At 39.3% G+C, this 230,686-nt stretch carries 201 protein-coding genes, 5 tRNA genes and 2 pseudogenes (2 of these 208 running past the window's edge); 121 read left to right on the plus strand and 87 right to left on the minus strand.

Translation table 11 applies throughout. The features are described 5' to 3' along the window. Together KSK37_RS06535 and KSK37_RS14200 are read left to right on the plus strand one after the other, a co-directional pair. A protein-coding gene (locus KSK37_RS06535; protein WP_217200266.1) for a GEVED domain-containing protein crosses the window boundary here: on the plus strand, positions 1 to 4,255 show its 3' portion. Its footprint begins 314 nt before the window's first position; only the last 4,255 of its 4,569 coding nucleotides appear in the window; its start codon lies beyond the left edge, outside the window; the stop codon is at positions 4,253 to 4,255. Positions 4,256 to 4,798: 543 nt separating this feature from the next. Beyond that, a pseudogene (locus KSK37_RS14200) lies at positions 4,799 to 4,927 on the plus strand (T9SS type A sorting domain-containing protein); the annotation flags it as partial. Between the two features lie 30 nt (positions 4,928 to 4,957). On the opposite strand, the gene KSK37_RS06545 reads toward KSK37_RS14200, so the two are convergent. Next, complete coding sequence (locus KSK37_RS06545; protein WP_217200268.1) at positions 4,958 to 5,224, minus strand: hypothetical protein; 267 nt, start codon at positions 5,222 to 5,224, stop codon at positions 4,958 to 4,960. A 1,125-nt stretch (positions 5,225 to 6,349) separates the two neighbouring features. Here KSK37_RS06545 and KSK37_RS06550 point away from each other — a divergent pair. The 9 genes from KSK37_RS06550 (at position 6,350) to KSK37_RS06590 (ending at position 25,539) form a co-directional block, all read left to right on the plus strand. Next, complete coding sequence (locus KSK37_RS06550; protein WP_217200270.1) at positions 6,350 to 15,226, plus strand: GEVED domain-containing protein; 8,877 nt, start codon at positions 6,350 to 6,352, stop codon at positions 15,224 to 15,226. 58 nt (positions 15,227 to 15,284) lie between these two features. Then, the gene (locus KSK37_RS06555) at positions 15,285 to 15,584 is read left to right on the plus strand and encodes a hypothetical protein (protein WP_217200272.1); all 300 of its coding nucleotides are present in this window, start codon (positions 15,285 to 15,287) and stop codon (positions 15,582 to 15,584) included. Between the two features lie 428 nt (positions 15,585 to 16,012). Further along, a complete protein-coding gene (locus KSK37_RS06560) occupies positions 16,013 to 17,953 on the plus strand; it encodes a polysaccharide biosynthesis protein (RefSeq protein ID WP_217200274.1) in 1,941 nt (646 codons plus the stop codon). A 45-nt stretch (positions 17,954 to 17,998) separates the two neighbouring features. Then, positions 17,999 to 18,787, plus strand: coding sequence for a polysaccharide biosynthesis/export family protein (locus KSK37_RS06565; protein ID WP_246566272.1), 789 nt, complete (start codon positions 17,999 to 18,001; stop codon positions 18,785 to 18,787). 12 nt (positions 18,788 to 18,799) lie between these two features. Then, entirely contained in the window at positions 18,800 to 21,163 is a 2,364-nt protein-coding gene (locus tag KSK37_RS06570; protein ID WP_217200278.1) for a GumC family protein, read from the plus strand. Between the two features lie 73 nt (positions 21,164 to 21,236). Then, entirely contained in the window at positions 21,237 to 22,520 is a 1,284-nt protein-coding gene (locus tag KSK37_RS06575) for a flippase (protein WP_217200280.1), read from the plus strand. Between the two features lie 9 nt (positions 22,521 to 22,529). Then, entirely contained in the window at positions 22,530 to 23,630 is a 1,101-nt protein-coding gene (locus tag KSK37_RS06580) for a glycosyltransferase family protein (RefSeq protein WP_217200282.1), read from the plus strand. Positions 23,631 to 23,668: 38 nt separating this feature from the next. Next, positions 23,669 to 24,700 (plus strand): EpsG family protein, encoded by a 1,032-nt coding sequence (locus tag KSK37_RS06585; RefSeq protein WP_217200284.1) that lies wholly within the window; start codon positions 23,669 to 23,671, stop codon positions 24,698 to 24,700. Next, complete coding sequence (locus tag KSK37_RS06590) at positions 24,700 to 25,539, plus strand: glycosyltransferase family 2 protein (RefSeq protein WP_217200286.1); 840 nt, start codon at positions 24,700 to 24,702, stop codon at positions 25,537 to 25,539. The genes KSK37_RS06585 and KSK37_RS06590 overlap by 1 nt, the downstream gene beginning before the upstream one ends. On the opposite strand, the gene KSK37_RS06595 is transcribed toward KSK37_RS06590, so the two are convergent. After that, a complete protein-coding gene (locus KSK37_RS06595) occupies positions 25,529 to 26,956 on the minus strand; it encodes a glycosyl hydrolase family 28-related protein (protein WP_217200288.1) in 1,428 nt (475 codons plus the stop codon). The genes KSK37_RS06590 and KSK37_RS06595 overlap by 11 nt on opposite strands. Before the next feature lies 1 nt (position 26,957). Next, positions 26,958 to 28,406, minus strand: coding sequence for a glycosyl hydrolase family 28-related protein (locus tag KSK37_RS06600; protein ID WP_217200290.1), 1,449 nt, complete (start codon positions 28,404 to 28,406; stop codon positions 26,958 to 26,960). 61 nt (positions 28,407 to 28,467) lie between these two features. On the opposite strand from KSK37_RS06600, the gene KSK37_RS06605 reads away from it, so the two are divergent. The 10 genes from KSK37_RS06605 to KSK37_RS06650 all read left to right on the plus strand — a co-directional run bounded on the left by KSK37_RS06605 (position 28,468) and on the right by KSK37_RS06650 (position 37,266). Further along, the gene (locus tag KSK37_RS06605) at positions 28,468 to 29,130 is read left to right on the plus strand and encodes a glycosyltransferase family 2 protein (protein ID WP_217200292.1); all 663 of its coding nucleotides are present in this window, start codon (positions 28,468 to 28,470) and stop codon (positions 29,128 to 29,130) included. Continuing rightward, positions 29,131 to 30,087, plus strand: a complete 957-nt coding sequence (locus KSK37_RS06610; protein ID WP_217200294.1) for a glycosyltransferase — start codon at positions 29,131 to 29,133, stop codon at positions 30,085 to 30,087. A 145-nt stretch (positions 30,088 to 30,232) separates the two neighbouring features. Beyond that, positions 30,233 to 30,841 (plus strand): sugar transferase, encoded by a 609-nt coding sequence (locus tag KSK37_RS06615; protein WP_217200296.1) that lies wholly within the window; start codon positions 30,233 to 30,235, stop codon positions 30,839 to 30,841. Beyond that, complete coding sequence (locus KSK37_RS06620) at positions 30,838 to 31,455, plus strand: acetyltransferase (protein ID WP_217200298.1); 618 nt, start codon at positions 30,838 to 30,840, stop codon at positions 31,453 to 31,455. The genes KSK37_RS06615 and KSK37_RS06620 overlap by 4 nt, the downstream gene beginning before the upstream one ends. Continuing rightward, positions 31,445 to 32,581 carry a DegT/DnrJ/EryC1/StrS family aminotransferase gene (locus KSK37_RS06625; protein WP_217200300.1) on the plus strand — a complete coding sequence of 379 codons (1,137 nt, stop codon included), beginning with the start codon at positions 31,445 to 31,447 and terminating at the stop codon, positions 32,579 to 32,581. The genes KSK37_RS06620 and KSK37_RS06625 overlap by 11 nt, the downstream gene beginning before the upstream one ends. A gap of 8 nt (positions 32,582 to 32,589) precedes the next feature. Beyond that, the gene (gene rfbC, locus KSK37_RS06630) at positions 32,590 to 33,135 is read left to right on the plus strand and encodes a dTDP-4-dehydrorhamnose 3,5-epimerase (protein WP_217200302.1); all 546 of its coding nucleotides are present in this window, start codon (positions 32,590 to 32,592) and stop codon (positions 33,133 to 33,135) included. A gap of 62 nt (positions 33,136 to 33,197) precedes the next feature. Beyond that, positions 33,198 to 34,277 carry a dTDP-glucose 4,6-dehydratase gene (gene rfbB / locus KSK37_RS06635; RefSeq protein ID WP_217200304.1) on the plus strand — a complete coding sequence of 360 codons (1,080 nt, stop codon included), beginning with the start codon at positions 33,198 to 33,200 and terminating at the stop codon, positions 34,275 to 34,277. 1 nt (position 34,278) lies between these two features. Beyond that, positions 34,279 to 35,136 carry a glucose-1-phosphate thymidylyltransferase RfbA gene (rfbA, locus tag KSK37_RS06640; protein ID WP_217200306.1) on the plus strand — a complete coding sequence of 286 codons (858 nt, stop codon included), beginning with the start codon at positions 34,279 to 34,281 and terminating at the stop codon, positions 35,134 to 35,136. Between the two features lie 116 nt (positions 35,137 to 35,252). After that, entirely contained in the window at positions 35,253 to 36,554 is a 1,302-nt protein-coding gene (rimO, locus tag KSK37_RS06645; protein ID WP_088359630.1) for a 30S ribosomal protein S12 methylthiotransferase RimO, read from the plus strand. A 340-nt stretch (positions 36,555 to 36,894) separates the two neighbouring features. Next, the gene (locus KSK37_RS06650) at positions 36,895 to 37,266 is read left to right on the plus strand and encodes a septal ring lytic transglycosylase RlpA family protein (RefSeq protein WP_088359631.1); all 372 of its coding nucleotides are present in this window, start codon (positions 36,895 to 36,897) and stop codon (positions 37,264 to 37,266) included. Positions 37,267 to 37,329: 63 nt separating this feature from the next. Here the strand turns inward: KSK37_RS06650 and KSK37_RS06655 are convergent, their stop codons facing one another. Together KSK37_RS06655 and porX are read right to left on the minus strand one after the other, a co-directional pair. Then, positions 37,330 to 38,091 (minus strand): exodeoxyribonuclease III, encoded by a 762-nt coding sequence (locus KSK37_RS06655; RefSeq protein ID WP_217200308.1) that lies wholly within the window; start codon positions 38,089 to 38,091, stop codon positions 37,330 to 37,332. A gap of 118 nt (positions 38,092 to 38,209) precedes the next feature. Further along, complete coding sequence (gene porX / locus KSK37_RS06660) at positions 38,210 to 39,751, minus strand: T9SS response regulator signal transducer PorX (RefSeq protein WP_217200311.1); 1,542 nt, start codon at positions 39,749 to 39,751, stop codon at positions 38,210 to 38,212. Between the two features lie 214 nt (positions 39,752 to 39,965). Here porX and KSK37_RS06665 point away from each other — a divergent pair, with 214 nt between their 5' ends. The 8 genes from KSK37_RS06665 (at position 39,966) to KSK37_RS06700 (ending at position 47,809) form a co-directional block, all read left to right on the plus strand. After that, complete coding sequence (locus KSK37_RS06665; RefSeq protein WP_217200313.1) at positions 39,966 to 41,177, plus strand: HD domain-containing protein; 1,212 nt, start codon at positions 39,966 to 39,968, stop codon at positions 41,175 to 41,177. 59 nt (positions 41,178 to 41,236) lie between these two features. Beyond that, positions 41,237 to 42,268 (plus strand): UDP-3-O-(3-hydroxymyristoyl)glucosamine N-acyltransferase, encoded by a 1,032-nt coding sequence (gene lpxD / locus KSK37_RS06670; RefSeq protein WP_088359634.1) that lies wholly within the window; start codon positions 41,237 to 41,239, stop codon positions 42,266 to 42,268. Continuing rightward, positions 42,261 to 43,658 (plus strand): bifunctional UDP-3-O-[3-hydroxymyristoyl] N-acetylglucosamine deacetylase/3-hydroxyacyl-ACP dehydratase, encoded by a 1,398-nt coding sequence (locus KSK37_RS06675; protein WP_217200315.1) that lies wholly within the window; start codon positions 42,261 to 42,263, stop codon positions 43,656 to 43,658. The genes lpxD and KSK37_RS06675 overlap by 8 nt, the downstream gene beginning before the upstream one ends. Next, a complete protein-coding gene (gene lpxA / locus KSK37_RS06680) occupies positions 43,659 to 44,447 on the plus strand; it encodes an acyl-ACP--UDP-N-acetylglucosamine O-acyltransferase (protein WP_088359636.1) in 789 nt (262 codons plus the stop codon). A gap of 91 nt (positions 44,448 to 44,538) precedes the next feature. Next, on the plus strand, positions 44,539 to 45,102 hold the full coding sequence (efp, locus tag KSK37_RS06685) for an elongation factor P (RefSeq protein ID WP_088359637.1): 564 nt from the start codon (positions 44,539 to 44,541) through the stop codon (positions 45,100 to 45,102). A 23-nt stretch (positions 45,103 to 45,125) separates the two neighbouring features. Further along, complete coding sequence (locus tag KSK37_RS06690) at positions 45,126 to 46,028, plus strand: UDP-3-O-(3-hydroxymyristoyl)glucosamine N-acyltransferase (protein WP_217200316.1); 903 nt, start codon at positions 45,126 to 45,128, stop codon at positions 46,026 to 46,028. 150 nt (positions 46,029 to 46,178) lie between these two features. Further along, complete coding sequence (gene sucD, locus KSK37_RS06695; RefSeq protein ID WP_217200318.1) at positions 46,179 to 47,051, plus strand: succinate--CoA ligase subunit alpha; 873 nt, start codon at positions 46,179 to 46,181, stop codon at positions 47,049 to 47,051. A 92-nt stretch (positions 47,052 to 47,143) separates the two neighbouring features. Then, positions 47,144 to 47,809, plus strand: coding sequence for a porin family protein (locus KSK37_RS06700; protein ID WP_217200320.1), 666 nt, complete (start codon positions 47,144 to 47,146; stop codon positions 47,807 to 47,809). Between the two features lie 98 nt (positions 47,810 to 47,907). Here KSK37_RS06700 and KSK37_RS06705 read toward each other — a convergent pair whose 3' ends face one another. From KSK37_RS06705 to KSK37_RS06735, 7 genes are all read right to left on the minus strand, one after another. Next, a complete protein-coding gene (locus KSK37_RS06705; RefSeq protein ID WP_217200322.1) occupies positions 47,908 to 49,224 on the minus strand; it encodes an ABC transporter permease in 1,317 nt (438 codons plus the stop codon). 15 nt (positions 49,225 to 49,239) lie between these two features. Then, positions 49,240 to 50,154, minus strand: coding sequence for an ABC transporter ATP-binding protein (locus tag KSK37_RS06710; RefSeq protein WP_088359642.1), 915 nt, complete (start codon positions 50,152 to 50,154; stop codon positions 49,240 to 49,242). Positions 50,155 to 50,376: 222 nt separating this feature from the next. Continuing rightward, positions 50,377 to 51,369 carry a tRNA dihydrouridine synthase DusB gene (gene dusB / locus KSK37_RS06715; RefSeq protein WP_217200324.1) on the minus strand — a complete coding sequence of 331 codons (993 nt, stop codon included), beginning with the start codon at positions 51,367 to 51,369 and terminating at the stop codon, positions 50,377 to 50,379. Between the two features lie 135 nt (positions 51,370 to 51,504). Next, positions 51,505 to 51,708, minus strand: a complete 204-nt coding sequence (locus KSK37_RS06720) for a hypothetical protein (RefSeq protein WP_217200325.1) — start codon at positions 51,706 to 51,708, stop codon at positions 51,505 to 51,507. Continuing rightward, positions 51,708 to 52,337: a DUF3575 domain-containing protein gene (locus KSK37_RS06725; protein WP_217200327.1), complete on the minus strand. Its 630-nt coding sequence runs from the start codon at positions 52,335 to 52,337 to the stop codon at positions 51,708 to 51,710. Before KSK37_RS06725 ends, KSK37_RS06720 begins: the two co-directional genes overlap by 1 nt. A gap of 9 nt (positions 52,338 to 52,346) precedes the next feature. Next, positions 52,347 to 53,519 carry a thioredoxin family protein gene (locus KSK37_RS06730; RefSeq protein ID WP_217200329.1) on the minus strand — a complete coding sequence of 391 codons (1,173 nt, stop codon included), beginning with the start codon at positions 53,517 to 53,519 and terminating at the stop codon, positions 52,347 to 52,349. A 273-nt stretch (positions 53,520 to 53,792) separates the two neighbouring features. After that, positions 53,793 to 55,466, minus strand: a complete 1,674-nt coding sequence (locus KSK37_RS06735; RefSeq protein ID WP_217200331.1) for a glutamine--tRNA ligase/YqeY domain fusion protein — start codon at positions 55,464 to 55,466, stop codon at positions 53,793 to 53,795. Between the two features lie 239 nt (positions 55,467 to 55,705). Between KSK37_RS06735 and KSK37_RS06740 the strand changes: the two genes are divergently transcribed. Continuing rightward, entirely contained in the window at positions 55,706 to 56,422 is a 717-nt protein-coding gene (locus KSK37_RS06740) for a DUF3575 domain-containing protein (RefSeq protein ID WP_246566283.1), read from the plus strand. Positions 56,423 to 56,462: 40 nt separating this feature from the next. Here the strand turns inward: KSK37_RS06740 and menC are convergent, their stop codons facing one another. Continuing rightward, positions 56,463 to 57,470 (minus strand): o-succinylbenzoate synthase, encoded by a 1,008-nt coding sequence (gene menC / locus KSK37_RS06745; RefSeq protein WP_217200335.1) that lies wholly within the window; start codon positions 57,468 to 57,470, stop codon positions 56,463 to 56,465. Positions 57,471 to 57,476: 6 nt separating this feature from the next. Further along, positions 57,477 to 58,487: a class 1 fructose-bisphosphatase gene (gene fbp / locus KSK37_RS06750; protein ID WP_088359651.1), complete on the minus strand. Its 1,011-nt coding sequence runs from the start codon at positions 58,485 to 58,487 to the stop codon at positions 57,477 to 57,479. A 265-nt stretch (positions 58,488 to 58,752) separates the two neighbouring features. Here fbp and KSK37_RS06755 point away from each other — a divergent pair, with 265 nt between their 5' ends. From KSK37_RS06755 to KSK37_RS06765, 3 genes are all read left to right on the plus strand, one after another. Further along, on the plus strand, positions 58,753 to 59,991 hold the full coding sequence (locus KSK37_RS06755; protein WP_217200337.1) for an aspartate kinase: 1,239 nt from the start codon (positions 58,753 to 58,755) through the stop codon (positions 59,989 to 59,991). 6 nt (positions 59,992 to 59,997) lie between these two features. Continuing rightward, a complete protein-coding gene (locus tag KSK37_RS06760) occupies positions 59,998 to 61,836 on the plus strand; it encodes a bifunctional lysophospholipid acyltransferase family protein/GNAT family N-acetyltransferase (protein WP_217200339.1) in 1,839 nt (612 codons plus the stop codon). A gap of 86 nt (positions 61,837 to 61,922) precedes the next feature. Continuing rightward, positions 61,923 to 61,995, plus strand: a tRNA-Phe gene (locus KSK37_RS06765). A 58-nt stretch (positions 61,996 to 62,053) separates the two neighbouring features. Here KSK37_RS06765 and KSK37_RS06770 read toward each other — a convergent pair. Next, positions 62,054 to 64,204: an endonuclease MutS2 gene (locus KSK37_RS06770; RefSeq protein ID WP_217200341.1), complete on the minus strand. Its 2,151-nt coding sequence runs from the start codon at positions 64,202 to 64,204 to the stop codon at positions 62,054 to 62,056. A gap of 102 nt (positions 64,205 to 64,306) precedes the next feature. Between KSK37_RS06770 and KSK37_RS06775 the strand changes: the two genes are divergently transcribed. Beyond that, complete coding sequence (locus KSK37_RS06775; RefSeq protein WP_217200343.1) at positions 64,307 to 64,948, plus strand: uracil-DNA glycosylase; 642 nt, start codon at positions 64,307 to 64,309, stop codon at positions 64,946 to 64,948. Here the strand turns inward: KSK37_RS06775 and KSK37_RS06780 are convergent. Both KSK37_RS06780 and KSK37_RS06785 read right to left on the minus strand, forming a co-directional pair. Further along, complete coding sequence (locus tag KSK37_RS06780; protein ID WP_217200345.1) at positions 64,935 to 65,585, minus strand: hypothetical protein; 651 nt, start codon at positions 65,583 to 65,585, stop codon at positions 64,935 to 64,937. The two genes, KSK37_RS06775 and KSK37_RS06780, sit on opposite strands and share 14 nt — an antisense overlap. 7 nt (positions 65,586 to 65,592) lie before the next feature. Continuing rightward, entirely contained in the window at positions 65,593 to 66,081 is a 489-nt protein-coding gene (locus tag KSK37_RS06785; protein WP_217200347.1) for a DUF456 domain-containing protein, read from the minus strand. Between the two features lie 70 nt (positions 66,082 to 66,151). Here KSK37_RS06785 and KSK37_RS06790 point away from each other — a divergent pair, with 70 nt between their 5' ends. The 6 genes from KSK37_RS06790 to KSK37_RS06815 all read left to right on the plus strand — a co-directional run bounded on the left by KSK37_RS06790 (position 66,152) and on the right by KSK37_RS06815 (position 72,902). Further along, positions 66,152 to 67,411, plus strand: a complete 1,260-nt coding sequence (locus KSK37_RS06790) for a mechanosensitive ion channel family protein (RefSeq protein WP_217200349.1) — start codon at positions 66,152 to 66,154, stop codon at positions 67,409 to 67,411. Between the two features lie 4 nt (positions 67,412 to 67,415). Then, positions 67,416 to 68,135, plus strand: a complete 720-nt coding sequence (locus KSK37_RS06795; protein WP_217200351.1) for a pyridoxine 5'-phosphate synthase — start codon at positions 67,416 to 67,418, stop codon at positions 68,133 to 68,135. Between the two features lie 98 nt (positions 68,136 to 68,233). Beyond that, positions 68,234 to 69,022 carry an alpha/beta fold hydrolase gene (locus tag KSK37_RS06800; RefSeq protein ID WP_217200353.1) on the plus strand — a complete coding sequence of 263 codons (789 nt, stop codon included), beginning with the start codon at positions 68,234 to 68,236 and terminating at the stop codon, positions 69,020 to 69,022. A 9-nt stretch (positions 69,023 to 69,031) separates the two neighbouring features. Continuing rightward, positions 69,032 to 70,036 carry an NAD-dependent epimerase/dehydratase family protein gene (locus KSK37_RS06805; protein ID WP_217200355.1) on the plus strand — a complete coding sequence of 335 codons (1,005 nt, stop codon included), beginning with the start codon at positions 69,032 to 69,034 and terminating at the stop codon, positions 70,034 to 70,036. A gap of 10 nt (positions 70,037 to 70,046) precedes the next feature. Continuing rightward, positions 70,047 to 71,810, plus strand: a complete 1,764-nt coding sequence (locus KSK37_RS06810; RefSeq protein WP_217200356.1) for an AMP-dependent synthetase/ligase — start codon at positions 70,047 to 70,049, stop codon at positions 71,808 to 71,810. Between the two features lie 39 nt (positions 71,811 to 71,849). Then, positions 71,850 to 72,902 (plus strand): diphosphomevalonate decarboxylase, encoded by a 1,053-nt coding sequence (locus KSK37_RS06815; RefSeq protein WP_088359660.1) that lies wholly within the window; start codon positions 71,850 to 71,852, stop codon positions 72,900 to 72,902. Between the two features lie 14 nt (positions 72,903 to 72,916). On the opposite strand, the gene KSK37_RS06820 is transcribed toward KSK37_RS06815, so the two are convergent. From KSK37_RS06820 to KSK37_RS06860, 9 genes are all read right to left on the minus strand, one after another. Next, entirely contained in the window at positions 72,917 to 73,111 is a 195-nt protein-coding gene (locus KSK37_RS06820) for a hypothetical protein (protein WP_088359661.1), read from the minus strand. Between the two features lie 12 nt (positions 73,112 to 73,123). Then, positions 73,124 to 73,720 (minus strand): MarC family protein, encoded by a 597-nt coding sequence (locus tag KSK37_RS06825; RefSeq protein ID WP_088359662.1) that lies wholly within the window; start codon positions 73,718 to 73,720, stop codon positions 73,124 to 73,126. A gap of 43 nt (positions 73,721 to 73,763) precedes the next feature. Beyond that, the gene (locus tag KSK37_RS06830; RefSeq protein WP_217200358.1) at positions 73,764 to 75,500 is read right to left on the minus strand and encodes a BatD family protein; all 1,737 of its coding nucleotides are present in this window, start codon (positions 75,498 to 75,500) and stop codon (positions 73,764 to 73,766) included. Further along, positions 75,500 to 76,243, minus strand: a complete 744-nt coding sequence (locus KSK37_RS06835; RefSeq protein WP_217200360.1) for a tetratricopeptide repeat protein — start codon at positions 76,241 to 76,243, stop codon at positions 75,500 to 75,502. The genes KSK37_RS06830 and KSK37_RS06835 overlap by 1 nt, the downstream gene beginning before the upstream one ends. Before the next feature lie 88 nt (positions 76,244 to 76,331). Beyond that, a complete protein-coding gene (locus KSK37_RS06840; RefSeq protein WP_217200362.1) occupies positions 76,332 to 77,339 on the minus strand; it encodes a vWA domain-containing protein in 1,008 nt (335 codons plus the stop codon). Between the two features lie 190 nt (positions 77,340 to 77,529). After that, positions 77,530 to 78,534: a vWA domain-containing protein gene (locus tag KSK37_RS06845; RefSeq protein ID WP_217200364.1), complete on the minus strand. Its 1,005-nt coding sequence runs from the start codon at positions 78,532 to 78,534 to the stop codon at positions 77,530 to 77,532. After that, positions 78,534 to 79,430 carry a BatD family protein gene (locus KSK37_RS06850; RefSeq protein ID WP_088359668.1) on the minus strand — a complete coding sequence of 299 codons (897 nt, stop codon included), beginning with the start codon at positions 79,428 to 79,430 and terminating at the stop codon, positions 78,534 to 78,536. Before KSK37_RS06850 ends, KSK37_RS06845 begins: the two co-directional genes overlap by 1 nt. Before the next feature lie 30 nt (positions 79,431 to 79,460). Beyond that, the gene (locus tag KSK37_RS06855) at positions 79,461 to 80,324 is read right to left on the minus strand and encodes a DUF58 domain-containing protein (RefSeq protein WP_217200365.1); all 864 of its coding nucleotides are present in this window, start codon (positions 80,322 to 80,324) and stop codon (positions 79,461 to 79,463) included. Between the two features lie 64 nt (positions 80,325 to 80,388). Continuing rightward, positions 80,389 to 81,393: an AAA family ATPase gene (locus tag KSK37_RS06860; protein WP_217200367.1), complete on the minus strand. Its 1,005-nt coding sequence runs from the start codon at positions 81,391 to 81,393 to the stop codon at positions 80,389 to 80,391. A 374-nt stretch (positions 81,394 to 81,767) separates the two neighbouring features. On the opposite strand from KSK37_RS06860, the gene KSK37_RS06865 reads away from it, so the two are divergent. The 5 genes from KSK37_RS06865 (at position 81,768) to KSK37_RS06885 (ending at position 84,536) form a co-directional block, all read left to right on the plus strand. After that, positions 81,768 to 82,238 (plus strand): DinB family protein, encoded by a 471-nt coding sequence (locus tag KSK37_RS06865; RefSeq protein WP_217200369.1) that lies wholly within the window; start codon positions 81,768 to 81,770, stop codon positions 82,236 to 82,238. A gap of 55 nt (positions 82,239 to 82,293) precedes the next feature. Continuing rightward, the gene (rlmB, locus tag KSK37_RS06870; RefSeq protein WP_217200371.1) at positions 82,294 to 83,094 is read left to right on the plus strand and encodes a 23S rRNA (guanosine(2251)-2'-O)-methyltransferase RlmB; all 801 of its coding nucleotides are present in this window, start codon (positions 82,294 to 82,296) and stop codon (positions 83,092 to 83,094) included. Positions 83,095 to 83,174: 80 nt separating this feature from the next. Continuing rightward, positions 83,175 to 83,624 carry a GreA/GreB family elongation factor gene (locus KSK37_RS06875; RefSeq protein WP_217200373.1) on the plus strand — a complete coding sequence of 150 codons (450 nt, stop codon included), beginning with the start codon at positions 83,175 to 83,177 and terminating at the stop codon, positions 83,622 to 83,624. A 40-nt stretch (positions 83,625 to 83,664) separates the two neighbouring features. After that, positions 83,665 to 84,174 carry a nitroreductase family protein gene (locus KSK37_RS06880; RefSeq protein WP_217200375.1) on the plus strand — a complete coding sequence of 170 codons (510 nt, stop codon included), beginning with the start codon at positions 83,665 to 83,667 and terminating at the stop codon, positions 84,172 to 84,174. A gap of 65 nt (positions 84,175 to 84,239) precedes the next feature. After that, positions 84,240 to 84,536 (plus strand): TM2 domain-containing protein, encoded by a 297-nt coding sequence (locus tag KSK37_RS06885; protein WP_088359675.1) that lies wholly within the window; start codon positions 84,240 to 84,242, stop codon positions 84,534 to 84,536. Between the two features lie 78 nt (positions 84,537 to 84,614). On the opposite strand, the gene hemB is transcribed toward KSK37_RS06885, so the two are convergent. Then, the gene (hemB, locus tag KSK37_RS06890) at positions 84,615 to 85,607 is read right to left on the minus strand and encodes a porphobilinogen synthase (RefSeq protein WP_217200377.1); all 993 of its coding nucleotides are present in this window, start codon (positions 85,605 to 85,607) and stop codon (positions 84,615 to 84,617) included. A gap of 122 nt (positions 85,608 to 85,729) precedes the next feature. On the opposite strand from hemB, the gene KSK37_RS06895 reads away from it, so the two are divergent. The 8 genes from KSK37_RS06895 (at position 85,730) to KSK37_RS06930 (ending at position 94,269) form a co-directional block, all read left to right on the plus strand. Next, the gene (locus KSK37_RS06895; protein WP_217200379.1) at positions 85,730 to 86,086 is read left to right on the plus strand and encodes a T9SS type A sorting domain-containing protein; all 357 of its coding nucleotides are present in this window, start codon (positions 85,730 to 85,732) and stop codon (positions 86,084 to 86,086) included. Between the two features lie 96 nt (positions 86,087 to 86,182). After that, a complete protein-coding gene (locus tag KSK37_RS06900) occupies positions 86,183 to 87,445 on the plus strand; it encodes an NAD(P)/FAD-dependent oxidoreductase (protein WP_217200381.1) in 1,263 nt (420 codons plus the stop codon). Beyond that, entirely contained in the window at positions 87,442 to 88,116 is a 675-nt protein-coding gene (gene trmD / locus KSK37_RS06905) for a tRNA (guanosine(37)-N1)-methyltransferase TrmD (RefSeq protein WP_088359679.1), read from the plus strand. The genes KSK37_RS06900 and trmD overlap by 4 nt, the downstream gene beginning before the upstream one ends. Positions 88,117 to 88,182: 66 nt before the next feature. After that, positions 88,183 to 89,136, plus strand: a complete 954-nt coding sequence (locus KSK37_RS06910; RefSeq protein WP_217200383.1) for an endonuclease/exonuclease/phosphatase family protein — start codon at positions 88,183 to 88,185, stop codon at positions 89,134 to 89,136. A 14-nt stretch (positions 89,137 to 89,150) separates the two neighbouring features. Continuing rightward, positions 89,151 to 89,621, plus strand: a complete 471-nt coding sequence (locus KSK37_RS06915; protein ID WP_088359681.1) for an Lrp/AsnC ligand binding domain-containing protein — start codon at positions 89,151 to 89,153, stop codon at positions 89,619 to 89,621. Between the two features lie 151 nt (positions 89,622 to 89,772). Continuing rightward, a complete protein-coding gene (gene deoC, locus KSK37_RS06920) occupies positions 89,773 to 90,771 on the plus strand; it encodes a deoxyribose-phosphate aldolase (RefSeq protein ID WP_088359682.1) in 999 nt (332 codons plus the stop codon). 161 nt (positions 90,772 to 90,932) lie between these two features. Further along, the gene (locus KSK37_RS06925) at positions 90,933 to 93,326 is read left to right on the plus strand and encodes an aldehyde dehydrogenase family protein (RefSeq protein WP_217200385.1); all 2,394 of its coding nucleotides are present in this window, start codon (positions 90,933 to 90,935) and stop codon (positions 93,324 to 93,326) included. A gap of 79 nt (positions 93,327 to 93,405) precedes the next feature. After that, positions 93,406 to 94,269: a glycoside hydrolase family 25 protein gene (locus tag KSK37_RS06930; RefSeq protein WP_217200387.1), complete on the plus strand. Its 864-nt coding sequence runs from the start codon at positions 93,406 to 93,408 to the stop codon at positions 94,267 to 94,269. Here KSK37_RS06930 and KSK37_RS06935 read toward each other — a convergent pair. Further along, positions 94,266 to 95,963: a hypothetical protein gene (locus tag KSK37_RS06935; RefSeq protein ID WP_217200389.1), complete on the minus strand. Its 1,698-nt coding sequence runs from the start codon at positions 95,961 to 95,963 to the stop codon at positions 94,266 to 94,268. The genes KSK37_RS06930 and KSK37_RS06935 overlap by 4 nt on opposite strands. Before the next feature lie 164 nt (positions 95,964 to 96,127). Between KSK37_RS06935 and KSK37_RS06940 the strand changes: the two genes are divergently transcribed. The 9 genes from KSK37_RS06940 (at position 96,128) to rpoN (ending at position 107,704) form a co-directional block, all read left to right on the plus strand. Continuing rightward, positions 96,128 to 96,592: a hypothetical protein gene (locus KSK37_RS06940; RefSeq protein WP_217200391.1), complete on the plus strand. Its 465-nt coding sequence runs from the start codon at positions 96,128 to 96,130 to the stop codon at positions 96,590 to 96,592. Positions 96,593 to 96,726: 134 nt separating this feature from the next. Beyond that, positions 96,727 to 98,619, plus strand: a complete 1,893-nt coding sequence (locus tag KSK37_RS06945; protein WP_217200393.1) for an ABC-F family ATP-binding cassette domain-containing protein — start codon at positions 96,727 to 96,729, stop codon at positions 98,617 to 98,619. 33 nt (positions 98,620 to 98,652) lie between these two features. Next, the gene (locus tag KSK37_RS06950; protein ID WP_217200395.1) at positions 98,653 to 100,032 is read left to right on the plus strand and encodes an APC family permease; all 1,380 of its coding nucleotides are present in this window, start codon (positions 98,653 to 98,655) and stop codon (positions 100,030 to 100,032) included. Positions 100,033 to 100,186: 154 nt separating this feature from the next. Next, entirely contained in the window at positions 100,187 to 102,403 is a 2,217-nt protein-coding gene (locus KSK37_RS06955) for a TonB-dependent siderophore receptor (protein ID WP_217200397.1), read from the plus strand. Between the two features lie 75 nt (positions 102,404 to 102,478). Continuing rightward, entirely contained in the window at positions 102,479 to 102,994 is a 516-nt protein-coding gene (locus KSK37_RS06960) for a hypothetical protein (protein ID WP_217200399.1), read from the plus strand. 142 nt (positions 102,995 to 103,136) lie between these two features. Then, on the plus strand, positions 103,137 to 103,745 hold the full coding sequence (locus tag KSK37_RS06965; RefSeq protein WP_088359691.1) for a 30S ribosomal protein S16: 609 nt from the start codon (positions 103,137 to 103,139) through the stop codon (positions 103,743 to 103,745). A 133-nt stretch (positions 103,746 to 103,878) separates the two neighbouring features. Next, the gene (gene rimM / locus KSK37_RS06970) at positions 103,879 to 104,421 is read left to right on the plus strand and encodes a ribosome maturation factor RimM (protein WP_088359692.1); all 543 of its coding nucleotides are present in this window, start codon (positions 103,879 to 103,881) and stop codon (positions 104,419 to 104,421) included. A gap of 264 nt (positions 104,422 to 104,685) precedes the next feature. Continuing rightward, on the plus strand, positions 104,686 to 106,131 hold the full coding sequence (gene asnS, locus KSK37_RS06975; protein ID WP_217200401.1) for an asparagine--tRNA ligase: 1,446 nt from the start codon (positions 104,686 to 104,688) through the stop codon (positions 106,129 to 106,131). 94 nt (positions 106,132 to 106,225) lie between these two features. Then, on the plus strand, positions 106,226 to 107,704 hold the full coding sequence (gene rpoN / locus KSK37_RS06980) for an RNA polymerase factor sigma-54 (protein ID WP_088359693.1): 1,479 nt from the start codon (positions 106,226 to 106,228) through the stop codon (positions 107,702 to 107,704). Positions 107,705 to 107,758: 54 nt separating this feature from the next. On the opposite strand, the gene KSK37_RS06985 is transcribed toward rpoN, so the two are convergent. Further along, a complete protein-coding gene (locus KSK37_RS06985; RefSeq protein ID WP_088359694.1) occupies positions 107,759 to 108,433 on the minus strand; it encodes a beta-carotene 15,15'-monooxygenase in 675 nt (224 codons plus the stop codon). Next, on the minus strand, positions 108,426 to 108,890 hold the full coding sequence (locus KSK37_RS06990) for an RNA polymerase sigma factor (protein ID WP_246566294.1): 465 nt from the start codon (positions 108,888 to 108,890) through the stop codon (positions 108,426 to 108,428). Before KSK37_RS06990 ends, KSK37_RS06985 begins: the two co-directional genes overlap by 8 nt. Positions 108,891 to 109,036: 146 nt before the next feature. On the opposite strand from KSK37_RS06990, the pseudogene lptB reads away from it, so the two are divergent. The 5 genes and pseudogenes from lptB to KSK37_RS07015 form a co-directional block, all read left to right on the plus strand. Continuing rightward, a pseudogene (gene lptB, locus KSK37_RS14175) lies at positions 109,037 to 109,762 on the plus strand (LPS export ABC transporter ATP-binding protein); the annotation flags it as partial. Between the two features lie 451 nt (positions 109,763 to 110,213). Beyond that, entirely contained in the window at positions 110,214 to 111,941 is a 1,728-nt protein-coding gene (locus KSK37_RS07000) for an ABC transporter ATP-binding protein (protein ID WP_217200707.1), read from the plus strand. 67 nt (positions 111,942 to 112,008) lie between these two features. Then, positions 112,009 to 112,581, plus strand: a complete 573-nt coding sequence (locus tag KSK37_RS07005) for a hypothetical protein (RefSeq protein WP_088359697.1) — start codon at positions 112,009 to 112,011, stop codon at positions 112,579 to 112,581. Positions 112,582 to 112,598: 17 nt separating this feature from the next. Then, positions 112,599 to 113,246: an HD domain-containing protein gene (locus KSK37_RS07010; RefSeq protein ID WP_217200403.1), complete on the plus strand. Its 648-nt coding sequence runs from the start codon at positions 112,599 to 112,601 to the stop codon at positions 113,244 to 113,246. A gap of 65 nt (positions 113,247 to 113,311) precedes the next feature. Then, positions 113,312 to 113,908 (plus strand): hypothetical protein, encoded by a 597-nt coding sequence (locus tag KSK37_RS07015; RefSeq protein WP_217200405.1) that lies wholly within the window; start codon positions 113,312 to 113,314, stop codon positions 113,906 to 113,908. 44 nt (positions 113,909 to 113,952) lie between these two features. Here KSK37_RS07015 and KSK37_RS07020 read toward each other — a convergent pair whose 3' ends face one another. From KSK37_RS07020 to KSK37_RS07040, 5 genes are all read right to left on the minus strand, one after another. Continuing rightward, positions 113,953 to 115,149, minus strand: a complete 1,197-nt coding sequence (locus tag KSK37_RS07020; RefSeq protein WP_179209386.1) for an efflux RND transporter periplasmic adaptor subunit — start codon at positions 115,147 to 115,149, stop codon at positions 113,953 to 113,955. Positions 115,150 to 115,307: 158 nt separating this feature from the next. Continuing rightward, complete coding sequence (locus tag KSK37_RS07025) at positions 115,308 to 116,576, minus strand: ABC transporter permease (protein ID WP_088359701.1); 1,269 nt, start codon at positions 116,574 to 116,576, stop codon at positions 115,308 to 115,310. 145 nt (positions 116,577 to 116,721) lie between these two features. Further along, a complete protein-coding gene (locus tag KSK37_RS07030) occupies positions 116,722 to 117,081 on the minus strand; it encodes a four helix bundle protein (RefSeq protein WP_088359702.1) in 360 nt (119 codons plus the stop codon). 69 nt (positions 117,082 to 117,150) lie between these two features. Beyond that, a complete protein-coding gene (locus tag KSK37_RS07035) occupies positions 117,151 to 118,380 on the minus strand; it encodes an ABC transporter permease (protein WP_088359703.1) in 1,230 nt (409 codons plus the stop codon). Positions 118,381 to 118,406: 26 nt separating this feature from the next. Next, a complete protein-coding gene (locus tag KSK37_RS07040) occupies positions 118,407 to 119,099 on the minus strand; it encodes an ABC transporter ATP-binding protein (protein WP_088359704.1) in 693 nt (230 codons plus the stop codon). Positions 119,100 to 119,519: 420 nt separating this feature from the next. Between KSK37_RS07040 and KSK37_RS07045 the strand changes: the two genes are divergently transcribed. Together KSK37_RS07045 and KSK37_RS07050 are read left to right on the plus strand one after the other, a co-directional pair. Then, on the plus strand, positions 119,520 to 120,494 hold the full coding sequence (locus KSK37_RS07045) for a ribonucleotide-diphosphate reductase subunit beta (protein ID WP_088359705.1): 975 nt from the start codon (positions 119,520 to 119,522) through the stop codon (positions 120,492 to 120,494). A gap of 281 nt (positions 120,495 to 120,775) precedes the next feature. Then, positions 120,776 to 122,431: a ribonucleoside-diphosphate reductase subunit alpha gene (locus KSK37_RS07050; protein WP_217200407.1), complete on the plus strand. Its 1,656-nt coding sequence runs from the start codon at positions 120,776 to 120,778 to the stop codon at positions 122,429 to 122,431. Positions 122,432 to 122,531: 100 nt separating this feature from the next. On the opposite strand, the gene KSK37_RS07055 is transcribed toward KSK37_RS07050, so the two are convergent. The 5 genes from KSK37_RS07055 to KSK37_RS07075 form a co-directional block, all read right to left on the minus strand. Next, positions 122,532 to 122,945 (minus strand): cytochrome C, encoded by a 414-nt coding sequence (locus KSK37_RS07055; RefSeq protein WP_088359707.1) that lies wholly within the window; start codon positions 122,943 to 122,945, stop codon positions 122,532 to 122,534. A gap of 17 nt (positions 122,946 to 122,962) precedes the next feature. After that, the gene (locus tag KSK37_RS07060) at positions 122,963 to 123,223 is read right to left on the minus strand and encodes a hypothetical protein (protein ID WP_088359708.1); all 261 of its coding nucleotides are present in this window, start codon (positions 123,221 to 123,223) and stop codon (positions 122,963 to 122,965) included. A 12-nt stretch (positions 123,224 to 123,235) separates the two neighbouring features. Next, positions 123,236 to 124,225 carry a cbb3-type cytochrome c oxidase subunit II gene (locus tag KSK37_RS07065; RefSeq protein WP_217200408.1) on the minus strand — a complete coding sequence of 330 codons (990 nt, stop codon included), beginning with the start codon at positions 124,223 to 124,225 and terminating at the stop codon, positions 123,236 to 123,238. 8 nt (positions 124,226 to 124,233) lie between these two features. Beyond that, positions 124,234 to 125,985, minus strand: coding sequence for a cbb3-type cytochrome c oxidase subunit I (locus KSK37_RS07070; protein WP_217200409.1), 1,752 nt, complete (start codon positions 125,983 to 125,985; stop codon positions 124,234 to 124,236). 377 nt (positions 125,986 to 126,362) lie between these two features. Then, on the minus strand, positions 126,363 to 127,247 hold the full coding sequence (locus tag KSK37_RS07075) for a DUF72 domain-containing protein (protein ID WP_217200411.1): 885 nt from the start codon (positions 127,245 to 127,247) through the stop codon (positions 126,363 to 126,365). Between the two features lie 70 nt (positions 127,248 to 127,317). On the opposite strand from KSK37_RS07075, the gene KSK37_RS07080 reads away from it, so the two are divergent. Next, positions 127,318 to 129,042 carry a sensor histidine kinase gene (locus KSK37_RS07080; RefSeq protein ID WP_217200413.1) on the plus strand — a complete coding sequence of 575 codons (1,725 nt, stop codon included), beginning with the start codon at positions 127,318 to 127,320 and terminating at the stop codon, positions 129,040 to 129,042. Positions 129,043 to 129,066: 24 nt separating this feature from the next. On the opposite strand, the gene KSK37_RS07085 is transcribed toward KSK37_RS07080, so the two are convergent. After that, on the minus strand, positions 129,067 to 129,363 hold the full coding sequence (locus KSK37_RS07085) for a hypothetical protein (protein ID WP_088359713.1): 297 nt from the start codon (positions 129,361 to 129,363) through the stop codon (positions 129,067 to 129,069). 125 nt (positions 129,364 to 129,488) lie between these two features. Between KSK37_RS07085 and KSK37_RS07090 the strand changes: the two genes are divergently transcribed. From KSK37_RS07090 to KSK37_RS07100, 3 genes are all read left to right on the plus strand, one after another. After that, the gene (locus KSK37_RS07090; protein ID WP_088359714.1) at positions 129,489 to 130,046 is read left to right on the plus strand and encodes an RNA polymerase sigma factor; all 558 of its coding nucleotides are present in this window, start codon (positions 129,489 to 129,491) and stop codon (positions 130,044 to 130,046) included. Between the two features lie 45 nt (positions 130,047 to 130,091). Next, on the plus strand, positions 130,092 to 130,958 hold the full coding sequence (gene lipA, locus KSK37_RS07095; RefSeq protein WP_217200415.1) for a lipoyl synthase: 867 nt from the start codon (positions 130,092 to 130,094) through the stop codon (positions 130,956 to 130,958). A gap of 107 nt (positions 130,959 to 131,065) precedes the next feature. Then, entirely contained in the window at positions 131,066 to 131,893 is an 828-nt protein-coding gene (locus KSK37_RS07100) for a dienelactone hydrolase family protein (RefSeq protein WP_217200417.1), read from the plus strand. A 78-nt stretch (positions 131,894 to 131,971) separates the two neighbouring features. On the opposite strand, the gene KSK37_RS07105 is transcribed toward KSK37_RS07100, so the two are convergent. From KSK37_RS07105 to KSK37_RS07115, 3 genes are read right to left on the minus strand one after another with little or no spacing between them, the layout of a single operon-like run. Then, positions 131,972 to 132,451 (minus strand): Dps family protein, encoded by a 480-nt coding sequence (locus KSK37_RS07105; RefSeq protein ID WP_088359717.1) that lies wholly within the window; start codon positions 132,449 to 132,451, stop codon positions 131,972 to 131,974. Between the two features lie 19 nt (positions 132,452 to 132,470). Next, a complete protein-coding gene (locus KSK37_RS07110) occupies positions 132,471 to 132,980 on the minus strand; it encodes a pyridoxamine 5'-phosphate oxidase family protein (protein ID WP_088359718.1) in 510 nt (169 codons plus the stop codon). Positions 132,981 to 132,995: 15 nt separating this feature from the next. Then, a complete protein-coding gene (locus KSK37_RS07115; RefSeq protein ID WP_217200418.1) occupies positions 132,996 to 133,376 on the minus strand; it encodes a SpoIIAA family protein in 381 nt (126 codons plus the stop codon). A 353-nt stretch (positions 133,377 to 133,729) separates the two neighbouring features. On the opposite strand from KSK37_RS07115, the gene KSK37_RS07120 reads away from it, so the two are divergent. The 12 genes from KSK37_RS07120 (at position 133,730) to KSK37_RS07175 (ending at position 149,761) form a co-directional block, all read left to right on the plus strand. Next, entirely contained in the window at positions 133,730 to 134,935 is a 1,206-nt protein-coding gene (locus tag KSK37_RS07120; RefSeq protein WP_217200421.1) for an NAD(P)/FAD-dependent oxidoreductase, read from the plus strand. Between the two features lie 20 nt (positions 134,936 to 134,955). Continuing rightward, positions 134,956 to 135,987, plus strand: coding sequence for a ligase-associated DNA damage response exonuclease (locus tag KSK37_RS07125; RefSeq protein ID WP_217200422.1), 1,032 nt, complete (start codon positions 134,956 to 134,958; stop codon positions 135,985 to 135,987). A gap of 12 nt (positions 135,988 to 135,999) precedes the next feature. Next, positions 136,000 to 137,580, plus strand: a complete 1,581-nt coding sequence (locus KSK37_RS07130) for an ATP-dependent DNA ligase (protein WP_217200424.1) — start codon at positions 136,000 to 136,002, stop codon at positions 137,578 to 137,580. Continuing rightward, positions 137,580 to 140,036: a ligase-associated DNA damage response DEXH box helicase gene (locus tag KSK37_RS07135; protein WP_217200426.1), complete on the plus strand. Its 2,457-nt coding sequence runs from the start codon at positions 137,580 to 137,582 to the stop codon at positions 140,034 to 140,036. The genes KSK37_RS07130 and KSK37_RS07135 overlap by 1 nt, the downstream gene beginning before the upstream one ends. Before the next feature lie 22 nt (positions 140,037 to 140,058). After that, complete coding sequence (pdeM, locus tag KSK37_RS07140; protein ID WP_217200429.1) at positions 140,059 to 140,703, plus strand: ligase-associated DNA damage response endonuclease PdeM; 645 nt, start codon at positions 140,059 to 140,061, stop codon at positions 140,701 to 140,703. Positions 140,704 to 140,718: 15 nt separating this feature from the next. Then, positions 140,719 to 141,258, plus strand: coding sequence for a lipocalin family protein (locus KSK37_RS07145; RefSeq protein WP_217200431.1), 540 nt, complete (start codon positions 140,719 to 140,721; stop codon positions 141,256 to 141,258). A 141-nt stretch (positions 141,259 to 141,399) separates the two neighbouring features. Beyond that, positions 141,400 to 142,650, plus strand: a complete 1,251-nt coding sequence (locus KSK37_RS07150) for a CinA family nicotinamide mononucleotide deamidase-related protein (RefSeq protein WP_217200433.1) — start codon at positions 141,400 to 141,402, stop codon at positions 142,648 to 142,650. A gap of 69 nt (positions 142,651 to 142,719) precedes the next feature. Continuing rightward, positions 142,720 to 143,382, plus strand: coding sequence for a head GIN domain-containing protein (locus KSK37_RS07155; protein WP_217200435.1), 663 nt, complete (start codon positions 142,720 to 142,722; stop codon positions 143,380 to 143,382). A gap of 97 nt (positions 143,383 to 143,479) precedes the next feature. Next, positions 143,480 to 145,567: a M13 family metallopeptidase gene (locus tag KSK37_RS07160; RefSeq protein ID WP_217200438.1), complete on the plus strand. Its 2,088-nt coding sequence runs from the start codon at positions 143,480 to 143,482 to the stop codon at positions 145,565 to 145,567. A 271-nt stretch (positions 145,568 to 145,838) separates the two neighbouring features. Further along, the gene (locus tag KSK37_RS07165) at positions 145,839 to 147,926 is read left to right on the plus strand and encodes a M13 family metallopeptidase (protein ID WP_217200440.1); all 2,088 of its coding nucleotides are present in this window, start codon (positions 145,839 to 145,841) and stop codon (positions 147,924 to 147,926) included. Between the two features lie 110 nt (positions 147,927 to 148,036). Beyond that, a complete protein-coding gene (locus KSK37_RS07170) occupies positions 148,037 to 148,900 on the plus strand; it encodes an alpha/beta hydrolase family protein (RefSeq protein WP_217200442.1) in 864 nt (287 codons plus the stop codon). Between the two features lie 36 nt (positions 148,901 to 148,936). Continuing rightward, on the plus strand, positions 148,937 to 149,761 hold the full coding sequence (locus KSK37_RS07175) for a TerC family protein (protein WP_217200444.1): 825 nt from the start codon (positions 148,937 to 148,939) through the stop codon (positions 149,759 to 149,761). A 36-nt stretch (positions 149,762 to 149,797) separates the two neighbouring features. Here KSK37_RS07175 and KSK37_RS07180 read toward each other — a convergent pair whose 3' ends face one another. The 15 genes from KSK37_RS07180 to KSK37_RS07250 all read right to left on the minus strand — a co-directional run bounded on the left by KSK37_RS07180 (position 149,798) and on the right by KSK37_RS07250 (position 163,858). Beyond that, positions 149,798 to 150,619: a flavin reductase family protein gene (locus KSK37_RS07180; protein WP_217200446.1), complete on the minus strand. Its 822-nt coding sequence runs from the start codon at positions 150,617 to 150,619 to the stop codon at positions 149,798 to 149,800. A 125-nt stretch (positions 150,620 to 150,744) separates the two neighbouring features. Beyond that, the gene (locus tag KSK37_RS07185; RefSeq protein ID WP_088359732.1) at positions 150,745 to 151,152 is read right to left on the minus strand and encodes a GxxExxY protein; all 408 of its coding nucleotides are present in this window, start codon (positions 151,150 to 151,152) and stop codon (positions 150,745 to 150,747) included. 95 nt (positions 151,153 to 151,247) lie between these two features. Next, positions 151,248 to 152,495, minus strand: coding sequence for a fumarylacetoacetase (gene fahA, locus KSK37_RS07190; RefSeq protein ID WP_217200448.1), 1,248 nt, complete (start codon positions 152,493 to 152,495; stop codon positions 151,248 to 151,250). 78 nt (positions 152,496 to 152,573) lie between these two features. Continuing rightward, the gene (locus KSK37_RS07195; RefSeq protein WP_088359734.1) at positions 152,574 to 153,035 is read right to left on the minus strand and encodes a hypothetical protein; all 462 of its coding nucleotides are present in this window, start codon (positions 153,033 to 153,035) and stop codon (positions 152,574 to 152,576) included. A 46-nt stretch (positions 153,036 to 153,081) separates the two neighbouring features. After that, positions 153,082 to 154,212 (minus strand): 4-hydroxyphenylpyruvate dioxygenase, encoded by a 1,131-nt coding sequence (gene hppD / locus KSK37_RS07200; protein WP_088359735.1) that lies wholly within the window; start codon positions 154,210 to 154,212, stop codon positions 153,082 to 153,084. Positions 154,213 to 154,335: 123 nt separating this feature from the next. Beyond that, positions 154,336 to 155,613: an acetyl-CoA hydrolase/transferase family protein gene (locus KSK37_RS07205; protein WP_088359736.1), complete on the minus strand. Its 1,278-nt coding sequence runs from the start codon at positions 155,611 to 155,613 to the stop codon at positions 154,336 to 154,338. A gap of 198 nt (positions 155,614 to 155,811) precedes the next feature. Next, complete coding sequence (locus KSK37_RS07210; protein WP_217200450.1) at positions 155,812 to 156,999, minus strand: homogentisate 1,2-dioxygenase; 1,188 nt, start codon at positions 156,997 to 156,999, stop codon at positions 155,812 to 155,814. A 99-nt stretch (positions 157,000 to 157,098) separates the two neighbouring features. After that, positions 157,099 to 157,644 carry a hypothetical protein gene (locus KSK37_RS07215; protein ID WP_217200452.1) on the minus strand — a complete coding sequence of 182 codons (546 nt, stop codon included), beginning with the start codon at positions 157,642 to 157,644 and terminating at the stop codon, positions 157,099 to 157,101. A 13-nt stretch (positions 157,645 to 157,657) separates the two neighbouring features. After that, positions 157,658 to 158,101: a hypothetical protein gene (locus KSK37_RS07220; protein WP_217200454.1), complete on the minus strand. Its 444-nt coding sequence runs from the start codon at positions 158,099 to 158,101 to the stop codon at positions 157,658 to 157,660. A gap of 10 nt (positions 158,102 to 158,111) precedes the next feature. After that, positions 158,112 to 158,921 carry a lysophospholipid acyltransferase family protein gene (locus tag KSK37_RS07225; protein ID WP_088359740.1) on the minus strand — a complete coding sequence of 270 codons (810 nt, stop codon included), beginning with the start codon at positions 158,919 to 158,921 and terminating at the stop codon, positions 158,112 to 158,114. 24 nt (positions 158,922 to 158,945) lie between these two features. Next, positions 158,946 to 159,575, minus strand: a complete 630-nt coding sequence (locus KSK37_RS07230) for an NUDIX hydrolase (protein WP_217200455.1) — start codon at positions 159,573 to 159,575, stop codon at positions 158,946 to 158,948. Between the two features lie 64 nt (positions 159,576 to 159,639). Further along, positions 159,640 to 160,716, minus strand: a complete 1,077-nt coding sequence (locus KSK37_RS07235; protein ID WP_217200457.1) for a type I restriction endonuclease — start codon at positions 160,714 to 160,716, stop codon at positions 159,640 to 159,642. Between the two features lie 217 nt (positions 160,717 to 160,933). After that, positions 160,934 to 161,473, minus strand: coding sequence for an AAA family ATPase (locus KSK37_RS07240; RefSeq protein ID WP_217200460.1), 540 nt, complete (start codon positions 161,471 to 161,473; stop codon positions 160,934 to 160,936). A 117-nt stretch (positions 161,474 to 161,590) separates the two neighbouring features. After that, positions 161,591 to 163,150 (minus strand): Rne/Rng family ribonuclease, encoded by a 1,560-nt coding sequence (locus KSK37_RS07245; protein WP_088359744.1) that lies wholly within the window; start codon positions 163,148 to 163,150, stop codon positions 161,591 to 161,593. A 417-nt stretch (positions 163,151 to 163,567) separates the two neighbouring features. Continuing rightward, positions 163,568 to 163,858, minus strand: a complete 291-nt coding sequence (locus tag KSK37_RS07250) for an HU family DNA-binding protein (RefSeq protein WP_088264242.1) — start codon at positions 163,856 to 163,858, stop codon at positions 163,568 to 163,570. A 47-nt stretch (positions 163,859 to 163,905) separates the two neighbouring features. On the opposite strand from KSK37_RS07250, the gene mutY reads away from it, so the two are divergent. The 6 genes from mutY (at position 163,906) to KSK37_RS07280 (ending at position 171,245) form a co-directional block, all read left to right on the plus strand. After that, positions 163,906 to 164,937, plus strand: coding sequence for an A/G-specific adenine glycosylase (gene mutY / locus KSK37_RS07255; protein WP_217200462.1), 1,032 nt, complete (start codon positions 163,906 to 163,908; stop codon positions 164,935 to 164,937). A gap of 240 nt (positions 164,938 to 165,177) precedes the next feature. After that, positions 165,178 to 165,732 (plus strand): gliding motility lipoprotein GldD, encoded by a 555-nt coding sequence (gldD, locus tag KSK37_RS07260; protein ID WP_217200464.1) that lies wholly within the window; start codon positions 165,178 to 165,180, stop codon positions 165,730 to 165,732. Between the two features lie 58 nt (positions 165,733 to 165,790). Further along, positions 165,791 to 166,711 carry a PfkB family carbohydrate kinase gene (locus KSK37_RS07265; protein ID WP_088359915.1) on the plus strand — a complete coding sequence of 307 codons (921 nt, stop codon included), beginning with the start codon at positions 165,791 to 165,793 and terminating at the stop codon, positions 166,709 to 166,711. A gap of 72 nt (positions 166,712 to 166,783) precedes the next feature. Further along, positions 166,784 to 168,613, plus strand: coding sequence for a peptidylprolyl isomerase (locus KSK37_RS07270; RefSeq protein ID WP_217200466.1), 1,830 nt, complete (start codon positions 166,784 to 166,786; stop codon positions 168,611 to 168,613). Between the two features lie 65 nt (positions 168,614 to 168,678). Then, complete coding sequence (locus tag KSK37_RS07275) at positions 168,679 to 170,046, plus strand: peptidylprolyl isomerase (RefSeq protein WP_217200468.1); 1,368 nt, start codon at positions 168,679 to 168,681, stop codon at positions 170,044 to 170,046. A 251-nt stretch (positions 170,047 to 170,297) separates the two neighbouring features. Then, on the plus strand, positions 170,298 to 171,245 hold the full coding sequence (locus tag KSK37_RS07280; protein WP_217200709.1) for an NAD(P)H-dependent flavin oxidoreductase: 948 nt from the start codon (positions 170,298 to 170,300) through the stop codon (positions 171,243 to 171,245). A gap of 15 nt (positions 171,246 to 171,260) precedes the next feature. Here the strand turns inward: KSK37_RS07280 and KSK37_RS07285 are convergent, their stop codons facing one another. The 3 genes from KSK37_RS07285 to KSK37_RS07290 all read right to left on the minus strand — a co-directional run bounded on the left by KSK37_RS07285 (position 171,261) and on the right by KSK37_RS07290 (position 173,684). After that, positions 171,261 to 172,940 (minus strand): formate--tetrahydrofolate ligase, encoded by a 1,680-nt coding sequence (locus KSK37_RS07285; protein ID WP_217200470.1) that lies wholly within the window; start codon positions 172,938 to 172,940, stop codon positions 171,261 to 171,263. A 165-nt stretch (positions 172,941 to 173,105) separates the two neighbouring features. Beyond that, positions 173,106 to 173,240 (minus strand): hypothetical protein, encoded by a 135-nt coding sequence (locus KSK37_RS14150; RefSeq protein WP_281418157.1) that lies wholly within the window; start codon positions 173,238 to 173,240, stop codon positions 173,106 to 173,108. 108 nt (positions 173,241 to 173,348) lie between these two features. Beyond that, positions 173,349 to 173,684, minus strand: a complete 336-nt coding sequence (locus KSK37_RS07290) for a HopJ type III effector protein (protein ID WP_217200472.1) — start codon at positions 173,682 to 173,684, stop codon at positions 173,349 to 173,351. Between the two features lie 118 nt (positions 173,685 to 173,802). Here KSK37_RS07290 and KSK37_RS07295 point away from each other — a divergent pair, with 118 nt between their 5' ends. Beyond that, a complete protein-coding gene (locus tag KSK37_RS07295; protein ID WP_217200474.1) occupies positions 173,803 to 175,023 on the plus strand; it encodes an HNH endonuclease in 1,221 nt (406 codons plus the stop codon). Positions 175,024 to 175,352: 329 nt separating this feature from the next. Then, positions 175,353 to 176,057, plus strand: a complete 705-nt coding sequence (locus KSK37_RS07300) for a PQLLE family protein (RefSeq protein WP_217200476.1) — start codon at positions 175,353 to 175,355, stop codon at positions 176,055 to 176,057. Positions 176,058 to 176,141: 84 nt separating this feature from the next. Here KSK37_RS07300 and KSK37_RS07305 read toward each other — a convergent pair whose 3' ends face one another. After that, the gene (locus KSK37_RS07305) at positions 176,142 to 178,376 is read right to left on the minus strand and encodes a polyribonucleotide nucleotidyltransferase (RefSeq protein WP_217200478.1); all 2,235 of its coding nucleotides are present in this window, start codon (positions 178,374 to 178,376) and stop codon (positions 176,142 to 176,144) included. Positions 178,377 to 178,667: 291 nt separating this feature from the next. Here KSK37_RS07305 and KSK37_RS07310 point away from each other — a divergent pair, with 291 nt between their 5' ends. Continuing rightward, positions 178,668 to 178,910, plus strand: coding sequence for a GlsB/YeaQ/YmgE family stress response membrane protein (locus KSK37_RS07310; RefSeq protein WP_088359755.1), 243 nt, complete (start codon positions 178,668 to 178,670; stop codon positions 178,908 to 178,910). 63 nt (positions 178,911 to 178,973) lie between these two features. Here the strand turns inward: KSK37_RS07310 and rpsO are convergent, their stop codons facing one another. Further along, the gene (rpsO, locus tag KSK37_RS07315; protein ID WP_088359756.1) at positions 178,974 to 179,243 is read right to left on the minus strand and encodes a 30S ribosomal protein S15; all 270 of its coding nucleotides are present in this window, start codon (positions 179,241 to 179,243) and stop codon (positions 178,974 to 178,976) included. A gap of 175 nt (positions 179,244 to 179,418) precedes the next feature. On the opposite strand from rpsO, the gene KSK37_RS07320 reads away from it, so the two are divergent. From KSK37_RS07320 to KSK37_RS07330, 3 genes are all read left to right on the plus strand, one after another. Next, the gene (locus tag KSK37_RS07320; RefSeq protein ID WP_217200480.1) at positions 179,419 to 179,988 is read left to right on the plus strand and encodes a pyruvate decarboxylase; all 570 of its coding nucleotides are present in this window, start codon (positions 179,419 to 179,421) and stop codon (positions 179,986 to 179,988) included. 80 nt (positions 179,989 to 180,068) lie between these two features. Continuing rightward, positions 180,069 to 181,388 carry a magnesium transporter gene (mgtE, locus tag KSK37_RS07325; RefSeq protein WP_246566321.1) on the plus strand — a complete coding sequence of 440 codons (1,320 nt, stop codon included), beginning with the start codon at positions 180,069 to 180,071 and terminating at the stop codon, positions 181,386 to 181,388. A gap of 49 nt (positions 181,389 to 181,437) precedes the next feature. Then, entirely contained in the window at positions 181,438 to 182,163 is a 726-nt protein-coding gene (locus tag KSK37_RS07330; protein WP_217200485.1) for an ABC transporter substrate-binding protein, read from the plus strand. A 49-nt stretch (positions 182,164 to 182,212) separates the two neighbouring features. Here the strand turns inward: KSK37_RS07330 and dapA are convergent, their stop codons facing one another. Further along, positions 182,213 to 183,085 (minus strand): 4-hydroxy-tetrahydrodipicolinate synthase, encoded by an 873-nt coding sequence (gene dapA, locus KSK37_RS07335; protein WP_217200487.1) that lies wholly within the window; start codon positions 183,083 to 183,085, stop codon positions 182,213 to 182,215. 110 nt (positions 183,086 to 183,195) lie between these two features. Between dapA and KSK37_RS07340 the strand changes: the two genes are divergently transcribed. The 4 genes from KSK37_RS07340 to recO all read left to right on the plus strand — a co-directional run bounded on the left by KSK37_RS07340 (position 183,196) and on the right by recO (position 187,911). Further along, positions 183,196 to 183,966 (plus strand): 5'-nucleotidase C-terminal domain-containing protein, encoded by a 771-nt coding sequence (locus tag KSK37_RS07340; protein WP_217200489.1) that lies wholly within the window; start codon positions 183,196 to 183,198, stop codon positions 183,964 to 183,966. After that, the gene (locus KSK37_RS07345; RefSeq protein WP_217200492.1) at positions 183,959 to 184,909 is read left to right on the plus strand and encodes a bifunctional metallophosphatase/5'-nucleotidase; all 951 of its coding nucleotides are present in this window, start codon (positions 183,959 to 183,961) and stop codon (positions 184,907 to 184,909) included. Before KSK37_RS07340 ends, KSK37_RS07345 begins: the two co-directional genes overlap by 8 nt. A 78-nt stretch (positions 184,910 to 184,987) precedes the next feature. Further along, the gene (porZ, locus tag KSK37_RS07350) at positions 184,988 to 187,222 is read left to right on the plus strand and encodes a type IX secretion system anionic LPS delivery protein PorZ (protein WP_217200494.1); all 2,235 of its coding nucleotides are present in this window, start codon (positions 184,988 to 184,990) and stop codon (positions 187,220 to 187,222) included. After that, positions 187,222 to 187,911 (plus strand): DNA repair protein RecO, encoded by a 690-nt coding sequence (gene recO, locus KSK37_RS07355; RefSeq protein ID WP_217200496.1) that lies wholly within the window; start codon positions 187,222 to 187,224, stop codon positions 187,909 to 187,911. Before porZ ends, recO begins: the two co-directional genes overlap by 1 nt. 78 nt (positions 187,912 to 187,989) lie before the next feature. Here recO and KSK37_RS07360 read toward each other — a convergent pair whose 3' ends face one another. Then, complete coding sequence (locus tag KSK37_RS07360) at positions 187,990 to 188,712, minus strand: hypothetical protein (RefSeq protein WP_217200497.1); 723 nt, start codon at positions 188,710 to 188,712, stop codon at positions 187,990 to 187,992. Positions 188,713 to 188,771: 59 nt separating this feature from the next. On the opposite strand from KSK37_RS07360, the gene KSK37_RS07365 reads away from it, so the two are divergent. Beyond that, positions 188,772 to 189,209 (plus strand): RNA-binding S4 domain-containing protein, encoded by a 438-nt coding sequence (locus KSK37_RS07365; protein ID WP_088359765.1) that lies wholly within the window; start codon positions 188,772 to 188,774, stop codon positions 189,207 to 189,209. Here KSK37_RS07365 and KSK37_RS07370 read toward each other — a convergent pair. Continuing rightward, positions 189,206 to 189,715, minus strand: a complete 510-nt coding sequence (locus KSK37_RS07370; protein ID WP_217200499.1) for a shikimate kinase — start codon at positions 189,713 to 189,715, stop codon at positions 189,206 to 189,208. The two genes, KSK37_RS07365 and KSK37_RS07370, sit on opposite strands and share 4 nt — an antisense overlap. 126 nt (positions 189,716 to 189,841) lie before the next feature. Between KSK37_RS07370 and KSK37_RS07375 the strand changes: the two genes are divergently transcribed. The 3 genes from KSK37_RS07375 (at position 189,842) to KSK37_RS07385 (ending at position 190,158) form a co-directional block, all read left to right on the plus strand. Continuing rightward, positions 189,842 to 189,914 (plus strand) — tRNA-Lys (locus KSK37_RS07375). Between the two features lie 38 nt (positions 189,915 to 189,952). Continuing rightward, positions 189,953 to 190,035, plus strand: a tRNA-Leu gene (locus KSK37_RS07380). Between the two features lie 50 nt (positions 190,036 to 190,085). Further along, a tRNA-Lys gene (locus tag KSK37_RS07385) sits at positions 190,086 to 190,158 on the plus strand. A gap of 101 nt (positions 190,159 to 190,259) precedes the next feature. On the opposite strand, the gene panC is transcribed toward KSK37_RS07385, so the two are convergent. Then, positions 190,260 to 191,108 carry a pantoate--beta-alanine ligase gene (panC, locus tag KSK37_RS07390; RefSeq protein WP_088359767.1) on the minus strand — a complete coding sequence of 283 codons (849 nt, stop codon included), beginning with the start codon at positions 191,106 to 191,108 and terminating at the stop codon, positions 190,260 to 190,262. Between the two features lie 193 nt (positions 191,109 to 191,301). Here panC and KSK37_RS07395 point away from each other — a divergent pair, with 193 nt between their 5' ends. The 8 genes from KSK37_RS07395 to KSK37_RS07430 all read left to right on the plus strand — a co-directional run bounded on the left by KSK37_RS07395 (position 191,302) and on the right by KSK37_RS07430 (position 201,656). Then, positions 191,302 to 192,072, plus strand: coding sequence for a glycogen/starch synthase (locus KSK37_RS07395; protein ID WP_088359768.1), 771 nt, complete (start codon positions 191,302 to 191,304; stop codon positions 192,070 to 192,072). 14 nt (positions 192,073 to 192,086) lie between these two features. Further along, positions 192,087 to 193,640, plus strand: a complete 1,554-nt coding sequence (locus KSK37_RS07400; RefSeq protein WP_217200501.1) for a DUF4270 family protein — start codon at positions 192,087 to 192,089, stop codon at positions 193,638 to 193,640. Between the two features lie 29 nt (positions 193,641 to 193,669). Then, positions 193,670 to 195,523, plus strand: coding sequence for a glutamine--fructose-6-phosphate transaminase (isomerizing) (gene glmS, locus KSK37_RS07405; RefSeq protein ID WP_217200503.1), 1,854 nt, complete (start codon positions 193,670 to 193,672; stop codon positions 195,521 to 195,523). 111 nt (positions 195,524 to 195,634) lie between these two features. Next, entirely contained in the window at positions 195,635 to 197,050 is a 1,416-nt protein-coding gene (gene porK, locus KSK37_RS07410; protein WP_088359771.1) for a T9SS ring complex lipoprotein PorK/GldK, read from the plus strand. 60 nt (positions 197,051 to 197,110) lie between these two features. Continuing rightward, the gene (gene porL, locus KSK37_RS07415) at positions 197,111 to 197,797 is read left to right on the plus strand and encodes a type IX secretion system motor protein PorL/GldL (RefSeq protein WP_088359772.1); all 687 of its coding nucleotides are present in this window, start codon (positions 197,111 to 197,113) and stop codon (positions 197,795 to 197,797) included. A 53-nt stretch (positions 197,798 to 197,850) separates the two neighbouring features. Then, positions 197,851 to 199,416, plus strand: a complete 1,566-nt coding sequence (porM, locus tag KSK37_RS07420; RefSeq protein WP_217200505.1) for a type IX secretion system motor protein PorM/GldM — start codon at positions 197,851 to 197,853, stop codon at positions 199,414 to 199,416. Positions 199,417 to 199,667: 251 nt separating this feature from the next. Then, positions 199,668 to 200,546, plus strand: coding sequence for a type IX secretion system ring subunit PorN/GldN (gene porN, locus KSK37_RS07425; protein ID WP_088359919.1), 879 nt, complete (start codon positions 199,668 to 199,670; stop codon positions 200,544 to 200,546). Between the two features lie 78 nt (positions 200,547 to 200,624). Continuing rightward, on the plus strand, positions 200,625 to 201,656 hold the full coding sequence (locus tag KSK37_RS07430; RefSeq protein ID WP_217200507.1) for an NAD(P)/FAD-dependent oxidoreductase: 1,032 nt from the start codon (positions 200,625 to 200,627) through the stop codon (positions 201,654 to 201,656). A gap of 35 nt (positions 201,657 to 201,691) precedes the next feature. On the opposite strand, the gene KSK37_RS07435 is transcribed toward KSK37_RS07430, so the two are convergent. Together KSK37_RS07435 and KSK37_RS07440 are read right to left on the minus strand one after the other, a co-directional pair. Beyond that, a tRNA-Ser gene (locus tag KSK37_RS07435) sits at positions 201,692 to 201,778 on the minus strand. Positions 201,779 to 201,845: 67 nt separating this feature from the next. Then, on the minus strand, positions 201,846 to 202,865 hold the full coding sequence (locus tag KSK37_RS07440) for an asparaginase (RefSeq protein WP_217200508.1): 1,020 nt from the start codon (positions 202,863 to 202,865) through the stop codon (positions 201,846 to 201,848). A gap of 209 nt (positions 202,866 to 203,074) precedes the next feature. Here KSK37_RS07440 and KSK37_RS07445 point away from each other — a divergent pair, with 209 nt between their 5' ends. Beyond that, positions 203,075 to 203,740 carry a TrmH family RNA methyltransferase gene (locus KSK37_RS07445; protein WP_217200510.1) on the plus strand — a complete coding sequence of 222 codons (666 nt, stop codon included), beginning with the start codon at positions 203,075 to 203,077 and terminating at the stop codon, positions 203,738 to 203,740. Between the two features lie 241 nt (positions 203,741 to 203,981). Here the strand turns inward: KSK37_RS07445 and KSK37_RS07450 are convergent, their stop codons facing one another. Together KSK37_RS07450 and tsaD are read right to left on the minus strand one after the other, a co-directional pair. Continuing rightward, entirely contained in the window at positions 203,982 to 204,677 is a 696-nt protein-coding gene (locus KSK37_RS07450; RefSeq protein ID WP_217200511.1) for an RsmE family RNA methyltransferase, read from the minus strand. A gap of 2 nt (positions 204,678 to 204,679) precedes the next feature. Continuing rightward, positions 204,680 to 205,723, minus strand: coding sequence for a tRNA (adenosine(37)-N6)-threonylcarbamoyltransferase complex transferase subunit TsaD (tsaD, locus tag KSK37_RS07455; protein ID WP_217200512.1), 1,044 nt, complete (start codon positions 205,721 to 205,723; stop codon positions 204,680 to 204,682). A gap of 4 nt (positions 205,724 to 205,727) precedes the next feature. Here tsaD and KSK37_RS07460 point away from each other — a divergent pair, with 4 nt between their 5' ends. From KSK37_RS07460 to ric, 5 genes are all read left to right on the plus strand, one after another. Further along, positions 205,728 to 210,512 carry a translocation/assembly module TamB domain-containing protein gene (locus tag KSK37_RS07460; protein WP_217200513.1) on the plus strand — a complete coding sequence of 1,595 codons (4,785 nt, stop codon included), beginning with the start codon at positions 205,728 to 205,730 and terminating at the stop codon, positions 210,510 to 210,512. A gap of 130 nt (positions 210,513 to 210,642) precedes the next feature. After that, a complete protein-coding gene (locus tag KSK37_RS07465) occupies positions 210,643 to 211,113 on the plus strand; it encodes an Lrp/AsnC family transcriptional regulator (RefSeq protein WP_088359780.1) in 471 nt (156 codons plus the stop codon). 70 nt (positions 211,114 to 211,183) lie between these two features. Then, on the plus strand, positions 211,184 to 211,558 hold the full coding sequence (locus KSK37_RS07470) for a hypothetical protein (RefSeq protein WP_217200514.1): 375 nt from the start codon (positions 211,184 to 211,186) through the stop codon (positions 211,556 to 211,558). Positions 211,559 to 211,569: 11 nt separating this feature from the next. Then, on the plus strand, positions 211,570 to 212,001 hold the full coding sequence (locus KSK37_RS07475) for an RrF2 family transcriptional regulator (RefSeq protein WP_088359782.1): 432 nt from the start codon (positions 211,570 to 211,572) through the stop codon (positions 211,999 to 212,001). A 129-nt stretch (positions 212,002 to 212,130) separates the two neighbouring features. Then, positions 212,131 to 212,844, plus strand: a complete 714-nt coding sequence (gene ric, locus KSK37_RS07480; protein WP_217200515.1) for an iron-sulfur cluster repair di-iron protein — start codon at positions 212,131 to 212,133, stop codon at positions 212,842 to 212,844. 83 nt (positions 212,845 to 212,927) lie between these two features. Here the strand turns inward: ric and KSK37_RS07485 are convergent, their stop codons facing one another. The 14 genes from KSK37_RS07485 to KSK37_RS07550 form a co-directional block, all read right to left on the minus strand. Next, positions 212,928 to 213,605: a hypothetical protein gene (locus tag KSK37_RS07485; protein WP_217200516.1), complete on the minus strand. Its 678-nt coding sequence runs from the start codon at positions 213,603 to 213,605 to the stop codon at positions 212,928 to 212,930. Between the two features lie 176 nt (positions 213,606 to 213,781). After that, a complete protein-coding gene (locus tag KSK37_RS07490; protein WP_217200518.1) occupies positions 213,782 to 214,729 on the minus strand; it encodes a transketolase family protein in 948 nt (315 codons plus the stop codon). Between the two features lie 67 nt (positions 214,730 to 214,796). Then, on the minus strand, positions 214,797 to 215,648 hold the full coding sequence (locus tag KSK37_RS07495) for a transketolase (RefSeq protein ID WP_217200520.1): 852 nt from the start codon (positions 215,646 to 215,648) through the stop codon (positions 214,797 to 214,799). A 96-nt stretch (positions 215,649 to 215,744) separates the two neighbouring features. Further along, positions 215,745 to 217,181: a sodium:solute symporter gene (locus KSK37_RS07500; RefSeq protein ID WP_217200522.1), complete on the minus strand. Its 1,437-nt coding sequence runs from the start codon at positions 217,179 to 217,181 to the stop codon at positions 215,745 to 215,747. 285 nt (positions 217,182 to 217,466) lie between these two features. Continuing rightward, positions 217,467 to 217,751, minus strand: a complete 285-nt coding sequence (locus tag KSK37_RS07505) for a GNAT family N-acetyltransferase (RefSeq protein WP_217200524.1) — start codon at positions 217,749 to 217,751, stop codon at positions 217,467 to 217,469. Continuing rightward, complete coding sequence (locus tag KSK37_RS07510) at positions 217,748 to 218,152, minus strand: OsmC family protein (protein WP_217200526.1); 405 nt, start codon at positions 218,150 to 218,152, stop codon at positions 217,748 to 217,750. The genes KSK37_RS07505 and KSK37_RS07510 overlap by 4 nt, the downstream gene beginning before the upstream one ends. A gap of 114 nt (positions 218,153 to 218,266) precedes the next feature. Continuing rightward, positions 218,267 to 219,772 (minus strand): catalase, encoded by a 1,506-nt coding sequence (locus tag KSK37_RS07515; protein WP_217200528.1) that lies wholly within the window; start codon positions 219,770 to 219,772, stop codon positions 218,267 to 218,269. Between the two features lie 141 nt (positions 219,773 to 219,913). Next, on the minus strand, positions 219,914 to 220,822 hold the full coding sequence (locus KSK37_RS07520; protein ID WP_217200529.1) for a pirin family protein: 909 nt from the start codon (positions 220,820 to 220,822) through the stop codon (positions 219,914 to 219,916). A 52-nt stretch (positions 220,823 to 220,874) separates the two neighbouring features. Next, positions 220,875 to 221,921, minus strand: a complete 1,047-nt coding sequence (locus tag KSK37_RS07525; RefSeq protein ID WP_217200531.1) for an LLM class flavin-dependent oxidoreductase — start codon at positions 221,919 to 221,921, stop codon at positions 220,875 to 220,877. Between the two features lie 34 nt (positions 221,922 to 221,955). Next, positions 221,956 to 222,612, minus strand: coding sequence for an NAD(P)-dependent oxidoreductase (locus tag KSK37_RS07530; RefSeq protein ID WP_217200533.1), 657 nt, complete (start codon positions 222,610 to 222,612; stop codon positions 221,956 to 221,958). A gap of 105 nt (positions 222,613 to 222,717) precedes the next feature. Next, a complete protein-coding gene (locus KSK37_RS07535) occupies positions 222,718 to 223,593 on the minus strand; it encodes a pirin family protein (RefSeq protein WP_217200535.1) in 876 nt (291 codons plus the stop codon). Between the two features lie 189 nt (positions 223,594 to 223,782). Beyond that, positions 223,783 to 225,183, minus strand: a complete 1,401-nt coding sequence (locus KSK37_RS07540; protein WP_217200537.1) for an MFS transporter — start codon at positions 225,181 to 225,183, stop codon at positions 223,783 to 223,785. A 68-nt stretch (positions 225,184 to 225,251) separates the two neighbouring features. Continuing rightward, positions 225,252 to 226,922 (minus strand): asparagine synthase B, encoded by a 1,671-nt coding sequence (gene asnB, locus KSK37_RS07545; RefSeq protein ID WP_217200539.1) that lies wholly within the window; start codon positions 226,920 to 226,922, stop codon positions 225,252 to 225,254. 381 nt (positions 226,923 to 227,303) lie between these two features. Continuing rightward, positions 227,304 to 228,509, minus strand: a complete 1,206-nt coding sequence (locus KSK37_RS07550; protein WP_217200541.1) for an RsmB/NOP family class I SAM-dependent RNA methyltransferase — start codon at positions 228,507 to 228,509, stop codon at positions 227,304 to 227,306. Between the two features lie 168 nt (positions 228,510 to 228,677). On the opposite strand from KSK37_RS07550, the gene KSK37_RS07555 reads away from it, so the two are divergent. Next, complete coding sequence (locus KSK37_RS07555) at positions 228,678 to 229,010, plus strand: zinc ribbon domain-containing protein YjdM (protein WP_217200544.1); 333 nt, start codon at positions 228,678 to 228,680, stop codon at positions 229,008 to 229,010. Between the two features lie 273 nt (positions 229,011 to 229,283). Here the strand turns inward: KSK37_RS07555 and KSK37_RS07560 are convergent, their stop codons facing one another. Beyond that, on the minus strand, positions 229,284 to 230,237 hold the full coding sequence (locus tag KSK37_RS07560) for a sulfate/molybdate ABC transporter ATP-binding protein (RefSeq protein ID WP_217200546.1): 954 nt from the start codon (positions 230,235 to 230,237) through the stop codon (positions 229,284 to 229,286). A gap of 77 nt (positions 230,238 to 230,314) precedes the next feature. On the opposite strand from KSK37_RS07560, the gene KSK37_RS07565 reads away from it, so the two are divergent. Next, positions 230,315 to 230,686, plus strand: the 5' portion of a protein-coding gene (locus tag KSK37_RS07565; protein ID WP_217200548.1) for a YceI family protein. It continues 291 nt past the right edge of the window; 372 of the gene's 663 nt are visible here — the first part of the coding sequence; the start codon lies at positions 230,315 to 230,317; the stop codon falls past the right edge of the window.

Genomic DNA, 230,686 nt, shown 5'->3' on the forward strand with positions numbered 1-230,686 from the left:
CGCAAATAATGGGGAGAGTTCATGGTTTAAAGATTCTGGAACATTGCTCTCTGTAGGCGGTGTAGGTGCAATTGCTTTTGCAAGCAATACCGCGGGACAAGGAGTAACTTCGTTAAAGAACGGAAATGTTAATGTGGGTGCCAGCCCTTTATCAACCTACGGAGGTAATGGCGGACATTCTTCCGTCGGAAATTATAGCGGTGGTGGCGGTTCAAGTGCCGGGGATATTTCAGGAAACAATGCGTCGTTATCTAATGGTGGTGCTGCACCTCCAAATGGATATTCTGGCGCGAATGGATTAACAGGAAATGTTGTGGGTCAAGATGGTGGCAAGGGAGCAGGCGGTTCAGGAGCTAAAAAGGGAACTGGGAATGCTGTAAACAAGGGAGGAAAAGGAGGGGACGGCCAAATTATAATTACTTACACAATTTCTTTACCAGGGACACCCACAGCCAGCTCGACTACTTCAAACAGCACAATATTAACCTGGACGGGACCAGGAACGTACCTCATAGAATATGGCCCTAGCGGCTACCTCCCGGGTACCGGTGCGGTAGCAGGTGCCGGCGGTACCATTGCTACATCCAGTGCAACTAGTCCATATACTTTAACAGGCTTGGCGGCAGGTACTGCATACGATGTATTTGTGAGGAGAATCAACTGTCCGACGCCAGGGGCTTTCGGTGCGAATTCTATGAAAGCCAATTTCACCACAACCATTTTTCCCTGTGCCGGATCGCCCATTGGCGGAACAGCTGCACTTAACTCATCCACAGGGTTGCCCACCTCGTCGTTTAATGCAACGGTATTGGGCGATGCTATTGCAACCGGACTTAGTTATCAGTGGCAGGTGGCTAACAGCACCGGAGGTCCATGGACCGATATTTCCGGCGCCACCAATGCGGATGCTACTCTTACCGCCATTTCTACACCCGGAATTACCTATTACCGTAGAAAGATCACTTGTGCAAACTCCGGATCATCTTCGTTTTCTACCGCTGAAAGTTATACTACACAGTACTGCAGTTCAGGCATAACGTCCGGTAAAGAAAGCACCAATTACATTAAAATGGTAAAGTTCATTGGAACTATGCATGATACTTCCCAGTCATCTGCTTTCTCCTCGGCACCTGCGGGATACCAGGATTTTACAGGCAATACTGATAAAAGCATACAGGCGCAGGGAAACGGAGTTAATGTATATGTTGAAAACCATGATCGAGGAAAGGTTCGCGCCTGGGTTGACTGGGACCGTAACGGTATATTCGACGACAGTTTACCCGAACGGGTGTATACATCAGCGGGCACTACGATTATTTCTACTACTTTTGGTTTTGAAATCCCTCCTGCAATTCCACCGGGTAACTACGTTATTCGAATTCGGATGAACACCGCGCCAAATACCATAAATATTGGTCCCTGCGGGAATATAGACTATGCAGGAGAAACTGAAGATTATTCATTTACGGTCGTTGAAAACTGCTCGGCCACTATTACTTCGATATCCAATCAGATACGAACGGGACCCGGACCTATAACTTTGGAGGCAACCCCTTCCCCCACATCCACAAAGGTCCGATGGTACAGTGATTTAACAGGTGGCAGCCCTCTTGCTGAAACTGATGTCGTAAGCGGAAAATCATCATGGACACCGACCGTCAGCAGTACGACGGTTTACTATGTTGCAGCATGGAACGGTACCTGCGAATCTTTGGTCCGCATTCCCGTACGCGCAGTGGTAAGGCCCGTGCCGGTGATTACCTTTACACCGGATACCCCAACTTCCTGTGGCAGTACTTCCACCGTTAAGATTTCTGCCAGCGGCCAAAATGAAACGAATTATATCATAGAAGAATATTTTGAAAACGGTTTAGGACAATTCACTCAGGAAATATTAAATTCAAACGGATCCACAACCGACAGTAAAACAAAGTGGCAAATCCGTGCCAGTACCTTTACTCCGAATGAGAAGGTTTGGTTTCCGGCAATAGCCTCTGGAACAATAGGAAATAAATTTGTGATGGCCACTTCAGACGTGGGAACTTTTACGGTCGATAATGTGCTTGTTTCCCCAGAAAAAAGCACGGTCGGCTATTCAAGTCTAACACTCTCGTTCAGGATGTATTATTCCAAATATTCAAATGACGACGTACCTGATCCTGAAGATTACGTAGCTGTCGAAGTTAACACTGATGGCGGAACAACATGGAAAGAGGTGGAGAAATTTACCAAAGATGTTGGTTACGGTACTCAGTTTGCGCTTAGAACCATCGATATGTCTTTGTATACAAGTCCTAACTTCAGGTTTAGATTTCGCTACTATGGAAAGTACAAAGATGGTGTTGCCATCGATGATATTGAATTTTACGGGGTTAAACCGCTCACGACTACGTTTGCATGGACAAGCAGTGCACCGATTAATGTATATACTGATGCCGCTGCGACCATTCCTTATACCGCAGGCTCCGAGGTGACTACGGTTTATATGAATCCCTCGTTGGACCAGAAGGAAAACACCGCCAGCTGGACCATTAACGCGACCGCATCACTCAGTAACGGAACAACCGCATCGGGTACCGTAATTATAGAAAATAAGAATAAAGTATGGAATGTGCCCGGGCAGAACTGGAACAGCAGCACCTGGAAACCAATTGGTCTGGTGCCCACCATTAATGACTGTGTTTACATCAGAACACCGGTTATGATTCCTACAGACATCACCGGATTCGCAAAAGAGATTTATATTTTAAGTGGGGGCAAGCTGACCATCAGTAAAGATTCAGCACTTAAGGTACAGAACAACTTCACCAATAATGCAGCAGCTACGGATGTTGTAGTAGAATCCGACGGAAGTCTGGTGCAGGTGAATGAAGGCAATACCATCAATACCGGTTCCATTACGGCCCAGCGTACCATTAACCTGTCTGACGGAAGACAGCAGTATAACTATATCCATTCTCCTGTAGAAGGACAGAATTTAAAAACCATCTATAAAGGAATTGATTATGTGCTCTATCATAATGAGGCGAATAACTTTTTCTATAGCTCCAGCGGTGCCTATATCAAAGGCCGTGCGCTGGCGGTGAAAGAGCCCAATAAAACAGGGGTGCCGGGTACGCCGGCTACCGTAACGGCAACGTTCACCGGTTACCCGACGAACGGCGCTTTTACCTATGGCCTTGTCAACTCCAATACCGGCAACATGGCCAAAAGGGGATTTAATCTGGTGGGAAATCCTTATCCTTCCAATATGGATCTGATTGAATTTTATAAGATCAACGGCGCCGCAGCAGGGAACATCAGTGCGACCTTCCATCTTTGGGATAACCGGGCGAACAGCCAAACGGTTCAGATGGGGGATGCCTATGGGCAGCAGGCTTATGCCATCTTTAATGCAGTAGACAATACAGGTACATTAGCGACCGGGGATGCAGGGCTGCCGGGAAACAACAGGCCTACGCAGTATATCAAAATGGGCCAGGGCTTTATGATTCAGTCTAAAGTGGCCTCACAACAGGTAAAGTTCAATAATACCATCCGTACTACCGATAAGGGAACGGTAAGTTTCTTCGGAAAAGGAGAGCAGGCAACTGAAAGTTTAATGGACCGTTACTGGCTGAACATGATCACTCCGGGCAACCTGGCAGCACAGATTGCCGTGGTGTATTTTGAGGGCGGAAACAATGCCTTCTCCGATGATGATTCGTATTCCATGGGGGGATCTGATGCGCTGTACAGTGTCGTAGAGGGTGAGAAGGTTTCCATCAACGGACGCAGCAGTTTTAAGGACAGCGATGTGGTGCCTTTGGGAACTGCTCATTTTACAGGAGGTAATTATACCCTTACGATACAGGATAAGGAAGGGATATTCGCATCAGGACAGTCCATTTATCTTAAAGATAAGCAAACCGGTGTTCTCACTGATTTGAGTCAGGGCAATTATACTTTCGCTGCGAATGCCGGTGAAAGCGCCGGAAGATTCGAAATTGTCTACAAACCGGAAATGGTTTTGGCCACAGACGGCGCTGTAAAAGAAGAAATTCAGGTGTACCGTGACGGTAATCACTTTGTGGTGAAATCGCTGTCGAAGAAGATCAGCAGCCTTGAAGTGTATGATGCTTCCGGAAAACTGATCTCCACCTTGCAGCCGAACAGTATAAAAGCAGTGATCGATGCTGCTTCGCTTGCGAACGGAATGTATCTTATTAAAATCCATCAGAACGGGGAGGTAACGAGCCGAAAGGTTTTGAAGTAAGACCGTTTTTTGAACACAACAAATCCCAAACCTTTAGCGTTTGGGATTTTTTTTCTGCCTTTGTGTTTGCTATCCACGGAAGATTTTTTACAAAGAAGGTGGTGTTTGCGATCATTTTCCTATCTTTACTTCTGATTGACGTACAGCAGGTTAATTCTTTCACACCTGTTGCTAAACTGCTTTTTTTCATCAGTTAAATCTTTTCTATCCCTTTTCCAAAAGCATATTACAGAGGTTGAGCCGTAGTTCACCCATAGTTGACCCGTAGTTTGGCCATACTTTGTTCGAGGTTTGTTCGAGGACTGTTCGGGAACTGTTTGTAAAAAGGGGTGTTTTCCGGGAGAAACCCCAGACCGTTCCCGAACCAAGGCGGGAGAAAGACAGAAGTGATTTTACCTTTCCGAAAGATCCCGTTACTTAATATCATTCATTATGAATACTGTTCCCGGAAAATTATACCGCAGTAGTGGGGACGGTACCGATTTTGTGGTGAAAGCCAAGTCGAGAAAAATCACAGACCTGCAGGTGTAAGATGCTTCGGGAAAGTTAATTTTCAGGACTCGGCCGAACAGTGTAAAAACAGTTATTGATGCTGCAGCACTGGCGAGCGGAATGTATCTTATTGAAATCAATCAGAACGGTGAGGTGACGAGTCGAAAGGTGCTGAAATAAGTCCGTTTTTGAATACAATAATCCCAAGCCTTATGGTTTGGGATTTTGTTTTATCCAGGTGTACTGAGTCTTTTTAAGAAAACCAAATTCATTTCCCCCGGCCCTTACTTCGGCAGGCTCAGCATAAAAAAGGGAGTGAATTTGGTTTTTTAAGGAATCCCGTTTTTTATCATTGGCAGATTCTTTCGTTTCTATCTCTTTTAAAAAATTCCAACAGGCTCCCTTTAGGGTTGGGGTAGAACTGTTGGGATTTGTTTTTCGTTTATGCTCAGTCTGTTGAATAAAAACCAAATTCATTTCCCCCGGCCCTTACTTCGGCAGGCTCAGCATAAAAAAGGGAGTGAATTTGGTTTTTTAAGGAAGTCTTGTTTTTTATCGGCAGATTCTTTCGTTTCTATCTCTTTTAAAAAATTCCAGCAGGCTCCCTTTTAGGGTTGGGGTAGAACTGTTGGGATTTTTTTTGGACATCATGCGGGCTTTGGGAAAGAGAGGGTTTGGAGGTCCTTAAAAAAACTTTGTCAAAGTACTCTGATTCTGCTCTAGAACTTTGAGAAAGTGGGGCAGGCAATTGAAGTATCCAGTTGTTTCAGGCGGGTGGTGGGCAATTCAGGTCGGCATAAACTGCGGGAGGCTATTCTTAGGGGTGGGAGGATCCTGTCCTGGGATATCACTGAAACATACAGTTCCGGCGAATGCAAAACTTCAGAAAAATAACAGCGAATCTTTGATTTCAGATCGGAGCGAAGGGAGTGAAGAATGTATGGGTGAGATCCCTCGTTTCCTCGGGATAACAACGCGCGGTACGACAACGTGTGTCTTGTATATATTGTGTCGGGATTGCAATGCGCTTTGGATGGAATGTTGCGGGATGACTGTTATTCATTGTTTTTTATAGAGTGGCGGATATTTTTTAAGTATTTTGTTAAGTTTTTAGGAATTTAAACACATTGTCCCGTATTGATGTATTAATGAAAAGGTATTGTTAATGCGGTTTTATTGTGTTTTTTACTTTTTAAAATGGTTTGTGATGATAAATGGTTAATAAATAATTAAAAATATTATTTAAAATTTATTATTTGAATTATAAAAAAATGTAATTTTGCTTCCCCAACAAGTGGGAACACAATTAAAAAAAATATTTAGCAACTGATGTTTACAACTCTATTTTCGAATAGCAGTACCATTTTTGGGCTGCATACGGATCTCCTGTCCGTCACCTTTCAATCTAAGAAAAACCTTTTTGCCCTGAAACGCAGAAACTAAAGATTTCTGTTGATATCCTGTGCAATTTCGCGAGCCCCTGTGCTTTAGATTACCTTATTACAACACCTTTTTTATATGAAAAACTTTACTTTTTTCAGTTTTGCCACGGGCAAAAAACTTTACGCTTCTTTTTTATCGGCTTTTGTAACAAAAACTGATATGAAAAAATTTTCACAGTCTATAAAAGTATTGCTGGTGGTACTTTTCGTTGTTTTGGGTGCTATTTTAAAAGCGCAATCTAACCATACCGTAACCTTCACCGGTAATGCTGCCGATTTTAATGTTGGTGAAAAATTTAGTGCAGCAGCAGGTAATACTGATTATTACATCACCTTCGATGCAACTTATATGTATTTTGGCGCTTTTCGCACCAGCGGTACTTTTGGCGCTAATGATAATTTGGCCATTTACATTGATGCCGATCCCAGGAATGCGCCTACTACTGCAGGAAATGGTTCAGTCTCAGGCAAAGCGTACAATGGCGTTACAGCCAGTTTACCATTTAAAGCTGACTATTCTTCGTACACGGAACAGGGTGTAACTGATCCTTTAAATAAGTTTAACGGTTCATGGGCTTCAACTGGAGTTATCCCTACGGTTTTTACCGGAACAACCGTTCGCGAAGTTAGAATCGCCTTAGCAGATTTGGGAAATCCTGCCTCAGTGTATGTTACCATGTGGATGGGCTATGCAGGTGGATTATATTCTAATGCGCCGGGAACTGATGTTGCGGCTTCTGCAACACCCACAATCGCAGGTTATTTTGGCTCATTCCCAGTTTATAAATCTGGTGTGAATCCTGTTACTTTTAGAACACAAAATACTTCTGCTGCTACTGGTGGAGGTACTGCAATAAGTAATTTGACTATTAGCAGTACAGGAACAATAGCTGCAGGAGATTATGGAGATGTGACAATTCTTGGTGCAGCAGCTGTAATAGGGACTTTAGGCGGTAATACATCAATTACAGGAACGTTATCTGTAGGAACTGGTTTTGCTAACCGATTGAATTTAGGTTCAAAGACCTTGTTTGTTGGAGGTCGAGGTATAGGAGGAAGCGCAGGACAATTAAGCATTAATGGAACTAGTGGGACACCAATTGATACATCTTCAAATGGTACAATATCATTTTTAGGGAATGGTCTTGTATTGGGCACTGCCAGTAACGCGACTGTAGATATTATTCCTTCTGGTACAACTTTTATAACAACTGGTGCTTTAGATCTTGGCGCTGTAGGTGGAGCAACAAGAAAATCTGGAATTTACGGAACACTACAAATCAATTCGGGTGGCTCAATCATAACAAACGCCCCAAATTACCAAGCGGGTTCCACTTTAATATATAATACTGGTGGTTCTTACGGAGCAGGACTTGAGTGGACAACAGCTTCGCCATCAACACAAGGAGTTCCTTTTGCAGTAACATTACAAGGTAATACAGCAGTACACTTTGGTTCTTCCTCTGCTTATAGACAAGCTAATGGTTTGGTAACAATAAACTCAGGTTCTTCCTTGACCTTATCATCACTTGCAGGGGGCGATCTAAGGATAGGTGGGGGTGCCGGAACAGGATTAACCAACAGTGGAACTTTCAATACCAATGGAAGAGCACTGTGGTGGGTAGGTACTGGTGCAGGAATTTATACTAAAACTGGTGGTGGAACAGAGAATTTAGATGTTTTCATTCATAACAGTACCGCTACTCTCAACCTCGCAGCTTCTCCAAATGCAACAAATTGGAATATGCTCAGTTCGGGTATTACAACAGCCTCTGCCGTACAAATGCAGTCTTCAGGAGCATTAAATTTAGATGCAAATACTTTAACAATTCCGAATAACGGGACTATTTATGTAACGGGTGGTTCTTCAACAATCAGCGGTAATAGTCCAGCTACGCCAGGAATTATTAATTTTGCAGGTGTTGGCAGTGTTACACCTGTAACTACGGGAACCAGCACGATCACAACCACAGCCAACACAAGAGTTCAGACAGGAAGTCAATTGATTATTGGAGGTACGGCCGCAACGCCAGCTTTAAGTGTTGCAGGAGTATTTAGATTAAATCAAGGCGGTTCTGTTGATAATGCGGCTCAACCTATAAAATATAATGCAGGAAGTACTTTAGAATATAACCAAACAAGTGGCACTTATGGCGTACAGGCAACAGAATGGCCTGCAACGAACGGTCCTACAAATGTTACTCTAATCAATAATGGTGGGGCAGGTGTAAATTTTGGGAATAACAATATTACCGCCCGTACGATTGCAGGAACATTAACTTTAGGCCTCAACCAAAGTTTAAGTTTAACAGGAAGCGGTACCCCTAATCTGACTGTATTAAATACGACAGCCGCAGCAAACTCCCTTGTTAGTGGAAGTGGTAATTATACTCAGTCTGCAACCGGTACTTTTACAACTGCCAATACGGGAGGAGTTGACGGTACGGTGACCACGTCCGGAACTAAAACATTTGTAGCAACAAATAATTTCACTTTTAATAACGCAATTGCTTCGCAGGTTGCCGGTTCGTTAATGCCTACTACAATTAACAACTTGGTAATTAATAATCCTACAATAGGAACTGGAACTACTTTATCTAGTAATACACTTTTAATTAACGGTACTACAACTTTAACGGCAGGTGCATTGGTATTGCCAACTGCCGCTGGAAACTTAGTCACTTTTACGGGAGCGATTGGGGGAACAACTGGAACACTCACAGGAAGTTCTACTTCCAATATCAGCACCAATTCACTTTCCGGTACTTTTAATTTAGGGTTTACGGTAGGTGGACAAGCGTTAAATAACTGGACTTTAGGGTTAAATGCTTTTGGTAGTAGTGCAACAAACGGTTTAGCAACACCGGTTAGTATATCGGGAACTTTTACACAACCTACGATTAATAGTGATTTTTATTCAACAAGTACTGGTGCGATGACTATTTTAAGTGGTGCAACCTATGACGAGCAAGCCAACGCATGGTATAGGGGTGCAGGATCTCTAAATATAAATAGTGGAGCAACTTTTAAAATCAATGCACCAAGTGGTTTATTTGCCACTTCCGCTACTGGAGCAGTTCAAACAATAGGATTTAGAACTTTCAGCGGTGGAGCAAATTATACATTCAATAATTCTGGTGCGCAATCAATTGGAGACGCATTAGATGTTAATACAACAACGGGAAAAACCGGTCCTATAACCGGAACAGTAAACATCACAGGTGGAGTTGGTCAAACTTTAACACTAAATACTGGAACGACGATGACCATTAATTCCCCTGGTTCTTTTAATATGGGGATTCTCAATACTTCCGGCACAACCGTTACCGCACCGGCAACCTCAATAATTAATGGTTCCGGTAATGTAAATATGTTTGGAAATGGAGCTTTGAACGGAGCAACTTTAGTTACCGCAAATCCAGGTGGTGTCAATGGAACTTTCGCCGGAACAGGAACTTTCAATTTAAGCAATGGCACTAATAACAACACCAATTTTACGTTTAATGGTGCAGTTGCGCAAACAACAGGGAACTTATTACCTGCAACCGTTAATAATTTAAGTTTTCCTAATACCTTCAGCGGTTCTGTAGCTACTCCATCAGTTATCCTTTCGTCTTCGGTTACTGCAAACGGTACTACCACATTTGCAGGGGGAGCTGCTCCACTTGGTTTAGTGGGTATCGGTGCAAATACGTTAACCATAAATGGTCCTATTGTTTTTACCAGTGGAAGTAAACTTGTTGGTACTGCAAGCTCCAATTTAATCATCGGTGGATCAGGAGCGATTCCTGCAACTTCACTTTTTGCCACAAGTGGTGGAACATTAAATGATTTTACGATGAACAGGACTACCAACACCGTTACAGTTGGTCAGCCATTAACTGTTGGTGGCACATACAATTCAACAGCTGGTGTTACTGCCATGGGAGGCAACGGATTAACATTGAACGGACCAATCAATTTTGGCGCAGGAACTTTAACTTCAACCGGTCCACTTTCTGTTGGCGGAACCGGGGCAATTACAGGAAGTCTTCTAAGCCCAACAAATCCGCTGGCTTTGACGGGAATTACCATGAACAGAACAGGCGCAACATTTCCTTTAGGACAAAATGTTACCGTATCAAACGCAACAGGGGTCACTTTAACAGATGGTAATATTGCATTGGGCAACTTTAATTTAACCAATACCAATTCTGCAGGTACTTTGGGAACTGGCGCTTCTAATTCCATGATTGTTAGCAACGGTACCGGAAGAGCTTTTTTATCCTTTGCAACAGGTGCATCCACAAAGACTTATCCGGTAGGCGACGGAATTAATTTCTCGCCTACAACTCTAACTTTTTCAGCTAATGCCGTTGCGGGAATTGTAGGGGTAAATGTTTTGCCGTCTGCACATCCGAGTTTAAACGTAGGGGGAACGCAAACCGATTATCTAAATCGCTATTGGTCTTTTACTACTTCGGGAATAACTAATTACACTTACCAAGCATCTTTTACATACGTTCCATCTGACATTGTAGGAACAGAAGCCAACATCAACGCAAACCGATGGGATGGTTCTTCATGGAGTGAGATTGCAGGTGGGACTATAGGCAGTAATACTTTAACAACTGCTGCTGGATTAACCAATGTAACAGCACCGCTATTAGCGACCAGCGATTACACGGGTCGGGTAAATGTTACGCCTACGATTGTTCTGTCCTCTAATGCATTTGCAGCGGGCAATATTACCCAAAACACTACTTTAAATCCTGTTTACAGTTTTGCAGTAGATACTTCGGTAGCGAATGCATTATTAAAAGGTTTAAAGATAACAACTTCCGGTACATACAGTGCTGCAAATCTTACCAACTTAAAATTATATTATCAAACGACAAGTACCTTCAATTCGGGTACCGCTACGTTAGTGTCAACATTAAGCGCACCTGGAGCTGCAGGATTAAAAACTTTTCCAGCGTTTTCCCAAACCATAACAGTGGGGACGAAAGGGTACTTCTTTGTGACAGCGGATGTGAGTTGTATGGTCATAGGAAATACTATTGCAGTAAATGCTGTAGCTGCTTCCGATCTTACCTTTGCTTCGGGAATTCCTACGGGCTCATCTGCGGCAGGAAATACACAAACATTTGCAGCAACAACTCCCGTTAATGCTACGGCATTAGCTGCTTCCGTAGCCAACGCCAGTTCAGTTCTTACTTGGACTGCTCCCACAAGTTGTTACAGTGAAATAATGATTATCGCTGCATCAGCGGCCAATACGGGTACGCCAACCGGCGACGGAACTACTTATACCGCCAATTTAGCCTATGGAAACGGAACATCTTTAGGAAATGGTTTTGTTGTTTATAAAGGAAGTACTTCTCCCGAAACAGTAACTGCTTTAGCCAATGGAACAGGTTATTATTACAAAATATTCACCAGAAACGGAACGGTTTGGAGCAGTGGTTTGGAAATAGGCCCAATTGCACCTGCGGTTACATATTGCGTTCCTACTTATTCATCTGGAACAAGTTTCGGTGATTATATTTCAAATGTAACTGTTGTAGGGACGACTTTGAATAATACGTCGGTGGGCGCTGCATCATCCCCTTATTATACTTTATATCCGCAATCTGGCTCTACAACTGCCACTTTAAATACAGGTGGAAATTATACTTTAAGTATTAAAAATGGCAGTTTCAAATCATACATTGCAACTTGGATTGATTATAATGGAAATGGAATTTTTGAAACTTCAGAATATTTGGGAGTTATAACTGCTGCTGCAACAACAGCAGGAACTTTAACTTTTAATGTTCCAAATGTGGGCAGCGGAGCTGTATTAGGAACTGCAAGAATGCGTGTTCGTTATAGCGATACTTCTCCTGGACCCCTTAGTTCGGAATCTTGTGGCGCGACTAATTCAACATATGGTGAAACTGAAGATTATGCGATAACAATTGCTGCCGCTGTACCTCCTAACATCACCAGTTTAGGCTCATCCTCAGGTTGTGTAGGAACTTCCATTACGATAAACGGTACCGGTTTAACAGGAGTCACCGCAGCTAATGTTAAAATTGGCGGAACGCCTGTTGCTTCTATCACCTCTAATTCCGGGACTGTATTAGTAGCTGTAATTGGTGCCGGAACTACAGGAACAGTAAGTGTTACAACTGCGGGTGGTACAGCCACTTCTGCCGCAACTTTTACCGTTAATCCATTACCGGTAGTAACGTGGGCAAATTCCACAGCGGCAGTTTGCCAAGATGCAACCGCCACCACAACTACTTTAGCTTATACATCTACTACCAATTCTCCGACCACATACAGTATTATGTGGAATTCAGTGCCTGCCAATTCTTTTGCAGCAATAACTGATCAGGTCAATACTTTTGCCTCTGGCGCCGGAACAATCACAATCAATGTTCCCGCTGGAGCCTCTTCAGGAACCTATACAGGAACAATCAGTGTAAAAAATGCGAATGGTTGTGTAAGTGCAGGAACGCAAACTTTTACGTTAACTGTAAATCCTGCACCGCTCGTTCCTGCTATCACTGAAACGCTTTTTTCTGCAAGCGGTGGTACAACTTCCTGTGATTTGGATTACGTTAAATTAGATGTAGGAAGTGTCGCCCCGGTTATTCTTACCAGTGAGAAATTTGAATCTGCAACATATAATGTTTCTTTCTCTGCAAGTCCATTGACAAATTCAAACTTCTTTGTTAGCAGTACACTTTACAGCGAAGGTTCAAAATCGATTCGATTAAATTATAGCGGTTCTGCGATTGGATACATGGATATGGACATCACTAAGAGTATTGATTTAACCAATGCCAGTGCAGCAACACTAACATTTGATCATATCGCAGCTCTGGAAGGGGGGATTTATGATTATGGAAATCTTTACTATTCCATCAACGGTACAGATTTTTATTTAATGCCAATGTCTTTCTATTCAGGTTCAGGTTCTACAGACCCATCATATATTCAATTTGATAAAAATAGTTATACAGCATGGAACTCATTTACAAGTATCTCAACACCAACCAATACAATGTGGAAATCAGAAACCATAAATTTATCTTCCTTAATTGGAAATTCTCAGGTTTATATTGGTTTTGAAATGTCTCATGATGGTTCTGTAAATTATAATGGTTGGTCTATTGATAATATTAAACTAAATGCTACACCAAAAGTGACGTGGTCGCCAACCACAAACTTATATACAGATGCAACTTTATCTACGCTAATCGGATCAGGAAATTACACTACGGTCTTTGCTTCGCCGGAAACTGCACAAACCTATACCGCAACTGCGACTTTGGGAACGTGTACAAAAACAGCGTCATCTGCTTCCATTGTGACCGATAAGAAAACTTTTACCGGAAGTGTAAACAATAATTGGAGTGTTGCCGGAAACTGGTTACGCGGATCGGTACCAACGATTGCAAAATGTGTGAACATCCCTTCTGGCAAAACAGCGGTGGTAGATATTCCAAACGCGGTGGCCAAAAACGTCACCGTCGCAGCCGGCGGGAAACTCACCATCAATGCCAAGCAGAGTCTGACCGTAAAAGAAACCTTCACCAACAATGCCGGCGTTAGTGACGTCATGATTGAAAGCGACGGAAATTTAATTCAGAAAGATGAGATTCCTGCGGTAGCGAACTCCGGTGCTATTTCTGCGAAGAGAGTCGTGACCATCAAAGACAACACGCAGTACAATTACCTTATTTCGCCGCTGATCGGTATGTTTCTGAAAAATAATATCTATGAAAATGCGGGAACTTTCAGCAACGCCCCGATTACCCTGTATCATAATGAAGGGAATAATATGTTTTATTCTTCCACCGGCGCCTACATTGAAGGCCGTGGTTTGGCAGTAAAAGAACCTGCTGCCGGAAGCGGAACGGTGAATGTGTATTTTAAAGGTGTTCCGAAGAACGGTTCCTTTACTTATAATTTGGCCAACAGTAACTTGGGTGCCAGTACGCTGTTAGGTTATAACCTTACAGGAAATCCTTATCCGTCGAATATCAGTCTGATTGAGCTGTATAAAATAGGAAGCAATGCCACCAATCTCTCCTCGACTTTCTATTTCTGGGATAACACCGCAAATGCTGCCGGAACAGCGCAAGCGGGAAGTGGCTATAACGGTGCGGCATATGCGATATTTAATGTGGAATCAGGAAGCTCGGGGACTGGTAAAGGGGCAGGTTATCTGTCGGGAGGAACTCAAGCGTTGAAAGTTCCGGATGGTATTGTAAAAACCGGACAGGGCTTCATGGTAAAATCTATAGAGAAGGTTAATAAAACGCTTACCTTTAATAACGGAATCCGTGTCGGAGATGGTGGGGTGGCATTTTTCGGAAATGTCACGAAAAACAGCGCGACGGTTACAGATGACCGGTTCTGGTTAAATCTTACCGCGCCCTCTGCAATCACCAACGATGTGGCAGTAGTCTATTTCGAGAACGGAAATAACAGTTTTACGAAAGACGATTCTGAGCTTAACGGTTTGCCGTCGGATATTTTATATACTCTGATCGGCGATAGAAAAGCTGTAATCAACGGGCGGGCTCCATTTGTGAATACCGATAAGATTCCACTCGGATCGAACTTCTTTGCGACAGGAAATTATACCTTCAGTTTGGGAAGTCAGGAAGGCGTCTTCGCCAACGGTCAAAGTATCTATTTAAAGGATAAACAAACCGGAATCATCACCAACCTCAGTGCAGGAGCTTACAGTTTCTCTGCCGCCGCAGGAGAAAGTACGGGAAGGTTTGAAATAATTTATCAGCCCGAAGCGGTTTTGGCAACAGACGCAGCGGTGAAAGAAGAGGTTCAGGTGTATCGTGACGGAAACGACTTTGTGGTGAAAGCCCGGTCGAAAAAAATAACAGACCTGGAGGTGTATGATGCCGCCGGCAGACTGATTGAGCAAATGCAGCCGAAGAGCCTGAAAGTGATTATTCCTTCAGAAATAATCATCAATGGCACTTATCTGTTGAAAATTACGCAAGGCGGAGCAACGGTTGTTAAGAAGATATTAAAATAATTATTGAAATAAAATATAAATGTGTTTCCGAATTATTATATTTGCACAAACTTTGTCAATGAAAAAAATACTCTATATCATGCTTTTCTTCATCAGTGCTTTCGGTTATGCCCAGAAAGGGGGTAATCCTTTTGGTCAGACTGAATATGAGAACACAGCTAAGGAAGGGGGTGCAAAATACGATGCAACGCAGGCATCATCGGACGATAATACGAAAGATCGTGGGACTGAGCCCAGTGAGCCGACTCCGCCTAATCCCGGAGATCCAACACCTATTGATGATTATATCCCACTCCTGATTATTGCGGCGGTAGGGCTCATCGCCTATCATACTTACAGAAAAAGGCCTTCCTTATAACAACTGAGACCTTTAAAAATTAACCCGAACTCTGTTTTGGGTTTTTTTTGGCTTCATTTTCCTTCCCTGTATTTCAGCGGGATACCGATCACGCAGTTGCTGTAAAGAAACCTTTTCTGCGGAGTGCTGCCAGTACTTTCTTTGCAGAGTGGCTGCTGCTCATTTTCCCTGCAGAAATTTTAAACGGAATGAGGTGAAAAACTGATGATCCGTCATTATTCTGCAGTAAATACAAATTTTCATGAAAGATCAAAAGGTTTATTGCTGTTTCTGTGCAGAAATTTTGATATATTGCACTGTAAAATAATTGGAAATGTATTTTTTTTCTGTGACTTTCCTTTATCCTGAAAATCAGCAGTTTATTGGAATAAGAAAGGAAAGGTTTACACAGGGAGTCATGCAGATCAGATTAATAATTGATTAAACACATGAGCATTCGCAAGAATCTGAAAAAAAAAATTTACAGTGGAGATAATTTTATGAATCTCTCAGACGTAAGGTACCTTCCGCGCTGGGTTATTCTTTTTATTGATCTCTTCTTTACTGCCACCGCCATCTTCTTTTCATGTTACCTTATTGAAAAACTGAGTTTCAGTTCCAAAGAGGTTTTCTACAACACGCTTCACATGTATCTCCTGATCGGGCTGGTGAGTGTTCTTTTTATGTATGTATTCCGCACGTTTTCGGGCATCATCAGGCACTCCACTTTCATCGATCTTTTCAAGCTTTTCCTCAGTACGCTTTGCAGTACCGTGGTGATAGGCGCTATCAGTTTCACCTATTATATGATTACGGGTGAGCGCATGATCTATATGTCGGTACCTTTTCTGGCCCTATTTTTTGCCACTTCCTTTATGCTCATGTTCATGTTCCGTCTTTTTGTGAAGGAATTTTTCCATATCCTCAGAGAATTCCGCCGCAGTTCCTTAAGAAAGAGAATTCTGGTGCTGGGCATTGATGAGCAGTCTGTGGCGGTTGCCCGCGCAGTACTGGATAATCCCGCGCTGCCCTATCATATTGTAGGCTTTCTGTCCCAGCGGCACGATTACCACAGGGCTAACCTGCTGGGTAAGCCGATCTACAGCAGAGATAAACTGGAAAAAAGCAGCAAGGATGATCTTTTGCTGGATGGGGTGCTGCTGGTGAAAGAGATGATGACGAAGGAAGAAATGAACTCGTGGGTGAACCTTTTTCTGGAGAAAGACCTGCAGGTCTTTAAATCGCCTTCTGTTCAGAAGCTTCGCGATAACGATATAGAAGGTTCCATTAAAACGCTGCAGATTGAGGATCTTCTCAACCGCAAGCCGATCTGTATAGAAAATGAAGACCTGAAAAAACGTCATCACGGAAAAACGATCCTTATTACGGGTGGGGCAGGCTCCATCGGCAGCGAAATTGTAAGGCAGGCCGCGCAGCTGGAACCCGATCTGATCGTGGTACTGGATCAGGCCGAAACGCCGCTTTATGATATTGAAATGGAAATGACGAACAAATTTCCGGGTATCCGTTTCAAATTCGTGCTGGCTGATATCTCAAACAGACACCGGCTTGAGCCGCTTTTTGCAAAGTATCAGTTTTCCATGGTGTACCATGCCGCCGCTTATAAACACGTCCCTCTTATCGAGGAAAATCCGCACGAAGCGATTCTTGTGAATATTCTGGGCAGTAAAAACCTTTCTACCCTGGCCAGTAAATATAAGGTAAACCGTTTCGTAATGATTTCTACGGACAAGGCGGTGAAACCCACCAATGTCATGGGGGCTTCCAAAAGATCTGCAGAACTTTTTGTACAGGCTCTGCAGAATACAGAGAACAATGAAACGAAATTCATTACGACCCGTTTCGGGAATGTACTGGGGTCCAACGGATCAGTGATACCGCATTTTAAAAAACAGATTCAAAAAGGCGGGCCTGTGACCATTACCCACCCGGATATCGTAAGGTATTTCATGACCATTCCCGAGGCTTGCGATCTGGTACTACAGGCGGGCACCATGGGGAAAGGCGGGGAAATCTTCGTGTTCGATATGGGAGAACCGGTGAAGATTCTCGATTTAGCGAAAAGGATGATCAAACTTTCGGGCTTTGAGCCCCATGTGGATATCAAAATTATCTACACCGGTTTAAGGCCGGGCGAAAAACTTTATGAGGAACTGCTCAGCGATGATGCGACTACTTTGCCGACGCACAATGAAAAAATACTGATTTCCAAAGATCCCAATATGGAATTTAAGGAGATTGAGAAATACACCAACCAGATTATTAAAGCTGCTTTAAGACGGGATAAGGTAGAGGTGGTGCAGCGGTTAAAAGATATCGTACCGGAATTTAAAAGCAACAATTCTGTATATGAAGTTTTGGATAAGTAAGATAGAATTGTATATTTGCAATTATCGATTTTCTAAATGGTACTCATGAACAAAAACATATTCCTGTTATTGCTTTTCCTTTCACTAACGCTGGCTTCGTGCGGATCCAGAGAGAAGCCAGGCAAAATCAACTATATGCAGAATGTAGAGCAGGCTGCAACAGAAGCTGCCCTTAAAAATTCTGTTTCTACCGTTCAAAAAGGTGATCAGCTGGTCATTTTCGTTTCTGCCAAGAATATGGAAGTGGTAAGACCTTTCAACCAAGGATACTATACGACCCAGAACCCTGCTGCAGCTACTGCACCTAACACCGAAAAAATCTATCTTGTGGATTCGGAAGGAAACATCGATTTTCCGATTATCGGAAAGATCCGCACCACTGACAAAACGCTTGAAGAGGTGAAAGCGGAGCTAACGCAAAAGATCACTGCTTATGTGAAAAACCCGACCGTTACGGTACGGTTAATCAATTTTAAAGTCACTGTACTCGGTGAAGTGGCGAGACCTGGGCAATATACTATTCCTGAAGGGCAGACGACTTTGCTTAACGCGATCGGCCTAGCCGGTGATTTAACCATTTATGGTAAGAGGGATGATGTCCTTCTGGTAAGAAATGAAAACGGTACCATTACGAAGGAACGCATCAATCTGATGGACGCCAATTTTATTAATTCTCCCTTCTTTCAACTGAAGCAGGGCGACGTGATCTATGTCTCGGCCAACCAGACCAAGGAAAAAATTGCGCGTCAGGATCCTAATACCAATCTTTACCTAGCGATTGCAGGTACAGTTATCGGTCTTGCCGGTATCTTCATCACCATCTTTAAAAAATAATTTTCAGAACCAATGAGCCAAATCCCGAATGCGGAAGTTGAAGCTTCTAACGATATTACTATTAATGAAATTATCAAACCCTATATCGCCAGATGGTGGTGGTTTGCTTTGTCGGTTCTCGCTTTTCTCGCTTTGGCCGTTTTTTATCTTAAAACTTCGACGCCGGTTTACAGCATTAAGTCTACCGCACTGATCAAAGATACTAAGAAAGCTCCTTCAGCAGACATGGGCGCGCTGTCCCAACTGGGAGGCTTTGGCAGTATGGGAACCAACAGTATTGAAAATGAGATGGAGGTACTGAAGTCGAAAAAACTCATGCGCGATGTGGTGACTGAGCTTGGATTACAGACCTGGCTCCTTAATAAAGACGGCCTCAAAGACATTGAACTTTACGGGAAAACCGCGCCGGTTCTTATTAAGCTCATTAACGAGAAGCCGTATGATGAGCCGATCAAAAAACCGCTTATTCTTACCATTGCAGGGGATAAACTGGAGATTTCATCAGAAGAACTTCCCCAAACGATTGTGACCACCTACAATAAAACGGTCAGCCTTCCTTATGCCAATCTTATGATCGTGAAGAATCCTGCTTATGAGCCGGATCCGAAACAGAAACTGGGGGAGCTACAGATTGGGTATGCGCCTACTGAAGCTACTGTAAACGCCTATCAAAAAAGGACTTTGGTCGATTTGGTCGATAAGGATGCTACTGTACTGGAACTGTCCATTAATTATGCGAATATCGATAAAGGCAAAGACATCATCAACAAACTGGTGCAGGCGTATAACAGCGATGCAATTTCTGACAAGAATTCAGAGTCCAAGAAAACAAAGGATTTTATTGATGAAAGAATCGGAATTATAGGTAATGAACTGGGAGAAGTGGAAACCCAGAAAGAGCAGTTTAAAGTAGCGAACAGAATTACCGACATCCCAACCGAAGCACAGCTGAATATTGGAACTTCCGCCAATGCGAGAGCGAGAATACTGGAAACTGAAACCCAACTGCAGCTGGCAGATGATCTGATCTCCTATATGTCAAGATTAGGCAACAGCCAGACGCTGCCTTCGAGTGTGGGACTGAGCAATCCTACTGCTTCGGCTAACATCAATGCTTACAACCAGCTTATCCTGGAAAGAAACAGTCTTTTAGAGAACGCAACGCCGCAGAATCCTGTGGTTGCGGATCTCAACCGTCAGCTTTCTGTGCTGAGATCTTCCGTGATGGACGGACTTGTGAAATATAAAGTTTCTCTTCAGGCATCGCGCAATCAGCTTGCAACGGAACAGAATGTCATTAATGCGAAGCTTACCAAAATTCCGGCCCAGGAAAAATTATTCAGAAGTATTGAAAGACAGCAGCAGATCAAGGAGAATCTCTATCTTTTACTACTTCAGAAGAGAGAAGAAGCGGCCATTTCCCTCGCCATCACTGCGCCAAAAGCGAGAATCATAGATACTGCTTTTCCATCAGAAAAGCCTGTTGCCCCGAAGAAAATGATTATTCTGGGTGTCACTGTATTACTCGGTTTGGTATTGCCGTTTCTTTACATTTATCTTAAAGAACTTCTTAACAATAAAGTGCGGTCCAAGCATGATCTTGAAAAGCTTTCACGTGCTCCAATACTGGGGGAAATCCCAACGGTGGAGAAAGGAGGGGAAGAATTGGTGCAGATGAATGATCTGTCGCCAATGGCAGAAGCTTTCAGGATTTTAATTACCAATATGACTTTTATGCTGCCCCGAAAAGACAGCGGAAAAGTTGTTTTTGTTACCTCCACAATTAAAGGGGAAGGAAAAACTTTTATTTCCGTCAATCTAGCGCTGACCCTCGCCTCGCCCAAAACAAAAGTAATCGTTATCGGTTCTGATATCCGCAACCCGCAATTGCAGAGGTACGATCCTGCAAAAAGGGGGTCCGACGGTCTTACAGAATTTTTGTATAATGAAAATGAAAAGATTGAGGATATTATTCATGTTTCATTATTTAATCCTTACTGTGATATTATTTATTCAGGAAGTATCCCGCCAAACCCAACAGAGCTGCTTTCCAACGGAAGATATGAAACTCTCATCCAGAAACTCAAGGAGCTGTATGATTATATTATTGTAGATACTGCTCCGCTGATGCTGGTAACGGATACCCTCATCACTTCTGATTTAGCAGAAGCAACGCTTTATGTAACCAGATCCGGAGTCACCGAAAAACCGCTAATAGAGTTTGCCAATAAACAGATCGATTCTAAAAAAATTAAAAATGCCGCGTTTGTTCTTAACGATGTAGATAAAGAATATTTTGGTTATGGGAATAAGTACGGCTACGGATATAACGCAAAGGACAGAAGCTTTTTTCAGAAATTAAAGGACCGGTTTTAGGAAATGAATTCTCGCGGATGGTGTTCATGATGAATGCTCTTCAGTTTACGATCAAGTTACTTGTAATTTAAAAATGGCAAAATCTATAGAGAGTATAAAAAAGGTGATCAGAAATAGAGATTTCAGGAATGTTTCTTCCAATTTTTTTTATCTCCTTATTCTTAATGTCACCAATTTTCTGTTACCTGTTATTACATTTCCCTATTTGGTTTCGAGGCTTGGTGTTGAAAAATTCGGTCTGCTTGCATTCGTAACGTCAATTATCAGCTATCTGCTTATTTTCACTGATTACGGCTTCAATCTGTCTGCGACGCGTCAGATTTCGGTTTACCGTAACGACAAAAAAAAAATAAATGAGATTGTAAGTGCGGTATATATCATCAAGTTGCTTTTGGTGGCCGTTTCTGTAATCGTATTGCTGATTCTTGTTTTGTCAGTCTCCAAATTCCGGGAATATTCCCTTATCTATTTCTTTACCTTTGGGACGGTTATCGGGCAAAGTCTTTTTCCCATCTGGTTTTTTCAGGGTATTGAGAAGATGAGATTCATTTCCATTCTTAATATCGTCTCAAAATTGCTTTTCACTGCATGTGTTTTTATATTTGTCAAAAACGAGCATGATTTTTTTCTTGTACCGGTTTTTAACTCATTCGGATATATAACCATCGGGATTATTTCAGTGGCTGTGCTTTTTAAAAGTTATCATATAAGGCTCCAAAAAACATCCTGGGAGACTATAATTTTTTATCTTAAAGATGGCTGGCACCTTTTCATCTCTAATATTTCTGTGACTTTGTATACTACAGCGGTCATTACAATATTGGGGTTTTACACTTCGAACACCATAGTGGGTTATTACAGTATTGCAGACAAAATTATCCAGATCATCAGAGGAATGCTGACTCCGTTGTCCCAAGCTCTGTTTCCTTTTCTGGTTAAAGAAGCCCAAACCGATAAAAACCGGGTGCTCCGAATCAACAGAAAACTTCTTACCTATGGCAGTCTCCTATTCGCACCTCTTTGTGTCGCAATTTACATGCTGGCCCCGCAAATTATTTTTCTTATATTTAAAAAAGAAAATATTGAACCTATAATGGTTTTAAGGATTTTTGCAGTAATCCCATTTCTCATCTTTCTGGCTAATATTTTTGCCCTTTTCACGATGATTGTTTTTAACAAAAACCGGCAGTACAGCAGGATTATTATTTCGGCGGGCCTCCTGAATATTATACTTTCATTTGTTTTTATTCCGAAGTTTCATCATATCGGCGCTGCGTTCTGCGTTCTTTTTATTGAACTGTATGTTACAGCAAGATATATTTATTATACCCATAAAAACGGAATGAGATTGCTCTAAGACGATATTATGAAAAGTGATTTGGTTTTTTTCTCTTATTCGGATTCACAGCCTACTGATGGAGGTATGGCAAGAAATCATGCCTTTTTTTTGGAGATGAAAAAGAGGGGAAGCAGAATTTATAACCATACCTCCGTAGGAATTCATTACAGGCTTTTCAGTATCATCCGCAATATTATGCTGCTCCTTTTTTTGAAAGGAACCAATATTTTTATTCTGCAGACTGTTCTTTTAAAATTTATTTTTCCGTTTGGTCTGTTTAAGTTTCCGGTATACCGGTCTTTTGTGCTAGCTGTACTTAATCATGCTGTAAAGAAAAATAATGTTACCATAGAGATTAATGATCTTCTCTACGAACAGGGGATAGACCTGGGGGCGGGAATGAATAAAACTGCGGCTGCCTATCAGAGGTTCATATTCAGCCATCCTACGCTTCAGTTTGTTTTTGCATCAAAGCTGATGGGAGATTACGCGGTCAGCCATTATAAGCTCGGCACTAAAAGCTGGCAAACCATTATTAATGGTGCACCCACCCTAAACACCGGAACTCCATGTCATCTGAAAGTGGGTGATCCCGAAAAAATAAGATACATTTACGCCGGTACGCTGAACAAAGGCAGGGACATCGAAAAATTAATTGAGGTATTTGCGGACAAAAGTGGAATCGACCTGATCCTGATCGGAATTGATGGAGCTTGGATTTCCGAATTTAATTACAGAAACATTCATTATCTTGGTCAGTTTGATGAAGAAACCGCATTGGCGATTGCCTCACAGTGTGATATAGGAATTATTCCTTATGATGAGAAAAAATTGTATTACAATATATGTTATCCGACCAAAAATTCATTCTATATTGCAGCAGGTTTACCCATTCTTTGCACTCCTCTACGGGAAACTATGAGGGTATTCGAAAATTATCCCGGTACCGCTTTTTTTGAGTCTGTTAAAAATTGGGACTTTTTCCTCACAAAGACAGATAAATCAGATGTGATATCGGCCAAAGGAAAGGTAGAAAAGATAAAATCGGAACTGAAGTGGGATTTTTTATTTGCAGACCTTCATTTTAGGGAAATGTGTCAAGAGTATCACTTAAACAGCAATGCATGAATACTGCAATACATTGGTATTAAATTAAAAAACAAAGGATGATTACCATTTTATATATTTTTTTCGCTGTCATTTCTTTTTTGATCATCTTCAGGGCAAAAAACCAAAAGATTAAACTTGGATTATTAATTGTACTGGCCATTCTGTTGATCGTTAATGCTGCTTTACGGCCTTCGGATGTTGCAAAAGATTATGAAGTATATACTTATTACTGGAGGCTTAAATTTCTTGAGGATGTAGAAATTTCTTTCATTCAAATAAGAAACCTGCTCAAATATGTACTGCAGCTCGGGCCGGGATCTCTGTTTATTGTCTATGCTGTCCTGGGCGTCAGTGCGAAAGTCTATTCCATAAAGCTTTTTACCAAATATGTTTTTCTTTCACTGCTTATTTATTTGAGCCATTATTATATCCTGCACGAATTAACACAAATCCGTGTTGGGGTCGCATCAGGATTTTTCTTAATAGGGGTGTATTATCTGGCGCAGCGAAATCTGGTGAAATTTCTTATTTTCACACTCATTGGCGGATATTTTCACTATTCGGCTTTTCTTGCACTGCCTTTATGGTTTTTGTACAATGATCAGCGAAAGATCAGTATTTACGCAATTTTAATCCCGTTGGGGTATTTCATTTATCTTGCAGGATCAAATCTTATCGTGAGCTTACCTATTCCGTATGTTCAGGAGAAAGTCAGGGTCTATGAAGAACTGCGAGATATGGGATTTGAAGATACCGATAAAATCAATGTTTTCAATGCTGTTTTTTTAATGCGTATATTAATTTTCTTTGTGCTTTTTTTCTTCAGGAAAAGAATTGCAGCAGAGAATCCTTACATTTACATTTTACTTAAAATTTACGCCATATCTCTTTTTACCTTTACCGCATTGGCATCAATACCGGCGTTCGCCTTCAGGATTCAGGAGTTGTTTGGAGTGGTGGAGATCCTCCTTTTTCCATCCTTAGCTTTTATATTCAAAGACAGAATTTTTGGGTATACCCTCGTCATATTGCTGGCTCTTGCTGTATTATCGATTGATATATTTTACGGTAAACTGATATTATACTGATGGAGAGAATTGGGGTTTTACTTGCTACCTATAATGGTGAAAAATTCATTGCCGAACAGCTGCAGTCTCTTATCGACCAGACTTACAGCAATTGGATACTCTATGTCCGTGATGATTGCTCTTCGGACGGAACATTAACTATTATCAAAGATTTTGAAAAAAAGTTTCCTGAAAAGTTGGTGATCCTTCAAAATGAAGGACGGAATCTCGGCGCAAAAGACAGCTTTGCAGCGCTGCTAAATTTTGTCGAGGAGGAATATTATATGTTCTGCGATCAGGATGATGTCTGGGTTTCCACGAAAATCGAAAGATCGCTTGCAGAGTTGAAGCGAGTGGAGCATGCTTATCCGGGAAGTCCTGTATTGTGTTTCTGCGACGCAATAGTAGCAGACGAAGAACTTAACGTTATTGAAGCGTCTTTTTGGAAATCTACCAGCGTGGATCCATTCTACATTAAACAGGGAAAGAGGTTTGAAATCTTTAACTGTGCCCCCGGCTGTACGATGATCATTAATCACAAACTGAAAAAACACCTTTTCCCATTCCCAGATAAGGCTCCAATGCACGACTGGTGGATTTCGATTGTTGCACAGAGGGTAGGAATTGTACATCCCATTAATGAAGGATTAATTCTGTACCGGCAACACAGTTCTAACACTATAGGGGCTGAAAGTGTTGAACCACAGTATTTCCTGAAAAAGCTCTTTCGCCTTTCTAACCTGTTTAAAACACAGCAAAACCATCTGGAGTTTTTAAGGGAAATAAACGGAATGGGGAAAATGGAGTTTTACATCTCCAAATTACGTTATACGCTGATTCGCTTTATGACTAATCGATAAAGAAGGGAAGTACAGAAAACGGTAAAAAATTGCCTGAAGACCTATTGTTTAGCAGCAGATTTTGATTGATCATTCTGCGGTTCCTGATAATACCTGTCAAAAGAGGAAAGCTTTTCGGCGTGCCTGTAGATTCAAAAAAGTTATCTGATATTTGGCCAATTCCACCCGGATCATTGATGGTAATAGCCTGTTTCTTAAAGTTTAAAAACCTGCAGCTGATAAAATCAATTTTTTTGGAAGGTCCGGTGAAGGTAAGACCATCTACATGATATACTTTGTTGAAGATGCAATTCTCAAATCTGATATTATTTACTCCCACCGCGCTCACGTTGTTATAGGTTTCCGTGGTGATGTCTGTGAAGTTCGTATTGGCGATATAAACATTTTTGGCAAATCGGAAATCCGCAACTTCTTTGCTGTCTGTAACCGTCGAGTTCATTAACGAAACTGAGTACACGTTTTGGGAAGTGTTTAAATAATTTTGAGAACCGATCACCGCCAATGGAGCATTCACTTTCTGAAAATCACAATTGCTGATTGAAACAATTTTCCCGGAGGTTTCCGGCTGCTGCACGACCGCAATCGCACCCATTCCTCCTATATTGAAAAATGTACAATTGCTGATCACCCCATTGCGTACTACATTCATTCCTCTGTCGGGTTCTATATCAATGGCACCGGGCATGTCGTCCCGGGTTGTATTTCTGAAGCTACAACGGTCAATGGTAAACCCGTCACTGTAATAAATGCTGATTCCCTGTCTGTTGTTTTTATTCACTCCGTCGAACCGGCAGTTACGAATGATTACATCTTTATTATAAGCGTCGTGGAATTTGGAAAAATCGGTTCCCCCGTTTATTGCAATCCCGTCACCCAGAAACCCTGTAAAGGTGCAGTTTTCAACAATGAAGTTAGAAACGCCATGGGCTGAAATCTGGTGAAGTAATTCATCAAATCCATACCTTTCGACATCTGATATAAAATTGAGCCCGGAAATCTTTATATTTTTTATACTGTGGGTATCATCTTTCTGTCTGGATACCTGTGCGTCGAAAACAAAGCATCCATCCGCTGCGTGACGTTGGGCAAAAGTCTGAAATCTGTTATTTTCAGCAGCTTTCCTGGTACCACTTATCCTTTGCAGAATGTGGGCATTATCTCCATTAATGGTGATGTTACTGTATTCTTTCCCAAAAAATTTAAGAAAGGTAATCGGGTACTTTCCAAGGGGAACAGTCATGGTGCCACCACCCTTACTGCTGAGCGCATCAATACATTTCTGGAAAGCCGCGGTGTCGTCGGTAATTCCGTTTCCTTTTGCACCAAAATCTCTTACGTTCAATATGACTGAAAATAGATAAACTGGTAACAAGACCGGTAACAGAAGAAGGGTTTTTGAAAATAAACTGTTCCACATTTTACTTTTGTTTTTTAATATGTCTTTTATGAACACGTGTAACCATATTCAGGCCAATAACTAAGAGAGTTGGTAAAATAAGAAGAAGATATAACCTGTAATGAACCAGCCAAAAAATGTAAGTATTGAAGTTCCTGAATTTATCGGTGTTGGTAATCTTACTGAAAATAATTTGTTCCCTTTTTTTTTCTTTGAAAATACAGTTTTGGAAACTGAGGTTTTTTACATTTCCGTAAAAAATAAATTGCGAAGATGATGCGATATCGGGAAAAGTGCAATCCTCCAGAGTGATATTTTCACATTCTCCGGCGGTTACCGGCCTATTCATAGGAAACATAATTTTCTCGAAAATTATATTTTTTAGTAATAGATGATCAGCATTAACGAGACGGAACACTGTTTTCACCTCTTTCACTCTTGAATTGCGAAAAATAATCTTATGATTATTAATGTCTCTATCCTGCTTGTGAGAATTAATTCCATTTACCATTAAAGGTGAATTTACTTTTTCGAAAATGCAGTTTTCGATCAGATAACCTTCATTGGAAAATTTGTTTTCCTGCGTGCCTGCTTTTAGGTTGATGCAAATCGCACCCATTCCTCCTATATTGAAAAATGTACAATTGCTGATTACCCCATTGCGTACTACATTCATTCCTCTGTCGGGTTCTATATCAATGGCACCGGGCATGTCGTCCCGGGTTGTATTTCTGAAGCTACAACGGTCAATGGTAAACCCGTCACTGTAATAAATGCTGATTCCCTGTCTGTTGTTTTTATTCACTCCGTCGAACCGGCAGTTACGAATGATTACATCTTTATTATAAGCGTCGTGGAATTTGGAAAAATCGGTTCCCCCATTTATTGCGATCCCGTCACCCAGAAACCCTGTAAAGGTGCAGTTTTCAACAATGAAGTTAGAAACGCCATGGGCTGAAATCTGGTGAAGTAATTCATCAAATCCATACCTTTCGACATCTGATATAAAATTGAGCCCGGAAATCTTTATATTTTTTATACTGTGGGTATCATCTATCTGTCTGGATACCTGTGCGTCGAACACAAAGCATCCATCCGCTGCGTGACGCTGGGCAAAAGTCTGAAATCTGTTATTTTCAGCAGCTTTCCTGTTACCACTTATCCTTTGCAGAATGTGGGCATTATCTCCATTAATGGTGATGTTACTGTATTCTTTCCCAAAAAATTTAAGAAAGGTAATTGGGTACTTTCCCAGGGGAACAGTCACGGTGCCACCACCCTTGCTGATGAGCGCATCAATACATTTCTGGAAAGCCGCGGTGTCGTCGGTAATTCCGTTTCCTTTTGCACCAAAGTCTTTTACGTTGAGTGTTATAGAAGAAAATAAGACAGGTAAAAGAATAAAAAAAAGAATTTTGCACCTTTTTTTCTTATGTATTGCTTTATTTTTAAGGGAAGCGCCTTTTAACATAAGTTTAACTGGATAATATTTTTATATTTGCAAAAATACTTATTTTATGGTATCGGTCTGTATGGCTACTTTTAACGGTGAAAAATTTGTAAAAAAGCAGATAGAATCAATTTTGCCGCAACTGAACCCTGAAGATGAACTGATTATTTCAGACGATGGCTCTACTGATTCAACGCTTAAAATTGTTTCAGATTTCGATGATTCCCGAATCCGCATTTTTAAAAATTCGTTTAGAAATGTAGTCAAAAATTTTGAATTTGCGATAAACAAATCAAATGGTGAATATATCTTCCTCAGTGATCAGGACGATATTTGGCATCAAGATAAGGTAGCTGCTTACTTGAAATACTTTAAAGAAAGCAACGCGGATCTTATCGTCAGTGATGTTGCGTTCATTGATGCACACGGTAATACTACAAAAGATGAATTTTTCCCTCGAGGTTTCAAAGGTGGTACTTTATCAAATCTGAAAAAAAACAATTTTATAGGATGTGCCATGGCATTTAAAGAAGACACAAAAAAATGGTTTCTACCGTTTCCCACTGACACGCCAATGCATGACTGGTGGATAGGGCTGGCTATTGGAAAAAAGGGGCTGGTTAGATACCTTGATCGGAAATTAATTTATTATCGAAGACACCACCAAAATGTAACATCGGGTAAAAAATCTACCTTATCGAATATTATCAGATGGAGATGGATCCTTATAAAAAACCTTTGCTAAATGGTAAAAATTGCAGTGATTCTAGCGTCCTATAACGGAATGGAATTTATAGAGGAACAGATTAGGTCCGTAACAGCCCAGGAAAAAGTGTATACGCAAATATTTTTGTCTGATGATGCGAGTTCCGATGCTACGGTTAATTTGGTCGCAGAAAAGTTTCCGCAGGTTAATATTACTGTCAATAATCCGGGTTCCGGGAGTGCCGCCAATAATTTTCTTGGGTTTATAAAAAAATTTGACCGAACAGCAGAATTTGATTATTTCTCTTTCTGTGATCAGGATGACATATGGCTTGCGGATAAATTATACCGTGCTGTAAGGCAATTGCAGGATGAGAATGCGGAACTATATATTTCGAATCTTAGAAGATGGGATACCCGTGACAATACAGAATCGGTTATAAAAAAGGATTATTCTCAAAAAAAATTTGATTATCTTTTTGAGGGGGGCAGTGCTGGCTGTACCTATGTTTTTACAAGAGATTTTTGTATCCTTCTTCAGAAAGAACTCCTTAAAGTGCCGGAAAGTTATTCCCGATGGTCTGGCTTTTCCCATGATTGGTTAGTTTATTTTATCGCGCGCAACTCAAATGCTAAAGTTTTTATAGACGGTTCGGCTCACATCATTTATAGAATTCATACCTCAAACGTACATGGCCAGCTTAATGAATACAGTGTCGCGTCTCTGAAAAAGCGCTTAAGATTAATTCGGGAAGGGTGGTATATTTACCATTTGGCGGGTCTCTCGAATCTTATTCTGGATAAGGAGGCATGTGAAATCGCCAGACTCTATACCCGAAATTTGTTTTCAAGACTCTATGTCCTTGTTAAATATAATTTTCAATTAATCAGAAGCCCTAAAAAGTTCTGTCAGTTTGCATTATTAAGCATTTTTTTGACGCCCTATTTTTCAAAAAAGAAATATTCCGATTCTTTTCCCAATGATAATTTGAATTAATGTCTTTAAGATGCATTCATCCGCAATTTGGACGGCTAAATTTGCATATACGTCAGTGATTAAAATTTATGAGGTTGAGGATCAGAAAGTAATCATTATTGCAAAAAAATGTATAAATTAGCAGCCAAACGCAACAACAAGGTTCATGTACGTAAAGTATTTCAAACGGATTCTAGATTTTTTTATTTCAGCATTGGGCCTTTTAATTTTGTTGCCTCTCTTTTTATCAGTGACCATTTGTCTCTATTTCGCCAATGACGGGAAACCATTTTTTTTCCAGAAAAGACCCGGTAAATTAGGTAAGCTGTTTGAAATCATTAAGTTTAAGACAATGAATGATAAAAAAGATGTTAATGGGACTCTTTTGCCAGATTCTAAACGATTAACGGAGATTGGAGCTTTGGTTAGAAAAACGTCTCTTGATGAAATTCCGCAACTTATCAATGTCATTAAGGGTGAAATGTCTCTGATCGGTCCAAGACCTTTGCTTCCAGAATATCTTAGCCTATATAATGCACAGCAACGGAGGAGAAATGAGGTAAAGCCAGGAATTACCGGTTGGGCGCAGGTTAACGGCCGTAATACCATTAGTTGGGAGCAAAAATTTGAATATGATGTTTGGTATGTAGACCACTGCAGTTTTCTGCTTGATATGAAAATTTTGATGATGACTGTAAAAAAAGTTTTTATTTCTGAAGGTATTGCACAACAAGGTCACGTCACCTCAGAAGAGTTTAAAGGGAATAGATCATGATATTATTTGGCGCCAGCGGACATAGTAAAGTTGTTCTTGATATTCTGATTTCTAACGGAGTGAAAGTAGACCTGATTATTGATGATCATCCCAAAACACGAAATATTATGGGGGTGGCTGTGGAAAAAAATACGTTTACCGAATTTGATCAGCAGGTCATCATAGCCATCGGAAGTAACTCTGCGAGAAAAACTGTTTCCTGCCGATACCCTTTTCAATATTACACCGCTATACACCGCAGTGCAACAATTTCATCTTTTTGTAATATTGGTCCGGGTTCCGTTGTGATGGCACAAGCTGCTGTAAATGCCGGTGCGGAAGTTGGCAGACACTGCATTATAAATACCGGAGCCGTTGTAGAACACGACTGTGTAGTAGGTGATTATGCGCATGTTTCTCCCAATGCCTCCCTTGCCGGAAATGTAGAGGTAGGAGAAGGTGCTCATATCGGGATAGGTGCATCCGTGATTCAAGGTGTCAAAGTTGGAAAGTGGTCAGTAGTTGGAGCGGGAACTGTAGTTATCAAAGATGTTCCTGATTTCGCTACAGTTGTAGGAAATCCAGGAAAAGTAATAAAGATTAATAATCATAACATCCAAGTTGATGAACAATAAAATATGGCTTTCCTCCCCACATATGGGAGGTGGCGAATTAAATTATATCCATGAGGCTTTTGAGCAAAACTGGGTAGCGCCATTGGGGCCTAATGTCAATAATTTTGAAGAAGATCTGAGAAGGTACTTAAGCCATGATGTAGAAGTTGCCGCTTTAAGTGCCGGAACTGCGGCCCTGCATTTAGCCCTGATCATATTGGGTGTAAAAGCGGATGACGAGGTAATCTGCCAGAGTTTTACGTTTTCTGCATCTGCTAATCCAATTACCTATCTTGGTGCGAAGCCCGTTTTTGTTGACAGTGAGCCGGAAACATGGAATCTTTGCCCCAAAGCTCTGGAGGAAGCAATTGTAGACAGAACGGCAAGAGGAAAGAAACCAAAAGCTATCGTTGTAGTTCATCTTTACGGGATGCCGGCAAAACTGGATGAAATTTCAGCTGTTGCCCACCGTTACAAGATTCCATTAATAGAGGATGCTGCTGAGGCATTAGGATCAACCTATAAAGAACAACGTTGTGGAACTTTCGGTGAAATGTCTGTTTTAAGTTTTAACGGAAATAAAATCATTACCACGTCCGGAGGTGGAGCGCTTGTCTGTAAAACAAAAGAACAGAAAGAACAGGCGGTTTTTCTTTCTACCCAAGCCCGGGACAATGCCCCGCATTACCAACATTCACAGATTGGCTATAATTACAGAATGAGTAATATCTCGGCAGGAATTGGACGTGGACAAATGGAAGTGATTGATGAACGGGTAGCTGCAAGGAGAAGAAATCACCAGTTCTATAAAGATATTTTCAAGGATATGGATGGTATAAAAGTATTTACTGAGCCCAATAAAGATTATTTTTCCAATCACTGGCTTTCTGCGATAACCGTGGATGAAGGTCTCGCCGGATTCTCTAGGGAAGACCTCCGATTGGTTTTAGAAAAAGATAATATCGAATCCCGGCCTTTATGGAAACCGATGCATCTGCAGCCGGTTTTTGAAAGCGCTCCCTATTATGGAGGGAAGGTGGCTGAAGAATTATTCAACATAGGTTTATGTTTGCCTTCTGGATCCAGTCTAAGTGATGCCGACCGTAATAGAATTAAGACTGCTATTTTAAATTTAAAAAGTATTTAGTATCCTATATGAAAATCAAACTAACTCCACTTAAGGACTGCTACATCATAGAGCCTACCGTTTTCGAAGACGACCGCGGGTATTTTTATGAAAAGTTCAATGAACAGAAATTTGAAGAACTTACCGGTATGAACGGACATTTCGTTCAGGATAATATTTCAAAATCTTCGTATGGCGTTTTGCGCGGTCTGCATTTACAGAAAGGGGATCACGCACAGGCGAAATTAGTGTCGTGTCTGGAGGGTAAAGTGTTTGATGTGGCGGTGGATCTTCGGGAAGACTCTCCGACTTTCGGCAAATGGTTCGGGGTGGAGCTTACCGCTGAAAACAAGCTTCAGTTTTATGTACCCAGAGGTTTCGGACATGGCTTTTCTGTACTTTCTGAAACAGCTGTTTTTGCTTATAAATGCGATAATTTTTATCACAAAGAATCAGAAGGCGGTGTCTTATGGAACGATAAAGACCTTAATATAGACTGGCAGTTGCCCTCAGACCAAGTTATTCTTTCTGAAAAAGATAAAGTTCAACCTTCTTTTGCGGAGAAAAATTATTAATATTGAAAGGCTTTTCTACTGACAGCTAATGTAAGTAGTATTTAAAATATTTAAAAAATACAATGAAAAACATCATCATCACCGGAGGAGCCGGATTTATCGGATCCCATGTTGTCAGGGAATTTGTAATAAACAACCCGGAAACCAAAATCATTAATCTTGATGTGTTAACGTACGCCGGAAACCTCGAAAACTTAAAAGATATTGAAAACGAGCCTAACTACGTTTTCGAAAAAGCAGATATTACGAAACCTGAAGAACTTCGTGCCATCTTTGAAAAATATAATCCAGATGCAGTAGTACATTTGGCTGCTGAAAGTCACGTGGACAGAAGCATTACCGATCCAAACGCATTCATTAACACGAATGTCAACGGAACCGCAAATCTGCTTAATTTATGTATCGAATTCTGGAGTTTAAACTCGGACCATACCCACGGAAGATTTCCGAATGAGCCCAGAAAAAATCTTTTTTATCACGTTTCTACGGATGAGGTTTACGGCAGTTTAGGGGAGACAGGGTTTTTCTTGGAAACTACTCCTTATAATCCTCAATCACCATATTCAGCGAGTAAAGCAGCTTCAGATCATTTGGTCAGGGCATACGGAAACACCTACGGAATGCCGTTTATTTTGTCGAACTGCTCGAATAATTACGGTCCAAATCACTTCCCGGAAAAATTAATTCCACTGTGTATTTCTAATATTTTAAATGGAAAACCTTTGCCAATTTATGGTGACGGAAAATATACCAGAGACTGGCTGTACGTCATTGATCACGCCAAGGCGATTCACCAGATCTTTAATGAATCAAAAACGGGTGAAACTTACAATATCGGTGGTTTTAATGAATGGCAGAATATTGATTTGGTAAAAGAATTGATTAAGCAAATGGATGCCAAATTAGGAAATCCTGAAGGTCATTCAGAAAAGCTGATTACTTTTGTAAAAGACCGTCCGGGTCACGATTTGCGTTACGCGATTGATGCGTCCAAACTTAATAAAGATTTGGGATGGAAACCGTCGGTAACTTTTGAGCAGGGCCTGGCCAAAACGATCGACTGGTTCCTGGAGAACAAAGAATGGCTTGATCATGTGACTTCGGGGGATTATCAGAAATATTACGATAAACAATATAATTAATATGAAAGGAATTATCCTCGCCGGCGGTTCCGGTACCCGACTTTATCCGTTAACGATTGCTGTCAGTAAGCAGCTGATGCCGGTTTATGACAAGCCGATGATTTATTACCCACTTTCTACGTTGCTATTGGCGGGAATTAAAGAAATTCTGATCATTTCAACACCACATGATATTGGAGGTTTTGAAAAATTGTTGGGCGACGGTTCTTCCATTGGTTGCAAAATCCAGTATAAAGTTCAGCCTTCTCCGGATGGTTTGGCACAAGCATTTATATTAGGTGAAGAATTTATTGGAGACGATTCAGTAGCTTTGGTTTTGGGGGATAATATCTTTTATGGCGCAGGATTGCCGGAACTTTTGGCAAGTAAAACCAATGTAAAGGGCGGCTGTGTTTTTGCCTACCAGGTTTCTGACCCAGAACGATATGGAGTTGTACAATTTGATGACCAGCAAAAGGCGATTTCTATTGAAGAAAAACCTTTGGATCCAAAATCTAATTTTGCAGTTCCCGGATTATATTTCTATGATAATTCCGTAGTTGAATATGCGAAGAATCTGAAACCGTCACCCAGAGGAGAATTAGAAATTACCGACATCAATAAAATTTATCTTGAAAAAGGCGAGCTGGAAGTTGGAGTAATGTCCCGCGGAACGGCTTGGCTGGATACCGGAACTTTCGATTCCCTTCATGAAGCTTCAGAATTTGTAAAAGTTCTGGAGAAAAGACAGGGATTCAAAATTTCATGTATTGAAGAGATTGCCTATAAAAAAGGTTTCATCAATAAAGAAGAACTTCTGGAATCGGCAAAAAAATACGGTAAAAGCGGCTACGGCGATTATCTGAAAGGAATTGTGTAACCATTTTCAAATGAAATATTTATAAAGACTTTAAGCCAAACCTTAAAGTCTTTTTTTATTCCTAAATTTGCACCCTGTAAAATTAATCAGTTCTCTATTTCAAAATTCAATATAAGATGCGTACAAAATCCGTCGGAAAAAAGAAAATCAACATTGTTACTCTAGGCTGTTCCAAAAACGTTTACGACTCAGAAGTCTTGATGGGTCAGCTTCAGGCCAACGGAAAAGAAGTGGTGCACGAGGACCGCGGTGATATTGTGGTGATCAATACCTGCGGATTTATCGACAACGCGAAAGAAGAAAGTATTAATACCATCCTGGATTTCGTGGAAGCTAAAAACCGCGGTGAAGTAGAGAAAGTTTTTGTGACCGGATGTCTTTCTGAAAGATATAAACCGGATCTGATTCGTGAAATTCCTGATGTTGACCAGTATTTCGGGACCAGAGATTTGCCTATTTTGCTGAAACAGTTGGGAGCAGATTATAAACATGAACTGATTGGTGAACGAATGACCACCACGCCAAAGCATTACGCCTACTTGAAAATCGCTGAAGGCTGCGACAGACCTTGCTCTTTCTGTGCAATTCCACTGATGAGAGGAAAAAATGTTTCAACACCAATTGAAAATTTAGTGATTGAAGCCGAAAAGCTGGCCAAAAAAGGCGTAAAAGAACTTATATTAATCGCTCAGGATTTGACGTACTACGGTCTTGATATCTATAAAAAACGTGCTCTCGGAGATTTGCTTCTCCGTCTGGTAAAAGTGGAAGGTATTGAATGGATCCGTCTTCACTACGCATTTCCTACCGGTTTTCCGGAAGATGTTTTAGAAATCATTAAAAACGAACCAAAGGTTTGTAACTATATTGATATTCCGTTGCAGCACATCAATTCAGAGATTCTGAAAGCGATGAAGCGCGGGACTTCTCACGAAAAAACCAATGCTTTGTTGGATAAGTTCAGAGAAAAAGTGCCTGATATGGCTATCAGAACAACACTAATCGTTGGTTTTCCCGGGGAAACAGAAGAAAGGTTCCAGGAGATGAAAGAATGGGTCCGCACCCAGAGATTTGACCGTTTGGGCTGCTTTACTTATTCTCACGAAGAAAACACAACCGCTTTTGTGTTGGAAGATGATGTTCCGCAGGAAGTGAAAGAGGCGAGAGTAGAGGAAATTATGGAGCTGCAGTCACAGATTTCGTGGGAGAAGAATCAGGAGAAGATCGGTAAGACTTTCAGATGCATCTTCGACCGAAAAGAAGGAAACTATTTCGTAGGAAGAACGGAATTTGATTCCCCAGATGTTGACAATACTGTTTTGGTTTCTGCAGAGAATACCTATTTATCCGTTGGTGAGTTTGCTGATATCAAAATTACTTCAGCTGAAGAGTTCGATTTATATGGTGAACTGGTTTAGCAAATTGTCAAAATTATCAGATTTAACTGCTGAAAATTTAATTTTCTGAATAAAATAAAGCTCCCGGAATATTGGGAGCTTTTTGTGTGTTATGTTTTGAATGTCAGTTGATTATCTTGTTGCTGTGTCTTTTGTTATGCCTAAAACAGTTAATTGTGTTAACATTTAGCACCTGTTTTTAACACTTTTTAACAAATGCTCGGAATTCCCATAAACAGGGAGAAGGCGAGTGGTGTTAACATAATTTTAAGAGTTTGTTAACGGATTTTAACAATTTGGTTGCTGAAAAAATTGTTTTCGGGATAAATTTGCAGAGTCAAAACCAATAAAACAATTCAACATGATGAAAAGAGCGACTCTCGTAATCATAATGATGATTTCAACTCTTGGTATTTATTCTTTCAACAAGTATAATGCCAATGATGCCAAAACAAGTTTTGCATCGTTCTACCACGATAAGTTTAATGGTAGAAAAACAGCAAGCGGGGAAATTTTCAACAATGGAAAACTTACCGCTGCACACAGAACGCTTCCTTTCGGAACGGTTATCGAAGTAACCAACCTCAGAACAGGAAAAAGTGTAGAAGTGAGAATTAACGACCGAGGTCCATTCCATTCTTCCAGAGCATTAGATTTATCTAAAGCCGCGTTCGATTCAATAGGAAATACCTCACGAGGTACCATGCCAATTGAATATGAAATTGTCGATTAACATTTTACGTTTTTTAAAAGCAAAGCCGATTCAGAAGAGTCGGCTTTTTTATTTGAATTAAGTTCAGTGAATCTCCACCAAAACAGGACAGTGATCCGAATGGACCGCCTCTTTCAGGATCACCGCTCTCGAAAGCCTCTCTTTTAAGGTATAAGACACAAAATTATAGTCTAACCGCCAGCCTTTGTTTCTTTCCCGGGAATTTTGCCGGTAACTCCACCACGAGTAATTGTCGGGTTGGTCATTGAAGAACCTGAAGCTGTCGATCAGTTCGCATTCATTGATGAATTTGGTCATCCATTCTCTTTCCATCGGTAAGAATCCGGAAGTGTTTTTAAGACCTACCGGATTATGGATATCAATGGCTTCATGACAGATATTGAAATCACCGCAAATGACAAGATTAGGAATTGTTTCCTTTAAGTTTTTGATATATTCAAGGAAATCGTGGCAGAACTGCATTTTGAAGCCAAGCCTTTCAATATTTGAAGCTGATGGAACATAAACAGAAATTACCGAAAAATCTTCAAAATCCGCTCTCATTACTCTTCCTTCGCTGTCGTAATGTTCGATACCGCAACCGTATTCAACGTGCAGTGGTTCGGTTTTGGAAGCGATTCCCACTCCTGAGTAGCCTTTTCGCTGTGCAGAATGCCAGTAGCTTTTATAGCCGTGGTTTTCCAGGCTTTCAATATCGATCTGGTCATTTCCTGCTTTGCTTTCCTGAATGCAGATAATATCCGGATCCGCCACTTTCAGCCAGCCTAAAAAATCTTTGGTGAAAGCCGCACGGATTCCGTTTACGTTATAAGAAATTATTCTCATTATTTTTAATTTTTTCAAAATTACAAAAGCGATCTCGGCGTACAAAAAAAGAGGCGGGAAAAACCGAAGGTTTTTCCCGCCCATATAGAACCCAAATCAAATAAACTATGAAAAAAAACTACTTGGGTTCTAAAATGCTTACCGGAATAATGACTTCTTCCAAAGAAATTCCGCCATGCTGATAGGTTTCCTTATAATAGTTTACAAAATGATTGTAGTTTTTCGGATAAGCCAAAAAGATGTTGTTTTTGGCAAAAATGTATTTCGAACTCAGGTTACCTTTCGGCAGAAAGAGTTTCTCCGGATTCGAAATTGCCCAGACATCGCTGTTTTCGTAGGTTAAGCTCCGTCCTGTTTTATAACGGATATTGGTTGAGGTTTCTCTGTCGCCAACCACTTTACTCGGTTTTTTTACATAAATCGTTCCGTGATCAGTCGTAATTACCAATTTGAAACCGTTTTCTGCAGCCTGCTTAATGATTTTCAGCAGTGAAGAGTTTTCAAACCAGTTATAGGTTAACGACCTGAAGGTTTTATCGTCTCTGATCAGCTGATTCACAATCACATTGTCGGTTTTTGCATGGGAAAGAATATCGATAAAGTTATATACGATGACCAAAAGATCATTGTTTTTATGCTGGTTGAAATCCTCCAGAATTTTTCTTTCAAAATCTGCATTCAGGATTTTCAGATATTTCATCGATTTTGAAGATAATCCCAGGCGTTTCATCTGGTCTTCCAGGAAATCCCGTTCATGCTCGTTTTTGTTTCCTTCTTCGTTATCGTTAAACCATTTATCAGGAAAACGTTTCTCAATTTCTGAAGGTAAAAGACCTGCAAAAAAAGAATTTCTTGCATATTGCGTTGCTGTAGGTAAAATACTGAAATAATAATCTTCAGAAGTTTTGTTGTAAAACTTAGTAAAAAGCGGTTCAATCACTTTCCACTGGTCATAACGCAGATTGTCAATCATCAGCAACAGGACTTTTTCTTTTTCCACCTCCGGCTTTATTTTTTCTTTAAATAAAGTATGGCTCATGATGGGTTTTTCGTTGCTGTTGAGCCAGTGCTCATAATTATTTTCAATAAATTTTGAAAACTGGATGTTGGCTTCTTCTTTCTGCGACTGCAGCAAATCTGAAAATTCGTTATCAAAAACTTTATCAAATTTTATTTCCCAGTTAAGGATTTTCTTATAGTATTCTGCCCAGTCCTGAAAGGTTCTCATATAGGAAAGTTCCATGGAAAGATTCCGGAATTCCTGCTGATATTCGAGAATGGTTTGCTGCTCGACCAGACTTTCTTCCTGAAGGTTTTTTTTCAGAGAAAGTAAAACCTGGTTTGGGTTTACGGGTTTCAGAATATAGTCAGCAATCTGAGAACCGATCGCCTGTTCCATAATGCGTTCTTCCTCGTTCTTGGTCACCATTACAATTTTAATGGCAGAATCGATATTTTTAATCATCGGAATTGCCTCCAATCCGGAAATTCCGGGCATGTTTTCATCCAGTAAAGCAAGCTGAAAGTTTTCTTTTTCAATCAATTCCAGCGCTTCATTTACGTTATTAACAGGGGTTACGTTATAGCCCTTGTTTTCTAAAAATACAATATGAGGTTTCAGTAAATCTACTTCATCATCAATCCAAATCAATTTTGACATATAATATATTCAATGTTACAGAGTTCAATGTATTTGAACCCTTTTTATTGCTCCAAAAATACAACCAAACATTGCCAAATTTATTTTAAACGCACGTTAAAGTTGCGTTAAATTTAAATCCGTTTGTTTATGGAAAAAATAGTGTTTTTAAAATTTCTTTGACATTAGAAATACTTAAATTTGCACTTCAACCAAGTACAGACAAAATTCAGAAATGACCAATAAATTCAAGATAATCAACGATCCGGTTCATGGCTTCATCAAAATACCACACGAAATTCTCTTTGATGTTATTGAGCATCCTTATTTTCAGCGCTTACGCAGGATATCCCAGACGGGTTTACTGAATTTAATTTTTCCGGGCGCTACGCACACAAGGTTTCATCATGCTTTAGGAGCGATGCATCTGATGTTTACCGCTTTGGAAACGCTGAAACTAAAGGAAGTAAAGATTTCTAAAGAGGAAGAGAAGTCTGCCATGCTTGCGATTCTGCTTCACGATATTGGTCATGGTCCGTTTTCGCACGCCCTGGAAAATATGCTGATGGATGACTGGCATCACGAAAAACTTTCGCTGCTGCTGATGAATAAAATGAACGAAGAATTCGGTGGGGAACTGACGATGGCGATGGAAATGTTTCAGGGGAAATATCACCGCAAGTTCTTCAACCAGCTTATTTCTTCGCAGCTGGATGTCGACCGTCTGGATTATCTGAAGCGCGACAGCTTTTATACGGGTGTTTCTGAAGGAAATGTAAATACACAGAGGATTATCTCGATGATGAATGTTTGCCACGATGAACTGGTGATTGATGCAAAAGGAATTTACTCCATCGAAAACTTTCTTACGGCCCGGATGTTTATGTATTGGCAGGTATATTACCACAAGACTTCGGCGTTGGCCGAGCATCTTCTGGTTAAAATTCTTGCCCGGGCCAAAACACTTGTTTCTGAAGGAAAAGATTTACCGGCTTCGGAAAATTTAAAATATTTTTTAAGTAAAAATGAGTTCGAAAGCCCTACTAGTGAAGACATTCAAAGATTCACCGAGCTTGATGATACTGATGTTATTCAGGCCATGAAATCGTGGACCAGAAATGAAGATTTTATTTTGTCTTATCTCTGCAAATGTGTCATTGAAAGAAATTTTCTTAAAACAAAAATATCTTCAAAACCATTTGATCCTGAATTTATTAAAGAGAAAATTGAGAAAACAAATGCGGTGTTTAACATTGAATTCGGCGCTGAACTGGTGGATGAAATTTCCAGAAGTCTGCTTCCGTATAATATGGAAAAACAGCCCATTTATCTGCTGCTCAAAAACGGTAACACCATTACCCTTGAAAATTCTGAAAACCAAATCCTTTCCTCCTACATCAACCAGCTGAATACCAAGTATATTTTATCTTTTCCGAGAGAAATATAGGTTAATATTTTCAGCTAAAAAAATTTGGAATATTTGGGAATTTCTTATCTTTGCAGGATATGGAATTTACAGCATCGCAGATTGCAGCTTTTATCAACGGGAAAATCATAGGCGACGAAAACACTACCATTACCGGTGTTTCGCCTATAGAAAGTGGTGAGAATGGTCATCTTTCTTTCGTTGCCCAGGAAAGGTTTGCAGAATTTCTTAGTACTACGAAATGCTCGGTTCTCATTGTTTCAGAAAAACTTTTAACCAAAGACTCCTACCCCAAAACCATCATCGCTGTTGAAGATGCTTATCTATCCTTTCAGGTTCTTATGAATCTGTACAAAGAAATGCAGGGCCGAAAAACAGGGATTGAAGACGGGGCTGTATTTCACGAAACCTCTAAGGTAGGTGAAAACGTATATGTAGGTGCTTTTACCTGTGTTTCTGAAAAAGTGAGAATTGGCGACGGAAGTCAGATTTATCCCCAGGTTTATATAGGAAAAAATGTAAAAATCGGCAAGAACTGTATCATTTACAGTGGTGTCAGAATATATGATTACTGCGTAATTGGCGACAATTGCGTGATTCATTCCAATACGGTGATCGGATCTGATGGTTTCGGTTTTCAGCCGACCAAGGACGGTTATCAAAAAATCCCGCAGCTTGGAAATGTTGTTCTGGAAGATAATGTGGAGATCGGTTCAAACTGCAGCATTGACCGTGGGACACTCGGTTCAACGGTAATCGGAAAAGGCACCAAAATCGATAATTTAATTCAGATCGCCCACAATGTAAAAATCGGTCAGAATAATGTGATCGCTGCTCAGGCCGGAATTGCCGGTTCTACGGTAATTGGCGACTGGAACCAAATTGGCGGACAGGTGGGAATCGTCGGTCACATCAACATCGGTAACCAGGTTAAAGTTCAGGCACAAAGCGGGGTGAACTCCAGCGCAAAAGACGGCGAAGTTCTTTACGGATCGCCTGCCATTAACGCCGGTGAATACAGAAGAAATTATGTTCATTTCCGAAATTTCACCGAAATCGTAAAACGTATTAACAATATTGAAAATAACTCAAAAGATAAAACTAGTGAGTGATAAACAGAAAACTTTAAAGCAAGAGGTTTCCCTTTCCGGCATTGGGCTTCATACCGGTAGAGAAGTAATTCTTACCATTAAACCGGCTAAGGAAAATACAGGATTCGTATTCGTAAGAACGGATCTGGAAGGAAATCCACAAGTAGAGGCTGACGTAAATTACGTTACCACAACAGAAAGAGGAACAACCCTGGAGAAACTGGGCGTGAGAATCCATACCTGTGAACATATTCTTGCCGCTTTGGTAGGTTGCGATATCGATAACGCCATCCTTGAAATGAACAGCGCAGAACCGCCTATTTTAGACGGTTCTTCCAAGTTTTTTGTGGAGGCTATCGAAACAGCAGGAATTGTGGAGCAGAATTTCGACAGAGAATACCTCGTTGTAAAAGAAGTGCTGAATTATATAGATCCGGCAACAGGTTCAGAGATTACCATTATCCCTTCAGATACTTATGAAGTAACGACAATGGTGGATTTCGGAACTAAAGTTTTGGGAACCCAGAATGCCACATTAAAAGATATTTCTGAATTCAAAGAAGAAATTTCTTCAGCGAGAACTTTCAGTTTCCTTCACGAGCTTGAAATGCTTTTGGATGCAGGTTTAATAAAAGGCGGTGATATTTCTAACGCCATTGTGTATGTTGACAAGGAATTAACAGCAGAAACCGGTGAGAAACTGAAAAAAGCTTTCGGTAAAGATGATGTATCAATCCGCCCGAACGGTATTTTAGATAACCTTACCCTTAATTATCCCAACGAAGCAGCCCGTCACAAATTACTCGATGTTATAGGTGATTTAGCGTTGGTAGGTGTTAAAATTAAAGGAAAAGTAATTGCCAACAAGCCTGGACATTTTGTAAACACCCAGTTTGCAAAAAAACTGAACAGACAGTGGAAACTTCAGAAAAAGAAAAACGTTCCCGATATCGATATCAACAAAGCACCGGTGTATGACATCAACGGTATTATGAAACTGATGCCGCACCGTCCGCCGTTTTTATTGATTGACAAAATTCTGGAGCTTTCAGATTCGCACGTTGTGGGTTTGAAGAATGTAACGATGAATGAACCTTTCTTTGTTGGGCATTTCCCTAAAGAACCGGTAATGCCGGGGGTTTTACAGGTAGAAGCGTTAGCACAGACCGGTGGAATTCTGGTTCTTGCAAGTGTTCCGGATCCTGAAAATTATTCTACCTACTTTATCAAAATGGATAAGGTAAAATTCAAGAAAAAAGTAGTTCCCGGTGATACGATGGTTTTCAAAATAGAATTAATTACACCTATCAGAAGAGGAATTGTTCACATGCAGGGTTACGGCTATGTTGGCGACAGTGTAGTAGTGGAAGCAGAACTGATGGCACAGGTCGCAAAAAATAAACCAGATTAAATGGTACATCAATTAGCCGCCGTTGACAAACGTGCAAAAATTAAAAAAAATGTAATTGTAGAACCTTTTACAACCATAGCTGGTGATGTGGAAATTGGCGAAGGAACCTGGATTGGACCTAATGTAACCATTATGGACGGCGCCCGAATCGGTAAAAACTGCCGTATTTTTCCCGGAACCGTTATCTCCGCAATTCCACAGGATTTAAAATTCGACGGTGAAGATACCCAGGTTATTATTGGGGATAACACTACCATCAGAGAATGTGTCACTGTTAACCGCGGTACAAAAGCACTTGGTTATACCAAAATAGGAAACGACTGCCTTATCATGGCGACCTCACATATTGCCCACGACTGTATCCTCGGAAACGGAGTGATCATCGTAAATGGCTGCGGAATCGCAGGTCATGTGGAAATTGGTGATTATACCGTAATGGGAGGCCTTTCCGCGGTGCATCAGTTTGGAAAAATCGGGAAACATGTAATGATTTCCGGAGGTACATTGGTAAGAAAAGATATTCCCCCTTATGTGAAAGTGGCGAGAGAGCCGATGACTTATGCCGGAATTAATTCCGTAGGATTAAGAAGAAGAGGTTTCACAAACGATAAAATTTTTGAAATTCAGAAAATTTACCGTGCGATTTTTCAGATGAAAATGAATGTTTCTCAGGCTGCAAGCTATATTGAGAAAGAAATGCTTCCAACGGCAGAACGTGATGAAATTTTAGAATTCATCAGAAATTCACCGCGGGGTATTGTGAAAGGATACGGAACAGGAAAAGAATAAATCTGGTTCCCCAAAAAAATAAAACATTGATAAAACTATAAAAAGTTCAGCTTTTAAAAACCTGAACTTCAACAAAAAACTCCACTATTAAATGGCTACAAGCAACGATATTAAAAAAGGAATGTGTATCGAATACAGCAACGATATCTTCAAAATCATTGAATTCCTTCACGTAAAACCAGGTAAAGGCCCGGCATTCGTAAGAACAAAAATGAAATCGGTTACCAACGGAAAAGTTCTGGATAACACTTTCTCTGCAGGTCACAAAATCGACGAAGTAAAAGTGATTACAAGAAAATTCCAGTATCTGTATGATGATGAGAACGGTTTCCACTTTATGAACAATGAGGATTTTTCTCAATTGTATCTTGACAAAGAAATGATCGAAAACGCACAGTTTATGAAAGCTGGTGAAGAAGTAACCATTATCCTGAAAGATTCCGACGAATCACCGCTTGCTGCGGAAATTCCGCCAACTGTTTACCTTGAAGTAATTGAAGCAGATCCGGGTGTAAAAGGAAACACCGCTACCAACGCCTTGAAAAATGCTATCGTAGAAACCGGAGCTAGAGTAATGGTGCCACTTTTCATCGAGGCTGGCGACAAAATTAAAGTAAACACCGAAGACGGAACTTATCTGGAAAGAGTAAAATAATTTTTTTTTTTGCATCTTAAAATATGACCTTCAACCAACCGCAAACCCTTAAAACCATTGCGGAAATTATCGGAGCCCGAATTATTGGCGATGAAAATTTCCCGGTTTTGGGAACGAACGAAATTCATCGCGTGAAAAACGGTGAAATTGTTTTCGTGAATCACCCGAAATATTACGACAAAGCCCTTAATTCGGCCGCAAGCATTGTTCTTATTGATAAAGAAGTGGCATGTCCGGAAGGCAAAGCGCTGTTGGTTTCCGAGGATCCCTTCAGGGATTTCAATAAAATCAATACCCATTTCACGCGGATTTATAATTTCACCGAACAGCTTCACGATTTCGAAGTGGGAGAGGGAACAAAAATTCATCCTTCAGCAGTGATTGGAAACGATGTGAAAATTGGAAGTAACTGTATAATTTTTCCTAATGTGGTGATTGGTGACAGAACCACTATTGGTGATAACGTCATTATCCAGAGCGGAACTGTCTTAGGAGGCGATGCTTTCTATTACAGAAAACTCAACGGAAATTTCGACCGCCTGATTTCTGTTGGAAATGTCATTATTGAAGATCATGTGGAAATCGGAAATAACTGTACCATTGACCGTGGTGTTACCGATTCTACCATTATTGGTGAAGGTTCAATATTGGATAATCTGATCCAGATCGGACACGATACGGTGATCGGCAAAAAAGTGCTTATTGCTTCCCTTGTAGCGATTGCAGGCTGCTGTATCATTGAAGATGAGGTCACGGTTTGGGGACAGGTCGGTATCGCATCAGGAAACAGAGTAGGAAAAGGCGCGGTGCTTTTAGGAAAAACAGGTGTGAATAAAGATTTGGAAGGCGGCAAAACCTATTTCGGGCAGTTAGCGGAAGAGTTTAGAGATTATTTACGCAAGGAAGTGAAATTGAAAAACCTTTAGGTTATTGATAACTGCAGTTCTTTTAACAATAATACTCCTGGCTTTTAAGAAATATAACGAATAAAAATAATTGATAAATTTTTTTAACCCGGCAGATTCAGTAAATTTGTAAGAATTAATTTTTCTAAAAAATAAAATAAAAAATATAAGATGTCAGTATTAGTAAACAAAGATTCTAAAGTAATCGTACAGGGCTTTACAGGAAACGAAGGAACTTTCCACGCAGGACAGATGATTGAATACGGAACCAACGTTGTAGGCGGTGTAACTCCGGGAAAAGGGGGTTCTGAGCATTTGGGGAAACCGGTTTTCAATACCGTTGCTGAAACCGTGGAAAAAGCTGGAGCAAATGTTTCAATTATTTTCGTTCCGCCTGCATTTGCTGCAGATGCGATTATGGAAGCTGCCGATGCAGGAATTAAAGTAATCGTTTGTATTACTGAAGGTATTCCGGTTGAAGATATGGTGAAGGTTAAAGCTTACATTGCTGACAGAGACTGCAGATTAATTGGGCCAAACTGCCCGGGAATTATCACTTCTGATGAAGCTAAAATCGGTATTATGCCAGGTTTCGTTTTCAAAAAAGGGAGAGTAGGAATCGTTTCCAAATCCGGAACTTTAACTTACGAAGCTGCTGATCAGGTGGTAAAAGCCGGTTACGGCGTTTCTACCGCGATCGGAATCGGTGGTGATCCAATTATCGGAACTACGACTAAAGACGCACTGGAACTATTCATCAACGATCCTGAAACTGATGCAGTAGTAATGATCGGAGAAATTGGAGGAAACCTTGAAGCGGAAGCGGCAAGATGGTACAAAGCCAGCGGTTCTACAAAACCTGTTGTCGGTTTCATCGCAGGACAAACTGCCCCTAAAGGAAGAACAATGGGCCATGCAGGAGCAATCGTTGGAGGTGACGAAGATACTGCACAGGCAAAAATGGCAATTATGAAAGAAAACGGAATCAATGTAGTAGATTCACCTGCTGAAATCGGTTCTACAGTAGCTAAAGTTTTAGGATAATTTTACGCCAATAAAGATATAGCGTTCCGTAATTTTTTACGGAACGTTTTTTTTGCCCAATATTTTTTATCTTTGTTACTAAACACACTTATATGAAAAATAAACTATTGATCAGTTCTGCACTTTGCGCAGTTACTTTTTTGTCTGCACAGATTGATCTCAGAAGCACCAGATTCGGAATTACCGGTGGCGGAACATACTCCAGAGTCAGTAATGCTCACAACCCTTCAGGACCTATATTTTCAGGCTTCGGCGGGGTTTTGGCTTTAATTCCGGTTGACAGCAATGACCAGTTTTATCTTCAGCCCGGAATAGAGTATCTTGGAGCCGGGGAATCGGGAAAAGATAAAAATGCCAAAAATGCTGAGGGTTATAACGCAGTTTATGCTAATAATTATCTCAGCGTTCCTATTTATTTTAAAGGATATTTTTCTGAAGCTGAATCCGAGTTTTTTGCTATGGCCGGCCCAAAATTTAATTTTCTGGTCAGTCAGAATGTAAAAGATGCGCCGCTGCGATATACTGTAGATGGCGACCCGGCGACCGGAATTAACGGTAAGGCTGCGAGTTTCAATTTTGCAGTGGGTTTAGGCGTAGGATTTTCCTACAAAAGAATGCTCGAAATTACCGGACGGTACGATCTGGGATTAAGCAATACTTACAAAGGATTAATGGGTGAACTTGCCAAAGATCCCAATACCGACAAGAAAAAATCGGAACAGGTTGTCAGCCTCGGACTGAGTTATATTTTTCAGTAAATCATTTTTAAATTAAGCATAAAAAATCCCATCAGTTTTAACAGATGGGATTTTATTTATCTAAGAACCAACTTAATATTTTATTTTTTTTTAGCTAATTAACTTCTGATCCATTTCCAAAGTTCCTTTGCACTTGCTTTGTTGCCGTACATCAAAATTCCCACCCTGTAAATTTTTGCAGCAATATAAATCATTGCCAATGTGGATATCACCAGGAGAAACATCGAAAGTGCAATCTGCCAGAGCGGAACTCCAAACGGAATCCTTGCAATCATCGCGACCGGCGACGTAAACGGAATAATGGAAAGCCAAAAGCCAAGCGGCCCTTCCGGATTATTCATAATCGTGAAGCTTCCGTACATTCCCAGCATCAGCGGGATAATCGCAAAAAGAGTAAACTGCTGTGTCTCTGTTTCGTTATCAACAGCCGAACCAATTGCGGCATACATCGAACTGTAGAAAATATATCCCAAAAGAAAAAACACGATGAACACGAAAATAATCAGTCCGAAATTCATATCCAGTAAAATGTGGGAAACTTCTGAGGCAGCCTGTTTAATGTCAAATGACTTCATCATTTCTGCCGACTGCTCACCTCCCGGAATTTGTTTTTGCATTGCAGAAAAACCTGTATTCAGGAAAACCGCGCCGATTACCGACATCGTAATCCAAACGGTAAACTGAGTAAGCGCAACCAGCGTAACTCCCAGGATTTTTCCCATCATCAGTTCAAAAGGTTTTACCGAGGAAATAATGATTTCCACCACACGGTTGTTCTTTTCCTCCAAAACGCTCCGCATTACGCGAACCCCGTAAATAATGATGAACATGAATACGGCATACATTAAAACCATACTCAGCCCTGATCTTACCCCGAAATCCAAATCGGAATCCCCTTTGTTATTATCCACCACGTTTTGGGTGCTGAGCGCGAAATTTTTATCCAGATTGATAATCTGGTCTTCGGAAATACCGAGTTCTTTTATTTTTTCCTGCTTAATCACTTTCGAAAGATCGGCAACAACACTCATTTTCGTGTCTAATCCAATCTTCTTGTTGATCAGTAATTTGGAGCCTTTTTCAAGGGCGTCGAAATTATTGTCTTTCAGTTCCGGAATGATTAAAAGTCCTTCAATTCCGGTCATGTCCTTAAGCGTGGAAGCCAGCGCTTTTTCATTTTCCTGAGGAACAAAAACATATTTAATGGTTTTGTCGCTTTTCAGATTTCCTACAAAAAGACCGCTTTTATCTACCACATTGAAAGTACTTGAACTTTCATTCGCCTTAAACATGAATGCGATCAACGCTCCGAAACCGATCATCAGGACAGGCGCAAGAAGCGTAAGAATGATAAAAGATTTTTTCTTTACCTGAGTTAGATATTCTCTTTTGGTGATCAGAAATATATTTTTCATGAATTTATTTTCAAATTATTTTTTTCCGGCAGACACCGCGTTGATAAATACCTCATTCATACTTGGAATTTTCTCGTCAAACGATCGTATTTTCCCAACTTTCATCAGTTCATTCAATAAAATATTCTGGTCGTTGTCGTTTTTCAGATCGAATGAAACAAGTTGGTTTTCAGTGGAGTAGCTGTTGATTTGAAAATGCTCTTTAAATGCACTGAATTTTTCCGCGTTTACCTCAGAAAGTGTCACTCCGAAAATGTTTTTCTTGAATTTTTCCCGCACATCAAAAACTTTCCCGTCCAGTATTTTCTTCGCGTGATCGATTAACGCTACCGAATCACACATTTCTTCCACACTTTCCATGCGGTGTGTAGAAAGAATAATGGTCGTTCCGTTATCTTTTAGCTTCAGAATCTGGTCTTTAATTAAATTTGCGTTCACCGGATCAAAACCGGAAAAAGGCTCATCAAGAATCAGCAGCCGTGGTCGGTGCAGAACCGTTACCACAAACTGTATTTTCTGCGCCATACCTTTGGAAAGTTCACTCAGTTTTTTCTTCCACCACTGGTCGATTTCCAGCTGCTCAAACCAGTATTTCGCCTGGCTCAGCGCATCACTTTTGCTCATGCCTTTCAGTTCGCCGAAATACAGAATCTGGTCGCCAACAGACATGTTTTTGTACAGTCCGCGCTCTTCCGGCATATAACCGATTTGTTTGATGTGTTCCGGATTCAGCTTTTGATTATTGATGAAAACTTCGCCGGAATCAGCCTGAGTGATTTGATTAATAATTCTGATAAAAGTGGTTTTTCCTGCACCGTTTGGACCTAAAAGTCCGTAAATACTAGCTTCAGGAACATCGATGGAAAAATTTTCGAGCGCCAGCTTTTTGCCGGCGTTATAAGTTTTGGTAACATTTTCTGCTTTCAGCATCCAAATAATTTTAAGTATTAGTCTTCAAAAGACCTTGAAAGTTACGGAATTTATTGGGAATTTTCAGGAGCCGGGAACCTGCTGTCCGCTATATCTTTTTTGTACGGCTGCGTCAGAAGACACAGCCATACAAAAAAGGATGCCGCTTCCATCAGGGCTAGGAATGCGGTGTAAGTTGTATCAACGTATGAGAATTAAAAAAAAATCTCCTGTTTAACGGTTTTAGGAAAACTGAAATTCGCGGTAGAAATCAGCTGCTTCTGCAATCACTACATCCATTTCCTCCAAAGTGAAAACCTCAAGGAATTTTCTTCTGAAATCTTTAAAATGCGGGATTCCGCGGAAATAATTGCTGTAATGCTGACGCATTTCAATTAAGCCCAGTCTTTCGCCTTTCCATTCCATGCTCCATTCTGCGTGTTGACGTACTGCTTCTAAACGTTGCTCAATAGTAGGTTCCGGCAATTTTTCTCCGGTTTCAAAAAAATGTTTGATCTCATTGAAAATCCACGGATACCCGATCGCGCCACGACCAATCATGATGCCGTCGCAGTCGTATTTCTGTTTGTATTCCAGAGCTTTTTCAGGAGAATCTACGTCACCGTTGCCGAAAATCGGAATTTCGATATTCGGGTTGTTTTTCACCTTCGAGATATAATCCCAATCGGCTTGTCCTTTATACATTTGGGATCTTGTTCTTGCATGGATCGTCAACGCTTTTACGCCAACTTCCTGCAGCCTTTCAGCAACCTCCATAATATTGATGGTTTCCGTATCCCAGCCCAGTCTGGTTTTCACCGTAACCGGTAAATGGGTAGAATTTACAACCGCTTTTGTTAAACGGACCATTAAGTCAATATCTTTTAAAACGCCTGCACCTGCTCCTTTACAAACCACTTTTTTCACAGGACAGCCGAAATTGATGTCAACCAGATCCGGGTTTACCGCTTCCACAATTTTTGCAGAAAGTGCCATCGCTTCTTCATCACCGCCAAAAATCTGAATTCCCACCGGTCTTTCGTAATCGAAAATATCAAGCTTTTTTTTGCTTTTCATCGCATCACGAATTAAACCTTCAGAAGAAATAAATTCCGAATACATCATATCTGCACCGTGCATTTTACACAGCCTGCGAAAAGGCGGATCCGAAACATCTTCCATGGGAGCAAGGAGAAGCGGGAAATCCGGAAGTTCTATATTTCCGATTTTTATCATGGTGCAAAGATAATTTTTTTGAACGGAAGCAGAAAGTTACAGCGGAATTTCATTATTGCGCCGGTTTAAAATTCGGTCTTGATGAGAAAAGGAAAACAGTTTCGGGAAAATCTGTTTATCAATACTTGTATTTTTTCAGTCGAAATCGTGATGGGTATCATCCTTGGAATTGCGGTGTACAAACCACATCCCAATGGTTAAACCAACCACTCCTGCAACGGCCGTCATTAAGGCTCGTTCTAATTTATCAGGAAGTTGATTTCCGATATAATTCATTAAAAATAGGACGATAAAAGTGATTGCAGCAATCACCATGAATTTTTTGCTTTTAATATCCATTATTTTAATCGGTATGAAATCATTAATCCTCCGCGGTAAGGAATCCATTCTCCACTTTGATTGTAAACCCGATCTGGGTCGGTGTCGTACCTAATCCCTAGATATTTATGAAACCCTTTATAGTAGCTTTGAGAAGTTCCGCCTCCAAGATAGAGGTCTAAATTCCATTTGTTACTTAGATGAAACTGATAACCTATCGTGGCACCTAAAAAATATGAAAAACCATCCTGATAGAGATCGGAGGCAGGATATATGGGAGATTGGGGTGTATATTGAGTTGGTTCATCACTCCAGTAATTATATTTTTGCAATTTGAAACGTGCAAAAGATATGTTTGCGCCTACATACAAATGCTTAAAGGCTTCTTTGAAATAATACCTCCCGTCCAATCCCGCCATATAAATCTGTGCATATTTACCAGCGAATGATTTCCAGGGGGAAATAAAAACCTCGCCCTGAAGTGTCATCTTTTCATTTAACTGATACTCCAGACCTGCATTTAACATTCCGATGGGAAGAAAAAGTGCATTGGCTTTAACATAAAGTTTTTTTTGAATAACGGAATCCTGAATTTGGGCATGGGAAAAAAAGGCGACGGAAACAGCAAGTGCGAAAATGAGTTTTTTCAAAATGGGTACTTATTTTAAAGTTTCTAAAAGTTGCTTTGCTAGTGATGAATCTTTGCCCTGGCTTTCTGCAAGGTTTTTCGAAATTTCAGCATACATTTTTGCATTGTCTTTCTTTCCGGTTTTCGAATACAGTTTGGCAAGAATATAAGTATTTTCCGGAGTTTCCGATTTCATTACTGATTTTTCAGCCCATTCTTCAGCTTTTTTCAGTGAAGTATTATTGCTGATATGTTCACTGAAAATCCAGGCAGCTTTCAGCAATTCTTCAGAATCGAAATCATCGGAGTTTTTGTAGTATACCAGCGCGGCCTTTTCGTATTCCGCAAATTTTCCGCTGTTTGGATAAAGTATTACTTTCATCCGGTTGAGTGCCATTTCAGCATCAGTTTTACCAATTAACGGGATGGCGTTTTTATAGAAATAATCATCGTTGATGACACCAGTTTTCTGATCTATTGAATTTTCTAAAATCTTGGAAATCTTAATATTCGCGTCAAACTGCTTGTAAATATCTTCAGACATTAACTGAACGATTTCCGGTTTTCTTTCAACAAAAATTTTATAATTGGGATCACCCGGTGATTTCAGGAAATACAAAAGCAAACCTAATTCATCTTTAGTTAAAGGCTGGCCTTTTTTTACGGTAAAATATCGTTCTGAGACTTTTTTGGCCAGCTCGTAATCGCTGTTCGCGTAGAGACTCATCATATTCAGCAAAAATTCGGGATCACTTTCACCTTTTTCAAAAAGTTCTTTGTTGGATGAATTGCGGTATTTTGGATTGTTGGCTTCCTTTGCGATCGCAAGAAAATCTTGCTCTCCCATATAACCGTAATTTTTCATCACTACTTCGCCGTCGCCATTTAAAAACAGAAAAGTAGGGTAAGAACGGATGCCGTATTTCATCGCGATTTCGCGACCTTCGCCTTTTTCCATGTCAAATCTTGCATTGATGAAATTGGCGTTGTAATATTCTTTTACCGACTGTAAAGGGAAAATATTCTTTTCCATCATTTTACACGGGCCGCACCAAACCGCAAACGCATCGATAAAAACCAGTTTTTTTTCGCTTTTGGCTTTCGCGAGAATTTCTTTGAAACTGGACGTCTGGAACTGGATGCCTTCCTGAGAAAACACGGTCAGAGAAATGCAGAATATGATTAAGGTAAATAGCTTTTTCATTTGAGACTGAGAGAATTTATTGCGAATATAATTATAATAAATAACGGGGAAAAACTTTTGAAGAAAAAGAAATTGTGGTAATTTTCGGAAACATGACTGTTTGTGGCTTAAATATTGCAAAGAGAACCTAAAATAAATGTCACATGAAAAAGAATATGAAACATCTGAAGATCCGTTATCTGAGACTGATCTGCAAAGTGAAGGGCAATATTTTTGTTAACGGGGTGATTTAAGAAAAAACCCTTTCGAAAAAAGTTCGAAAGGGTTTTTTATTTATTCCGGTTTGTAGCCGTCTTTCAGCGTAACAGTTCTGTTGAACACCAGCTTTTCATCCGTGGAATCCTGATCTTTTGTAAAATATCCGATTCTCTGGAACTGGTAATGCTGCCCGATTTCTGCATTTTGCAGGCTTGGTTCCACAAATCCCTGCACTGTTTTTAAACTTTCAGGATTAAGGAATTCCATAAAATCGGTTTCTTTTTCAGCATCCGGCTGTGGAGTGGTGAAAAGTCTGTCGTAAATTCTTACTTCCACCGGTAATGCGTGTTTTGCAGAAACCCAGTGCAAAGTTCCTTTTACTTTTCTTAAACTTTCTTCGGTTCCGCTGCCTGATTTGCTTTTCGGATCGTAAGTAGCGTAAATGGCAGTGATTTCACCGTTTTCGTCTTTTTCTACACGTTCTGCTTTGATGATGTAAGCCGATTTCAGACGTACTTCACCGCCCAGTTTCAGACGGAAAAATTTGTTGCCCGCCTCTTCTTTGAAATCTTCTCTTTCAATATACAGTTCTCCTGAGAATGGAATTTCCCGGGATCCCGCGTTCTCATCTTCAGGATTGTTTTCCGTTTCTAGCCATTCTTCTCCGTTTTGCGGATAGTTTTCAATTACCAGTTTTACCGGATCGATAACTCCCATTACACGGGTTGAAATTTTATTTAAATCTTCTCTTACAAAGAATTCAAGCAGCTGAATATCGATTAAATTTTCTCTTTTCGCAACACCCACTCTTTCAATAAAGTTTCTGATTGCTTTAGGAGTAAAACCCAATCTTCTCATCCCTGAAATGGTGGGCATTCTCGGGTCGTTCCAGCCGGTTACTGCTTTTTCAGCAACCAGTCTCTGTAATTTTCTCTTGGAAGTGATCATGTACGAAACATTCATTCTCGCAAATTCTCTCTGCTTGTTTCTTACGGTATTTTCTTCATAAACCTGATCGAGATACCAGTCGTAAAGCGGACGGTGATTTTCAAACTCCAGTGAACACAGGGAATGGGAAATCTGCTCGATATAATCGGATTCGCCGTGAGCCCAGTCGTACATTGGATAAATTTTCCATTTGTCGCCGGTTCTGTGGTGAGGTCTTTTCAAGATTCTGTACATCACGGGATCGCGCATATTCATATTGGGCGATTTCATATCGATTTTTGCACGCAGTGAAATAGTTCCTTCCTCGAATTCGCCGTTTTTCATCTTTTCGAAAAGCTCCAGACTTTCTTCTGTAGGCCGGTTTCGGAAAGGAGATTCAATCCCGTCTTCGAAAGGATTTTTTCTTTGTGCAGTAATTTCTTCCGAAGACTGCTCGTCAACATAAGCCTTACCTTCTTTAATCATCTGAACTGCCCATGTGTAAAGCTGATCGAAATAGTCTGAAGTGTAAAGTTCCTGATCGTATTTAAATCCAAGCCAATCGATATCAGCCTTGATGGAATCTACAAATTCCTGTTCTTCTTTCTCCGGATTGGTGTCATCAAAACGAAGGTTTACCGGTGCACCATATTTTTCGCCCAAACCGAAATTAATGCAGATCGCTTTGGTATGACCCACATGCAGATAACCGTTGGGTTCCGGCGGAAAGCGGAAACGTAATTTATCTTTTGAAAAGCCATTTGCTAAATCGTCTTCTATAATTTGCTCAATAAAATTGAGGGATTTTTTTTCTTCTTCCATTGTAAATTCTTGTAGTAGGCAAATTTAAGGAATCTTGGGAAAAGAAAATGAGAATTTCTTTCTTCAGTATTGAATTTGCTTTAAACCAGTGCAGATTATTACTTAAGAATTTACCGTTCAGAAAATTGCATGCTTTTAATTATTTTCAAAATGCAGTCTTTATTTAACAGTAAAAAGTTATTTAATTTTATACATTTGAAAAATTAAACAATTTTTAATTTGATCATTCAATCATGAACATGAAACCCCTATTTTTCAGTCTTTTTATTTCTGCCACCGTCTTTTCCCAGACCACCGGTGCGGATAAAATGAATATCGTAAAAACTAATGTAACCGCCTACGCCTTTCGGAATGTTAATCTTACCTATGAACGTGTTATTAATAAGAAGTTTTCTGTATCGGCGGGCTTTGGAGCAATGGGTAAGGGAAGTGTCCCGTTCAGCAACAGTTTTCTTAAAGACACCGAGTTTTCTGATACAGAAGTTTCGATGACCAATTTCACTTTAGAACCAAGGATTTATTTAGGCGCAGGTTACGGACGGGGATTTTATTTCGCTCCATATTACCGGTACAGTGCTTTTAACGTTGATCAGGTGACTTTAACGGTAGATTACTCTACAGGCAGTTCAGATCCGTTGAAATTATCAGGTAAAGCTACCGGAAACAGTGGAGGACTGATGGTAGGAGCGCAGTGGTTTTTGGGCAAAACGGACAGTTGGGTTTTAGACTGGTGGATTGTTGGAGCGCATTACGGAAAAGGAAAAGGTGATTTCCGGGGGAATTCGTCGCGTCCGTTAACTCCGGCTGAGCAGGCAGAATTAAAAGATAAGATTAATAATCTGGATATTCCTTTTGTAGAATATACCACAACGACCGATGCCAACGGTGGCAACATTAAAGTTGACGGTCCGTGGGCTGGTGTAAGAGCCGGACTGTCTTTCGGATATCGGTTTTAATGATGTAAAATATTAATGAGAAAGAGCCTGAACAATTGTTTCAGGCTTTTTTTATGGAAAGCTGATCGCCTTTCAGATCAAGCAGTGTTTCAAAGTTATTGGTAAATAATCCGCCGGTTCCCAATCCCTGTGGTATTTTTGGATTCTTCGTGAAGGTGTATTGTGCGATGGCATTTAAGCCGATATTGCTTTCAAGGGCCGAAGTAATCCACCAGCCAATACTGAGATTTTCTGCTAAAGAAATCCACTCGTCACTTCCCGAAAACCCGCCAATCAGTGAAGGTTTGAGGATGATGTACTGAGGTTTTATCTTTTCCAGAAGTTCCTTTTTTGTATCAAAATCGATGATTCCAATTAATTCCTCATCCAGCGCAATTGGGGTTGGTGTTTCTGCACAAAGCGCTTTCATCTGTTCAGTTTTTCCCGCTTTTATTGGCTGTTCAATCGAATGGATTTCCAACTCGGCAAGTTCCTTTAAAACGGTTTTCGCTTCTTCTAAACTGAATCCGCCGTTTGCATCCACACGCAATTCCAAATCTTTTTTCGGGAATTTTTCGCGGAGTTTTTTCAGGATTTTCTTTTCGGAATCCCAGTCTGTACCGATTTTTAATTTGATGCAGTCGAAACCTTCTTTTAATTTGTCTTCAATCTGTTCCTGCATGAACTCAGCATCGCCCATCCAGATTAATCCATTTATTTTTACTGAAGATTTTCCGCCGGTAAATTCACTGGGGAAATAAAGGTCATCGCCATATTTTAAATTTAAAACGGCCTGTTCATACCCGAACCAAATGGAAGGAAAGTGTTTTAATTTTTCCTTTAAAATTGCTGAATCAGCATTGATATTCTCACAAAGCCACTTCAGCTTTTCTTCATAATCAGGGGTGTCATCATAACTTAAACCCCGGAAAAGGCCACATTCGCCGGTTCCTTTCCTGCCGTTTTCTGTGATTTCGAGAAAGTAAGTCTCCTTGGTATGTAAAACACCGCGTGAAGTTCCGCCCGGACGTTTAAAATTGAGTGTGTATTGAAAGAATTCAGCCGTCATTTAAGATTATTGTGCATCTTTCATAAATTCTTCTGCCTTCTCCACCATATCAGTACTTCCGCAGAAAAACGGTACTCTCTGGTGAAGCTCGGTTGGCTGGATTTCTAAAATTCTGCCAAATCCGTCAGTGCATTTTCCGCCGGCCTGTTCCGCTAAAAACGCCATTGGGTTGCATTCGTAAAGAAGTCTGAGTTTTCCGTTTGGCGATTGTGAAGTTGACGGATATATATAAATTCCGCCTTTAATCATATTTCGGTGGAAATCTGAAACCAAACTTCCGATATAACGGGATGTGTAAGGACGGTCGTCTTCTTCGAGCTGGCAGTATTTAATATAATTTTTTACACCCTGCGGGAATTTAATATAGTTTCCTTCGTTGATGGAATATATTTTTCCTGTTTTAGGAAATTTCATACATGGGTGTGAAAGATAAAACGTCCCAAGACTTGGATCCAGTGTAAAACCGTTAACGCCGTTTCCTGTGGTGTAAACAATCATCGTTGAAGAACCGTAAACAACATAGCCTGCAGCGGCCTGGTTTACTCCTTTCTGTAAAAAATCTTCGAGTGTAACAGGAGTTCCGGGCTCGGTAACACGGCGGTAAATAGAGAAAATGGTTCCTACAGAAACATTTACGTCAATGTTGGATGAACCGTCGAGAGGGTCAATTAAAACTACATACTTGCTGAGATGGGCGTTAGGGCCGGTTCTTACTTCAATAAAATCATCGCTTTCTTCAGAGGCAATTCCGCAAACCACTTCTCTCTGAGATAAAGCTTCTATAAAAATTTCGTTGGCAAGAACGTCTAATTTCTGCTGCTCTTCACCCTGGATGTTTTCACTGCCCACTTTTCCGATGATATTTGCGATGCCGGCTTTGTTTACTTCTCTGTTTACTACTTTGGAAGCGAGGCGTATCGCGCTTAGAAGCCTGGAAAGTTCGCCGGTGGAATACTGAAAATCTTCCTGTTTATCAATGATGAATTCACCGAGCGTTTGAAAACTTTGTTCTGACATTATTTTGCTTTTTGGGTTTTCACAAATTTCGGAATTTTCTTTGAATTATTCCTCTTTTAATTTCGGTTAAATAGTGGAAAATACTGTTTCTCGTATTTAATTAAATTAATGCCTGATGTTGATTTGACAACAATTCAGATTGAATTTTTTTTATATTTCCTGGCGTTTTTTTATCTCGCTGTAAATTAATAATTTTGAACCCTGATATTTCTGTAATAATCAAAAAAAGTTTGTATTCGTAAATAATTGATATTTAAATATTTAAATGAAAATTTTCAAGTTTGGTGGAGCATCGGTAAAAGATGCAGAAAGTGTAAAAAATGTAGCGCTTGTATTGGAGTCTCAGGGCTTCGAGAAATGTGTGCTCGTAGTTTCGGCAATAGGAAAAACAACGAATGCTTTGGAAAAGGCCGTTGAAAATTATTTTGCCAAGAAAGATTACCAAACAGAAATTGAAAAAGTGAAGCAGAACCATCTGGAAATTTCTAACGGACTGTTTCAGGAAAACCATCCTGTTTTTGCGGAGATTTCTCTGTTTTTTGATGATATTGAATCTTTTTTAAGAAGAAACAAATCACCGAATTACAACTTTGTATACGATCAGGTGGTAAGCTGCGGAGAAATGATTTCCTCTAAAATCCTGAGTGAATATTTAAATGATATTCAGTTCAAAAATAACTGGCTCGATGCGAGAGATTACATCAAAACCGACAGCAATTACCGAGAAGGAAATATTGACTGGGAAGAAACAAAAAAGAATATTTCAGCTCTTGACAGTAACATGTGTTATGTTACGCAAGGTTTTATCGGTTCGGAAGCTAACAATTTTACGGTGACGCTGGGCAGGGAAGGTTCAGATTATTCGGCGGCGATTTTCGCGTACTGTCTCAATGCAGAAGCCATGACGATTTGGAAAGATGTTCCGGGAGTGATGACCGGCGACCCCAGAAAATTTGAAAATGTAACTCTTCTGTCGAATATTTCTTACGAAGAAGCTATTGAAATGGCCTATTACGGCGCATCAGTAATTCACCCGAAAACCTTGCAGCCCCTGAAACAAAAGAATATTCCGTTTTTTGTGAAATCTTTTCTGGAGCCGAAAAAACCGGGGACCAAAGTTGGGATTACAGATCAAAATGTTCAGGAAGAATCTTATATCTTAAAGGAAAACCAACATTTGATGCGGATTGCAACCCGCGATTTTTCTTTTATTGCCGAAGAACATTTAAGCCAGATTTTTGCGCAGCTGGCAAAATATAAGATCAAAATTTCGCTGATGCAGAACTCAGCGATTTCCCTTGCGATTTGCCTTGAAGACAAATATGGGCATATTGATGAACTGAATGAAGAGCTGCAGATTATTTTCAATACAGAGATGGTGAAAGATGTATCCCTTTTTACCGTAAGAAATGCTAAATTAGAAGACCTTAATAAGTTTTATGAAAATAAAAATATATTATTGGAGCAGATTTCTAAAAAAACAATACAAGTTGTAACTAACTGATAACCAATGAGCCTTATTTCAAAGAGTGATTTAATCAAAGTGTCGGGTTTAGGCAGATTAGGATTTATAAAAAATCCTATTGCTTCAGCGATCATGCGCCTTACAAAGATCAATGAAGTCAATAAACTGTACGATGTACTGAAAGATAAAAGCGGGAAAGATTTCTTCGATTCTTTTGTGCGTGAAAGAGACCTGAAATACATCGTTTTTGAAGAGGATTTGGCAAAAATCCCAAAAACAGGACCATTTATTTTAGTATCCAATCATCCGTTGGGCGGAATTGACGGAATTCTGATGACAAAAATCCTTACCGAAATACGGCCCGATTTCAAAATTATGGGGAATTTTCTTCTGGAGAAAATCAAACCGATGGAACCTTACGTTATTCCGGTAAACCCTTTTGAAAACAGAAAAAATATCCGCAACAGTTCCACCGGAATGCGCGAAACTTTAAAACATCTGGAAAGCGGCGGATGCGTAGGAATTTTCCCGGCAGGGGAGGTTTCCAATAAGAATAATGAATTCAAGGAGATCCACGATAAAGCATGGGAAAAACCGGCTCTGAAATTAATCAGAATGGCTAAAGTTCCCGTCGTTCCGATGTATTTTCATGCGAAAAACAGCAGGCTTTTTTATCAGGTTTCGAAAATTCATCCGGAATTGCAGACTTTACTCCTTCCTTCCGAAATGATGAATAAGAGAGAAAAACCCATCCGCATAAGAATTGGAAAACAGGTTTCCGTAAAAATGCTGGAAGATCACGATTCTGTAGAGGAAATGGGCGAGTTTCTGAGGAAGAAAATTTATATGCTGAAATCGTATTATGAAAAAAGAAAATCTATTGCCGAACAGCTGAAACTTCCTAATCTGAAACTGAATTTCCCGATACTGAAAGAAGAAAATGTCGTTCAGAATATTATAGATCAGACGCCGGACGAAGATCTGGTAAAAGATATTGAGGCTCTTTATAAAAAGGATAAATTGCTATTCCGAAATGCTAATTATGAGGTGTTTTTTGCTGCGTACAGTGAAATTCCTTCCATTATGAGAGAAATCGGAAGACAGCGCGAACTCACTTTCAGAAAAATTGGGGAAGGCAGTAATCTTCCTTTTGATTTGGATCATTATGACGAGCATTACCACCATCTTTTCCTTTGGGACAGCGCTGCCCAGAAATTGGTTGGTGCTTACCGGATGGCGCTGGGAAGTGAAGTGATGAAGAAATACGGAATTGATGGCTTTTATACCAGTTCTCTTTTTGAATTCGATCCCGAATTGCAGCCTTTCTTCAGAAAAGTAATCGAAATGGGCCGGGCTTATATATCATCCGAATATCAGCAGAAACCTTTGCCGCTTTTCCTTTTATGGCGGGGGATTGTTCATGTATGTTTACGGAATCCGGAGCATAAGTTTCTTATGGGCGGTGTGAGTATTTCTGATAAATTTTCAGAATTTTCAAAATCCCTGATGATTGAGTTCATGCGTTCCCACTACTATGATTCTGCGGTTGCGCAATATATTCATCCAAAAAAAGAATTTAAGGTAAAACTGAAAGACCGCGACAAGCATCTGTTTTTCGATGAGGTAGAGTCGGATCTGAATAAACTGGATAAAATCATTGACGATCTGGAGCCCGAAATGCGTTTGCCGGTTCTGATTAAAAAATATATTAAACAGAACGCGAAAGTAATTTCATTCAACGTAGATCCAAGTTTTAATGATGCGATTGACGGGTTGATGTATATCCGGATCAGCGAACTTCCGGAGAGTACCATCAAGCCGGTATTGGAAGAAATGAGTGAGATGATTCAGAAGGAAGAAAATAATCCGTCTGATAATCAGTAAATTTCGGCTTTGATGCAATATTTTTCACTAAATCATTTGCATCGTAAGGGAAAAGGTTATACTTTTGCACCACTCAATAACGGAACGGTTTCTTAGCTCAGTTGGTAGAGCAATGGATTGAAAATCCATGTGTCCCTGGTTCGATTCCTGGAGAAACCACAAAACGCCCTTTTTAAGGGCGTTTTTTTATGTATGTAGAGGAAGGATTAGATAAGGATTAAATCCTCTCCAGTTCCTCCGCAGAAATCTGCGTTTTAAACATTCCGTAGTTCACGGTCACTTTTTGGTTTTTGTCGATTTTTTCGATAGTTCCAACGCTCGTGCTGCCCGCAATGCGCACGCGCTGTCCGATCTTCAGCCAAACGGCACGCTCATTCTGTCTTTTTGTTTCCAGTTTTTCGTTGGTTTTTACGATGTTTTCCTGAACATCCACTTTTTTTAGCTGTTGCGTGATTTTTCTTTTAACGATCTGCAGTTTTTTATTTTCATCTTTATCCGCGCCCGCTTTCCGGAATTTTTCCTGCTCGAGTATTTTTACAAAATCTGCTACGACCAACTTTCGCGATTTCCCTTTTACATAAGAATCTATGAAACTTTCAATCTTATTTCCAAACTGCAGTTTGCGGTGTTCTTCCTCATACAGCTTCTGAAAGTTGAAAAGCTTCTGCTGCAGTTGTTCGTTCAGTTTTTCAAGGTTTTCTTTCTTATTCTGGGTGGATTCCTTCTGTTCTGTAAGATTGGTTTTCAGTTTTTCAACTTCAAATTTTTCCTGCTGAAGTTTTACAATGGTTTTATCGAGGTTTACAATATCATGTTCCACTTTTTTCTTTGCAGAATTAATGATGAAAGCAGGAATCCTGTTTTTCGCCGCAACCTCGAAAGTAAATGAACTTCCGGCCTGTCCTACCTCCAGTTTATATAATGGCTCCAGAGAATGTTCGTCAAAAAGCATGGCCGCATTTTGTGCATTCGGAAGCTGTTCGATTACGAGTTTAATATTGGTATAATGCGTAGTGATAATTGCGAAACTTTTTTTGTTGTAGAAAAATTCCAGAAAACTTTCCGCCAAAGCACCGCCCAGTTCAGGATCTGAACCTGTCCCGAATTCATCGATCAGCAAAAGGGTGTTTTCGTCAGCCTCCCGAATGATCCGCGCCATTTTTTTAAGGCGGGACGAGTAGGTGGAAAGATGATTTTCAATGGACTGATTGTCGCCGATATCCGTCATTATACTTCCGAAGAAAAACATCTCAGATTTGGGATGAACCGGCACTAAAATTCCGGTCTGAATCATGAGCTGAAGCAGTCCTACGGTTTTTAGGGTAATTGATTTTCCGCCCGCGTTCGGTCCGGAAATACAGAGGATCCGGTTATGTTCCGTTAATGTGAAAGTCTGGGGAAAAATCTGTTTCTTCTCTTCCCGGTTTCTGATGAGCAAAAGCGGATGAAAGGCATTTACGAGACGCAAAGTTTTATGCCGGTTGATTTTAGGTAAAATACCGCCAATTTTTTCGGCAAATTTTGCTTTGGCTCTGGTTAAATCCAAATCAAAAATATAATCCTGATATTCAGTTAATTGCGGGTGGAATTCTGCGATTTCTGTGGTGAGTTTTCTTAAAATTTTGTCCACTTCTTTCTTTTCTTCCTCGATGTCTTCCCGTAATTTAAACTGATGTTTTACGACAGATTCTGGCTGAATGTAAGTAATAGAACCGGTTTTTGAGAGTCCCAGAACCCTACCCAAAACTCTTTTCTTGTAAGCCGATTTTACCGCCAAAACCCTTTGGTCATCGATGATGCTTTCCCTGATGTCATCAAGAAAGTCAGTATTGGTAAGCGAAGTGAGGGTTCGGTTGAAGTTTTCCTGAATGGCTTTTTTAGCGTGAGAAATTTCTGCTCTTAACGTTTTCAGGATGGGCGAAGCTTCACTTTTTACTTCCCCGAAACGGTTGAAAACCTTGTCGATTTTATCGATAATTTCCTTTCTGAACTCCAGATCTTTTACGTCATTGTTCAGATTCAGGAATATGTCTTCATAAACAGGATAGAATTTCTGAAGTTTGCCGATCTGTTCCGTGAGGCTTTTTATTTTGATGAAAGCAGGATTGTCAAGCCTGAAATTTTCAATCAGCATTAATTTTAACTCTGCTTCAATATCTTCATATTCGTTGAAAGGAATCGCGTTTCCGCTTTCGAAACTTGATACAAATTCGGCAACTTTTTTTAGCGAAAGTTCGGCTTCATCAATTGAAAACGGGCGCAGTTCAGCGATTTTGAACGCTGTTTTATGGGAATAGGCAAAGGGAGAAATTTCCGCGAGCAAGTCGGGAAATTCGAGTTCTTCTAATTGGTCTTTTGTAATATGCACGGAACAAATTTAATGATATTTTGAGAATAGGGCTGTTTGTAATTTTTGTAAATTTGAATTTGAAAAATAATCTTGAATCAGGCTTGAAAAATTAAAAGAAATATGGATTGGAAGACCATACTGGAACCCTTTAAAAACACGGAATATTTTGAAAACCTCTGGCAGAAAGTGAAAGAGGAATACGCGTCAGGAAAATGTTTTCCACCCAAAAGCCAGATTTTCAGGGCTTTGGAACTCACGCCGTTTGACGAGGTAAAGGTGGTGATTATAGGGCAGGATCCTTATCATAATGATTTTCAGGCTAATGGTTTGTGTTTTTCGGTTTCGGAAGAAGTTGCAGCGCCGCCTTCCCTCAAGAATATTTTTACTGAATTAAAGGATGATCTTGGAATTCAAAGAACAAAAAAAGAGCTTGATGACTGGGCAACACAGGGAGTTTTGCTTTTGAATGCAACGCTTTCTGTTCAAGCGCATTCGCCAAATTCTCATAAAGATTTAGGCTGGGAAAAATTCACCAATTTTATCATTAAAGAAATTTCCGATAAAAAAGAAAATGTGGTCTTTGTTTTATGGGGTGCATTTGCACAAAAAAAGGAGGAATTTATTGATTCCTCCAAACATTATATTATCAAATCTGCACATCCGTCACCGTTTTCTGTGTATCGCGGTTTTTACGGAAGTAAACCTTTTTCGAAAATTAACGGTTATTTAGAGACAAAAAGTCTCGGAATTATTTCGTGGTAGTTCCACCGCGTTGAGTGGTTGGATCACCCAAGCTTCCTTTGGTGATTTTCAGGCCAATTCGGTAGCTTCCTTTTAAAGCTTTGAATCCTTTGGCAGAGGTTGTTTCCGGACTTACTTCAACCAGTGAGACAGAATATCCGTTAAATTCCTGCGTTTTGGAATATCCCTTTTTTGCATCGTTCATTGTGCTCAGTTTCAGGGTTACCGGTCTTGTGGAAAGCCCCATAAACTCTACATCTGCCGTGGCAACTCCGGCCCAGATACAGTTGACGTCTTTCGGACAGCGGCTGTCTTCGCTCAGCTGTTTGAAAGTGACGTTCATTTCATATTCCTTAACGAATTTATTTTCACCTTCTTTAAGATAAATCACTCCGCTTTTATTGGTAACTGCCGCCTGCTGTTCTTTTTTTGCAGTTTCCACTGCTTCTTTGTCCGGCGGTAAACCGGTGGACATTTCGGGTTCAGTGGTTTTTTTCGGTTTGGACACTTCGGGTTTTGTAGAGGAGACGGTGGTATTGGTTACCACTTCAGTTTTTTCTGCAGTATCAGGAATTTCCTGTTTTTCAGAATTTTTCGGGTTTTGGCAGGTGGCTAAGGTGAGAAAACCTAACGAAAGAATTAGTAGTCTGTGTACCATAGTTTTATTATTTAAAGATATCGATTAAAACTACCAAAAACATTGCCAAACCAACGATGAAATTAAATCCTGTGCCGTAAAGGAATCCGATGAAAGCGCCTTTAGTGGAGTTCCAGGCTTTCTTTTTGTCGCTGGCATCATGCAGAAGTTCCCCTAAAAAAACGCCTAAAAACATTCCGATCAGAAAGCCAAATGGTAACGGAATAAAAAACATTCCTGCGATTGTTCCGATGAATGAACCCACGCTTCCCCAGCGGGTTCCGCCATATTTGCGGTTGGTCCTTGCTGGGATTGCATAGTTCAAAACCACAGAAACCGCCGTTAGAAAAACAAAAATCCACACATAAAACATCGACAGCGGCGCCTCGGTTCCGAATTTGTAAATCAGCAGTCCGCAGAGGCTTAAAAGCAAACCGGGTAAAACCGGAATAAATGTTCCGAGAATTCCCAGAATAAGTAAAATAATACTCACCAGTTGAATTAATGTATCGTCCATTTTTAAATAAATTTTGTTAAAAATAAGCATTAATCCTATAAACACAATCAGATTTCTTATTTTTGCTGTAATGAATGACGAGCTAAAAGGGACTAAAGATTTTTTACAGAATATTAGTGATAATATTCACTATTTTGTGAAAGACAGTTTGCCGGATAACTGGGTGTTGCTGGGACAGATTGTTCTTAAATTTCTGTTTTTAGTGGCATTGGTCTATCTTACGGATTTCATTCTGAAATTTATCATGAACCAGATTTTCAAACTGTTTTTTGATAAAGATAAATATCCTGTCTTAAAATCAATTTATCAGTCCAGAATTACTAATTCTTTTTCGCACGTGATGGCTTTGCTACTAGGTAGTTTTGCTTTGTATTCTGTGTTTTATAGACATCCGAAAAGCTTTACTTTTCTGGAAAGAATGGTGTCCTTAGCCATTGTTTTCGTCGTGGCAGGAATGCTGTACCGGGGTTTAAGCGCGTTCAGGAATTACTTTATCATTCAGCAGGATTATTATAAAATCATTGCACTGAATGCAGTTTCGCAAACAGTGAAAATTTTCGGGATTTTTGTTTCGGCCGTCATCGCAATATGTGTGATTTTCGGAATCAGCGGATCGGCAATTGTCGGAAGTTTGGGAGCGATTACCGCAGTTTTGGTTTTGGTTTTCCGTGACACTATTTTAGGTTTTGTGACCGGAATTCATGTTGCCACTTCGAAAAACCTGAAAGTAGGTGACTGGATCGGCATCCCGAAATATAATCTGGAAGGTAATATTCAGGATATCAACCTGCTGACGACTAAAATTCAGAATTTCGATAAGACTATTTCTACCATTCCGACTTACGATTTGCTCACGACGGAAATCAAGAATATTCAGGTAATGACAGAAAGCAATACCCGAAGAATCAAGAGATCGATCATTTTTAATATCAATTCCTTCAAGTTTCTTGAAAATGAAATGCTTGAAAAACTGACCAGAGTAAATTTGATTTCAGATTATCTGGAAACTAAAAAAACGGAAATGATCAATGAAAGGTCAGCGATCAGAAATCCTGAACTGATCATCAACGGAAGACAACTGACCAATATCGGCGTTTTCCGCGAATATGTTTTTAATTATCTAAAAAATAATCCACACATCGACCAGGAGGGAACCATTCTGGTGAGGCAGCTGGAGAATACACCGCACGGCCTTCCGCTGGAAATTTACTGTTTTACCAACGATTCCCAATGGTCTAATTATGAAGATATTCAGGCTGATATTTTCGATCATTTGCTGGTGGCTTCCAAAGAATTTGGTCTTGAAGTCATTCAGTTTGCAAAAATTTAATACCATGACAAAACTTAGTGTAAATATCAATAAAATTGCCACGATCAGAAACGCGAGAGGTGGCGAATTTCCAAGTGTAACCGAAGCTGCTATAAAGCTGCAGGAATTTGGCGCGCAGGGAATCACGATTCATCCAAGACCGGATGAAAGGCACATTACCCGGAAAGATGTTTATGATTTAAAACCGCTTGTTAACACGGAATTTAATATCGAAGGAAATCCGCACCGTCCGTTTATTGATATGGTTCTGGAAATTAAACCCGAGCAGGTTACTCTTGTTCCTGATGCGGATGATGCTATCACTTCAAATGCAGGATGGGATTGCGAAATGCACCTCGGATTTTTGAAAAATATAATCTCTGAATTTAAAAATGCAGGAATCCGCACGTCGATTTTTCTTGATCCAAATCCGGCAATGGTAAAATTTGCAGCAGAAACCGGAACAGACAGAATTGAGCTGTACACGGAAGCTTACGCGAAAAATTATCCTCAGAATAAAGAAGAAGCCATCAGACCTTATATTGAAACCGCCATAGAAGCTGAAAAATTTGGATTGGGAATTAATGCGGGACATGATTTAAGTCTCGAAAATCTTAAATATTTTTCTGACAACATTCCTAATTTACTGGAAGTTTCAATCGGTCACGCGTTGATTTCCGAAGCACTGTATATGGGTTTAGAAAATACCGTGCAGGCGTATCTGAAGAGAATGGCAAAATGGTAAAAGCAATAGGGAACGGGTTTCAGCCCGTTTTTTATATTTAACTGTTTATTGGCTTTAGCCGAAAATTTATGTTAATTTTGAACTTTAAAATTTTATAAATGGACATTCTACACTCAAAAATTTACGGACATGACAAACCCGGAATTCCGCTCCTTGTTTTTCACGGTCTTTTCGGTATGCTCGACAACTGGGCAAGTTTCGGTAAAGAGATGGGCGAGTTTTTTCCGGTTCATTTAATCGACTTAAGAAATCATGGGAAAAGTTTCCATTCGGAAGAGATGTCGCATGATGCTTTAGCGCACGATATTTCTCATTATATGGATTTTCATAATTTGCAAAAAGCCAATCTGTTGGGGCATTCTTTAGGCGGAAAAGCCGTGATGCAGTTTGCCATCAAATATCCTATTAAAGTAGAGAAATTAATTATAGTCGATATTTCGCCGAAAGCTTATCCGCCGCATCATCAGGGGATTTTAAAAGCTTTGGAAAGTGTAGATTTTGAAAAAGTAACCACAAGACAGGAAGCTGAAGAAGTGCTTCATCAGTATATTCCGGAAAAATCCGTTATTCAGTTCCTTGCAAAAAATCTATACTGGACCGACGATAAAAAACTGGCATGGCGTTTCAACCTTAAAACATTATCTGACAAATACGCAGAATTTGTTTCCAATGCTATAAAATTCGGAGTTTTTTCCGGTAAGAGTCTTTTTATTTCCGGCGCAAAATCCCATTATATTTTGCCGCAGGACGAATTCCAGATCAAACAGCAGTTTCCGCATTCATCAGTGGTGACAGTCAGTAATGCAGGTCATTGGGTGCAGGCAGAAAATCCAAAGGAATTTAATGAAGTCGTGAAAAAATTCCTTTCGGAAGACACAATCGGTTAAAGAAGAAAAATGGTTTTAGTTACTGGTGCTACAGGAATTCTCGGAAGAGTAATCGTTTTGGAACTGATGAAACGTGGCAAAACTGTTCGTGCCACCAAAAGGAAATCAAGTGATACAGAAGAAGTAAGAAATTCTTACAAATTCTACACTGAAAAACCAGATACTTTTTTCGACAAGATCGAATGGGTAAATGTAGATTTTGATGATATTGTATCTTTACAGAATGCGTTGGATGGAGTGGAAGACGTTTATCACTGTGCAGCAAAAGTAGGTTTCCATCCGGGAGAACAACGGGAAATGTTTCACACCAATATCGAAGGAACCAAAAATTTACTTTTTGCGTGTGACGGTTCTTCAGTGAAAAATTTCTGTTTCGTCAGTTCCATTGCGGTTCTGGATGGATTTAATGAAGAAGGAGAAATTGATGAAAATTCAGATTACAATCCTAAATTGGATCATTCTGCTTATGCAGTCTCCAAACATTTTTCCGAAATGGAAGTTTGGCGTGCTTCAGCAGAAGGTTTGAACACGGTGATAGTAAATCCTGGAGTCATCATCGGAAGCGGAAACTGGGATGCAAGCAGCGGCGTAATTTTCGACAGTTTTGCCAAACCTTACACGTTTTCCGGCGGAACCTCCTATGTTGATGTCCGCGATGTTGCCAAAATTTCGGTTGATTTAATGGAGAACAATATTTTTGATGAAAGGTTTATTTTGGTGTCCGGCAAGAAATCTTACTTCGAAATGGGAACATCGATCCGAAAAAAAATGGGGAAACCGGCTCCGAAGATTATTGCAGAACCCGTTTTAATATTCGGCAGAATATTGAATTTCCTTCTTGGCTGGATAATTAAGCCTTTGAAAATGGTCAACAAAACAAACGTAGAATCCATTACCACAATGAATTCTATTTCTAATAAAAAAATAACTGAAAAGCTTGGTTTTCAGTTTATTCCCGTTTCGGAAAGCATTGGTTTTCATTTCGAGAATTATCTTTCGGAACAAAAAAAATAAAAAGTTACTCATGAATCTTGTAGAATTTTTAAATACAAATACAGGAAAATTCCCAACCAAACCTGCAATCGGGTTTAAAAAGGGAGAAAAATGGAAAGAAATCAACTGGCGCGACTTCAGAAGAATGGTGTTTAAAACTGCCAATGCTCTGAAATCTGCCGGAATTGCGGAAAACGATAAAGTAGCGATATACTCGGACAATTCCGCGGAATGGATTGTTTTTGATCTGGCTATTCTTTCGATCGGCGCGGTTACAGTGCCGATTTATTCCACCAGCAATGGCGAACAGGCGGAATATATCATTAATGATTCTGAATCAAAATTAATTTTAGTCGGAAATCAGGAGCAGTACGATGCTGCTTTCAGAATCTTAACTCAAAACAAATCGCTTCAAAAAATTATTGTTGCCAAAAAATCCATCTGGATTCAGAAGGACAGAAGTGAATATTTTGAAGATTTCATAAAGGAAGGCGAGGAACATTTGGATATTACTCCGAAAGAAGATGAAGATCTGGCAACAATCATTTATACTTCCGGAACCACAGGGGTGCCCAAAGGTGTAATGCTCACACACGGGAATTTCCACCAGTGTATTTCTGCGCATTTTGATTTTTTTAAATTTAAAAATTTCGAAAATGAAACTTCGCTAGCATTTTTACCGCTAACTCACGTTTTTGAAAGAAGCTGGACTTTGCTTGCACTTTTCGGCGGTGCTAAAGTCTGCTTTCTTGAAAATACTAAACTTATCGCGCATGCTTTAACCGAAGTGAAACCTACGATGATGTGTGCAGTGCCGAGGTTTTACCAGAAAATTTATGCAGGCGTAAATGAAATGGTTCAGAACGGTTCCGAAACCAAAAAGAAGATCTTCAACTGGGCAATTCAGACCGGTAGTGAAGCAGCAGAACTTAAAAGGGTTCAAAAACCTGTTCCGTTCGGTTTAAAGCTTAAAAATAATATAGCCGACCTTTTGGTTTTCAATAAAATCAAGAATAAAATGGGCGGAAAACTGTGGTTCATGCCGTGTGGCGGCGCTTCTGTTTCGCCAGAGGTGACTAAGTTTTTTGATGCGATTGGCGTTCACATGACCGTCGGTTACGGCCTTACGGAAACTACAGCAACTTTGACAGCGTTTCCGTTCACCAAGTACGAGCACGGAACGGCCGGAATTCCTCTGGGAGATACTCAGCTCAAGATTGGTGAAAATGACGAAATTCTTGCAAAAGGAAGCGGAATTATGAAAGGTTATTATAATCAGCCGGAAGAAACAGCGAAGGTTTTCACCGAAGATGGCTGGTTCAAAACCGGTGATGCAGGTAAATTTGACGGAAAAGGAAATCTTACCATCACGGACCGGATTAAAGATCTGATGAAAACCTCCAACGGAAAGTATGTTACCCCACAACCGATTGAAAATTTACTTTCCAATAACAATTACATCAATCAGGCGATGATTGTTGCAGAAGGAAAACCTTTCGTCACTGCTCTAATTATTCCTAATTTTGAAGCGTTAAAAGAACAGCTGGAAAAAATGAGCATTCCGTTCACCAACTGGGACGAAGTTGTCAACAGTGAAAAAATAAAGGATTTTTACCGGATGAAACTTGAGGAGATTCAGAAAGGGCTTTCCGGTTTTGAAAAGGTGAAAAAATTTGTTTTAATGCCGTCAGAATTTGAAATTGGAAGCGGAGAAATTACTCCTACTTTAAAAGTTAAAAGAAATGTGGTCCTGCAAAAATACTCCGCACTTATCGATAAAATGTATGCTGCGTAAAACAGCATGTCAATCTTAATAATTAGATCAATTCTTAATATGAATGAATTCTCAGGAAATCAAAACTTCAGTATATCAAGCCAAACCGTTTCGGCGAGCTGTCCTTCTAATATCGCTTTAATTAAATATTGGGGGAAATATAAAAACCAAATTCCGGCAAATCCGAGTATCAGTTATACTTTGAATCATTGTAAAACAAATACTTCTATGGAGTTTCTGGCTGATGAGAAGTTTTCTGTTCAGACCTATTTGTCAGGAAATGAAGAATTGAAATTTGCAGAAAAGATCGAGAAATATTTTATAAGCATTGAGCAGTATCTGCCCTGGATTTTAAAGGGCAAATATATTATCAGAACTGAGAATACCTTCCCGCACAGTTCCGGAATTGCAAGTTCAGCTTCAGGTTTTGGTGCAATCGCAAAATGTTTAATGGAACTTGATGACGAATTTTCAGGCAAATCGGATTGTGATTTTAAACTCAAAAAAGCAAGTTTTCTTGCAAGATTGGGAAGCGGAAGCGCATGCAGAAGTCTTTACGACGGTTTGGTAGTTTGGGGGAAAACGGAAGAAGTGGAAGACAGTTCTGATCTTTTCGCAGTGCAGTATCCGGACGATGAAATTCACTCTGTTTTTAAAAGCTTTAATGATTGGGTTTTACTGATTCACGAAGGTGAAAAATCAGTGAGTTCCACGGTTGGCCACGGCTTGATGAACACGAATCCTTATGCGGAGAGACGGTTTCAGGAAGCTCACGAAAATTTCAAAACTTTAAAAGCTATTCTGAAAAACGGTGATATGGAAAATTTCATCAAACTTGTGGAACATGAAGCGCTCACACTTCATGCCATGATGATGATGAGCGATCCGGCTTTTATTTTGATGAAAACGGGTACGATGGAGGTGATCAACAAGCTCTGGGATTTCCGAAAAGAAACAGGTTTGCCGCTGTTTTTTACTTTAGATGCGGGAGCGAACGTGCATTTGCTTTTCCCTACTGACAAAGATGAAGATGCCATTAAAGAATTTATCGTAAAAGAACTTTTACAATATACCCAGAATAACGGTGTGGTGAAAGATATGATGAGTTTCTAAAGCGCGGGCGGGAATTATTTTTTCGCCGCAAATTTACTCATCGTATGCAGAACAAAAAGCACAAGGATACCGAGAACTCCGGCAGAAATGGATAAAATAAATTTAGCATTTTCTTCATGCCAAAAACCTAAATCCCATTCCATAACGTAAAGGTTAAAACCGATAAAAATTACGAAAAGGGCTAAGAATATTTTATAAAACAGGTGCATTATTTTTGAGATTTAAAATTTAACATAAGTACTGAAAAGCTGCGCAAAGTTTGCAGTAAACAGTTTGATAGAAATCGCCAGAAGCACAATTCCGAAAACTTTCTGTAAAACCTGAAGGGTTCCGTCGCCCAGTTTTCTTTCGAGCCAGTTCGCTGATTTCAGCACCAAATATACGAAAATTGTATTGAGGACGATGCCGCAGATGATATTAATATCATGATATTCCGCACGTAAAGATAGGGTAGTGGTTAATGTTCCGGCGCCTGCGATCAGCGGAAACGCAATGGGAACAATAGATGCAGATTTAGCTTCCTGATTTTTCTGAATTTCAATACCAAGGATCATTTCGACAGCGATGATAAAAATGACGAAAGCTCCGGCAATGGCAAAGGAATTAACGTCAACTCCGATGAATTTAAGAATTTTATTTCCGATAAAAAGAAAAGCAATCATCAGAATCCCTGAAACAACAGCTGCTTTTTCAGATTCGATATGCCCGAATTTTTGCTTCAGACTCACGATAATAGGAATAGATCCCACAATATCGATTACGGCAAAAAGCACCATTGTAGCGGTAAGTGTCTCCTTTAATGAGAAAAATTCAAACATATTCAGAAATTATTAATTTCGCAAAAATATAAAAAATAAATGATTATTTCCTAATGTCAGAATATAAACTGATAATCCCTTTTAAAAGCTCATCAATATGCTCTTCTGAATGGAGCGGAGCGTATTTTTCAATCTGAATCTGTTCCGAAAGTGCTCTGTAATTGTCTGCAAAAAGCTGTCCTTTGTTTTCTTCCAGATATTTTTTAAAATCTGATTCTGTAGTGAGATGATGGAGCTTTTTTGTTTCTTCTTTCAGTTCGTCGTAGGTGGCAAAGAATTTTGTAAAATCTTTATTTTCAGCTAATTTTTTTAAATATTCAATATTGTCATCAAACTGATGGCTCATTTGCTTTCTCAGTAATTCCTCGGTTTCTGCGATCGTTACAATTGGTTTGTTGGCAACGACCGGCTTCAGTTTGCGGTCGGACATTTTCTTTTTTACCACCAAAAACAGTGACAGCAAACTTGCCATTAAAGCTAAATTTCCAACAACAATCTTCCAGTCGATGCGACTTTTATCTTTAATTTTTAAATTGTGCGTCTGTAAAACAGGTGTATTTACCGTTTCCAAAACAGTATTTGTATAATCATTTACTTTTTCCATCGTCGACTTGGCATCTGCGACCTGTTCGTGAGTTTTCACGTTGAGCAAGATAGACTTTGCTCCAAGGTCAACGTATTTCTGTTCGGAAGGATCGAAGAATGAAAAATTTTCGAAATTAACCGTAACCGGACCGGTCTTTTTTGGAATCACGACGTACTCCGCGATGATATCACCGGAAAGTCCTTCAGTTTGTGCCACTGTATTTGAAGTGATTTTCGGGGCAAAAAAGACATATTCCTCAGAATTTACTATTTTGGGCAAATGCAGTGTTCCGAAGTTGCCGGCACCTGAAAGTTTTAAGGTAATGTTTACAGGTTTTTCGAGTTCCGGAATTTCATTTGCATTTCTGTTTGCGACGGAAACATCAAAATTCCCGACCGCATTTTTAAAATCCTGAGGCATTCCCGAAGGAAGTTTCTTTACATTCAGCGTTATTCTGTTTGAAGAAATCTTATGTTCTTTTTCTCTGCCCGAAACTGATGCGGAAACAGGATGAATATCGATACTTCCCGTTTCTGTAGGAAATATCATGAAAACACCGATCACTTGTGAAGCCATTCCGGAATTGGTTTCGATTTCAGATTTAGCAAAACTTACCGGTTTTATTCTGAGGTTTTTCTGTTGCGGATACTGAATGTGACCCACTTTTCTGAAATTTCCATAATCACGGCTGTGAGCGCGGAGAACTGCAAGAGCAGGTTCGTTTTTATAAACTGTTTTGTCCTGAATTTCCATGCTGAGGTAAACATCACTGTTACTGGTGTTGTCTGCTACGGAAGATTTTTTCTCGTTTTCACGGACGTTTATGTCGAAAGGTTCGGTTTTGTAAATTTTCCCGTTTACGGTTACCAATACTGAACCGAATTTTACTTTACCGGCTTGCTTAGGACTTAGCACGACCTGGTAAACGATTTGGTTTAATACATTTCCTTTTTTAGGATCAAGCACGACAGTGTTTTGCTCTGATGCGGTACCGATGACATCAAACTTAGATAAATCGGGCATTCTGAGCGGAGTTTCCTGTTCCAAGTTTTCACCGCTGATTTCGAGGAGGACGGTTATGCTGAACTTCTGGTTCACTTTCGGATCCTTCACATCGGAAATCGCCAAAGTAACCTGACCTTGAACGAGCAGGGCAGAAAATAGAAATAATATGTATGCAATTGGCTGTTTCATTACCAGTCCTTTTCGTTGCTTTGTGGCATCGAATAGGAGTTTTTGTTGAGAATCCGTTTTGCGGTTTCCCGTTCTTTATTTTCTACACGGTTAAGGATTGCGTTTTCTAAGTCTTTCGGCATTTTGCCTGAATTACCGGTTTTGTTTTTATTAGGGTCTTCACCTTCGCCTTCACCTTTGTTTTTTTGACCGCTTCCAGCTTGGTTTTGAGGGGTTTCACCTTTTTCCTGGCCCTGATTTTTATCTTTATTCTGATCGTTTCCGCCGCCACCGCCGGAATTGTCTTTCTGCTTTTTCTGTTCTTCTTTTTCCTTTTCCTTCAGCATGGCGATCTCATAATTTTTTCGGATCGTTTCGTTATAAGGATCCTGTTTTAATGCCTGCTTATAAAGTTCAGCTGCTTTTTTTGAATCGTTGGTCTGCATGTGTGCATTTCCTAAATTGTAAAGCGCTGCAGCTTTGTCGGGAATGGTATTGGAGAGTTTTTCGGCTTTTTCGAATTCTGCTTTTGCTTCTTCGTACATTTTTCTTTTGTACAGCGAATTGCCGAGATTATAATGTGCGGTAAACTCTTTGTCATTCAGTTTTACGGCTTCCATATACTTGGAGGAAGAGGATTCGTAAATTTTTTTATCGAAATCCTTATTGCCTTCAAAGACCAAAGTATTGTAATTCTCCTGGGCAGAGAAAAAAGAACATGTGGTGATGACCATGAAAGCTGAAAAAAGTAAATTCCAATTCATTACTGCAAAATTATTCCTTTAAATGTTAAGTTGTGTATGCGATTTAGTTAAATTTCGGTTAAAAAAGCCCGAATACGCTGATTATTAGTTAAATATTGAATTCTCGTTTGGGATTGAACAGGAAAATTATAAGAAAGAACAGCAGCGATACTGCCAGAAAATACTGATAATAATGAATTGCATTCTGAGACTTCACCACACTTTCCGAGGATGAGGAAGTTTTGTTCAGGCCTTCAATGATCTGCGAAGTTGCGCTGTCGAGGTTATTGCCGTCGACGTAAGAACCGCCGGTGTCTGCAGCGATATTTTTCAGTGCGTTGATCTGTCTTTTTGAAATTACCGTCTGTCCGTTCAAATCGCTTTTGTAACCCATCAGCTGCCCGAAAACATATTCAGGAATTGGTGCGCCTTCTTCGGAACCAATTCCGACAGAAATTACCGTAATTCCTTCTTTGTTGGCCAATCTTATCGCGGCTTTTTCGTTTCCTTCATTGTCTTCACCATCACTTAGCAGCACGACTTTACGCGACCCTTTCGCCACATTTTTAAATTTGTCGGCCACGGTTTTTATTCCGTTTAAAAAATCGGTTCCCTGAATTTTAAGGATGTTGGTTTCCACTCCGCCAATATAAGTTTCGGCAGCGGTGAAATCTGTGGTTAAAGGCATGATCGATGTTGCTTCGCCTGCAAAAACTACAATTCCTACTTTGTCGTTGGTAAGTTTGCTGATGGTATTGACGATGATGTTTTTAGCTTCATCCAAACGGTTTGGCTCTACATCCTGCGCGTTCATCGAATTGGATACATCCAGCAGAAAAATGACATTGTTCATTTTCTGTTTGGTTTTTATTTCTTCTGAACCGCCCAATACATCTACGATGGAAAGAACAAGAAATAAAACTGCCAGTAAGTAGAAGACCGGGAATATTCTGGAAAATCCCGTTTTTTTCTCGAACAGCTGATCCTGAAATCTGGATTCCGCGAATGCGTCTTTTCTCTTGCTTTTCCACTTGAGATATTTCACCATCATAATCCCAAGCAGCGGCAAAAGCAGCAGCAAAAGTAAGTACCAGTAATTTCCTAAATACAGATTCATGTTATAGCTGATCGTTGTAATTTTTGTTGAAGAGGAGAACTGCCCGGAATTCTAGCCCCGATTGCAGTGAAAATCCTTTTTTTGTTTCGGACGGCGAAGACGGCAGAAACAAAAAAAGATTGCAGCGGAAAGCGGGACTGACCTCCAAAGAAGCTAAAATATTGATGCTCCTCAAACTCTTCATTTGTTTTTAACTTAAAAATTTATAAAATACCCAACGCAAAAGCGCATCCAAAATTAAAACGCCCAAAGCAATCCACAGAAACATCCTGAAATATTCCTGATAATTGTAGAGTTTGGTTGATACCAGTTCTGTTTTTTCGAGTTGGTTAATTTCATTATATACGTCTTCCAAACTTTGGGTAGATGTCGCACGGAAATATTTACCGCCAGTGGTCTGCGCGATTTCCCGCAGGACTGGTTCATCAATTTTCACTTCGGCTTCGGTGAAGACCAATTCCCCGAAAATATCTGTTGCTGTCGGCATCAGCGCATAACCGTTGGTGCCGATACCGATGGTGTAAACTTTTATATTATTGGTTTTGGCGAGCTGCGCGCCGACCTGTGAAGGCATTGCGTTTTCGATGGTGTTTACGCCGTCGGTCATCAAAATGATGATTTTCGATTTTGATTTGCTGTCTTTCAAGTGACTTACTGCGACTGAAAGTCCTTCTCCAATTGCAGTTCCCGGCTGCAGTTCCAGCGAATTGAGATTGTTCAGTTCGTCGATGACCACGGCATGATCTGATGTTAAAGGCACTTTTGTAAATGCTTCACCGGAATAAGCCACAAGGCCAATACGGTCACCAGGCCGTTTGTCTACAAATCTTTTGGCGATTGTTTTAAGCGCCGTTAACCGGTCGGGTTCCAGATCTTTTGCCAGCATACTGAGGGAAACGTCTACAGAAAGCATAATATCGATTCCTTTGCTGTCATCCTGATCCTGAGAAATGGTAAAAGAGCGAGGCCTTGCCATCGCAATAATTAATGCTGATAGAATAATGTATTTCGAAATTTTCAGAAGAAAAAGCACGAATAAGATTCCTTTGTTTTCCTCCATATTCCGGGTGGAAGGAACTTTAATCCCCACACGTTTTTTCTTCCTGAGATCCAAAACAAGAAGCGGAATAAATGCCAGAAACAGCAGCAAAAACCACGGACTGTAAAATTCAAAATTTAAAAAATCAAATGTCATTATACGCCGGTTCTTAATTGTTCTGCTTCCAGATCTTTTGACGATCTTTTCACAAAGGTTTTCATATCATTAAAATCATTTTCCATCACCGACTGATCGGGGAATGTTTTGGCAAATTTCACAAGATCTCCGCGCAGGAAAATATTTTCTACAATCTTTTCATTTTCCGGGGAAATGGTGTTGTTCACTTTCATCACATCAATTAAATCATCTGTCAGTAAAACATCTGCAGGAATTTTGTACTGTTTTGTAATGAAATTCCGGGAGATGTCGATCAGCTCAACATAAAAGGATCTGTAATCGCCGTTCTCAATAAATTTTTTCTTCTTTAAATTCTCCAGATCTTTAAGGGTCTGGTTGGTCATGATCACCGGCGAAGTTTTCCGTCTTTTGGCATATCTTACTAACTGGTAAATTATAAATATCAAAGCCAGTAAAATCAAAACTCCCAGAATATACCATTTATAAAGCTGCCAGTAATCCTGTACATCGAGTTTTACCTCTTTGTTTTTCATGATATCGTTGATCTGATCGCCTTTTTGTGCGGTGTTTACGACATCCACTTCATAGGGAATCGTATGGAAAACCTGTCCTCCAATGGTAAAATCTAGGGCAGGAATGGTAAATTTCCCTTCCTCGAAAACCTGAAATTCGATCGTTCTGTCGTAAATATCCTGCTGTTTGCTGATGCTATCTTTTATTTCCTCAAAATGGAATGGCAACAATTCGTTTTTGGGAGCGGAAACAACATCTTTTCCGTTAAGATTGGAAATGTTCACCCGAAAAACCCCAACTTCACCTAAAGCCAGTGTGCTTTTGTCGAGTTTGGATCCTAAAGTCTGGGAAGTTGCCCATAAACTGAGGACGGAGAATATGATAAAAAATATTTTTTTCAAAATCTAATTTCTATTTTTATTAAGCTTAAATTATCGCTTTCTGAAATACTGGTACAAAAACTTAGAGTAATCGTCGCCGGTATTGATGTTCATAAATGTGGCTGATGAATTTTCGAAATCTTCTTCCAGACTTTTAACCTTTAATTTCTGTTTTTCGGCGAAATTGTATCGCCATCTTTTGTCTGAGGTATTTGCCCAAATCTGTCTTCCGGTCTCTGCATCCTGAAAAAGACTGTAACCTACATCCGGAATTTCACTGTCTTTATCATCAAAAATCCGCATTCCTAAAAGCTGATGCTTTCGTGAAGCAACTTTCAGGATTTTCAGCTGGTAATCATCCTGAAAATCTGAAAACATAAAAACCATTGATTTTTTCTTGAAAACACTCATCATATATTCCAGAGCGACATCAATTTTTGATTCTGTCGGAACATAATCTGCGGTTAAAATATTGCTGATGATCGCCAGAATATGCTTTCTGCCTTTCTGTGGCGGAATTACTTTATAGACTTTGTCTGCAAATAAAATCAGCCCAACTTTATCATTGTTCCCTGCAGCAGAAAAGCCTAAACTTGCAGCAATTTCTGCGACAAATTCGCGTTTCAGCTGGGTTTTTGTGCCATAATCCATTGATGCGGAAATATCCACCAAAAGCATCATCGTGAGTTCGCGTTCCTCTTCCATTACTTTCACGAAAGGTTCACGGAAACGTGCGGTTTTATTCCAGTCGATTCTGCGGATTTCGTCTCCATATTGGTAAGGGCGAACTTCGGAGAAAGTCATTCCCTGTCCTTTGAAAGCACTGTGATATTGGCCCATCAGAGTAGCTTCCGACTTTTTCTTCGTCCGGATTTCGATCTGTTTTACTTTCTTAATGATGTCTTTTATTTCCATAAAAATGTATCAATGTACTCATTAATCAATGTAATTTTTTTACACTGATTAATTTGGTAAATTATTACGGTGCCTGAACTTTCCCCAAAATTCTGTCCACAATTTCGTCGGCGGTAATTTCTTCCGCTTCCGCTTCAAAACTTAATCCGATCCGGTGTCTCAGCACATCTTTTGCAATTTCCTTCACATCTTCCGGAATCACGAATGCACGGTTTTTCAAAAATGCCATTGCTCTTCCTGCAATTGCCAAATTAATGGAAGCTCTTGGAGAAGCTCCAAAACTGATGTAATTTTTCAGTTCCGCCAATCCGTATTTTTCAGGAGAACGCGTGGCAAAAACCATATCGAGTATGTATTTTTCTATTTTTTCGTCAAGATAAATTTGGTTAATCAGTTCTTTAGCATCAACAATATTTTTCAGCGAAATCACGGGGCGGATTTCCGGCTGATGCGAAGAAGCAATCATTTTCATAATCTTTCTTTCATCTTCAAAATCCGGATAAGTGATGGTGCATTTTAGCATGAACCTGTCACTTTGCGCTTCCGGTAAAAGATAAGTTCCTTCCTGATCAATCGGGTTCTGAGTGGCCAAAACCAAAAACGGTTTCGGAAGCGGCATGGTTTCATCACCAATAGTCACCTGTTTTTCCTGCATCGCTTCCAACAGTGCGGACTGAACTTTCGATGGTGCCCGGTTAATCTCATCCGCCAAAACGAAATTCGCAAAAATAGGTCCGCGTTTTATCGTGAAATCATTTTCTTTAATGTTATACATCATGGTTCCCACCACATCGGCAGGCAAAAGATCCGGTGTAAACTGAATCCTCGAAAAATCGCCATGCACTGCATCAGCCAAAGTTTTAATCGCTAAAGTTTTTGCCAGACCGGGAACCCCTTCCAAAAGCACGTGACCATTACCAAGAAGACCGATTAATAAACGGTCTACCATATATTCCTGTCCGATAATTGCTTTGTTGATTTCCTGTTTTAAAAGAGAAAAAAAGTAATTCTGTTCTCTTACTTTTTCCGTGAGTTGTCTGATATCTTCTGCTTGATGTAGTTCTGACATAGTGTTTTTAAAATTTAAAGTGTAAATTTCCAATAAATACCGTCATCAATCAACACAATTGGTGCCAATATTGAGTTAAAGTTTTGTTAAAAGCGCATTGTCAACAGGATGAAGAAACCAATTCCACTGTTAATATTTTTTTTAGAAGCCGGGAACCTGCTTTCCGCTCATACTCCTCACGCCCAAACTTTCCCCACGCATGTTGCGGGGTAACCGCTGCGATCAGGGCTATTTTTGTTTTTTTACAGAAGGTTTTTGATGAATTTCAAGGTCCGACAGTGATTCAGATTTGTATTTTTCTGATGGTTTCCCAGTTTGCACTTTTGTCTTTTTCAGTTTATTAACCTATTTTTGAAGATTAAAATAAGGCTCTCATGAATTACCATTTTCAGGCACACCGTCAGGTTCGCAGAAATCTTCTGGAAATTCTGCAAAACACTTCTCAACAGGATTTAATGCTAATTCCGGATGGTTTCAATAATAATATTTACTGGAATATTGCCCATGTGGTCGCTACCCAGCAGCTTTTGTGCTATTATCTGAGTGGAAACCCTTTTAGAATCGATAAGTATTGGATTGAAACTTATAAGAAAGGAACGCTCCCCAATTTGAATGTGGCACAGTCGGAAGTGGATGATTTGGCTTTTCTTCTCACCGAAACTTCGAAAATTTTGATGAAAGATTACGATGCCGATTTCTTTTCAGATTACACGCCATATACCACGAGTTTTGGTTTGGATCTGAAAAACATCCAGGATGCGATTATCTTCAATAACATGCACGAAACGCTGCATTATGGATACGCAATGGCTCAGAAAAGAGCCATTATCGGCGAAAAATTTTAGGAAGGGAAAGCTAAGAGAACTTTATTTTATTCATTAATTAAAAAATTCAACAATTTTGAAAGATTTTCAACATAAAAACCCGAAACCCGAATTTGGAAATTCGGAACCTAATAAGAAAGACGATTTTATATTTGGCTTAAGACCAGTTATAGAGGCTATTGAAGCCGGAAAAACCATCGACAAAATATTTTTGCAGAATGCTTTGCACGGAGAAATTTATTTCGAACTCAAAAACCTTTTGTCAAAACATAGCATCCGTCCAAATTATGTTCCTGTAGAAAAACTGAACAGATTTACGAGAAAAAACCATCAGGGTGTGGTTGCTTTTATTTCAGATGTTCCGTTTGAAAGTATTGAGGATGTTCTGCCTCAGCTTTTCGAAGAAGGAAAAACACCTTTTCTTTTGATTTTAGACCGGTTAACGGATGTAAGAAATTTCGGTGCAATCTGCAGAACTGCAGAATGTGTAGGAATTCACGCGGTAATTTTACCTGAGAAAGGCGCGGCTCCAATTAATTCTGATGCGATAAAAACTTCCGCCGGAGCTATTTATAACCTGAGAATCTGTAAAGAGAAAAATCTTGCCCATGCGGTAGATTTCCTTCAGCAATCAGGAGTTCAGGTGTTTTCGGCAACTGAAAAAGCTCAGAAATTAATTTATGATGTCGATTTCACTGAGCCTTGCGCAGTAGTAATGGGCAATGAAGAAACCGGGATTTCTAAAGAAGTTTTGCATCATTCCGATGAGAAAATCAAACTTCCGATTGAAGGAAAAACCCAGTCTCTGAACGTGTCTGTAGCCTGTGGGGCAATTCTTTATGAAGCTGTCCGCCAGAAACTCAGCGCTACTGTTTAGGAATTATATTTCTAAATCCCGAAGTATTGCATCACTTTTGATTAAATTGCTTTTTTAACTTTATTAAAAAATTGAAGTTTATGCGGAAGAGTACAGTTTTGAAAAGTGATGTTCGGAATCATGTAAAAGACATTATCGTCGGAAAGATAGAGAAACTCACGAAATTCATCGATTTTACTTTGGAAGCCAGCCGGGATATCAAGAAAACTCCGAAGTATGATTCCATTCGGGAGGAAATGCAGGAAGAGATTTACCAGATGCAGCGGCAGCTGGGCGCTTTGAAAGATCTGCAGAGAAATATGACCAAAGTTCTCAACACGCCGACTGACAGGGTTCAGCTCGGTTCCATGGTTTTTACCAATAAAGCGAGGTTTTATATTTCGGTTTCTTTGGGTGAGTTTTTCTTTGAAGGCGACCGCTTCTATGCAATTTCCGAAGAAAGTCCGATGGCAAAAATGATGTTCGGTAAAAAATCCGGCGATTCTTTTGTCCTTAATAATATAGGACAGACGATAGAAAACGTAATGTAATTTAAAAAGCTTTTCTGGAAAGGAAATAGCACTCAAAGCAATGGAAAAATCAGAAATATTAAAAGAAATAATTGAAAGCAGAAAAAGTGTTTTCCCGAAAGATTATTCCGGGGAAGACATTGAACAGGGAATTTTGGAGGAGATCCTGAATTCTGCACAATTCGCGCCCAATCATAAGAGAACAAAACCCTGGCGTTTTAAAGTTTTTAAAGGTGAGGAGAAAAACCTTTTAGGACAAAAACTGGCTGAAATCTACAAGACCCAAACTGCTCCCGAAGTTTTTCTTGAAAAAAAATATTTAAGTATTTCGGAAAAGATTTCGAAGACCAATATTATCGTTACCATTTCTGTCAACTTCAGCGGTTTACTTCCGGAATGGGAAGAGATCGCGGCCACAGCAATGGCGGTTCAGAATATGTATCTTACCTGTACCGCAAATAATGTCGGCTGCTACTGGAGTTCTCCCGGGATGATCAAACATCTTGACGGATTTCTGGGACTGGAGGAAAACCAGAAATGTTACGGACTGTTCTATATGGGAAAAATTTAAGTATTGTAACTTTTTTTAATTTGTTCCGACTGATTTCCAAACAATTAATCAAAACAAACTAAAAAATGGAAACGTACGGTTACAACAATCCGGAATCACAGCAAAATCAGAATTTCAGCAACAAAAATTATCACTCAGAAAAAAAGCTTGCAGCAGGGCTTTTAGGAATTCTGCTGGGAACTTTTGGTGCAAACAAATTTTTTCTAGGTTACACAAAAGAAGCAATCATTCAGATTGTTTTGAATATTGTAACCTGCGGAGTTGCAACGGTTCTTCCTTTAATTGAAGGAATTATTTATCTTACAATGAGCGATGAGCAGTTCGACAGAACTTATGTTCAGAATAAAAAAGCATGGTTTTAACGGTTAATCATTCATAATAAAAAAAAACTTTCAAAATTTTTGAAAGTTTTTTTGTTTCTTGACGGGTTTAATAAATCTTTATTGATTCAATAATATTGCTGCTTCTTTTGCCGCGTAGGTAAAAATCATATCCGCACCGGCTCTTTTGATGCAGGATAAGCTTTCGATAATTGCTTTGTCATTATCCAGCCAGCCGTTTTGTGCAGCTGCTTTCAGCATTGCATATTCTCCGCTCACATTGTATACTGCAATCGGTAAATCGATAGCTTCGCGAACTTTGGCTACAATATCCAGATAAGGCATTCCCGGTTTAATCATAATGATATCGGCACCTTCTGCAACATCTTTTAGTACTTCATCCATTGCTTCACGGGAATTATGGAAATCCATCTGATAGGTTTTTTTGTCTTTCGGGATGTCCTCATTTTCCTTCGGCGCAGAATCCAATGCACTTCTGAAAGGACCATAGAATGAGCTTGCGTATTTGGCAGCGTAACTTAAAATTCCTACATCCGTAAATCCGCTTTCTTCCAAACCGGTTCTTATGGCAGCAACACGGCCGTCCATCATATCGCTGGGTGCCAAAATGTCCGCACCGGCTTCCGCATGAGAAACTGACATTTTTACCAAAGCTTCATTTGTTGCGTCATTATCAACTTTTCCGTTCGTAATAATACCGTCGTGGCCGTAGATTGAATAGGGATCCAGGGCTACATCGGGCATCACCACCATTCCCGGAACGGCATCTTTAATTGCTTTGATGGTGTTCTGCATCAGTCCGTTTCTGTTCCATGATTCTGTTCCTTTATTATCTTTCAGGTCTTCGGAAACTTTCATATACAGATTCACGGCTTTTACATCGAGTGAATATAATTCCTGGCATTCTTTTACGGTTAAATCCAAAGTACGGCGAAAGATTCCGGGCATCGAAGGGATGGGCTCCTGCTTGTTTTCGCCTTCCATTACAAAAATCGGCATTACCAGATCATTGGTTGTTAACAGGGTTTCCTGAACTAAGGCTCTGATCGAAGCGTTGGTTCTTAATCGACGGTTTCTGGAATAAATTATCATTTTTGGAATGGTATTTGAGTTAAGTACTGCAAATTTAATTATAGTTTTATTAAAAAACTATGGTAAATAAATTTCATTTTCTTACATTTGTAAGGATATTTCTAAATATAAAGTTTTATAAGGTGAAAAAATTATTATTTTCTGTAATTTTTATCGGCAGTTTAACAGTTTTTTCGGAAAAAGTTTCCGCGCAAACAGTTTCAAGAGAGCCGGTTGCAGCTTCTCAAAAGTCTGAGGATGCTGTGATGGTTGCATACCCAAATCCTGCCCGAGATTTTATCATTATTAAATCTAAAGATAACAGCCTCAAGATAAAATCAGTTACTTTTTATTCCATTTTAGGAATGCAGGTTGCGGAATATGCGGTGAATATGAACTCAGGTGAAATAAGGCTTGATAAATTAAGGCCCGGAAAATATCTGATGAGATATACGCTGAGCGACAATACACAAAAGGTTACGCAGATCGTAAAACAATAAAAATTTAATCCTTGATTGCTCAAGGATTTTTTTTTGAGTCCGTCCTGTGTTTAGTACTCTCTAATGAAACTGTAAAAAAATCTGTAATTTTGTATAATGGAAACCAGAGAGAAAATTATAATTATCGGAGGTGGTTTTGCCGGGCTTCAGTTGGCGAAAACACTTAATAATAAAAGGAAAAAAGTGATCGTTATCGATAAGGTAAACCATCACATGTTTCAGCCGCTTTTTTATCAGGTTGCCTGTGGACGTATTGAGCCCAGCAACATTTCTTTCCCTTTCCGTAAAATCTTTCAGCGTTCCCGCAACATTCAGTACAGAATGATCGAGGTGCAGAAAATTCTCCCGGAGCAAAATAAAATTATTACTTCTGAAGCCGAATTCACTTATGATAAACTGGTGATTGCTACCGGCTGCAAGACCAATTTTTTCGGCAATGCAAAAATGGAAAGCCTTACTTTCGGGATGAAAAATACCCAGGAAGCCATTGCGATCCGTAATCATATCCTTTTGACTTTTGAGAAATTAATTATTGAAAAAAAACGGAGTGACGACGGGAACTGGAATATTGTTATCGTCGGAAGCGGACCGACAGGAGTAGAGCTGGCAGGTGCTTTTGCTGAAATGAAAAGAGAAATACTCCCGAGAGATTATCCGCACATGAACTTTGATAACCTGAATATTATTTTGATAAGTTCGACAGAAACTCCTTTGAGTGTAATGAGTGAGGAATCACAGAAAATGTCCCAAAAATACCTGAAAGATTTAGGAGTCGATTTTATGAGCGACGAGTTTGTAACCGATTACGACGGGGACAAAGTGTATATGAAAAGCGGAAAAAGCATTGCCTCCAATAACGTAATCTGGGCGGCGGGAGTTACGGGAAATATCATTGAAGGTTTAAATCCGGAGATTATGGTAAGAAACCGTTATAAAACCGACCGTTATAACCGTATTCAGGGTTATGAAAATATTTTTGCGATTGGTGACATAGCTTATATGGAAACGCCGAAATATCCGCAGGCTCATCCTCAGGTCGCCAATGTTGCGATCAATCAGGGAAAAAATGTAGGAAGAAACTTTCTGAAAAAATCGGAAAGCGACTGGGCTGAATATGAATATAAGGATCAGGGAAGCATGGCAACGATCGGTAAACACCGGGCTGTTGTTGATTTGCCGGATTTTAAATTTCAGGGATTTTTCGCATGGTATTTCTGGATGTTTTTACATCTGATGCTCATTCTTTCTGTCAGAAACAAACTTGCGGTTTTCTTTAACTGGATGTGGAGCTATATCAATAAAGATTCTTCCCTCCGACTTATTATTATCCCAAACAAAAAGAACAATACAGAACAATGAGAATTGATATTATAAGTGTGTTACCGGAACTGATGGAAAGTCCGTTTCAAACTTCTATTTTAAAAAGAGCGGTGGACAAAGGTCTGGCAGAAGTTCATTTTCATCATTTGCGTCCTTTTGGCTTTGGTAAATACCGGCAGATCGACGATGAGCCTTACGGCGGAGGTGCCGGAATGGTGATGATGGTAGAGCCATTGGACCGATGTATTTCAGAACTGAAAGCGCAGAGAAATTATGATGAGGTAATTTACCTGACGCCGGATGGGGAAACTTTGAATCAGAGAACTGCCAATACTTTATCGATAAAGAATAACCTTATTTTTTTATGCGGCCATTATAAAGGAATCGATCAGAGAGTCCGCGAACTTCATATCACTAAAGAAATATCCATTGGTGATTACGTGTTAACCGGCGGCGAACTTGCAGCCTGCGTGTTGGCAGATTCAGTGATAAGACTTCTTCCGGGTGTTCTGAATGATGAGCAGAGTGCGCTGACAGACAGTTTTCAGGATAATCTTCTTTCACCTCCCATTTATACAAGACCGGCAGAATATAAAGGTTTGAAAGTCCCGGACGTTCTGCTGAGCGGTAATTTTGGAAAAATTGAGGAGTGGCGTCATGATGAGGCGGTGAGGATTACACGTGAAAAGAGGCCCGATCTGTTGGAATAATATTAAACATAATTAATTATTTTTTCTAAATTTACAATTCGAAAAAATTGAAACAGAAATTTGCTGATGGTAAATGAATCTAAAGAGTTAGTCGTTTTTTATAACGTCGAGAATTTGTTTTCTCCCGATCCTCCGCAGGTTCATAAATTAGATCCTACCTTATCAGGTTTAAGAAACTGGGACGAAAGAAGATACAGAAACAAACTGTTCAAAATTGCCCATGTTTTTCAGCTGATTAAAGAAGCTGAAGGTACATTGCCGATGCTGATCGGTTTTTCGGAAATTCAGGGGCAGAAGCCTTTGGACGAATTGGTTGCGATGGAGCCTTTTAATTCAAATTATGGAGTAGTACACTATGATTCCATGGACGAAAGAGGAGTAGATGTTGCATTGCTTTATGATAAAAATAAAATTGAACTGATTTCTTCCGAACCTATTACTTATTTTTTCGAAATTGATGATGATAATCCTGCTAACTACGATACTACAAGAGATATTTTATCGTGTAGGGTAAAATATTTGGGTGAAATTATTAATATTTTTGTCCTCCATCTGCCTTCTAAAAGGGAAAAGGATGTGAACAAACCCAAGCGCGATTATATCATGAAAGATATCCGGGAGAAGGTTACCGATATCATTTCAAATAATAGGGAAGCCGTAATCATCTGTGGAGATTTTAACGAAAACCCGGATGACGAAAATATTGTAAATTTGAGATTTGATAATAATTCTAAAGAAATTTTGGTGAATCCATATTTAGATTTGTTCCGAACCGGAAAATTTTCAACATTTCATTATAAAGATGGCTTGCTTTTTGACCAAATTATACTGTCGGATCATTTTTTTAACCCGGTTTCACCATTGAGGTTTAAAACAGCAAAGGTTTTCAATCATGAAAAATTAAGCAACTGGGGCAAAAAATTTGCCGGCAGGCCATTCAGAACTTATGCAGGAACAAGATATTTAGGGGGTTACAGCGATCATTTTCCCGTAATAACAGAATTAATAACTAATATATAAATAAGAAAATAAATATGAAAAGCGCAGTACAGTCAGGCTATCACTTGGATTCCGTAGATAAAGAAATTATTTATATGTTGATGGACAATGCTAAAACTTCTTTGGCGCATATTTCCAAAAACGTGGGAATTTCTACGACCGCCGTTCACCAGAGAATTAAAAAACTGGAGCAGGCAGGAGTAATTGAAAACTCTATTTCTTTTCTTAATCCAAGAAAAATAGGTTACAAAGTAGTGTCCTATATTGGCGTGTTTCTGGAGCAGCCAAGTCATTATCACGATGCGGTGAAAGCGCTGAAAGAAGTGAATGAAGTGGTGGAAGCTCATTATACTACCGGAAACTATACCATTTTCCTTAAAGTACTTTGTAGAGATAACGATCATTTAATGGAGATTCTTAACAAACTCCAGAAGCTGAAAGGTGTAACAAGAACTGAAACTTTCATCTCTCTGGAACAAAGTATCAACCGTCAGCTTAAAGTTTAAGTACATTATTACCATGATTATAAAATACACTTCATCCGAAGTGTATTTTTTTTATCGTTCCAAATCAACAATTTTAAGAAACTCTTACTCCCGTTTGGTGATAATTGGTTAATTTTACAATCCTTAATTTATTATCAAAATTTTCTGACTTATGACTAAAGTACTGGAAAAAAATCATACAAAATCCGCTGAAAATCACAGTGAAGAAAGAAACGAAGGTTTGCCTTTCAATACTAAGTTTTTCGACGTAATCAATGTAAACCGAAGCGCCGTCGAACGCCGTGTAAACACCCTTACCGGAAGACGGAGCGTAAAAAAAGAATATCAGGCAGCCTGGCTGTTAAAAGCGATTTCCATGATCGATCTTACGACGCTTGCCGGAGATGATACCCGTGGAAATGTGATCCGGCTTTGCGAAAAAGCAAAAAATCCTGTACGTTACGATATTTTACAGAAATTGGGGATGGAAGATGCCAATCTCACAACTGGTGCGGTTTGCGTTTATCACAATCTGATACCTTTCGCTAAAGAAGCACTGAAGGATTCGCAGATTCCAATTGCTGCGGTTTCTACAGGATTTCCTGCAGGAAAAAATTCTTTAGAGGAAAAAATTGCGGAAATCAAAAAATCTGTGGCCGCAGGCGCAACTGAAATCGATATCGTGATTTCCCGCGATTTGGTTTTAGAATCCAAGTGGAAAGAGTTATACGACGAAATAAAACTGTGCCGCCAGGCTTGCGGCGATGCACACATGAAAACCATCCTCGCAACCGGCGAAATTCCGACCTACACCAAGGTGGCAAAAGCATCCTGGGTGGCAATGATGGCAGGTTCAGATTTCATTAAAACCTCCACGGGGAAAGAATCTGTGAATGCAACATTAGCCGTAAGTCTTGTAATGATCCGCTGCATCAGAGAATATTATGAATTAACCGGCGTAAAGGTAGGCTACAAACCTGCAGGTGGCATCCAGAAAGCAAAACAGGCACTCGATTATTTAATTTTAATCAAAGAAGAATTAGGAAACGAATGGCTTACACCAACATTATTCCGTTTCGGTGCAAGCTCCCTTTTGGGCGACATCGAGCGTCAGTTGGAGCATTACGTAACAGGAAGTTACAGCGCAGGTTACCGTCATCCGATGGCGTAAATGATTTGGGCGCCTTTATCCGCCCTCCGTTCCCGCTTTTTTGTGCTCCGCTGCGCTGCGCACAAAAAGAGCTCCACTCAGGTCGGGGCGCGGCAGTCGCGAAAAAAGATAATCCAGTTACTGAAACAAAATATAATCATCATTGATCAAGAATAAATCTGATGGAAATTAAAGAAATATACAACACCATGGTTTACGGTCCCGCTCCAGAAACAGCAAAACCAGCAATAGAGTTTTTAGAAGCTCACCAGAGAAGTTTCGATCTTTTTATAGACGGAACCTGGGTAAAACCGAATTCAAATAAATATGCCGAAACGCATAACCCTTCCAATAAAGAATTTTTAGCAAAAATTGCAGAAGCCGACGCAACAGATGTTGACATGGCAGTACAGGCCGCCAACAAAGCACTCCCGGAATGGGTTGCAATCGGTGGTTTCGAAAGAGCGAAATATCTTTATGCCATCGCCAGACAGATTCAGAAGAATTCCAGGCTTTTTGCTGTTTTAGAAACGCTAGATAACGGAAAACCCATCCGTGAAACCAGAGATATCGATATTCCGATTGTGGCGAGACACTTTTATCATCACGCAGGCTGGGCAAAAGTCATGGATACCGAATTCCGGGATTATAAAGAAGTAGGCGTTATCGCTCAGATCGTCCCCTGGAATTTTCCTTTAATGATGCTTTCCTGGAAAATTGCTCCCGCTTTGGCAATGGGGAATACCGTTGTTTTAAAACCGGCGGAATTAACTTCTTTGACCGCGCTTCTTTTTGCTGAAATCTGCGAAAAGGTAGGACTTCCAAAAGGTGTTGTGAATATTGTGACAGGAAAAGGATCCGTTACAGGTTCCGCTTTAGTGGGCCACAGCGACGTTCATAAAGTTGCATTCACAGGTTCTACGGATGTCGGAAAAATTTTAAGAAAACAGATTGCCGGTTCAGGCAAAAAAATATCCCTGGAACTGGGAGGGAAATCCCCGTTTATCGTATTCGAGGATGCAGACTTGGACTCTGCCGTGGAAGGTATTGTTGATGCAATCTGGTTTAATCAGGGTCAGGTCTGCTGTGCGGGTTCCCGTCTTTTGGTTCAGGAAAGTATTTCAGAAAAATTCTACGGAAAACTGAGAGCAAGAATGGAAACCCTCCGCATCGGTGATCCTATGGATAAAACTGTAGATATGGGAGCTATTGTTTCAAAGCAGCAGTTCAAAACGATTGATGATATGGTGAAACTGGGCGTTAAAGAAGGCTGTTCAGTTTATCAGTCCAAGAACGCCGTTCCAAAAGAAGGTTGGTTTTATCCTCCAACTTTGTTTACCGACGTATCAACAAGTTCTGTGATTGCACAGGAAGAAATTTTCGGGCCGGTTTTGGTGGCGATGAGTTTCCGTTCGCACAATGAAGCAGTAGCTTTGGCGAATAATTCACGTTATGGTTTGGCGGCAAGTATCTGGACAGAGAATATCAATCTTGCGTTAGATATCGCACCGAAAGTAAAAGCAGGAAGTGTGTGGATCAACTGTACCAATCAGTTTGATGCAGCTGCCGGATTTGGTGGTTACAGAGAGTCAGGTTTTGGAAGAGAAGGAGGGAAAGAAGGTTTGTATGAATATATGAAGCCAAGGATTGAAGATCAGTTTACTTCTCAGCCCAATGTTCCAAAATCAGAACCATCAAATGATGTTAAAAAAGCGTCAAACACTTTAGCGGAAATCGACAGAACCACCAAAATGTACATCGGCGGAAAACAGGCGCGTCCTGACGGCGGTTACAGTACGGAAATTAAAAATGCTTACGGCGAGTATATCGGCGAGGTTTCCGAAGGCGGAAGAAAAGATATCAGAAACGCCGTGGAAGCTGCTCATGCAGAAAAATCCTGGGCCGGAATGACCGGTCATGCAAGAGCACAGGTACTTTATTATATTGCAGAGAATTTGGCAGTCCGTGCTGAGGAATTTGCAGAAAGAATTGTAGAAATGACCAACCAAAGTCTGGAGTCTGCGAAAGATGAGGTGGAGAAATCTATTGAAAGAATTTATACTTACGCAGCTTATGCTGATAAATACGACGGTGCAGCGCATTCTACCGTTCAGAGAATGGTAACTTTGGCGATGCCAGAAGCTATCGGTGTAATGGCAGTAATATGTCCGGACGAAAATCCTTTGCTTGGCTTTATTTCAGCGGTAATTCCGGCCATTGCAATGGGAAATAAAGTGGTAGTGATCCCTTCCGAAAAGCATCCTTTCTCCGCAACCGATTTTTATCAGATTTTAGAAACATCTGATGTCCCAGGCGGAACCGTAAATATTGTTACCGGTCCGAAGGAACAATTGGCAAAAGAACTTGCTAAACATTATAATGTAGACGGAATCTGGTATTTCGGATCCAAAGAAGGAAGCCGTGAAATCGAAATGCTTTCAACGGAATCTATGAAAAGATCTTGGGTGAATTTTGGAAAATACCGCAACTGGCTGGATGTTGCTCAAGGCGAAGGTCAGGAATTTTTAAGACACGCCACAGAAATCAAAAACATCTGGATTCCTTACGGAGCGTAAAAATAAATTCATAAAACTGTTTATTAAAACCACGGATTTTTCGTGGTTTTTTAATTTCTAAAAACTATTTTTGCGACCCATGGCAAAGAAATCCGTAAAGAGGAAAACCACCCGGAAAATTCATCAGAAACGCAGGAGACATTTTCTTCTGCGCCGCGAAATTCTGCTTGTGATTTTGGCGCTGGCTTTACTCGGCACAGGTTTTTACTTAAAGCAGAAAGTTGCTTTCTACTACGCGATGTACTTCAATAAATTCGAGCATAAGAAACTGTCGAATACTGAATTTGAAGAGCAGAGAATTAATCGGATTATCGGTGATTATGTCGATAAAACATTTGGGATCGATGTGTCGCATTATCAAAGGAAAGAAGATATTGAATGGGACAGTTTAAGTATCGGAAACCGCGCCATTCCTATTAAGTTTGTTATTTTGCGAGCCACCATGGGAAACCGCAGTGCGGACAAAAATTTTGACGAGTTCTGGCAGCTTGCAAAAAAGCATGAACTGATCCGCGGCGCCTATCATTTTTACAGAGCCGATGAAGATCCTGTAATTCAGGCCAACAATTTTCTTGAAAATGTAAAACTTGAGGAAGGTGATTTACCGCCGATTTTAGATATCGAGAAAATTCCGCGGCGAAAATCCAGTGAAAAACTAATAGAAGATTTGAAAATCTGGTGCCGGATCGTAGAGGAAAAGTATGGTAAAAAACCCATAATCTACACCTACTATCATTATCACAAAGATTTTCTGAAAGGTGAGTTTGATGATTACCCGCTTTGGCTGGCCAATTACAATGATGTTCCGCAGCCAACACCTTCCGACAGCTGGGATATCTGGCAGTTCACAGAAAACGGTATTGTATATGGGATTAATACGAAAGTTGATCTCAATGTTTATAACGGAAGCCTGTGGTCTTTGCAACGCTTAACGCTCGATTAATCATTGAGATGAATTTCGTTTTTACTTCGGAAGATTTTCTTTTTCATTTTTTGAAAAAATCTGGGCACTTCGCCCCGCAACAAGAGATTCAAGAATTTCTTTTCCAGCCAATGATGTAAAGGCAGAAGGACCGCAATAATACATACTTTTACTCCGAGAATTTTGTACGGATCACCGTGTGACCAATCGTGCAGCTTGCTGTCAATAATCAGAATGATAAATTCAAAAAGTACGATAAAGGAAATAAAACTCATGGATTTTAGCCACCATTTCGGCATGTGATACAATGATAAAGTAATAATGGTCATAATAAAAAAGAGAATTCCAAGGGTTATGACGAAGTACTGTATATTGTGCTTTCGGTTTGTCTTTTCAATTTCCTTTTCGCGATCAAGCTCCTTATGGGCAAAAATGGTGTTGAGTTCGATCTTTCTGATGTTATCATTATTAAGCATTTCAATATAGTTTGCGTTTGAGCTGTTCAGGTTTCTTAGGAAATAGTCAGCTTTTTCTTTATTGTCGTGGGAGTCGTGGTACGCAATTATTTTATTGGCAAGATCAATTTGCTCTTTGTACAATTTTGTTTGTTGGCTGTAGTTATAAGCGGTTTCCAGATCTGTTTCCGCTTTTTCGCTGAGCTGGTTTCTTTCTTCCAGTTCACTTTTGCGCAAATAGTAATTGTACAGTAAATACGGATTGTCTTTTTCAATATTCTGTCCTGCCATATCGAAATAGAGGAGGGCAGAATCTTTTTTGTTTTCCTGTTCCGCGATGTAGGCTTTCACTCTGTAGAACTGCGGGAGATTATTCTTTTTCAGTACTTTAAGTTCGTCAGGATGGTTGGTATACCAGATTTTCAGGCGGTTAAAATCTTTTTTTTCGATAAAGTAGCTTCTCAGAGAACTTTGCGCAAAAGAACATAGTTTCGGGATGTTTTTTCTTTTCCCGAAATTATTGATCTTTTCTGCAATATTGTAAACCGCTTCATTATTCATGGTTTTTACAAATACAGAAAGTCGGTTGGCTTCCGTGTAATACCATTTCACGGAATCAAGCGGTTTTTTGCCCTGAAGTATTTCCTTAATTTTCTGACTGTAATCCAACGATTTTTCATAATTCCCCTCGGAGAAATAGAAATCAGACAGCAATTGGAGAGAAATGTACTGCAGAGAATCATTTTCCAGATCGGCCGCCATGTACTGCGCATCCAAAAGTGCTTTTAGCTGCTCAAAAGACTGATCCTGCTGCTGATTGATCTTACTTTGAATAATCAGCCTTTCAATATCGTTTTTCTTATCGCTGGACTGCGCGTTGGCGGCAATTCCTAAAATGACAGAAGCTTCGTCAGGCTTTTTTTTCTGAAGCAGAAATTCACACATCGCATAATTTGCTTTAGTGGCAATATTTGGATCATGAAGCCTTTCCGCATAATTCAAGGCCTGTTTTAGAAAAAGTTTGCCGTCTTCAATACTCAGTTTTTCCGCGTCCTTATCTTTCAGTGAAGCGATATAGCAGTAAGTGATCATCAGGCTGTCTTCTTTCTGAAGAGCTTTGCTCAGTGCCAGATCGATCAGCGAATCTGCAGCTAGGGGAATCATCATGGTGTCTTTCTGTCTCGTTGCTTCCCTCAGGAGTTTCAGGATTTCAGCGCGGCTTGATCCGGCTGAGACCTCACTTTTTTTGTTGCACGACATGAAACACACAAGAATGAATAAAAATAATATATTTTTACTTTTGGTGTTTATAATATTAATAATTGTAGAGTAAATAACGTTCGCTTTACTTAATTTACGATAAAGTTACGAAAAATAAAAAATTGCGTACCTTTATTTATTTAAACCACAAAAAAATTATCACCATGGAAACTTCATTTAATTACAGAAAAATTATACTGTTTTCAGCAGTTTTTTTCTGTTCACTTTTTAATGCGCAAACCGAGGCAATGCAGGCAGCAGCTTCGCCTATTTCAGTTTCAGACGCAAAGCAGGAATTCAGAAATTTCAGGGTTGCAATGGGTTATATCGATTCCGCAGGAAGAGCGTCTGACAATAGCAGCGGCTATTTCGATATTAGTGTTCAGACTTTAGCAACGTTGGTGGAAGAGGCGCGGAATAACGGCTGGACAAGTGTAAGAATATATAACGGATTAGACGCCCGAAATAACCAGTCGCTGCTGATGAGTGGTTTAAAAATGAGGGGCAGTCAGATCGAAGAAAGCAGTAAAAGCTCAAATACGATCATTAAAGTTGAGAATTCTGTTGTAGCTCCAGGTTCTAATTGTCCGCGATGGTGTGACGTTGCCGGAACCGCAATTGGAAAATAAAGAGTTTCTCATTTAAAAAGAACGTAGGCGGCAGTTTTGCTGCCTTTTTTTGTGACCGCAGAAGTCTGCTTAAAAATCAGTATTTTCGCAAACTCAAAAAGAGACCGTTACAAAACATCCAACAATAAGCAATAATGAATTACGTTTCCGCCGAAAACCTTACCAAATCATATGGTTTAAAAGTTTTATTCAAAGATATTTCCTTTAATGTGAATGAGGGCGACAAAATCGCGATCGTTGCGAAAAACGGTTCCGGGAAATCTACTTTACTTAAAATTTTAATGGGTAAAGAAATTGCCGATTCCGGGAATGTAGTGATTAATAAAGATATTCAGGTGGTTTTGTTCGATCAGGAAATCGATTTTGAAGGCGAACTGAATGTGGAAGAATTTATGATGACTTTGGATTCTGCTCCGATTATGGCGCTGAAAAATTATCATCATGCATTGATTTCAGAAAAACCGGATGACATGGATAAAGCTTTGAATGAAATGGAAATTCATGAAGCCTGGGATTTGGAGAACGAAATGAGTCAGATCTTGACTCAGCTGAAAATCACAGATTTGCAGGCGAAAATGAAAACACTTTCCGGTGGCCAGATCAAAAGAGTGGCACTCGCAAAACTGCTTGTAGAAACACGTGCACAACACCGCCATACTTTGCTGATTATGGATGAGCCTACCAATCACCTCGATGTTGATATGGTTGAATGGCTCGAAAATTACCTTTCAAAGGCAATGGTGACGCTGCTTTTGGTGACTCACGACCGTTATTTTCTGGATGCGGTTTGCGACATTATCTGGGAAATGGAAGACCAGAACTTATATTTCCATAACGGAAGCTACGCCACTTACCTTGAAAATAAAATCATCAGAGAAGATAATCTGAATGCAACAATTGATAAAGCCCAAAACCTTTACCGCAAGGAACTTGAATGGATGCGCAGGCAGCCGAAAGCAAGAACTACAAAATCGAAATCAAGGATCGGAGACTTTTACGAAACCGAAAAAGTAGCAAAAACAGATACGCGAAAAGAAAATCTGGAACTTGATTTTGAGATGAAACGTCTTGGAAACAAAATTTTGGAACTTAAGAACATCAATAAAAGTTTTGGTGATAAACTGTTACTTAAAGATTTTTCGTATCAGTTTCAGCGTGGCGAAAAGGTAGGAATTGTCGGTAAAAACGGAGCAGGAAAGTCGACTTTACTTAATATTATTCAAGGTTTTGAACCTTATGATAAAGGTGAAATTGAAACCGGAGAAACAATAAAATTTGGTTATTTTTCCCAGAAAGGTTTAAAATATAAAGAAGAAGAAAGAGTAATTGATTTCATTAAAGAAATTGGAGAGAATTTTCCTTTGGCAAATGGGAGAACCATTTCCGCGTCGCAGTTTCTGCGTCTTTTTCTGTTTGACGACCAAACTCAGTATTCGCCGATATCAAAACTTTCGGGTGGTGAAAAAAGAAGGCTGCATCTGATGTACGTGCTTTATCAGAACCCGAATTTCCTGATTTTTGATGAGCCGACCAATGATCTGGATTTGCCTACATTGACGGTGCTTGAAAATTTTCTCTTACAGTTTCAGGGAAGTTTAATTATTGTTTCTCACGACAGATATTTCATGGACAGAATTGTGGATCACGTTCTGGCTTTTGAAGGGGACGGAATCATTAAAGATTTTGTAGGTAATTTCTCAGAATACCGTGAAAAGAAGAGTCAGGAGCAAAGTTCGAAGAATCAGGTTGAAACCAATACGAAGGCTGTTAAAGCAGACACTGTTCCAACTCCTGCTGTGGCTGCAGTTTCATCCCCGGCTAAAAGAAAACTGTCTTTTAAAGAACAGCGCGAACTGGAAATGATCGATAAGGAAATTCCGCTACTGGAAAAAAAGAGAAGCGAAATTCTTGAAAAACTTAATAATGAAAGCGATTATGAAAAGATTTCTGTATTTTCGGCAGAGTTAGAGAAAATCGCAGAAAAATTGGAAGAGCTGGAATTACGCTGGCTGGAACTGCAGGAATAATCTCAGACAATATTAAAAACCGACAAAAACCATATGGAAAACGAACAGAAACTCGAAGCGAAATACGGATTATTTACTGCAATCTCCATGGTGATCGGTCAGGTGATTGGCTCGGGGATTTTCTTTAAAGTTGATGATGTGCTTTTCGCAACGCAGGGCAATATTTTCGCGGGACTTTTCGGTTTCATTATTGTGGGTTTAAGTGTGATTTTCGGGGCGATTTCGATGGCGAATTACGCCGAGCTGCTTCCGAAAGACGGCGGAATACTCAATTATGTAGATTACCGTTTCGGTAAAAATGCCAGTTATTTTGTGGGCTGGATGTATATGAGTCTTTTTTATCCGTTGCTTACAGCCGTTCTTTTTACGGTTTCGGGGATTTATATTGCACATCTCTGTGCAGAGTTTTTAAACTTCCAGCCTACAGCCTTACATTTTGGGTTGATTGGTTTTGTGAATTTGCTGATCTTCTTTGTTTTTAATATTTTCAGGCCGAGAAGCAGCGGGATTTTTCAGCAGTTGACCACTGTTCTGAAGGTTCTGCCACTTATCTTTATTGCTTCAATGGGGATTTTGAGTCTGATGAAAGGAAATGTGGAAGAAGCGAACACATTTGCTTATGCCGCAAAAAATGTGCAGGAAAATCAGTCGCTTTTGGTTTTGATTGCGGCAAGCTTTATTCCGATTTCTTTTGCTTTTGACGGCTGGTATGTTGCGACCCAAATTTCCGGCGAGATAAAAAATTCAAGTAAAAATCTTCCGAAAGCATTAATTATAGGGACGGTTTCCGTTATGATTATCTATATTTCCTATTATATGGGAATTGTTTTCCGAATGAGCGGTGAAGAAATTATTCAGCTTAAAGACACTTATATTACAGAGTTTTCCAGAAAGATTGCTTCAGATTCCGGAGCTTTGGTGATGCAGCTTTTCATCATTATTTCTGTTTTGGGAACTGCAAACGGTTTGCTGTTAGCGACCATTCGTGTTCCTTATCAGTTCTCAAATCTCGAACGGTCAAAGAAATTCCTTAATCTGAATCACATCGATCCTAAAACGAAAATGCCTGTCAACAGTGCGCTTTTAGGATTAGGAATTATCACTTTTTACCTGATTATCTATTATATTACCAATTCTCATCCGTATTTCACGGCGAATAATTTTGATCTTTCGGCAATTCCGATTGTATTTATTTATTTGGTAAACGCTGCTTTGTTTGTCGGTCTCTTCAGGCTTTTCAAAAAAAATGTATTTACCGGAAACAAATTTTTCAAGGTTCTGATGGCAATTATTGCTATTCTCGGAACGGTAACAGTACTTTTCGGAACTGCGACTGGACCGAACGGTGTGACGTATTTTATCGTTACAATCTTCTTTATTTCCGCTGGATTCCTTCTGAAAAAGCGAACCTGACAAATGTCAGTTTTTTTTAAATTTATTCAGTATCAGGGACTTAAAACAATTGTTTGATTTTTATTTAGAATAGTTCAAAATAAATTTGGATGGAATATCCATGTTTTTTACATTTGCACTGTTATTTTAATTCATTCTAAATAAAAACTCGTTCATGAAGAAACAGATACTTTCAGTTGGCCTTTTAATCGCTGCCATGTCAGCACATGCTCAAATGAAATACGAACCGGTAAGCGATACTTTAAAAATTCAGCTTATTGAAGATATTAACCTTCATAAAACCGGTAATCCGAATGTAGCAAAACCTTTATCGACAAAATCGAATCTCACGATGATGGAAACGCCGCAGCCGATTGCGATTGTTACCCACGAAATTATTGAGCAGCAGCAGGCAAAACAGTTGAGCGATGTTTTACAGAACGTGAATGGTGTGTATATCACTTCTTCCCGCGGTAATTCACAGGACAGTTTTGGGGGAAGAGGTTTCAGTTTGGGAAACGACAATATTTTTAAAAACGGTACAAGGATCAACAGCGGTGTTTTCCCGGAAGTATCAGGTTTGGAAAGAGTTGAAGTTCTGAAAGGTGCCAACGCCATGCTCTATGGAAATACAGCTGCCGGCGGAATTATTAACATGATTACCAAAAAGCCGAGATTCAATAACGGTGGAAGCATCGGATTAAGCGGCGGAAGCTGGAATTCTTACAAACCTACTGTAGATTTTTATGGTCCGCTTTCAGATAAAGTGGCTTACCGTGTGAATGGTGCTTACGAATACGCTGAAAGTTTCCGAGATGTAGTGGAGTCACAGAAATATTACTTCAATCCTTCTTTCTTATTTAATTTAGGTGAAAAATCACAGTTAATTGTTGAAGCTGATTATCTTAAAAATGATTTCACTCCGGATTTCGGAATTGGTACAATTACAAATAAAGATCTGAGCTATACCTTGAATGATAAAGTGGACCGGAATGTTTTTTTCGGAACCGACTGGCAATATCAAAATGTTGAGCAGGCTTCTACGAATATCACATTCAATCACCAATTAAGTACCAACTGGACTTTAAATGCTGTCGCTTCTTACCAGAATTATACAAAAGATTATTTTTCTTCTGAAAGAGTGCAGTGGGGTTATGCAAACGCTAGTGCTACCCGTTTATCATGGTCAAGACCGTTTAATAAAACGTATAACGAACAGAATTACGGTTCGGCGCAGGTGAACATTAACGGTGAATTCAATACAGGGAAGATCAATCACAAAGTATTATTGGGAACGGATGCAGATTATGGTCAGGCTGATTCTTATACCTATAATCTTGGTGCAACGACTAATATTCTGTATTTAGATGATCCTTCAACTTGGGGAAATGTCGCAATGCCAACTTCTGCAGACAAAGATAAAACAAGAGCAACAACGCGCAGAATTGGTGCTTATATCCAGGATTTTGTCGGCCTGACAAAAGAGCTGAAAGTAATTGCCGGGCTCCGGTGGTCGTATTTGGAAAATATGCCGTCTATCAAGTCAGATTATCTGAAGAATGGCGAAAAATCTATTGTTAAAAATTCCGCGACTTCGGATCAGGCGTTTTCTCCTAAAATTGGTCTGGTATATATGCCGAATGATAATTTATCTGTTTTTGCCACTTATACCAATTCTTTCACTGCAAATTCCGGAAGAACAGTTTTTGATGAACCTTTAAAACCGACTACAATTGATCAGTATGAAGTTGGGGCTAAAAAGAATTTTTGGAACAATACCATAGCAGTTAATCTTTCCCTTTATCAGATTATTTATCATGATTTTTACCAAACAGCACAGTTTGCTGCAGATGGAGTTACGCCAAATTCAGATACAGCGGTTAAAGAATTCGCCGGGAAAATGAGGAGTCAGGGCGTAGAACTTGATATCACAGGTAACCCGACAAAAAACATTTCTATCATTGGTGGTATTTCTTACAACAATTCAGTTTATTTAGATACGCCGGCACTCACAGGATATGTTGAAAAACAGAAATTAGTCCGCACTCCGGCTACTACAGCCAATGCATCAGTGTTTTATAAATTTACAGAAGATCTGAAAGGTCTGAAACTGGGCGTAAGCGCATATTATGTAGGCGACCGATTAGCCGGGTGGAACGATACGAAAACAGGAAATAACAGTTTAGCGGCAAGAAACGGTGTTTCCAGAATTTTTAAAGTGAAAGATTTTACAACGGTGGCATTGTCCGCAGGATATGAGTGGAGTAAATTCGCTGTCCAGGGGAAAGTGGGGAATTTATTTGATACGGAAAATTACAACGTTCACGAAAACTACTCTGTAAACCCAATTACTCCAAGAAACTATTATTTAACATTAACATACAAACTATAAATTCCCGTTAAATTTTTCATTTGCGCAAAAGTAGAGGCTTCGGTTTCTGCTTTTGTCTTAAAACTACTAAAAACTATGGATAAAATTAAAAACACAAAAACTTTCATGAGAATCGTTCACCGTTATCTGGGGTATTTCATGGCAGGAATAATGACAGTGTATGCGGTGAGCGGCGTACTGTTGGTTTACAGGGACACGGGTTTTCTGAAACAGGAAAAAAAATATGAAAAAGTTTTCGCCAAAAATCTCGACGAAAAAAAGCTCCAGAAAGAAATCAAAATAAAAGGGTTTGAGGTTGAAAAAACTGAAAACGGAATTATGTACTTCAAAGACGGAACCTATAATTCCGCAACCGGAGAAGCCAAATACACCAAGAAAGAACTTCCTTTCGTTCTGAACAAAATGACTCAGCTTCACAAGTCACAGTCCAAAGACACGCTGTCACCGCTGAATACTTTTTTCGGAATCTCGCTGTTTTTCTTTGTAATATCAAGTTTCTGGATGTTTAATGTAAAATCAAAAGCATTTAAAAGAGGCATGTATTATACAGCAGCAGGCTTGGTTTTAGCAATTATTCTTGTTTTTATTTAAATACAGTCGCATTACAAAAATTCTGGAATTCATCTGTTTGAAAAACTAAATCTTATCTAATCGGAATTGTTGCATTGAAATTTTTTGCTATCTTTGCACCCTTATAATTAATCGGGACGAGTTCCCACAAAATCAAACATTTATGTCAGTAAAAATCAGATTACAAAGACACGGTAAAAAAGGAAAACCTTTTTTCCACATTGTTGTTGCAGATGCAAGAGCTAGAAGAGATGGTAAATTCATCGAAAAAATTGGTACTTACAACCCAATCACCAACCCTGCGGTTATTAATTTGGACGTAGATGCAGCAGTAAAATGGTTAAACAATGGTGCGCAGCCAACCGATACTGCAAAAGCAATTCTTTCTTACAAAGGAGCACTTTACAAAAAACACTTACAAGGTGGTGTTGCTAAAGGCGCATTCTCAGCTGAAGAAGCAGATCAAAAATTTGCTGCTTGGGTAGAAGAAAAAGAAAAAGCTGTTGAAAACAAAAAAGATTCTTTGACTAAAGCTCAGAAAGATGCTAAAAAAGCAGCTCTTGAAGCAGAAGTAAAAGTAAACCAGGCTAGATTAGACGCAGCAGCTAAAATTGAAGCTGATGCTAAAGCAGAAGCAGATGCTAAATTAGCAGAAGAAAAAGCAGCTGAAGAAGCAGCTAACGCTCCTGTTGCTGAAGAAACTGCAGAAGTTGCTGAAACTACTGAAGAGCCAACTGCAGAAGCAGAAGGTACTGAAGAAGCACAAGCTTAATTTTATTCTGTATACTTTACAAGATAATACAAACAGAGACGCCAGTTTTGGCGTCTCTGTTATTTTAAAACCTTTTATATTTGCAATGGAAAAGCACCTTTACAGTGTTTGTTCTAGCTAAAAAAAAATCAGAATGAAAAAAGAAGATTGCTATTTCTTAGGAAAAATTACCCGCAGACACGGTCTTCACGGAAATGTCTTCCTGAAACTTGATACGGATCAACCGGAAATGTATAATAAACTGGACTCTATTTTTGTAGAAGTTAACGGATTGCTGGTTCCGTTTTTTGTCGCAAAACAGTCCTGGAGCAAAGGCGAAACGCTGATCATCTCCTTCAAAAACTCTACAGAAGCACTCGTAGACCAGTCTCTTGGAAAAGACGTTTACCTTCCGCTTTCAACCCTTCCGAAACTTACCGGAAACAAATTTTACTACCATGAAGTGGTAGGTTTCGAAATCCGGGAAGAAGACGGCAAAAGCTGCGGAATTATCGAATCGGTGAATGATCAGACCGGTCAGCATTATTTCCTTCTCAATCTGGCGGACAAACAGATCGTTATTCCTATCATCAAAGACTGGATTTTAGAGCTGAACCGCGAAGAAAAATATTTAAAAATGGCGCTTCCGGAAGGATTAATGGATGTTTTTCTTATTCCTTCGAAAAAAGATGAGTAAAATTCAGTGGTTTTCTGGGGCGACATATTCCGCCTTCCACTCCCGCTTTTTTACTCCTCTGCGCTCCGTAAAAAGAGCTCCGTTCAAGTCGGGTCGCAGCACGTTAAAAGCTTAAAAATTGGGAAAAACAGGAAAAAATCTTTCTAAAATTTAAGTGCCTAGCATCAAAAATTACGCCAAATTTTATTACATTTGTAATTATTGTTTAAAAGAATTTTGGAACCCAAACATTCCATAAGATCCATAAAAAATTGAATGTCAGCAATGAGAACGACGATTAACGAATTACTTTCAGATTATAAAAAACTATTACACCACGATATTACGATTCAGGGTTGGGTAAGAGCATTCCGCTCCAACCGCTTTATCGCTTTGAATGACGGCTCCACAATCAATAATTTACAGGTTGTAGTAGATTTCGAAAAGTTTGACGAAAATATCCTGAAAAATATCAGTACCGCATCTTCAGTAAAGATCGTAGGTGAAGTAATAGAAAGTCAGGGAGCAGGCCAGAGCATCGAAATTATCGCCAAGAAAATTCAGATTTTGGGAGATAATTTTACCGAAGAAAGAGACAAAACCATCCTTCAGCCTAAAAAACATTCACTCGAAATTTTGCGCGAGCAGGCGCATTTGCGGTTCCGCACCAATCTTTTCGGTTCTGTTTTCAGAGTGAGAAGTGCGGTGAGTTTTGCGATCCATCAGTTCTTTAACCAAAACCAGTTCTTTTACATGAACACGCCTGTGATTACGGGTGCAGATGCAGAAGGAGCGGGTGAAATGTTCAGCGTGACCAATTTCGATATCAATAACATCCCAAGAGATGAAAACGGCGATATCGATTATGCACAGGATTTTTTCAGTAAGAAAACCAACCTTACCGTTTCCGGACAGCTTAACGTAGAAACTGCAATGATGGGATTAGGAAGGGTTTACACTTTCGGGCCGACTTTTCGTGCGGAAAACTCCAATACTACGCGTCACCTTGCAGAATTCTGGATGGTGGAACCGGAAGTTGCCTTCAACAATCTTGAAGATAATATCGATTTGGCAGAAGATTTCCTGAAATACGTCATCGGTTACGTTCTTGAAAACTGCAAAGATGATCTGGAATTCTTAGATAAAAGATTTGCGGAAGAACAGAAACAGAAACCTGAAAAAGACAGAGCTTCTGAAGGCCTGATTGAAAAACTGGAGAATGTTATCCAGAAAAGATTCAAGAGAGTTTCTTATACCGAAGCGATTGATATTCTGAAAAACTCCAAAGAAAATAAGAAAGGAAAATTCCAGTTTCCGATAGAAGAGTGGGGCGCAGATTTACAGAGCGAGCACGAAAGATATCTGGTGGAAAAACATTTCGAAAGCCCGGTAGTACTTTTCGATTACCCGAAAGAAATCAAGGCATTTTACATGAAGCTGAATGAAGACGGGAAAACGGTAGCCGCAATGGACGTTCTTTTCCCGGGAATCGGCGAAATTATCGGTGGTTCTCAGAGAGAAGAAAGATTTGCTGTTTTAAAAGAGAAAATGAAAGCAATGAATGTTGACGAGCACGAGCTTTGGTGGTATCTTGATACCCGTAAGTTCGGTTCTGTTCCGCATGCAGGTTTTGGTCTTGGTTTGGAAAGACTTGTGCTTTTTGTAACCGGAATGACCAACATCAGAGACGTAATTCCTTTTCCGAGAACTCCGAACAACGCGGAATTCTAAAAAAAACTAAAAAAAACTAAAAAAACTTTTAACCGTCAAATAACAAGAGAGCTAGTTTTAAAATAATAACCACATAATGGAATAATTCCACAACATGCTGAAACAGAATTTACAACTTAGACTCGGGCAAAAACTTGCGCCACAACAAATCCAGCTGATGAAGTTGATACAGCTTCATACGCTTGAATTTGAAGAAGAACTTGAGCGCGAACTTGAAGAAAACCCTGCGCTTGAAAAAGTTCAGGAAGAATCAAAGGAAGACGATTACGCTTCTTTAGATGAAGGTTTTGAGGACGAAGGAACCGACAGCATCAATACAGATTTTGATGTTAACGAATATATTTTCGATGATGAACCGGCGTACAAAACCACTTCCAGCAATTATTCCGCAGATGATGAAGAGTACGACAACGAATCGCTTTTAACGGAGGGACAGTCGCTGTATGATTATCTTCTGGAGCAGATTAATCTGAGCAGTATTGACGGTGAAGATTTGAAGATTGCCGAATATCTTATCGGAAACCTTGATAATGACGGATATCTGAGAAGAGAGATTAAACAGATTGTTGATGATTTGGCTTTCTCACAGGGGATTTACACTACTCAGGAGAAGGTGAGTGATGTTCTGGAAAATTACGTGCAGAAACTGGATCCTCCAGGCGTTGGAGCCAGAGGCTTGCAGGAATGTCTTCTTCTTCAGATCGAGAAAAAAATCAGTGCCGACAAAGCGGTAATTCTTGCGGGAAATATTCTCAGAAACCAGTTTGATGCGCTTACCAATAAGCATTACAGCAAAATTATTCAGAAGTACGATATCGAAGAAGAGGATTTGAAAGATGCTTTGGAAGTGATTTCCAAACTTTCCCCTAAAGTGGGCGGAAACTTCGATACACAGACGATTACCATTAATCAGGAAATTATTCCGGATTTTGTTCTTCAGATTAAAGAAGGAAAGAATGGACAGGTGGAAGTTATTCCTTTGCTGAACAGCAAAAACGCGCCTACATTAAGGGTTTCTGAAGAGTACAAAGACATCCTGACGACTTATTCTCACGATAAAAAATCTCCGGATCATAAGCAGGCAGCGCTTTTTATCAAACAGAAACTGGACGCGGCAAAATGGTATATTGATGCTATTAACCAAAGACAGAATACTCTGCTTCAAACCATTTCTGCCATTGTGAAATTACAGAAAAACTATTTTATAACGGGTGACGACAAATCTTTGAAACCTATGATTTTAAAGGATGTTGCCGATATTACAGGTTTTGATATTTCTACTATTTCAAGGGTCGTGAAAAGTAAATATGCCGATACACCAAACGGAATCGTATATCTGAAAAGCCTTTTCTCTGATTCACTGACCAATGATGACGGTGAAGAAGTTTCGACAAAAGAAATTAAGAATCATCTTCAGGAGGTCATCAGCGCGGAAAACAAAAGAAAACCTTTAACCGATGATGCTCTTGTTGGCCTTCTGAAAGAAAAAGGCTACAATATCGCAAGACGTACAATTGCAAAATACCGCGAACAGCTCAATATTCCGGTAGCAAGATTAAGAAAAGAATTATAGCAGAAAAGGTCAGTGAAAACTGACCTTTTTTATTTTAAATTTTTCGGCAATAAATTACTGTTGCTCCTCCTCAATTTTCTGAAGTTCTGCGAGGTTTTTTCCTAATCTTTTAAGAATAATCCCATACACAATACGGTAATATATCCAGATCAGCACAACGCTGATTGCCGTCATCAGTATGGTACCGACCAAAAACCCGATTAAGGTTGGATTATTAAGGTGAATGTTTTGTTGAGATAATACCGAGAAGGTGAAAACGGTAAGTACAATGGTAAAAAGAATAAGCAGGAAAATATTGGCCAGAATAAACAGATTCACTGTCTTCTTGAATTTGATGATCTGTAAAATTAATTTTTTAAGATTGGACTCGATATTGATTCTGCGGTAATTCAGGAAAAATCTTACGACAAAGAAAGCCGTCAGTATAAGACTTATCGCTTTGAGACCGAAATAAAGATGGGTAAAACCAGCTTCGAGACTTGTGGTGCTTTTCACACCAAGTTTTCCCAAAATGCTCAGGAAGCTGTTGGTGTCATCACCCAAAAAGCTGTAATAAAGATTCATGCAGAAAATCACGAAAAATTCTGCAATACTGATCCACAGAATATATTTCACATAATTTCTGGATGATTTGTTCAGCATGGATTCAATCTCCGTGCTGTTGTATTTTGGCCGAACATCCTGCTCCTGCCAAGATTTCTTGAAATTATCTAGATCAAATTCAGGCATGTTTTTCCATTAATTGTTTTAAAGTCTTTTTCAGTCTGTTCATTTTCACCCTTGCGTTCACTTCGGTAATTCCTAAGTTTTCTGCGATATCTCTGTAAGGCAAATCGTCCAGATACATCATCACAATGGCTCGTTCCACATTCGGTAACATTTTTACCACTTTATAAAGCAGAGAAACCTGCAGCTGTTTTTCGTCATCATCTTCCACAAAATCTTTATGATGATAATCCATCAGTTCATCGGTTTGCGGTGATTTTGTTTTTTTTCTGAAAAGCGTAATGGCGGTATTCAGGGCCACACGGTACATCCAGGTTGAAATTTTCGACTGTCCTTTGAATGAGTCGTAGGAGCGCCAGAGTTGTAACACAATTTCCTGAAAAAGATCTTCTTCATCTTCAAGCGAATTGGTGTAAAGCCGCGAAACCTTGATAATCAGACCCTGATTATCTTTTATCAATTTCGAAAATTCTTGCTCTTTACCCAAAACCGGTCGGAAATTTTAAGTAGCGAATATAACATTTTTGGGTGAATTTTATGGCACAATCCTTTCACGAAAGAAATTCGCATCCTGCAACTCTCAACCAAAAATTATATCTTTGCTTTATGATTCTACGCGGAGAAAATTTAATTAAAGAATACGGCCCTAAAAAAGTAGTAAAAGGCGTTTCTGTCGAAGTAAGACAGGGCGAAATCGTTGGACTTCTCGGGCCCAACGGAGCAGGCAAAACAACCTCTTTTTACATGATTGTAGGCTTGGTAAAACCTACTTCCGGGAAAATTTTCCTCGACAATCAGGAGATTACCAATGATGCGATGTACCGCCGTGCACAGAAAGGAATCGGTTATCTGGCTCAGGAAGCATCCGTATTCAGGAAACTTTCGGTGGAAGATAATATTTTGGGTGTTTTGCAGCTTACCAAACTTTCAAAGCGCGAACAGCAGATGAAATGTGACGAACTGATTGAAGAATTTTCTTTGCAGCACGTCCGTAAAAACCGCGGAGATTTACTTTCCGGTGGAGAAAGACGCCGGACGGAAATCGCAAGATGTCTTGCCACTAGTCCAAATTTTATTTTGCTGGATGAGCCTTTCGCGGGGGTTGACCCAATTGCGGTGGAAGATATCCAGAAAATCGTAAGAAGTCTGGTAGATAAAAACATTGGAATTTTAATTACCGATCACAACGTTCAACAGACTTTGGCGATTACTCATAAAACCTATATTATGTTCGAAGGAAGGATTCTTAAAGAAGGTCTTCCGCACGATCTGGCCAATGATCCGATGGTCCGTGAAGCGTATCTGGGTGAAAACTTCGTGTATCAGGATATTTTAAACAAACCCAAAAAGAGTTCGTTTGTCTATAATATCTGGGCCGGAAATTTTGAGTCGAAAGAGCAGCTTCAGCATTTCGTTGACGAAAATTTCGAAGGGGCTGAGAATCTACGTTTAATGTACGGGTTTGAAGATATCAGTTTTGCTTCACTTTCCAATTCAGAGATCGAATATATCTTTAAAGAAGTGGTGGATAAAAATGCCAATAATTCCTTTTTATTCCAGAAAAAACACATCGGTGAAAATTACCAGAAAGACGAGGCCGAATTCGATGCAAAAGCACTCAGTAAGCCGGAACTTCATTACTTAACAACATTCTCCTACGACAGTTAAAAACTAAAATCCTTTTCACTCCGAAGATGTAAGTATGCCAAAACCATTCAACCGAACCATCACGCTTTATCATATTTACAGGCAGCTGATTCCTTTCATAAAACCATACCGTTTGATGATTTACGGAACACTGTTTCTCACTTTGGTTGGCGCATTAATGGCACAGGTGAATCCGTTGGTGTTGAAATATACTGTAGATGAAGTGACAGTTCTTACCAAGCAGGCCTATCCCATGCAGGAAGGAATTCACGTTTTGGTGGTAATTTCAGCCATTTTGCTTGGAAAAGAATTACTGAATATTTTCATACAGTTTGGGCAGAAATTTTACGGAGAGAAGATCAGGATCAGTACAAGTACGGTTCTGGCCCAGTCAGTAATTGATAAAATACTTCTTTATAGGGTTGCCTATTTTAATGATGAAAACCATGAATCGGGCAAACTTCAGATCCGCATCGACAGAGGAATTGAGAGTTTGACAAAACTCGTTCAGAATTTTTTTATCGATATTTTACCGCTCTTTTCAAACGCGATTATTGCGCTGGTTATCATGTATATGCAGAACGTGTATGTGGGTTTGGTTTCAACGATCGTCGTTCCGGTTTATTTCTATATCAGTTCATTGCAGGCCAAAAAACTTTCAGGAGTCCGGCGTACTTTAAGAAACCAGAGAGAACAGAAAACCTCAGGACTTTTAAATTTGATCAATTCGATCATGGTGATTAAAAGTTTTGTCCGCGAAAAATTTGAAGGCAAAAAGCAGTACGATTTACAGATGCAGCTGATGGAAAGCCAGCTTTTTACACGGAGAACCAATTTTATCTATGACGGTTTAAAGACTTTTATTGAGCAGTTCGGGGTGGTATTAATCATTCTGTTAACCGTTTTCCTTGTGCTTGATCAGCAGATGACGATTGGTGCGATCATGCTTCACATTCTTTTATTCAACAACGTTTCTGCGCCTATACGTCAGCTTCACAGGATTTATGACGATATGAATGACGCGATGATTTATGCAGAAGGATTTTTCGATATTCTTCAGGCAGACGACGAAATAGAACCCACGGGAAATTACGTAGAAAAAGATATTAAAGGACGTTTTGAACTTAAAAATGTAGATTTCTCTTATCCGAATGGGACGAAAGCACTTAAAAACGTTTCGATACTTATTGAAAACGGCAAAACCACTGCGTTGGTTGGCTTAAGCGGTGCCGGGAAATCGACGGTGATCAATCTTCTGTGTAAATTTTATCTTCCCGATTCCGGTGAAATTTTGTTGGATGACGTGAATTTAAATGAATTCGACAATACCTTTCTGCGCAATGATATTGGTTTGGTTCTGCAGAAAAATCACATTTTTCAGGGAAGCATCGAAGACAATATCCGTTATGGAAATATGAACGCGACTTTCGAGGAAATAGAAGTTGCCGCTAAAAAAGCTTATCTCCACGACCAGATTCTCGATTTACCTGAAAGATATCTGCACGATGCTACTCAGCTCTCAGGCGGACAGCAGCAGCGGATTGCGATTGCCAGGTTGTTTCTGAAAGATCCTCCCATTATTTTTCTTGACGAGCCTACTGCAAGTTTGGATGCTATCGCCACCGAGCAGATCAAAAACTCTCTTGATGCCATAAAAGAGGGCAGAACGGTGGTGATTATTTCACATTCTTTGTCACAGATATTGGATTCGGATAAGATTTACGTTATGAAAAAAGGGGAAGTGGTAGAAAGCGGAAACCACGATGAACTGATCAGTATGCACGGTACTTACCGGGAAATTTTCGATGCTTCGGCAAGAAGTTTGAATCTCGATAAACTCGTGAGTTCTTACCGCGAAAAATAACAAACTGGATGGGATTCCCATTAAAAAAAAGAAATTAAAAAAGGCGTCAGCCAAAAATTTAAAAAAAATGAAAAAAACATTCATTCTAATGCTTGCTTTCACGGTGATGTCGTGTAATAAAATTGAGGAAACCGTAACAGAAACGGTAAATTCTGCGAAAGAAAAAGCCCAGCAGAAAACAAACGAACTGGTACAGGAAACTGTAAATGAACAGCTGACGAAACTGGTGAATGCAGAAACAGTAAGTTTCAGCACTGTATTTCCGAATCAGAACAATTTGGTTCTCGAAAACGAAGTGGGGAAGAAAGTTGCTTTTCCGAACGGTTCGCCATTTTATGTGTTTAAATATAAAACTTCGGACAAGGATTTACTGCTGAAAACTTTGGTGGAACAGCCGACAGCAGATGAAACACAGTCGAAGAAAGAATTTCAGAAAGTGGATGGTGCGGCCATCGTAGAAAAAATTACTTTTTTTGAAAAGTTTCTTCCTGCAAACACGATTGATACGAGTTTCCTCAATGATATCAAGAGTGATAAAAACATCGAATATTATAAAATAAAACGTTTCCCAAATGCAAGTACGGTAATTTACAACCCGAAAACGCAGATGGTGTATCAGTTTGTAGAGGTGAAAAAATAATTTATTGTTCTTAAAATATGTCTCAGAATTTAATTCAGAATACCATTGATTTCGTAAAGGAAAAACTCCACGGCGCGGAAGCCGGTCATGATTGGTTCCACATTGAAAGAGTATGGAAACTTTCCAGAAAAATCGCAGAAACAGAAAACTGTAACCTCGAAGTTGTGGAGCTTTCTGCCTTACTTCACGATATTGCCGATCCGAAATTCCACCACGGCGATGAAACTTTAGCACTAGAAATATCCCGCGAATTTCTGGAAAGTCAGCAGGTTTCTGAAGATATTATTACTCAGGTTTTATTTATCATCCAAAATATTTCATTTAAAAACAGAGGGGAAGTGCCTGAAAATCTCCCGATTGAGCTGAAAATTGTTCAGGATGCAGACCGCCTGGATGCGATTGGCGCTATTGGTATTGCGAGAACTTTCAATTTCGGAGGTTTCAAAAACAATCTGATGTATCATCCGGACATGCCGCCAAAACTGAACATGTCAAAAGAAGAATACAAAAAAAATGAAGGCACAACAATCAATCATTTTTATGAAAAACTTCTGCTTCTGAAAGACCTGATGAATACTGAGAAAGGAAAAGAACTTGCAGCAGAAAGACACCGGTTCATGCTGAAATTTCTGGAGGAATTTGATAAAGAATGGAATGTTGACTAATTGAGCCGGTCCTTACTTCTAATTTGATCTTCTCCCAAACTTCCTAATTTTCTTTATCTTTACACATGTTTTATTTGTTTTTCCTTTTGTTTATTGCACTTTGCTTCGGTTTAATCTTCTCAGTTTTCAGATCAGGAAGATTCAAAAACTGGGCAAAAATATTCCGGATTTTCGTCGTTGTAATTTCAGTGGGGATTTTCACGTTTTATTTTGTGAGCAGAAGTGTAAATCATTTTCGGGAAAATTCACTTACGGTTCAGCTGATCAATTCTCTGCCGTTTCCTCTGGACTTTTACATCGTGCAGGTAAACAGTGATAAAAATGCCGCGGAAAAGTATGAAGCCCGCCGCGTGGGAAACATCCGCAGCAGTTATTACCGAATTGAATACCTTGACATGGCGGCTTCTGATGAATTTTGGGTTGCCGGATTCATGGGAAAAAAGAATATGGTGTATTTCTCCCAGCATTCTGTTCCGAACAAAAATGAAGACCAGATCATCGAGATCCGCAATTACATCAACCAAAGCCAGAAACTTTCAGAAGTGGCGCAGATTCAGGTTGAAGATTTGAAATTGGAGAATATGAAATCGGCGATCTGGATTACCCTCGATCTGCTGCTTCTCTTCCTTAACATTACGCTTCTAGTTAAAAGACAAAAATAAAGAATCCCGGAAATTTCCGGGATTCTTCTTCTATAAAGATTCTGCTATTTACCTTTTTTCTCTTTCAGTGCTTCCTTGTCTTTATCTGACGGATTCCATACTTTCACCTCGGAATCTTTCGTGATTCCGGATAAGATCTGAACATTGATTCCGTCACTCGCGCCAAGCTTTACTTTTACTTTCTTGAATTTTCCGTCCGGCTGTTTCACTTCCACAAACGGACTGTCCTTGCCGTTTACTTTTTCATACTGAACCAAAGATTCATCCAGCAAAAGTGCATTTTTCTGAGAGCTCAGGATGACTTCGCCATTTGCAGAAAATCCTGCTCTGATATATTCATTCGTTTTATTGAAAACATCGCCTTCAATCGGGAATTTGATGGTTCCGTTTTCGTCTTTTCCTTTCGGAGCGATCATTGTCACTCTTCCCGGGAAAGTTTTATTCTGTAAAGCACCGATCACGACATTCATTTCCATTCCTTCTTTCAGTTTCCCGGCCTGTGCTTCGTCAATGGTTCCCTGGAAAATCAGTGAATTCAGATCGGCGATAGAACAGATCGTAGTTCCGGCGTTGAAAGAGTTGGCTTCAATCACCTGGCTTCCTACTTTTACAGGAACTTCAAGTACAGTTCCTGTTGCTTTGGAACGGATTTGAGTCGTTGCCAAACTTGCCAGTTCCGGAGTGGTGCCTGTTCTTGCAATCTGCAGGTTTTTCTGTGCGGTCTGCAGCTGCTGCTGTGCGTTTCTCAACGTTTGCTTGGTCGACTGAAGTTGCTGCTGTGCGGAGATAAATTCCTGCTTAGAAATGACGCCTTGGTTGTAAAGGCTTTGCTGCATTGCAAACTGTTTCTGCTGGTTGCTGACGTTGATAGCGGCATTGCTGATCTGTAAATTAGCGTTGTTTATTTCCTGCTGTGCGGCGTTGATGTTCTGAATGGTAGGAACAATTCTGATCGTAGCTACAAGTTGTCCTGCGGTTACGTGATCTCCTTCATCTACAAGAATCTTATCGATAATTCCGGAAATATTCGGTTTGATCTCAATTTCTTCCCGCGGCACAATATCACCGGTGGCCATTACTTTGTCATCCATATTCTGCACGACAGGCTTTTTGGTGAGGAAAGTTTCGCTTTCCTTGCTGTTGGATTTTATAAGATAGGTAACCCCGGAGATTAAAGCAACCGCTAAAATCAGCCCCAGAAAGATATAAATTGCTTTTTTAAAAGTGAACTTCTTTTTCATATTAATAGTTTATTTTTCTTTTTTTATGGCGACAGTTTCCGCCCTCCGTTCCCGCTTTTTGTATTGGCTTCGGTTCCTCAGCCAATACAAAAGAGCTCCACTCAGGTCGGGTCGCAGTCTTGTTTTATTTCCGGTCCATTATCAGAATTAAAATTCAGTTATTCACTTCGCAGCGCTTCAATCGGACGGATTCTTACAGCTCTCTGGGCCGGTATCATCCCGATAATTAAACCTAAAATTACCATCACGGCCATCGCTCCGAAAACCTCCCCATAATTTACCGTTGGATTATAAAAAGGAAATTTATCCTGATCTTTCGTTAAAACATTAAGGATCATCAGAAGGAAAATACCGAAAATAAATCCTAAAATGCCGGATGATAAAGTAATCACAACACTTTCCAGCAAAATCTGGTTTCTTACTTCCGCAGGTTTTGCGCCCAAAGCTCTCCGGATTCCGATTTCTTTAGTTCTTTCTTTTACGGTGATCAGCAATATATTTGAAATCGCAATGACGCCCGCTAAAATAGTTAAAGTCCCGACAACAATTGTTAAAAGCTGCATTCCGGTTAAAAAGCCGGTGAGTTTTTTAAATTCTTTTCCAAGGTTGAAGCTTCCGAAGGCATTGGTATCTTCCGGAGAAACATGATACTTTTTCTTCAGTTCTGTTTTTACGTTTTCTTCCACGGCATTCAGGTCGGCGTCAGGTTTACTTACAATGGCAAAAAAACCTACTTTATCGCCGTCATTATACATCTTTGTGAAAGTGGAAAGCGGGATAAATGCGGACTGGTCATTCTCCATTCCGCCTCCTTTTTTTACGCGGAAAACGCCGATAACATTAAAGAAAATTCCTTTCACATTCACTGATTTTCCCAGCGGATTTTCATTCTTTTTAGCATCGAAAAAATTCTTGTAAATCTCTTCGCCGATGACGATGACATTTTTATTTGCAGAAATATCGGCATCATTCAGATACCTTCCGTAAATGAGTTTTTTCTGAGAGATTTTATTTCCGATCGGGTAGTCGCCCGTTAAAGTATAAGTTGCTTTTTTTCCGTTGCGGGAAAAGCTTTCTCCCGGTGTTCCGAAATTACCTCTCGCATTCTGAGGGGAAATATAATCGATTTGCGGAATCTTCTTCGGCAGCATTTCCATATCGGTGAGGTGAAGATTCGTTTTTCTTCCTTTCGGAAAACCATCGTACGGAATGGTGGTATTCTGTGCCCAGAGAAAAATGGAATTGGTTGCAAATCCGGAAAATATTTTATCAAAACCATTTTCCATTCCTTTTGCAGCACCCAAAAGTGCGACGAACAGAAACATTCCCCAACCCACACCTATCATCGTAAGAAAGGTGCGCAACTTATTATTCCGAAGGGAATGATAAATTTCTTGCCAGGTATCTATTTTGAAAATGATATTCATAAAAAAACTTTTTTTTTGTCAGTTTTTGCTTCGCAAGTGAATTTCTTTGAGTGAATTATGCTTTGCAGTTAATTTCTTCGAGTGACTTTCAAAATCATACTCATCTGAAGGAATTTACAATAATTCACCTTTGACCACTTCTCACTTATTTTCCTGCATTAATCAATTTTGATATTAGTATAAATGTTGTTTTTAACGGTTTGCCAACTTGTTCCAATTCTTCAATGGCCATATAATTTTCTTCAAAAATAATTTCCAGACAAGAATCAATTTCAACAATTGAACCTCTCGACATTTCATAGTACCTGTTTCTTTCTGTTTGAGACTTCCTCGATGAACCTTCTGAAATATTTAGAACGACGGAGGTTGAGGCACGTCTTATCTGATCAATTAAATTATATTTTTCACTTACTGGCAGTTTAACAATTAGTTTATAACATTCTCGCCGGAATTTTTTCGCTTCTTTATAAACGTCTAAATTATAATGGTTTAAATCTAAAAACATATTTTTTATTTTTATAATTTAAAAATTCACTTATTCACTGCTAAGCAATTTCACTCACAGGAATTCACTTTATTCCGATCTCAATGCTTCAATTGGTTTGATCCGGCTCGCTCGGTAAGCGGGAACAAAGCCCGCGATCACTCCGGAAATTACTAGGCTGATAAATGCGGCGATAATTAATCCCCAGCCTACAGAAGGGTCTTTGATAAAATATTTTTCCAAACTGTCTCCAATCAGTGCTAAAGATAAAACTCCCAATCCAACCCCAATAAATCCGGAAATTACTGTAATGACCACACTTTCCTGCATTATTAATCCTACAATGCTGCCTGGTTTTGCGCCAATAGCCTTTCTAACTCCTATTTCCTGGGTTCTTTCTTTCACGATATACACCATGATATTGCTGATTCCGATAATTCCGGCAAGTAAAGTTCCCATCCCGATGAAACCTACAATCAGGGTGATGATGAATAAAAACTGAATGGTGTCGCCCATGTTTTTGGCATTGTTTCTTACGATGATTCCGTTTTCGTCATCCGGAGAAACTTTATTTTTTGCTTTAAGTTCTTTCTGAAGCTGGTCTCCGTACTTTATTGCTTCATCCGGAGAAAGTTTAGGATCGTAAGTAATAAAAATGTTGCTTACCGTATCAGAACCTTTTTTCATCTGCTGTAAAGTAGTGATGGGAACGGTGATCATCCTTTCGTCCCAGTCGCCGCCGTCATCAGAGAAAACGCCAACAACTTTGAAAAAAGTACCGTTAATATTAAGGTCTTTTCCTACCGGACTTCCGTTTTTAATCAGATCACGCTGCACCATCCTTCCGATTACGGCGACATTCTGCTTGCGTGTCATGTCCATATTGTTAAGATACCGGCCTTCGGTGAGCTTTCGGTTTTCGATGATTTTCTCTTCAGGGTTTGCGCCGCTGATCTGGTAACTTCCGCTTTCTTTGCCGTATTTCACGGTCATATTGGTAGAATATCTTGCGGTAGAATTTTCCAGTTTCGACGGGTCAGAAGATTTTGTCTGCTCGTAATCGTCGTTTTTAAGTACAACCTGACGGTCGGACTGCAATCCGCCGTATGCAATGGAAGTTTTGCCGGAAAAAATGGTTATCAGATTCGCTGCATCGCGGGTAAAACCTTCAGTGAAAGCGTTTTTTAAGCCTGTCCCGATACCGAAAAGCACAATAAATATAAAAAGGCCGAGCGCGACCGTAAAGCCTGAAAGTACCGTCCGCAATATATTACTGCGAATCGATTCAAAAATTTCTCTCCAGCGGTCCAGGTCAAACATATTTTTAATTTAAATCTTATTGAGGCTTAAGCTAAAACCCGTTGTGTAATAAACTCATCACTTTGGATAAGACCGTCTTTTAAAATGACGTTTCTTTTGGTTTCTGCCGCCACATCAGGTTCGTGGGTTACAACGATGATGGTTTTTCCTTCCCGGTTGATTTCCTGAAGCAGCTTCATGATATCGTAAGTTGTTTTGGAATCCAAAGCTCCCGTTGGTTCGTCAGCAAGAATCACTTTAGGATCGGTAATTAAAGCTCTTGCAATGGCGACTCTCTGTTTCTGTCCGCCGGAAAGCTCGTTCGGAAGATGGGTTGCCCAATCTGCAAGTCCCACTTTATCTAAATATTCCAGCGCTTTCTGGTTGCGTTCTTTTCTGGGAACATCCTGATAATACAGCGGAAGCGCAACATTTTCCAAAGCTGTTTTATAACCGATCAGATTAAAAGACTGGAAAATAAATCCAAGAAATCTGCTGCGGTATTCTGCAGCTCTTACTTCCGAAAGATTCTCAATAGGAATTCCGTCGAGTTCATAAATTCCGGAATCTTTTTCGTCCAGGATTCCGATAATATTTAGCAGTGTGGATTTTCCGGAACCTGAACTTCCCATGATAGAAACAAACTCACCTTCATTAATGGTAAGGTTAATCCCTTTGAGAACGTGCAGTTTACTTTTTCCTGTATCGTAAGATTTATGTAAGTCCTTTATTACTAACATTAAGCGGTGGAATTTGGTTTAAATATAAGTAGGAAAAAGTATTTGTTTGTTACAAAGAAGTTTTTCTTTTTTTTTGATTTTCTGTTTAACCAGCTTTCATTTATTCTGCTGCATTTTTTAAAAGGTGTTTAATTAAATACTGCTGTAATCAGGGTGTTTGTTTTGTAGGTTCAGTTAAAAGCAATAACAGCGCAGAGTCTGTGTCATTGTGGAAAACTTTTAAGGCTTAGAGTCAGAGTTTTAATATTTAGACCTTTCAAGATCAGGTTCTATTTTCTATTTTTGTGATTCACACTTCTGAAATCAACAAGAAATAATTGCGGGCAATTTAAAAATTTAAAAATCTGTAAATCAGATCTTTAAATATAATTCAGGCTGTTTCAGCGCAGTTTCAACTATAATTTTAAAATACACTATGATATGGGAATTTTCGACAAAAGAGTAAGTTATAAGCCATTTGAATATCCGGAGATTCTGCAGTTTGTGGAAGCCATCAACAAATCATTTTGGGTACATTCTGAAGTTGATTTTACTGCAGATGTACAGGATTTTCAGTCTCAGCTGGAGCCACACGAAAAAAATGCGATTAAAAATGCTCTTTTAGCGATTGCCCAAATCGAGGTTTCTGTTAAAACCTTCTGGGGAAACCTTTACAATCATATGCCGAAGCCGGAACTCAACGGTTTGGGTTCTACTTTTGCGGAATGCGAATTCCGTCATTCGGAAGCCTATTCCCGTTTGCTGGAAGTGTTGGGATACAATGATGAATTTTCAAAAGTTGTGGAAATTCCGTCGATTAAAAAGAGAATCGATTTCCTATCAAATGTTCTGAAGCACGCCAATTCCACTACTCCGAAAGAATATGTATCCTCACTTTTGCTTTTCAGTATTTTAATTGAAAATGTGTCCCTGTTCTCTCAGTTTGCGATTATTTTGTCATTCACAAGATTCAAAGGTTACATGAAAAATGTGAGCAATATTATTGCTTGGACTTCCGTAGATGAACAGATTCATGCCAATGCGGGAATTTATCTGATCAACAAAATACGTGAAGAACAGCCTGAACTTTTAACAGATTCCGATATTGAGGATATTTATACTTTAGTGGATCATTCGATTACGGTTGAAGAAGAAATCCTGGACTGGATTTTCGAACTCGGCGAAATTGATAATTTCACAAAAGAAGATTTGCTGAACTTCATGAAATTCCGTGTTGACGACAGTCTGAAGAAAATCGGCATGAAAACCCGCTACAACATTTCACCTGAACAGTACAGACCGATGATTTGGTTTGAAGAGGAAGTTTTCGCCAATTCAATGGACGATTTCTTCGCGAAAAGACCGGTTGATTATACCAAACACGACAAGAGTATTACCGAGAACGATTTGTTTTAATCCAATTCGGGTTTGTAGGGATAGGTTGCAACCTGTCCGTACCGTCCGTCCGATTTTGGCGCGAGCGAAGCGAGCGCCAAAGAGTTTTTGTCAATCTTCGGAAGAAAAACAGAAAGAACGTTTTAGCCCCGATTGCAGCGGCATCCTTTTGCGGAGCGAAGTGAAGCAAAAGATATAGCGAAAAGCGGGACGGATCTTGAAAGAAAGCAGACTTTTCCTGCTCCCAAATAAAAAATTAGTAACGCAGAAAGCAAAGGCCGACTGCCCAAAAGTATACATAAATGGAAGAAAATACAAACATCTGGTGGCTCAACGAAGAGTCCGAACAAATGCTGAACCGCGGTTACCTTTTGAAAGGCGAAACCGTAAAAGGTGCAATCGAAAGAATTACCACCGCAGCCGCAAAAAGATTATACAAACCCGAACTTCAGCCTGCTTTTGAGGAAATGATCACGAAAGGATGGATCAGTTTTTCATCGCCGGTTTGGGCGAATATGGGAACACAGAGAGGTTTGCCAATTTCATGCTTTAACGTCCACGTTCCGGATAATATTGAAGGAATTACGCACAAATTGGGCGAAGTGATTATGCAGACGAAAATCGGCGGCGGAACTTCCGGTTATTTCGGCGAGCTGAGAAACCGCGGAACTGCCGTAACCGACAACGGAAAATCTTCGGGTGCAGTTTCCTTCATGAAATTGTATGATACCGCGATGGATGTCGTTTCACAGGGCGGTGTTCGACGCGGCGCTTTCGCGGCATATCTTGATATTGATCACGGCGATATTGAAGAATTTCTATCGATTAAAGATATTGGAAGCCCGATTCAGAACCTGTTTACCGGAATCTGCGTTCCTGATTACTGGATGCAGGACATGATCGACGGGGATATGGACAAACGAAGAATCTGGGCGAGAGTTTTGGAAAGCCGCCAGCAGAAAGGTTTGCCTTATATTCTGTTTTCCGATAATGTGAACAGAAACAAGCCTCAGGTTTATAAAGATTTAGGGATGACAATCAACGCAAGTAATTTGTGTTCCGAAATCATGCTTCCGTCCAGTGCTGAGGAATCTTTCATCTGTTGTCTTTCTTCGATGAACCTTGAATTGTACGACGAATGGAAAGATACCAACGCCGTGAAACTGGCGATTTATTTCCTTGACGCGGTTTTATCTGAATTCATTGAAAAAACTGAAGGAAACTATTATTTAACCGGTGCCAGAAATTTCGCATTGCGTCACAGAGCGCTTGGTTTGGGCGTGTTGGGTTATCATTCTTATCTTCAGAAAAACATGATTCCGTTTGAAAGTTTCGAGGCAACTCAATTCAATGCCAGAGCGTTCAGACAGATTAAAGAACAGTCCATTCAGGCGTCGCAGGAATTAGCGAATATTTATGGAGAACCTGAAATTCTGAAAGGTTACGGAATGCGGAACACCACTACAATGGCAATTGCTCCTACTACTTCCAGTTCTGCTATTTTAGGTCAGACTTCTCCGGGAATTGAGCCATTTGCTTCGAACTATTACAAAGCAGGTTTGGCGAAAGGAAACTTTATGCGCAAGAATAAATATCTGGCGAAATTGCTTCAGGAAAAAGGTCTCGATAACGAAGAAACCTGGAGAACGATTATGCTGAATCATGGTTCTGTACAGCATTTGAATGAATTGACTGAAGAAGAAAAAGCAGTTTTCAAAACGTTCAGAGAGATTTCTCCGATGGAAATTATTTCTCAGGCAGCGCAGAGACAGCAATATATCGATCAGGCGCAGTCTCTGAATTTACAGATTCCGTCCACGATGCCGGTAAAAGATGTAAATTACCTGTACATCGAAGCATGGAAAAAAGGTGTAAAAACTTTATATTATCAAAGAAGTTCGTCGGTTTCCAAGGAAATGATGGTGAACTTTGTGACGTGTTCTAGTTGTGAAGCTTAAGCCTTACTGATAAAACAAAAACCGCAGAATTTCTGCGGTTTTTTTATTTTTAAAATCTGTTCAAAGTTCATTTTTGAAGCGGCTTTAATTACCAAAAAAACTAATATGGAAATCCAGTGAAATAAGTTATTAAATAATACGCGCCCCAACCGGAAAAAAGGATCACGATAATCCAGATCCAGACCGGTATCGTCTGCGGTGTTTCGCTTCCCTCGATGATAAAACTTTTTTGATTGCCTTTGTCATAGGCGTTGATCATCAGCGGAAAAGTGCCGTCCACCACATCGTTTTCCTTTAATCCTTCAATGCTGATGGAAGGTCCGTTCTTCACGGTGAATTTTATTTTTCTGATTCCTTCGCGTCCTTTGGGAGATTTGCTCACTATTTTCAGGGTATGCTCTCCATCCGTAAGTTTCGACGTGTCAAAATCGAAAACAATAGGAGTTTCAAGATCGGCAATCGGATGTGGATCTTCATCGATGAAAAGAAGAACTGTTGTTTTATCTTTGGTCATCTTTTAAATTTTTAAAATTAATTTAAAACAGAATATTTAATGTGATTTCTGTCTTTTTCCCCAGGTTTAACCAGATATTTAATTGAGAATATAAGTGTGTAAACAGCAATCAAAGCGATGCTTGCGACAATCAGCCAGTCCCATTGGCTTTCAGGGCCTGTTCCGTGGGTGAAATTTTGTGTTATTTTTGGCTGCTGTTGTTTACAGGCTTCGCATGCCAAAGCAAAATTCACAATCAGTAAAAACAGGATCGATGCAATATTTCTAAAATTTTTCATGATATTTTATTTTTACTTAATTTCATCCATTATTTTTTTTACTTCATCGGCGGTTACCGGTTTTCCGGTATTTCCCCAACTGGATCTTTCATGATTAATGATTGCTGCGACCATTTCCGGGGTGAAGTTTGCGGCAGTTCCAACATTCGGCATCACGGCATATTCAGGACGCGGATTATAACCTTTCATAATAATGGTGACATATAATTTTAAATCTTCTCCCAAAACTACCGGACTTCCCTTTAATGGCGGGAACGCTCCCGGTAAACCTTCACCGTTTGCCTGGTGACACGCAACGCAGTTTGTACTGTAGAGTTCTCCACCGTCGGGTAAATTTGTACCTCCGGCTGCGGTGGTTTTCTGTTCTTTCTGTTTGTATAAAAACTCAGGTGGAGTAGTTCCGTCAGGAAGTTTAGTCTGTTTTAAAGATAACAGGTAAGCTACCAACTGAAGAGCTTCTTTTTTGGCGACAATCTTTTTGAATCTGTTTTTCAGGAATTTTTCGGGAACTTTCACCTCGATATCACCTTTCTGAATATAATCTTTCTCTTCAAAAAGCCATTGGTACGCAGGCATCACCGATTCTGCCACTACCGCGCGCGGCTGATAAAGATGGACCAGCTGCCAGTCGATGCTGGGCTGTCTTTCCCCGATATTGGTCAGATCGGGACCTGTTCTTTCGGAGCCCAGAAGATTGGCTGTGTTTCGCCACACATCCATTCTTTGATTCGTAGCGTAATCTGCAGGGATATTCGGTCTGCTGCCGAAATCTTTGTCCATGTCAACGCTTCTCACCTGCTGGGTATGACAGGCGATACACCCGTTCGCCACATAAAGTGATTTTCCTGCTTTGGCATCTTTGCTTAGAGGTTTTGTTCCGGGCAGAGGTTTATAAACCTGCTGATTCTGTATGGCCGGTAAGATGGCAATATTCAGCGTCAGAAAGAGGAAAAACAACAGTGCCGACCAAAAAAGCAGTCTGTGATTATTATAAAATTCCATGAGCAGAGTTATTTAGGGTGGGAAAATTCAGTGTTTCGAAGTTCCTTTTTAGCCTGAAGGATTTCAGCAGGCGAGGCGGGAATTTTAATTTCCACTTCACTGTTCACCATTTTATAAAAGTTGTAAGCAAAAACGAAGTGGGAAATCCACATCATGGTGCCGCCAATGGCTCGCCATAACCAGTAAGGAGCCATCGTGACCACTCCTTCGATAAAAGGTTTTTTCGCCATCCAGATCAGACCTTTTTCTGTGGAACCGATCATTAATGAAACAATGTAAAACGTCAATCCAATCAAAGCCAGCCAGAAATGAATTCCCACCCAGAATTTGGGAGGTTCTTTTCCTGTAAGCCGCGGAACCAAAGTGTAAATAAATGCCCACAGCATAAAAGTAATGATTCCGTACATCGTCATATGCGAATGTGCAACTGTAAAATCAGTAAAATGCCAGATTAAATTGGTAAATCTGAATGCTTCAACAGTTCCCTGCATTGATCCCGTAAAATAAAAAAGGATAGAAATAAAATAGAAAGGAAGGGTGTAGCTTGTTTTCAGCTGATACCAGTTGCCGTTAAATGTCAGCAGAAAATTGGTGGTCCCCGCAACTACCGGAATTACCATTCCAACGCTTGCGACAATCGCTACGGTCTGCATCCACCACGGAATTGCGCTGAAAATAAAATGATGACTTCCAATTAAGGTATAAAACAGAATCTGTGTCCAGAATGCCAAAATTCCCAGGCTGTAGGAATAAATAGGCCGGTTAAGCTGTTGCGGCAGGAAATAATACATAAGACCCAAATTGAGAAACATGAACCACATCCCAACTCCCTGATGCATATAATATCCCTGAATGATGGTTTCACCAAGTCCGTGCTGCCAAAAAGGCAAATAAGCAACTACCAGAATGACAATCACATACATCATCGCCGCCACAATGTACCAGTTGGAAACATAGATTTCCTTTGTCACCCGCAAAGCGACGGTTTTCAGGAAATTATAAAGTGAAAGCACAATTCCTGCAGCGAAAAGTGCCATAACAGGCCAGATGTATTCTCTGTATTCTCCGCCTCCGTTATTAATACCGGCCATCAGAGAAACAGTTCCGGAAATGACCGCAAGATTCATCAGGATTAAAGTATAGTAACCCAGTTTTAAATTGAAAACCTCAATATTACTTACCCGCGGGATGACGTAATAGGACAGGCCAACCATCGCAAACGACGACCATCCCCAGAAAACCAAATTGGTATGAACAGGACGAAGTCTCCCGAAACTCAGCCAGCTCACATGATCTGTATCCGGAGCTACGAACTTAATCCCGAGATATTCGCCAACGGTGGTTCCTACAAGCAGCCACAAAACGGAAAATCCCAGAAAATAAAGGATAAGTTTTGATAACTCTGGAGAAATATATTTTTGCGGAAAAGTGCTTTTTTTATGAGGAATCACCCGTAATTCCTCAATAGAATTAATATTGCTGATAATTCCTTTTTCGTCCGAAGGCGCAAGGTTTCCCGACAGTTGGTTTTCAGGAAGATGGTATTCGAGTTCTTTCCTGCGTTTTTCGTACTGTTCAACTTCCTGAGGCGAAAGATGTTTTACTTTTTTTTCGAATTCAAGGAGCTTTCGCCTGCTTTTCAGTCTTTGGTAAACAGCATAGGTTTTTACAATGGCAATCAGCAAACCCGCAAGAATAGGAATGATCACCAGAAATACGGTAATCTGTATTCCTGATTCTCCAAACAGTGAATTATTCATAAACAATAAATTAGAAGATAAATTATCCTTTATTGTTGGAAATTATCGCTTGAAAGATGTCATTGCTGCAGCAACTCAGTAAAGTGTAGAATATAAGCGATGCTTTTCCAGTGTGCCTAATTTTGTCCTTATTTTTCCTAAACGATGATGCAAAGGACAAGGTTTTTCGGAGATGAGTCCAAAAAACTTAATTTCAGTCATGAAAAACTGTTACCGTCGATGACATACAAGATGTTCAATAATTTTTGCCGAAGAATTCCGTTGTAAAATCGGAGAATATTTTGTTATGCTAATGCTAATTTAGTGAATTTAAATTAATACAGGACGAAAAAGTCTTTTTATTTACTGTTCCAGTCTCTTGATTCTGTGTGTTTTAATTAAAAAAGAGTTTTTGCATCCGCCATTTCAGGGATATGAATTTCAGTTCCCAATTCCTTGTTTAGGTTTTCAATAAAATAGGCGGAAAGCAGTGGTGATGCTTTCTCTACATTCTGATGAATGAAGAAATACAGTTTTTCCAGTCCATCAGCTTTCCAGGTTTTTATGCGTTCCAGCCAGTCATCAAGCCGGGTGTAATCGCTTTCTGCATTGGCGCCCACATAACGGATAAATGCAACCGGCGTGGTAAGTCTCATATGCAGCATATATCTTCTTCCTGCTGTATCTACAATGATATTGGTAATATTGTGTTGTTCAAAAAGTCCGCAGGTTTTATTAAAAATTTCTTCATCAGAAAACCATTCATTATTGCGGAGTTCTACGGCGAGCGGAACTTCCTGAGGCCAGTCCTGAACAAACTTTTCAAGTCTTTCGTAATCTTTCGGTTTGAAATTATCGTGAAGCTGCAGAAAAACCATTCCCAATTTCTCATCAAAATTTAAAACAGCCGTTGCAAACTGCGTTACGACATCAGTGATATTCAGCAATCTTCTAAAGTGGGAAACTGTGTTGGTGATTTTTGGGAAGAACTTGAAACCTGCAGGCGTTTTTTCTTTCCACATCTGTACCTGATCAGGGCTCGGCATTCCGTAGAAAGTAGCATTCAATTCAATCGAATTGAACTGGGTGCCGTAATAGGTAAGTTCGTCTTTTGTTCCTTTCGGATAAAATCCTTTAAGATCGGTTTTGTTCCACTTCGCGCACCCAATCGAGATTTCAAGGTTTTTTGCCTTGGTCTTTTTTAGGATGTTAGATGTTTTGATGTGGTCTTTAGGCAAGGTAAAATCTACCTTAGAGGGGTCCTCAACTTGTCCGAATTTCATAATATCGATTTGCTAAAAATATTGTCCTAAAGTTAATAAAATTTAAAATTATATTGGTTATTTTTGTTTAATGGTGAAAATCTACTTTGCTTTTAATTTGTTTTTTTTCTCGTCTGTGGTTTTGGGCCAAGATGCCTTCAATGAACTCAAACACCGAATTGAGGAAAAAGTATTAAGCTCTAAAAACAGAGAAGCCATAGATCTTATTAACCGGCAGAGCCAGGAATTAACGGCTGATCAGAAGGCTGAACTTGACGTCATCAAAGTAGAAGCGCTTAATGAATTGGGCCTTGAAGACGAAGCATTCGCCATTTCCCAAAACATTCTCGCAAAACCTGATTTACCCGCATCCCTCAAACTCAGAACCCATCTTCAGCGTGCGTTGGTTTTTGAAATCGGGATGGACAAAGATAACACGAAAGCAGAACTTGATGAAGCTCAGAAGATTTTTAACACCAATCCGGAACTTAAACCTCAGAATTACACTTATTTCCTCATCAGAAAAACTTCTTATTACCGTATTTTTGATGATGACAAAACCGCTTTTAAAATTGCGATGGAAGCGGAGAAATATGCAGATCTGGTTAATGATAAAAAAAACGGAGCAGGTCTCAATATGATTTTGGGCTTCGGATATTTCAATGATCCGGAAAAAGTAATGCAGCATTTTCAGAAAGCCATCCGCCTTTACAAAAATTATAAGAACTATAATGGCGTTGGAGCTATGTATAATAACATCAGCAATTTTTATGTCGACCGGCGTAATTATAAGTTAGCCGAAAAGTATATTGATTCTGGAGTTGCGGTAGTTCCTAAAGTTGAAATTTTTTACATTATTGCGAATATTTACCAGACTAAAAGCCAAATTCTGGAACACCGCAAAAGCTACGCTGCAGCATTGGAGAATTATAAAATTGCCACAGAGTGGGCCTCCAAAACCAATGAAGAGCAGAAAGAACTGAAAGTACAGGAACTGGATTTGCTTTACAACTTCCAGAAAAATAAACGCCGGGAAATCGAGCTGGCAAATAATGTAAAAGCAACCAAAGGCTGGGTTACCATGCTCACGGTTTTTATCATTCTTCTGACGATTTTCGTTTTGCTGCTGCTGTTTTTTTTAAGAATGATTTCCAGAAACAAAAGAAGAATCGAGCTGCAGAAACAAAGTATTTCGAGAAAGAACGTAGAGCTGCAGAAAAACGTCGCGGAGAAACAGTTTTTAGTTAAAGAGCTGAATCACAGGGTGAAAAATAATCTTGCGGTAATTCTCAGTTTAGTGGGATTTCAAAGAGAGGAGACCAAAAATGTCCTTTACCGATATAAATTTCAGCAGTTACAAAACCGCATCAAAACCATCGCGCTCGCGCACAATTTATTTTCATATAATCTCGATAATTTCGATAATTCGGTGGTTGAAATCAAAGAATATTCCGACAAGATTTTTGAATCTCATAAAGCCGGTTACCAAAAAGAACTTATTCTCGAAAATTATTCGGAAAAATTATTGCTTCAGGTCGACAAAGGCTTGTTTTTCGGTTTACTTTTGAATGAGTTGATTACCAATACACTGAAGCATGCAGTTCCCGAAGAAAACCAGGTTCTTAAAATAACTCTGAACATCCAGCTAAATGAAGAAATGGCAGAAATGAATTACGCGGACAACGGAATGTTTTTCGGAACCCAAGACAGCGACAACACGCTCGGCCATTTTATCATCGGGGAAATGGTGCAGCAGCTTGGCGGCAGATTCGAAAGGAAAAACTCCTGTTATCATATCGCGTTCCCAACGGTATGATAACAGGAGTTTTAGAAAACCTGTTTACGCTAAAAACTCAATTTCCTTATCGGTGAATTTGTTTTTTTCTACCAGTTTATTGATGGTTTTCAGCATTTTTTTGCGCAGTTTGGCGATACGTCTGATGTTTTTGTCATCACTGTAATCAAAAATATTGTCTTTAAAAGAAAAGGTGTCACCTTCTTTGAAAGAAATATTGTTCTCTTTCATCTCTTTCATCAGCATCATATTCGTCATGGCTTCCAGAGAAGCATATTCTGTGATGGCCAGTTCTTTTAGGAGTTTCAGGACCTGTTTTTTATATTTTTTTTGCGCTTTCATTATATTTGATTTGAGTGATGCAATGTAAGGATTTTTAAATTAATTCTGAAACATTTACCCTGATGAAGAAGGTCATATTCCGGATTAATTTTTGGAGAATAAATTTCCTTACCTTTGTTTCTTTAATGAATCAGACAGAACTTTTATCGCTCATTTCTCTTGCGAAAAGCAAAAATCAGAAATCACAAACCAAGCTCATTAACCTTTTTTGGGTTGATGTTTTCAGCTTTGTGATGAAGAAAGTGCAGGACGAAAATGTCGCTGACGAAATTACAGTTTCCGTTTTTTCCAAAGTCTTGGCAAAGCTCGATCTGTACGATCCGAATTTTCAGTTCAAAACCTGGATGCTTACCATTGCCCAAAATTCAGTCATTGATTACTGGCGCAAAAAAAACCGCGAAAATGAAGATTCTACGGATAATTTTGAAGGTTTTAAAAATCAGTTTGCACGCTCGCCTGAAGAACTTTTAATTTCTGAAGAGGAGCAAAAACAGATTCTTTCCATCATCGAAAGTTTAGACTCCAATTATCAGGATATTATCCGGCTGCGTTTTTTTGAAGAAAAAAGCATCAAAGAAATCGCTGAAGAACTTGGTTTAACCGTCGCTAATACCAAAGTGCGAATCATGCGCGCCAAAAAAGTGCTTTCAGAATTATTGAAAAACAAAGAGTTTGAGGATTGACAAAAGCAATTTCTTAATTCGTAAATTTGCATTTTATTTTTAAAAATGAACGACACCATTATCGATACCACCACTCAGAAACCTAAATGGATCCGCGTAAAACTTCCCACAGGGAAAAATTACCGTGAGCTCCGTACTTTGGTTGACAAATATAAACTCAATACCATTTGCCAAAGCGGAAGCTGTCCGAATATGGGTGAATGTTGGGGCGAAGGAACGGCAACTTTCATGATTTTGGGAAATATCTGTACCCGGAGTTGTGGTTTTTGCGGCGTAAAAACCGGAAAACCTTTAGACGTAAACTGGGATGAACCTGAAAAAGTAGCGCGTTCAATTAAATTGATGAAAATTAAACACGCGGTTCTTACTTCTGTAGACCGTGATGATTTGAAAGATATGGGTTCCATCCTTTGGGCAGAAACCGTAAATGCAGTACGCAGAATTTCTCCCGGAACAACGATGGAGACTTTAATTCCGGATTTTCAGGGAATTACAAAACATATTGACAGACTTATAGAAGTGGCTCCTGAAGTAATTTCCCATAACATGGAAACGGTAAAAAGGCTTACGCGTGAAGTTAGAATTCAGGCAAAATATGAAAGAAGTCTGGAGGTTTTGCGTTACATGAAAGAAGCAGGGCAAAACCGTACCAAAACCGGATTGATGCTTGGCTTGGGCGAAGAAAAAGACGAAGTGTTCCAAACGATTGAAGACATCCGAAATGCAAATGTGGACGTCATTACGATCGGTCAGTATCTGCAGCCGACCAAAAAACATTTGCCCGTAAAAAAATTCATTACTCCGGAAGAATTTAATGAGTTCGGTGATTTTGCGAGAAATCTGGGCTTCCGTCATGTGGAAAGTTCTCCTTTGGTAAGAAGTTCTTATCATGCGGAAAAGCACATTCATTAAAGAAAATTATAGATACTAATATTAAAATCGGGCTTCAGTCCGATTTTTTTTTGAAGAAATAATTAAGGCTGAAGAAAAATCATTAATTTTAAATAAAATATACAATTATGAAAATTCTTAAAATCCTTTCGCCCGTTCTCATCCTGTTATTTTACTTTGCCTGCTCCGAGAATAAAAAATCTCCGGAAAATTCATCTGACTCGGTATCAAAAGGTGTGAAAACAGAAGAGGTCACTTATAATATCAACGGAAAAAATTACAAATCTTTCGTTGCGTACAAAGATGATTCAGATCAACCAAAACCTGTGGTGATGGTAATTCCAGAATGGTGGGGATTAACTGATTATGCCAAAGGCCGCGCAAAACAGTTGGCAGATCTTGGTTATTTTGCGCTGGCTGTTGATTTTTATGGGGAAGGAAAAACAGTGGATAATCCAACGGATGCCGGAAAACTGGCGGAACCATTTTATAAAATTCCCGTTAATGCCAAGACCGTTTTTGATGGTGCAAAAGCACAGATTTTAAAATATCCTAACGCCGATTATGGCAAGATCGCTGTCATCGGTTACTGTTTCGGAGGCGCACAGGCGCTGAATATGGCCAGACAGGAAAGTGACCTGAAAGGTGTGGTTTCTTTTCACGGAAATTTAATGACCGGCATAAAACCGAAAAACAATAAAGTGAAAATTCTTGTATGTAACGGTGCGGAGGACAGTTTTGTTCCGGAGGAAGAAATTGCAGCTTTTAAAAAGCAGATGGATTCTGCGAAAGTGAGTTATACTTTCAATAATTACCCGAATTCCGTGCATTCATTTACCAATCCTGCTTCCACGGAAATGGGCAAGAAATTTAAAATGCCGATCGCTTACAACAAAGAGGCTGACGAAAAATCATGGAATGACATGAAAGCCTTTTTTGCTGAAATTTTTAAATAAGACCTTTAATTTTCTGGTTGCTTTAAAAAAAAAATTACGGCGCAACGAAGTTGCGCCGGAATTTTTGTACTGAACTTATTAAGAACCTCTAAAATATTTTCTCAGTTTCCACGCCATCTTTTCGTGGGCCTGCATCAGTGCGGTAAGGAAATCTGATGTTCCTTTATCACCGTATTTTTCCTCAGTATCATCCACAAACTGTCTTAAAGATTTCACGATCGTTTCATGATCGTTCACCAGTTCCTGAATCATTTCCTGGTTGGTTGGGATTTTTCCCGGATTCTCTTTCAGTTGCGAGAGTTTCGAAAATTCCGAAGTCGTTCCAATCGCAACTCCGCCTAAAGTACTGATCCTTTCTGCAACTTCATCCACGGCTTCTGCAACAGTTTCATACTGTTCTTCAAAAAGTTTATGCAGTTCCATAAAATTGTCACCGGCAAGATTCCAGTGGAATTTTCTCAGTTTAATATAAATCACATTTCCGTCCGCTAAAACTTTGTTCAGCAGATCATTCACCGATTTTAAGTTTTTGTCGGTTATTCCTAAATCTGGTTTCATAATACTATTTTTTTTAATGTTAGATATCTAAATTTCCTTCAACGCCATCGCTGTTATCAGTCTTTTTCCCGGTAATTGCAGCGGCAGCAAAAGTCAGAAAAGAAACTACTTTTCCGGCTTTTGTATCCCAGTAATAAGTTTCATCAGGAGTTACACGGATTACAGAAACTTTTGGGTCTTCCTTACCGTCTTCAAACCAGGCGTTGGCAATCGGAGTCCATTTTTCTTCGATTAAACTTTTGTCTTTATAAATAAATGCTTTTCCAAATACAGAAAGGTATTCATAATCAGTGTTGTTCATGAACAGCAGCTGTACACGGTTATCTTCTGAAATTTCGAAATTCTTATGAGAATCTGCACTGCTCAGAAACCACAGGTTTCCTTCTTCGTCAGTTTCGCGCACACTCATCGGTCTCGCCGTGATAGGCAGTGTAGTGAGATCAGTGCAGAACATGCATGTTCCGGCTTTTTCACTCAGTTGCTTCAGTTTTTCGATCGCTTCTTTTTGAGTTAAATTTTCTGTTGACATATTGTATTTTTAATGTTAATCTGTTATTTCGTTTCCGTTTGCGCACCAAAAGATGGCATTATCCAAATCTTCTTTTGGAAATGATTTAAATTCACCTGGCATCAGAACACTGAAAATATCCGTGAAATTCTGCACCCCTTTTTTATCGGTAATAATTGCTGCACGGTTCCATTTGGTAATATTCTTAAGTCCAAGCAAAGCGTCCTGAAACCACGCGCCGGCAGTAAAATGATCCAAGTCGGTATCCAGTAAAAGCAGATAATTCAGTTCGTCAAAAGCGTCCACTTTCTCTTCCACGACGGGAAAAACGAGGTTTTTAAAATCATGTTCCGATACTTCTCCGCTTGCTTTAAAAGCAGCTACATTTTCGGGAACGTCAGTAATTACAGTAATCATAGATGTGTTTTTAATGTTTGTTGTAAGGAGCATTAAAATTTTTATGGTCTCCGAAGACCCGTCCCGCTGTACGTTACAATCTGTTATTGCGAGGAATTGTATAAATCATCTCAGTTGAACAGTTTTTGCCTCGCAATTACAGGATTTTCACTGCCATCGGGGCTAGAATGAAGTTCTGTTTTACTCCGGAGAAATTTCCCTTTCTAAAACAATAATTAAACCATAAGACCGATGGTTCAAATATCCCGAGTTAAAATTTTCTTAAATTTCTTTATCCTCCGTAAATATTTTCGGACAACACTAAGAGAATAAAAAGGCTTAATTCTTGATTAAAGAGAGCCAAATAAACTTTTATGGATCTAAAATCGAATGAACCTTTCTGGCTCGTCAAAAACGGAATTCTTTCTTCCTATCCTTCGCTGAAGAGTGATGAAAATTCTGATGTCCTGATTATCGGCGGCGGAATTACCGGCAGTTTAATTGCTCACCAAATGATCAAAGACGGTTACAAAACCATGCTGATTGACAAACGTGAAATTGCCAACGGAAGCACTTCTGCAACTACTTCTATGCTTCAGTACGAGATCGATGTTCCTCTGTATGAACTTGCAGAAATGATTGGTGAAAAAGGCGCAGCTGAAAGTTATAAAGCCTGTTCAAAGTCGATTGATGATCTGGAAAAGATTTCTGACGAAATAAAGTCGACCGCAGGTTTCCAAAGAAAAAAATCTCTGTATTTTACCTCAAAAAAGAAAGATGTTTCGTGGTTAAAGAAAGAATTCGCTGCCCGGAAATCCGCAGGTTTTAAAGTGAAATGGCTGGAGCCGGAAGAAATTCAGAAAAAATACGGTTTCGAAAAAACTTATGGCGGGATTCTTTCTGTTCAGGGCGCAAGCCTCGACGCATTTATCTTTGCCCACGAACTTCTGAAATACAATGCGGCAAAAGGATTGAAAATCTATGATAAGACTGAGATGAAATCGGTGAAATACCATTCAGATTTTAACGAAGTGTTCACCGCTGAAAATATTAGGATCAGGACAAAAAAAATAATTTACTGTATTGGTTACGAAAGCAAAAATTTGATCAAAGAAGATTTTGTTCAGCTCAAAAGCACTTTTGCAACCGTATCCGAAATTGATCCTGTAAAGCTTAAAAATTTAGATAAAACCCTGTTCTGGAATACGGATAAGCCCTATCTTTATATGAGAACCACAGATGATAACCGGCTTTTAATTGGCGGAGGTGACGAAGACTTTCAGGATCCCGGGAAGCGTGATGAACTGATCTGTAAAAAAGAAAAGGAAATTCTCAAAAATCTTAATAAGGTGCTGCCGGATTATAAATTTTATACAGATTTCAGCTGGGCTGGTACTTTTGGAGAAACCAAAGACGGCTTACCTTATATCGGTGAACACAAAAAATTCAAAAATTCGTATTTCGTACTGGGTTTTGGTGGCAATGGCATTACATTTTCTGTAACTGGAATGGAAATGGCGTCGGCATTCATGAAAAGTAAGAAACATCCTCTCACCGAATATTTTAAATTTGGAAGATAATATTCACAAATAATTTTATTTTGAAACTCGTAAAATTCACCAGCAAAGGCATTTACTGCATTCCCGGAAATTTCTATCTCGATCCCTGGAGACCTGTGGATTTGGCGGTGATTTCTCACGGGCACGGCGATCATGCCAAATGGGGAATGAAGAAATATTTATGTCATCACTTCACTAAACCGATTTTGCAGCACAGAATCGGTCCTGATATCGAAGTTCAGTCTCTTGGTTATCACGAAGAAATTACCATCAACGGAGTTAAACTTTCATTTTTTCCGGCTGGTCATATCGTTGGCTCTTGTCAGATCCGGTTAGAATACAAAGGTTATGTTACCGTATTTTCAGGTGATTATAAAGTTCAGGATGATGGACTTTCAACTCCTTTCGAACTGGTGAAATGCAATGAGTATATTACGGAAAGTACTTTTGGATTACCGATTTACAACTGGCTTTCACCTGAACATTATGCAGAACAAATGCAAAGCTGGCATGCCACTAATCATGAACATGGAAAAACTTCAGTTTTTATCGGTTACTCACTCGGTAAAGCACAGCGGATCATGAAAGCACTTGAAGGAAGCGGAAAAATCTACGTCCACAGTTCCATCGCAAAAATTAATGAAGCAATAGAATCAGTAGGAATAGAGCTTCCTGAGTACGAAACAGTTTATTTTAATGATGACTTAAAGAAAGTAAACGGCGAAATTGTAATTGTTCCGCCGGCTTTGCTGGATTCCAATATGATCCGTAAAATTCCGAGCCGTGCAACAGGATTGTGTTCAGGCTGGATGCAGGTCCGCGGTTCCAGAAGATGGCGTTCTGCGGATGGAGGTTTCGCTATTTCTGATCATGCCGACTGGCAGGGACTTTTAGATACTGTAAAAGCAACCGGAGCCGAAAAAGTGCACGTCACTCACGGTCAGACTGCGGTTTTTTCAAAATATTTAAATGAACTTGGCATCGAAGCCTATGAAGTGAAAACCAATTACGGCGATGAAGAAACAGAGGAAAAAGAAATATTTGAAAATAAGGACGAAAAGGAAAATTCTTAATTTTTTCAGGTAATGAAACATTTTGCAGAACTCATATCCGCTCTGGAAAGCACCAATAAAACCAACGCAAAGGTAGATGCGATGGTTCATTATCTGCGCACCGCTCCCGACAGCGACAAACTTTGGTTTCTTGCCCTTTTTACAGGTAAACGTCCGAAAAGACCGGTCAATACCAATTATTTGAAACAATGGGCTTTAGAGATTATTCAGCTTCCCGAATGGCTCTTTCTTGAAAGCTACTCTTCCGTGGGAGATCTTGGAGAAACGCTCTCCCTTATTCTGCCGCCTCCGGAAAATGACATTCAGAAAACCTTGTCGCAGTGGATGGACGAACTCCTTCAGCTGAAAGACAAAACCGATGATGAAAAGAAAATCTACGTTACAGAATCGTGGAACGGTTTGGATTATACCGAACGTTTCATTTTCAATAAACTCATTGGAGGAAGTTTCAGAATTGGGGTTTCAAAAAAACTTTTAATCACTGCTTTGTCCAAGTATTCCGAAATCGATTCCAGTCAGCTCATGCACAGTATTATGGGGAAATGGAGTGTTGGAGATATGAATTTTGAAGATTTAATCACAGGTACAAATATCAATCCCGATAATTCGAAACCTTATCCTTTCTGCCTTGCTTATCCACTGGAAAAAGGAACCGAAGATCTGGGCAATCCCGAAGACTGGCAGGCGGAATACAAATGGGACGGAATCCGCGGACAGCTTATTAAAAGGAATGAGGAAATTTTCATCTGGTCGCGTGGGGAGGAATTGGTAACACCACAATTTCCGGAACTGGTTTCCGCGCTTGAAGTCCTGGAAGGCAATTTCGTTATCGATGGTGAAATTTTAGCCGTCATTAATGATGAGGTTTTAAATTTCAATGAGCTTCAGAAAAGGCTGAACCGCAAAACCATCACCCCGAAAATGCTCAGAGAAATTCCGGTGAAAGTTTTTGTTTACGATATTCTTGAATTTAATAATGCAGATCTGCGTGAAAAACCGCTCTCTGAAAGAAGGAAAATTCTAGAAAATTTAATTGAAAAGCATCCGGTTGCAAGCATTAAAATTTCTGAAACTATAACCTTCGAAAAATGGGAAGAGTTAGTGGATATCCGGGAAAATTCTCGCGAAAACAATAGCGAAGGTCTGATGCTGAAACAGAAAAATTCTCACTACCATTCCGGACGTAAAAAAGGCGACTGGTGGAAATGGAAAGTAGATGCGTTAACTATAGATGCCGTATTAATCTACGCCCAGAAAGGAAGTGGAAGAAGGAGTGGATATTACACCGATTATACTTTTGCCGTCAAAAAAGAAGATCAATTAGTTACTATAGCCAAAGCATATTCCGGATTGACCGACAAAGAAATTATGGAAGTCAGCGGGTTTGTAACCAAAAATTCTCTGGAGAAATTCGGACCTGTGCGGACGGTAAAACCTGAACTTGTTTTTGAAATCGCTTTTGAAGGAATTGGATTAAGTAACCGTCATAAAAGTGGAGTAGCACTACGATTTCCGCGGATTTTAAGATGGCGCCGCGATAAAAAAGCTGACGAAATTGATGATATTGAGGAAGTAAAAAAACTCATCAGATAATGGCGAAAAATTTTCTGGAATCTGAAGGTTACAGCATTGTAAAAAGTTGGCTCGGGGAAAAAGGTTTCGAGCCTTTCAGTTTTCAGCTCGAAACCTGGGAGAAATTCGGGAAAAATTACAGCGGAATGGTCATCGCGCCTACAGGTTTTGGAAAAACATATTCTGTCTTTTTAGCCGTTATCACAGATTTTCTCAACAATCCCGATAATTATAAAGACGGTTTGCAGCTGCTTTGGATCACGCCGCTCCGCGCTCTTGCGAAAGACATCGCAAAAGCAATGACCGAGGCCATCGACGAAATCGGACTCGACTGGAAAGTGGCGGTACGTAACGGCGACACACCTCAAGCTGAAAGGGTTTCCCAGACCAAGAAAATGCCCGAAATTCTCATCATCACTCCTGAAAGTCTTCAGCTTCTTTTAGCTCAGAAAAACAACCACAGGTTTTTTAAAAATCTGAAATGCATTGCTGTGGACGAATGGCACGAACTTTTGGGTTCCAAACGCGGGGTTTTGGTTGAATTGGCGTTATCACAGATCATCAGTTATCAGAAAAAACTGAAAATTTGGGGAATTACTGCAACTATTGGAAATCTTGATGAGGCGATGGAAGTTTTAATTCCTTATCCGATTAAAAAAACAAAGGTTGTAGCAAAAGAAAAAAAGAAAATCGACATTATTCCCATTTTTCCTGATGAGGTTGAAATCCTTCCGTGGGCAGGGCATTTGGGAGCAAAACTCGTCGACAAAGTGGTTCCGGTCATTTTGCAGAGCAACACGACTTTGGTTTTTACCAATACAAGAAGTCAGGCGGAAATGTGGTATCAGTTATTGCTCAAAGAGTATCCTGATTTTGCCGGACAAATCGCTATTCATCACAGTTCCATTGACCGCGAATTAAGAATCTGGATCGAAGAAAATTTAAGTTCAGGATATTTAAAAGCCGTGATCTCAACATCATCTCTGGATTTGGGAGTGGATTTTAAGCCTGTGGATACGGTTATTCAGGTTGGATCAAGTAAAGGCGTTGCCAGATTTTTACAGCGGGCCGGACGAAGCGGACATTCCCCTTTCGAGACATCTAAAATTTATTTTGTTCCTACCCATTCTTTGGAACTGATTGAGGTTTCGGCGCTTAAAGAAGCTGTCAAACAAAAAATAATTGAGCCCCGAACGCCTGTGGTTATGGTTTTCGACGTGCTGATACAGTTTCTGATGACGTTGGCAGTTGGCGACGGTTTTGAAGAAAAGCCGCTTTTTGAACGCATCAGATCTACCTTTTCGTTTTCAGAAATCACTCCTGAAGAATGGCAAAGTCTGCTGCAGTTTATTACGGTTGGCGGAGGTGCGCTCAAAAATTATGAAGAGTATCACAAAGTCATTATTGAAGACGGAATTTACAAGGTAAAACAGCGCCGGATTGCCATGCTTCACCGAATGAATATCGGTGTAATTGTAAGCGATGCCATGCTGAAAGTAAAATTTGTCAGCGGAGGTTATATCGGCATGATTGAAGAATATTTCATCACCAGACTTAAGCCTGAAGATAAATTTATTTTGGCCGGCCGCGTTCTCGAAATTTCTCATATTAAAGAGATGACGGTTTACGTAAGAAATTCAAAAGGAAAGGCCATTATTCCGAGTTATTTGGGCGGAAGATTACCACTGACTTCTCACTTGAGTCATTTGTTAAGACTTAAATTATCCGATTCTTTACAGGCAAAATCATCAGAAAAAGAATTAAAATTCCTGCATCCTTTGTTGGTAAGTCAGGAACAGAATTCTCACATTCCGAAGGACGACGAATTTTTAGTCGAAATGATCGAAACCCGCGACGGTCACCATCTTTTCATGTATCCTTTTGAAGGCAGGCTTATACATGAAGTGATGGCGGCTTTAATTGCTTTCAGGATTTCTAAAATTACTCCGATTTCTTTTTCTATGGCGATGAACGATTACGGTTTCGAGCTGCTGAGTTCACAGGAAATTCCTATTAATGAGAGTGTTTTAAAAAATATTCTTTCCAAAGAAAATTTAATTCAGGACGTATTAAGCAGTGTAAATGCAACCGAAATGGCAAGAAGGAAATTCCGTGATATTGCGGTGATTTCCGGAATGGTTGTTCAGAATTATCCCGGAATCCAGAAAAATAATAAAAGTCTTCAGGCGAGTTCGGGTTTGATATTTAATGTTCTGGAAGATTACAGCCCGGAAAATTTACTGTTGAAACAGGCTTATGCTGAGGTTTTCAATCAGCAGATCGACGAACACCGTCTGATGAATGCTTTCAAAAGAATAGAAAATTCCAAAATTATCCTCAAATTTGCAAACGCATTTACGCCGCTCAGTTTCCCGATAAAAGTCGACAGTTTGAGACAAAGTCTTACCAGTGAAGATTTGGATTCACGTATCATGAGACTTCAGAAGGAATCGATGAAAAAAATCATTGACAGCTGAAAATGAAGCGTTCAAAATAATAATGATTAAGATCTTAGAGAAAACAATACAGCACGAAAAACTTATTTTCACCAACCAGAAAGCAGTTTATTGGGAACGCGAAAAAACATTGATAATCAGTGATTTGCATGTTGGAAAGTCTGCGCATTTCCGTAAGAGTGGAATCGCAATTTCTTCTCAGGTTTTGCATGATGATTTAGAAATTTTAGAAAACCTGATTTCTTTTTTTGAGGTAAATCACGTTCTGATTGTCGGCGATCTTTTTCATGCCGGACACAACAGTGATCTTGAAATTTTCTGTGACTGGAGGAACCGCTTTCCGGATTTAAAAATCACTTTAATTAAAGGGAATCACGACAGAATTGCACCAAAATTTTACGAAGAATACTGCATCGATGTGGTAGAGAAATCTTTACAGATTCCGCCCTTTACCTTTGTACACGAACCTGAAAACAGTGAGGAACTGTTTACCGTTTCCGGACACATTCATCCAGGAGTTGTTTTTCAGGGAAAAGCTCGGCAGGCGTTTAAACTTCCGTGTTTCGCCTTGTCTGAAAACCAGTTGATTCTTCCTGCCTTCAGCAAATTCACAGGTCTGGATACAAAAACGCTGAAAGGAAATTTTAAAAAAATAGCTTTTACCAAAGGCATTATATTTGATTGTTAGTCGGAAAACTTATCAATGAAAAATATGGCAAAAATTGCAATTCCTGTTTCTCTGGGAATTTTAGGATTATTAATTTTTAACTCCTGTTCTGTAGGAATTCCTGACGGAGCGACAGCCGTTAAAAATTTTGACTCTAAAAAATATTTGGGTAAATGGTATGAAATTGCACGTTTCGATTTCCGTTTTGAAAAAGATATGAATAATGTTACCGCAGAATATTCCATGAAAGACAACGGACATATTAAAGTGGATAACAAAGGTTATAATTATGTTAAAAAAGAATGGAAAGGGAGCATTGGTGAAGCCCGGTTCGTAGAAGACGAAAAAACAGCGCGTCTGAAAGTTTCGTTTTTTAAGCCTATTTGGGCCGGCTATAATGTGATTGATCTTGATGAAAACTACCGTTACGCTTTGGTTGTAGGTAATAATTTAGATTATTTGTGGATTCTCTCCCGTGAAAAAACAATTCCTGAAGATATAAAACAGCGGTTTTTAGAAAAAGCGAAAAATTTAGGTTACAAAACAGAAAATTTGATCTGGACAAAACAGGATTAAAATTCTCGGTTAAGAATAATATATCAGCGGACATGGTCCGCTTTTTTTTGTGCCTTTAAAATGACTTGGAAGAACAAAAATTAAAAAAATATAACGTCAACTCGTTTTAAAATTTAGTAAATTTACAGTTCAAATATCTACATGAAAGCAGTTCTCATTACCATCGGCGACGAAATTTTATCCGGGAATACTATTGATACGAATTCAAATTTTATTGCAGCGCAACTCAAAAATATAGGAATTTCGGTAGCACAGATCTTTACAGTTTCCGATGAAATTGAAACCATCAAAAAAGCACTGGAATCCGCTTTCGAAATTGGAAATATTGTGATTGCTACAGGAGGCCTCGGTCCCACCAAAGACGATAAAACCAAAACTGCATTTGCAGAGTTTTTTAATGACGAGCTGAAGCTGGATGGTAAAACTTTTGAACATCTGAAAAAACTCATGATTAAAAGAAACCGCGAGCATTTGCTGGAAATCAATAAAAACCAGGCTGTAGTTTTATCCAAAGCCCATGTTTTTCAGAATGAAAACGGAACCGCACCATGCCAGATGATTGAAGAAAACGGAAAAATCGCGATCTGCCTTCCCGGTGTTCCGTACGAAGTAAAACCTTTGATCAAGGATAAAATCATTCCTTTTCTGAAGGAAAAATTTGTTTTAAACTATATTTCATCAAAAATAATTTCGGTCGTCGATTTTCCTGAAAGTTTGCTGGCACTAACGATCGAAGACTGGGAACTTTCACTTCCTGAAAATATTTCACTGTCTTACCTGCCTATCGGAAACCGGGTGAAACTTAGATTGACGGGAGTTGGCAATGATTTTCAGAAAGTTGAAAACCAATTAAATGTGGAAATCGAGAAGCTGAAACCTTTAATTGGTGAAAAGGTGATTTCCTGGGACGGAAACGAAATTCAGGAAATCCTTAAAGAAATTTTAATGGAAAAGAATCTTACCATTTCCGTTGCTGAAAGCTGTACCGGCGGAGAAATATCGCGTTTGATCACGTCGGTTTCGGGAAGTTCCGAATATTTTTCAGGCGGAATAATTCCTTACGATTATCGCAAAAAAATAGAAATTCTTGGTGTTTCAGAAAAAACAATTTCAGAGAAAACGGTCGTTTCAGAAGAAGTGGCTCAGGAGATGAGTCTTGGATGCCAGAAATTATTCAAAACCGATATTTCCCTTTCTACGACGGGAGTTTCAGGACCGACTTCGGATGAATTTAATAATGAAATAGGAACGGTTTTTTATTCAGTCCGGGTGAAAGATTTCGAAAAGACAAACCGTCTTTTTCTTCCGCATATGGAAAGGAATGATTTTGCGAACTTTGTTTCACAGCGCGTACTGCAGGATTTGGTGGAAATACTGATCCGCCAGAAATAGCACCGGAATAAATTTTAATGAAAATAAAATACTCAGGTGACCGTTAATAGAAAAGTAAAATAGAATATTATGAAGAAAGTATTAGGTAGTTTTTTGGTTCTGGCGTTTCAGATCTCATTTGCACAGTCCACAAGAAATGTTGGTGAATTTTCATCTTTGAAAGTGTACAATAAAATAAGTGTGACGCTGATTCAGTCCAATGAAAACAAAGTGGAAACGGAAGGTAATAATCCCGATGTAGAAACCGTCAATAAAAACGGAGAACTGAAAATAAAGATGTCGCCGGCAAAGATTCTGCAGGGAAATCAGGTTGCGGTAAAGGTTTATTATGAAAAACTGAACGATATTCAGGCAAGTCAGGGTTCATCTGTTTCGTCTTCTGATGATGTAGAATCGAATATGTTGTCGCTTACTTCCAATGAAGGTTCAAAAATAGTTTTGAATGTTGATGCCCGTAAATTAAATATCAAAACCAATTCAGGTGGAGAAATAAAAGTTTCAGGGACAGCCGATAATCAGGATATCATTGTAAACTCCGGCGGAAAATATTTGGGAAGAAATATTGAATCGCAGAATTCAACAGTAACAGCAAATGCCGGCGGATTTGCAGAACTGAATGTTTCCGAATCGGTAAATGCCACCACCAGAGCAGGCGGAATTATTGATATCTACGGAGATCCCAACGACCGGAAAGTTAAAAACGTAATCGGCGGAAAAATAAATTTTAAATAAACTCAGCAAACCATTCTTTAAAGAATGGTTTTTTAATTTGCTGTAACTGTAACATTTAAAAATTATTGAAGACTAAATAATAAATAATCTTTCATCAATGAAAAAATTAAACATAACCGTTCTTGCATTCGCCGGAATGATTGCACTGAATTCCTGTGCGACAAAAACTGCTGCACCTACACCACCAGAAACACCTGTTCCGCCTATGGAAACTGTAAAAGAAACCCCCGAAAACGGCCTGGACCTGACAACGATGGACAAAGCTGTCCGTCCGCAGGATGATATTTATAATTTCGTGAACGGAAGCTGGATGAAAACCGCGGTAATTCCGTCGGATAAATCCACTTGGGGAAGTTTCAACAAACTGGCGGAGGATACGGATAATCATTCAATGACGATTCTGAATTCTCTACTGACAGAGAAATTTGCTGAAGGAAGTGAGGGCAAAAAAATTCAGGATCTGTACGCCACGTATATGAATATGGACAAGCGGAATGCAGACGGAATTGCACCTATTAAAGCTGATCTGGCAAAAATCGATGCAATAAAATCTCTTTCCGATTTACAGAATTATCTGATAGCAGCAACTACAAACGGCGAAAATCCTTTCTATGCATGGGGTGTTGATTCAGATTTGAAAGATTCAAAAATGAACGCGGTTTACTTGGGTGACGCAAATTTAGGAATGGGCCGCGACTATTACCAGAAAGAAAATGCGAAAAACACTGAAGCACTGGCGGAATACACCAAATATGTCGCTTCAATGCTGGAAGTTTTAGGTTATAAAAATTCTGCTGCGGCAGCCCAGAATATTGTAAAATTTGAAAAAAGTATTGCTCAAACTTATCTGACCAACGAGCAGATCCGTGATGCGACTCTGCAGTATAATCCTGAAACAATGAGCCAGCTTTCAGGCATGGTGAAAAATGTAAACCTTCCGAAATATCTGAATGCGGTAGGCGTAAATACTGATAAAGTAATTGTAGGCGAACTGAAGTATTATAAAAGCCTTGATAAATTCATCAACGCTAAAAATATTCCTTTAATTAAGGATTATATGAAGTTTCATTTGCTTTCGGGAAGCGCCAGTTACCTCTCTAAAGATCTGGATGATAAAAAATTCAGTTTTTACGGAAAATATTTAAGAGGTCAGGACGTTCAGCGTGCGCAGAACAAAAGAGGTTTTGAGGTAATCAACGGTGTTTTGGGTGAAGCTTTCGGTAAATTGTATGTAGAAAAATATTTCCCTGCAGAAGCGAAATCCCAAATGGTTGAACTGATCGACTATCTGAAAAAAAGTTTCACTTCCCACATCAACGGTTTGGCTTGGATGTCACCGGTAACCAAGGAAAAAGCATTGGCGAAACTCAACAAATTCACTGTAAAAGTTGCCTATCCGGACAAGTGGAAAGATTATTCAAAATTAACCATCAACTCGGAAGCTAACGGCGGAACTTTATACAAAAATCTCCAGAACGTTACCGAATGGCAATACCAAAAAGATCTTGATAAAATCGGAAAACCTGTTGACAGAACCGAATGGGGAATGTCTCCGCAAACGGTAAATGCTTACTACAATCCTTTGAACAACGAAATCGTTTTCCCTGCCGCCATTTTGCAGCCGCCATTCTTTAATCCGAATGCAGATGCAGCCGTTAATTTTGGAGGAATCGGAGCGGTTATCGGCCACGAAATGACTCACGGTTTTGATGATTCCGGAGCGCAGTTCGATGCAGACGGAAACCTTGTTGACTGGTGGACCGCGGAAGACAAAACCAATTTCGAAAAAGCTACAAAATCTCTTGCAGCACAATATGACAGCTACGAACCGGTAAAAGGAACCCACGTAAACGGAACTTTCACTAACGGTGAAAATATTGCAGATCTTGGCGGCGTAAATATTTCTTATGACGCGCTTCAGATGTACCTGAAAGATCACGGAAATCCGGGATTAATAAGTGGTTATACTCAAGATCAGCGTTTCTTCATGAGCTGGGCAACCGTTTGGAGAACCTTGCAGAAAGAAGCGGCTTTGATCAATCAGATCAAAACCAACGAACACGCGCCGGGGCTTTACCGTGCATTCGGGCCTTTGGTAAACACGGATGCTTTCTATAAAGCGTTTGAAGTGAAGGAAGGAGACAAACTTTACAAAAAACCGGAAGACCGCATCAAAATCTGGTAAACCGAAACCATAATTTGTTTAAAATCACTCAATTTTTTTTGAGTGATTTTTTTTGGAATGATGAGGGCGTATCCCTCGCCCTTGCTTTCCCTTCGCTTGGGTCGCGCTATCCGCTATATCTTTTTCGGTTTGCGGCGGCGAAGCCGCCGCAAACCGAAAAAGGATGCCGCTTCTATCGCTTACGCAGTGCACGTTTCTCCCCGGAAACCATATCCCCAGTCAAAAATATTTTCTATCTTTGATTTAAATCAATAAAACTTTAAAATTTCTAATGAAAAAAATCTCAATAAGCATTCTCGCTTTTTCAGGAGTAGTATTCTTAAATTCCTGTACCGCAACTAAAGTTTCAGAAACCAAAACAGAGGAAACCAAAACCGAGCAGGCTCCTGCGGCAACGGTAAAAGAAGAAGGCCTTAATCTTTCTTATATGGATACCACAGTGCGGCCACAGGACGATTTCTTCAATTATGTGAACGGAAACTGGATTAAGACAGCAGAAATTCCCTCCGACAAATCAAGTTGGGGAAGTTTCAATGCACTTCGCGAAGACGTTGATGTAGCTTCTCTTGATATTTTAAATAAAATTCTTACCGATAAATTCTCTCCGGGTTCCGAAGGCCAGAAAATTCAGGCTTTATACGGTACGTTCATGGATTGGGATAAAAGAAACGCTGACGGAATAAACCCAATTAAAGCAGATTTAGCAAAAATTGATAAAATAAAATCAGTTGCAGACCTGCAGAAATATTTAATTGAGGCCACCAAAACCGGCGACAATCCTTTCTATGCATGGAGAGTAGGTGCTGACATGAAAAACTCAGTAATGAACGCGGTTTATCTTGGCGGACCGAGCCTTGGTTTGGGACGTGATTATTACCAGAAAGAAAACGATGCCAACACAAAAACTCTTGCCGAATATAAAAATTATGTAGCGCAGCTTTTTTCGGTTTTGGGATACCAAAATGCAGATCAAACCGCACAGAGAGTCGTGGCATTCGAAAAACAGCTTGCGAATGATCTTTTAACAAACGAGCAGAACCGTGATGCAAACCTCCGTTATAACCCGAAAACGGTTGCCGAACTTCCTGCTTTGGTGAAAAATATCAACCTTCCGCAATATCTTTCCGCTGTCGGAGTAAAAACTGACAAAGTTATCGTTGGTGAGCTGAAATATTACCAGAAGATGGATTCGTGGATGAACGAAAGAACCCTTCCGCTGCTTAAAGAATACATGAAAGCCAGAATGGTTGCAGGAAATTCAGGAAATCTGGATAAAAAACTGGATGATCTTAACTTTAATTTCTATTCCAAATATCTTCAGGGACAGAAAGAGCAGAGATCAATGGATAAAAGAGGTTTGGGCGTTGTGAACGGAACTTTAGGAGAAGCTTTCGGTAAACTGTATGTAGAGAAGTATTTCCCTGCCGGAGCAAAACAGCAAATGGAAACCTATATCAGCTACCTTAAAAAAGCCTTCAAACAGCACATCGATAATTTGGACTGGATGTCGGCTGAAACCAAAGTAAAAGCTCAGGAAAAACTATCCAAATTCGCTGTGAAAATCGCTTATCCTGATACGTGGAAAGATTACTCAAAACTTCAGTTGAAAGCGCCGGCTGATGGCGGAACTTATTACACCAACCTTCAGAAAGTTTCTGAATGGCAATACGCTAAAAATTTAGATAAAATTGGAAAAGCCGTAGACAAAACGGAATGGGGAATGTCACCTCAAACCGTTAACGCTTATTACAGTGGGTCTAACAACGAAATCGTTTTCCCGGCTGCCATCTTGCAACCGCCGTTCTTTAACTTTAAAGCAGATCCTGCCGTAAACTTTGGTGGAATAGGTGCCGTAATCGGTCACGAAATTTCCCATGGTTTCGATGATTCAGGCTCAAGATTTGACGGAGACGGAAACTTAAACAACTGGTGGACTGATGCTGACCGTAAAAACTTTGATGCTAAAGTAGCACAGCTTGCGGCGCAGTACGATAAATACGAACCGGTAAAAGGAAGTTTTGTGAACGGAAAATTCACGAGCGGTGAAAATATCGGAGATTTAGGTGGCGTTGCCGTAGCATATTCTGCATTGCAGATGTATCTGAAAGATCAGGGAAATCCCGGATTAATCAGCGGTTTGACACAGGATCAGCGGTTTTTCATGAGCTGGGCGACCGTATGGAGAACCAAATCTACTGACCAGTATATGGTGAACCAAGTGAAAACTGATTCTCACTCACCTGGCTATTTCAGAGCATTTGGACCGCTTATCAATCAGGATTCTTTCTATAAAGCATTCGATGTGAAACCGGGAGACAAACTCTACAAGGAACCGGAACAGAGAATTAAAATCTGGTAAAATATGAATCACTCAATTTTTAATTGGGTGATTTTTTTTGGCGGCGGCGCAGGCGCCGCCAAAAAAAAATATAAAATCACTAAATTTGAATTCAACTCAAAATCATGAAAATGAAAATTAACATTCAGAAGAATATAAAAATCCACAATCCTGATACCAAAGATTTTCTCGCGGATGCCTACTTTCCTGAAACTTCAGAAAAACTTCCGCTGGTAATTTTTGCGCACGGATACAAAGGTTACAAAGATTGGGGCGCCTGGGATTTAATGGCAGAAAAATTTGCTAAAGCGGGATTCTTCTTTATTAAATTCAATTTTTCCCATAACGGAACCACTTTAGAAAATCCAACTGAATTTGCCGATTTGGAAGCATTCGGGAATAATAATTTTTCTAAAGAAATGTCCGATTATGATGCCGTTCTAAATGAGTTTAGCAAAAACTCAAAAATCGATTCGGAAAAAATTGCAATTATTGGCCACAGCCGTGGTGGCGGAATTTCACTCATCAAAGCTTTCGAAGATGACCGAGTTAAAATACTGATTACTTTAGCAGGAGTCAGCAATTTCAATTACAGGTTTCCTTCCGGTGAGCGGCTTGAAAAATGGAAGAATGCCGGTGTAATGTATTCCGAAAACGGAAGAACCAAACAGCAGATGCCGCATTTCTATCAGTTTTATGAGGATTTCAAAATGCATGAAGAACGTTTTACCATTCAGCATGCTGCCCAAAATTTGGTAAAACCTTATCTCATTATTCAGGGGAATGATGATGAAGCAGTGAAAGACAAAGAAGCAGATTTACTTCATAAATGGTGCAAAAATTCAGAGCTATTCCTTATGGAAAATACCAATCATACTTTCGGTACCAAAGAACCGTGGGCCTATGATGAACTCCCGGAGGATCTTGCTAAAGCAATTAAAAAATCGGTGCAATTTCTTCAGCTTCACTTTCGGAAGATAAATTCTCAGTTTTAATTCAAAATAACTATTTTTGCGTAAACTATTTTATCTATGGAATTTCTTTCGGTAATAGATTTACCCAATTTTACGGATCCTCAAATCTGGATCAGTTTGCTCACCCTTACCTTCCTGGAAATTGTTTTGGGAGTGGATAATATTATTTTTATTTCAATCATTTCGGATAAGCTGCCCAAAGAGAAACAAAAGTTTGCCCGGAATTTGGGGCTTACATTTGCAATGCTTTTCCGGGTTGCTCTTTTGCTCATGATAAGTTGGATTATCGGCCTCAAAGAAGCTGTTTTCACCCTTTCGTGGTTTCAGGAGCCGGGAACAGATTTGCCGCTCGCTTTAAGCTGGAAAGATATTATTCTTTTGGGCGGAGGTATATTTCTGATTGCGAAAAGCACCTTTGAAATTCATGGCAAAATGTCCGGACACGATGATGCTCCGAAAGCGAAATCCAGTGCTTCAAGCCTGATGACCATGGTAATTGTTCAGATTATTCTGGTGGATATGGTTTTCTCCCTTGATTCTATTTTAACGGCGATTGGTTTGGTAGATAATGTGCTGCTGATGATTATCGCGGTTGTAATTTCGATCGGAATTATGATGGCTTTTGCAGGACCGATTTCCGCAATTATTAATAAATATCCGAGTCTGCAGATGCTGGCACTTTCTTTCCTGGTTGTGATTGGAGTGATGCTTGTAGCAGAAGGGATTCACCAGCACGTGAGCAAAAATATTATTTATTCGTGTCTTGCGTTCAGTTTGGCAGTGGAGATGCTCAATATCCGGCTTAGAAACAAGCAGAAACAGAATTATCTTAAACTGAATCCTGATTTAAATAAGGATTTAAGCATTAAAGAGGAGGAATAAAAATAAAAAAGAGTGAAACTGTTTCACTCTTTTTTTTTAAACGTTCAGAATTTTCCAGGCTTCTTCAGTCTTATTTTCCAGAAGAAATTTCCGGGCTTCTGAATGGATGTTTTCATCGGCTGAAAAATTTCCTTGCGGAAGCTGCTCTGTGTTTGCCAGCATTCCCAAATCGTTTCCTGTAAATATTTTGCTGTATTTAATTTCGTCCGGTAACAGATCGAAACCAATTCCTTTTGTTACCAAAGGTTTGGGAACTTCGAAAAGGTTGTTTTCATTGTTTCGGGAATACCAGTTTCCGCCTAATCTTGCGACTAAATCGAGTTTTTTCTGGTCTAAATTCCCTTCGCTGTTTAAATATTCTTCACGGACATGAATTTTGATGATTTCACAGATTACTAAATTACCTGCGCCTCCTTCTGTTCCTAAATGTTTAATTTCTAAAACTTTGCATTCAAGATTTACGGGGCATTCTTCAATGATTTTTGGCTGAACCAAATCTGCATTTTTCATCGTTAAACCCGATTTTACAAATTCGTTTACCTCTTTTTCATATTCTGTAGAGGCCAGAGAAATCTGCTGAACGATTTTATAATTAACGATTCCGATCACAACTTCCGGGACTTCAAGAACGTTTTCTAAAGTATGTTTGGCAGTGTTATCCCGAACTCTTCGCGAAGGAGAAAAAATCACCACCGGCGGATTCGTACTGAACATATTAAAAAAACTGAAAGGACTTAAATTGATGTTTCCTTTTTTATCAACAGTCGACGCCAAAGCAATCGGTCTGGGCGCAATTGCTGTTTGAAGCAGGGTTTGCAGCTGTAAATTATTTAAGTCTTTTGGGGAGATTGTTTTCATATTAAGGAGAGGTTTTTAACCACAAAGTCACAAAGGTTTATTTTTAATTTTTAATCAGATCATGAAGTTGGCGTTATAATAAACCATGTATTTTTTCTTTGTGCCTTTGTGGTGTAAATAAATAGCTACAACAGCATTCTGTAATAGTCATTCACAAATGTTTCCTGACCTTGATGCATTAAATTTTTTACATTGAAATTAATTAAAATTCCTTTTGGCTTTTTCATCAGATTGATATAATTAAGAATTTGTGCCCGGTGAATATCATTAATTTCTGAAACCGCTTTCAGTTCCACGACGATACAATCCTCAATTAAAAAATCGCAAAAGAAATCACAAAATAATTCTTTACTTTTATAGGTAACCGGGATTTTTAATTGAGATTTAAAACTAATCTCTCGCAATTTTAATTCTTCTTCCAAACATTTATGGTAAACACTTTCCAGTAATCCGGGTCCAATAATTTTATGAACTTCAATACATGCACCATTAATTCTGAAAGTTAGATCATCTATAGAACGCTGTGTAATCATTATTCCAGATTTCTTAATTTTTTAATATTCCTTCATGTACTTAGAGTCAACCCGAATAGTTTCCCCTTTGTGACTTTGTGGTTTTAAAAGAACGCTTAATTTGCAGGTAAAATTTTCCCGGAAACTTCTCCAAAACCTACTCTCATTCCGTCCCTTTCAGCAAAACCGCGCATAATTACGGTATCGTTATCTTCAATAAATTTCCTTTCCTCGCCATTACTCAATTTTAATGGATTTTGTCCTCGCCAGGTCAATTCCAGCATGGAGCCAAAAGAATTTGGATTTTCTCCCGAAATAGTTCCTGATGCATACACGTCGCCGACTTCTACGTTACATCCGTTTACGGTATGATGTGCCAGCTGCTGCGTCATATTCCAGTACATGAATTTGTAGTTGCTTTGAGAAATCAGTGTTTCTGGGCTGTTTTCAGGTTTCAGATAAACTTCAAGATTGATGTCGAAATTCTTATTTCCTTCAAATTTTAAATAATCCAAAACTGCAGGTTCCTGAACTGGAGACTGAGTTCTGAATGGTTCTAAAGCTTCCAGAGTAACGATCCAAGGTGAAATGGAACTTCCGAAGTTTTTCCCCAAAAACGGTCCCAGCGGAACATATTCCCAGCTTTGAATATCTCGGGCAGACCAGTCGTTAAAAATCACCATTCCGAAAATAGCATCCTCAGCTTCTGCAGTAGAAATGCTTTCTCCCATTTCGGTGTGTTTATTCACCACGAAAGCCATTTCGAGTTCAAAATCAAGTTGTTTCGACGGTCCGAAAATCGGTGAGGGTACATCTGCGGGTTTGGTTTGACCTTTCGGACGGATGATGTCGGTTCCTGAAACCACAATGGAAGAAGCCCGACCGTGATAACCCACAGGAAGATGTTTCCAGTTTGGTAATAACGCATTAGCCGGATCGCGGAACATTTTCCCAACGTTGGTTGCGTGTTCAATACTGCTGTAAAAATCGGTATAATTCGGAATATGAAGCGGCATCATCATTTTTACCTGCTCTAAACTGAAGAAGCATTTTTCCTGTATTTTTTCATCTTTTGCCAGACTTGAATTTTCAGCCAATATTTCCTGAATTTTTAAACGGACCGCATTGGTAACCGGTTTTCCGAGTTCAATAAATTCATTTAGAGTATAGGCTTCAAATACATTTTCGTCAAGGCCTTCGATTTCGTCAAAAAAGCCGTAATCGTAAAGGGTTGCCAAATCAATCACCACATCACCGATCCTCGTGCAGCATGCGATATATTCTTTATTGAAAGCCGCCACACCAAAGGGAATGTTATAGATTGAAAAATCGGAATTTTGTCCGTAATTTACAAAAGACTTCATAGTTTTTTTGTTTTAAAGAAAGGTTCAAAGTATAAAATTTTGCTTTAAACTTTGAACCTTCATTATTTTTATTTGAATTTATTTTTGATTGATTGCGCTTTCTTCAATCCAGCGCTCTTTGGTATTCACATCAATCAGGTAAAGGATTTTTTTCTGTTTTGTCATGAGCAGATTTTTTGTTACTGCTAAAGGAATCTTTTTTCCTTCGAGTTTATCGGCTCTCAGAGAAATAATGTTGTGACGCGGTCTTACGATATCTCCCGAGAAAACATTGGAGGACGATTCACCGGTCTGTTTGTCATCAAACATTTCAACATAAGTAGCCAGATTTCCTTTGATAATGATGAAACATCTTTCAGTGTGATCCGGAAATTCTTTAATTAAAACAAATTTACGGTCATCAATGCTGACGTCTTTGAGGTTTTGATTAATGCCCCGTCTTTCTTCAAGTTTCTGTATGATTGCATTGATGGAGCCATATTGCGCTTTCATACCTAAAGACGAAACGCAGAGAACAGCCGCTAAAAATATTTTTTTCATTGAATTTGGTTTAATTTTTTGCCTGACCAAAAGCCAACCGAACAACTTATAGGTTTCCTCTTCTTTCCTGTTCTTTCTCTAAAGCTTCGAACAATGCTTTGAAATTTCCTGCGCCGAAACTCTGCGCGCCGTGTCTTTCAATGATTTCGTAGAAAAGGGTAGGGCGGTCTTCAACGGGTTTGGTGAAAATCTGTAAAAGGTAACCTTCTTCATCACAGTCGATTAAGATGCCTAAATCGGAAAGCTTTTTTAAGTCTTCATCTATTGTTCCCACTCTTTCCGGAACCATTTCGTAATATGCATTTGGAGGAGCCGGCAAAAATTCTATGCCTCTGGCTTTCAGTTCTGTCACCGTTTTGATGATGTCTTTTGTCGCTACTGCAATGTGCTGAACTCCTTCTCCTTCGTAGAAATCAAGATATTCTTCGACCTGAGATTTCTTCTTTCCTTCTGCCGGTTCGTTAATTGGAAACTTGGCAAAGCCGTTTCCGTTGCTCATCACTTTTGACATCAGCGCCGAATATTCAGTATTGATCTGTTTGTCATCAAAACTCAGAATATTTACGAATCCCATTACTTTTTCATACCATTCAACGGTCGGAATCATCCGGTCCCAGCCAACATTTCCGACACAGTGATCCACATATAAAAGTCCTACATCAGAAGGATTGTAGTTACTTTCCCATTTCTGATAACCGGGCATGAAATCTCCGGTATAATTTTTACGTTCCACAAACATGTGCACGGTTTCACCATAAGTATAAACTCCCGACATGCGCACTTCGCCGTGTTCATCGGTCAAAGTCTGAGGTTCTAAATAAGGCTTTGCGCCGCGTTTTGTAGTTTCTTCAAATGCTGAATAGGCATCATCTACCCAAAGTGCCAGAGTTTTTACGCCGTCGCCGTGTTTTTTCTGATGTTCGCAAATCGGCGAGTCTGAATTTAATCCTGAAGTTAATACTAACCTGATTTTTCCCTGCTGAACAACGTAAGAAGCTCTGTCGCGAACGCCTGTTTCGGGCCCTGCATATGCCACCGATTGAAAACCAAATGCGGTTTTGTAAAAGTGGGCTGCCTGTTTTGCATTTCCTACATAAAATTCGATATAATCTGTTCCGTTGATGGGTAGGAAATTTTCTGCCTGTGCAATTTTTTCCGCAAATGTGAGTGTAGACATGAGTTTATTTTTAGATATGCCAAATTACAAAAAAAATTCAGGATTGATAAAAAGCGAATTTTAGCGTTTTCAAATTCTATTTAAAAAAAAAATCTCCCGATATTTTTCGGGAGATTATATGAATTAAAGACATTTAAATCTTTCAAAAGTTGCTTTTTCGAGCATCTCACGGTCATCTGGATGCGAGATGTCAATTAGAGCTTTGGCGCGCTGCTTAAGGCTTTTTCCGTACAGATAAGCAGTCCCGAATTCAGTAACGACGTAATGGATATGGCCTCTGGTTGTTACTACACCTGCTCCCGGTTTCAGATATGGAACAATTCTCGGCACGCCTTTTTTAGTTCTGGATGAGATTGCAATAATTGGTTTTCCGCCATCAGAAAGGGCAGCGCCCCGCATGAAATCCATCTGACCGCCAATACCGCTGAACTGAAAAGTTCCTATTGAATCTGCACAAACCTGACCTGTAAGATCAATTTCAATAGCAGAATTGATAGCGACCATTTTCTTGTTTTTCATAATATTGATGGGATAATTCACATGTTCCACATCCATAAATTCAAACGCAGGATTGTCATCGATATAGTCGTATAATTTTCTGGTTCCGAACGCAAAACTTGTAATGGTTCTGTTTAAATGGGTTCCTTTATATTTATTGTTGATCACGTCATTGGCTACCAAATCTACGATTCCATCGCTGATCATTTCGGTATGAACACCCAAATCCTTATGATTGTGAAGACATTTCAGCACCGCATCAGGAATGGTTCCGATTCCCATTTGCAGGGTAGATCTGTCGTCAATAAGTTCTGCTACATTTTTTCCGATGAGGAGTTCTTCGGTACCTACTTTTGCACCATAATCAACAGTCAATAGTTCTTCCTCATGCCAAACCATTTTATGAATTTTCGTGTAATGAATCATACCGTCGCCGTGCGTTCTCGGCATCCGTGGATTCACTTGTGCGATAATGATTTTCGCTGTATCCACCGCGCTTCTCGCGACATCAACAGAAGTTCCCAATGTACAGTAACCATGCTGATCAGGTGGCGAAACAGTAATCATCGCTACATCAATAGGCAAAATTCCTTTTTTGAAAAACAGAGGAATTTCACTTAAAAAAACCGGAACAAAATCCCCGTGATCCGAGTTTACGGCCGCACGTACAGGCGTCGACACGAAAAGTGAATTGATGTAAAAACTTTCTTTATACTGAGGTTTTGCTATTTCCACATTTCCCTGCTGAGTAATGGAAACAAATTCCACGTTTTTAAGTCTTGATGATTGTTTTGCAAGTTCATCAATTAAAAAATTCGGCGTGCATGCACTTCCGTGGGAGAAAATTCGGTCGCCGCTTTTAATCACTGAAACTGCTTCTTCGGCACTTACATATTGAACCATATCACTAAATATTAAAATTACTTGTTTATTTTCTCAAAAATACCCATTTAAAATAAGACTGGAAATGAGTAAACTCAGTTTTTGAGAATTATTTGTTTTTTTGAAAGGACTGTTTATATGAATTTAATCATTACCATTAAATTATACCAATAAAAAAAGCCAACCTTTTGAGTCAGCTAATTGTTTTTTAATTTGACATTATTCCTGAGAGCGGTCTCCCAAATGGTTAAGCGGATTTTCGAGCCAGGAAGTGAGGTAAGAAGGATCTTCTACTTTCATGGCTTCTTCCGTGAGTTTCAGGGGACGGAAAGGATCTACCATCACCGCATATTCCTCCGTGAATTTTTTGCCGATGCTGCGTTCCATAGCGCCGGGATGCGGCCCGTGCACAATGCCGCCCGGATGAAGGGTGAAATCCATCAGATCGATATGGTTCCGGCTCATGAAATCTCCTTCTGTGTAAAATAAAACCTCATCAGAATCAATGTTAGAATGATTGTAAGGCGCCGGGATAGCAAGCGGATGGTAATCGTACATTCGGGCGACGAAAGAGCATACCACAAAGTTATGCGCTTCGAAAGTCTGGTGAATGGGTGGCGGAAGATGAACTCTGCCCGTTATCGGTTCGAAATTTTTAATATTGAATTTAAAAGGATAGAAAAATCCGTCCCAGCCCACGACATCGAATGGATGCGTCGCGTACACGAAATCCCAAATCTGATTTTCTTTTTTTACTTTGATGGTAAATTCACCTTTTTGGTCTTTAGGAGCCACAAAAGTCGGTGCGATGATATCTCTTTCACAGAATGGCGAATGCTCCAAAAGCTGTCCGAATTCGTTTCTGTAACGTTTTGGGGTGTAAATTGGGGAATGTGCTTCGACAAAGAAAATCACATTGTCCTCGGAGCTGAATTCAATCTGATAGATCGTTCCGCGCGGAATGATTAAATAATCGCCAACGGAAAATTTAAGATTTCCGACAAAAGTTTTTAATGTTCCGTTTCCTTCGTGGATGAAAAGCAGTTCGTCGCACTCTGCATTTTTGTAAAAATAATCGGTGGATTTCCGCGGTTTTGCGAGCCCCATTTTCAGGTCGTTATTCAGCATCAGCACTTTGCGGCTGTCGAGGAAGTCGTCTTCTGAAGTGACGTTCATTCCTTTGAACATTCTGGGTGTTACATTTTTTTCAACAGCGATTTTTGGTGTAACGTCTTTCGGTTCGCTGATAGATTTTATCTGAGTAGGCCTGTGAATGTGATAGAGTAGGGAAGAAATTCCGTGGAAACCTTCAGTTCCGAAAAGCTGCTCATAATAAAATTGGTCGTTTTCGGATTTGAAAATCGTGTGTCTTTTCTGAGGGATTTTTCCGGATTGGTGGTATCTCATTTTTTTACTTTAGTGAAAAGTAAATTTAATGAAATTTTCACACTTAATAAAAATGAATTTTTTTACTGAAATTTAATAACAGAAACGAAAGAAAAGTTTCTATTCAAAACTCATTACCGGCTCATAGAATTCCTCTTCCATCACGCCGAACTGCTGACAGAGCAGTTTAATACCTTCGATATTCTGAATTAAATTTTCGTCACCGGAAAGAAGTGGGATGCTGCCCATCTCAGTATTTAAAACAAAATGATCATCGTTTCTTTTGAATTCGGAAACGGTAAAAGGAAGTTTACGGAAATAATTTTCAGCGCTTTCCACTACAGCTGCAAATTTTTCCGGATAAACCAAAACGCCGCCGGGAGTAATATTCTGCAAAACAGCAAGTATTTGATCAGGATTTATTTCCTCAGAAATCAGGACAATATTGGGCTGGAAATCTGCTGCCTTTTGAAGATCTGAAGTTTCAAAAACAACAAAGTCGCTTCCGCTGTTCCTGCTTATGCCATGGATGGAAAAAAAATCGGCTTCTTTGCGGTAAAAATCGAGGACAGCCATCAAAAGTTTCGCCACGGACGGATGGGAAGTGCAGAGCAGGACGCGGGTTTTGTTTTTTGAAAAAGCAAGAATTTCTGAAATATCAGTCATTTTTACGTGGCAGTTATTTAGCTGTTACAGGGTTTACTTTCGATGTAATAATTTGTCTGAATACCATCGTGATATTATCCCAGCGTTCTTTGTCGCCTTCCATAATAAACGAAGCGTCAGATTTGCTTCCTGTTTGCTCGCCTTTTTTTACATTGATAATCGTAGAAATGTTATCGTAAACTTTCTTGTAGTCTTCACGGATCATTTTGAAATTGTTCTGTGTGAGTACAGTTTGGATATTTTTCAGCTCTTCATTGGAAATTTTGAAATCTTTCTTGATGTTTTTTCCCTGACCTTCCAGAGAGTAATGAGCGTTATTTCCCTTGATCAGAAGGTTTTCGTAGATCGGTGCAAAACCGCCGCTTCGGGAATAACTGTAATCGAAATCGGAATATTTTTTTTGGGGATTACATGCCGTAAGAATCACTAAAATACATAATGCAATAAATCGTTTCATTCAGAGTTTTTTAAGAATTTAAGTTAGTTTTATCTTCATTTTTCTGTGCTTTCCGTACTTCATCGTATTGATGTAAAACGTTAAAATCTTCTGTTTGTTCTATAGCGACCATGATTTTTTTCAGAATAGCGTTGGCATCGTCATGATCGTAATCAATATCGAGCGCTTTTTTAAACTCCATTGTTGGTTTTACGCCAGTGACTTTTACCCTGAGGCCTTTTTTATCAAAAGCTCTTCTAAAACCGTTTATTTTAATGGGAATAACAATTGGTCTCTGGTTTTTTACAAGTTTAGCTGTTCCTTTTCTCCCCTGTGCGAAAGCCGACGTTGTGCCTTGAGGAAAAGTAATCACCCAGCCGTTGTCCAGCGCTTTCATAATGTTTTCCACTTCTGTAAGATCTACCATTCTGTTCACGTTCTGTCCTTCAGCTCTCCATGTTCTTTTTACCGTAACTGCGCCTGCCAGTTTGAAGATTTTTGTCATAAAACCTTTATTCATGGTTTCTTCTGCAGCAACATAATAAAAGTCTACTTTTGGATTCAGCAGATATACCGGATTTTTAATGGTATTTAAATAGCCGTTGTTTACCGAGCAGAAAGCATGGTACATCGCAGCAACATCAGCAAAATAGGTTTGGTGGTTGGAGACGAAAAGAACATTGGAATCCGGCAGATCGACCAGATTTTCTGTACCCGAAATTTTCAGTTTGTTGAAGCCGTTGAATCTTCTGTAAGATACAAGTCCCAAAATGATGATGATTAATCTTTTCAGGAAATAAAGATTGCCGAACGCATCAGTGAAAATGTTTTTCTTCGCCATTATCAAATTACATAGACCGCGAATTTACAAATTTTTCATCAATTTGCTGAATTCGCTCAAAATCATTGAAGTTGCGCCCCAAATAATATAGCCGTTAAAATTAATGACCGGAACTTCCACGCCTCGGGAACTTGGCAGAACCATCATTTCAGGCTGTTCCGTAAGATTTAAAATGGAGGAAACGGGAAACTCAATCAGTTCTGCAGCTTCTGTTTCCTGTAGAGTAAACTGTGGATTTTTTTTGGTGTAGGACACGAAAGGTCTCACATAAAAGTTACTTGGCGGAATGTAAATTGGTGACATTTCGCGGATGATGCGGATATAATGTTCTTCAATTCCCATTTCTTCGGAAGTTTCGCGTTTGGCGGTTTCCTCGAAATTTTTGTCGGATTCTTCCTTTTTTCCACCGGGAAGGGAAATCTGTCCGCTGTGACGGTCTCTTTCGTTGGTGCTTCTTACCATGAGGGGAAAATACCACTCATTGTTTTTGAGGTAAAGAACGATGTTAACGGCCGCAAATTTGGGATTTCTGGATAGGATTTCTTGGTAAGAAAAAACGGGACGGTAAGGTGGTGAATAAATTCCGTGTGCATTTTCGCCCAACAGTTCCGCGTTTTGTATCTTTTTAATTAAATCTCTTCCAAAAACTTCCATATCACAAATTTAGTGAAATGATTATGGAAAGTGTTTTAAAGGAAAGTTAAAATTAGGGGAATGTTTACCCGTAATTATTTACGGTCGCCACAAGTTCTGCTTTGTAATTGTAAATATCATCGATTGAGGCAAGCGGCTTTTTCTCCCCGTTATCTTTTCCGTTGTTAAAAACCTCCATGTATTTATTCGCGGTGTTGAAATGTAGACGACATAAAGGTTTTCTGTTATTGTCATCTAAAAGTATCCCAAAATAGGACTGAGTGTCCCGGAAGAAAATTCGGGAGGCCGGAATGTGTTCTCTTAAAATCGCTTTCACAATCTGTGATGCTTCAATTTCGTCCTCAGTAGTAATAAATTTTGGACTTTCAGAAAGGTTTGCATCTACAGAACCGGTCTGTTCATCAGTTTTGGAAGGAACGGTTTCGTTAATATTCAAAGCATTTTTAAGTCTGAAGCTTATAGATTCGTTGATTGAGATGGAAAATGCTTTTTTCGTGTATTCTTTAAAAGCTGCTAACCGGTGTGCTGTTAAATGTTTTTCAAAAAAACGGTTTACTAAAAGTTTTACCATTTCATCAGACGGTTCCTGAATTTCTTTTTCAAATTCGTTTCTGATTGCTTTAATATATTTAAGTGCTTCAGCGGAATCCAGAATGTTTTCCAAATTGTAAGCGTTTCTGGTAAAGTTTTCCAAAATCTTTAGACCGGTGCTTTTAATATTTGACAAGTCTAGAGTGAAAAAAGGTTTTTCGTCCATAATATTAGGCTTCTCCAGGTCGGCATAAAAATTATAAATATGTCCGTTTGTTAAAACTCCGAATCTTGCTTTTGAAACGTGGTAATAACGATGGAGCTGAGAATTATGGGCGTCCGCATTTTCTTTCCAGTGTTTGCATTCAATAATTAAAATCGGTTCGTCGTCTCTCTTGATGACATAATCCACTTTTTCGCCTTTTTTGGTACCAATATCACAGATGAATTCGGGAATTACCTCCGTGGGATTAAAAATATCGTAACCTAAAATCTGTATAAACGGCATCACAAATGCGTTTTTGGTTGCTTCTTCTGTATTGATCTGCTCTTTCAGGGCGTCAACACGCTGGTGTAACTGTTCAAGTTTTAGTTTCAGTTCTGCTTCCATCGTTTATTTGGTTTTAATTTGTTCACTTAAATACTTGGAGTATTTTCATTTCGGGAAAATTCTAAAAAGGTGAATAACAAATGTAACGTTCTCATTTTTAACTGCATTACGGGAATCCGTAAAAGCATGTCTTTATTTGAACTTAGATCGAAACTGCCGGATTTGCGCAAAAAAAAATCCCGGAAAATCGGGAGTCATTTTTATGGTCGTTTTTTAACTATTCTTTTTTTTCATCGCCAGAACTTATTTCTTCTAATTTGCCGATAACCTGATCCAGTCGCTCCAATAACGAGCCGTGAACCTCTAATGTTTCAGTTCCAAAATCCCCAACCCATTCGCTAAGGATCTCATTTACCCGATCGCGGAGCTCCGGCAGTTCTGATTCCGGGCATACTATTAAATCCGGATTTTCGATAGGAACAAATACAAGAAGGTCAACTTGTATCATTGCGTTTTGTGCTTTCTGATAGTATGACTGAATGTTTTCCGATCCGTTTACCGCCTCAATATATGCGAGAAGATCAAGAGGACACCGGTCATAAATTACATTTTCATCGGCGATTGCAATTTGCTTTAATGAATATTCAAACTGTTCTGTATAATCATCAAGTGTTGGTACTTCAGAAAATGCATAACCTCTTTCTTCCAGTTCAAAATAGGGTTCGGGAATTAAGGCGTACTCAGGAAGAGATTCTATTAACTTTTCAGCTAACGAAGTTTTTCCGACGCGGTGCGCACCGGCTATTGCGATTTTCATTTGAACATTATTTGATTCATTTATAATGCTTTGCGTTGAATCAAATATAAAAAAAACTCCCGTAAAAAACGGGAGCTGAGCTTTAAAATTTGACGCGTGATCTATCATGCTTCTGCATTAGTTGGAATAACTTACCAGTTCTTCTTTCTTGGAATTAATAATTTTGTATTCCAGATACTTGAAGGAATCACGCGGTATGATGGTTACCCATTTTTTGTATTTCAGATACCATTTCGTCTGGATGCTTACCAGTCCTTTGGTGAGGTACGCTTCCACAAAAGGATGTACGTGAAGGAAAATTTTTCCTTTCTCCTTTTGAATGATATTGCGTATCATTTCTTCCATGCGTTCAACCACAACAATCGGGGCGACAATTTCGCCGTGGACATTCGGGTTTTCTTCTTTGGTTTCGATGATGTTTTCGGGACGCGTTCTTTGACGCGTAAGCTGGATGAGTCCGAATTTACTTGGTGGTAAAATTTTGTGGCGCGCTTTGTCGCGGCTCATTTCTGATTTCAGGTGTTCGTATAAATCTCTCCGGTGGTCGGCATTGATCATGTCGATAAAATCTACAACGATAATTCCTCCCATATCGCGGAGTCTCAGCTGACGTGCGATTTCAGTCGCAGCCATTTTGTTTACGTTCAATGCGTGTTCTTTGCTTGCAGAATTTCCTGAGGAAATGTTGTTCCCGGAGTTTACGTCAATTACGTGGAGAGCTTCTGTGTGTTCGATAACAAGATAAGCACCTTTCGAGCTCGGAATATTGACATGTTTTCCGAAACTTTGTTTCAGCTGTTTTTCTACGTTGTAATATTCCATCAAAGGAATAGGTTTGTCGTAGAACTGAACGATATTTTTTCTTTCCGGAGCAATTACTTCAATATAAGCTTTCATATCGTTCACCATTTGCTCGTCATCGCAAATAATAGAAACGAAATCAGCATTGAAATTGTCGCGCAGGATGGCGGAAGCTTTATCTTCTTCGCTTAAAACCCTGCTTGGAACCTTGTTTTTCTGAAGATTTTTGAAAGTAGTTTCCCATTTCTGAACCAGCTGGTTCATGTCGTTATGCAGTTCTGCTACTTTTTTGCCTTCGGCAACGGTTCTTATGATCACTCCGAAACCTTCAGGTTTAATGCTTTCAATTAAAGTCCGTAAACGTTCTCTTTCTTCAGCGTTGCCGATTTTTTTTGAAATGGATACGCTTTTGTCGAAAGGGATTAAGACTAGGAATCTTCCTGTAAGAGAAATTTGGGTGGATATTCTGGGTCCTTTTGTAGAGATGGGTTCTTTTGTGATTTGCAGAATAACACTGTCATCTTTTGCAAGAACCTTATCAATAAGACCGTTTTTGTTGATTTCCGGCTGAATTTCGAAATTTTTTAGGGAAGAGTTTTGCTGTCTTTTAGCAACCGTGTCTTTAAGAAATTTTTTATACGTGAGAAATTGCGGCCCCAGATCCTGATAATGCAGAAATGCATCTTTTTCGTACCCAATGCTTACAAAAGCAGCATTAAGGTTGGGCGCCAGTTTTTTTACCTTACCAATAAATAAATCGCCTACAACGAAGTCGCTCTTGTCCTCCTGTTCATGGAGTTCCAAAAGCCTTCCGTCTTCGAGCAGGGCAATTTTCGAATGCTCATCTTCATGCGATATAATCAGTTCTTTCTTCATTGTTGAATTAAGGAATTAAAAAGATTCAGAGCGATTAATATTTAAGAATTACTATAGTTCCTAAACACTAATTTTAAAATTTTTTAATTGTTTTTTGTACTTAAAAAAGTGTTTTACCGACTAAGGAAAAGAACGTTTTGTGTCTGGTCATGGGAAGTTTCAAATAAAGACGAACTCCCATTATCCGTTCTTTTCAAGTTTTGAATAAAACAAAAATATAGCTGGTGAAGTTTTATAAATATAAAAACACCAACTATATTGTTATATTGTAATCGCGAAGAGATTATTTTTTCTTGTGTCTGTTCGCTCTTCTTCGTTTTTTTCTTTTGTGAGTTGCAACTTTGTGTCTCTTTCTTTTCTTTCCGCTTGGCATAATTTAAAAATTTTTAATTTGTAACTTATATTCTTTTCAGTTAATTATTTTATTGCTACTTTGGTTTTTACCTTTTCTACAAACGTTTTAGATGGTTTAAAAGCCGGTATATTGTGAGCTGGGATTTCGATTGCTGTGTTTTTAGAAATATTCCTTCCCGTTTTTGCTGCTCTGGTTTTAATCACGAATGATCCAAACCCCCTTAAATAAACATTGTCGCCATTATACATTGAAGTTCTGATTTCCTGCATGAACGCCTCTACAACTTTCTGTGTTTCATTCTTTTCAGTTCCCAATTTATTTGAGATGGTGTTCACCAATTCTGCCTTTGTCATTTCCTTTATTTATTTATATTTTTGGTGTGCAAATATAAGAACATTTTTTGAAAAGTAAAAAACAAAATGCTGATTTTCTTCACGTTGGTAGAAAACTGCTTGCCTGGTATAAAATACACGGAAGGGATTTGCCTTTCCGGAATACGGATGATCCATACAAGATTTGGATTTGCGAAATTATTTTTCAGCAAACCCGTATTGAACAGGGATTGAATCATTATAATAATTTCATTAAAAGATTTCCCGATGTAGAGACTTTAGCGAATGCAGAAAATGACGAAGTTTTACTTTACTGGAAAGGACTCGGCTATTATTCCAGAGCGCTGAATCTTCATAAAGCCTCGCTGCAGATCATGCACGAATTTAATGGAAAATTTCCGGAGCATTATGATGATATTCTGCAGTTGAAAGGCGTGGGAAAATATACGGCGGCGGCAATTTCCAGCATTTGTTTCGGAGCGAAAATCCCGGCGGTTGACGGTAATTTTTACCGCGTTTTATCCCGTGTTTTTGCTGACGATTTTGATGTTTCGAACTCAAAAGCGTTCAACTATTTTTCGGAATTGGCTTTTAGAATGATGCCTGAAAATGAAGCAGGACATTTCAATGAAGCGATGATGGATTTGGGTTCTGAAATCTGCAGGCCGAAAAATCCGAAATGTGACAGCTGTCCTTTAAATACAGATTGTGCTGCTATTAATTTGGGAAAAGTTCAGGATTTTCCTGTCAAATCCAAAAAAATAAAACCGACAGATCTTGTACTGGAGTATTATTTTGTAGAATTTGGAAATCAGTTTTTGATCCGGCAGAGAAAAGAAGATTTCATCTGGAAAAAACTGTATGAATTTCCTTCAGAAATTCCTTCCGAATTTAAGTCATTCATCGTTGGGGAAAAAACGGTTTCTCATAAACTTACGCACAAAAATCTGACGATACATATATACAAGGTCATTTTGCCTTCTAAGGAAAGCTTTGAAAATTTTGCCGAAAGCGGCGGTTTTATTATTACGGATTTGGAAAATTCCCATCAGAAATCTTTCCCGAAGCCGCTTGAAAATTATTTGAACAGAATTGAGTAACAGCTGTTTAACTTTTCATTTAAATATCATCTAAATTGAAAGCAGTTAACCTTACGTAACTGTTTTAAACTGACTTAGGAATCTCATAGGATTGAATGATTGATAACACAAAACAGTGATTCCTAAGTCTTTTTATTTGAATTAATTATTCAGAAACCTCAAAATTCCTGCGAAATCAATACGAAACTGTCCGATTGATTTCCACTTCGAAATCTCAAATCTAATTTGTACTTTTGCGAAATGTTTAAAAAACTCATTTTCACTTTTTTAGGATTTGTTTTATTTTCCTGTAGCAAGGAAACACAGCCGAAACCTTCCGGTGAACTTAGACTGGAATATCCACAGCCCAAATATCAGGTATTTTCATCGCCCTGTAATTTCAGTTTTGAGTATTCTGATTATGCACAGATCAAAAATGCAAAAAACGCCTGCTGGTATTATATCGATTATCCGAAAATGAAGGCAAAAGTATTTATTACTTACTTTCCTGTGAAAAATGATTTTCTGCTGCACGTGAAAGAATCCGAAAAGATGGTTTACGAACATACAATTAAGGCGAGTTCTATCGATACGAAGTCTTTCAGTTATCCTGAACGCAGGGTTTTCGGAAATTTTTATGAACTGAAAGGTCCTACAGCATCCAATCTTCAGTTTTTTGTGACTGATTCCACAAGGCATTATGTGACCGCAAATTTATATTTCAACTCAAGGCCAAAACCTGATTCGCTGGCGCCCGCTGTAGATTATATCAAAAAAGACCTGCTGCATCTGATCGATACTTTTGAATGGAAGTAAAAATCCGGAAAACTCAGGAATAAATTCAAATACTATTAATATTAAATAAAACATATACATGAAACTTTTAGTCGTTGGTTCTGTCGCTTTTGACGCTATTGAAACCCCTTTTGGGAAAACAGATAAAATTTTGGGAGGTGCTGCAACATATATTGGAATCGCAGCTTCCATTCTTAACGTAAAATCAGGAATTGTTTCCGTTGTAGGCGGCGATTTTCCGCAGTCTGATTTAGATATGCTTACCGATAAAGGCGTAAATATCGAAGGAATTGAAATCGTAAAAGACGGAAAAACTTTTTTCTGGAGCGGAAAATACCACAATGACCTGAATTCTAGAGATACTTTGGTAACGGAAGTAAATGTTTTGGAAAATTTCGATCCTAAAATTCCGGATTCCATGCAGGATTCTGAAATTTTACTTTTAGGAAACCTTCATCCTGGTGTTCAGCTTTCTGTTCTTGAAAAAATGAAAGAGCGTCCGAAACTGGTGATTTTGGATACCATGAATTTCTGGATGGATTCTGCCTGGGACACTTTAATGCTGATGATTGCCAAGACCGATGTCATCACGATCAACGATGAAGAAGCAAGACAGCTTTCAGGAGAATATTCTTTAGTAAAAGCTGCGAAGAAAATTCACGCCATGGGACCTGATTTTGTCATCATTAAAAAAGGAGAGCACGGTGCATTGCTTTTCCACGAAGGAAAAATATTTGCTATTCCTGCGCTTCCTTTAGAAGAGGTTTTCGATCCAACCGGAGCGGGAGATACTTTCGCCGGCGGTTTTGCTTCCTATCTTGCTAAAAAAGAAGATTTCAGTTTTGAGACGATGAAATCTGCATTGATTGTTGGCTCAGCAATGGCCTCATTCACGGTAGAAAAATTCGGGACAGAAAAACTGCAGGAAGTAACTGAAACCGAAATGATCGCCCGTATCAAAAATTTCAAAGAATTAACTACTTTCGAGGTAGAAGTTTAATTTTCAGGCACAAAAATCTCAATTATTCATTCAATTTGAATTAATCTTCACTATTATAAAGAAGACATAAATATGAAAAAATTATTTGCTTTCATGATGTTGGCGAGTGTGGGAAGCGCAATGTCCGCCCAATATATGATCATCGGAAAAGACAGTATTTCGCTTGCCGATTTCAAGAAAGAATACGAGTACGGTTTAAAGAACAGCGGTATCGAAAAAACCATTAAATCTACAGAAGATTTTATATTGCTTCAGCAGTTTGCTGCCGGTAACAAGGTGGATACCACGGCGTCTTTCCGGGAAAAAATGATGAACAGGGAAGGCGATCTGAGAGCGCAGTTTTTTTATCCGAAACAGGTTGTAGATCCGGTTCTGAATGAATACCTGAAAGACAGCCAGACTGAAAAGCAGGTGCAGATTTTTATGGTGCAGAAGACAGAAGGCGACAAAAATAATTACCAGCAGATCTACAACGATGTAAAATCTGGGAAAATGACGATGGAAGATGCCATTACCAAATACACCAAGGGCGGCCCGAAAGGAATTTTCATCAAACCCGGAAGTGTGGATAACGGTTTATATGCGGAACTGAAAGCATTGCCTGATAATTCTTTAACAAAACTTCAGAATACGTCTTCGTATGTTGCATTTGCCAAAGTAATCAGCTCAAGACCGAGTTTGGGATATATGGTTTTCGGAACAATGTCCTATCCTAAAAATGCGGATGCAGAGGCGATGAAAACCAAAATTTATACAGATCTAAAAGCCGGAAAAAGCTTTCAGGAAGTAGCCAAATTATACGGTGCCAATGAACATGAAAAGGAAAACGGAGGAGTGGTAATGGGATCGCCGACGCTGCCTGATGAAGTGTATGAAGTTTTCAAAGGGAAAAAATCAGGGTTTTACTCGCCGGAACCTTTCCTGTTCGGAGAAAATTATTTTGTATTTAATATTTACAACGTAGAACCTTATGTGTTAACGGATAAAAACCGGGAGTTTTTTCTGAAAGACATGAACGGTTCACTCTATGGCGAACATCTTCAGGATAAAATGATTGCCTATTTAAAATCTGATCCCACTTACAAAGAGTTTCCGGAATTTCAGAATGTGAAGAAATCCTATCAGATTTTCAATGCGGCAAAAGATAATACCGTTCTTTACCAGTACAGAAATCACCAGACGACGGTGGGAGACCTTAAGAAACTGATCGCCGACAAGAAAAGTGAGGCCGAAAAACTTTCACCTGCTTTCTGGAGTGAAGCAATGTCTGGAGCGAATACTCAGGACTTGATGAGATTTTACAGCCTTGATTTTACCAGTCAGAAAGACATTAAAAAACAGCTTAATGATTTCAGAAAAGGACTTTATTCCGACTATATCTTTTCAAAATATCTGAATGAAGAAATTGCAAAACATCCGGAATGGCTGACTGAATATTACAATAAAAACAAACAGAAATATGTTTGGGGAAACAGAGCCGAAGGCAGAGTAGCGATTATTGCTGATGAAAAACTCAATAAAGAAATCGAGAAAGACATTAAAAACCCTAAAAACTGGGAAACCCTTAAAGCTAAATATTACGGAAAACTGAACGATAAAAAACAGATTCTGGTACATTTCGAAAAAGGAGAGATGTCCGAAGATGCAGATGTTTTCACGAAATATAAAGTGCCTTTCAAAACCGGCGTTCATCAGACGAAGATGGAAGAACGGTCTTTAGTGATTGCCATTGACAGGATTCTTCCGCCAACTCAGATGACAGAAGTAGAGTCTGAGGAACTTCTTAAAGATGCGGTGACTGAAGAAAAACTCAGAGAAATGATCACATTGCAGAAATCGAAGACCAATATTGTCATTCAGCCCGAATTCATGAAAGATTTGGAAAAGAATTTTAAGAAATAATTATAATAAAAAATGCAGGTTATTTCGTTTAGAATGATAATTTTGCAAATCGTTAAAAAATGGATATGAACAAGAAAATAAAATTTGCGCTTCTTTTTACCTTTATTTTTGCCTTTTTCGGGATAAAAATGAATGCACAGCATAAAGCCGGAGATTTAGTAGACGGCATTGCAGTGGTAGTAGGAAACGAAATTATTTTGGAATCAGATATTGAGGATCAGGCCAACTACGCTAAACAGCAGGGTGCAAATGTTGCTGACAAATGCGAGTTTGTTGAAAGTATCATCAACAACAAACTTTTGATCTACGAAGCCAAAAGAGATACGCTCATCGAAAACCGTTCTGCAGCAATTAAAGAAAACGCAGGCCAGAAATACAACCAGATTCTTGGTCAGTTCCCCGATGAAAAAACAATGCTTGCTGCTTACAAGTTCCGTACGTCGTATGAAATGAAAAATGCCATTGAAAAAATTGATACCGATAATTACTACGGACAGATGAAATACGGCAGAATCACCGATAAAGCCGACGTAACTCCAAACGAAGTAACCGATTTTTTCAACACTTATAAATTTCAGCTTCCGGAAGTAAAAGATGAGGTGAGTCTGTCCCAGATCACGATGTATCCTAAGCTGACCGATGCCCATAAAGATGAAATCATTGCGCGTTTAAACAAAATAAAAAAAGATATTTTAGCCGGCGAAACTTTCGAAAGCCAGGCGCGGATTTATTCCGAAGACCCGGGATCTGCTGCAAACGGCGGTTTGTACAGTAATATTTCAAAAGGAAAAATGGTGAAGCCTTTCGAGGCTGCCGCTCTTAATCTTCAGGAAGGCGAATTGTCCGATCCGGTAGAGTCTGAGTTTGGATATCATTTAATTCAGTTGGTGAAGAAGAGCGGGAAAATGTATGACGCCCGTCACATCCTTCTGAAAGCTGAACCGAATGCCGATGAAATTGCGACCGCAAAAAAAGAACTCGACAGCATCAGAACTTTAATTCTTGACGGAAAATTAACCTTTAAAGAAGCAGCCTACAGATTTTCTGACGACAAAAAAACAAAATTCAACGCAGGAATTCTTACCTCTGAAGACGGTTCCGATAAAATGGAAAAACTGAATCTTCCGCCTACCGTTTCCTATCAGATCGCAGGTCACAATAAAGGGGATATTACCGATGTTTTCCAGGAGACCATTCAGCAGGACAAAAAAGTCGTAAGCATTGTGAAAATAGACGATGTGATTGCTGCCCACCAGTTGGATATTGCGACGGATTACGACAGAATCAAGCAAATGGCGCTCAACAAAAAGAAAAACGAAATGGTCGAAAAATGGGTGAAAGAAAAATTACCAAGCGTATTTATTTCAATCAACAACCGTTATAAAGACTGTACTTTCAAAACCGACTGGCGCAAAAGTGCTGACGGTAAATAAAATTTTAAACTCTGCATTTTGCAGAGTTTTTTATTTGGGAGCATGAAGAGTTCCGCTTCTCCCAAATCTGTACCCGCTTTTCGCTATATCTTTTTTGGTGGCTTCGGGAGCCTCAGCCACCAAAAAAGGATGCCGCTGCAATCGGGGCTATAGGAAAGGTTGGTTTTTCTTCCGAAAGATTTCCGGCTTTCTCATTAATTTTTTAAATTTACGACATGAGCAATTTTATCCATTTCGGGATCGCCGAAAAAATGTACCGTGAAGACCAGAATAAAGTCAATGAGTTATTCAATATCAAATATCCCATCATTCAGGGCGGGATGATTTGGCATTCCGGCTGGCGTTTGGCTTCTGCGGTGTCAAATAACGGCGGTTTGGGTTTAATTGGAGCGGGAAGTATGTATCCCGATATTCTGCGAGAAAACATCCGTAAATGTAAGGCAGCGACCGACAAACCTTTCGGCGTAAATGTGCCGATGCTTTATCCTAATCTGGATGAAGTCATTAAGATCATTCTGGAAGAAGGCGTGAAAATCGTTTTCACTTCTGCCGGAAACCCAAAAACTTATACCGAAACCTTACAGAAAGAAGGGTTGAAGGTCGCTCACGTTGTTTCCTCCACCAAATTCGCCATAAAATGTGAAGATGCCGGTGTAGATGCAATTGTTGCAGAAGGTTTTGAAGCTGGCGGCCATAACGGAAGAGATGAAACCACTACATTCTGTCTGATTCCGAATGTCAAAAAACACATTTCAAAACCACTGATTGCAGCGGGCGGAATTGGCCTCGGTTCTCAGATGAAAGCGGCAATGATCCTCGGAGCAGACGGTGTTCAGATTGGTTCCCGGTTTGCCGCGACTGAAGAGGCAAGTTCTCATGAAAACTTCAAGAACAAAGTAATTTCGCTGAATGAAGGCGACACCCAGCTCACTTTAAAAGAATTGGCTCCTGTCCGTCTGATCAAAAATAATTTTTTCTACGATCTGGAAAGGCTTTACGAAACTGGCCGCGATGTGGAAGCACTGAAAGAAACCCTCGGAAGAGCCCGTGCAAAACGCGGAATGTTCGAAGGTGACCTTGATCAGGGCGAGCTTGAAATTGGACAGGTTTCTGCACTGATCGACGAGATTCTTCCGGTAGAAAAAGTCTTTCAGAAACTTCTGAAAGAATTTAGAGATGCCAGTTTCATCGATTTTTAAATTTCCATTTCCGAATTAACTTAAGCCTGTAATATTTCCGTCTTTATCGATGGACATTCTTTCTGCTGCGGGAATATTCGGTAAGCCGGGCATTCTCATCATGTCACCAAGAATCGGAATGATAAATCCTGCGCCTGCCGCAAATTCAAATTCTCTCACCGTGATTTTAAAATTAGTCGGTCTCCCGATTTTTGTTTCGTCATCGGTGAGCGATTTCTGCGTTTTTGCCATGCAGATCGGCAGCTTATCCAGGCCTAAATCATAGATGGTTTTCAGCTGGTTTTTAGCTTTTTGGGAATACACGACGCTGCTCGCTCCATACACTTCACGGGCAACCGTTTCAATTTTATACTCCACGGCATCTTCGGTTTTGTACAGAGGTTTGAAATCGTTTCCGCATTCGAATGCGCATCTTGCGACTTCCGCGGCAAGTTCTTTCATTCCTTCGCCGCCGTTGGTGAATTCATCTGCAATAATGGCTTTTACACCAAGTTTTTCGCACTCTTCTTTTACAAAATCGATCTCTTCAGCCGCATCATCCGCAAAATGATTAATGGCTACAATGGGTCTTAATCCAAACTTAAAAGAATTTTCAATATGTTTTTTCAGATTGTCGATTCCGTTTTTCACAAACTGCAGATTGGGTTTGTCGAATTCGCCTTTCTTCGTTGCGCCGCCGTGATAACGAAGCGCACGGATGGTCGCCACAAGGACAAGCGCATCAGGTTTCAGTTGGGCATAATGGCATTTGATGTGAAAGAATTTTTCAGCACCCAGATCAGCGCCGAAACCAGCTTCTGTAACAACGAAATCTCCTAAAGAAAGTCCGGTTTTTGTAGCAATAATCGTGTTGGTTCCCTGCGCGATATTGGCAAAAGGTCCGCCGTGAAGAATGGCCGGATTTCCTTCAAGAGTCTGTACCAAATTTGGTTTAATCGCATCTCTCAGTAAGATCGCCATTGCGCCTTCTGCTTTTAAATCTCTTGCGTAAATAGGTCTTTTATCGAAAGTGTAGCCGACGAATATATTTCCAAGGCGGTTTCTTAAATCCTCAAAATCTTTTGAAAGACACAGAATCGCCATCACTTCGGAAGCCGGAGTGATATTGAAGCCTTCTTCACGCGCAATGCCGTTGTTGGAGCCGCCCAAACCGATGACGATCTGGCGGAGACTTCGGTCGTTCATATCCATCACGCGTTTCCAGGTAATGGTTCTCGGATCGATATTTAAACTGAATTTTTTATTCTGTAAATTATTATCGATCAAAGCGGAAAGTAGGTTGTTCGCTTTTTCAATCGCCGAGAAATCTCCCGTAAAATGTAAATTAATATCCACCATCGGAATCACCTGAGCATAACCGCCACCGGCTGCGCCGCCTTTAATCCCGAAAACAGGGCCTAAACTGGGTTCGCGCAAAACCGCAATAGCTTTCTTTCCTATTTTATTCAAACCGTCGCAAAGGCCAACAGAAACCGTCGTTTTTCCTTCTCCTGCGGGGGTCGGATTAATAGCAGTGACTAAAACAAGTTTGGCTTTTTTAATTTTTTCCTCGTCGATATAGGTTAAAGGAATTTTGGCTTTGTACTTTCCGTAATATTCTAAATCATCATTATCGATTCCTAATTTCTCAGCAATATGTTTGATGTGCTGAATGTTGGCGGATTGCGCGATTTCTAAGTCGGTTGGGAAGTTCATACTTTACAGATTTAAAGTATAAAATTACTGATAAGATTGCTTGAAAACCCTATTTTGCTGCATGCTATTCGTCAGTTTTTAAAAATAGATCTTCCGGAGATGAATAGATTTTGATAAGAAAAAGCGCAAAAAAAATCCAACTTCAAAAATGAGTTGGATTTTTTTTTAAGCTGCCGATGTTTTGGCCATTGCTTTTTCCTGTTCTTTTCTGCTGTGTCTTTCTTCATATTTTTTCATGAAGTAACCGATTGCGATCGGCGCTACCCACATCAGAATTTTTCTTAAAAGTGCTGGATTCATAATGTTTTATTTTTTCAGTATGATTTCAATTTTTAAGCCAAGTTGAAAATGAACCCGGTTTTTTTGTTATTTGCTGATCTTCGGACCAGCATTCAGCACTTTGGGGTATTATTGTTTTTTACGCAGCGCTTCACCTTCGAAGGCAATTCCTTTCCAGCCGAATTCGATGAAGTTTCTGATATTCTGGTGGTCGTTTCCGCCGGGATTTTTCAGTACGTCATCTCTGTAGAATTCACCAAAAAGATTCAGCACCTGTTCTTCGGATAAATTTTCCATTTTCCCCAGACTGAAAACTTTGCACGAACCGTTATTTTGGTTGGCTTCATTCACCAGGTTTCCGTTCGTGAATTTCGTCGGCGTGAAATCGTAGTGTTCATCAATGTAGGCAATCACATCTTTAAAGGCTATGGTTTCAGTGGAGGTTTTGAGTTGGTCTAAGATCATTTTATTTTTATTTAATTCTTTAAGTGCTGAAAGTTCCAAATTATTTAGTGAATTCCCAAAACTTGTTTATATTTGATTGCTGACCACCCGTTCTGCGATATCTTTTTCCAAATCGCCTATGAAAAAATACCTAATGTTTTTCCGAGTAAACAATTCCCATATTGAAAATGGTACGGGAACTTGTATTTGGTGCAAAAAAAATGAAAAAACAAATATTGCCCACATTATTTCAAAAAAGCTATTGAAGAGTGATCACAAAAACAACAAACTTACAAATAGTGTTTGCGAAAAGTGTAATTCTTATTTTGGAGAAAATATTGAAGATTGGATTTTCAAATATTCACCCATTAGTTTTTGGGTCGGAAGAGATATACTTAATGATATGACACTTGATGCAGATAGAAGTTTTATATATAAAAAGCTTTTCGTGTGGTTTAAAGAATATAAAGAATGGTTCGTAGCAACTAATATCAAAGGAAAAAAATTTCCATCGCAAATAATTAAAAAGGGTGATGGAAGATTTTATTTTTATATTTATAAAAAGGACAAATTAATGAGGGAAAACTACTTAATGGAAATCCAAGAGATAATTACACAATTACAAAAAAAAAATTATACCACTTACTTGTCCTCGCTACTTCCACATAATTTCCATTCCCGCATTTTTAGATTTAATGATACACCAATTGTGATTGCTCGAAACGATGATCAAGCTGAATTGTTTATTAAAAAAATATTAGAGGTTAATGATGTAAAAAAAATTCTTTTGAAAAACTATAGGATGAGAAATAATGAACACCGCCATCTTATAATATTCTATAAATGGTCGTTAAAAAAATATTCAAAGTTCTACTTGAAAATAATTTTTGAATATCAATCGCTGATAAAAGGATCAGAATTTGTTTTGGGAAAGGAATTTGACGATTTGAGAAAATCTGCAAAATTGAAAAACAACAGTTTTGTGGAACTTATGTTTCTTAATGGTCAGGGTTTTAATAGAAAGCTATTTCCACGAGGATATTTCCAAATAATAAAAGAGACCTTAGACAAAGAATTTAAAATACCAATTTTTGAATTAGAACTTTTGCAGAAATATACATTTTCTATGATATTGTATAAAAACCAAGGATATTTATGTGCTTCCTTAAAACTTTTTGAGATTGAGCAATTTAATATAGTTTTGGCCAAGATTGAAGCACCATTAGAAAGCATATATTTAATAACATATTCCGCAGATGATAACTCTTTAAATTTTTATGAGCCTGTAAATTCAATGGTGGATTTTGATGAGAAATTAGTATTAAATATGGAAGAGGCTAATCTTTATGACTTTAATTAAGATTTGGTCGTACAACCCCGCTGCGCAAAGTCTCCTGACTTTGAGCTTACCAGAATAAATCACAAACTCCGAAGTCTCCACACTTCGGAGTTCTTTTTTACCGTCCCCAAATCCTTCCGCAACCTTCAGAACTCATTCCGCAAGCGTCAGAAATGATTCCGCAACTGTCAGAAATGATTCCGCAAGCTTCAGAAATCATTCCGCAAGTGTTAGAAATGGTTCCGCAAGTGTCAGAAATGGTAAAACAATATTGTTTACGGATTTCCGTAATTGATAATCTGTTTATTCTTTAATTTATTTGTTACATTTACAATTAAATACAAATAATTATGGGAAATTCCGAAAACACAAATCCGCAAGACGGTAAGAAATCGAGAAGCAAATATGTTTCTGCAGAACAGCTGATCGCAAAAATGAAAGTTGCTTTCACCAATGCCAAAGAACCCGAAATATTATCGGAACTCGCAACCGTAGGCATTACCGAAACTCAGTTGGATGATCATCTTACAGAGATTGGCAATCTGGAGCAGCTGAGCCAGCAGCAGAAAATGGAGTATGGCGAGCAGTACGCCGAAACGGACAAATTCAATCTGAAGCGTGAGGAAATCGACGCTGCCTTTACCCGCCACCGCAACCTGGCAAAAATTGTTTTCAAAGGGGACCGCCAGGCCAACACCACTCTGGGGATAGAGGCAGGACGCAAACAGGCTTATGCGGCATGGTTTCAGCAGGTAAGTAATTTCTATGCGCAGATCCTGGCCAACCCGGCTTTCAAAGCCAAAGCGGCCTCGGTAAACATTGACGATGCCACCATTGGTGCGCAGCAGACAGCTTTGGTGGCGATCTCTGCCCTGAAGGAATCTCAGAAAAAAGAACTCGGCGAAGCACAGCGCGCGACCGATATCCGGGATACCGCGCTGGATCTGCTTTACCCCAAATATACCCAGCTCGTCGCTTTTGCCAAAGTGCTTTTCCGTGATGATCAAACCCTGGAAAAACTGGGCATCATCGTAAAAAGGGAAAGGAGTTTCTGACAGGCCGGAAGACTTAACAGCAACTGTATCAATAAAAAAACCACCGAATAAATCGGTGGTTTTGCTGTGATGCGTTTTCTTATTTTATCCTTTATTTTCAGGATTCTGTCCGCCGTTATTTTGCGGTCGGTCGTCTCTTCGCTGAGGTCTGTCACCTTGTGGGCGGTCTTCTCTCGGACGGTCTTCTCTAGCTGGTCTTTCTTCACGGGCCGGTCTTGGTAAAAGTACTTTTCTTGAAAGTTTCATTTTCTTACGGTCATCGTAACCCATGAATTTTACTTCTACCTGATCGCCTTCGTTGTAAGGAACTTTGTCCAGACGTGCCCATTCGATCTCAGAAATGTGTAGTAAGCCTTCAGTTCCTTTTGCAATGGCTACAAAAGCACCGAAATCCATTACTTTCACTACTTTTCCATTATATACTTCGCCTACGGTAGGGACGAATGTAATTTCGTTGATGGCAGCGATGGTTGCATTGATGTTTTCTCTGTTAACCCCTGAAATTTCGATTCTTCCGATTTCGCCGATTTCTTCAATCGCGATAACGGTGTCGAAATCTTTCTGCATCTGCTGAATGATTTTTCCGCCAGGCCCGATTACGGCACCGATAAATTCTTTAGGAATTTCCAGTACTTCCATTTTCGGAGCGTGTGGTTTAACGTCAGGTCTTGGGGTGTCGATTGTTTTCAGCAATTCGTTCAGGATATGCAGTCTTCCGTCTTTCGCCTGGATCAATGCTTTTTCCATAATATCCATGGTAAGACCTTCAACTTTAATATCCATCTGACAAGCGGTGATTCCGTCTGCAGTTCCTGTTACTTTAAAGTCCATGTCACCTAAGTGATCTTCGTCTCCCAAGATATCGGAAAGTACAGTGAATTTGCCTGATTTAGGATCTGTTACCAATCCCATTGCAATTCCGGAAACCGGTTTTGAAATTTGAACACCTGCATCCATTAATGCTAAAGTTCCTGCACAAACAGTCGCCATAGAAGACGAACCGTTGGATTCTAAAATATCAGAAACGATACGGATGGTGTAAGGGTTTTCTGAAGGAATCATTTTCGCCAGAGCTCTCTGAGCTAAGTTTCCGTGACCTACTTCTCTTCTTGAAGTTCCTCTCAAAGGTCTTGCCTCACCAGTGGAGAACGGCGGGAAGTTATAATGTAAGAAGAATTTCTGATCGTAATTAATCGCAACGGTATCCACCATGTTTGCATCTTTTACAGATCCTAAAGTTACGGCAGTCAATGACTGAGTTTCTCCTCTTGTAAAGATCGCAGAACCGTGAGCTCCCGGTAAATAATCAACTTCTGACCAGATCGGACGGATCGTTTCCGGGCTTCTTCCGTCTAAACGGATTTTGTCGTTAAGGATCATCTGACGCATTGCTTCTTTTTCTACATCGTGGAAATAGATTTTTGCGAAAGGTTCTACTGTTTCTAATTCTTCTTCAGAATACTGAGCTAAAAAGTCAGCTAAAACAGCCTGGAAGTTATCATGTCTTTCTTCTTTGGCAGAAGGAGTTTTAGCAACTTCCAATACTTTATCATAAGTCTGAGCCCAAACTTTTTCGCGGATTTCTTCGTTGTGATCTTCGTGAGAATATTCTCTTTTTGGAAGAGATTTTCCAACTCTCTCGGCTAATCTTTCCTGAGCGGCTACCTGAACTTTAATTTCTTCGTGTGCGAATTTGATCGCTTCGATCATTTCCTGTTCAGAAATTTCATTCATTTCACCTTCTACCATTACGATTGAATCTTTAGTTGCTCCAACCATAATATTAAGATCAGCTTTCGCTAAATTCTCCATACTTGGGTTAACAACCAATTTTCCGTCGATTCTTGCTACGGTAACTTCAGACATGGGTCCGTTGAACGGAATGTCGGTAATGGCGATTGCTGCAGAAGCGGCTAATCCGGCCAAAGATTCCGGCATACATTCTTTATCATAAGAGATCAGGGAAATCATCACCTGAACTTCAGCATGGAAATCTGAAGGGAAAAGCGGACGCAAAACACGGTCAACTAATCTCATCGTTAAGATTTCTTCGTCAGACGGTCTTGCTTCTCTTCTGAAAAAGTTTCCCGGGATTTTTCCTGCTGAATAAAATTTTTCTCTGTAATCTACTGTTAAAGGTAAGAAGTCAACACCTGGTTTAGCGTCTTTGCTGGCTACAACTGTTGCAAGAAGCATCGTGCCTCCCATTCTTACTACTACAGCACCGTTAGCCTGTTTTGCTAACTTTCCTGTTTCGATGGTGATTTCTCTGCCATCGCTTAATTGAATTTTTTCAATAATTGCTTGTGGAGCATTCATAAAATTTGTTTCGTCTTTGGCACTCCGTATTGAGTGCGGTTAAATATTTAATCTTTTTAAATTTTCGTGGGCAAATATACGGTTTTTTCTTATAATTTGATTTTGAGGACGCTCCGTGCAGTGTTCGGTTTTTTGAAGCTAGTTCACGTTATTCTGTTGATGATTTCAGCGGGAGAGATTTTAGGGTCTGGAAGGTTTTAAAATTTAAAATTTTTGAAATTTCGTCCTGGCTGATGTGCAAATGGCATATTTAATGTATAAAAAAAATCAAACAATTAAAAATTTAACATTATGGGAATTTTATGGACACTTATTATCGGCGCAATCGCCGGATGGTTAGGATCACAAATCTTTAAAGGCGGCAGCCTTGGTTTAATAGGCAATATCGTTGTCGGAATTGTAGGTGGTGTAATAGGATATTACCTGCTGGGAACAACATTTGGAACTGCAGTGATCGGTCAGATTCTGACAGGGGCTGTAGGATCTATTATTTTGCTTGCGGTTATCAATCTTCTAACCGGAAGACGGGTATAAGCGTTAACCGGAATAAAAAAAAGCAACTCAGATGAGTTGCTTTTTTTCTTTTGTAATGGAAGATTATTTTCTAATTCCTAATTCAGCGATAATTGCTCTGTATCGTGCAATCTCTTTTTTCTTAAGATAATCTAATAAACTTTTTCTTTTACCTACCAACATTACCAAAGATCTTTCCGTAGCGTAATCGTGACGGTTAGCTTTTAAGTGTTGTGATAAGTGGTTGATTCTAAAGGTAAATAATGCAATTTGCCCTTCAGTACTACCTGTGTCTGTTTCAGACTTTCCATGTTTTGCGAAGATTTCTTTCTTCTTGTCAGTTGTTAAGTACATTCCAATATTATTTTAATGATTATTATGTAACGGGTGCAAAAGTACAACATTTTTCTTTTTTACGAAAACATTATTGCTTCTTTAAATTAGATTGATAGAATTAAATGTTAAAAATTTCTTAAAATTATTATTGTTATTTCAACCAATGGCAGTATTTTTGCAAGTACAGATTCTAATGAAAAATTTTTACGTATTTACCTTTGGTGCCATTTTTCTTCTGGCTGGCTTTCAGTCAGTTCATGCACAGAAGGGCATTTTTTCCAGGGAAGTAAAGATGCAGAATATCATTTACTTCAACCCTGAAGTTTTCCCCGATATTGATGAAATAAAAGAGCCGACCTATTCGGCGTTTTATTCTGCTATTTCCGAACAAACCGGTCCTTTCCGTAATTATAAGATTCTCCGTGTTGATTCTTATATTCCTTATGATTCGGTAGATGTTGAAAGCATCAAAGAATACTGTAAAAATAACAACGCACAGCTTGCCATTGTTCCGAAAGTCAAATATTTCAAAGTGGGACTGGGAAAATATGTTTTTTCCAACCAGGTAATTATCAGTATGAAACTCTACGATTCGCTGGGGAATTTCATTACAGAAACCGATTATGATACTTACAAAAAGAACGCAAGGATTCTGGGGTCTGCAGAAAATTCCATTAAAATAGGTACAACCGGCGCAATGACCAATATGGGAAAAACCCTAAGGAAATCTAAAAGCTATAACCTGAGCGTGGCGGACAATTAGTTTTTTTCAAATTTAATCACACCCATTTATTCGTTAATTGTAAGTTTTTGAGTTATTTTTGCAGTTCAACAGAGAAAATATTGGATACCCACGAACTTATTTTTAATCCGGCAGATATTGCAGAAACACTCAGCGGCCTTCGGGCAAGTGAGCGCGTTTTGGCGTTTCTGAAAGTTCCTAAACAATATAAAGCGGAAGTCTTCTCCCACCTTGATCCTGATTTTCAGGAAGAAACCCTCCGAAGTATCGGAAGTGAAGAGGTTTCGGAGATTCTTAATGCAATGACTCCGGATGACAGAACGGCGCTGTTCGAAGATTTTCCTGATGAACTCATCAAGTATTCCATCAATCACCTGAATCCTCAGGAAAGAAGAATTGCCCTGAAGCTTTTAGGCTACAATGCAGATTCCATCGCAAGACTGATGACGCCGTATTATATCCAGATCAGAAAAGAATGGACGGTAAAGCGGTGTCTTCAGCAGATAAAAAAGGTGGGAAAAAGGATGGAAACGATGAACCATCTTTATGTTGTTGACGAAAGAAATAAACTTATTGACGATATCGCCATCGGTTCTCTGCTTTTAGCGGAAGAAGACACGCTGATTTCTGATATTACCGATAATCATTTTGTGGCGATTACCACCACCACATCGAAAGAGGATGCAGTTCAGTATTTTGAAAAGTACGACAGAACGGCGCTTCCGATTGTTACAGAAGCCGGCGTTTTGGTAGGAATTGTAACCATTGATGATATCCTAGACCAAATCGAGCAGCAAAATACTGAAGATATCCAGAAGTTTGGGGGACTTGAGGCGCTCGATCTTCCTTATATCCAGACTTCATGGACGGAGATGATCAGAAAACGCGCCACCTGGCTTGTAATCCTTTTCTTTTCCGAAATGTTAACGGCTTCCGCAATGGGCTATTTTGAACACGAAATCGAAAAAGCGGTGGTACTTGCATTATTTGTTCCTCTTATTATTTCGAGCGGCGGAAATTCGGGTTCGCAGGCTGCAACGCTTATTATCCGGGCAATGGCGCTGCAGGAAATCACACTGAAAGACTGGTGGTATGTGATGAGGAAAGAAATTGTTTCCGGGCTGTGTCTTGGCGGAATTTTAGGATTCATAGGTTTTATCCGGATTATGATCTGGCAGAAAACCGGTCTGTTCAATTACGGTGAATATTGGATTTATGTAGCGCTGAGTATTGCATTTTCATTGGTGCTGATCGTGCTTTGGGGAACGCTTTCCGGTTCGATGATTCCTTTTGTTCTTAAACGTTTAAAGCTGGATCCTGCAACATCGTCGGCACCATTTGTTGCAACTCTGGTCGATGTTACCGGTCTGATTATTTATTTCACCATTGCCGGAATTTTCCTCAGCGGAAAAATGCTCTAATTTTAGAAAGTAATTCTTTTCATATTAATTTTTAATTTTTTTGGGTCTCATGAAAATTATATCTCTTGTTCCGAGTATTACTGAAGCACTTTTTGATTTTGGTTTAAATGAAACCGAGGTTATCGGTCGAACGAAATTCTGTATTCATCCTGAAGATTCAGTCCGAAATGTCGAAATCATTGGCGGAACGAAGAACCTGAATATTAAAAAAATTAAAAGTTTAAAACCGGATCTCATCATTGCCAATAAAGAGGAAAACGTAAAAGAACATATTGAAGAGCTGCAAAAATATTTCAAAGTGCTGGTGACCAATATTTCCACGTTGGAAGATAATTATTATCTGCTGAAAACTTTAGGAAATCTGTTGGACAGACAGGAAACTGCGCAGAAATTCAACCTGAAAATTTATGAAATTTTTCAGGATTTCTCGGGTTCACAAAAACGTAAATGCGCTTATCTGATCTGGAAAAATCCTTATATGACTGTAGGTTCAGATACTTTTATACATGCTGTTTTAGATCAGATCGGTTTTGAAAATGTATTTAAAGATCAGAAAAGATATCCTGAAATTTCCTTCGAAGAGATGAAACCTGCGGATTATATTTTTCTTTCTTCAGAACCTTTTCCGTTTCAGCAGAAACATATTGATAAACTTCAGAAAGAACTTCCCGATTCGAAAATAATTCTGGTCGATGGCGAAGCTTTTTCCTGGTACGGAACGCATTTGGCGAAATGTGAGCGTTATTTTAAAGCTTTGACAGAAAACTGCAAATAAAAAAAGGACTCTTTTTGAAAAGTCCTTTTATGTTATTGTTTTGTCCTGATTAAATTTTTGCCATTTCAGCTTTGATTTTGTCCTGTAAACCTGCGCTTGCAGCAACTAAAGGTAAACGCAGATAATTTTTAATGATTCCTTTTTCTGCTAAAACTGTTTTAATTCCGGCAGGATTTCCTTCTGCAAAAATCAGTCTTGTAATTTCAACCAGTTTGTTGTGAATTTCATAGGCTTCTTTCACTTTTCCGTCGAATGCCAACTGAACCATTGTTGAAAACTCTTTAGGATAACCTTGTCCAATCACCGAAATCACACCGTTTCCGCCGGCTAAAGTTACGGGAAGCGTAAATTCGTCATCACCGGAAACCAAATTGAAATTTGCCGGTTTCAGTCTTAAAATATCAAAATACTGCAGAATGTTCGGCGCAGCTTCTTTAATCATGATCAAATTCGGGAATTCCTTTGCCAAACGTAAAGTGGTTGAGGCTTCGATGTTTTGTCCGGTTCGTGAAGGAACATTGTAGATGATAATATCTTTTCCTGTAGAAGCTACCATTTTGTAATGCTGGTAAAGCCCTTCCTGATTGGGTTTATTGTAATAAGGAGACACTGAAAGTACTGCATCGAAAGCTGAAAGATCGGTTTCTTCAATCTGCTTTTTCACTTCCATGGTGTTGTTTCCGCCAATTCCTAAAACAAGTGGTACACGTTTGTTATTCACTTTGATTATGTGACTCACCACCTGATTTTTTTCTTCTGTGGACAGCGTTGCAGCCTCAGCTGTAGTTCCCAAAACCACCAGGTAATTCGTGCCGTTTTCAATATTGAAATCTACAAGTTTGGTAAGCGAATCGAAATCAACGGATAAATCTTCATTAAAAGGTGTGACCAACGCAACACCAACTCCTTTTAAATTACTCATTTTTATAATATTAATGTTTCAAAATTACAAAATATTATGCAAGAATTTGTGAAAAAAAATCATTAGTTTATATTCATATCTTTATATTTGCAACTCAAGATTTTATCTCAATGAACAGAAAATTTTTCATTCTCGGTTTGGCAGTTTTGTCTTTAACGTCATGTAAAACGCCGCTGAATATTACTCAAATAAAGCCCGAGAAAAATATTTCGATCTCCAAAGATTTAGAGGAGGACCAAAATTTTACAAACGTTATCGAGCCTTACAAAAAAGAAGTAGAAGGGAAAATGAATACCAAAATTTCCCATACTGCCGTTGATCTCACAAAGCAGGGCGACAACAGTAATTTAGGAAATCTTCTAGCTGATTACACTTTCGAAGGTGCAGACCAATGGGCGAAAAAAAACGGCATTGCTAACGGTGTTGACGGCGCAGTAATTAATATCGGCGGAATACGAACTACTATTGGAAAGGGTGATATTCTTACGAAACATATCTACGAAGTAATGCCTTTCGAAAATGAGGTGATGATCGTAAAAATGAAAGGAGCAGATCTTCAGGGACTTTTCGATTATTATCTGAAAACCCAGAAAAACAATCCGGTTTCTCACTTGGTGATTGAAACCGACAATGGTGTGATTACCAATGCATTGGTAAACGGACAGAAAATAGATTCCAATAAAATGTATTATATTGCGACTTCAGATTATTTGGCTTTGGGAGGAGATAATATGGCGTTTTTCGGGAAAGGGGAAGTTATTGCCACCGGAATTAAGCTGCGCGATTTGTTCATTGAAAAATTCAAGGCAAATCCGGAAATTACAGCTCCGAAAGATGTAAGACTAAATTTTAAAAATAAAAAAGTTAAAACTGATGAATAGAAAGCAGTTTTTAAAAACAATAGGCGGTGGAACTTTAGCGATGACTTTGGCACCGAATCTTCTTTTAGCAGAAAATTTTAAATCTTTGGATTTAAATTCCGGGCATAAACTTACCATTCTTCATACGAACGATCAGCACAGCAGAATCGAACCTTTCGACTCCAGTTATACGCGTAATCCCAACCAGGGCGGTTTTGCAAGAAGAGCGGCTTTAATTCAGAAGATCCGAAAGGAGGAAAATAATGTTCTTCTTTTGGATTCCGGCGATATTTTCCAGGGAACGCCTTACTTTAATTTTTTTGGCGGAGAACTGGAATTTAAACTGATGTCGATGATGGGCTACGATGCATCCACAATGGGAAATCACGATTTTGACAATGGTTTGGAAGGGTTCAAAAAAGTGTTGCCGAACGCGAAATTTCCTTTCATCTGCTCGAATTACGATTTTAAAAATACAATTCTTGACGGTCAGACGACTCCGTATAAAGTTTTCAATAAAAACGGAATTAAAGTCGGTATTTTCGGAGTAGGAATTGAGCTTGCCGGATTGGTAGGTAAAAAAAGTTACGGCGAAACGGTTTATCAAAACCCAATTGAAGTTGCGCAGCATTATGCCGAGTTTTTAAGAAACGATAAAAAATGTGATCTTGTAATCTGTCTTTCGCACATCGGTTACGATTACAAGGATGATCCGAAGAAAATTTCTGATAAAATTCTGGCTGCACAAACCGACGGAATTGATTTGATTTTGGGCGGACATACTCACACTTTTTTACCGGAACCTCAGTCATTCACCAACCGAAAAGGGAAGAATGTCTTGGTCAACCACGTTGGCTGGGCCGGACTGCTTCTTGGAAAACTTGATTTTTACTTCGACAAAAATAAAAATGTTAAAAATATTTCCTGGAATAACCAGGTTATCGATGAAAGCATTTTGGTTTAAAAAATAAATAATCAATGAATTTGTGATATATTAGTATCTCAAATCATTTTATTGACCATTAAGAACACAAATAAACACATGAAAAAAATATTACCGTTTCTATTCCTTGCATTCTCTTTATGTAGTACTGCGCAGGTTATTTCTTCCAGTAAATGGACCGATTTGTTTTCGTATAATAATGTTTTGGCGATTCGGGAAGACAGCGGGAAACTTATCGCTGCTACAGAAAACGGAATATTCTTTTATACTCCAGCTTCCGGCGAGCTTAAAAAGCTTTCGAAAGCAAACGGTTTACACGAGGTGAAAATTTCGGCATTCGATTATAATCCGGAAACCAAAATTGGTTTGGTAGGCTATAAAAACGGTTCAATGGACGTGATTACGCCGGACGGAATTACTTATATTGTTGATATTCCTATTGCTACAGGTTATAGCGGTGATAAAAAAATCAATCACATTTCAATTACGGGAAATCTTGCGGTGATTTCGGTGGGTTATGGTGTTTCGGTATTTAAGCTGGACAGGAAAGAGTTTGCAGATTCTTCATTTTTTCTGAACGGCGGAATTTATGAAGCAGCTAAAGAGGCGGTCATTAAAGACAATTTTGTTTACGCGGTTACTGCAACAGGTTTAAAATCGCACGAAATGAACGTTACCTTTCCAATATACTCTACCTGGACTACGGTCGCGACGGGTAGTTTCAGTCAGATTGCTACTGGGAGTGTTGTCGCTTATGCGAGCGGAACTGCAGTGAAATTCGGTGACGGGAATACATTTACCAGTCTCCCAGGAAGTTTTTCTAATATTCAGGATGTCGTGGTGACTTCCCAAAACATCATCGTTGCAGATAATACCACCGTTTCAGTTTTCACCACTTCCGGAACATTTGTAAAATCATATGATGCGGGAGAACAGTTAAACACCGGTTTTTATTCAAATTCTCAGGTTTACGCAGGATCGAAAGTTTCAGGAATGAAGAATGAAGCGGGCGATTTACTGAAACCGGACGGACCGTATAATAATACTTCTTATAAGATTGATCTTCGGGGAAGTCAGATTGTGATTTCGACTGGAGGACGAGATGCTTATAATGATGCGATCATTAGGAATTTTGGTTATTACCATTTTGATGGAACTAAGTGGATCTATCCCGACTTATTCCGGAACACCAGCGTTCCCTATAATGTATTAGATGCGGTGATAAATCCATCTAAACCAAGCGAGATTTTCTTTACTAACTATACTGGTTATGACGGCAGCAAAGGTATTTATCGTATGGATAATGATCAGTTTGCTAAAATTTATGCAAACTTGGGTGGCGCTTACAACAGGGTAGTAGGCCTTACTTTTGATGAAAATAATCAGCTTTTTGTTTCACAATGGAGTGCAAACGGCACTAGCGGACAGATTGGTTTTTACCATTATATTCCGGCTTCGGATCAGTTTGGTCAGGTTTCTTCTACCTCGGCTGGGCTTGTTCAAAAGCCATTTGTAAAAGATGGAATTATCTTTATTCCAGCTCCCTTCTTTTCCAGTGGAGGTTTACTAATCTATGATTATAAAAATACGCCTTCTTCTACGTCAGATGACCGTTTTAAAATTCTTAGAAAGGGTAATAACCTTCCCGCAGATGGGGTGGTTTCGGCAATTATAGATAAGAATGATGACATTTGGATCGGAACCAGGATTGGTCTCCGAATCATCAGTAACCCTTCTGCTATTCTAACTGAAGATAATCCGCAGGCCAGTCCAATTATCATTGAAGAGAATGGTTTAGGTGAAGAACTTTTTCGCGACAGTCATATTTTGCAGATCGAGGTCGATGCCGGAAACCAGAAATGGATATCGATTGATGACGGTGGTGTTTTTTACTTAAGTTCAAATGGCGAACAGACTCTTAAACATTTTACCAAAGCAAATTCCCCTCTTCCAAACGATAACGTTACCGATATTAAAGTAGATAATGTTACCGGTAAAGTATATTTTGTAACACTTGACGGAGTTATGGTTTACCAAGGTGACGTGCTTAATGTATCTGAGAATTTCGGTGATGTATTGGTTTATCCCAATCCGGTAGTTTATTCCAAGTTTAAAGGAAATGTAAGCATCAGAGGATTGGCGGAGAAGACAAATATCAGAATCACCGATGCAGCCGGAAATTTGGTTCACCAGGCCGTTTCAAGAGGCGGTTATTACGAATGGAATCTTAATAATCATCGCGGTGTTCGTGTGGCTTCCGGAATTTATTTTGTACTGATGACCAATGCTGACGGAACCGATAAAGCAACGGCAAAAATCGCTGTAGTGAATTAATGCATAATCAGACATGCTTTTTGCTTTCTTATGTGAAATACGGAGACAACGATGCTGTTCTTCACTGTTTTTCAGCAGAGGCAGGTTATCAGAGTTTTTTTGCAAAAGGAATCTATTCATCAAAAAATAAAAAGAAACCATATCTGTTTCCACTTAATCTGCTGAATATTACGGTATCAAAAACCAATAATCAAAGGGGAATTTCTACGGTTTCGAGATTAGAATTGGCGCCCGGATTTTATGATTTTGATGATGTCAGGATTAATTCGATTCTGTTTTTTACAGCGGATTTTTTGTATCAAATCTTAAGAGTAGAGCATCAGAATGCCCGTGCTTTTAAAGAAATAGAATCTTTCAGAGAGGAAATTGCTTCAAATAATTACGATGGATATATTTCATTAATCTTTCAGTTTTTGATAATTTCAGGCGTTGCACCGCTATTTAAGGATGAAAAATATTTAAATCCAGAATCCGGAAATTTTACCCAGGAAATAGCACATCCTTTTTTTACTGAAGAAATCTCCAGCATCTGGAAGACGTATTTAACCACCCAAAATATTTATGAAATTCAACTAAAGAGGAAAGTTAGAAATTCTTTTTTAGATTCGCTGATGATCTATTACCATCTTCATTTTTCTGGATTTTACACTCCAAATTCATTAGCGGTTTTAAGGCAGATTTATGAATAAATTAAGAGTGTTTAAATAAACTACAAAAAAAGTTCCTCAAAAGAGGAACTTTTATATTTTTAAATCTTTATAGAGAATTTATCTCGGTTCAGCAGAAAAAGTGCTTTTATATACCTGAAAATTGAAAACAAAACTTCTGTTTCTGAAAGAAATCCCCGTGTAATTGAAATGGGCATCTCTCGCAAAAGCAGCTCTGGAAGGAACAATAATTACACCCTGCAAATTGTAGTTGCTTTCGTCAGGAATATCAAATGCTTTGAATTTTTTAAGGGCTTCCTGAAAACCTTCAATTTCATAATAGCTACTCTGCTTTGCAATATCACTTGTTGCAGCATCTCTAACTGATTTTTTTACGTAATAATAGGCAGGATCCGCTTCCGGTACGCCAGTACCTGAAATGGTGTTTCTAAATACAGAAGGCGAGGAAAAAGATACCTTATTATCGGTATTGGTTGCCACGTAAGTTATGGTATTGGTCATCAGCCGAATGTTGTCATACTGAGCGATCACTGTGCCCGGGTTAGGCTGCGCGCCAGGTCTTGCAATGTAAATTACCCCTGAAGGTAAAGTTACCGGACTAAGGTCTGCTAATTTTACATTCACTGTATCGGTGGCGACAAAATCCTTAATATTTCCTTTTGCATCCAGATAATGGGTATCAAGAAAATTTTGTGCAGCCTGGTCGTCATAACTGTTCTGTGTTTCAATGCTTACTTCTTCTACGGTATCAACAGCATCGTCCTTTCTACATGACACGAGGGCAATAGAAGCTAAAGCCAGAAATAAGTATGTTTTTTTCATTTTTAATATTATCATTAAATTGCTAAAAATTTTTAATCCAGCAAAAGTATAAATAAAATATGAGAATTGATAAATTTTTATGGTGTGTCCGTTTTTATAAGACAAGAAGCATCGCCGCCGATGAAATAAAGAAAAACAGAGTTTCTGTAGGTAGCCAAACCGTAAAATCTTCAAAAGAAGTAAATCCCGGTGATCTTATTAAGATCAGGAAGAACCAGATTGACTATCAGATAAAAGTCTTACAAATCCCAAAGAGTAGGATAGGAGCAAAGCTGGTCCCTCTACATATTGAAGATAAGACTGATAAAGAACAGCATGAAATTTTAAAACAGCGCAAGCTTGCCCAGGATTATTACCGAATCAAAGGAGAAGGCCGGCCTACGAAAAAAGACCGCAGGGATATGGATGATTATATAGAAGGTGATAACAGCACTGACATGGAAGATGGAGACTGGGATTTATTCTTCAGTGATGTGGATGAAAACAAGGAAGATTAAATAAGTGTCAGGATTTCATCTACAATCTGCTCAGGTTCTTTTCCGTCTGTATCAATGGTGAATTTCGCTTGTGAATAGTAAATGTTTCTTTCGAACAGGTGTTTCGCGATAAATTCAGGTAAATCCTCTTCAGCAATATTTACAACTAAGGGTCTCTTGTCTTTTTGTTTCAGAATTCTCTCAGTAAGATTGGTTACAGAAGTCCTCAAAAAAATACTTTCCGAGTGTTGATTGATAATTTCCATATTGTTGAAGTAAGCCGGCGTTCCACCACCAACGCTCAAGATACAGTCTTCGGAAGAGGATAAAACTTCTTTCAAAATCTCATTTTCCTGTTTGCGGAAATAGATTTCGCCTCTTTTTTCAAAGATTTCGGGGATAGTCATTTTGTTTTTCAAAGAAATTTGCCGGTCAAGGTCAATTAATTTAAATTTTATTTTATTGCTCAAAACTTTGGAAATGTGTGATTTACCACTACCCATGTATCCTACCAGTGAAATTATCATGTTTTAATTTTGTACAAATTACCAAAAAAATTTTGAGATTTTAAAAAAAGGCCTATCTTTGCACCACTTAAAAACAGAGAATAATTATTAAATAATCTTTTTTAATTGTTTGTTTTAAAGGTGACCGACTCGGTAGCTCAGCTGGTAGAGCAATACACTTTTAATGTATGGGTCCTGGGTTCGAATCCCAGCCGGGTCACAAGCTTAAAAAGTTCCGTAACCTTACGGTTTTTTTTAGCCTGCGTGGTGAAATTGGTAGACACGCCATCTTGAGGGGGTGGTTTCCTAAGGATGTGCTGGTTCGAGTCCAGTCGCAGGCACAAAGCATCAGCAATAAGCATCTTTTAAATTGCTTATTATTTTAAAAACCGACTCGGTAGCTCAGCTGGTAGAGCAATACACTTTTAATGTATGGGTCCTGGGTTCGAATCCCAGCCGGGTCACAAATTTACCTTTCGGGGTAAATTTTTTTCATATTAATATTTTGTGATTTGGTGCTCAAAAGTCTTCTTGTTAGGAAGACTTTTGACGTTTTTAGGCGGATTTAATCCAAATGCATATTGTCAATCAGCCTTACGTCACCAACGAAGACTACGATGAAAGCCCGGAAGTTTCTGCCCTTGTAGAAAAAATCTGTTTCTTTTAAGGTAGCTTCATCAGAAATTTCGAAATACTCCAGTTTCATTCCGCGCTGTTCATCAAATATATCCTGTACCCGTTTATTGATCTCGGGAATGGAGATCACTCTGAACCAGTCATTTACTTTGACTAAAGTTTCGTGGATGATTTTAGCGGCCTCTTTTTCTGTGGTGCTCAGTCTTTGGTTTCTGGAGCTCATTGCCAGTCCGCTTGCTTCGCGGTGTATCGCAACACCGTGGATTTTGATGGGAAGCGCTAATTTTTCAGTTAATTTCTTAATAATAGCCAGCTGCTGATAATCTTTGTCACCGAAATAGGCATTATCAGGTTTTACCTGTCTAAAGAGTTCCTCCACCACAGTTCCAACGCCATTGAAGTGTCCGGGGCGGAATTTTCCTTCCATTTCATTTTCCAGACCGTCGAAATCATATTCTTTGCTTTTAAGGCCTTCAGGATAAATATCGGAAACCTCGGGGATGTAAACTGCGTCAACAAACCCTGATTGTTCTAAGGTTTTGATATCCTTGTCAATATTTCTCGGATACTTTTCTAAATCAGCCGGATTATTGAATTGGGTAGGATTCACGAAAATGGATGAAATTACAAGATCGTTTTCTTTTCTTGCAGCTTCATAAAGGGAAATATGGCCTTGGTGAAGGGCACCCATTGTTGGAGCAAATCCTATTCTTTTGCCCATTTCTTTCTGTCGTTCGATAAAATCGAGCAAAGTTTTTTTGTTTTTAAAAATTTCCATGGTTTATAATTATCCGTGTAAAAATAAGAATTTCCTCAAAAAAAAGACCTCGTGAAGAAAATTATTTCGCATTAAATCGGGTAATTTTAAATATAATTATTAAAATTTATTAATTAAAAAATATTCGCTTAAAATTTTGTAATTTTGCGAAGCAGAATATTCTGCTTTATTAATAAGAAGAACGATAGAATTTATGCCGAACCAAAAAATATTATATGTCACCACGGAGATGTTTCCTTACCAGGAAGATAACAATATGGCGACAATGGTGAGTAAAATGGCTCTCAAAATGCACCAGGAAGGTAATGACGTACGGGTATTTATGCCAAGATTTGGCCAGATCAGCGAACGGAAATTTCAGCTTCACGAGGTCATTCGTCTTTCAGGGATGAATATTATTATCAACGACCTTGATCAGCCACTGATTATTAAAGTTGCTTCCCTGCCTGGAGAAAGGCTGCAGGTTTATTTTATCGATAACGAAGAGTATTTCAAGAGAAAACAGTTTTACACTGATGACGACGGAAAGCCTTTCGAGGATAATGATGAACGGGCAATCTTTTTTGCCAGAGGTGTTATCGAAACCATTAAAAAACTAAACTGGGTGCCCGATGTGATTCACCTTAATGGCTGGATGGCTTCTTTCATTCCCATTTATCTGAAAACATTCTATAAAACCGATTCTTATTTTAATGACACTAAAATAGTTCTTTCTGTTTATAATGAAGAAGATGCGCCGCTTTCTACTTCTATAGAAGAAAAAATGAATTTCGACAATATTAATTCACTTAAAGCGTTTAAGAAACCGAGTTTTCAGCAGTTTGTCATCGAAAGCATGGATTTGGTGGACATGGTAGTGAAAGGTGACGAATTTCTGCAAGACGAACTGGATCAGGCTTTTGATAAAACCAAAACTGCAAAATCAGAATATTTAGATGCTCAATCAATCGAAACGTTATACTAATCAATTTAAATTTAATGATAAAAAATATTAAAAAATTATTCAATATTACTGCAACACTGGTAATTGGAAGTTTAATTTTATGGAATTGTGAGCCCGATGCAGATCAACTGGGTTCTCAGTTTTTTCAGGATGGTGCTAAAGGTACTGATACAGCCTATACTGTGATTGCCTATAATGTAAATAATGGTGAAGCTGTAAGATCGGATGCTGCGAGACTTCAGAGTGCAACTTTGGGTGCATTTAATGAGCCTCAGTTTGGACTACAGAAATCTGCGTACGTTTCACAGGTACGTTTGTCAAGTTACAGTCCGGATTTTGGGACTAACCCGGTTTTGGATTCTGCGGTTCTGGTAATCAAACCGATTTATCCTACAGATTCTGCTACTACAACTACTGTTGAAGATTATATCTATCCTGTTGGAGCGGTTGCTGCGAAGAAAGTTGTGACCAATTATCCTGTCAGTAAATACGGTAGAACAAAGATTAACGGAAAAACGATATTCAATATTAAAGTACATGAAGTAAATGAATTTCTTGGGTCTGCTGCTGACTCAATTATGTCTGACAGAAATGTTGCCGTGGGTAATGTAATCGGATCTAAAGTTTTTGACGGGACGATTAATTCTATCAAAATCACTAAAGATTCAGATAACAGCGAATTATTTGTAAGAGATGTCTCTCTTAGAATACCTATGGACAGTACATTTATGCAGAATAAGATAATTAAGAAGGGATCATCTCCGGAATTATCAGATGCTGCGTCGTTTATCAGATATTTTAAAGGTCTGCAGATTTCTGTGTTGGAAAATGACGGATATATATTCAGTTTTGATCCAAATACAGTTACTGTTAATCTGTACTATAAAAAGGATAAGGTGGAAAATGGAACAACAACACGGGAGCCGGCGGTTTATTCACTGGATATGGGGTCATCAAATGCTCATTTCAGCCAAATTACCAATAATCGGGCAGGAACTCCATCAGCTATTGCGCTTACACCACAGGGGCAGGATGCCGTTACAGGAGTTCCAAAAATTTATGCACAAGGAATGGGAGGACCAGGAATTGGTCTTAAAATTCCTGAAGCTACCATTGCAACTATAAAAAACATGTTTCAAACAAAAAAGATAGGTATTATTTCCGCTAAGCTGAGACTTTATACTGACCAGAGTACGTGGGATAATAAATATCAAAAGCCCTCTTATTTTGTCGTAAAACAAAAGGATTTAAATACCTACCTTGAAGATATGAGCACTTTGGCAAATACAGGAGTTTACAGCCTGGTTAAAGCTTACGATTTAGATAAAAGTGAAGCACATTACGATATTGGCATTACTCAGACTTTCAAAAACATTATTGAAAAAGAAGCTATTGCCAAGGATTTCATTCTTAATGTAGGCAGTTATACCACTGATGCAGCTGGTAATCTTTTGGGTGCACTCAATATAAAAAACTCACAAGATTATAATACCAGGGCATACACTCCGAACAGGGCTGTCTTTGTAGGCACCGACCCCAATAATATCAGCAAAAGCGCAAAATTAATTTTGACGTACGGAAAAAAATAAATTTTTAAGAATTAAAAAATAAGTAATATATGTGTGGTATTGTAGGATATACTGGTTTTCAGGATGCATATGAAGTAGTAATTAATGGTCTTCGGAGATTAGAATACCGGGGTTACGATAGTGCAGGAATCGTTTTAGAAAATGGTAATATGCATTTTGATGTATCCAAAACAAAAGGTAAGGTTGACGATTTAGTTGCTATTTCTGAAAATCTTATAGGTAAAGCTCATGTAGGAATGGGACATACCAGATGGGCAACACATGGTGTGCCGAGTGACAGAAACTCACACCCGCATATTTCGAACAACGGTAAAATTGCTTTGGTGCATAATGGAATCATTGAAAATTATGATACCATAAAAATTATGCTTACAGAAAAGGGTTTCACTTTTCATTCGGAAACCGATACCGAAGTTTTGGTAAATCTCATTCAGTTTTTTATGGATACCAATGCTGAAATAGATTTCCCTGCAGCAGTACGTTTTGCACTGAATGAAGTGTATGGCGCGTATGCAATAACTGTGATGCATGAAGATTTTCCAGGATTGCTGGTAGTAGCAAGATTAGGTTCGCCGCTTGCTATTGGTCTTGGTGATAAAGAATATTTCATTGCTTCTGACGCGTCTCCTTTTGTTGAATTTACCAAAGAGGCGGTTTATCTTGAGGAAGGTCACATGGCAACGATTTCACTTGAAAACGGAGTTGATATCAGAAATATTAAAGATAACGAAAAGATAATTGCTGAAATTCAGGAGCTGAAGTTAAGTCTTGAGCAGATTGAAAAAGGAGGCTACGAGCACTTTATGCTTAAAGAAATTTTCGAACAGCCAAAATCAATCCACGATACACTGAGAGGCAGATTGCTGGTTGAAGAAGGTATTATCAAAATGGCTGGAATCTGGGATCATCTGGACAGAATCAGCCAGGCACAGAAAATTACGATTATTGCGTGCGGAACTTCTTGGCACGCCGGACTAATTGGTGAATATCTCATTGAAGAATTTGCAAGAATCCCCGTAGAAGTTGAATACGCTTCGGAATTCCGTTACAGAAATCCTATTATTACGGAAAAAGATGTGGTAATCGCAATTTCACAGTCAGGTGAAACTGCTGATACCATGGCTGCAATAAAAATGGCTAGAGAAAAAGGAGCTTTCATTTACGGGATTTGTAATGTAGTGGATTCCTCAATTGCAAGAATAACGGATGCAGGGTCTTATACCCACGCAGGTCCTGAAATTGGAGTGGCTTCTACAAAAGCATTTACTGCGCAGCTTACCATTCTTTCTCTAATTGCATTGAAATTAGGCAAGCACAGAGGCCATTTGAGTAATCAGGAATTCATGCGATTAATTACAGAACTGGATGCACTTCCGAAAAAAGTGGAGGAGGTTCTTGAAACCACCCACGAAATTACTAAAGAAATTGCTAAGAACTTTGTTGACGCTCAGAATTTCCTTTATTTAGGTAGAGGATATAATTTCCCGGCAGCGTTGGAAGGAGCATTAAAGCTTAAAGAGATTTCATATATTCACGCTGAAGGTTATCCAGCTGCGGAAATGAAGCACGGCCCGATTGCACTTATCGATGAAAATATGCCGATTGTTATCATTGCTCCTAAGCAGGGACATTATGATAAAATTGTAAGTAACGTTCAGGAAATTAAAGCTCGGAAAGGAAAAGTAATTGCGTTGGTTAACAAGGGTGATACACAGGTTTCCTCAATGGCAGATTATGTAATTGAATTTCCGGAAACCTCAGAATGTTTCTCTCCGATAATCGCATCTGTACCTTTGCAGCTTTTAGCTTATTATATAGCAGTTTATAGGGGTGCAAATGTAGATCAGCCTAGAAATCTGGCAAAATCAGTAACTGTCGAATAAAAGAAATGTTAATTCATATAAAATAATCCAAGCAATTTTACGTTTTGCAAAAAAAAACGCAATTGTTTTTCCAAAAAATTATATATTTACCGCTTAATTTCAAAAAATAGCATGAAAAGAATATTTCTTATATTATTATCAGCGTCTGTCATAATCTCTTGTTCTAAAGGAGGAGGATCATCAGCAGGAAAGCCCGGACAAAAAGGAGAATTAGTACCTAAAGGTAAATCAAAATCCTTCGTTGCTCAAAGACCTTACGGAATGGTTTCCATTCCTGCAGGTTCATATGTTATGGGTTTAGCCGACCAGGATTTCACCAATACTCCTGAAAAAGCAAACTTGAAAACCGTTACAGTTTCATCATTTTTTATGGATGAAACAGAGATTACCAATGCAGAATACAGGGTTTTTATTAATTATGTAAGAGATTCTGTTGCCCGTTCATTATTGGCGGAAGCTGCAGGAGATGGTGGTTCTACTGGAAATGGAGCATCCATAGGAGATTTTGCCTATGCATCGAAAAAAGCCGGTGATACAAAAAATGCTTATCAGGAATTCATGGAATCTCAGGGTGGAAGAGAAGGATATGACGAATCTAAAAAATTAGACTGGTCAGTTCCGCTCCGTTGGAAAACTTCCGATTACCCGGACGCACAATATGCTGAAGTACTTGAAACGATGTACATTCCGCCTGCTCAGAGAATCAATAATGAAAGAATTTTAGATACCAGAAAATTACTTTACGCTTATAACTGGGAAGATATTGAATCTGCTGTTAAAGACAAATCAAGAGGTACAAAATATTTAAAGAAAGAAAGTATTGCGGTTTATCCCGATACTACGGTTTGGATCAAGGATTTTAATTATGCTTATAACGAACCGCTTTATGATGGATATTTTTGGCACACTGCCTATAAAAGTTATCCTGTTGTAGGAGTAACATGGGATCAGGCAAGAGCTTACTGTAATTTTAAATCTAAATTAAAATCAGATTACAACGAATCTCTGAAAAAGAAAAAACAAAAACCAATGGCATTCCGTCTTCCTACTGAAGCAGAATGGGAATATGCTGCAAGAGGAGGTAAAGAAAATGCAACTTATCCTTGGGGCGGACCTTATTTGCAGGATGACAGAGGTTGCTATTTAGCGAACTTTAAACCGAAACGTGGTAATTACATTGAGGATGAAAAGAAAGGGACTTACACCTATACCGCACCGGTAAAAAAATTCCCTAAAAATGGATTTGGTTTGTTTGATATGGCAGGAAACGTTTCGGAGTGGACCGAATCTCCTTACAACAACTCAACTTATCAGTTTGCCTCTACTTTAAATCCATACTTGTCGAATCAGGCTTACAAAGAGCCAAGAAAAACGGTAAGAGGAGGATCCTGGAAAGATGTAGGATATCTTTTGATGACCGGAGCAAGAGATTATGAAATGAAAGATTCTGCGAGAAGTTATATAGGATTCAGAACAGTGCAGGATATTCCGGAAGGAACAGCAAAATTCAAAAAAAGAACAAACTAAAAGTTTACGAAAAAACAAAAAACCAAATAATAATTATTAACTACTAAAAATTCAAATAACATGTTTAAAACAAAAGAGGCTACATATAACTTTATCTATTCAATAGGAGCCGCAATCGTAATCATCGGAGCTTTATTTAAGCTTACCCACTTCAGTATCGGTCCGCTTACAGGAAACGTAACCCTATCAATTGGTTTGATCACTGAAGCTATCATTTTTATCATTTTCGCATTTGATGCGCCAAAAACTGAAGAGTCTTACGCATGGGAAAATGTTTATCCAGAGTTGTTGGATAGAAACGCAAACCCAAATCCAGTTCACTCAAGTTTAGGTATTAAATCTGCAGAAGTAAAAGAACTTGAAACTTCTTTATCTGATAAATTGGACAAAATGCTTGAAGATGCAAAATTAGATGTTAGCTTATTCGAAAGATTAAGAACTGGTATCGATAATTTCTCTAATTCAGTAGATCAGATTAATAAAACTGTAGACGTTACAGGTGCCACCCAAAAATATAACGACCAGTTAACTTTAGCTTCAAGTCACTTGGAAAGCATGAATGCTTTGTATGCACTTCAGTTAGAGCATGGTAAAACACAGTCTGAATACAGCAAAAAGTATGTTGAGGATATGATGAAATCTGCTGCTCATTCAGAAAAATTCAACGAAGAATTATCAGGACTGACTTCTAACCTAAATAATCTTAACAGAGTTTACGGCGGAATGCTTAGCGCAATGAAATCATAGTTTTCTAACCATTTATAATTAAAATTTAAAATTATTAACAAAATTTACTAAAAATGGCACAAGGAAAACAGACGCCTCGTCAGAAGATGATTAACCTGATGTATCTGGTTTTCATTGCGATGCTTGCAATGCAGATCGATCAGGAAATCATTAGGTCATATAATGATACCAACCAGACGCTAACCGATACGAGAGGTTTAGTAGAAGAAAAAAACGATAAGATTTTCAAGAAAACATTAGAAGCTAAAGCTGCTAATACGCCCGAAACTTACGCTAAACCATTAGCAGACTATCGTGCTTTGGAAGCTAAGACTAATGATTTGGTTACCTTTATTGAAGATTTGAAAACGAAATTGAAATCGGAATCCGGTTATGACAGCAATGTTAGTGTAGACGATAATTTTACCGCATTAAATAATACAGAACCAGCTTCTTCATTATTTTTTAATGGAAGTGAAACAGTTCCCTCAAAAAATGCAACAGACTTAAAAGCCAAAGTTGAAGTTTTGAAATCATACATTACACAAACTTTCGCTTCTGCTTCAGATATGAAGCCAGTTGTTGACAGAGCAAACAAAACTCTTGTAACAGAATTCCCCAATAAAGAAACAAGAAACGGGAAAAATTGGTTGCAGTATAAATTTTATGGACAGCCTCTTATTGCGGCGCTTTCCAATTTAGAAGTTATGCAGTCGGAAGCAAGAAATCTGCAGTCTGATGTTTTAATGACTATGCTACAGGAAAAAGTAGATGCAGATATTAAATTTGATGCTTATCAGGCAATCGTATCGGCTCCGACTACTGTAATTCAGGGAGAATCTGCTCCGGCATCCGTTGCTATTGGTAATTATTCCAGCAGTGTTCCAGGATTATCAATGCCTGGTTTATCGGTACAAAACGGACAGGGAACTACAAACCTTAATTCAAGTGCTTTGGGTGATCATAAGTTTTCCGGAACGATTTCCTTCACTGATGTAAACGGTAAAGTTATTTCACTTCCTTACGATCATACCTACAAGGTAATTGCAGGTGCACAGGAACTTAAGGCTCAGAAAGGCGCAATCGTAACTGCAGATAAGATGAACGTTTTATACCGTGGATTACCTAACCCGATCTCTGGTTCGATTTTGGGAGCAGACATGTCAGGAATTTCATTGTCAGCTGCGGGAGCTTCTGTTAGCGGAAGTGGAGGTAAATGGATAGTTACTCCGGGTGGAGGTTCCACCGTAAAACTTACGATCTCAGGTAGAGATCCAAAAGGCGGAGTAATTTCTCAGGCTTTTGATTTCAGAATTAAAAATGTTCCGCCACCGGTTGGAGAAATCCAAGGGAAATCAGTGGTGTCAATGCCTGCAAGTTCAATTGCTAATCAGCACGTTTCTGTGGATATGCCAGATTTCGACTTTCCTGTAAGCTTTACAGTAAACAGTTTCATGTTTAAAGTTCAAGGAAAAGCTGGTATGATGGTTTCCGGAAACTCAATGAGTTCGGTAGCTGCTCTAACCAAAAGTTTAAGATCTGGAGATATTGCTTACATATACAATATTCAGGCAACTGCAACAGGACTTGGCGGACAGACATTAAAACAAATTCCGCCGGTTGTAATAAACGTACAATAATTACGTTATTGATTTGATATTATATCTGTCATTAGTATAAAAATTTTATAATGAGAAAGTTCATATTTTTATTTCTTGCGTTGAGTTTCCTGTCTGTTCAGGCTCAGACGAAAAAGAAAACAACCAAGAAAAAAGCCAAGGCAAAAACCACGAAAGTGGCCAAACCTGTGGAAGAAGCTCCTATAGTTGAAGCACCTGTTGTTGAAACACCTGCTGCCGGTGCAGTGGTTGATGATACTCCAATTACTTCAATGTCTATACTAAATGCCAAGTCTCCTGAGTCTTTCAGAAAATACAGAGAACTTGGGTTGATTAAGAAGGGAGATTCAATGGTGTCAAACAAAGTTACTCCTCTTAAATATGGTTTTATTGAAGATAAAGACATTTTGAAGAGTATGGTAGTTTGGGAGATTATCGATATGAACGATAAACTGAACCAGCCTTTCTATCATAATGAAGACGGACTTGTTTCTCAGAACAAATCTTTATACCAGATTCTTTTTGATGCTATTAATGACGGCAGAATCAAGGAAGTATATGATGATGAAATGTTCCAGACAAGACTTAGTCCTGACGCGATTCAGTCCAGAATCAAAAACTCTGTAATGAGTGATGCAGGAATTGACCGTCTTAACGAAACCGGAAAATTAACTGAAGCTGAGAAGAAAGAATTTACCAACGTTTATGAAACCAAAACTGAAAATGTGAAAGTTTTGAAGATTAAAGGAATGTGGTATATTGACAGACGAGACAGCCAGATGAAATACAGACTGTTGGGTATTGCCGCTATGGGGCAGGATCCTTCAACAATGGGTCAGTTTGGACCTGACGGACAGCCTTTAGCTTCAAAAGATGAACTGATTGACCTGTTCTGGGTTTATTATCCGGACGCAAGAGAAGTTTTAGCGAATTCTGTAGTTTTCAACAGCAAAAACCTAGCTTCTGACATTACTTTCGATGATATCTTGAATGCGCGAAGATTTTCTACCGTGATTTATAAATCAGATAACGGATTAGGAAACGGAGTAATTAAAGATTATATCCCGCGTGATGCTGATGCTCAGCTAGAGGAAAGTGAAAGAATCAAAGGACAGATCCTTCAAATGGAAAACGACATGTGGAATTATTAAAATTCTGCTTGAAAATACCACAAAACCTGAGTACCTTTACTCAGGTTTTTTTTATGAATTCCTAAGCGATATTTAAGAATGAAAAATGTAGATTATATCATTGTTGGCGACGGATATGCGGCATTGTTTTTTGCCCATCAGTTAATACAGAACAGGAAATCTTTCGCCATATTCTCAGAAGGCAGAAAAAGCGCTTCACAGGTTTCTGCAGGAATCATCAATCCATTGGTTTTAAAGAAATTCACCACATTTTGGCTTGCTAAGGAACAGATCGATTTTCTGCACGAAACACTTAATGAAATTGAAAAATATACCGGTACCAATTATTTAATTGAAGAAAATATCCGCCGCATCTTTCATGATGAGCAGGAAAAAGCACTTTGGCTCAGCAAGTGCGAAACGGAGGAGCTGAAGCCATTCCTGAATCCTGATTTCGAGACGCTGGAAACGATCAGAAATCCGTACGGAACAGGTTCGGTGAACAAATCCGCAAGACTTAATGTAGATGGGTTTTTTAGAGACTTTATGAGCTATTTTAAAGAAAACGGTTTATTAGTTGAGGAAAAGTTTGATTATTCCCTGCTGACCGAAAATGCGTATAAAGATTTTCAATTTAAAAACATTGTATTCTGCGAAGGAATGGGCGTAAAAGGAAATCCTTATTTTTCTCAGATCCCAGTAATTCCGAACAAAGGACACCATATAAAAGTTAAGCTTTCGGAGCGGTTCACTCATCAGTATACCCTTAAGAAAAAGCACTTTCTCTTCCCTCTAAATGATGAAATACATTATTATGGCGGCACGTATGATCCCAACGAAAGGCCTGAAGAAATTGATGATTTTAAAACAGAAGAGCTGATCACCGGTCTTTCTGAATTTTATCCTCCGGAGTTTCAGGTAGAAGAAGTAAATTTTGGCTTCAGACCTACCGTAAAAGACAGAAGACCAATTTTAGGAAATCATGCGGAGCACAAGAATTTCTACGTCTATAATGGGCTGGGAGCGCGCGGAATCTTGAACGGATGTTATTTTTCTAAGGAACTTTATGATCACATAGAAAATGGAAAATCGCTGATGCCTGAAGTTGATTTGAAGAGATACAACAAATAAAAATCTTTGAAGAAAACTTCAAAGATTTTTATTTGCAGAGAGGAAGGGATTCGAACCCTCGATACAGTTACCCGTATACTAGCTTTCCAGGCTAGCTCCTTCAACCACTCGGACACCTCTCTAATTAGGATTGCAAAAGTAACTTATTTAAACGAGATTTGAAAGGTCAATCTAAAAAAAATGTAAAATTTATAGTACTGAAACTTCACCGCATAAGTTTTTTGCAAAATTCTCGGCAAAACTTCCCTTGTAATCCGGATTGTCCAGAAGATGCATTGCTTTGGTAATGGCACTTTCTGCCGTCATATCATTTCCGCTGATCGCGCCGATTTTTGTAAATATGTTCGAATTGGAATACTTTCCGAATGATATTCCGCCAGAAACACATTGCGAAACCACTACGATTTCAGTACCCTGATCCCTCAGCATCTGAAGGGTGTGAAGCGTTTTTTTACTGTTAAAAATTGTCCCCGATCCGAAAACCTGTAAAATTAAAACCTTCATATTGGGAATTTCGGAAAAATGCTCAAGATGCATTCCAGGGAAAATACGCCAGAAGAGGACATTTTGGGAAATATGGGTATCAACTGTAAATTGCTTTCCCGTTTTCGAACGCCACAAAAAGTCTTTTTCAATATTTAAATGAACACCGGATTGCCCTAAAACAGGATAGTTCGGTGTCTGATAAGCATCAAAATATTCCGCCGAATATTTGAGCGTGCGGTTTCCGCGCAGTAATTTATATTCAAAATAGACCGCAACTTCCTGAATTACCGCGTCATCATTTTCGTAAAGACTTGCGTAATACAAACTCGTCAGAAGATTTTCTTTCGCATCGGTGCGCAAATCTCCAATCGGTAATTGGGAACCTGTCAGAATCACCGGTTTAGTGAGATTTTTCAACATAAAACTCAATGCAGAAGCCGTATATGACATGGTGTCGGTTCCGTGAAGAATGACAAAACCGTCATAAAGATTATAATTTTCACCAATTAATCGGGCAATAATTTTCCATTCTTTCGGGCCCATATCTGAGGAATCCAGCGGTTTTTGGAAAGAATGAACAGAAACTTCACATTCGATCAGTTTCATTTCGGGAAGTTTCTGGAAAATATTTCCAAAGTCGAAGGCACGCAGACTTCCGGTTTCATAATCTTTTTCCATGCCGATGGTACCGCCGGTGTAGATGAGAAGTACTTTTCTTTTCATAAATTCAAAAATACATATTTTAAGCTGAATTCAAATGATTTGGGCGCCTGTTTCCGTCTTCCACTCCCGCTTTTTTGCTTCGCTGCGCTTCGCAAAAAGAGCTCCGTTCAAGCCGGGGCGCGGTCCCGGTTCCCAGTGAAAGTCTTTTGATACAATGCAGTCACGGAAACATACACAGATCCGTCGCAGAAAATCCTTATTTTTGACAAATGAAAAATCAGCAAACCTTCGACTATCTCAAGCAGTTTTTAACCGACGAACGCCTCAGTAAAATTGAATATTATGCAGAGGAAAGTTCAGATTTTGTATTGCCGGTCATGGAAGATATTTTTCAGTTCCGTAATGCAGCAGCGATTGTGCGGTCGGTAGAAGCGTGTGGTTTTCATAAAATCGTGGCAATGGAAAGCGAAAACGAATTCAATCCAAATCTTCGCGTCACCAAAGGAGCAGAAACCTGGGTGGAAGTTGAAAAACTTCCTCACAATCTGGATTCTTTGAAAGAAATAAAAAACCGCGGCTATAAAATTCTTGCCGTTTCTCCCGAGAAAAACGCAACAATGCTTCCTGATTACGAACTCAAAGAACCTGTCGCATTGGTTTTCGGGACTGAAAAAGAAGGCGTCACTGAAGAAATTCTCGATTTTGCCGATGAAACTTTAGCGATACCAATGTACGGTTTTACGAAGAGTTTTAATGTTTCCGTGGCGGCGGCGATTTGCTTTTATGAACTAAAACAGAAGCTCATCAAATCTGATATTGATTATAAGTTATCAGAAGAGAAACTCTGGAAGATGAAAGTCCGCTGGGCGAAAAATTCAATTAACAGCGGGGATCAGATTTTAGCAAAGTATTTACAGGAAAGCAGTGTTCACTAATTTAGAAAATCATGATGACTGTAAAAAGAATAGCATTTGTTATAATATTTTTAAGTATAATTCTACTGGTAAGAAATATATTCCAATTAAATTTTAATGATTTAAAAGGGAACGAATATTCAGGTATAGCTTCGAATATATTATTAATTGGTGGAATGATATTTACGATCATTGGCTTAAGAAAAAACAAGTCTTAAACTAGGATTCAATAACAGGAAATATTCTTCTGCTTGTGAATGTTTTAATCCATCATTTTAAAATAATTCCATGCTGCGACAAAAACGCCGGCAGTTTCAGTTCTGAGCCTTTGGTTCCCGAGAGAAACAGCTTTAATTCCTTTGTCTGCCAACATTTGGATTTCCTTATCAGAAAAATCACCTTCGGGACCGATTAAAAAGGTAATTTTTTCCTGTGGATGGATTTCCTTTAAATCGATTCTTTCCAGATTTTCATTACAATGCGCGACAAAAGTGGTTTCCGGATCTAAAGTTTTAATGAAATCTGAGAATTTTGTCAGGTCGTTCACCATCGGGAAATGAAACCTTAAGCTTTGTTTGGATGCCGCAACACTTTGTTTTCTCAGTTTGTCAGTATTAAGATTCTTTCTTTCAGTTTTCTCGGTTTGAATTAAAGTAATTTCAGAAACAGCCATTTCCGTCGCTTTTTCAAGGAAAAATTCAATTCGGTCGATGTTTTTTGTCGGTGCGATGGCAATGTGAAGCTGTGTCGAAAAATTAGGAAGATTTTCTTTCACCTCGCTGACATCAAGTGAAACCTTTTTTCCTTCAAAAATCAGATTTCCCGCCGCTAAATTTCCTTTCCCGTCGGTAACATTGATCTCTTCACCTTCTTTCATTCTCAGCACTTTCACAATATGCTGCTGTTCTTCCTCGTTAATCTTTACCTGCGGGAAAATTTCACCAAAAAAAAGTTTCATGCTTACTCAGATTTTTGATTAAAACTTTCTTCAATATCATATCTCGCAGTTGCCGACACCGACAGATCTGAAAACTCGCCGCGGTCAAATTTAAGTTTCGCTACCATTGCGATCATTGCAGCATTGTCGGTAGTATATTCAAATTTGGGAATGTAAATATTCCAGCCTAATCTTTCTGCATTTTTCTGCATCGCTTGTCTGAGCCCGGAATTTGCGGAAACTCCTCCGGCAATGGCGACATGATTGATGTTTAAATCTTTTGCTGCTTTTTCCAGTTTATCCATCAGAATTTCAACAATTGATTTCTGAACAGAAGCAGAAAGGTTTTCAATATTTTCCTTAATGAAATCCGGGTTTTTCTTGATTTCTTTCTGAATGAAATATAAAACAGAAGTTTTAATTCCGCTGAAAGAATAATCATATTTTTCTAATCTTGGCTTATTGAATTTAAAGGAGTTGGGATCTCCTGCCTTCGCCAGTCGGTCGATAATCGGACCGGCAGGATAATCAAGATCAAATATTTTTCCAATTTTATCAAATGCTTCACCGGCCGCATCGTCGATTGTTTTGCCGATAATTTCCATATCGAAATAGTCTTTCACCAGCACAATCATCGTGTGTCCGCCGGAAACGGTAAGGCATAAAAACGGAAATTCAGGGGGCATAATATTTGCATCGTCGATAAAGTGTGCTAAGATGTGTGCCTGAAGGTGGTTTACTTCAATAAGCGGAACGTTAAGACTCATTGCTAAAGATTTGGCAAACGAAGTGCCTACCAGAAGTGAACCTAAAAGTCCCGGACCGCGTGTAAATCCCACGGCAGAAATATCTTTTTGTTGTATATTTGCTTTGCTGACGGATTTTTCGACAACAGGAATAATGTTTTGCTGATGTGCACGTGAAGCCAGTTCGGGAACTACGCCACCGTATTCGTTGTGTATTGCCTGATTGGCGGCAATATTCGAAAGGATCTTATTTCCCTGGATTATTGCAGCTGAAGTGTCGTCGCAGGACGATTCTATCCCTAAAATTATTGAGTCGCTCATAACAATGGCAAATTTAGAGAATAATAACGATAACGAAAATAAAAAATCGATCGCAGAGAATATCGGAGCTTCTGTGCAGAAAGGTGTTGAAAATGTTCAGGGCACGGTAAAAGAAACCGTAAAAGGTGCGGCAGAACTGGCGTCAGATGCTATTACTCATCCGGTGGAAACGGCCGGTGAATTCGTTCAGCAGGCTGCGAAAGATGTTACCAACTATAAATGGTGGGCAAAACTGCTTTTGGTTTTGTTTTGGGTTTCTCTATTTCTTGTGGCTTCTTTTTTTGTGATTGTGAGCTTGCCGGCTACCAAAAACTGGGCTGCACAAAAGGTGATTGAAAAACTAAACACTGATCTGAAATCGCAGATGTCTTTCAAAAGCGTAGACATTAATTATTTTGGAGATATTCATATTCACGAAGTTGCGGTAAAGGATTATAAAAATTTCCCTTTTCTTAAAGCTAAAGAACTTTATGCAGATTCCAACTGGTTTTCTATTATCAGCAATTCGCGGAATCTTCAGTTCCAGTCATTATCCTTAGAAAACCTCGACTTAAAAGTTATTACTTATAAAGGCGACAGCATTTCCAACTTTATCCGCTTCGTTGATTTGTTCAATACACCTTCTCCTACGGTAAAACGAGAGCCTTTTCAACTAAAATCCAGAGTGTTTATTACTGATTCGAAGATTTCGATTATTAATGAAAACAGTGAAGGGGAACAGGGAAAGTGGCTATCAGCCGAAAATGTAAATCTGGTAGTGCCTGAACTGAAAGTAAACGGGTCCGATGTCTTTGCACAGATCAATAATATGAGATTCACCACAGAAAGATGGGGAAAGAAGCATATTGTCGATACTTTTTCAACTGATCTGGCACTTACTAAAGATTTTATGTTTTTAAAAGATCTAACTCTCAATACTGATCATTCACTGCTTCAGGGAGATATTAAATTTAATCTTAATGATGGCTCCTGGGCTGATTTTTCTGACAAGGTGAAATGGGAAATGAAAATGATGCAGGGAAGCCAGATCAGCGGTTACGATATCAGCTATTTCGTGACCAACTGGGATAATTATAAGCCGTTTAATATTTCGGGAGAAATGACCGGGCCGCTGAATAATTTCTACCTCGACAATTTTCTCATAAGAAATCCACAGGTAAATATCCGGACTCAGAAAATGAAAGTTGCGAATCTCCTGAAAGGTAATTTCCAGATAGAAACCGATAAACTTTCCACCGATTTTACTTACAAGGAACTGAAAAATATGATGCCGACTTTCATTTCTTCAAAAATGAAAAATTTTGCTGATGATTTCGGAAGATTAAAATATAACGGTGCGGTAAGAGTTAATCCCCGACAGGTTTTCGTATCCAACGCTACCTTGATTACAGGGATCGGTCAGGCAAAAATCAGTAATTTTTATTTAGACAATTACAGTTCTAACCTGCCAAAATACCGTGGATTTGCTGACGTTAGAGATTTAAATACTTCTGTGATTACAAAAAACAAACAGGTGGGTCTAATCTCAGGCAAGTTTAATTTACAGGGAGAAAGTTTCGATGTGAATACAATGAGGCTGAAAACACGCTCTCAGATTTCCAAAATCGAGATCATGAATAAGGAAATTAACAATGTTTTTCTCGACGGTGTACTTGATCATAAAACATACAGAGGAATTGTAAATGTAAATGATGAACAGGCAAAGGCTGATGTAAAAGGATTTATCGATTTCCGGACCAATAAGCTTTTTGCTGACATCAATGCCAATGTGAAATATTTAAATATCAATTATTTTAACGGCGGAAAAGGAAATCAAATCGTTACAGGCTTGGTCGATGGTAAGATCTCAATGACCAATCTGAATGATTTAAATCTTGATGCAGATTTACGAAGTGTAACATTTGCAAATGCCACCCAGAAATTCCTGATTCCTAACGCGAAGGTAAAAGCTTTCTTTGAAAACGGAAACCGTGTCGTGTCGGTGGATGCTCCCGGCGCTGTGAACGGACAGATTTCGGGTAAATTCAATCTTGGGGATTTAATGGGAATGGTTCAGAACGGTTTCGGAAAAATTCTGGTAGGACCGCCGCCACGAAAATTATACAGAGGACAGAGTTTTACCATGAATTTTGATGTGAAACAAGGGCTTGTAAATTATTTCGAACCTGATCTTCAGATTCCTAAAGGTGCCTCCGTAAGTGGTTCTTATGATGGTAATTCCAATAATTTGATTCTGAATGTAGATGCAGCAGCGCTGAAATACATCATGACAAAGAAACAGGAAATTACCGATGCAGATAAAGCTTTGGCTGCGGCTAATCCGGCATATAAAATTACGGAGCGCGACAAGATTACCCGTGACAGTGCAATGGTGGACAGCCTGATGGTAAGAATAAACACAGCAAATCTTGAGGAGCAGATATTTGCCAAAGTGAACAGGGTAGAATACAACAAGAATATTCTGAAAGATATAATGCTGAGAGGACGGAATGAAAATAATCGGATTCTGCATATCGCTGCAAATTTCAAGCACGGAAGTCCTGAAGACGAAATAAAGCAGACACTGAAAGAATATGCCGTGAATCTCAATCAGACAACAAATTCTGCAGGCGATTACGTTTTCAGATTTGAACCGACGACTGTTAAGTTCAATAATGTCGCATGGAGCATAGATACTTCGCCGGAACTAAATCATTCCATTACATACCGAAAGAAAGCTGGTGATTTTCTCATTCAGAATTTGCGGCTTTATTCTGATAACAGCGAACTGTTTTTAAAAGATGCTGTCTTTAAATCTGCTAAAGATTTCTCGGCTGACGGTGATGTTAAAAATCTTGATATTGCTAAAGTGTTTGCGTTGACCAACAGTGATAACAGTATGGATATCCAGGGAACCGCGAACGGTACTTTCAATATAAAAATGGACAAAAACAATCTGGAGCCGCTGATCGATCTGAATATTACAGATATTCTGATGAACGGAAAGGATATGGGAAATGTTGTAATTTCAGCAAAGAAAAGCAGCGTTCCTAACGTTTTTGACGTGGATGCAAAAGTAGTTTCGGCAGGAATTATTGGCGATAACAATCTGCATCTGACGGGAACCATCAATAACAACACTTCATCACCAACGCTTAATCTTGTTGCGGATATGAATGAATTCGATATTGCATTTGCGCAGGAATTTGTGAAAGGTGTTTTCGGAAATCTTCGAGGAAAAGCATCAGGCGAACTAAAAATTTCAGGTAAGCTGAGCGACCTTGATTACAGTGGTGATATTGCGATGAAAAACATGGGGCTGAAGCTGAATTTTACCGGTGTGGATTATTCATTCGACGATACGGTAATTTCACTTTCGAGAGGTTTGGCGGTATTAAATGATATTGGCGTTCGGGATGGAAGATCCAATTCAAGAGGATCAATTTCGGGAGCTATACAGTTTGAAACGCTGGCTTCAATGGGCGTTAACTTAGTAATGAGGGCAGATAATTTAATGCTTCTGAACACTACACAGAAAGATTTTGATCTCTTTTGGGGGAGAATTTACGGTACCGGAACGCTGTATGTAGACGGACCGGTTTCTGCTTTGAGTATTTCGACCCCGGAAATGAGGGCTTTAAATAACAGTGTATTTACCTTTAATTCGAATTCCACCTCCAATGTTGAGGAATTTAAAATGCTGCGTTTCCTGAAAAGAGATGAAGCAGGCGTAGTTTCACTTGAAGAGAAAAAGCGTTCAAGCGCCAATATGAATATTGATTTCACGATTGCTGTTGACAAAGGAACTACAGTAAACGTTCTTGTAGGAGATGATATCGGAGATATTACCGTTCGCGGAAATTCTGATAAACTGCGTTTCAGAATGGGAAGAACCGGAGCCATTTCAATGAACGGAAATTATTTTGTGGACAACGGTACATTTGTTTCGAAAGCCATTTTGAACAGAACTTTCCAGATTACAAAAGGCAGCAGTATCCGTTGGGATGGTGACGCCATGGCACCTGAGCTGGATATTAATGCCACCTATTTAAGAACGGTAACCAATGCAGGTTCCTATTTAGGTATGGGAAGTTTACAGCCGGTTAATGTGTTGCTTTCAACCCGGATTACCCAAACCCTTAATAATCCAAAAATTGAACTGGGAGTTTCCGCACAGGATGTTTCGAGTAATTTAAAAGAAACGTTGGCACAGAAAATGAGCAACGAGGACGAAAAAATTATTCAGTTCGGTTCTGTTTTGGTGATGAGCAGTTTTAATGAAGCGAATGCCGGTTTCGGAAATCTTAATTTAGGAAATACTCTGGAGACTTCGGGTTATAATATGCTTTTCAAACAGCTGGGGTCTGTATTAAATACCATCAGCAATGAGTTTCAGGTTGATTTAAATTATCTGAAAGGAGACTCAAATTCCAACAGTGGCGACAGAGCAAATGCAAGTGTGAGTTTTGCACTATCACCGAGAGTAAAAGTAAAAACAGGACTTGGTGTTCCTATCTCAAAATCTGAAAATACCAATGCGGAATATCTTTCCGGCGAAGGAATTGTGGAGTATGACTGGTCGAAGAAAAACGACGGTACAAGACTTCTGAGAGCTTATTCCAAACCGAGCAATATTGGACTTAGCGGTGCGGCTGCCGGAAATGCAGGTGCGAACCAAAGCTATGGAGTTGGGGTTGTTTATAGTAAAAGTTTCAATACCTTGTTCAAAAGAAAGAAAAAGGATAAAAAATCTCAATCTGTAAAAGTGGAAAGTAAAAGAGATTCTATTAAAAAAGATACAATAAAATAAGAATTATAGTATGAATTATATCATTTGCGTTAAAACTTGTTAATGTTTCGCTAAATTTTTTCATTTTAATATTTTTTCGTAAATTTGCAAAAATATTCACGTAGTAATATTAAATGTATAAATTTTAGAAATGAATTATCAACTTGACGAAATAGATAAAAAAATCCTTGATTTTTTAGTAGAAAACACCAGAATGCCCTTCACTGAAATCGCCAAACAAATGGACGTTTCTGCCGGGACTATTCACGTGAGAGTTAAAAAAATGGAAGACGCAGGAATTATCCTCGGTTCTTCCCTTAACATTGATTATGGTAAATTAGATTATCATTTTACTGCCTTTATAGGGATTCTTCTTACTAAATCTAACAGAACTCAGGAAGTTTTGAAAGAATTAACCACTATTCCAAACGTTATCGAGGCAAGCGTAATCTCCGGAAAATATAATATCTTCTGCAAAGTAAGAGCTAAAAATACCGAAGACGCAAAAAGAATTATTTACCAGATCGATGATATCCAGGATGTTATGAGAACTGAAAGTATGATCTCTATGGAAGAATATATTTCAGATAAGAACAGACTGATTGATGCGGTTTCAATTTAAGACTTAAACTGATTTTTAACAGTAAAAAAACTTTTGAATCTATTCAAAAGTTTTTTTTAATTTTACCCCTATGAATGACGATTTTTCCAACGAAAGCCCAAAAAAGGATTTAGGATTTATTTTATCACTTTGTGCCCTGTTATTATTCAGTCTGATGGGAATTGGGATTGATTCCGACGAATATCTGCAAAAAACAGATCTTAATATTCCGGGGTTTTATTTCCTTCTTATTTTCTTTACAGATCTTTTGATGATTATCGGGCTTCTGCTCATCTTTTTTTACAGAAAAATTGGGGTGTATCTTTTTCCTGTGGCCGTTGTTATGCATTTTATGCTGCACAATTACTATCTCTCTACTTTTTTATATACCGATGTTACCAATCTTTTCCTTTATATTTCTGTAGGATTACTCGCATTTATTCCAAAATGGAAATTCTTTAAATAAATTTTCACCAAATGTTTTCTAAAGCCTGCGAATACGCCATTAAAGCAACCATTTACATTGCCCAGCAAAGTCTGGAAAATAAACGTGTAAATGTAAAGGAAGTCGCAGATTCGGTGAATGCACCCGTTGCATTCACCGCAAAGATTCTGCAGCAGCTCTGCCGTGAAAATATCCTGCAGTCGGTTCGTGGTAAACAGGGAGGATTTGTTTTTGATGAAACGAAACAGAAGGCCTTTAGAATCTATGACCTTGTCCGTATTATCGATGGTGACTCGCTTTTCACAAGCTGCGGTTTGGGTCTGCACGAATGTTCGTCAGTGAATCCATGTCCCGTACACGAAGATTTCAGTTTTGTAAGAAACAGTTTAGTCGCAATGACTCAGAAATATTCCTTCTACGAGCTGGCTTTAAAAACCGAAAACGGCTTAGCCTGGCTTAAATAGAAATTCCAATTCACTTTCCCGTTTTCTTTGATTACAATCCATGATTTATTTCATTATTCTTAATTAAGATAAATTTGTCCGAATTAAAATTATTGTTTACATTTGTCCTATAATTATAAACCGAATAAAATGTTAACCAAAGAAAAAACCATAGGCGATTTTGTAGCAGAAGATTTCAGAACCGCAGAAATATTCAGAAAATATAAAATTGATTTCTGCTGTAAAGGAGGAAGAACCATAGAAGAGGCCTGCGAAAAGAAAAGCATTAAGCCTGAAGATATTTACGCTGATCTTGAAAATTTGCCAACCGAAAAATCAGGTGAAATCGATTTTAATTCCTGGCCGCTTGATCTGCTGGCAGATTATGTGGAGAAAACGCATCACCGTTATGTGGAGGAAAAATCTGCGGTAATCATTCCGTTTTTAAATAAACTTTGCAAAGTTCACGGCGACAGACATCCGGAATTATTTGAGATTAATGAACTTTTTATCGGAAGCGCCCAGGATTTGGGAGCACACATGAAAAAAGAAGAACTGATCCTTTTTCCTTTCATCCGTAAAATGGTTGCTGCGAAAAGAAGCGGAGAATCTCTGGAAGCACCGCGTTTCGGAACAGTAGAAAATCCTGTGGAGATGATGAAGCACGAACATGAAGTGGAAGGTGAAAGATTTGTGAAAATCGCTGAGCTGACCAATAATTACCAGTTTCCGGCCGATGCGTGCGGCACTTATCAGGTGACTTTTAAGATGTTGGAAGATTTCGAAAAGGATCTTCACAGACATATCCACTTAGAAAACAATATACTTTTCCCTAAAGCAATTGCAATGGAGAAGACATTTTAAATATTTCCATCATTTGTGTTAATTGTGAAAACCGTCTCAGAAATTTCTGAAACGGTTTTTTTTATCTTAATTAGGTCTGAATTTTAGAAAAGTGCCACCTGCAGAAAACCGCCGATATTATTTTCATTATGCTTTAACGGCCCATAATATTCCATATTGGCTCCGACCCCGAATGTGAATTCTTTGACGGTAACTCCTGCTCTTGCGCGAAAATAACTTCTGGTGTGCAGATCGGCAGACATCGCGTGAACATACGTTCCCTGAAGGCGCGAATAGAATCTCCATTGATCATTAATTTCCGGTTTGTATTCTACAATTCCGAATCCTTCGATATTGGCATTTTTGCTTAAATCTACTCTTGGCATTGCAATAACAAGCCAGTCAGGATTTGCGTAAGTATAGATTAAAGCCGCTGACGGACGGATTCCGCCCGGTGTGCTTTGAAATCCCGCTCCGAATTTTACTCCTTTAAAAAGATCAACGGTAGCCTTACCGATAACCATCATATCAATCAGCTGATCGTTTCCCCAGTCAGAGTTAAAATCAGTTACCCCGAAAAACCCAATTTTTGGCGCGCTTTTCAGTTTTTTATCCAAGGTAAGCTGGAAAGAAACTCCGCGGCTTCCGGGCATTACTTCCACATTTACAGGCGGATTCTGAATCGGTGCAGCTTCAGTTTCCTGTGCTGAAACGGTTATTCCTGCGCATAAAGCAAACGCCGCGAGGGAAAGTTTTAAAGGGTTTTTAATTTTGTCAGTCATTTATTCAGTTTTAATTGATGACTAACGAAAATATCATAAATGAGAATTGAATTTCAGGACATTTAAGATGAATTGTAGGATTTTTTGGTGAAAGGTTTTGAGTAAATGTTTTTATGATTAATTTTAATAAAAAAAACACGCCGTAAAGCGTGTTTAATTATCTATTTTAAAAGAAATTATTTCTCCAAAATTCGCTTTACCGCATCCTTCACGGCAGCTGAATCGATTTTGTATTTTTTCATCAGTTCCTCAGGTGTCGCAGACTCTCCGAAAGTATCGTTAACGGCAACAAATTCCTGTCTGGTAGGTCTTTTTCTTGCCAGCATTCCGGCAACAGACTCGCCTAAACCTCCTAAATAATTATGCTCTTCCGCAGTAACTATTTTTCCGGTCTTTTCTACAGATTTCAGAATGATCTCTTCATCCAAAGGTTTGATGGTGTGAATGTTAATCAGCTCACAGGAAATTCCCTCTTTTTCCAGTTCATCGGCAGCAACAAGAGATTCCCAAACCAAATGTCCGGTAGCAACGATCGTTACATCTGTCCCTTCCTGTAAGAGAATTCCTTTTCCGATCTCGAACGGCATGTCTTCCGGAATAAAAACCGGAACAACAGGTCGCCCAAATCTTAAATAAACAGGACCGTCAAAATCAGCAATTGCCAATGTTGCGGCTTTGGTCTGGTTGTAATCACAAGTATTGATTACGGTCATTCCAGGAAGCATTTTCATCATTCCGATATCTTCCAGAACCTGGTGTGTTGCGCCGTCTTCACCCAAAGTTAATCCCGCGTGAGAAGCACAGATCTTTACATTTTTATTGGAATACGCGATCGACTGGCGGATCTGGTCATAAACCCGTGATGTTGAAAAGTTCGCGAAAGTTCCTGTAAAAGGAATTTTACCGTTAATGGTTAAACCTGCTGCGATTCCCATCATATTGGCTTCTGCAATACCAACCTGGATAAATCTTTTCGGTGCTTTTTCAATGAATTTCTCCATTTTCAAAGATCCGATGAGGTCAGCACAAAGTGCAACAACATTGGGATTTTTATCAGCAAGTTCAGCTAATCCGGCTCCGAAACCGCTTCTTGTATCTTTTTTTTCTGTATATGTATATTTCATGAGAAGGTAAGTTAGATTGAGTTTTTACTCCTGAAACCTTTGGGCTTCATTTTTTTAATCAGAGAATTTAATAATCAGCAGGTGCTTCTAAATACAACTGTTTGAAAGCGGTGTCTAACTGCTCATCATTCGGTGCTTTTCCGTGCCATGCGTGAGTTCCTGTCATGAAATCAACCCCATAACCCATTTCGGTATGAAGAATAATGGCGACAGGTTTTCCGTTTCCGATTTCTGCTTTTGCTTTTTCAAGAGTGGAGATCACGGTTTCCAGATCGTTTCCGTTTTTTTCGTCAATGACTTTCCAGCCGAAAGCTTCCAGTTTTGCATGCAGATCACCTAAACTCAATACATCTTCCGTATCACCGTCAATTTGTCTTCCGTTATAATCAATTGTTGCAATAATATTGTCCACTTTTTTAGCAGCAGCAAACATTAAGGCTTCCCAGATTTGTCCTTCCTGCAATTCTCCGTCTCCGTGAAGGGTATAAACCAAAGATTGGTCACCGTCTAATTTTTTAGCCAAAGCAGCGCCTATCGCAACAGAAAGTCCCTGTCCAAGAGAACCTGAGGCAATGCGGATGCCGGGTAAACCTTCATGTGTTGTCGGGTGGCCCTGAAGTCTGGAATCCAGTTTTCTGAAAGTGGCGAGTTCTTCTACCGGAAAAAATCCGAAACGGGAAAGGGTAGAGTAGAACACGGGAGAAATGTGTCCGTTGGAAAGGAAGAATAGATCTTCATTTTTACCTTCCATGGTGAAAGGCAGTTTGTAATTCATAACTTTCCCATAAAGTGCGGTAAAGTATTCAGTACATCCAAGGCTTCCACCGGGATGACCGGAATTCACAGCGTGAACCATTCTCAAAATGTCTCTTCTGATCTGTGTTGTAAGAGATTTCAGCTCCTCAATGCTTTTGCTCATTATTTTGATTTATTTGTATGCGAATTTACAAATTTCCAATGGTTTCTGGAAATGAAAAATCCGGGTTTTTGGCCCGGATGAAGTTATTTGAATCAATTATTTTTTCCGGATCAGCCATAATCCGATAAATGTGAGTAATCCGTTGATAATCAGCAATTCCAATCCGATTTTGAAATCTCCGAACATGTTTTCCTGATATTTATCAATAAAATAAGAAATCAGCGGCGCTGCAATGCAGACATAAGGAACCAGCCTGTCCTGAACTCTGAATTTTGTGAAAATACCGAAGGCGAAAAGCCCCAGAAGCGGACCGTAAGTAAACCCTGCAAGTTTTAAAATCAGACCAATCATCGAATTGTCGTTGATCAGTTTAAAGATGATCACCATAATTAAAAACGCAAAGGCAACAATCAGGTGGATTTTTTTTCTGAATTTTTCTTTCTCTTTCGGAGAGATCGGTTTTTCTTTTAATCCAAAAATATCAATACAGAGCGAAGAAGTAAGCGCCGTCATCGCACCGTCCGCACTTGGGAAAAGTGCCGAAATCAGAGCTACAATAAAGATAATCGAAATAAATGGCGGCATATGATTCAGCGCAATGTCCGGGAAAAGCTGATCGCCTGAGCTTGCAACGTGTTCTGTAGTTCCGTAAAGGTGCAGCAATCCGCCCATAAACAGAAATAGAGAAATCACACCTACCAGAATAATTCCAAGAACTACCATGTTTTTCTGCGAATCTTTCAGTTTGGTTACGGAAAGGGATTTCTGCATCATTTCCTGATCAATTCCTGTCATTGTAATCGTGATAAATGCGCCGGCCAGAATCTGTTTAAAGAAAAATGCTTTGCTGTCCACATCGGTATTGAAAACTTCCGTATACCCCAGCTTATTCATTGCGGAAATACTTTCGGTGAAATTCAGACCAAGGTGGTTCATCATGTAAACGGAGCAGATGATCAACCCTAAAAGCATACAGGTAGTCTGCAGCGTATCAGTCCACACAATAGTTTTCACACCACCTTCATAGGTGTAGAGAATAATCATGGCGAGAATCACTAAAGTTGTTACAATAAACGGCACTCCTAAACTGTCGAGAATTGAAAACTGTAAAATGTTTACCACCAGATAGAGCCTTGCTGTTGCGCCTACTAAACGCGAAACGATGAAAATCCAGGCGCCGGATTTATAAGAAATTTCACCCATTCTTTCCTGAAGATAGCCATAAATGGACGTGAGTTTCAGGCGGTAATAAAGTGGTAAAAGGACGTATGCAATGATGATATAACCAATCAGATAGCCGATTGTAATCTGTAAATAATGAAATTTATCCGCGCCTACAGCACCGGGAACGGAGACAAAAGTAACGCCCGAAAGCGAAGTGCCGATCATCCCGAAAGCCACTAGCATCCAGTTGCTTTTTCGGTTTCCGATAAAAAAACTCTCGTTGTTACTGCCCTTTCCGGTTCGGTAAGCAACCCAAAGCAAGATTGCAAAATAGGCGATAATAATACTCAGCAGCACATACGGATTCATAATATTTTCTTTAAAGTTGCACAAATATAGTTTTTTTGAGGAATTTGGATAAACATTTGAAACCCCAGAAATCTGAATTTGACTTTTTGGGCGCCTTTTCCGGCTCTCACTACTCGCTTTTTCCGGTTTTTTAGCGCGCGGCGAAGCCGCGCGCTAAAAAACCAGAAAAGAGCTCAGACATGCCGTTCGATCCGGGGCGCAGACCCGTTTATAATGCAAAATATGATAAAAAAAACCTTTCAGTATTTGCTTACTGAAAGGCTGTATTTTAACGAAAATAACTTGTTAAGCTAGAACGTCCTGAAGTTCTGCATTCTTGGCAATGGTCGCTTTCGCATACGGACAAAGCGGAATTACTTTTTTACCGTTTTTTCTGGCATAGTTCACTCCCGCATAAACCAGCTGTTTCGCCAGCCCTTTACCGTTGTAAGCTTCATCCACCTCGGTGTGATCGATAATAAACTTGTCTTCTCCTGCCCAGGTATAGGTCATTTCACCAGCTTTTTTGCCGTCAAAATAAATTTCAAATACGCCTTTTTTTTCGTTGTTGGTCTGTCTGATTTCTGTCATTGTTCTGTATAATTTGTATTTACTTCTATATTTCCGTTTAAAATTTTGTGTACAGGACAGGTATCTGCCACTTTCCGAAGGGTTTGGAGTTGATCGGCATCCAGATTTGCATTTCCATAACTGACGGTTCTGGTGAAAACAGTGGTTTTGGTCTCAGGATTTTTCTCCAGATTCACTTCGATATTTATTTTTTCAACTTCCCACTGTTTGCGGTCGATATAACTTCGCAAAGTTGCTGCGGTACAGCTTGCAAGCGATGTAGCCAATATTTCAAAAGGGTTAAAACCTCTGTTTTCTCCCCCTTTTTCAAACGGTTCATCGGTGATGAGCTTATTTTCCCCTGCAGTGACTTCAGTATAATATTTTGTTGTTCCCAGCACTGCTTTTACGCTAACTCCCATGATGATCTTTATTTTTTAAATTCCTATTCCGAATTTCGCTGCAATATTTTCAGCATTTAGTATTCATGAATAAAAGTGGAAAATCAATTTAATTTTCCACTTCTTTTTTCAGATTTATGATTTTCCCGGTGCCCACTGATCGTAAGGAGCCATATCGAAGTTAAAAACTTCCAGCATATCCAATCCCAATGCTTTTGCTACGCCTTCCCCATATTCCGGATCGGCTTTATAGCAGTTTCTGATGTGGCGGATCTGAATGAATTTTTCGGCACCGCCCACATTGGCTGCGGTATTATTAAACAGTGCCTCAGCTTTCCCGTCGGCTTTGATAATTCTGAACAAATCTCCAGGCTGAGTGAAATAATCTTCATCATCGTCCCGGAAATTGTGTGCATACGCATCGCCCGACAGCTCCAGAGGAGGTTCCTTCGTTTCAGGATGGTCCTGCCATTCGCCGTAGCTATTCGGTTCATAATGTTTTGTCGCACCATAATTTCCGTCAACGCGCATCTGGCCGTCTCTATGGAAGGCATGATAAGGACATCTCGGCTTATTTACCGGAATCTGAAAATGATTCACGCCCAAACGGTAACGCTGCGCATCGCCGTAAGAAAATAATCTTCCCTGAAGCATTTTGTCTGGTGAAAATCCAATTCCGGGAACAATATTCGTTGGATTGAAGGCGGCCTGTTCCACATCCTGAAAATAGTTTTCCGGATTTTTATTGAGTTCAAATTCACCTACTTCAATTAATGGAAAATCTTTTTTCGACCATACTTTCGTTAAATCGAACGGATGAAAACGGTACGTTTTGGCCTGCTCTTCGGTCATAATCTGTACAAACATTTTCCATTTCGGGAAATTTCCTTTTTCAATGTTTTCAAATAAATCTCTTTGTGCAGATTCACGGTCCATTCCGATTAATTTTCCGGCTTCTTCATCACTTAAATTTTCAATTCCCTGCTGGGTTCTGAAATGGAATTTTACCCAATGCCGTACATTCGCATGATTGATAAAGCTGTAGGTATGGCTTCCGAAACCGTGCATATGCCGGTATCCATGAGGGATTCCGCGGTCGCTCATCACGATGGTTACCTGATGCAGTGATTCAGGAAGCAGAGTCCAGAAATCCCAGTTGTTATTGGCACTCCGCATGTTGGTTTTAGGATCACGTTTTACGGCATGGTTCAGATCCGGAAATTTCATCGGGTCACGGAAAAAGAAAACCGGTGTGTTATTTCCCACCAAATCCCAAATTCCTTCATCGGTATAAAATTTTAATGCAAATCCTCGGATATCTCTTTCTGCATCGGCAGCGCCGCGTTCTCCGGCAACGGTGGAAAACCTTGCAAACATTTCTGTTTTTTTGCCGATTTCATTAAAGATATGCGCTTTGGTATATTGCGAAATATCGTGGGTCACGGTGAAAGTTCCGAAAGCTCCGGAGCCTTTCGCATGCATTCTTCTTTCCGGAATTACTTCTCTGTCAAAGTTGGCCATTTTTTCAAGAAACCAAAAATCCTGCATCAGCATAGGTCCTCTTGGTCCGGCGGTCTGTACATTCTGATTGTCGGGAACAGGTGCTCCGGTCTGTCTTGTGAGTTTTTTCTTTTCTTCCATGATTATGATATTTTGTAAGATAAAGTTACAAATTAAAATAGCTTAATATCATTCATTTTGTCTAATACAATGATAATATTGTTATGACAGAAGAAGATTTTGATGTTCTAATTCTCAAAATATTAAAGAGTTAAAACCCAGTTACTTAGAAAGTTTTGAATTTAAAATGGCTTTCGGAAGCGGCACAAATTCTTTTTCATCACCAGGAACCAAAGGAAACGCCTCGTGGTTCTGCTGATTCCAGTTTTGTTTTGCCTGCTCAATGATTTCTTTATCTGAGTTAACAAAGTTCCAGAAAATGAAACGTTCTTCTTCAAAAGGTTCTCCGCCAAAAAGATAGACCGTAGAATTTTCACAGATTTCAAATTCGCATAGCGTGGCATTCTTTGCAATGAGCAGCTGTTTTCCGGAAAATGTATTTGCTTCAATATTTACATTTCCATCCAGAACATACATGGCCACTTCACCGAATAATTCTTTTCCAATATTGATTTTTTGTGCTGTTTCGCTTTTAATTTCAATAAAAAATAATTCAGAATGAACAGGAACCGGCGATTTCTGTCCAAAAAGTTCGCCTGCAATCAGTTTATACTGTAGGTCACCCTCAGTCCAAACCGGAATATCCGAAGCTTCCGTGTGGTGAAAAGCCGGCTCACTTTGTTCCAGATCTTTCGGCAGACCTACCCAGATTTGAAAACCATGAAGGTGTTTTTCGGTATGTCTTAAATATTCCGGAGTCCGTTCAGAATGTACAACGCCTTTGCCCGCCGTCATCCAGTTTACAGCGCCGGGTTTTATTTCGATATCGTTTCCAAGGCTGTCTTTGTGCTGAATGGAACCTTCAAAAAGATAGGTAAGCGTGGAAAGTCCGATATGCAGATGCGGTGCCACATCGAGATTCTGATAATCTTTCAGCGCGACAGGACCCATGTGATCGATGAATACAAACGGACCTATCGCTCTTTTTTCACGGAACGGAAGCAGCCTTCCTACTAAAAAGTTACCGATGTCGGCGGCTTTTTCTTCTATAATTAATCCGATGTTTGACATGACTGATTCAATTTTTATTTTATAGAATTTAATTAAAAACAGGATTAAGGATTTAATTAACGCCTAACCGTCTTTTTACTTCCGGAATAACTTTGGTGGCGAAAAGTTCAATAGATTTCATCGTCAGTTCGTGCGGAACAAATCCTAAACTTGCCTGTGCAAAAAACCGGGTAAATCCGAAAAGTTCATATTCATAAATGAGCTTTTCAACTACCTGTTCCACGCTTCCGACCATTAGCGAACCTTCCGGACCGCGCATATATTCGAACTGATCACGCGTCATCGGCTGCCAACCGCGGCTCTTGCCTACGCGGTCCATCATTTGTGCATAATAAGGGAAGAAATCGTCTGCTGCTTTTTCGCCATCCAGACCTACAAACATGTGGTTGTTGATTCCGACCTGCAAATCTTCAGGTTTCACGCCGTTTTCCAGCGCAGATTTTTTGTAAAGGTTAATGAAAGGAGTAAACTGACGCGGCATTCCGCCAATGATTGCAAGCATCAGAGGAAGATGAAGTTTTGCAGCTCTTACTGCAGAAGCCGGAGTGCCGCCAGCGGCCAGCCAAACCGGAATTTCTCCGTTTAACGCTCTTGGATAAACTCCTAAATCATGAATAGGTGCACGCAGATTTCCGCTCCATGAAATTTTTTCGTCTTTATTGATTTTAAGTAAAAGATCAAGTTTTTCTTCGAAAAGTTCGTTGTAATCATTTAAATCAAATCCGAACAGAGGAAATGATTCTATGAAAGAACCTCGTCCCGCCATGATTTCTGCTCTTCCTCCGGAAATAGCGTCCATGGTTGCAAACTGCTGATAGACCCGAACCGGATCTTCTGAACTTAAAACGGTCACCGCACTCGTCAGTTTGATATTTTTTGTAACTGCCGCTGCTGCCGCGAGAACTGTTGTGGGCGAAGAAACTGCGTAATCAGGACGGTGATGTTCTCCAATTCCGAAAACATCAATGCCCAGTTCATCGGCCAGTTTTATTTCTTCTAAAAGATTCTGTATTCTTTGGTGGGCGTTGATTCCTTTGCCTGCAACCGTTTCCGGTGCCATATCAGCAAAAGTCATTAAGCCGAATTCTAATTTTTTCATGTAAAAAGGTTTGATCTGAGCTTATTTAAATGAATTAATAAGCCGCTGTAAAAATCTGATGACTGAATTTTTTGTTTTCGATTTCATCTGCTATGGCTATCGCTAAATCCTGTACCGAATGTCTTGAACGTCCTTCGTTGTCAAAAACCGGCGAATCTGTCCCCAAACGGTATTTTCCGGTTTTTGCCTGATCTTCACTGAACACATTCATTTCTAAAGCAGGGCTGAAAAATTCCCAGTCGAGGATTTCGTTTTTAGAAAGGTTTTCGACAAAATATTTTTTCACTGCACTTGCTCCGGGATAAATTTCTTTCGGGAAATCCGGTCCGTCAACAATGTGATTTCCGTCAATTTTTAAAGTTCCGGCACCGCCGATGACGATAAGTCTTTTCACTCCGGATTTTTCCACTGCATTCTGGATCGCTTCTGCACCTTTCAGATACTCTTCGTGAATATTTGGATTTGTCCAGCCGGGATTGTAGGCGCTGATGACTGCATCGCTGCCTTTTAAGGCTTCCGCCAGATCTTCTTCACTGAAGATGTCAATGCTGTTTTTTTGAAGGTTTTCATTTTCAATGGTGATTTTATCCGGATTTCTTGCAATTGCATTTACCTGATAATTTCGATCTAAAAGTTCGTTAAGAATAGCGTTTCCTACAAAACCTGTTGCGCCTATAAGTGATATTTTCATTTTTTTAAATTTTTAAGTTGAATGGAATTATTTTTTTTCTTGATTAATTAAAGTTAGAGGAAAAAATAACAGCCAAAATCATCAGCTGCTATTTTTAACAAAACTTTAATCTTCCAGATAGCCGAATTTGCCGTTATTGTAATCGTCGAAAGCCTGAATTATTTCTTCACGCGAATTCATTACGAAGGGACCGTGGGGAAAAATAGGTTCATTTAAAGGTTCTCCGCTGATCACCAATACTATAGAATCTTCGGTAGCTTCGAAGGTAAAGTTTTCCCCTTCATTTCCGAATAAAACGAGATGGTCAGTCGGAACTTTTTCTCCGCCATTAACCACAACACTTCCTTCAATCACCAAAGCCGCTGTGTTGAAACCCGCCGGAAAACTGAAATCTGCCTTTCCGCCTTTTTTCAGTTTGGCGTTCATTAAATTCACAGGACTGAAAGTGGACGCCGGACCTTTTTCGCCGTTGTAATCACCTGCAATAACTTCGATGAATCCATTTTCGCCCAGATCAACATTTTTCATTTCTGAATTTTTGATGGCCTGATATTTCGGAGGGCTCATTTTGTCTTTAGCGGGAAGATTCACCCAAAGCTGCACCATCTGGAAAATGCCGCCTTCTTTGGCCCATTCTGTTTCATGAAATTCTTTATGAAGTACCCCGGAAGCTGCGGTCATCCACTGAACATCACCTTCACCGATAATTCCGCCGCCCCCTGCGCTGTCGCCATGTTCAACACGGCCTTTATAGGCGATTGTTACGGTTTCGAAGCCCCGGTGCGGATGCACGCCAACACCTCTTGGAGTGTCTGTTCCGGAAAAATGGAATTTCGAGTTGTAATCCAGCATAATGAAAGGATCCATTCTTTTCATGTCCAGACGGAATCCGCTTGGGATGAAGTTGTGTACTCTGAAGCCGTCTCCCACAAAATGTGGAGGTTTTGGCTGTACTATAATTTCTACTTTTTTAGTTGCCATTGTGTTATTTTTTTATCATACAAAAGTACTTCAGCAGAACTGCAAAAACATTGATGTAGGATAAGAATGTATATTGTTGTTTATCAGTTGTTTAATGCCTGAATTTAAAACACGGAGGATTATTGGTGTAGGTTTTTCTTTAAGAATGGAATTGATTTAAGCTGAACCTGATACAGAACAACATTATTCTCAGGATTTCATATTTTCGCCGTCTTTTGAATGAAGGCGACGGAAAACAAAACCTGAAAGAACGGTAAGAATACCAACCACAAAAAAGGTGTAACGGAATGCCAGATGAGGATTTCCGTGAAGTAAAGCGGTGTTGTTTTCGAAAAGTTTCAGCACAATTAATCCAAAAGCAATTCCGAAACCGATTGCCAGCTGCTGGTTGACGGCGAGTAATGAATTTCCGCTGCTGGTATGGGAATTCCGCAGATCTGCGATAGAAATGGTATTCATCGAAGTAAACTGAATGGAATTGAAAAACCCCAGTACCGCAATAATGGGCACATACCAATAAATTGAAGAATGCATTCCGGGAATGCCAAGACAGCAGATTAAAATTCCGATGATAAAAGTATTGGTCATTAAAGTTTTCCGGTAGCCGAATCTGTTTAAAATATTGATAACAGAGGATTTTCCGAACATTGCAGTTAAAGCCATTGGAGCGACAATCCAGCCGGAAATTACAGCGCTTTCGCCATAAGCAATCTGAATCATCAACGGCAAAAGCAACGGAATTGCGCTGATTCCTAATCTTGTTGCCAGGTTGCCTAAAATTCCGACGCGAAATGTTCTTACCTTAAATAAATTTAGCGGAAATATCGGATTTTTGGTTTTGCTGGCGTGTTTGTAATAGTAATAAATCATCAGAAAACCCAAGATAAAAATCAGTAAAACCGTGGTTGTGTTTGCTGTATTGCCGAACAGTTCCAGTGATATGGAAAGCAGAAGGGAAGCGGAGGCGAAAATGAGAAAACCTTTCAGATCAAATTCTGCCGCGATTGATTTGTAATTCGGCATGTATTTTAAACCCAGAATAATCCCAAGTAATCCAATCGGAATATTGATGATAAAAATCCAGTGCCAGGAAAGATAATCGACCATGTAACCGCCGACTAACGGACCGAGAACAGGCCCGATGAGTGCAGGAACAATTGCGAAATTCATCGCTTTTACCAATTCGTTTTTAGGAAAAGCTTTCATGAGCGCAAGTTTTCCCACCGGTGTCATCAAACTTCCGCCAACGCCCTGAATCACCCGTGAAATAACCAAATGCGTTAAGTTCTGCGAAAGTGCACAAAACAAAGACCCCAAACTGAAGATAACCAGGGAGAAAATAAATATTTTTTTTGTTCCGAATTTGTCTGCCAAAAATCCGCTGACCGGCATAAACAAAGCTAACGTCAATACATAACTGATGATTGCGTTCTGCATGTTGAGCGGCGATTCGTTTAAATCTTTTGCAATGGATGGGAGCGAGGTGTTGAGAATGGTAGAATCCAGCATCTGCATAAAAATTGCCGTGCCCAAAATCAAAGGGAGATATTTTTTTACAGATGTATTCTGGATTTCATTTTTTGCAAGCATCAAACAAATTTAAAAAAAAAATCCCGTGGAAAATTACGGGATTTAAAATGCTGATTTGATATGAAGAATTAATAACTGTCTTCGTGAACGCTGATCACAGCCCTTCCGCTTGGGTCATTAGCATTTTTAAAAGCTTCGTCCCATTCCAGCGCAATTGGTGTTGAACATGCAACTGACGGAACAGAAGGAACTGTCGCTGCGGCTGTTTCGCTTGGGAAATGTTCTTCAAAAATAGTTCTGTACCGGTATTCTTCTTTGTTTTGTGGCGTGTTCAGAGGGAAACGGAATTTTGCATTTTCCATCATTTCATCGCTTACTTCCTTTTCGGCGAGTTCCTTCAGTGAATCAATCCAGGAATATCCTACGCCATCAGAAAACTGTTCTTTCTGTCTCCACACGATACTTTCCGGAAGCAAATCTTCAAATGCTTTTCTCAAAACCCATTTCTCCATTTTTCCTTCGGCTTTGCTGATCATTTTATCTTTCGGGTTTACTGTCATCGCTACATCCATAAATTCCTTATCCAGAAAAGGAACTCTGCCTTCAATTCCCCAACTCATCAAGGCTTTGTTGGCTCTCAAACAGTCGTAAAGGTGAAGTTTGCCCAGTTTTCTTACTGTTTCGTCGTGGAATTCTTTGGCATTCGGGGCTTTATGGAAATAGAGATATCCCCCAAAAAGTTCATCGCTTCCTTCGCCGGAAAGCACCATTTTTATTCCCATTGATTTAATGACTCTTGCCAACAAATACATCGGCGTAGAAGCCCGAACGGTGGTTACATCATAAGTTTCAAGATGATAAATTACATCGCGAACAGCGTCCAAACCTTCCTGTACGGTGAAATGCACTTCATGGTGAATGGAACCAATATGATCTGCGGCTTTCTGTGCGGCCACTAAATCCGGCGAACCTTCCAAACCTACGGCAAAGCTGTGAAGCCGAGGATACCAGGCTTCCTGAGTGTCGCCGCTTTCAATTCTGTTTCTAGCGTATTTGGCGGTTACCGCGGCAATGATGGAAGAATCCAAACCGCCGGAAAGTAAGACTCCATATGGAACGTCGCTCATCAGCTGGCGGTGCACTGCGGCTTCGAGACTTTTTCTGATGGCTGAAATATCGGTTATATTGTCTTTTACATTCTTGAAATCTTCCCACTCTCGGTGATACCATTTCTGCATTTCATAACCGTCTTTGCTGTAAAGAAAATGTCCCGGCAGAAAAGTTTCTATGGTTTTGCAAACACCTTCCAGCGCCTTAAGCTCAGAAGCGACATAATAATTTCCATTTTTGTCCCAACCCTGATAAAGCGGGCAGATTCCCATATGGTCGCGGCCAACGAGATAAACCTCATTTTCCATGTCATAAAGAGCGAAGGCAAAAATTCCGTTGAGTTTTTCGAGGAAATCTTTTCCGTCTCTGCGGTATAAAGCCAAAATCACTTCACAGTCGGAATGGGTTAAAAATTCGTAATCGGGGAATTCTGCGCGCAGTTCCTGGTGGTTATAGATTTCGCCGTTGACTGCCAATACTACTTTTCCGTCTTTGGTAAAAAGCGGCTGTTTTCCGGAAGTTGGATCCACAATTGCCAGTCGCTCGTGGGAGAAAATTACTTTTTCGTCCTGGAAAATTCCGCACCAATCCGGGCCGCGGTGACGGATTTTCTTGGACATTTCTAATATTTGAGGACGAAGAACGTCCGTTTTTTGTTTTGCATCAAACAGGCATACAATTCCGCACATAGGTTTTATGATTTTATCCCGATCTTCATCAGGAGATAATTAATAATTAAAATTCTAATGCAAACTTAGAGTAAATGTTTATAAAACGAAACAAAAAATTGAAATATGGGAATATTTTACTGTAATTAAGTTTAAAAGCGGAAAAAGTTCAGTTGAAAAGGAAGTTTTCATGTTTTTGATTGAAAATTTTTAGAAGCACGAAGGTTGGGGGAGAAGCGTTTTTTCTTATAGCCCCGATTGCAGCGGCATCCTTTTGCGGAACGAAGTGCAGCAAAAGATATAGCGGAAAGCGGGACCGGACTTCAAACAAAGCGTATGTCCGGTTGCTCCTAAAAAAAGCCATTTCAACTGAAATGGCTTTTGTATTTATTAAAGTAATTATTAAGCGTTTCTTCCGATCAGTGCCATGTAGAAGCCGTCGAAGCCTTCACTTGGCATCACTTTTTCTTCTTTGATTAAAGTGAATCCCTGGTTGTTTTTGAGGAATGTCTCCACCTGTTCATTGTTTTCGCTGGGCAAAATAGAACATGTCGCGTAGATCATTTTTCCGCCTTTTTTAAGCATTTTGCTGTAATCCTGAAGGATCTGCTGCTGCTCATTTTTAATTCTGTCGATAAAATCCTGATCGATTTTCCATTTGGAATCCGGATTTCTTTTCAAAACTCCCAAGCCGGAACAAGGCGCATCGATCAGCACACGGTCGGCTTTCTCGTGAAGTCTTTTGATGACTTTATTGTCCTCGATAAAGCGGGTTTCGATATTGTGAGCGCCGGCTCTTTTCGCACGGCGTTTCAGTTCTGCAAGTTTCCACTCATAGATATCCAGCGCGATGATCTGTCCTTTGTTTCTCATCAAAGCTGCCAAGTGAAGGGTTTTTCCGCCGGCTCCTGCACATGCATCTACAACCCGCATTCCTTCCTGAACATCCAGAAGTTCACCGATTTTTTGCGAAGAAGCGTCCTGAACCTCGAACAAACCATCCTTGAAAGCTGAAGTAAGAAATACGTTTTTCTTTTCCTCAAGCTGAACGGCATCAGGATAATTTTTGATCTGGAAACTTTCCACATTTTCGTCTCTCAAATCGGAAACAAGTTCTTTAGCGGTTGTTTTCAGAGTATTTGCACGAAGAATCGTTGGTGCCTGCTCATTAAGCGCATACATTTCTCTTTCCCAGTTTTTGCCGAGTTCTTTCTCCAAAGTTTCAGCCAGCCATTCAGGAATTGAATATTCAATCGCTTTTGTCGGTACTGTGTTTTTCTTGAGTTTATTGAGGATATCCGCATTTTTTATTCCGTCGAACTCCTCGAATTTTTTATAATGCGTTTTTGTCCAAAGGCAGTATGTCAGAATCAGTTTATAGATATTGTTCGGTTTTACGCCTTCTCCCATATAATATTCGAGGCGTTTTTTCCATCTGATAATGTCGTAAAAGATCTGCGAAACCACTTTTCTGTCTTCGCTTCCCCATTGTCTGTGGGCTTTTAAAAGTCTTTCTATAACCTTATCGGCATATTTTCTGTCCTGAAAGAATGTTTCTTCTAAAGCGTCGTGAATTCCTATCAGTAAGTTTCTGTGTATGAGTTCCATTAAATGATTTTAAATTTAAGTTTCAGAATTTGTATCCTGAAATTTTTGCAAAAATACGGAATTTAAAACAGAATTAATTGAATGATTTAGCTCTAAAAATTTTGTGGAATTCCGCATCTTGACAGGGATCATAAAATAGCTTACTTTTGTGTAACAAAAATTAAAGAAATGAGCGATACAATCCTTTGCCCGAAATGCAAGTCGGAATTTACTTATGAACAGGATAATCTGCAGGTATGTTCCCAGTGTTTTCATGAGTGGGACCCGAAAGAAACAGATAATGCCGATACTATTCTGGATATGAACGGCAACGAACTGCAAAACGGAGATTCTATCATCGTCATGAAAGATTTACCTGTAAAAGGCGCGCCGAAACCGGTAAAAGCGGGAACAAAGGTTAAAAATATCCGTCTACGCCCAGATTCTGATCATAATATCGACTGTAAAATTGATGGTTTTGGAGCGATGGCTTTAAAATCGGAATTTGTGAAGAAAGCTTAATTCCAGAAATGTAAGATCATAGTAGGAACAGGCTTTAAGCGTGTTCCTACGTGTTTATAAGGCACAAAAAAAAAGGAAAGATTTGGACAGGGTACTTTTCCAGACTTGGTTGTCCTGAATAAACGGGACTAATTTCGTCTTAAAGGCAGAAAGAGTATTAACCAAAAATTTCCTTAATCGGGAAGTGTAAAGTTAATAAATTCTTTTCAAAATTCAAACCAAATCAGGAAAGTAAAAAGACAAAAATGTAAATGTAAGAGTTTTAAGCTGACCCTATTTTTTAAATTGGATATTCACGTGATTTTCCAGTTTCTCGCCGGTATAGATCACCAGTTTTTTTTCCTGTAAGAAGATTTTATTCCAGTAATGGTTGCCTGCAAACCGGCTTTCCAAAACCTCTGCTTTCATTTCCTGCTGAATATTTTCGGAATCCGAAATTTTGAGTTCAGTCGGATACCAGAAGTTTCCTGTAAGATTAAACTGCTTTTTTTCCTCATCAGAGAATACATTCACTTCGCCGAAAAGTTTCGCAACGTATTCATCATAAGGATTTTTATAGGTTTCCTCCGGGCTGTCATTCTGAATTAATCGTCCGTCCCGAAGCACAATAATCTGATCAAGCCACGGCATTACTTCCTGAATTTCATGCGTGGAAATCATCATCGAGATGTTTTTCTCTTTTACATAATTAAAAAGCCTTTCCCTGAGTTCAATTTTTCGTGAAAAGTCCAGATTACTGAAAGGCTCGTCGAGTAAAAGCAGTTTTGGCATTACCGAAAGTGCTCTCGCAATAGCCACTCTCTGCTGCTGTCCGCCGCTTAAATATTTAGGCTGAACGTTCGCGTAATCTTCCAGCCCAACTACTTTCAGGAGTTCCAGAACTTTTGCTTTCTTTTCTGCCAGATTAATATTTGAAATGAACTTTCCTACATTGTCCGCAACTGTGGAATAGGGCATCAGATCGTGATTCTGCGCAACCAGCTTCATCTCGGCTTCCCCGGGAACAATATTTTTTTTAGGACCGAAAGTGGGTTTTCCGTCAAAGATGATTTTGCCCTCTTCCCAATCCAGCAATCCGTAAATTAAATTCAATAATGTCGATTTTCCGCAGCCGCTTTCGCCTGCAAGAGCCATTATTTTTCCCTCGTTAATAGTAAGGTTGAGGTTTTGAAAAAGTTTTTTTTCAGGGGAATACGAAAAAAATAAACGTTTGATTTCTAGTAGCATATTGCGAAAATAATATTTTTGAAAGTATTATGAAATTTTTTATTATTTTAGCGGAAACAATTAAATTTAACTTTCTAATGAAAACGGTAATCAAAACTACGATTTTTTCGGCATTTTTTGCAGGAATTTTATTAGTTTCGTGTGGAAAAGACAAACCTTTAACCAGCGAAGGAAACGTGGTTTCAACCACGAAGGAAGGAAGTACATTTGAATTGGATACTTTGAACAGCCGTATCGAATGGAAAGGTTTCAAAGTCGTAAAGACCGATAATACCAGCCATTTCGGAACCATACAGTTCGAAAGCGGTGATGTTACGGTAAAAGACGGGAAACTAGAAAGCGGAAAATTTGTGGCGGATATGAATTCATTAACGTCAGTGGATCTAAAGGATGATGCAGAACAGCTGAATAAGCTGAACGGGCATTTGAAAAGCGGAGATTTCTTTGAA

The organism is Kaistella soli (genome assembly GCF_019038595.1).
Classification (GTDB): Bacteria; Bacteroidota; Bacteroidia; order Flavobacteriales; family Weeksellaceae; genus Kaistella; species Kaistella soli.

Bases quoted from the DNA above. Each gene is read 5' to 3' on its own strand.
- KSK37_RS07225 (WP_088359740.1), bottom strand. From the start codon at position 158,921: ATGGCGAAGAAAAACATTTTCACTGATGCGTTCGGCAATCTTTATTTC.
- KSK37_RS07145 (WP_217200431.1), top strand. From the start codon at position 140,719: ATGAAAAATATGGCAAAAATTGCAATTCCTGTTTCTCTGGGAATTTTA.
- KSK37_RS07330 (WP_217200485.1), top strand. From the start codon at position 181,438: ATGAAAATTATATCTCTTGTTCCGAGTATTACTGAAGCACTTTTTGAT.
- KSK37_RS06880 (WP_217200375.1), top strand. From the start codon at position 83,665: ATGGAAAAATCAGAAATATTAAAAGAAATAATTGAAAGCAGAAAAAGT.
- KSK37_RS07130 (WP_217200424.1), top strand. From the start codon at position 136,000: ATGAAACATTTTGCAGAACTCATATCCGCTCTGGAAAGCACCAATAAA.
- KSK37_RS07400 (WP_217200501.1), top strand. From the start codon at position 192,087: ATGATAAAAAATATTAAAAAATTATTCAATATTACTGCAACACTGGTA.
- panC (WP_088359767.1), bottom strand. From the start codon at position 191,108: ATGGAAATTTTTAAAAACAAAAAAACTTTGCTCGATTTTATCGAACGA.
- KSK37_RS07235 (WP_217200457.1), bottom strand. From the start codon at position 160,716: ATGGAAGCAGAACTGAAACTAAAACTTGAACAGTTACACCAGCGTGTT.
- KSK37_RS07560 (WP_217200546.1), bottom strand. From the start codon at position 230,237: ATGCTACTAGAAATCAAACGTTTATTTTTTTCGTATTCCCCTGAAAAA.
- KSK37_RS06555 (WP_217200272.1), top strand. From the start codon at position 15,285: ATGAAAAAAATACTCTATATCATGCTTTTCTTCATCAGTGCTTTCGGT.
- KSK37_RS06840 (WP_217200362.1), bottom strand. From the start codon at position 77,339: ATGAATCTGTATTTAGGAAATTACTGGTACTTACTTTTGCTGCTGCTT.
- KSK37_RS06900 (WP_217200381.1), top strand. From the start codon at position 86,183: ATGGAAACCAGAGAGAAAATTATAATTATCGGAGGTGGTTTTGCCGGG.
- KSK37_RS07465 (WP_088359780.1), top strand. From the start codon at position 210,643: ATGAATTATCAACTTGACGAAATAGATAAAAAAATCCTTGATTTTTTA.
- KSK37_RS07065 (WP_217200408.1), bottom strand. From the start codon at position 124,225: ATGGAATTTTATAATAATCACAGACTGCTTTTTTGGTCGGCACTGTTG.
- rimO (WP_088359630.1), top strand. From the start codon at position 35,253: ATGCGTACAAAATCCGTCGGAAAAAAGAAAATCAACATTGTTACTCTA.
- KSK37_RS07250 (WP_088264242.1), bottom strand. From the start codon at position 163,858: ATGACAAAGGCAGAATTGGTGAACACCATCTCAAATAAATTGGGAACT.
- KSK37_RS07075 (WP_217200411.1), bottom strand. From the start codon at position 127,247: ATGAAATTCGGACAAGTTGAGGACCCCTCTAAGGTAGATTTTACCTTG.
- menC (WP_217200335.1), bottom strand. From the start codon at position 57,470: ATGACGGCTGAATTCTTTCAATACACACTCAATTTTAAACGTCCGGGC.
- KSK37_RS07370 (WP_217200499.1), bottom strand. From the start codon at position 189,715: ATGATAATTTCACTGGTAGGATACATGGGTAGTGGTAAATCACACATT.
- KSK37_RS06875 (WP_217200373.1), top strand. From the start codon at position 83,175: ATGCGGAAGAGTACAGTTTTGAAAAGTGATGTTCGGAATCATGTAAAA.
- KSK37_RS06620 (WP_217200298.1), top strand. From the start codon at position 30,838: ATGATATTATTTGGCGCCAGCGGACATAGTAAAGTTGTTCTTGATATT.
- dapA (WP_217200487.1), bottom strand. From the start codon at position 183,085: ATGAGTAATTTAAAAGGAGTTGGTGTTGCGTTGGTCACACCTTTTAAT.
- KSK37_RS06800 (WP_217200353.1), top strand. From the start codon at position 68,234: ATGGACATTCTACACTCAAAAATTTACGGACATGACAAACCCGGAATT.
- KSK37_RS06700 (WP_217200320.1), top strand. From the start codon at position 47,144: ATGAAAAATAAACTATTGATCAGTTCTGCACTTTGCGCAGTTACTTTT.
- KSK37_RS07110 (WP_088359718.1), bottom strand. From the start codon at position 132,980: ATGTCAACAGAAAATTTAACTCAAAAAGAAGCGATCGAAAAACTGAAG.
- fbp (WP_088359651.1), bottom strand. From the start codon at position 58,487: ATGTCAGAACAAAGTTTTCAAACGCTCGGTGAATTCATCATTGATAAA.
- recO (WP_217200496.1), top strand. From the start codon at position 187,222: ATGCATAATCAGACATGCTTTTTGCTTTCTTATGTGAAATACGGAGAC.
- KSK37_RS07310 (WP_088359755.1), top strand. From the start codon at position 178,668: ATGGGAATTTTATGGACACTTATTATCGGCGCAATCGCCGGATGGTTA.
- KSK37_RS06550 (WP_217200270.1), top strand. From the start codon at position 6,350: ATGAAAAAATTTTCACAGTCTATAAAAGTATTGCTGGTGGTACTTTTC.
- KSK37_RS07340 (WP_217200489.1), top strand. From the start codon at position 183,196: ATGAACAGAAAATTTTTCATTCTCGGTTTGGCAGTTTTGTCTTTAACG.
- KSK37_RS07305 (WP_217200478.1), bottom strand. From the start codon at position 178,376: ATGAATGCTCCACAAGCAATTATTGAAAAAATTCAATTAAGCGATGGC.
- KSK37_RS07150 (WP_217200433.1), top strand. From the start codon at position 141,400: ATGAAAGCAGTTCTCATTACCATCGGCGACGAAATTTTATCCGGGAAT.
- KSK37_RS06580 (WP_217200282.1), top strand. From the start codon at position 22,530: ATGAAAAGTGATTTGGTTTTTTTCTCTTATTCGGATTCACAGCCTACT.
- rimM (WP_088359692.1), top strand. From the start codon at position 103,879: ATGAAAAAAGAAGATTGCTATTTCTTAGGAAAAATTACCCGCAGACAC.
- KSK37_RS06960 (WP_217200399.1), top strand. From the start codon at position 102,479: ATGGATAAAATTAAAAACACAAAAACTTTCATGAGAATCGTTCACCGT.
- hppD (WP_088359735.1), bottom strand. From the start codon at position 154,212: ATGTCTACACTCACATTTGCGGAAAAAATTGCACAGGCAGAAAATTTC.
- porL (WP_088359772.1), top strand. From the start codon at position 197,111: ATGTTTAAAACAAAAGAGGCTACATATAACTTTATCTATTCAATAGGA.
- KSK37_RS07170 (WP_217200442.1), top strand. From the start codon at position 148,037: ATGAAAATTAACATTCAGAAGAATATAAAAATCCACAATCCTGATACC.
- KSK37_RS07215 (WP_217200452.1), bottom strand. From the start codon at position 157,644: ATGACTGATATTTCAGAAATTCTTGCTTTTTCAAAAAACAAAACCCGC.
- KSK37_RS06820 (WP_088359661.1), bottom strand. From the start codon at position 73,111: ATGCACCTGTTTTATAAAATATTCTTAGCCCTTTTCGTAATTTTTATC.
- porM (WP_217200505.1), top strand. From the start codon at position 197,851: ATGGCACAAGGAAAACAGACGCCTCGTCAGAAGATGATTAACCTGATG.
- asnS (WP_217200401.1), top strand. From the start codon at position 104,686: ATGAGAACGACGATTAACGAATTACTTTCAGATTATAAAAAACTATTA.
- KSK37_RS06575 (WP_217200280.1), top strand. From the start codon at position 21,237: ATGGCAAAATCTATAGAGAGTATAAAAAAGGTGATCAGAAATAGAGAT.
- KSK37_RS06730 (WP_217200329.1), bottom strand. From the start codon at position 53,519: ATGAAAAAGCTATTTACCTTAATCATATTCTGCATTTCTCTGACCGTG.
- KSK37_RS07085 (WP_088359713.1), bottom strand. From the start codon at position 129,363: ATGAAAGCGCAAAAAAAATATAAAAAACAGGTCCTGAAACTCCTAAAA.
- KSK37_RS07290 (WP_217200472.1), bottom strand. From the start codon at position 173,684: ATGATCTTAGACCAACTCAAAACCTCCACTGAAACCATAGCCTTTAAA.
- KSK37_RS07450 (WP_217200511.1), bottom strand. From the start codon at position 204,677: ATGAAACTTTTTTTTGGTGAAATTTTCCCGCAGGTAAAGATTAACGAG.
- sucD (WP_217200318.1), top strand. From the start codon at position 46,179: ATGTCAGTATTAGTAAACAAAGATTCTAAAGTAATCGTACAGGGCTTT.
- KSK37_RS07055 (WP_088359707.1), bottom strand. From the start codon at position 122,945: ATGACCAAAGATAAAACAACAGTTCTTCTTTTCATCGATGAAGATCCA.
- KSK37_RS07300 (WP_217200476.1), top strand. From the start codon at position 175,353: ATGGGAAATTCCGAAAACACAAATCCGCAAGACGGTAAGAAATCGAGA.
- KSK37_RS06705 (WP_217200322.1), bottom strand. From the start codon at position 49,224: ATGAAAAATATATTTCTGATCACCAAAAGAGAATATCTAACTCAGGTA.
- KSK37_RS06785 (WP_217200347.1), bottom strand. From the start codon at position 66,081: ATGGACGATACATTAATTCAACTGGTGAGTATTATTTTACTTATTCTG.
- KSK37_RS06985 (WP_088359694.1), bottom strand. From the start codon at position 108,433: ATGCCTGAATTTGATCTAGATAATTTCAAGAAATCTTGGCAGGAGCAG.
- KSK37_RS07020 (WP_179209386.1), bottom strand. From the start codon at position 115,149: ATGAAAAAGAAGTTCACTTTTAAAAAAGCAATTTATATCTTTCTGGGG.
- KSK37_RS07035 (WP_088359703.1), bottom strand. From the start codon at position 118,380: ATGTTTGACCTGGACCGCTGGAGAGAAATTTTTGAATCGATTCGCAGT.
- KSK37_RS07015 (WP_217200405.1), top strand. From the start codon at position 113,312: ATGTTTTATTTGTTTTTCCTTTTGTTTATTGCACTTTGCTTCGGTTTA.
- KSK37_RS07060 (WP_088359708.1), bottom strand. From the start codon at position 123,223: ATGAAAAATTTTAGAAATATTGCATCGATCCTGTTTTTACTGATTGTG.
- lpxD (WP_088359634.1), top strand. From the start codon at position 41,237: ATGGAATTTACAGCATCGCAGATTGCAGCTTTTATCAACGGGAAAATC.
- KSK37_RS07165 (WP_217200440.1), top strand. From the start codon at position 145,839: ATGAAAAAAATCTCAATAAGCATTCTCGCTTTTTCAGGAGTAGTATTC.
- KSK37_RS07030 (WP_088359702.1), bottom strand. From the start codon at position 117,081: ATGTTTTTAGATTTAAACCATTATAATTTAGACGTTTATAAAGAAGCG.
- KSK37_RS07040 (WP_088359704.1), bottom strand. From the start codon at position 119,099: ATGTTAGTAATAAAGGACTTACATAAATCTTACGATACAGGAAAAAGT.
- KSK37_RS07205 (WP_088359736.1), bottom strand. From the start codon at position 155,613: ATGGTTCAATATGTAAGTGCCGAAGAAGCAGTTTCAGTGATTAAAAGC.
- KSK37_RS06610 (WP_217200294.1), top strand. From the start codon at position 29,131: ATGGTAAAAATTGCAGTGATTCTAGCGTCCTATAACGGAATGGAATTT.
- rpoN (WP_088359693.1), top strand. From the start codon at position 106,226: ATGCTGAAACAGAATTTACAACTTAGACTCGGGCAAAAACTTGCGCCA.
- fahA (WP_217200448.1), bottom strand. From the start codon at position 152,495: ATGAAGTCTTTTGTAAATTACGGACAAAATTCCGATTTTTCAATCTAT.
- KSK37_RS06790 (WP_217200349.1), top strand. From the start codon at position 66,152: ATGAATGACGAGCTAAAAGGGACTAAAGATTTTTTACAGAATATTAGT.
- KSK37_RS07010 (WP_217200403.1), top strand. From the start codon at position 112,599: ATGTCTCAGAATTTAATTCAGAATACCATTGATTTCGTAAAGGAAAAA.
- KSK37_RS07220 (WP_217200454.1), bottom strand. From the start codon at position 158,101: ATGAAACGATTTATTGCATTATGTATTTTAGTGATTCTTACGGCATGT.
- KSK37_RS06735 (WP_217200331.1), bottom strand. From the start codon at position 55,466: ATGGAAGAAGAAAAAAAATCCCTCAATTTTATTGAGCAAATTATAGAA.
- KSK37_RS07185 (WP_088359732.1), bottom strand. From the start codon at position 151,152: ATGATTACACAGCGTTCTATAGATGATCTAACTTTCAGAATTAATGGT.
- rfbA (WP_217200306.1), top strand. From the start codon at position 34,279: ATGAAAGGAATTATCCTCGCCGGCGGTTCCGGTACCCGACTTTATCCG.
- KSK37_RS06710 (WP_088359642.1), bottom strand. From the start codon at position 50,154: ATGCTGAAAGCAGAAAATGTTACCAAAACTTATAACGCCGGCAAAAAG.
- KSK37_RS07360 (WP_217200497.1), bottom strand. From the start codon at position 188,712: ATGAAAAAAACATACTTATTTCTGGCTTTAGCTTCTATTGCCCTCGTG.
- KSK37_RS07155 (WP_217200435.1), top strand. From the start codon at position 142,720: ATGAAGAAAGTATTAGGTAGTTTTTTGGTTCTGGCGTTTCAGATCTCA.
- KSK37_RS06945 (WP_217200393.1), top strand. From the start codon at position 96,727: ATGAATTACGTTTCCGCCGAAAACCTTACCAAATCATATGGTTTAAAA.
- rfbC (WP_217200302.1), top strand. From the start codon at position 32,590: ATGAAAATCAAACTAACTCCACTTAAGGACTGCTACATCATAGAGCCT.
- KSK37_RS06915 (WP_088359681.1), top strand. From the start codon at position 89,151: ATGAAAAGCGCAGTACAGTCAGGCTATCACTTGGATTCCGTAGATAAA.
- tsaD (WP_217200512.1), bottom strand. From the start codon at position 205,723: ATGAGCGACTCAATAATTTTAGGGATAGAATCGTCCTGCGACGACACT.
- KSK37_RS06835 (WP_217200360.1), bottom strand. From the start codon at position 76,243: ATGAATTGGAATTTACTTTTTTCAGCTTTCATGGTCATCACCACATGT.
- KSK37_RS06665 (WP_217200313.1), top strand. From the start codon at position 39,966: ATGACCAATAAATTCAAGATAATCAACGATCCGGTTCATGGCTTCATC.
- deoC (WP_088359682.1), top strand. From the start codon at position 89,773: ATGACTAAAGTACTGGAAAAAAATCATACAAAATCCGCTGAAAATCAC.
- KSK37_RS06605 (WP_217200292.1), top strand. From the start codon at position 28,468: ATGGCTACTTTTAACGGTGAAAAATTTGTAAAAAAGCAGATAGAATCA.
- ric (WP_217200515.1), top strand. From the start codon at position 212,131: ATGTTAACCAAAGAAAAAACCATAGGCGATTTTGTAGCAGAAGATTTC.
- KSK37_RS07160 (WP_217200438.1), top strand. From the start codon at position 143,480: ATGAAAAAATTAAACATAACCGTTCTTGCATTCGCCGGAATGATTGCA.
- KSK37_RS07070 (WP_217200409.1), bottom strand. From the start codon at position 125,985: ATGAATAATTCACTGTTTGGAGAATCAGGAATACAGATTACCGTATTT.
- KSK37_RS07520 (WP_217200529.1), bottom strand. From the start codon at position 220,822: ATGTCAAACATCGGATTAATTATAGAAGAAAAAGCCGCCGACATCGGT.
- KSK37_RS06760 (WP_217200339.1), top strand. From the start codon at position 59,998: ATGAGCCTTATTTCAAAGAGTGATTTAATCAAAGTGTCGGGTTTAGGC.
- KSK37_RS07555 (WP_217200544.1), top strand. From the start codon at position 228,678: ATGAGCGATACAATCCTTTGCCCGAAATGCAAGTCGGAATTTACTTAT.
- KSK37_RS07050 (WP_217200407.1), top strand. From the start codon at position 120,776: ATGGAAGAAAATACAAACATCTGGTGGCTCAACGAAGAGTCCGAACAA.
- KSK37_RS06925 (WP_217200385.1), top strand. From the start codon at position 90,933: ATGGAAATTAAAGAAATATACAACACCATGGTTTACGGTCCCGCTCCA.
- KSK37_RS07510 (WP_217200526.1), bottom strand. From the start codon at position 218,152: ATGGGAGTTAGCGTAAAAGCAGTGCTGGGAACAACAAAATATTATACT.
- trmD (WP_088359679.1), top strand. From the start codon at position 87,442: ATGAGAATTGATATTATAAGTGTGTTACCGGAACTGATGGAAAGTCCG.
- KSK37_RS06965 (WP_088359691.1), top strand. From the start codon at position 103,137: ATGTCAGTAAAAATCAGATTACAAAGACACGGTAAAAAAGGAAAACCT.
- porK (WP_088359771.1), top strand. From the start codon at position 195,635: ATGAAAAGAATATTTCTTATATTATTATCAGCGTCTGTCATAATCTCT.
- KSK37_RS06755 (WP_217200337.1), top strand. From the start codon at position 58,753: ATGAAAATTTTCAAGTTTGGTGGAGCATCGGTAAAAGATGCAGAAAGT.
- KSK37_RS07470 (WP_217200514.1), top strand. From the start codon at position 211,184: ATGAATGACGATTTTTCCAACGAAAGCCCAAAAAAGGATTTAGGATTT.
- KSK37_RS07550 (WP_217200541.1), bottom strand. From the start codon at position 228,509: ATGGAACTCATACACAGAAACTTACTGATAGGAATTCACGACGCTTTA.
- pdeM (WP_217200429.1), top strand. From the start codon at position 140,059: ATGATTAAGATCTTAGAGAAAACAATACAGCACGAAAAACTTATTTTC.
- KSK37_RS06815 (WP_088359660.1), top strand. From the start codon at position 71,850: ATGAATGAATTCTCAGGAAATCAAAACTTCAGTATATCAAGCCAAACC.
- KSK37_RS06940 (WP_217200391.1), top strand. From the start codon at position 96,128: ATGGAAACTTCATTTAATTACAGAAAAATTATACTGTTTTCAGCAGTT.
- KSK37_RS07460 (WP_217200513.1), top strand. From the start codon at position 205,728: ATGGCAAATTTAGAGAATAATAACGATAACGAAAATAAAAAATCGATC.
- KSK37_RS07535 (WP_217200535.1), bottom strand. From the start codon at position 223,593: ATGGCAACTAAAAAAGTAGAAATTATAGTACAGCCAAAACCTCCACAT.
- KSK37_RS06570 (WP_217200278.1), top strand. From the start codon at position 18,800: ATGAGCCAAATCCCGAATGCGGAAGTTGAAGCTTCTAACGATATTACT.
- KSK37_RS07210 (WP_217200450.1), bottom strand. From the start codon at position 156,999: ATGAGATACCACCAATCCGGAAAAATCCCTCAGAAAAGACACACGATT.
- KSK37_RS06830 (WP_217200358.1), bottom strand. From the start codon at position 75,500: ATGAAACAGCCAATTGCATACATATTATTTCTATTTTCTGCCCTGCTC.
- rpsO (WP_088359756.1), bottom strand. From the start codon at position 179,243: ATGTACTTAACAACTGACAAGAAGAAAGAAATCTTCGCAAAACATGGA.
- KSK37_RS06595 (WP_217200288.1), bottom strand. From the start codon at position 26,956: ATGTGGAACAGTTTATTTTCAAAAACCCTTCTTCTGTTACCGGTCTTG.
- KSK37_RS07135 (WP_217200426.1), top strand. From the start codon at position 137,580: ATGGCGAAAAATTTTCTGGAATCTGAAGGTTACAGCATTGTAAAAAGT.
- KSK37_RS07525 (WP_217200531.1), bottom strand. From the start codon at position 221,921: ATGAAAAAATTAGAATTCGGCTTAATGACTTTTGCTGATATGGCACCG.
- dusB (WP_217200324.1), bottom strand. From the start codon at position 51,369: ATGATAAAAATCGGAAATATAGAACTTCCGGATTTCCCGCTTCTCCTT.
- KSK37_RS07495 (WP_217200520.1), bottom strand. From the start codon at position 215,648: ATGAGCAAAAGCATTGAGGAGCTGAAATCTCTTACAACACAGATCAGA.
- KSK37_RS06795 (WP_217200351.1), top strand. From the start codon at position 67,416: ATGACAAAACTTAGTGTAAATATCAATAAAATTGCCACGATCAGAAAC.
- KSK37_RS06855 (WP_217200365.1), bottom strand. From the start codon at position 80,324: ATGGAAATAAAAGACATCATTAAGAAAGTAAAACAGATCGAAATCCGG.
- KSK37_RS07285 (WP_217200470.1), bottom strand. From the start codon at position 172,940: ATGAACTTCCCAACCGACTTAGAAATCGCGCAATCCGCCAACATTCAG.
- KSK37_RS06860 (WP_217200367.1), bottom strand. From the start codon at position 81,393: ATGTCAGAACTACATCAAGCAGAAGATATCAGACAACTCACGGAAAAA.
- KSK37_RS07500 (WP_217200522.1), bottom strand. From the start codon at position 217,181: ATGAATCCGTATGTGCTGCTGAGTATTATTATCGCCTATTTTGCAATC.
- KSK37_RS06740 (WP_246566283.1), top strand. From the start codon at position 55,706: ATGAAACCCCTATTTTTCAGTCTTTTTATTTCTGCCACCGTCTTTTCC.
- KSK37_RS06950 (WP_217200395.1), top strand. From the start codon at position 98,653: ATGGAAAACGAACAGAAACTCGAAGCGAAATACGGATTATTTACTGCA.
- porN (WP_088359919.1), top strand. From the start codon at position 199,668: ATGTCTATACTAAATGCCAAGTCTCCTGAGTCTTTCAGAAAATACAGA.
- KSK37_RS07045 (WP_088359705.1), top strand. From the start codon at position 119,520: ATGGGAATTTTCGACAAAAGAGTAAGTTATAAGCCATTTGAATATCCG.
- KSK37_RS07475 (WP_088359782.1), top strand. From the start codon at position 211,570: ATGTTTTCTAAAGCCTGCGAATACGCCATTAAAGCAACCATTTACATT.
- KSK37_RS07485 (WP_217200516.1), bottom strand. From the start codon at position 213,605: ATGACTGACAAAATTAAAAACCCTTTAAAACTTTCCCTCGCGGCGTTT.
- KSK37_RS07440 (WP_217200508.1), bottom strand. From the start codon at position 202,865: ATGAAAAGAAAAGTACTTCTCATCTACACCGGCGGTACCATCGGCATG.
- KSK37_RS06935 (WP_217200389.1), bottom strand. From the start codon at position 95,963: ATGTCGTGCAACAAAAAAAGTGAGGTCTCAGCCGGATCAAGCCGCGCT.
- KSK37_RS06845 (WP_217200364.1), bottom strand. From the start codon at position 78,534: ATGACATTTGATTTTTTAAATTTTGAATTTTACAGTCCGTGGTTTTTG.
- KSK37_RS06885 (WP_088359675.1), top strand. From the start codon at position 84,240: ATGGAAACGTACGGTTACAACAATCCGGAATCACAGCAAAATCAGAAT.
- KSK37_RS06775 (WP_217200343.1), top strand. From the start codon at position 64,307: ATGGATTGGAAGACCATACTGGAACCCTTTAAAAACACGGAATATTTT.
- KSK37_RS07280 (WP_217200709.1), top strand. From the start codon at position 170,298: ATGTACCGTGAAGACCAGAATAAAGTCAATGAGTTATTCAATATCAAA.
- KSK37_RS07120 (WP_217200421.1), top strand. From the start codon at position 133,730: ATGGATCTAAAATCGAATGAACCTTTCTGGCTCGTCAAAAACGGAATT.
- KSK37_RS07395 (WP_088359768.1), top strand. From the start codon at position 191,302: ATGCCGAACCAAAAAATATTATATGTCACCACGGAGATGTTTCCTTAC.
- KSK37_RS07025 (WP_088359701.1), bottom strand. From the start codon at position 116,576: ATGAATATCATTTTCAAAATAGATACCTGGCAAGAAATTTATCATTCC.
- KSK37_RS06810 (WP_217200356.1), top strand. From the start codon at position 70,047: ATGAATCTTGTAGAATTTTTAAATACAAATACAGGAAAATTCCCAACC.
- KSK37_RS06600 (WP_217200290.1), bottom strand. From the start codon at position 28,406: ATGTTAAAAGGCGCTTCCCTTAAAAATAAAGCAATACATAAGAAAAAA.
- KSK37_RS07230 (WP_217200455.1), bottom strand. From the start codon at position 159,575: ATGGAAGTTTTTGGAAGAGATTTAATTAAAAAGATACAAAACGCGGAA.
- KSK37_RS07270 (WP_217200466.1), top strand. From the start codon at position 166,784: ATGAAAAAATTATTTGCTTTCATGATGTTGGCGAGTGTGGGAAGCGCA.
- porX (WP_217200311.1), bottom strand. From the start codon at position 39,751: ATGTCAAAATTGATTTGGATTGATGATGAAGTAGATTTACTGAAACCT.
- glmS (WP_217200503.1), top strand. From the start codon at position 193,670: ATGTGTGGTATTGTAGGATATACTGGTTTTCAGGATGCATATGAAGTA.
- KSK37_RS07530 (WP_217200533.1), bottom strand. From the start codon at position 222,612: ATGAAAATATCACTTATAGGCGCAACAGGTTTTGTAGGAAACGCTATT.
- efp (WP_088359637.1), top strand. From the start codon at position 44,539: ATGGCTACAAGCAACGATATTAAAAAAGGAATGTGTATCGAATACAGC.
- KSK37_RS07430 (WP_217200507.1), top strand. From the start codon at position 200,625: ATGAAAAATGTAGATTATATCATTGTTGGCGACGGATATGCGGCATTG.
- KSK37_RS07295 (WP_217200474.1), top strand. From the start codon at position 173,803: ATGAAAAAATACCTAATGTTTTTCCGAGTAAACAATTCCCATATTGAA.
- KSK37_RS07365 (WP_088359765.1), top strand. From the start codon at position 188,772: ATGAGAATTGATAAATTTTTATGGTGTGTCCGTTTTTATAAGACAAGA.
- KSK37_RS07180 (WP_217200446.1), bottom strand. From the start codon at position 150,619: ATGAAAACAATCTCCCCAAAAGACTTAAATAATTTACAGCTGCAAACC.
- KSK37_RS07105 (WP_088359717.1), bottom strand. From the start codon at position 132,451: ATGAAACCAGATTTAGGAATAACCGACAAAAACTTAAAATCGGTGAAT.
- porZ (WP_217200494.1), top strand. From the start codon at position 184,988: ATGAAAAAAATATTACCGTTTCTATTCCTTGCATTCTCTTTATGTAGT.
- KSK37_RS06545 (WP_217200268.1), bottom strand. From the start codon at position 5,224: ATGAATTTGGTTTTTATTCAACAGACTGAGCATAAACGAAAAACAAAT.
- KSK37_RS07005 (WP_088359697.1), top strand. From the start codon at position 112,009: ATGAAAAAAACATTCATTCTAATGCTTGCTTTCACGGTGATGTCGTGT.
- rfbB (WP_217200304.1), top strand. From the start codon at position 33,198: ATGAAAAACATCATCATCACCGGAGGAGCCGGATTTATCGGATCCCAT.
- lipA (WP_217200415.1), top strand. From the start codon at position 130,092: ATGAACGACACCATTATCGATACCACCACTCAGAAACCTAAATGGATC.
- hemB (WP_217200377.1), bottom strand. From the start codon at position 85,607: ATGATAATTTATTCCAGAAACCGTCGATTAAGAACCAACGCTTCGATC.
- KSK37_RS14150 (WP_281418157.1), bottom strand. From the start codon at position 173,240: ATGAATCCAGCACTTTTAAGAAAAATTCTGATGTGGGTAGCGCCGATC.
- KSK37_RS06590 (WP_217200286.1), top strand. From the start codon at position 24,700: ATGGAGAGAATTGGGGTTTTACTTGCTACCTATAATGGTGAAAAATTC.
- KSK37_RS07515 (WP_217200528.1), bottom strand. From the start codon at position 219,772: ATGGAAGAAAAGAAAAAACTCACAAGACAGACCGGAGCACCTGTTCCC.
- KSK37_RS06910 (WP_217200383.1), top strand. From the start codon at position 88,183: ATGGTAAATGAATCTAAAGAGTTAGTCGTTTTTTATAACGTCGAGAAT.
- KSK37_RS07275 (WP_217200468.1), top strand. From the start codon at position 168,679: ATGAACAAGAAAATAAAATTTGCGCTTCTTTTTACCTTTATTTTTGCC.
- KSK37_RS07080 (WP_217200413.1), top strand. From the start codon at position 127,318: ATGGTGAAAATCTACTTTGCTTTTAATTTGTTTTTTTTCTCGTCTGTG.
- KSK37_RS07490 (WP_217200518.1), bottom strand. From the start codon at position 214,729: ATGAAATATACATATACAGAAAAAAAAGATACAAGAAGCGGTTTCGGA.
- KSK37_RS07245 (WP_088359744.1), bottom strand. From the start codon at position 163,150: ATGAAGAAAGAACTGATTATATCGCATGAAGATGAGCATTCGAAAATT.
- KSK37_RS06930 (WP_217200387.1), top strand. From the start codon at position 93,406: ATGGCAAAGAAATCCGTAAAGAGGAAAACCACCCGGAAAATTCATCAG.
- KSK37_RS06625 (WP_217200300.1), top strand. From the start codon at position 31,445: ATGAACAATAAAATATGGCTTTCCTCCCCACATATGGGAGGTGGCGAA.
- KSK37_RS06690 (WP_217200316.1), top strand. From the start codon at position 45,126: ATGACCTTCAACCAACCGCAAACCCTTAAAACCATTGCGGAAATTATC.
- KSK37_RS06565 (WP_246566272.1), top strand. From the start codon at position 17,999: ATGAACAAAAACATATTCCTGTTATTGCTTTTCCTTTCACTAACGCTG.
- KSK37_RS07100 (WP_217200417.1), top strand. From the start codon at position 131,066: ATGAAAATTCTTAAAATCCTTTCGCCCGTTCTCATCCTGTTATTTTAC.
- KSK37_RS07265 (WP_088359915.1), top strand. From the start codon at position 165,791: ATGAAACTTTTAGTCGTTGGTTCTGTCGCTTTTGACGCTATTGAAACC.
- KSK37_RS07540 (WP_217200537.1), bottom strand. From the start codon at position 225,183: ATGCTTGCAAAAAATGAAATCCAGAATACATCTGTAAAAAAATATCTC.
- gldD (WP_217200464.1), top strand. From the start codon at position 165,178: ATGTTTAAAAAACTCATTTTCACTTTTTTAGGATTTGTTTTATTTTCC.
- KSK37_RS06780 (WP_217200345.1), bottom strand. From the start codon at position 65,585: ATGGTACACAGACTACTAATTCTTTCGTTAGGTTTTCTCACCTTAGCC.
- KSK37_RS07090 (WP_088359714.1), top strand. From the start codon at position 129,489: ATGAATCAGACAGAACTTTTATCGCTCATTTCTCTTGCGAAAAGCAAA.
- KSK37_RS06655 (WP_217200308.1), bottom strand. From the start codon at position 38,091: ATGAGAATAATTTCTTATAACGTAAACGGAATCCGTGCGGCTTTCACC.
- KSK37_RS06955 (WP_217200397.1), top strand. From the start codon at position 100,187: ATGAAGAAACAGATACTTTCAGTTGGCCTTTTAATCGCTGCCATGTCA.
- KSK37_RS07505 (WP_217200524.1), bottom strand. From the start codon at position 217,751: ATGACAGAAATCAGACAGACCAACAACGAAAAAAAAGGCGTATTTGAA.
- KSK37_RS06585 (WP_217200284.1), top strand. From the start codon at position 23,669: ATGATTACCATTTTATATATTTTTTTCGCTGTCATTTCTTTTTTGATC.
- KSK37_RS07000 (WP_217200707.1), top strand. From the start codon at position 110,214: ATGATTTACGGAACACTGTTTCTCACTTTGGTTGGCGCATTAATGGCA.
- KSK37_RS06720 (WP_217200325.1), bottom strand. From the start codon at position 51,708: ATGGATATTAAAAGCAAAAAATTCATGGTGATTGCTGCAATCACTTTT.
- KSK37_RS06865 (WP_217200369.1), top strand. From the start codon at position 81,768: ATGAATTACCATTTTCAGGCACACCGTCAGGTTCGCAGAAATCTTCTG.
- KSK37_RS06805 (WP_217200355.1), top strand. From the start codon at position 69,032: ATGGTTTTAGTTACTGGTGCTACAGGAATTCTCGGAAGAGTAATCGTT.
- KSK37_RS07115 (WP_217200418.1), bottom strand. From the start codon at position 133,376: ATGATTACTGTAATTACTGACGTTCCCGAAAATGTAGCTGCTTTTAAA.
- KSK37_RS06650 (WP_088359631.1), top strand. From the start codon at position 36,895: ATGATGAAAAGAGCGACTCTCGTAATCATAATGATGATTTCAACTCTT.
- asnB (WP_217200539.1), bottom strand. From the start codon at position 226,922: ATGTGCGGAATTGTATGCCTGTTTGATGCAAAACAAAAAACGGACGTT.
- KSK37_RS07195 (WP_088359734.1), bottom strand. From the start codon at position 153,035: ATGAAAAAAATATTTTTAGCGGCTGTTCTCTGCGTTTCGTCTTTAGGT.
- KSK37_RS06615 (WP_217200296.1), top strand. From the start codon at position 30,233: ATGTACGTAAAGTATTTCAAACGGATTCTAGATTTTTTTATTTCAGCA.
- KSK37_RS07320 (WP_217200480.1), top strand. From the start codon at position 179,419: ATGAAAAATTTTTACGTATTTACCTTTGGTGCCATTTTTCTTCTGGCT.
- KSK37_RS06560 (WP_217200274.1), top strand. From the start codon at position 16,013: ATGAGCATTCGCAAGAATCTGAAAAAAAAAATTTACAGTGGAGATAAT.
- KSK37_RS07240 (WP_217200460.1), bottom strand. From the start codon at position 161,473: ATGAAAATCGCAATAGCCGGTGCGCACCGCGTCGGAAAAACTTCGTTA.
- KSK37_RS07445 (WP_217200510.1), top strand. From the start codon at position 203,075: ATGAAAAATCAGCAAACCTTCGACTATCTCAAGCAGTTTTTAACCGAC.
- KSK37_RS06825 (WP_088359662.1), bottom strand. From the start codon at position 73,720: ATGTTTGAATTTTTCTCATTAAAGGAGACACTTACCGCTACAATGGTG.
- KSK37_RS07175 (WP_217200444.1), top strand. From the start codon at position 148,937: ATGGAATTTCTTTCGGTAATAGATTTACCCAATTTTACGGATCCTCAA.
- KSK37_RS07345 (WP_217200492.1), top strand. From the start codon at position 183,959: ATGAATAGAAAGCAGTTTTTAAAAACAATAGGCGGTGGAACTTTAGCG.
- lpxA (WP_088359636.1), top strand. From the start codon at position 43,659: ATGGTACATCAATTAGCCGCCGTTGACAAACGTGCAAAAATTAAAAAA.